Raw genomic sequence first — 230,686 nt, forward strand, 5'->3', positions numbered from 1 at the left:
ATCCCAATATTTCTTATAATGAGCTTCTTTTTCTGTTGGTTGCAAAGTTTCTATTTGAGATTTAGAACTATATTGTGAACCTTCTGAAGTAACAGATATTGATCCGGAGAAGTTTCCGTTTTCATCAATAGCATAAAAACCTTTATCTTTTTGTGTATTGCCCGGATCAGCATAAATTGTAGTTCGAACAATTACACCTCCTTCTGGTTTAACTACCAAAACATCTCTATCATCCGTAAAAGTACCTTGATACCCAAATGGATCATCCTGACTTGTACATTCAAGAAATGTATAATGATTTCCATTTGGAATTGCCAATATCATGTGATTTCCCTGCATCGAAACAAAATCAGATTGAATATCTGATTTGTAGCGATCTCCATATAAAATAGTATTATACGAAGGAACATCGACTGTCTGCAAAAGTGCTTTTGTGTAATTTGACAATGCTTTACAATCTCCATATCCTAATCGATCGACATCAGAAGCAAGCATGGGTTTCCAGCCTCCAATACCAATCGCAATATTTACATATCTTGATTTTTTCTGAACATAGTCATAAATAATTTTCGCTTTCTTTATTGGATCTTTTTCATCACCAACCAATGCTTTTATTTTAGCTACTGTTTCTTCGGGCAAAACTGTTGTTCCTGCAAGAATTTTTTCGCTGTACCATTTACCAAATGCTTCCCATGTTGTAGCAGTTCCGTCTACACCTTCTAAGTGAAAATGCTCCAATCCCATCATAACTTTAGGAAAAAGATCTTCTGTCGAAGGACTGTAATCCTCTGCTTTTCTAGCTAAAATATTTACTGAAACATAACTAAGTTTTGTATCGCTATCTACAGTTTTTTTTATGTTAAAATCAGAAAATTGAAATTCTTTCTTTTTAAATCCCAAATTATTTGGATAAGAAACATTTAAAATGGATTTCTCTATACTTACATTATAACCGCTTAAAAAATACCATTTTGGAATAAAAGCAGTGTTTGAAGTTTCGACTTCGCTGGAATATGCAATCGTAAATGGATACGAAATTGGAGTATAATCTAAATAAATTACTCTACTGTCTGAAAAAAGAGTGCTTCCGCTTACTGCGCTTCGATCTTTAAAATCTTTTCTTCTAATCTTTTTAATTTCATTACCAAGTTCGTCATAAACAACTGCTTCGATGCTTTTTATGCTGGTTGTTTTATCATAGTGTTGATAAGCATTGATATCGCCAAGGCCTTTCTCATTTAAAACCGTTACGACTGTCTGTGTTTTCAAAGTCATACTGCGCTGAGAAGCAATGATAATATCCATTTGATCCAAACGAACTATGGCATTGGCATTTTCTTTAAGACTATCGGAAATTTTTGAAACGGGATATTCACCTTTTTGGGCAGAAGAAATAAGCGTAATAAAGAAGAAAAGTAACGCAAAAACGGGAGCTTTCATTTAGTAAGTAATTTCGCCAAATATATATTATTTTTAGAAACCCTTAACACTCGTCTAATTTTTTTTTAATCTTTCTTTAATTATTTTTTAATCCCTATTTTTACTATCCATTAAAATCGTTACAGGCCCATCATTTAAGAGATTAACCTTCATATCAGCACCAAAGATTCCGGTTTGTACTTTTTTATTAAAATCTTTTTCTAATGATTTTACAAAGTTCTCGTACATAGGAATTGCAAATTCAGGTTTTGCTGCTTTTATGTAAGAAGGACGATTACCTTTTTTTGTAGAAGCATGAAGTGTAAACTGGCTTACAACTATAATATCGCCATCGATATCTTGAACTGAGCAGTTCATGACATCATTTTCATCACCAAAAATTCTCATTTTTATAATTTTTCCAACAAGCCAATCAATATCTTCCTGAGTGTCGGCTTCTTCAATTCCAACTAATACCAACAATCCTTTTTGAATGTCTGCTATTTTATTATTTTCAACTGTTACTGATGCTTCTGAAACTCTTTGAACAACAATTCTCATATTACCTAAATTTCAATTATAAAAAAAAAGATGCACTACTGTGCATCTCTACAATAATACTATTTTTTATTGGTGTTTAAAAAAATTGATACTGTTTATTTTGATAGTAAAATGATCTCTATAAAGTGTAAAACACTGTATTTAAGATGTAAACGACTATTTCCTCAGTTCGTCACTTGCTTTTCGATCTTCATCATAAGAATCCGTACGATAATTTTCATCATCACCTTCCAGAATCTTCAAGTAACTATTATAGCGTGACCAGGCAATCTCATCTCTTTCTAAAGCTGCCTTAATAGCACAATGAGGTTCTTCTTTATGCAGGCAATTATTGAATTTACATTGATCTTTTAACTTGAAAAATTCAGGAAAATAACCACTGATTTCTTCTTTCTCCATATCCACGATTCCAAAACCTTTAATTCCCGGAGTATCGATAATTTTTGCATTAAAAGACAAATCATACATTTCGGCAAAAGTCGTTGTATGTTGCCCTTGTTTACTGGCTTCAGAAATGTTTTTGGTTTTAAGATGTAAAGTAGGTTCCATGGCATTTACCAAAGTTGATTTCCCTACACCTGAATGTCCTGAAAACATACTTACTTTACCAATCATCATTTCTTTTAATTCTTCAACTCCTTTCATTTCAGTCGAAGAAACGCGAAGACATTTATAACCTATTTGCTGATAAACATATTGCATATACAATTGGTCTTCAAGAGTAGGTTCATCAAAAGTATCTATTTTATTAAAAACCAAAATCGTTTCAATATTATAAGCTTCGGCAGTTACTAAAAAACGATCAATAAAGTTGAATGTAGTTGGTGGATTATTAATTGTGATCAATAAAAAAACGCGATCAATATTCGATGCAATAATATGCATTTGATGCGATAAGTTAACCGATTTACGAACGATGTAATTCTTTCTTTCGTGAATATTAAAAATGGTTCCCGTTACAGCATCTGAAGTTTCTTCGAGTTCATAATCCACAATATCACCTACAGCAATAGGATTAGTACTTTTAATACCTTTCATCCTAAACTTCCCTTTCATACGGCATTCTATAAAATCACCTTTTTCAGATTTTACCGTGTACCAACTTCCTGTAGATTTATATACGAGTCCAGTCATTCTTTAATTTTAGATTTCTGCTTCAGAGTTTAGATTCGGCTCTGAAATCTTTGCAAAGATAAATGAATAATTTTAAACATAGCCCAAGGATTCAACCTTGGAAAATAGATTGAGACAAAACATTACGCTATCCAAGGTTGAAATCTTAGGCTACATAATTTAAAAACAAAAATCCCCACCATTTCTTTCAAAATGATGGGGATTTTAAAAAAACAATCTATTTTTAAAATTATGAAATAAGAAAACTTTAGAACAGAATTTATTAAAAACTCAAATTAACTTATATCACATTTATACTTTAAAGAAAATTATGCGTTGAAAATTTTCTCCTGGTGACCAATACTTTCCTGGTGAATTGCTTTGAACATTCTCAAAACAAACTCTTCAGTAAGACCTTTTTTCTCTCCTTCAAGAATCATTTTCCCTAAGATTTCGTTCCAACGGTTGTTTTGAAGAATCGCTACGTTTGCATCTTTTTTCACTTGTCCAATTTCGTCAGCAACTTTCATACGTTTTCCTAACAATTCTAATAAGTTAGCATCAAGAACATCGATGTTAGCTCTTAGTTTAGTCATTTTTTGGCTGTACTCATCTGTAGTATCATCCGTTTTTCTGATAGTCAAATCTTTAATGATTTGTTTCAAAGCGTCTGGAGTAACTTGTTGAGCAGCATCAGACCAAGCATTGTCCGGATCGTAGTGCGTTTCGATAATCATACCATCGTAGTTCAAATCTAAAGCTTCTTGAGTTACTTCAAAAATCATTTTACGATCTCCTGTAATGTGAGATGGATCGATGATTAATGGTAAATCAGGGAATTTATTTTGCAATTCGATAGCAATTTGCCATTCTGGAATGTTTCTGTATTTTGTTTTTTCGTAAGTAGAGAAACCTCTGTGAATAACTCCTAATTTCTCGATTCCAGCCATATGTAAACGCTCAACACCACCTAACCATAAAGCTAAATCCGGGTTTACAGGGTTTTTAACCAAAACGATTTTATCAGTTCCTTTCAATGTATCAGCAATTTCCTGAACAGCAAAAGGGTTTGCAGTTGTACGAGCACCAACCCATAAAACGTCAATATCATGTTCTAAAGCCAGCTTACAGTGAGCTGCAGTCGCAACTTCAGTTCCCATTAATAAACCAGTTTCTTTCTTAGCTTTTTGCAACCATTTTAAACCAATTTCTCCAACACCTTCAAATCCTCCCGGACGCGTTCTTGGTTTCCAGATTCCCGCTCTGAATACACTAACTTTTGAATCTTTTAATTCGTGAGCAATTTTCAATACTTGATCTTCAGTTTCTGCACTACATGGTCCAGCTATCACAAGTGGGTGATTTAAATTGAAATCTTCTAACCACTTTCTCATTTCTTTCTTATTTTCCATCTTAATTTTTAGTTTTTATTTTTTAATTGTTAATCCGTTTAATATCTCTTTAATTTTATTTGTGCTTTCCATTTCTTCAAAAATGGCATTATAATTTTCATCTTTCAACAAATCTCTAAACCGACTCAGATTTGAAATATATTCTTCTAATGTCTCAATAACGTGTTCTTTGTTTTGCTTAAAAATCGGTGTCCACATTGCCGGAGAACTTTTTGCTAAACGTACGGTGCTTTCAAATCCACTTCCCGCCATATCAAAAATATCCTGTTCGTCTTTTTCTTTATTCATTACCGTTTTCCCGAGCATAAAGGAACTAATGTGCGACAAATGTGAAACGTAAGCAATATGTTTATCGTGCGAAGTTGGATCCATATATCGAATCCTCATTCCAATTTCGCTGAAAAGCTGCAATGCTTTTTCCTGCAATTTAAAAGTGGTTTTTTCCACCTCGCAAATAATGTTTGTTTTTCCTTTAAACAAACCTTTTATCGCCGCCGAAGGTCCTGAAAACTCCGTTCCTGCAATTGGATGCGTTGCAATAAAATTTCTTCTTTTTGGGTGACTGGCAACTGCATCACAAATTGGTTTTTTAGTCGATCCAACTTCAAAAACAATTGTTTTATCACCAACCAAATCCAATACTTTAGGCAAAACCGTCAGCGCAACATCCACAGGAACCGAAACAATTACAAAATCAGCTTCCGCCAAATCTTCAAAACTTCCTGCCTGATCAATAACTCCTAAATCAATTGCTTCTTGCAAATGTTTTTCGTTATTATCTATTCCAAAAATAGTTGCGTTTGGATGTTGATCTTTGATGTCCAGCACCATCGAACCTCCTATTAACCCTATTCCTATTACGTATACTTTCATTTTACTTCCATCGTTTATTTCCTACTTCCCCTTCTATGTGCTTATCTATTACTTTTTTCGCAACATTATTTGCATTTCTCTCCAGCGTTCTTCTTCCTAATGTTCTATGAATAATTTCTTTTATTTCTGTTGCTTCTGCTTCTTTTTTCCATTCTTTTATAATTCTAACTGATCTTCCAAAATATCCATTTTCATCTAAAAATTTTTCAGAAACATAGTCATTGATTTCACATATGAAAATTTCATTTTTAGAATTTCTTACAACAACTATATCACCAATATCCATCCCACTAATCCAGCACCAAATAAAGTAATCACATTGTTTTGGTTCGTAGGTTATATATCTATCTTTAATTAATTCGTTTTTAATTTCATAAACAATATTTCGTATTTGACGTCCTGAAATTAATGCTTTCGGAAAAATTTGTTTTTTAAATTCTATAACACTTTGAAGTTTATTAATTTCTTTTTCTGCACAAACTCCATGTTGACTATAAATAAATGGATTATCTGTAGAAATATCCTTAATGTGTGTCATTTTATCTGTTCTCAAAAACCAAATATTTCCCATAATATTATATTAAAATCTATCAATAGCTTCTTGTACTTTTTCCTCCTTCACACACAGCGAGAATCTAATATATCCTTCACCATTGCTTCCGAAGATTGTTCCCGGTGTGATAAAAATATGTTTCTCGTATAATATTTCGTCAATGAACTTTTCTGCTGATTCGATTCCTTCTGGAAGTTTCGCCCAAACAAAAAGCCCAACTCCTTCTTTATAAACTTTGCAGCCTAATTTTTCTGCTAGTTTTTCTGTTAATTCTCTACGGCGTCTGTAGATCTTGTTTTGATCTTCGAACCAAGATTTATCGCAATTCAACGCTGCAACTGCACCTTTCTGAATTCCGTAGAACATTCCGCTGTCCATGTTGCTTTTTACTTTTAGAACCGCATCGATAATTTCAGGATTTCCCAAAACCATTCCAACTCTCCAACCTGCCATGTTGAATGTTTTACTAAGTGAATTCAATTCTAAAGCCACTTCTTTTGCGCCTTCAACTTGCAATAAACTCATTGGATTATCATTCAAAACAAAACTATACGGATTATCGTTGATCAATAATATGTTATGTTTTTTAGCAAAAGCAACCAATTTTTCAAATAACGCTAAACTTCCTCTCGCTCCAGTTGGCATGTGTGGATATCCAAGCCACATAATTTTTACTTTCTCCATCTCTAATTTTTCCAAAGCTTCAAAATCCGGTTCCCAGGCATTTGCTTCTTTTAGATCGTAATAAACCGGAACCGCTCCAACCAAATTAGTTACCGAAGTATAAGTTGGATAACCCGGATTCGGAATCAAAACGTGATCGCCTTCATTTAAAAATGCTAACGAAATGTGCATAATTCCTTCTTTCGAACCCATCAAAGGCAAAATCTCGTTATTCGGATTTAATTCAACACCAAACTGATTCTGATAAAAATCTGCCATCCCTTTTCTCAATTCCGGTAATCCCTGATAGCTCTGATAACCATGCCCGTTTTCATCTTGAATTGCTGCGGCAACCGCTTCAATTACTGCTTTCGACGGACTCAAATCAGGGCTTCCAATTCCCATATTGATGATAGACTTTCCTTCAGATTGCAATTGACGAACTTCTCTCAATTTTGATGAGAAGTAGTATTCTTCAACTGTATCTAATCTTTTTGCTGTTGTAATCATTTCTATTTTTTATTAAAAAATGCTTTAGGCTTTAGGCTGTAAGCATTATGCTTTTCTCTTTAGACTTTCGACTTTGGACTTTGGACTTTATGACTGAGCCAAAGGCTTTGTGTTTTTATATTCTCCCAATACTTTAAAATATTCTGCCATTATATTTAATAATGATTTGGCTTTTGCAAAATCTTCGTATTTCTCAAATGTTACATCTACGAAAAATGAATATTTCCAAGGTGTTTCAATTTTTGGAAGCGACTGAATTTTTGTCAAATTCAGTTTGCAATCACTCATTACATTCAAAACTGCTGCTAAACTTCCTCTTTTGTGATCCAATTCAAATTTGATTGAGGCTCTGTTGATTTCATTTTCCGGCAAAAATGAATTTTGCTTTTTGATAATCACAAAACGAGTCATGTTGTTTTTGATCGTTTGAATTTCCGGTGCGATAATATCAAGATCATACATTTCCGAAGCTACTTTACTTGCAATTGCTGCGATTCCGGTTAGTTGTTTTTCCTGAATTCTTCTTGCAGTTTCAGCTGTATCTTTGTCTTCAACCAACTTAATGTTCGGATATTGTTTTAAGAAATCCATACATTGTAAAATTGCCATTGGATGTGAATGAACTTCTTTTATATCTTCGATTTTCTGACCTTTTAAAGCCATTAAATTTTGGCTAATATTTAAATAATGCTCTCCAATTATGTGTAAATTATTTTTGTCAATCAAAGCATAATTCGGAATAATTGGCCCTGCAATCGAATTTTCAATCGCCATAACTGCCTGGTCAGTTTTTCCGGAAAGCAGGCTGTCAATTAATTCTTCAAAAGATAAACATTCATCAATTTCCACATTTTCAGAGAAATACTCCTTCACAACCTGATGATGAAATGAACCTTTTATACCTTGTATTGCAATTTTAGTTGTCATATATTCAAAAAAAAATCCTGATTTGCATCAGGATTGTATATTAGTTTTATTTGTCTTTTAAATTTTCTCAAATAACCATAGCACAATCCTCACTTCTACTAAAGAAGAAATAAAAAGAGTTGCTAAAATAAAAACGGTTATTAGACATTTTGTTTGTGTTTTTCAATAAATTCTCTGCGAATGTATAAATTATTTTTACTGCACCAAAAAAAATAATGCATTTTATGAAACAAAAAAGGATTTCTTAACAAATTTAGCAGGTTTTGTATGATAATATAAAAAAACAGCCTTAAAATGCGATATAGACAATTGGTTTTTAGTGAGCTACTAAGGTTCTGAGTTGCTAAGACGCTGAGATTTCATCTTCTTTTTCTACTTATGGAATCAATTTAAACCTGATTTCTTTAGAATCTTGTCATTTCGACGGAGGAGAAATCACACTAGAAACTCGACAAAGATTGGCAATTATAGCCACGGAATACTTGTGTGATTTCTCCTCCGTCGAAATGACATAAAATGAGAATAATCGATCTAATCCTTATAAATTAGAAACTCATCAACAAACTGCTTCTCTTCATCTGTATATAAAAAGTAATTTCCAATTGTTTTTTGCTCATCTTGTGAAAGAAGTTCTAATCTTATTTCAATACATGGCGTTACAATAAAATCATGATCCATTAAGACCGAAATAGATTTTGGAGAAACCAGACATTCTTCACGGTATTCTTCATCAATATTATCATAATATTCAATTGCTAATCGATAATATTCTTCTTTATTTTTTAGAATTATATTCAAATTCATAAGTATCTCAATTTTTTACTTTTATCCAATAAGAATCTGATCTTTCATTATCATCGAATAAAAAAGCTATTTTCTTATCATCGATTATAATAAACTTTGCTGGAGGTCTATTTTTATCATCATAAAGTTCTAAAGTATCGCCAATCATTTTCCAAACGCCATATTCATCGTTAGATCTCCTTAAAATATTTTTCCGAGCCATTTTCCTCGAATTATATTGTTGCTCTAAGAGTCTATAACTATTATCTTCTTTTAAATACAAAACACTTACTACATAAGCATATCCAATAGTAGGATAAGAATCAGCCGTAATTCGATAGATAACATCTCGCTTCTGAGCATAAACAGTATTAACTATCAAGAATAAACCTAACATAATTTTCTTCATTTGAAACTATCTTTTTATGGCATCAAAATCCTTCTTTGTCATAATCTTTTTAGCAAGCATAAGATTTAACCAATCTTCAATTGGTTTCTTAGATACTTTATCTAATTTGCTAATATCAATTTTTGAAAAATCAGAATAATCTACATCATATTTCTCATACAATGCTTGGAGATAATCATAATATCCTCTTTCATTATTGTGTTTTAAAGCCATGATTTTGGCGTAAACCATCACAGTATCTGTTCGCACCTCTTTGCCACATTCTTTAAAATTATAAAAAAGCTCTAAGTAAGCATCTTCATTCCCATTCTTTTTGACTCTATTAACCAATGTATCATAATTGGTCGTTATAGCATTCATCGTAACAACTTCATCCTGATCAACATTACTAGAATCTTTTTCTTGCTTTGCAATCTTAACTTCTTTTATGTCTTTTGTTTCTTTCTTTTTGCATGAAACAAAAAAGAGCACTAACAATATAAAGATGATTCTACTTTTCATAAATTTCTGATTTTATTTTTTAGCCCCGATTGAAGTGGAAATCCTTTATATTTTTCCTTTAAAAATATAAAGATTGAAACGGAAAGCGGGAAACAGCTCCAAAAAACAAAAGCAGTTATCATTACAATAACTGCTTTCTATAAATTAAAGATATAAATCTTTCTTCTTTATTCTATTCTCTTTCTTCTAAATAAAAAAGAATTAAGAACCACACATTTCACAATCTTCAGGATCTCCGGCTTGTGCTTTAAGCAACATTGCTTTGTAATCTTCAACGCTGATAGATTCTGTTTCCGGAACTAAAGTTGGAGCAGTTTCTTCTTTTTTATCGTTGTTTAATGTGAATTTAATCGCATCAACTGCAGATTTTGTTCTTAGGTAATACATTCCTGTTTTCAAACCTGATTGCCAAGCATAGAAGTGCATTGACGTAAGTTTAGAATAGTTTGCATCTTGCATGAACAAGTTCAATGATTGTGATTGGTCAATGAAATAACCTCTTTGACGTGACATATCAATAATATCTTTCATCGACATTTCCCAAACTGTTTTGTAAAGATCTTTCAAGTCTTGCGGGATAATATCAATGTTTTGAACAGATCCATTATGACGCATGATTTCTTGTTTCAATGTTTCGTCCCATAAACCAAGTTTTACTAAGTCTTCTAGTAAATGTTTGTTTACTACAATGAATTCTCCAGACAATACACGACGTGTGTAAATGTTTGATGTATATGGTTCGAAAGCTTCGTTGTTACCAAGGATTTGAGAAGTCGAAGCTGTTGGCATTGGCGCAACTAATAATGAGTTACGAACTCCATGTTCCATTACTTCTTTTCTTAATGAAGCCCAGTCCCAACGACCAGATAATTCTTCATCTTTCATTCCCCACATATTATATTGGAATTCTCCTTGTGACATTGGAGATCCTGCAAATGTAGAATATGGACCTTCTTCTTTTGCCATTTCCATAGAAGCGGTTACGGCTGCGAAGTATAATGTTTCGAAAATTTCCTGATTTAATGCTTTTGCTTCATCACTTGTAAACGGCATACGCAACATGATAAAAGCATCTGCTAAACCTTGCACTCCTAATCCTACCGGACGGTGACGCATGTTTGAGTTTTCAGCTTCTTTTACCGGATAGTAGTTTCTGTCGATTACTTTGTTCAGGTTACGAGTTACACGTTTTGTAACATTGTAAAGCGCTTCGTGATCAAATTTTCCGTTATCAATAAACATTGGTAACGAAATTGAAGCTAGGTTACAAACTGCGATTTCATCTTTAGAAGTAAACTCCATAATCTCTGTACACAAGTTTGACGAACGAATTGTTCCTAAGTTCTTGTGATTCGATTTACGGTTTGCTGCATCTTTGTACAACATATAAGGAGTTCCTGTTTCGATTTGTGATTCAAGGATTTTCTCCCATAATTCACGTGCACGAATTGTTTTTCTACCTTTTCCTCTAAATTCATAGTCCAAATACATTGTTTCGAATTCTTCTCCGTAAACATCGTATAATCCTGGACATTCGTTAGGACACATTAAAGTCCATGATGCATCTTCCTGAACACGTTTCATGAATAAATCAGATGTCCACATTGCGAAGAATAAATCACGCGCACGCATTTCTTCTTTTCCTGTGTTTTTCTTTAAATCCAAAAAGTCGAAGATATCCGCATGCCAAGTTTCGATATAAATTGCAAAACTTCCTTTACGTTTTCCACCTCCTTGATCTACGTAACGAGCCGTATCGTTGAAAACTCTCAACATTGGAACGATTCCGTTTGAAGTTCCGTTTGTACCACGAATGTAAGATCCTGTTGCACGAACGTTATGAATAGAAAGACCAATTCCTCCCGCTGATTGCGAAATTTTAGCCGTTTGTTTTAATGTATCATAAATACCATCAATACTATCATCCTGCATTGCCAAAAGGAAACAAGAAGACATTTGTGGTTTTGGAGTTCCTGCATTAAACAACGTTGGCGTTGCATGCGTAAAGAACTTTTTAGACATTAAATCGTAAGTTTCAATTACTGATTTTAAATCGTCAAGGTGAATACCAACAGAAACACGCATCAACATATGTTGTGGTCTTTCTACGATTTTACCGTTTATTTTCAACAAATACGAACGCTCTAAAGTTTTGAAACCAAAGTAATCGTAATTGAAATCTCTTGTATAAATGATATGTGAATCAAGGAAAGCAGAGTTTTCCTGAATTACTTTAAATACTTCATCCGAAAGTAATGGAGCTTCTTGTCCATTTCTTGGATTTACGTAATTGTACATATCTTTCATCGTCTCTGAAAACGACTTCTTAGTATTTGAATGTAGATTAGATATTGCCACACGTGCTGCTAACTGTGCATAATCAGGATGCGCAATAGTCATAGAAGCCGCCGTTTCTGCCGCAAGATTATCTAGTTCAGAAGTTGAAACCCCATCATACAATCCTTCGATAACTCTCATCGCTACCTTAACAGGATCTACAAGCTCATTCAAGCCGTAACACAATTTTTTGATTCTTTCTGTAATCTTATCAAACATTACGGGCTCTTTGTGGCCATCTCTTTTTACTACATACATAAGCTTACCTATTTTAGTTATTGAAAAAATGAAAGACACTGGAATAACGAATTCCATATCTTAAACATTGCGTGTTTTAAAATTATTTTTTGAGAATTGTAGGATTCTCAATAGTTGTCTGATTCAAATTCGAAAAATGAATTTAAATACATTAAAAATTGTTATTGAATCGACGATTTGGGATGAAGATTCAATCTTAAAAAATCTACTGTTATTCTTTTTTAGCGTTTCTTAGATCGCGCTAAAAATATTCTTTTGTTGTCTAAAAATCTGCATCAAATGAAATTTTCTGAGCATCACTATCTGTGTTCATAACACCAGATTTTTGATACTCTGCAACACGTTTTTCAAAGAAATTAGTTTTTCCCTGAAGAGAGATCATGTCCATGAAGTCAAACGGATTCGCTGATCCATAAACACGTTCGCAACCTAATTCTACTAATAATCTATCTGCAACAAATTCCAGATATTGTGTCATTAAAGTAGCATTCATACCAATTAAACTTACCGGAAGAGATTCTGTAACAAACTCTCTTTCGATATCTAAAGCGTCAACAATAATCTCTTTAATTCTGTCTTTTGGTACTTTATTAATCAAGTGATGATTGTGTAGGTGAACTGCAAAGTCACAGTGTACACCTTCGTCACGTGAAATCAACTCGTTAGAAAAAGTTAAACCTGGCATTAAACCACGTTTTTTTAACCAATAAATAGAACAGAAAGCTCCTGAAAAGAAAATTCCTTCAACTGCTGCAAAAGCAATTAGTCTTTCAGCAAACGAATCAGATTCGATCCATTTTAAAGCCCAGTCTGCTTTTTTCTTAATTGCAGGAAAAACTTCCAAAGCATTAAACAATTCTGCTTTCTCTGCTTCATCTTTCACGTAAGTGTCAATTAATAGAGAATAAGTTTCACTATGAATGTTTTCCATCATGATTTGGAAACCATAGAAAAATTTCGCCTCAGCATATTGAACTTCATTTACAAAGTTCTCAGCAAGGTTTTCATTTACAATTCCGTCAGAAGCTGCAAAGAATGCTAATATATGTTTAATGAAATATCTTTCGTCGTCACTTAACTTATTATTCCAGTCTGTCAAATCCTGGTGCAAGTCGATTTCTTCAGCAGTCCAAAAACTAGCTTCCATCTTTTTGTACCATTCCCAAATATCATGATGTTTAATTGGAAAAATAACGAAACGATTTTTATTTTCTTGTAATATTGGCTCGACTTGTGACATGGTAATTTTTGTTTAATTTTTGTATTGAATTTCTACCAATTCAATAGACTACAAAGATTGTCAATTATCGCTAAAAATGAAAGCCAAACTTATTCACAATTCGACGTAGTTTTTAACAAAGGTTAAAAAATGAGATATTTTTCAGACAATAATTAATTTACTGTAAATGAATGTTTTAAAAGCAACCAAACAACCTTGAAGCCCGTAAAATATAGACTTTTTATAATAAAAAGCAAGAAATTCTGAATTGTTTTTAAAAGTTTTTTTTTGAGTTAAAACTTTATTTTTTGAGTTAAAATATGCCGCTTAAAAGTGGTAACTAACGCGCGTAGATTTTTATGATTTTTTAAGTTCTTCAGCAACTTTTTCAAGCTCCAAATACCAGTCCTGACCAAAGCGGCGAATTAACGCTTCTTTGACAAATTTATAAACCGGAACTTCTAATTCTTTACCTAAAGAACAGGCATCATCACAAATATCCCATTTATCATAATTGACCGCTGCAAACTCCGTGAAGTCTTTTACACGGATTGGGTATAAATGACACGAAACTGGTTTTTTCCAATCTACGATTCCTTGGTTATAAGCTTGCTCGATTCCGCAAAGTGCAGTTTTACCATCAAAAATAACGTAAGCACAATCCTTATTATCAATTAGTGGCGTTTCAAGATCTCCATCAGTTCCTTTTACCCAGGCTCCTTGCGCTTCGATAGCTGCAATTCCTTCTTTACGTAAAAACGGTTTTACTTTAGGATAAATTTCTTCCAGAATTTTAGTTTCTTCTTCGCTCAAAGGCGCGCCGGCATCTCCATCAACACAGCAAGCTCCTTTACAAGCTGACAAGTTGCACACAAATTCTTTTTCAAGAATATCTTCTGAAATAATAGTTTTACCTAATTGAAACATGATAATAAAGTACTGAAATTTATAAAGTGCAAAGATAGGCAAAGAAAGCAGATGAAATGAGATTAAATTTTACTGCAAAGTATCTTGTGGGTTTTACCGCAAAGAGCGCAAAGTTTTAATTTTACTTTACGCATAAAAAATACAAAGTTCGCAAAGCTAAATCATCACAAGCTTTGCGAACTTTTTAAGTCTTCTATATTTATGTAGCCTCCAAAATGATCTTTGCGAATCTTTGCGAAAAAACTTTGCGCACTTTGCGGTAAAACGCCATAGCAAAACCACCCCAAACCATTGCAAATATGCAAGAGAAGCTAATAATTGTTATAAAAATCATTTTTTTAACCGTAAAACCGTGTTTTTATAACAATAATGCATCGTATTAAAAAAACACCTACCTTTATTATCTACCTTTGCACAAATTTTTAAACCCTAAAAATCAAAGTAATATGCTGGATATCGACTTTAAAGAAATCGTTACTGTAGGAATGGTGCTTTTTGCCGTAATTGACATAGTGGGATCTATTCCTATTATTGTGAATTTAAGAGCAAAAGTTGGACATATCGAATCTGAAAAAGCTTCGATCGTAGCCGCACTTATTATGATTGTTTTTCTTTTTGTTGGAGAAGGATTACTTAATCTTATTGGTATAGATGTGCATTCGTTTGCCGTTGCAGGTTCTTTTGTATTATTCTTTTTAGCTTTGGAAATGATTTTAGGAATCCGAATCTATCGTGACGAAGAACCGGGATCTGCGTCTATTGTTCCTTTGGCGTTTCCTTTGATTGCCGGCGCAGGAACGATGACTACTTTATTATCTCTTCGATCTCAATTTCACACCATTAATATCATTATTGCGATTGTACTGAACATTATATTAGTATATATTGTTTTAAAATCTTCTAAGAAAATCGAGAATTTATTAGGAGAAAACGGACTTGGCGTGGTTCGCAAGACATTTGGAGTAATACTTTTAGCAATTGCTGTTAAATTATTTGCTGCTAATGTTAAAGGTTTGTTTGTCTAACAATTATTTTTATAAATTTACCCCATAAAATTTCTAAAATACAACTTAAGGACATTTTTTAACATCTGAGAGTTTTACTTTATTATTTTAGGCAAACAAACAACCATTATGAAAATTTTTACTTCAATCTTAGTGCTTCTGGCATTAGCTTTAATTGTTTTTAATATTACGTTGCTAGACTTCAAAAATCCTTTTCAGGGAGACAGTGTTGTAGCTTTTATTGGAATCGCCGCTTCATTTTGCGCAGTTTTGATTCTTTTGATTTTTAGAATTTCAAAAAGAATTGAAGAAAAAATGAATGATAACAGATAATATGTTTGACGTTTTACTTATTGGCGGTGGTGTTTCGAGTATGTCTTGTGCTCTGGTTTTAGGATCTGCCAAAAACAAAGCTTTTGCTACCGATAAAAAAATCGGTGTTTTTACACATCAAAAAAGTTCTTCTTTACAAGAAGCAATCTTTTACAATGCTTATGGCATTACTCCAGGCAAATTAGGCTCAGAATTGCTAACTGAAAGTACGGAGCATTTAGCCGAAAGCTATCCGCACATTATACAAATACCAAACGAAAAAGTGGTTAAAGTTGAGGGTTCTTATCCTGAATTTACTGTAACTACCAATAAAGACACTTACAAAACAAAAAATATCGTTGTTGGAATTGGTTCTGCCAATACTTTTGACATTGAAGGTTTAATGCAATATATTGAACCGCATAAAAAAGCACTTCCAGAAAAACAACGTATTCAGCTTAAAAACGACGATCACAAAGTAGATGATGGCATTTATGTTATTGGAACTTTGGCTGGTTGGAGAAGCCAATTAGCGATCGCTGCCGGAAGTGGTGCTGCTGTAGCTACAGATATTCTAACTTTATGGAATAACGGCGTTCAAACTCACGCTCACGACAGCATTAGATAAAGTTTTACTATAAAATTATTAAACCATATAATTTATATAAGTTCATTTAATATGCACGATGCATTAATTTGACTTATATAACTTATATGGTTTATTTTTTTTTCTATCGTAAAGTAAGAGTTTTATTCCGCTTTAATAAACTCTACAAATCCGCTTAATTATGCGCAATGCTTTAAATGGACTTATATAACTTATATGATTTAAACCCTTATTTTACTGAAACAATTTCTTTTACTTTGATATGTTTCTCGGTGTCTGTTTTCCAGATTTCGCCTTTTACCGAAACCTCATCACCTTCTTTAAATCTTTTGAATTTCTCAGGTCCGCCAAGATTTACAATACTAATTGTTGCAAAATAAACTTCGTTTTTATCCGTATTGATTTTGGCAGTGTAACCATCTTTTCCGTTTTCAATAGAGATTACTTTTCCTGAAATCGCGTTTTTATCTTTCATACAAGCACAAGAAATTACAAAAGCCATTAACACCAATAAAAGACTTATTCTTTTTAGATTTTTCATATTTATAGTTTAACCGCAAAGCTCGCAAGGTTTTCCGCAAGACTCTACAAGTTTGTTTTAAATTATTATTAATTATTTTAGTGTAATTGAATACAGCTTCCTGCAATTACTTTTGGGCTTTCGCCGAATTGTTTCCAAACCCTGATATAACGAAACGTACCATTTACAGCATTATTGTCGTAAGTTCCTTTTAGCGAAATCATGACACTAACAACAGCCGAATCACCAATTATATTAATAATTTGATCGGATGCTTCTAATGCATCAATCTTCATTTTTCCGGAACGATACGAATTCAAATCAAACTCTTTGGTAATTGTTTGACCGTCCGGCAAATTGAATAGTAAATCATCGTGGAGTATTTTCTCTAAAGCAGCAACATCAGCATTTTTAATTGCGGTCAAAAGTTCAATCTCAGCATTCACAATGTCTTCTGTTCTCATATGAAAATGATTTAAAGTTACTTTTTCGGATTCAAAACTGCTTTGATCATCGCATCTTCTTTCAAAATCACATCATAATAATACAATTCACCATACAATTGTCTGGCAAATTCTGCAGTAATATAACGGTTTACCAAAGCTTTGGTTTTATCTAATTTCAGATCTAAACCAGTTAATAAAACATAGGTTTTGAACTTTTTGAAATACACATCAGAAGTTTTCATCTTATTCAAAAACTCATTAAAATGAAGACCTGAAAAAGCGCTTCTATTTTTGTCTAATTCTTCAAAAACAAAATGACCAACAATTCCTGTTTGAAGTAAATAAGCGACATTCTCGTTCCCATGTTCAGCTTCAATTGGCACAAAAATATCCGGAACAATTCCGCCGCCTCCATAAACGATTTTGCCTTTTGGAGTTTTAAATTTCAAGGAATCTGCCACTTTTATACTGTCTTTTGCATAAAGTTCTCCCGATTTAATTCGAGATTCTGATTCTTTAAAATATTCTTCGTTTCCTTTTTTATAAGGTTTCTGAATCGATCTTCCGGTTGGTGTGTAATATCTTGCTACAGTTAGTCTAACCGCAGATCCATCATTGAAATCCATTTCGCGTTGTACCAATCCTTTTCCAAAAGAACGACGTCCAACAATAACTCCGCGATCATTATCCTGAAGTGCTCCAGCTAAAATTTCACTTGCAGAAGCGCTATTTTCATTGATTAAAACATATATTTTTCCAGTTTCAAAACTTCCCGCTTTTGTAGCATATGTTTTTTCGGTAGTACCATTTTTGTTTTTGGTAAAAACGATTAACTGTTTATCTTTCAAAAACTCATCGGCAATCGCAATAGCTTCTTCCATATAACCACCGCCATTGTCACGAAGATCAATTACCAATGATTCGATTCCGTTTTGTTTCAATCTGTTTAGGCCAGCTTTAAACTCGTCGAAAGTAGTTTCAGCAAAACGATTGATTTTTATATAACCCGTATTATTTCCCAGCATCAAAGAAGCGTCAACACTCTTGATTGGAATAATATCTCTTTTTACTTTAAATTTAAGTTTCTTTTGTTCTGATTTTCTAAAAACAGTCAGTTCGATTTCACTTCCTTGTTTTCCTTTTAATTTCGAAAACAAACTATCCGAAGGCAAACTTCTACCGAACAATTTGGTTTTTCCGGCAAATAAAATTCGATCTCCGGATTTTATTCCAGCTTTCGCCGAAGGTCCGTTTTCGATAGGTTTTATAATCGCAACAGAATCTTTATACATATAAAAATTTATTCCGATACCCACAAAATCACCTTTCATACTTTCGGCAACTTCTGCTTGTTCCGTTGGTGGAATATATACAGAATGTGGATCTAATTTTGATAAAATATTATCTACGGTTAAGTTCACAATAGAATCTGTATTGATGCTATCAACATATTCGTTATTGATAAAATCAATCAGTTTATTCAGCTTGGTTTTAGAGTAATTCTTAGCCAATAGCTGATCATCAACGGGCGCATTCATTCTGCTTCCGAGTACGGTTCCAAGAGCAAAAGTAGCTCCGATAACGATTGGCAAATATTTTAGATTAAATTTCATTTACTCTTCTAAAACAGGAATATGTTCAACCTCAACACCTGCTTTTAATAAAAACTGAATCCCGGAATCATCGCGATATCCGTTGTGGTAAACCACTCTTTTTATTCCGGATTGATGAATCAATTTACTACATTCTTTACATGGCGACAATGTGATGTACAATGTTGCTCCTTCGCAAGACTGAGTTGATCGGGCAACTTTTAAAATCGCATTTGCTTCGGCATGCAAAACATCCCAACGTGTTAATCCGTCTTCATCTTCACAGCAATTTTCAAATCCGGATGGCGTGCCATTATATCCGTCAGAAATAATCATTCTGTCTTTTACGATAATAGCTCCAACTTTTTTTCGCTTACAATAAGAGAGCAAACTCCACTCATTTGCAATGCGCAAATACGCTTTATCGTATTTATTTAATTTTTTTATCTCCATTTATTTTATCTGTTCCAAATTGGGCTTTCGATGATCATTGGAACTACAACACCAATGATAAAAGCCGACATTACAAGCGCCCAGTCGCGTTTTGAAAAACGAAATACAGTTTGTACTATATATGATATCACCAAAACTACAAAAACAACTACTAATTGTGCCGCTTCGATACCTAGCGCAAATTCTCCTAAAGGTAGTAATTTTGAATTTGCTGATCCTCCTAAAATTGTCTTAAAATAATTAGAGAATCCAAGTCCGTGAATAATCCCAAAAAACAAGGTCACAAAAAACAATAAATTTATACCATCGTTCTTAGATGCTTTCCCTGCTGTAAAGAGATTAAAAACAGCCGTTATTAAAATCGTAATCGGAATTAAAAACTCCACAATATTGACTTTTATAGCAATGATTCCGTAAACCGAAAGCAATAAAGCTAATGTATGGCCTATTGTAAAAACAGAAACTAAAAGCAAAATGCGTTTCCAGTCTTTAAACAAATAAGGTGTTGTTAATGCGATTAAAAAAAGAACGTGATCGTAAGCATGAATATCAAGAACGTGCTTCAATCCTATTTGAAAATAAATCCAAAAATCTGACATAGGGGCAATAATATTAATTGATTAGGGGTTGTAAACTTACGATTTATTTTGAAAAACCAACAAAGTCAACTCTTAAAACCGCAGAGAAAAATAAGTTAAATTTTATGAGAAATTTAAAATGTTAAATTAAAATAAGATTTATCTTTGTTCGATAAAAACCTAATTAATTATGCCATTTTCAGAATTATTTGATAACGAATTCAAACAAAGAAACAGAGGTCATTTCTCTGCAATTGTGCGTGTCGCATTTGCTGACGGAAAAATTAATGACGAAGAGCAAGCTTTTTTAGACAAATTAGCTTCAAGATTAGAAATTTCAGAAGACGAATATAAGGAAATCCTTAAAGATCCGTGGCAACATGCGATAAACCCGCCTTACTTATATGCACAACGTTTAGAGCGTTTGTATGATTTGGCAAGAATGGTTCACGTAGATCATCATTTGGGAGACCAACAAGAAATAATGCTAAGACGTATGGGATTGGCTTTAGGATTTACTCCTGGAAATATTGATTATATCGTAAGAAAAGCATTGTCGTTAGTTGACAAAAAAGTAGATTTAGATACTTTCCTTTTCGAAATGGAAAACATGAATAGATAATAAAAAAAGCTCCAATTTTAATTGGAGCTTTTTTTTATTGTTTTACTTCTGTCAATTTAAATTGACCTTCCAATCCTCCTTTAAAAGTGACTTGTTTATTTTTAACAACATCAAAAGCTGCAACAGGTTGAGTAAACACAAAACTAAAGTTAGAATTACCTAAATCTGTAATTTTCAAAGTATAACCTAATATAGGATATCTCGTAGTTGCTGTTACTAATTCACAACTTACCAAAAGCTTATCTGCTGTTCCCGGTCCAAAATCATAAATTCCATTCAAATCTTTTTGAGATGCTGGAAAAGAGATATCAATATAAAAAGTCTCTCCCTTTTCGTTTGAAATTACAAAATTGACACTTTTCTGTGTGTCAAAACTTGCCGTTTTATAGAAATAAACTCCTTTGGTTGGCACAAAACTTTTTCCATCAATGATAATCGATGAAGTCACACTTGCTTTATCATCTGCATCTGATGAACAAGAAGTTGTAATATTCAATACTAACAAAAGTATTACAGCAATTTTTCTCATAAATATATTTTTGTTAAATATATAAAAATCTTACACAAATAAATTATTAAAAAAAGCTATAAACAATAACTACTTCATTGAAAACTGAGATTAAAAATAAACCCGACAGTTTTAAAAACCTGTCGGGTTTGAACTGAGACTGAAAAACGAGACTGCGACTGAAAACTAAAGCGCTTCCGCCATAAATTCCTCTGCCTTTTCGACCATATTATAACTTCCGCAGAAAAACGGAACTCTTTGATGTAATTCTGTTGGTTGGATTTCCATAATTCTACCAAATCCGTCTGTTGCTTTTCCTCCAGCTTGTTCTGCAATAAATGCCATCGGATTACATTCGTATAATAAACGTAATTTCCCTTTTGGCGCTTTTGAACTTGTTGGATATAAATAAATTCCTCCTTTGATCATATTTCGATGAAAATCTGCTACCAAACTTCCAATATATCTTGAAGTATAAGGTCTGTCTTCTTCTTCTCGCTGACAATATTTAATGTAGTTTTTTACGCCTTGCGGAAAGTGAACATAATTTCCTTCATTCACTGAATATATATTTCCGTTTTGAGGGAATTTCATATTTGGATGTGAAAGGTAAAATGTTCCAATTGCCGGATTTAAAGTAAATCCGTTTACGCCATGTCCGGTTGTATAAACCAACATTGTCGAAGTTCCATAAATTACATAACCTGCTGCAACTTGATTGATTCCCGGTTGTAAAAAATCCTCGCTTGTTACCGGAGTTCCAATTGGAGTAATCCTTCTAAAAACAGAAAAAATAGTTCCCACAGAAACATTTACATCAATGTTTGAAGATCCGTCAAGCGGATCCATTAAGATCACGTACTTATTATTATGACTGTTGTCGCTCCCCTGAACAGTTATAAAATCGTCGTTTTCTTCTGAAGCAATTCCACAGACAATCTCACGGTTTATTAACGTCTGGATAAATACTTCGTTTGCATACACATCTAATTTTTGCTGGTCTTCGCCCTGAATATTTTGTTCGCCTGCAGCGCCAATGATATCCACTAAACCAGCTTTGTTTACTTTATAGTTTACGACTTTTGCCGCCAAACGTATAGAGTTAATGATTCGGGAAAGCTCCCCCGACGAATACTGAAATGCTTTTTGGTTCTCAATAATAAACTCTCCTAGTGTTTTATTGCGTTCTTCCATTACTATATCGTTGTAGTTTTATTTTTAAGTCACAAATATCGTTTTTTTTGTGAGAATGATTTAAAAATTATTTCGTTAGTTTGCTACTATTGTATATTTGCTAATTAAAGTCAAAAAGTACACGTAAAAAACATACTTTTTTAGCTTATAACTAATTAATAATAAGAATATATGAAATTGCTCTAAAAGATTCATTTCTGGAAATAAACACCTTAAATCGAAAAAAGCAAGACATATACGACCAAAAAATAAATTGCACATAATATGAATATTAGAAAAGGAAATCCTGAAGACATGAAATCAGTTTTGGGATTAATACAGGAGTTGGCAATATTCGAAAAAGAACCTGATGCCGTTGTAATAACTGAGGAAGATTTAGTTCGTGACGGTTTTGGAGAAAAACCATTATTTCATGTTTTTGTAGCAGAAATTGAAAATGACGAACAACAAAAAGAAATTGTTGGAATGGCAGTATATTATTACCGATATTCTACCTGGAAAGGAAAAACAATACACCTTGAAGATTTAGTTGTCAAGGAAAAAATGCGCGGCACCGGATTAGGATCTGCACTTTATTCTGAGATTATGAAACAAGGAAAAAGAGATAACGTACGAAGAATTGACTGGAATGTTCTGGATTGGAATACTCCAGCGGTTAAATTCTATGAGAATTCAGGCGCAAAGATTCTCGAAGAATGGAGAGTTGTTCAAATGGATGAAGCAGGAATTAATTCGTTTTTAGAAAATAAAAAAATTACCCGATTTCTTTTCAAACCCCGAATCTGAAATCTAAAATCTAAAATTAAAAATGAGAGTATTTAAATTTGGTGGAGCATCAGTTAAAGATGCCGATGGAATTAAAAACGTATATGACGTTTTACAAAAAGTAGGTTACGAAGATGTGATTTTGGTGGTTTCGGCTATGGGAAAAACCACAAATGCTCTTGAAGTTGTTATCAAGAATTATTTTGATAAATCAGAAGAGTTAAATGCATCTGTACAGGATATAAAAAAATATCACAATCAAATCTTGTTAGATTTGTTCGAAGATGAGAAACATGCCGTTTTTGCTGCTGTAACTGCTCAATTTTCAGAGTTAGAATACTTTTTGGCACATAATAAATCTCCTAATTACAATTTTGTTTACGATCAGATTGTAAGTTTTGGAGAATTGATTTCGACTACAATATTAAGTCACTTCATGAATTTTATGGGAATCCAAACGCAATGGCTGGACGTTCGTAATTTCATTAAAACAAATGCAAATTACAGAGATGCCGAAGTTGATTGGGAAACAACTCAACAATTAATCAGTAAAAATGTTCCGAGAAAAATATTAAATATTACTCAGGGATTTTTGGGTGCTGATGAAAACAACTTTACAACAACTCTTGGTCGTGAAGGTTCTGATTATACAGCCGGAATTTTTGCTTATTGCTTAAATGCCGAAAGTGTAACAATCTGGAAAGATGTTCCGGGAGTTATGAATGCCGATCCTCGTTATTTTGAAAATGCAAGTTTGTTAAATCAAATTTCGTATCGTGAAGCAATCGAATTAGCATTTTATGGCGCAACGGTAATTCACCCGAAAACATTACAACCATTACAGAAAAAAGAAATTCCGTTATACGTAAAATCTTTTATCAACCCATTATTAAAAGGAACTTGTGTTTCTAAAGGTGTTGATTTGGAGCCACAATATCCTTGTTTTATTGTGAAAAGAAATCAGCTTTTGATTTCGCTATCATCAATTGATTTCTCTTTTATAATGGAAGAAAATATCAGTGAGATTTTTGCTTTATTCCACGAATTCAAAATTAAAGTAAACCTGATTCAGAACTCTGCTATTAGTTTTTCTGTTTGTGTGGAAGATAAATTTGAAAACTTCAGTGATTTGAACGCGATCCTTTCGAAAAAATTCAAAGTAGATTACAGTGAGAATGTAACTTTATATACTATTCGTCACTTTACAGAACAAGCTGCACAAACGGTAGAAGACAACAAAGAAGTTTTACTAAAACAAGTAAGTAGAGAAACGATGCAAATTGTGACTAAAGAACTTAACTAAATCTTCTTTATAAGTTAATTGTATTAATTCAATATATTTCCTAAAAAGGCTTTACGTGATTGTAAAGCCTTTTTTAGTTTTTACCATTTTCTAAATCGTTAAACTACTTCCTCTTAATTCCTTTATCCGAACAGGAAGAATCAATAATTGAGCGTTCTAATTCAATGGTAAAACTAAAATATCCCTCACATTATTTCCCAATTATAAATACTACTTTTGGCTTTTTAGAGTTAAAGTCTTTATGCTGAAAAAATTACTGTTTTTGACGTTGCTTATTTGGTTTTCTGGTCTTCAGGCTCAGGAAACGGAATCATCGTACAAAACTAAAAAAGTAATTGCAACCCGCGACACTATTTATCTGGAAGAATTTAGTATTAATTCGAGTTATTTTCAGATTCTGAATACTAAAAATGAAGTTTTAGATTCGACTTTTTACAAGATAAATTTCCAAAAAGGAACCTTACTTTTCAATGAAAAACTGGCTTCAGATACTTTAATTGTCAATTACTTAAAATACCCTGATTTTATTACCAAAGAATATAGTCTTTACAAATCAAACCAAATTGTTACAAACGATATTGGTTCTGAGAAATTATACAAAATCGACAATAAAAGCACTAAAAAAGTAACTCCGTTTGACGGTCTTAATACTTCCGGAAGTATCACTCGTGGCGTTACCGTTGGAAACAATCAAAATACGGTTTTGAACTCTTATCTGGATTTGCAAATTACCGGAAAAATATCTGATAAGGTTAGTTTACGAGCTTCACTTCAGGACAATAATATTCCGCTGCAAGATGGCGGTTATTCGCAGAAACTGGATCAGTTTGACAATATTTTCATGGAACTTTTTAGCGACGACTGGAACATTCGCGCGGGAGATGTTTTCCTTGAAAACAGAAAAACTCAATTTCTAAGTTTCAATAAAAAAGTTCAGGGAATTTCTGCAAGTTTTGATTTTGATACGGATAAAAGTAAAACCAACATCTTTGCTTCTATTGCATTTGCAAAAGGTCAATATGCCAAAAGCACTTTTACAGGTCAGGAAGGAAATCAGGGACCTTATAAATTAAAAGGTCAAAATGGCGAATTATATGTTCTGGTAATTTCAGGTTCTGAACGTGTTTACGTAAATGGTGTTTTGCTAAAACGTGGTGAAAACAACGATTATGTGATTGATTATAATGCTGGTGAAATTACTTTTACTTCACTTTTTACGATTACATCTGAAATGCGAATCAATATCGAATATCAATATTCAGATCGAAATTACAACCGAATCGTGACGTATGCCGGAGCAACTCATGAAAATAAAAACTGGAGTTTTGGCGGTTATTTGTATTCTGAAAATGACATGAAAAATCAGCCTTTGCAACAAAATCTTTCTACAGAACAGGTTCAGATTTTAAGTCAGGCGGGCGACGATCCAAATTTAATGAAAGCGCCTTCTGCTTATGAAGATACTTATGCCGATAATAAAATTTTATATAAAAAAATCCTCGTAAATTCTGTTGAAGCTTATGAATATTCTAAAGATGCAACTAGCGTTTTATACAATGTAAAATTTAGTCTTGTTGGCAATAATGCCGGAAATTATATCATTCAGAATAATAATTCTGTCGAACGTATTTATGAATATGTGGCGCCTGTTAATGGCATTTTACAAGGAAATTATGAACCTGTTGTACAATTGGTTGCGCCTATAAAATTGCAAGTAGCCACTTTTTTAGGAAAATACAATCCTGACGAAAAAACCTCGGTTGACTTTGAAGTTGCGATAAGTAATAATGATAAAAACTTATTTTCGAACATTGATGACAGCGATAATAGCGGAGTTGCTTTGAAAACAAATATCAAAAAACGCCTTTTTACCAGAAACTGGACTTTGGATGCTTTTGCAAATTATCAATTTGTTCAGGAAGATTTTAGATCTGTCGAGCGTTTATACAATATCGAATTTAGCCGCGATTGGAATTTAAATGCTACTCTTTTGGGCAATCAAAGTTTATTGGCTACAGGTTTGAACTTTAATTTATTTGCAAAACAACAAACCTCAAACATTGGTTTATTTACTTATCAGTTTGAGAAATTAGATTATTCCGAAAGTTATTCCGGAGCGAGACATACAACAACGGCTCTTTTCAAACTGAAACAATGGACGATTGAAAATCAGGGAAGTTTTCTAAATTCAGATGCAACAACTTCGACTTCAAAATTTATTCGAAATCAAACCAGAACTAAGTACCATTTTGGTAAAAACTGGGTTGGTGCAAGTCTACAAATCGAAGACAATCAGCAACGGGATAAAGTCACAAATCAATTTTCGGCTTTAAGCCAAAGATTCTCAGAATATGGTGCATTTATTGGCCGCGGAGATAGTACTAAAGTTTTTGTCGAAATAGGCTATTTACAACGCCGAAATGATAGTTTGCAAAATGGTTTATTACAACATGTGAACAATTCACAAACCTATTTTTTAAAGTCTAAATTGATTCAGAATAAAAAAACAGATTTAGCGGTTTATGCCAGTTATAGAAATTTAGATTTTACAGATTCAGCCCGAAAAAATGAGCCTTCTCTAAACTCAAGAATACTTTACAACGATCGGTTTTTTAATCAATTGATGCAAATTGGTAGTACTTACGAAACCAGTTCCGGAACTATTGCGCAACAAGAATTTACGTATATAGAAGTTCCAACTGGTCAGGGAGTTTATACCTGGAATGATTATAATGCCGATGGAGTTCAGCAATTGGAGGAATTTGAAATTGCTGCCTTTGCAGATCAGGCACGATATATTCGAATCTTTTTACCCAATCAGATTTACATCAAAACGAATCAGAATAAATTTTCGCAATCTATTGCTTTGAATCCATTGCAATGGCAAAATGAAACGGGTTACAAAAAGGTACTTTCCTATTTCTATAATCAGACTTCTTTTATTATGGATCGAAAAGTAAAAAGTCAGGGCGAACGTTTAGAATTGAATCCGTTTAACTCCTCTGAAGAGAATATTTTGGGATTAAATTCGAGTTTTAGAAACAGCTTGTATTACAATCGTGGGAAACAGAAAAACTCTGTAACGTATACTTATCTTATTAATAAAGGGAAAAATCTGCTTTCTATAGGTTCGCAAAATGTCAAAAACAGTTCGCATCAATTGCAATACACACATTTATATCAAAAAAGCTGGTTGTTTAATTTCTTTACCAAAACGATTAAAACCAATTTGGTTTCTGAAGATTTTGTCGAAAAGAATTACGATTTAAAAGGCTATCAAGTAGCGCCAAAAGTGAGTTATTTATTTTCGAAAAACACGAGTTTAGATTTCTTCTATGAATTTCAAAATAAAGAAAACAAAATAGGGAATTTTGAAACACTTGTTCAAAACAGACTCGGAACTTCTTTTTCTTTTGCCGGCGAAAAGAAGATAACGCTGAATGGCGAGTTTTCTTTTTATCAAAATAAATTCACCGGAAATGAATTTTCATCTGTAGGATTTCAGATGTTGGAAGGACTTCAGGAAGGGCAAAATTTAGTATGGAAGCTTCTATTACAGAAGAACATAACACAATTTCTGGATGTTAACTTGAACTATCAGGGACGAAAAAGTGAGACGGGATCGACGGTTCATACAGGAAACATTCAGTTGCGTGCATATTTTTAACAGTTAACGAAAAACATTACAATAAATTGATTAATTTTAATTGAAATTTAAATTTTAAACCTTATGAAAAAATTATTATTACTCTGTTTTCTAGTTGTTTTCTCTTCTAATTTCTATGCTCAGGAAACGGCTAAAACTACTAAGAGCAAAACGGAAGCTTCAGCTAAAAAAGCGAAGTCTGATGCTGCTAAAGCAAAAGCTGATGCAAAAAAAGAAGCCACAAAATCTAAAAAAGCAGCAGACGATGCTACTGCAGCATCGACAAAAGCAAAAAAAGAAACGGCTAAATCTAAAAAAGCTGCAAGCGACGCCGCTGCCGATGCTTCGGCGACAGCGAAAAAAGAAACTGCTAAAGCTAAAAAAGCAAGTGCTGATGCTACTGACGCTTCTGCGAAAGCAAAAAAAGCAACTTCAAAAGCTGAAAGCGCAAAATCTGATGCAACTAAAACAGCTGCAAAAGCAGACGCAGCAAGCAAAAAGGCAACAAAAGATGCAACTTCTGCTAAAACAAGCGCTTCTAAAACATTAAAAGAAACGAATGAAAAAGCTCCAAAAGTAGCTGATAAAGTTACTGGAGAATACAATGGAAAAAAAGTTTACACGGGACCAAAAGGTGGTAGATACTACATTAACTCTAATGGAAACAAAACTTATATTCAAGACAAATAATAATTTCATACCAATATATGAGAAGGAACTATAGTATATAGTTCCTTTTTTTATGCACAAAACCTTCCTGACGACAAATTAGTCGTTAACATACAAATAACCTTACGTCAGAAATTGGACTATTTTTAAACTTTTTTGTCCGAAAACGCCTTTTAAACCTGAATATAGAGTTTAATAATTTAGTAATACGCCTGAAATATCATAGAAAACATATTTCTTTATCTTCGTTTTTAAAAAGCGTTAAACTATGAGCATTGACTATTCTGCGAACAAAACAATTTTAGTTGCTCCACTAAACTGGGGATTAGGCCATGCCGCAAGATGCATCCCAATTATAAAAGCGCTTCAAGAAAACAATTATATTCCAATAATCGCTTCTGATGGAGTTGCACTGGCGCTGTTACGCAAAGAATTTCCTTATGTACAGACGCTGGAATTGCCTTCTTATCATATTGAATATGCAAAGAATGGTAAAAATTTTAAGTGGAAACTGATTAAGAATTTACCTAAAATGATTGTCGCTATTCTTGATGAGAAAAAAATGGTAAACGGCTGGATAAAAAAACATGGAATTGATGGTATTATTTCGGACAATAGATTAGGGGTTTTTAGCAAAAAAGTGCCTTCTGTATTTATGACGCATCAGTTGAATGTTATGACAGGAAATACAACTTGGTTTACGAGTAAATGTCATCAACATGTTATAAAAAAATATGCTGAATGCTGGGTTCCGGATACTAATGAGAAAGTGAATTTGACGGGCGATCTTGGTCATCTTAAAACAAATGATCTTAACTTAAAGTATATTGGTCCGTTGAGCAGAATGCGCAAAAAAGATATTCCGAAAACTTATGATTTGATGATCATTTTGTCAGGACCGGAACCGCAACGAACTTTTCTGGATGAAAAGCTACAGAAAGAAATTGTTAACTATAAAGGTAAAGTTGTATTTGTACAAGGTATTGTGGAGAAAACACAAAACAAATGGCAAAACGGAAATGTTACTTATTACAATTTCATGAATTCTAAGCAATTGGAACAAACATTCAACGAAAGTGAGTTTGTTTTATGTCGTTCAGGTTATACAACAGTAATGGATTTGGCAAAATTGGGTATGAAGGCTTTTTTTATTCCTACTCCGGGACAATATGAACAAGAATATTTGGCGATAAAACTTCAGGAAGAGAATTTGGTACCTTATGCAATGCAAGACGACTTTACCATTGAAGATCTTTCAAAAGTAAAGTCGTTTAAAGGTTTAACTCAATTCAATGAAGATATTGACTGGGATAATTTATTTTCTATATTCGAGGACAAAAATTAGAAATTAAACTGAACCTGAAGTCTCAATAAATTTCCTTGTTGTCTGTTGATTGGCAATGCACTGTCTTCGAAAGTACGGTCAGCAATTACATATTCGGCTGTAAGTTCGAAGGCTTTGATTGGTTGCCATTCTATACCAACTTCATAATCTCTAACAACATAACTACGGGCATCTTTCTCATATTTTTTCCCTCCGTCATAATATTGAAACTTTGCAAAAGGATATATATGTTGTTTTTTAAAATCTAATTTGTAATTCAACAATACATAACCTCCATCTAAATCTGTTTCATCAACGGTATTTGTAAGTGTATTATAACGTGGTCCTCTTCCAATATTATATTCTGTTTGGATTCCAAATGGTCTTGGATACAAAACAAATGTTGCTCCAACTCTTTGGTCTTTTACATATTGTGGGTCATTTACTTTTACTCCTGGTGAAATTTCTCCGGTAAAAGCCCATTTTCCTGTATAAGCCTGAATTCCCGGTTCAATAATCTGACTTCCTATTACGAATGGATATGTTACTCTGGCAACGACATTCAGATCTCTGTTTCCGTCCAGTTTATTGGCAATTTGCCCGTTGTAAACACCAAAAGCAAAAACACCATAATCCCCCGAACCTTTGAAACCATCTTTCACCAACATTTCAAAACGTTTTCTAATTTCGGCTGGTGCCCAATAAAAGAAAATTCCTAAATCACGTTCATTTAAGATGGCGCTATTCATTGCATCATTCCTGTCTAAAGCCAAACGTTGTGAACTGGATTGCATGTTTTCGAAACCATATGGAATTTTACTTTGCCCAACACGAACGCGATATTCTTTCTTTTTATCAAATGAAAGATCAAAATACAAGTCTCGAATCTGAACGAAATTTTGGATTCCTGTAGCTGGTGAACTCGCAAAATCAGGTTGAAAATAGAAAAACACATTTGGATGTACCTGTCCTGAAAATACTAAACGAGCACGTCTGATAAAAAGTCCGTTGTTTGCTTTTGCATCCGGAGCGGTAGAAGTTGTCCCCCAGGATCTGTCACATTGCTCGCAAGACACTTTATCATTTGTAGAAAACAAACCATTGTATCTTATTTGTGCATAACCTCTTAACGAAATCCTGTCATACCAATGTTCTTCTACTCCACCACCAGACTTAGTCTCTGGAAGTTTTGCTTTATTAATAGAATCTAAAATACGCATTACTTCGTTTTTTACATCCTGTTTATTCAAATCCTGTGCACTTACAGCGCAAGATATTAGCAATAAAACAACAACTAATTTTCTTTTTATCATCTTTTCTCTAATTCCCTTAATTTCAAGGTGCAAAGATGTGTCACCTATGTTAAGAAATCATTAACAAGATGTTACTATAATAAAAATTTATTGTTACGGATTCTCAGCCAATGTTTAACTAATGTTAAAACACCCTATTTTGCTGTACTCCGCAGAAAGTAGCTTACAATTATTTAACTTCAGCTTTTATTGTTTTATTTGCTTTTTCAAGCGTAAAAGAGAATTCCGAACCTATTCCGAACTCACTTTCTACATAAACCTTCTCTTTATGAGCTTCGATAATATGTTTTACGATCGCTAATCCCAAACCGGAACCACCTTCAGAACGGGTTCCGCTTTTGTCAACTCTGTAAAAACGTTCAAAAAGTCTTGGAATGTTTTGTTTCTCAACTCCTTCTCCGTTATCACTAATTCTGATTAAGACTTTTTTCTTGGTTAGATTAACAACGCCAACTTCTGTCAGACCGCCGTCTTTTCCATATTTAATAGAGTTTACAATAAGGTTCTCCAGAACTTGTTGAATTCTGTCCTGATCTCCTCGAACAATTACGGATTGAACGTTCTTGCTTTCAAAAGCTAATTTGATTTTCTTTTTATCAGCTTTCATTTCTAATAAGTCGAAAACATTCTGAATAAGATCAACAATATTAAAATCAGTAAAATTCAAATCTAAATCTCCTGATTCTAACTTGGTTATCATATCCAAATCTTCTACTATATAAATAAGACGCTCTACTCCTTTTTCGGCACGTTTTAAATATTTCTTTCTGATATTCTTGTCATCCATTGCGCCATCAAGCAATGTCGAAACATAACCCTGAACGGTAAACAAAGGTGTTTTAAGTTCGTGCGAAACGTTTCCTAAAAACTCTCTTCGGTATTGTTCCCGAATTTCAAGCATTTCGATTTCAAGTTTTTTATCTGTCGCAAACTTCTTTACTTCACGCGAAAGCGTTTCCATATCTGTAGTTATAGGCTGATTGATAAGTGTTGTAGATTCTAATAAAGAAACCTCATCATATATTTTTTTTACTCTTCTGTAAATAAAGCGTTCTACACGATATTGCAAAACTAAAAACGCGAATATATAAATTGATATAATAAAAATTATTCCAAATGCAACCTGATGTTTCAGTTGATTTTTATAGAATAATGACATTAACATCAGTACAAATCCTGTTGCAAAAAGACTTATATATAATGCCGATTTGATAGCAAATTTGTATGTTTTTTTAAAATTAATTTTCATTGAAATTATTGAATCATTAAGAGATTATTTTTCTTCACCATATAAGTCATATAAGTTCATTGAAATAAAGCTTAACTGTGTGAATTACAAAAGAACTTAAAAAGTAAAATCTTTGTCAAAGTTTAGAACTTTGACAAAGATAAACTTTGATTACGAAAATATGCGCACTACAAATTAAATGAACTTATATCACTTATATGGTTCACAATTTTACGGAATGATTATACTTCAAATTTATAACCAACTCCTTTGATGGTTTTAAAAAGATCTTCTCCTATTTTTTCACGTAGTTTTCGAATATGAACATCTATTGTTCTTCCTCCAACTACAACTTCATTACCCCAAACTTTATCCAGAATTTCGTCTCTCTTGAAAACTTTCCCTGGTTTTGAAGCTAATAGATAAAATAATTCAAATTCTTTTCTTGGTAAAGCAATTTCTACATTGCCTTTTATGATCTTATATTCTTCTCGATTAATCTCGATTCCGCCAACGTTTAAGGTGTCGCTGACTACTTCTTGTTCTTTTAACCTTCTTAACAAAGCCTTTACTTTGCTGACCAATAATTTTGGTTTTATTGGTTTAGTGATATAGTCATCTGCACCTGCATCAAAACCAGCAACTTGTGAGTAATCTTCGCTTCTCGCTGTTAGGAATGTTATGATAACATTATTTAATTCAGGAATTTTTCTAATGTGTTCGCAAGCTTCCATTCCGTCCATTTCAGCCATCATTACGTCCATAATAATCAAGTCCGGTAATTCTTTCTGAGCCTTTGCTATAGCTTCTTTTCCGTTTGAAGCTGTTACAATCTGGTAGCCTTCCTGAGCAAGGTTATAGCCAACGATTTCTAAGATATCTGGTTCATCGTCAACTAATAAAATCTTGGTTTGTGTTTTTTTCATAAATAGCAAAAATTGAGATTCTTACATCAAATTTTCTTTATTATACATTCGATGATTTTCATTTGAGATGGTAAATATACTAATAAAACAACGGTCAAAAATTGCAGTTAACCGTAATTTAATTTGGTAACAATTTGATAATCTACAAGACACGAAAACATAACGAGTACCTAACATGAACTTTACACAGCGTTTCTTTCTTTGCACAAAAATAAATTAAACACAACACTGAAATGAAATTCAATTTAAAATTTCTATTTATCACATTATTCATCTGTACGATTTCGATCGCACAAAACAAAGGTACGATTTCTGGTGTATTAACCGACAAGGAAATGAACAACCAAGCGTTACCTTTTGCAAATGTTTTAATTAAAGGTACAAACATTAGCGCAAACACTGACATCGACGGAAAATATTCGTTGACTGTAAATCCAGGAAATTATACTGTTATTTTTAGTTTCGTTGGATATGAATCTGTAGAAAAACCCGTGACTATTAAAGCAAATGAAACTGTTACTGTTAATCAGGTGCTTTCATCGGGAGGTTATACTCTTAAAGATGTTGTTGTAAAATCGACAGCAAATAAAGAAAAAGAAACTGCATTATTACTAGACCAAAAAAATGCTGTTGTTATCAAACAAAGTATTGGTGCACAGGAAATGTCTAGAAAAGGTGTAAGTGATGTTGAGGAAGGTTTAACAAAAATTACCGGAATCAGTAAAGTAGGTTCAAGAGGTTTATTTGTTCGTGGTCTTGAAGATCGTTATAACAATTTATTGATCAACGACCTTGCTGCTCCTTCAAACAATCCATTTTCAAAAATCGTTCCTTTAGATTTATTCCCAACAAATATCGTAGGAGTGATTGATGTTTACAAAACTTTCAACCCAAATATCTACGGAGATTTCGCCGGAGGAACTTTTAATATTCAAACTTCAAAACCTAGCAAAAGTGTTACTAAAATCAGCCTTGGTTTTGGATATACAACTGGAAACAGCTTTAAAGATTTTTTACTTTCAAGCGATGCTGATAGTGCTGCAGGATTTTTTGGATTCAATGGAAAAGACAGAGAGATACCAAGTTTCTTAGGTCCAACTGCTACAAAAAACACTTATACAAACGATCAGGCGATAAGCTCAGTAAGTGGTGATAAAGGATTCAATGTAAGCAAAAGCAAAAGCCCTTTAAACTCAAGTGTAAATTTATTACACTCAGAAAAATTTGATTTAAGCAACCAACGTTCTTTCGCTTATTTATTATCTATTAATTACGACAATAATTATACTATAAGAGACGGTATAGACAGAACTTTGGATTTGCAAAGTACAGGATCAAAATATACTAATAATTTTGTAACGACTGATTACCGTTTTAAAACAACTACATCAGCATTAGTAGGATTAAACTACAACGCAAACAGATTTAAATTAGCATTTAATACATTATATATTAAAACTACTTTGAACTCGATAAAAGATCAATTTGGTCAATCAAACGGTACTGCTATTCAAAACACATTTATCCGTACTAACCAATTAGACAAAAGCGATTATTTGAACCTTCAGTTATTAGGTGAATACAATTTGACAGAAGACAAAAATCAAACTTTAAAAGCTGGTGTTTCTTATGCTGATACTAAATTTGAGCAACCTGACAGAAAGTTTTTCACAGGTATAACACAACCTAATGGAGACATTCTTACTTCATACGGAGCAAATAACTTTTTACGTCAATATTTTACTGTAGACGGAAACTCATTTGTATCTGCAATGGCTGAGTACAACCTTAAATTTGGAAAAGACGGAAAACAAAACAAATTAACAGTTGGTTATAATGGTAATACTTCAGGAATGGAATCTTCTTACCGATTTGTTTCCAGCCGTGGTGGTTCTTCATTTATCACTGGTATTAATAACATCAATGATAAAGTGATAACTGACCTTAAAAACAATCCGGATCCTCTTGATGCAAACAGTATAACTTTTCAAGAAAGCTCTAATTCAACTTGGAAAGTAAAACTTAACGAAACTGCAAATGCAGGATATACTAATTTACTTTTGAAATTTGGTGAAAAGTATGAAGTAAATGCAGGAGTAAGAGTTGAAAGCACTACTAAGGAAACTAAGTATAGAAAATTAGATAGTTTTGATGTTCCTTTTCAAACACTTAGCTACAACAACTTTTATGTTTTACCTTCTTTGAACGTAAAATACTTGATGAATGAAAAATCTAACCTACGTTTTGCTGCAAGTAAAACTTACACAAAACCAGTTATAATGGAATCTTTTCCGATAACATATCAAAATGCTGACGGAACTTCAGTACAAGGAAATTCAATATTAAAAAACAGTGATAACTATAATGTTGATTTAAAATATGAATTATTCCCTTCTTCAAAAGAAATGTTTGCTGTAGGTGCATTTGCAAAATATCTTGACAACCCGATTGAAAGAACTTTTGTTTCTAACGCTACTACAGGAACCGTTACAACATTCTTAAATTCTGACAATGCAACTTTATATGGAATTGAAGCTGAGTTTCTTTTTGGATTAAACAGAATTAGCGAAAGTCTTTCAGCATTCTCATTTGGTTTAAATACAACTTTGATGTCTACAAAAGTAAACATAGCTCCAAGATATAACTCAATAGATGAAGATGGTGTAATTACAAATAACCCATCAATTGAAACACACAAAGGTTCAAGAGATTTACAAGGTGCATCAAACTGGTTAGTAAATTCAGACTTAAAATATGAATTCAATTTAGGAAAAGACTGGACAAACACTATGTCTCTTGTTTACGGTGTATTTGGAAAAAGAATTTATGCAGTAGGAACAAACGGTCAGGATCATACTTATGAATTACCGGTATCACAATTAGATCTTGTTTGGTCTAGCAAAATTTCAGAGCATTTTGATGTAAAATTCACTGCAGACAACTTATTGAATCCTGCAAGAAAATTAGAATTTGGAAACGATGGAACTATAAAAGTTGCCGAAGAATCTCTATTAGCTCAAAGCTATAAAAAAGGAGTTGGTTTCTCTTTCAAAGTAGGTTATACTTTTTAATTAGATCACTCATAGACACAACTAAAGCTCCAGAAATCTGGGGCTTTTTTTATTTAAGAACATATTCAGAAATCTCTTAACATTCTCTTCACATTTTAGTTGTTTTTTGATAACTGTAATGTAATATTCAGATAACGTCTTAGAGGGATTTCCGTTCTACTTTTGACAAAAATAAAAACGAATAATACAACACAAAAACTATGAAAACTAAATTTTTTGCTTTAGCACTTGCTACAGGTTTATTTTTAAATTCTTGCTCTAGCAGTGACGATACAACAACTCCTGCACCTACACCTGCAACTGGCGAAATTACAGGTGAAATTACTGCAAACCAAACTTATGCTTTTGGTAACTATACTTTGAAAGGGATTGTAAAAATCAAATCAGGAGTAACAGTAACTTTTGAAGCTGGATCAACAATTACAATCGATAAAAAAACCGGAGACAACGCATTAGTTGTTTTAAAAGGTGCAAAATTAATCACTAAAGGTACTGCTGACAAACCAGTTGTATTTACAGAAAAATCAAAACTTCCAGGTTCTTGGGGAGGTATCATCATGTACGGTGAAGCTCCTGCAAAAGTTGTTGGTGGTGGAGCTACTGGTACATCTGAAGATGGTAACAAAATCTCTTACGGTGGAACTAACCCAACTGACAACAGTGGTTCATTAGTATACACAAGAGTAGAATATGCTGGATCTAAATTAGCTGATGGTGAAAAAGAAAACAATGGTTTTACTTTCTATTCAGTAGGTTCTGGAACAACATTAGATCACTTAGTATCTTACAAAGGTGCTGATGACGGATATGAGTTCTTCGGTGGAACTGTAAGTTTAACAAATGCTATTTCTTACGGAAATACAGATGATTCATTTGACTGGCAAGATGGATGGCAAGGTCAAGCAAATACAAACTGGTATGCTTACCAAACTGGAAAAGGTAACTACGGAATGGAAATCGAAGCGTCTTTAAATGACAATGCTTTCTTTCCAAAAGTTTCTAACATTACTTTAAGAAGAGAAGCTGGTAACATTCCAGAAAGCAGTGATAACCAAGTTGATGCTTTCCAATTCAAAAGAGAAGGAAACGGAGAATACAACAATATCATCATCGATGGTTACGGTAACTTTTCAACTTTCAAAGGAAGTGCAGTTAGCATCTTAGATGGTGTAACTAACGATCACCAAGTAAAAGGTGGTAAAATCAAACTTATTAATGTTAAAATTAGCAACACAACAAACATCAACCCAATTGGAGCTACTGACGCTATTGTTGTTGTTTTCCCAACAGGAAATTTCGTTACAAGCGCTACAGCTACTGGAGCTGCTTTAACTCCTGGTGCTTGGGCAACTGTTGACGGTGTAAACTTATTGACAAAACTATAAGAATCACTTATATATAAATTGTTAAAAACATCCTAAATTCTTAGGATGTTTTTTTTTGGCGTAATTTTTGTAATTTTTTTTGTATATTTACAGTAATCAAAAAAATGCGATGGCAAAAAACTACTTTTATATTACATTCTTATTGGCTTTTTTCTTTACTCTAAGTGTTTCGGCACAAGACAGTAAACAATTACCAAAACCTCAAGAGTCTACAACCATTGAGGGTCTAAGCTTGTACCCTAACCCAGTGACAAACGGAAAAGTTTATATTTCGTCTAAAAATGATTTAGAGAAAGAAATCATCATTTTTGACATTCTGGGTAAAAAAGTACTTCAACTTCATTTAAGCTCAAAAGAATTAAACGTTGCTGATCTGGTTCCCGGCGTTTATATCATCAAAATAAGCGAAGAAAACGCCTCAGCAACACGAAAGCTAATTATTCGATAAAACATACACAAAAAAGCTCCCTTTCGGGAGCTTTTTTAGTTTACGGTCGCAGTCAAAGTCTTCAATTTCACCACACACCAAAAACTGTGACTGAAAACTGCGACTGAAAACTAAAAACAATATCTTTGCACAAAAAAAGTTTTGATCACAGCCAACGATATTTTTACCATTTCGAGTCATAAACAATTTGAAAAAATAGCACTAAAAGTGTTTCGTTTTCAGCACGAGAACAATCAGGTATATCGTGATTTTTGCGATTTTTTAAAAGTCAATCCTCAACAGGTAAAATCACTGGAACAGATTCCGTTTTTACCAATTCAATTTTTCAAAAGTCATAATGTCGTTTCCAATAACGATCCTGCTCAGGTTACTTTTACCAGCAGCGGAACTACTGGAATGATTACCAGCCGACATTTAGTGACCGATGTCTCCCTATATGAGGAAAGTTACCGCAATGGTTTTTCTCAGTTTTACGGAAACATCGAGGATTATGTCGTTTTAGCCCTTTTACCATCATATCTCGAACGCGATGGATCTTCGCTTATTTATATGGTCGAAGATCTTATAAAACTATCCAATCAAGCCGAAAGCGGGTTTTATTTACACAATCACGACGACTTAATTAAAAAACTGACTGCTCTGGACGAATCAGGACAAAATGTGATTTTAATTGGAGTTACTTACGCTTTATTAGATTTGATCGAAAAACATCAATTCAACCTTAAGAATACCATTATTATGGAAACTGGCGGAATGAAAGGAAAGCGTAAAGAAATGATTCGCGAAGAACTGCACGAACAACTTTGCAAAGGTTTTGGTGTTTCTGCAATTCACTCTGAATACGGAATGACCGAACTTTTGGCACAAGCCTATTCCTTAGGCGAAGGAATATTCGAATGCCCTTCTTGGATGAACATTTTGGTTCGCGATCCTGAAGACGCACTCACTTACGTGCAAGATGGAAAAACAGGAGGAATCAACGTTATTGATTTGGCCAATATCAATTCATGCTCTTTTATCGCAACGCATGATTTAGGCAAAAAATATCCCAACAACTCTTTTGAGGTATTGGGACGTTTTGATAACTCTGATATTCGTGGTTGTAACCTAATGGTTCTTTAAAAGTTTAATCGTTGATTTGCTTAATTGGTTAACCGTAATTTCGATTCAACAATTAACCGACAACAGTTGAACAATAAATTAATTTTCTTCTACAGCACCTATATCATCTATTCCGTCTATTTTATTTAATTCTCTTTCTTTCTCTAGCTTATTCTCCAGAAACTTGTAAGTTCCATAGCAAGCTAAACCTCCTAAAAGCACAAAAAATATACTCCATCCGGCATTTTCAAAATTCTGATTAGCAACAGAATCAAAACCATTTGTTAGACCCAATACAATACCAACTAGAAATCCAGCTAAAATTGTACCGCCGTAATAAGAGATTATTCCAAAAAAGAAATATGTCCACTTACTTTTATCGTATTCAAGCGCCAAATTTGTGAATGATTTCCAGATCCAATAAATAAATAAAATTCCAATCATAAGTTTTTTAGTTTTTAGGTAATAAACCTACTAAAATAAATTGATTATTTGATTCTCAGGAATATAATTTCTTCGCAAAAAAAAATCCCAACAACTCTTTCGAGATATTGGGATGTTTTTATAAAAGGTTAATCGTTAATTTGTTGAATAGTTTAATCGTAATTTCGATTAACCGATCAAACAATTAAACCGCTCTTATTACAAAATAATTTTTCTTTCCGCTTTGCAATAACACAAACTGATTATTAATTAAATCATTTGCCGTTAATACAAAATCTTCTTTGATTTTTTCTCTGTTTACAGAAATTGAATTTGCAGTTAAAGCACGTCTTGCCTCACCGTTTGATTTAAAAAAACCCGTTTTTTCATTTAAAACAGTAACAATATCAATTCCGTTTTCTAAATCTGCTTTTGCAACTTCAGCTTGCGGAACACCGTCAAATACTTCTAAAAAAGTCGCTTCATCCAATTGTTTTAAATCTTCTGAAGTTGAGTTTCCGAATAAAATATTTGAAGCCTGAATAGCTTTTTCCAACTCTTCTTTACTGTGAACAAAAATGGTAATTTCTTCAGCCAATTTCTTCTGTAAAACTCTTAAATGCGGAGCAGCTTTGTGTTCTTCGATTAAACCATCAATTGTCTCTTTATCTAAGAAAGTGAAAATTTTGATATATTTCTCAGCATCAACATCAGTTGAATTTACCCAAAATTGGTAAAATTTGTAAACTGAAGTTTTATCAGCATCCAACCAAACATTTCCTCCTTCAGATTTCCCAAATTTAGATCCGTCCGCTTTTGTAATCAAAGGTGTTGTTAAAGCAAACGCTTTAGCATTTTCTCCACCCATTCTGCGAACTAATTCTGTACCTGTGGTAATATTTCCCCATTGGTCAGAACCTCCCATTTGCAAAAGGCAATTATTGTTTTTATATAAATGATAAAAATCGTATCCTTGAATTAATTGGTATGTAAATTCAGTAAAAGACATTCCTTCACCTTCTCCACTTAATCTCTTTTTTACAGAGTCTTTCGCCATCATATAATTCACTGTGATACGTTTTCCAACTTCACGAGCAAAATCAATAAACGAAAACTCCTTCATCCAGTCATAGTTATTCACCATAACCGGAGCATTTGCTTCGTTTGAATTAAAGTCTAAGAAACGCGACAGAACACTTTTAATTCCGGCAACATTTTTAGCCAAAGTTTCTTCGTTCAACAAATTTCTCTCATTAGATTTTCCAGATGGATCACCAATCATTCCGGTAGCACCACCAACCAAAGCAATCGCTTTATGGCCAGTTCTATTCAAGTGAACCAATAAAATAATCTGAACCATACTACCAATATGTAGAGAATCTGCCGTTGGATCAAAACCAATATACGCCGTAGTCACTTCTTTAAGCAATTGTTCTTCCGTTCCGGGCATGCTATCATGGTACAACCCGCGCCACTTTAATTCTTCAACTAGATTCTTCATTTTTAAAATAATTTGTGCAAATGTAATCAATGTGAATATCAAAATCAAAAAGCAATGCCAATATCAAAGACAAAAAACAATTTCAATGGCAAAAAGCAATTTCAATATCAATATCAAAAAAAAAACTTTGCGCCTTTGCCACTCTGAACCTTTGAACCTTCAAAAAAAACCTTTGCAACTTTGAGCCTTTGTATCTTTGCACCTTTAAAGCAAAAAGTTATCTTTACAAAATGGTATTAGTAACTGGAGGTACAGGTTTAGTAGGCGCACATTTATTACTTCATTTAATTGAAAATGGAGAAAACGTTCGGGCTATTTACCGAAATCCTAACAATATCCAAAAGACGAAATCAGTTTTTGAATTGTATAAAAAAGCTGATTTGTTCGAAAAAATTCATTGGCTTGAAGCCGATATTCTTGACGTTCCTTCCCTGGAAATTGCTTTTATTGATATCGAATATGTTTATCATTCCGCCGCTTTAATTTCTTTCGATCCAAAAAATGAAGATTCGCTTCGAAAGACCAATATTGAAGGAACAGCCAATATGGTGAATTTTTCTTTGGCTAAAGGAATAAAGAAATTTTGCTTCGTAAGTTCTATCGCCGCTCTAGGAGATTTAGCGCCACATGAAACTTATATTACCGAAGAGACAGATTGGAATCCAGAGAAACCTCACAGCGATTATGCTATTTCTAAATATGGTGCCGAAATGGAAGTTTGGCGCGCCGTTCAGGAAGGATTAGATATTATAATTATAAATCCGGGCGTAATTTTAGGACCTATTCCAAAAACAAAAAATGACATCCACGGAAGTGCCGAATTATACTCAAAAGTAGCCAACGGACTTTCTTTTTATACTTTAGGAAGTACTGGTTTTATAGCAGTAAACGATGTTGTAAAAATAGCCCGAGACTTGATGAAAAGCGACATTAAAAACGAACGTTTTACATTGATTGCTGATAATATTGTTTTCCGAGATATTCTAAATACAATTGCTCACACTCTAAAAGTCAAGAAACCTAGTATTCATGCGAAACCAGTTTTAATGAATTTCCTTTGGATTGCAGACGGAATATTTTCAACTTTATTTTTCCAAAAAAGAAGCATCACCAAAGCAACCGCAAAAGCCTCTTATTCAAAGAATTTATATTCTAATGAAAAAATAAAAACCGCTCTTGGAGGAACGGTTTTTTCAGATGTACATCGATACGTACAAGAAGTTTCGAAGTTGTAAATTATTTCTTTTTATTCAAATTTATCATTCTTCTGATAGAATCAACATTTACTTTATTTGCAGGCTTTTCATCAGAAGATTTAGGAGTTTGTTTTATGCCTTTTTTTGCCTCTTCTTTCTTTATTTTAGCCTCTTTCTTTTCATCAATTTTAACCAGAGAATCTGTTGCTCTTTGATTCTTTGCTAATCGTTTGCTAATTTCATCAAACATATCTTTATAGCGTTCATAATCGGCAGCATAATACATATTGTTTTGAGCAAACTGCAAACTATCCACTTTATATTTTTGGAAAATAAATTTAGTCGGATTTGTTTCATTTGAATCTACCGACATCGGATTTTGATATTTAATAGCTTCCAAAAGAGACAAATCATACATAATATCAATCATCTTTCCTCTCTCAATAAGTTTTGCAGGTTGTTTTACCAACTCTTTTTTACAACTTACAGAAAGGAACAAAACCAATACTATTAGAATACAATTTTTCATTTCAGCTTTTTATCTATCAAACAATAATCTTTTTCCCGGACGAATATCTTTTACTTTAAAATTATTGTAAACCAATTCACCATTTACAAAAGTATGTGTAATTCTTGATTTAAAAGTAAAATTTTCAAAAGGAGACCAACCGCATTTTGCAAGAATATTTTCTTGTTTCACACTCCAGGGCAAACTTGGATTTACAATCACTAAATCAGCAAAATATCCTTCTTTGATAAAACCTCTTTTTTCAATTTTAAAGATTTTAGCAGGATTGTGGCACATTTTCTCCACTATTTTTTCTACCGTAATTTTCCCCTGATGATGCGCTTCAAACATCGCCACAACAGCATGTTGCACAAGCGGACCTCCAGAAGGAGCATTCAAGTACGACTGCATTTTTTCTTCCTTAGTATGTGGCGCATGATCTGTAGCAATTACATCAATACGACCGTCATTTAAGGCTTTCCAAAGCTCAGCTCTGTCGTCGGCCGTTTTTACAGCAGGATTCCATTTAATGAAATTTCCTTTTGTTTTATAATCTTCATCAGTAAACCAAAGATGGTGAACACAAACCTCAGCAGTAATTTTTTTATCTTCTAATGGAATTTTATTCGTGAACAATTCCATTTCTTTCGCAGTCGAAAGATGAAAAATATGCAAACGAGCTCCAGTTTTTTTGGCTAAAGCCACCGCTTTTGAAGACGAAATATAACAAGCTTCGGCACTACGAATTAAATGGTGCGCCGTTACCGGAACATCATCACCATATTGCTCTTTATAGATTGCAAGATTATTTTGAATCGTAGTTTCATCTTCACAATGAACCGCGATTAACATTGGCGTACTTGAAAATATCCTTTCTAAAGTTGCTTCATTATCCACCAACATATTTCCGGTCGAAGAACCTAAAAAGATTTTAATTCCGGCAACATTCTTAGGATTTGTTTTTAGAACTTCTTCAAGATTATCATTTGTTGCGCCCATCATAAACGAAAAATTCGCAAATGATTTTACCGCTGCAATTTGATATTTATCTTCAAGGATTTCCTGAGTAACCGCATTCGGAACCGTATTTGGCTGTTCTATAAAAGAAGTAATTCCTCCCGCAACAGCAGCACGCGATTCTGATTCGATATCACCTTTGTGCGTTAATCCTGGTTCTCTAAAATGTACCTGATCATCAATTGCGCCCGGCATTAAATAATTTCCTTCGGCATCAATAACAATACAATCGGATGTTTTTAAGCTAATGCTATCTGAAATTTCAACGATTAAGTCGTTTTCGATCAAAACATCACCTTCAAAAATAGATCCTTCGTTTACAATTTTGGCATTCTTTATTAAAATCCTGTTCATTACCGTGGTATTATAATGTATTGACTAATTTTTTTAATCTAAGTGAAATCACACCGAGAATTGCTTCCTTAATAATGGCATTGCTCATTTTTGAAACTCCTTTGGTTCTATCTGTAAAGATAATTGGAACCTCTTTAATTTCAAAACCTCCGCAATAAGTCCTGTACTTCATTTCGATTTGGAAGGCATATCCAACAAATTTAATTTTGTTTAGATTTATTTTTTCTAATACTTCTCTTTTATAACAAACAAAACCGGCTGTGGCATCATGAATTTTCATTCCGGTTATAAATTTTACATAAACTGATGCAAAATAAGACATTAAAACTCGGCTTAAAGGCCAGTTTACAACGTTTACACCTGTAACATAACGAGATCCAATAGCTAAATCTGCGCCTCCAAAATGACAGGCGTCAAACAATTTTTCAAGATCATTGGGGTTGTGTGAAAAATCAGCATCCATCTCGAAAATAAATTCATATTTACGTTCCAACGCCCATTTAAAACCATGAACATAAGCGGTTCCTAAACCAGATTTTTTGGCTCTTTGCTCTAAAAATAATCTTTCAGGAAATTCTTCCTGTAATGCAATCACCTTATTAGCAGTGTGATCAGGCGAATTATCATCAATTATCAAAAGATGAAAAGACTTATGTTGCGATAGTACAGCTCTAACTATACTTTCAATATTTTCAATTTCGTTATAAGTGGGAATTATGACAATACAATCATTCATTTTTCTTGGGTAATTTCACCGCAAAAGTAAACTTTTTATGGCATTTGATTCATAATAAATATATAATAAAAGTATTGATACAAAAAATTACTAATTTTGTGATCGTTATGATTGAACACCTTCACCCCCGAATACTAGAGAACAAAGACTGGGCAACACTTTTATTTGTGTTGACTTTTGCCATTGTTGCTATGACTAAATCAGCTTATGAAACTAGATTTAGCGAATTCAGTAAGCTTATTTTTTCTGATAAATACGCAAAAATTTATCGTGATAATAATCATTTGAAAAGCAGTTTTACGGTTGGTTTGTTTTTTGTACAAATAATATCGTACGCATTTTTCATTCAGCTTACGATGCATATTTTTTCGCAAAATCCTAAAACCGGAGCTTATGGCATCTTAAAAACGGATTGGATTTTATTTATTCAGATTGCCACATTTTTACTTTATTTCATTCTGGCGAAGTATTTAATCGAAAAAATTGTCGCTGCTTCCTTCAACATCGACGAATTTATGGAGCTTTTTAACTTACAAAAAGTTACATATCGAACATATATTGGCATTTTAATCCTTCCTATTAATGCTGTTTTGTTCTATTATGACAATATTCCAAAAACTATACCCCTCGTTATCATAGGTATTTCGCTGTGTATTAGTCTCTACTCGTATTTTATTTCAATAAAAACGTATCAAAACGTAATAATCGGTAAGTTATTTTATTTTATTTTATATCTTTGCGCTCTTGAAATAGCCCCTTATTATTTTCTTTATTATTGGATTACAAAAGGGAGTGCTTAGAAAATGTTTATAATATGAAAGTGAAAACAATTTTGGTGTCACAGCCTGAACCTAAAGTGGAGAATTCTCCTTACTTTGAGCTCCAACAAAAACACAAAATAAAAATTGATTTCAGACCATTTATTCATGTGGAAGGGGTTAATGCAAAAGAGATTAGATTGCAAAAAATCGATCTTAATCATTACACTGCGATAATTTTGACAAGCCGTAATGCGGTGGATCATTTTTTTAGAGTGGCGGATGAAATGCGTTATAAAGTCCCTGAAGGATTGAAGTATTTCTGCCAATCAGAAGCAGTTGCATTTTACTTGCAAAAGTATGTAGTGTACAGAAAGCGTAAAATTTATGTGGGAGCAAAAGACTTTGCTGATTTATCTCCATTGATAAAAAAGTACAAAGACGAAAAATTCTTACTTCCGGCATCTGACCAATTAAACGCAGATGCACCTATTACCTTAAATAATCTAAAGGTAGATTGGACACAAGCCGTATTTTACAAAACTGTAATGAGCGACTTATCTGATTTAGCAGATGTTTATTATGATGTTTTAGCATTTTTTAGCCCAACTGGAATAAAATCATTGTTTAAAAACTTCCCTGATTTTAAACAAAACGAAACTAGAATTGCTGTTTTTGGAAGCACAACTCAAAAAGAAGCTTTGGATTATGGTTTAAGAATCGATATTCTTGCTCCAACTCCTGAAACACCTTCTATGACAATGGCTCTTGAAAAATACATCGCCGAAGCAAACAAAGGAAAATAAAACCTTAAGAAATAAACAATATTTAAATTCCAAATTCCAAATTAATCACTTGGGATTTGGAATTTTTCTTTTTACAGCATTTTGAAAATTTGCGACTGACGATCTTTGTCAAAGTTTAAAACTTTGACAAAGATTTAAAACAACAGATTTACATTCAATTAAAAGTTTTATCATTAAATTTGATTTCTAACTAAAACCAAATCACTAAAATTAGTTTCAAATTACAACTCTTATGAAAATCAACTCCCTTTTAATTGAAATCGACGGTATCGACAAAGAAATTCTTCGCTATTTAATGGACGATGCCCGAAAACCAATTTTGCAAATCGCCAACAAAATAGGAATTTCAGGAGCCGCAATTCATCAGCGTTTAAAAAAACTGGAACAATCCGGAGTAATTTCAGGATCAAAATTTACTGTAAACCCAAAAGTTCTTGGCTATAACACAATGGCGTTTATTGGTGTTTACCTGGATAAAGCTTCCCGAAACTCTGAAGCCGTAAAAGATTTAAAGAAAATCCCAGAAGTTCTGGAATGTCATTATACTACAGGAAACTGGTCTGTTTTGATTAAAATCATTTGTCGCGATAACGAACATCTTATGCAGCTTTTAAATACTAAAATTCAAGCCATAGAAGGTGTTTCCAGAACTGAAACCTTTATTTCGTTAGATCAACAGATTGACAGACAAATTCAGCTTTAGGAATTAGATAATGTGACAATTTGATAATTAGATAATTTGCTTGAAAATTTATGACCAACATTAAATCTGAAGTTAAAACGATATTATTTTTTACATTTTATATTGCAATAACTATTTTCGTCGGAAGCGTTGAAACTGGCAGCCCACACGGTCCTGGTTTTAGCAGTATTTTATTTTTACTACTAATTCCAATAAGCATAATCTACAGCGTAATACTTCTTTACAAATTTTTCAAAACTGAAAACAAAGAATATCTAAATTCTATTTACATCATATCAGGAATATGGATTTTGATATTCATCACGTTAACATTCTATAATTAAAACAAAAACCCGACAAGTTTTAAAAACCTGTCGGGTTTGCTATTAATTATCTAATTGGCTAATTTTCTAATTGGCTAATTAAAAGAATTAATCTCTCCTATTATTACTTCCTGCGTAAATCGAAATATAGTACAACAACGTTGCAATTGATCCGATAGCCGCAACAAGATAAGTTCTTGCAGCCCATTTAAGAGCGTCTTTTGCTCCCGCTTGTTCTTCTTGTGTTAACATGTGTTTATTTTCTAACCAAGCCAAAGCACGATTACTTGCATCGTATTCTACAGGCAAAGTAATAATCGAAAACAAAGTCGTCACAGCAAAAAGCACGATTCCTATTAACAACAATTGAGGAAACACCTGAATCATTAAAATTCCCGCTAATAGAATCCATTGCATAAAATTTGATGCAACGCTTACAATTGGAACCAATTTCGAACGCATCGTCAGCCATTCATAACCTACAGAATGCTGCACTGCGTGACCACATTCATGAGCCGCAACAGCTGCTGCAGCCGCATTGCGATGATTATAAACTGCTTCGCTTAAATTTACTGTTTTATCACTTGGATTATAATGATCTGTCAATTGTCCCGGAGTCGAAATCACACGAACATCAGTAATACCGTTATCCGCTAACATTTTCTCGGCAATTTCAGCACCGCTCATTCCGTTTCTTAATTGCAGTTTAGAATACAATTCGAATTTGCTTTTTAGTTGTGAACTTACCAGCCAACTAAACAACATTATAGCTCCGGCAATAATTAAATATCCCATTCCCATATCTTTATATTTTTTTGATTGCACATTTAAAGTTACAAAACAAACAACAATTTCTGAACCAATTTAAAAAAATGTCATTTTGTCACTCAAAGTCAGTCTAATTCAAAAGATTATTCTTCAACAGAAACGCTATTAATTCGGCTACATTTTTAGTCTTATACTTTTGCAAAATATTACGTCGATGTGTTTGTACCGTTAGGAAACTTAGAAACAATTCATCGGCAATTTCCTGAGTCGATTTACCTTTTGACAATAATAGAGTAATATCTTTTTCCCTTCGGCTTAAGCTCGGAATTCGCTCTAAATCTTCGGAGAATGGCTGACTAATAATAGTTTTTACTTCATCACTAAAAACAATTTCTCCCTCGATCGCTGTATCAATACATCTTTTAAACTCTTCAAATGAAGCACTTTTAAGAATATATCCATTTCCTCCATTTTGAATGAATTGCATAACCAAACTTCTTTCTGATTGGCTGCTCATCCCGATAACAATCATTTTAGGATACTTTTTTTTAATTATTTTACAAAGATCAACTCCATTTATAACAGGCAGAAAAATATCCATTAAAATCAAATCAACTTCGTTAACCTCAATATAATCTATAAGCTTCACCCCTGTTGCTAGTTTTTCTACAACCTCAACAGAATTAAAATCAGACAATAATCCTGAAATTCCTGAAACCACAATTGGATGATCGTCTACGATTACGGTTTTATAAATCTTACCCATTTAAAATCTCGTTTTTTACTTTTAATTCAATGTAAACAGAAGTTCCTTTATTTTCGACGCTTTCTATTTCTAATTTACCATTCAAAAACCCTACACGATTTTTTATGTTTTTTAACCCCATTCCGCTTTTACTTTCCGAAACATTAAATCCAATTCCATTATCTTCAACCGTAATAAAAAAAGTTTCTTTGTTCTGAGAACAAGAGACCAAAATTTGAGATGCATTTGCATATTTTAGAGCATTATTCAACAATTCCTGAATAATTCTGTAGATTACAATTTCGTAGTTTTTAGGCAAATGAGATTCTTTAATTAAATACTGAAACTCAATACTGGTTTTTACATTTGAATTTGCCATACACAAATCACGCAACGCATATTCCAAGCTCAATTTAAGCAAACTTTCCGGCATTAAATTCTGTGAAATATTTCTCAGTTCTCTAATAGAATCATCTAACAAAACACCAACTTCGGCAGTACTTAAGGCATTTTCTTTTCCCGCCAGTTTCAAATGAATTTTTAAACCTGAGAGCATACTTCCGAGTCCATCATGTAAATCTCTTGCAATTCGTCTTCTTTCTACCTCTTCTCCTTCGACTAAGGCATTTGAAACCGATAATTTTTGCTGATTTTCCAATGCTGTTAATTCTTGTTGGTGATTGATTTCTTTTTGAAAACTCAGCTTCTTTTGGTTCTTATTCAAAATCCACAAAAACAAAACGATCAGAAACAAAAGAATCGACAAAACAGCAAAAAGAACTGAATTCAGACGATTATTATTTACCAACAATGCGGCTTTTTCGTTTTGCGATTGAAGCAAGGTTATTTTTTTCTCGTTTTCGGCTTTTTTATATTTTGCTTCTAATTCTACGATTTCACTTTTAAATTTAGTATCATTTAAACTATCATTAATAACACTATATTTATTCGAATAAAAATAGGCTTTGTCATAGTCTTTGAGCGCATTATAAACTTTTGACAACTCATTATAGTAGTTCTTTTTATCTACAACAAAAGGTGTATTCTTTAAGAGATATTCCAGATTGTCTTTTGCTTTTCCGTAATTTTTTAATTTAAAATACACTTCATATTCCGGAAATTTCAATCGGTTTAAGGCAATCAGATTTTGATGTTTTTCCGCAGATTTAATCCCTTTTTCAAAACTCTTTAAAGCTTCTGAAAACTTATTTTGTTTGGCATAATATATCCCTTCCGAATAAAAATAAGAATCATTTAAATTGGATTCAGGGAATTTTTCCAGTTTAGAATATGCTTTATCCAGCACTTTTTTTGCATCATAAAAATGCTTTAACTCTACAAGGTTTTCGGCATTAATAATATAGGTTTCCATTTTAGATTCTACAAGCGTAGGTGATCTTTTAGTAGCTTTTTCGATATAATCTTGAGCTTCATTCAAATATTCGCTTGCCTTTTGACGCTCATTATTATTCATCAAAATAATTGCAACTGCTTTATACAAACCACTTACAAGTTCATAATCCTGACTTTTTTTAGCAATCGGAATGGCTTCATTAACCAATAATTTCATGTAGCCCTTTTCATTATTTTTTCGCTGCTGCATAATACCATAATTCTGCAGCACAATTGCACGCAATCTGTAAGCTTCGGTATTATTGTACTTCTTTAATTTGGCATTAGCTTCTAACAATGATTTTTCGAAACCATCGACATCGCCTTTTTCTAAAAAGCTATATGAATTATAATAAATCGATGCGTCTTTTAAAAAAGGAAATTTAGTCTTTAACCTATTAGCCTCTTTTAGATATTCTTTTGATTTATTAGCGTCCTGAATCATCAAATACAATTTAGACAATCTAAAACTATAAAGACTTTTTATACTATCAGAATGTGTATTTTTTGTAATTCGCGCAATGCTGTCTATATAAACTCTATCATCGTCTAATGAAAGAATAACCTGTGAATGCGAAAGGGTTGAAAAAAGGAAAAAAAGTAGAAACTGGTAAATTTTCTTCATGAATTGCGTTTTTTCAAATTTATTAAAATTAAAAATGTTTCAAAAAAATTCAACGCTTTTTACCTGATATCAGGTAATACAAAATACACTTTATCAGGTATTGCCCTCTCTTTTGTTTGCCTCTAATTTTGTTTGAAATGAATAATTAATTAATAAAAAAAATATTATGAAATCAGTTTTTAAAACTCTTGCTATTGTATTAACTCTTGCTTTTTCAGCAGTATCGTGCAGCAGCGACGACGACAACAATAACAAACCAATTCAATCAAGAGATGTTAAATATGAAATAACAGGAAATTTTTCAGGAGAACTTAGCGCAATTTATTTTGATAAAGGTGGAAATCCATTAAATGAAGATGTTACCAGTTTGCCTTGGACTAAGCAAATTACTGCTGATGCAGGTGTTCCGGGAATAACATTCAGCGCAAGCGGTCATGGTGGCGTTAAGGACCAAACATTAACTGCTAAAATTTATGTTGGCGGAGAAGTAGTAAAAGAATCTACTGCAAAAGCAAACAATGACGGAATCATTGTCGTAACTCTTGCGCCTTATCTTTTTCCATAATAATTTTATAAAACAGAAGGTTAAAAAAAAGCTTTGTAATCATACAAAGCTTTTTTTTATGATTCTAATTGATTATTCACTTCTTCAAATTTTGAAATCAAATCATTCAACTTTGATTGTTGTTTTTTAATTTGTTTTGGACGAATATAAAACCAATTAAAAGTCATCCAAAGCAAAGTTATTCCATAAGCAAAAACAGCCCAGAAAATCGTCATTCTAACGGTATATTCATACATATACAAACCAATTCCAACTCCAAGCAAAAGAAAATACAAATTCAACATTGTAGATTGCATAAATTGTTGCTTCTTTTTAATCAAGATCAGTTTTTGCAAATATTCCTGATTGGTTTGAGCGGTAACAATATTTTTATAAACTGAGGCTAATCGGTTATAAAAAACCAAGTAAATAACCATTGCCAAGATCGTCAACACGATTCCGATTTTTGTCGAAATAAATTCCGGTTGATAAGTATACCAAACAAAAATAATGAAGGCACAAGTTGCAAAAAGCAAAATATTGGTGATCCATAAAGTACGCAAACCAGCTTTTTTAAATTGCTTTAATCTTGCCAGTAAATCTTCAATATTGGGCTGACTTACGGTTTGTTTTTTCCATAAATCCTTAAAGTCTATATTATTATTGTGGTCCATTTTCTTTAAATTTTTGAGTCAATTTTTCTTTTATTCTGTGAATCTTCACTCGGGTATTAGCTTCCGAAAGTCCGACAATTTTAGCGATTTCAGCTTGCTTGATATCTTCAAGTTCAAGCGAAATAATAATACGTTCCGTTTCCGGTAATTCGGCAATACATTTATACAAAAACTGAATTTGCGGTTCTATTGATTGCTGCTTTTCTTCGGTCAGATTAATTGGCAAATCTGATTTAAGAAAGCGCTTTTCTTTTTCAATCTGTCGCAAACAATTGTTAGACGCGATTCTAAAAATCCAGGTTCCAATACTCGATTCATTTCTAAAAGTGTCCAGCTTTTGCCAAACAATAACAAAGGTTTCCTGAGCCAAATCCTGTGCGATATCATAATCGTTCACAAAACCCATACAAAGTCTGAATATTCTATCCCAATACGTTTTATAGATCTCTTCAAATACCATCTTTAAGATTTTACAAAATTGCTTAATTGCTCTAAATACCATTCTGTATCGTCATACATAATAAAGTGTAATCCTTTATTTGCATATTGAAATTTTGCGGTTTTTAGATTTTTATATTGCTCTTCAATTGCAGGTTTTAAATTTATAAAATAAGATTCTAATAAAATTAATGACGGACATTTTATAGCCGCGATTTTATCTCTTAGATCTGTATTCGAAAAATCACAATACATTTCGGCAAATGTTTTTCTGTCTGATTTTACACTCCAATCAACAAGCATTTCAAGTTTTGATGTATCTGCCAAAAGTCTTGGCGCCATCTTTTTCTGCATATCATAAAACTGAGTATCACTCATTGCCGTCATTTGAGTTACCATTGGCGAACAATCATTATTTTCTTTTGCTTTAAAAGAAGGATCCATCAATGCGCTTAAACATGGCAATGCATCTACGACAATAATTTTACTAACCAAATCAGGATAATCTGCTGCAATTGCCAATGCTAATCCGCCGCCCATACTATGACCAATTATGATTGGTTTTTCAATTTTATTGTCTTTTATATAATTGGCAATTTCGTTTTCCCAATTTTTGAATGTTGCATTTCCTTGTGGTTTTACTCCGGCAAAACCAGCCATTGTAAGTGTATAACAGGTAAAATCTTTTTCGAAGTTAACTTTTGTTTCTTTCCAAACATCTCCTGAAGAAGCAAATCCGGGAATGAATACAATAGCTTTTTTTCCTTTTCCGGTTTTAGTAACCTCAAACGGATATTGTTTTGTTTGTGCAAATACATTTAAACATAATGCTGAAAATAATAAGGCGATAACCAAGATGATATACTTTTTCATTTTTAATAGTTTTAAGTTATTAAATGATTTAATTCGCCTTTTGGATACGAGCGCTTTTAAAATGTTACAACTAAAATGAAAATTTCAATAAAAAAGTTTAAAATCTCAGTGTTTATGGATGTTTTTTAACCGCAAAGTGCGCGAAGATTTACGCAAAGTACGCAAGGTTTTCCTCAATATTGTCATTGCGAGGAACGAAGCAACCACACTACAATAAGACACAAAGCTTGATCCAACAAATGAGATTGCTTCGTTCCTCGCAAAGACACAAAATGAGGTAATTATAAAAAAAATTCCAAACCCCAATCGTAAAATTGGAATTTGGAATTTATAAAATATTGGAATTTTAAAATTATTAACCTACAAGGTTAATGATTTTACCAGGAACAATAATCACTTTATTTGGTGTTTTACCATCTAATTGTTTTTGTGTTCTTTCGTCTTTCATGATGATTTCTTCGATTTGTTCTTTGGTTAAATCCAAAGGCAATTCGATTGTGAAACGCATTTTTCCGTTGAAAGAAACTGGATATTCTTTATTGGTTTCAACCAAATGTTTCGCTTCAAAAACTGGGAAAGGAACTTCAGAAATTGAAGTTGTATTTCCTAATTGCGACCATAATTCTTCAGCAATATGTGGTGCGTAAGGCGAAACCAAAATTGCTAAAGGCTCTAAGATTGCTCTTGAATGACAATTTTGAGTTGACAATTCGTTCACACAAATCATAAATTGAGAAACTGATGTATTGAAAGAGAAACTCTCAATATCTTCGGCTACTTTTTTGATCGTTTTGTGTAATGATTTTAAGTTGTCTTTTGTTGGTTCGTCGTTATTTACGATTAAACCGTTATTTTCATCAAAATACAATCTCCATAGTTTTTTCAAGAAACCAAATACTCCAGAAATTCCAGCAGTATTCCAAGGTTTAGCTTGCTCTAACGGTCCTAAAAACATTTCGTACAAACGCAATGTATCAGCTCCGTATTCGTTACAAATATCATCCGGAGTTACCACATTATAGTATGATTTCGACATTTTTTCGACTTCACGACCTACAATGTATTTTCCGTTTTCATCTAAAATAAATTCAGCAGTATTAAAATCTTCTCTCCAAGCTTTGAATTTTTCGATATTTAATTCATCCGAAGAATTTACAAAATGAACATCAACGCGAATTGGCTGTACATTTTGACCTTCAATTTTATTTTTAGACACAAAAGTATTCGTTCCTTCCAATCTGTAAACATAAGCAGTCGTTCCCAAAATCATTCCCTGATTAATCAGTTTTTTGAATGGCTCTTCGGTTGGAGCAAAACCTTTGTCTTTTAAGAATTTATTCCAGAAACGAGAATACAATAAGTGTCCGGTTGCGTGTTCGCTTCCTCCAATATACAAATCAACGCTTTCCCAATAAGCTAAAGCTTCTTTGCTTGCAAATTCGTTTTCGTTATGCGCATCCATATAACGCATCCAATACCATGAACTTCCCGCCCAACCTGGCATCGTGTTCAATTCCAATGGAAAAATCGTTGCATGATCTACTAAATCTGTATTGACAACTTTATTGTTTTTTGTATCCCAAGCCCAAACAGCTGCATTTCCTAACGGAGGCAAACCATCTTCGGTTGGTAAATATTTCTCTACTTCAGGCAAGATAATTGGCAAATGTTGCGAATCGATCATCTTTGGCAAACCATTTACATAATAAACCGGAAAAGGTTCTCCCCAATAACGCTGACGAGAAAAAACTGCATCACGCAAACGGTAATTTGTTTTTCCGCTTCCTTGTCCAATTTTCTCTAAAGCCGTAATTGCAGCCTGAGTTGCTTCTTTATAATTTAATCCGTTTAAGAAATCAGAATTTGCAATTTCGACATTGTCTTTAGAACCGTAAGCCGCTTCAGAAATATCAACATTTGCGAAGATATTCTTGATTTCCTGCATTCCTTTTTCGGCTTTAAAGAAATTAGCAAAAGCATAATCTCTTTCGTCTCCACAAGGAACCGCCATTACAGCACCAGTTCCGTAACCTGCCAAAACGTAATCTCCAATCCAAACCGGAATCGCTTCTTTTGTAAAAGGATGCTCTGCATAAGCTCCGGTAAATACTCCCGAAATAGTTTTTACATCGGCCATACGCTCACGCTCTGAACGTTTTGCTGTTTTTTCGATATAAGCTTCAACTGCTTCTTTTTGTTCTGGAGTTGTAATTTTAGCAACCAAATCATGCTCTGGTGCCAAAGTCATAAAAGTTACGCCATAGATTGTATCAGGACGAGTTGTGAAAACTTCGATTACTTCTTCATGATCTTTCACATTAAATTTCACCAAAGCACCAACAGATTTTCCAATCCAGTTTCTTTGTGATTCTTTTATAGATTCGCTCCAGTCGATATCATTTAAACCTTGCAACAAACGCTCTGCATAAGCAGAAATTCGCATGCTCCATTGTGTCATTTTTTTACGAATAACAGGATATCCACCGCGCTCAGAAACTCCGTTTACGATTTCGTCATTTGCCAAAACAGTTCCTAAACCAGGACACCAGTTTACTTCTGTTTCTGCCAAATAAGTCATTCTGTATTGCAAAAGAATTTTCTCTTTTTGATCTTCAGAATAAGAATTCCATTCATCTGCAGTAAAAATTGCAACATTATCGTCGCAAACTGCTTCAACTAATTCGTTTCCTTCTCCTTCAAAAACTTTTACAAGCTCTGAAATTTCAAAAGCCTGTCCTTGTTTTTTGCAATACCAGGAATTAAATAATTGGATAAAAATCCATTGTGTATGTTTGTAATAATCAGGATTTGAAGTTCGCACTTCGCGGCTCCAATCAAATGAAAAACCAATTTTATCTAATTGTTTTCTATATCCGGCAATTTGTTTTCCTTCTTTATCAACTCCACCGTCAATATTTACGCGTGTTGTATCTTCAGGACGTTGCCCCGTTTGTATTGCATATTGTTCAGCAGGCAATCCAAAACTGTCGTATCCCATTGGGTGCAAAACATTGAATCCCTGATGTCTTTTGAAACGAGAATATACATCTGAAGCAATATAACCCAGCGGATGCCCAACGTGAAGTCCTGCACCTGACGGATAAGGAAACATGTCTAAAACATAATGCTTCGGTTTTTCAGAATTATTACTTGCAGCAAAAGTTTGGTTTTCAGCCCAATATTTTTGCCATTTCTCTTCGATTTCGTTTGGATTGTATTTCATTTTTTTTGAGTTGCTAAGCTACTGAGTAACTAAGTTTCTAAGTTTTAAGTTCGCAAATTTACATTTATTACAGATTGTACCAAAGCTATTTCGTTGACAAACAAATAAAATAACAAAATACTTATTTTTAATTACGTAAAAATACTTATGTTTGCATTAAAATACTTAGCAGATATTTTTTACCTTATTTTATCAAAAATAAATCAGCGAAAGAATAGCTTTACAAAAAACAACCAACTATCTTAGCAATAACTATTTAGAATCTAACATGGAGAATAACAAAAAATACTCTATTGAAGTCCGTCTCTGGATTGAAGAAACTGAAGGTCCATTTTTAGGAATTGGAAAAATCTGGTTGCTCGAAAATATTCGGAAAACGGGATCCATTACAAACGCTGCAAAAGAAATGAAAATGGCTTACAGACAAGCCTGGCAATTAGTTGAAGAAATGAATCAGCGCGCCGAAAGTCCTTTGGTAGAAAAATTACTTGGCGGAAAAGGCGGCGGTGGCGCAAAACTCACTGAAGCCGGAGAAAAAGCAATAACTATTTTCTATGAAGTCGAAAAGCGTATTAAAGATTTTGCTTTAAAAGAAACTCAGAATTTGAAATTTTAAAAGATTAAGTTTTGACAATATTCATTTAATTCTGAATCTATTAAAGCATGATTTTAGTCATATTTTATATTTAAAAATTGCATTTGTTTTGTGAAATAGAAATTGGACAAAGTTTTTTTATTTCTGAAAGAAAAAATCAAATAGCAGTATTCCTGAAAAAACACATTGATTTTCTTTATAAAATAAATTAACCAAAAAACCAACCTTTTTAACCATCAGTATTCATTTTAAAACATACTGAAAATTTTATTCTAAATATGAAATTACAACTTTACATATTACTGCTTTTTATAAGTTTCAAAAGCTTTTCTCAAGCAAAAGATTCTATAAAAGATCCCGATAACATCAAAAAAGAAGAATTAAATGAAGTCGTAATTACAGCTTCCCGCAGATCCGAAAAAATAATGCGTTCTCCTATAAGTATCGAGCAATTAAAATCGGCGGAAGCCAAAAAAATGGGATCGCCAAGTATTTATGAAGCGCTTGAAAACGTAAAAGGCGTTCAGATAATAACCCCAAGCTTGGGTTTTAAGGTTATTAATACAAGAGGTTTTGCCAATTCGACTAATGTAAGATTTGCGCAATTGGTTGACGGAATTGATAATCAGGCGCCACATTTGGGCGCTCCAATTGCCAATGCACTTGGCGCAAATGATCTCGATATTGACAAAATAGAAATTATTCCGGGAACTGCGGCGGCTTTGTACGGAATGAATGCCATTAATGGTTTGGCAAATATTCAGACCAAAAATCCTTTTGAATATCAAGGCATAAGTATTCAGCAATTGACTGGCGTAAATCACGTTGGAAATATTGATCGGTTTTCACCGAAATTATATTCGCAATTTAATTTGCGTATTGCGAAAGTGTTCAATGAAAAATTGGCTTTCAAAATAAATGCTTCGGCAACCGGAGGAACAGATTGGATTGCAGATGACAGAACCGATTTGGCCCCAAATGCAAATGCTTCAACCAATTTATATGGTGCAGATAATCCGGCTTATGACGAAGTAAATGGTTATGGAAATGAATCGGCAAACAGAAAAACCCTGAACTTAAACGGTAAAAATTATGTTGTTGCCAGAACTGGTTATCGTGAAACTGATATTTCTGATTATGATATTAAAAACTACAAGGCTGATGTTGGTTTTTACTTTCGACCAAAACAAGGAAACGAATTAGCCGTGACTTATAAAACAGCCTTAATCAATACGATTTATCAACGTTCGAATCGTTTTAGATTAGACAATTATACTTTAAATCAATTTGCGGTTGATTATCACACGCCAATTTTTCAGATAAAAGCCTATGCAACAACCGAAAATACCGGAGATTCATATAACATGCGTTCATTGGCAGAAAATATGGATCGAGCTTATAAATCTGATGACAAATGGTTTGCAGATTATTCAACGGCTTATAAAAATGCAATTACAAACGGAGCTTCTGTAGCTGATGCGCACAAAATTGCCAGGTCAACTTCTGATCAAGGAAGATTTCAACCTGGAACTCCGACTTATGAAGAAAAGAAAAACGAATTGGTCAATATAAATAATTGGGATATTGGTGCCGCTTTACGCGTAAAATCGACTTTAGTTCATGGCGAAGGATTAATTAATTGGGACAAAGCTTTCTCTTCTTTTTTCGAAAAAATAGAAACAAAATTATTGAGTGGTTTTGATTACAGAAACTACATTATTGTTCCTGACGGAAACTATTTTATCAATCCTGTAAATACTTCTAAAAACTTAACGTATCAAAAAACAGGCGCTTTTACACAGTTAACTAAAGATTTCTTTCAAGAAAAATTACGTTTAGGAGCCACAATAAGAATGGACAAATCCGATTATTTTGATGTGAAATTTACTCCGCAATTTACAGCGGTTTATTCTCCAAAAGAAACGATTAGTTTTAGAGCTTCTTACCAAAACGGATATCGTTTTCCGAGTATTTTCGAAGGTTTTTCGAATGTAAATAGCGGCGGCGTAAAACGTGTTGGCGGATTACGAATCATGTCCGATGGTATTTTTGAAAACTCTTATACCAAAGCTTCAATCGACAAATTTCAATCGCAGGTAAACAGCGATGTAAATACTCTTGGAATAACTCAGGCGCAAGCCATTGAAAAGAACAAAAATACGATTCAAAAAAATCCGTACACTTATCTGCAACCGGAATTTGTAAAATCTTTCGAATTTGGATTTAAAACCATTACATTAAATAAAAATCTTTTTATCGATGCCGATTTTTATTACAACTCTTATAAAAATTTCATTGCTCAAGTCGAAGCCAGTATTCCAAATACAACAGATCCTGATAAGATTCCGACAGCTTTATATTCAAAAAACACGCAAAACAGATATCGTTTATGGACTAATTCTAAAAGTAAAATTTACAATTACGGAGGAAGTTTAGGTTTGAAATATCGAATCGACGAAACTTTTACGGCGCTAACAAATTTAACCTATACCAAACTTGACAGAACGGACGATAAAGATGGTCTGGAAGATGGTTTTAATACTCCGGAATTTAATGTAAACGGAACTTTAATGGCGCAAAATATCTGGCGAAATCTTGGCGTAAGCGCAACAGCACGATATCAGACAAATTTTGATTATGTGTCTTTTTTGGTCTCAGGAACCGTTCCGGCTTATTGGTCAATGGATGCGCAGGTAAATTATAATTTTAGAAAAACGTGTTTGACAACTAAATTAGGAGGAACCAATATTCTTAACAAACCTTATACTTCAATACTTGGCGGACCTTCAATTGGCGGATTATATTATTTATCATTAGTTTGGGAATCTAAGAAAATCTAAAAAAAACAAACCTTCTTCATATGAAAACAAAAAACTTTTTCTTCATTCTCTTCATTGCATTTACTTGTGTAATGTGTAATTCTTCAAAAAAAGAAGATAAAATTATTATCGAAAAAACTACTTCTACAGAAAAAGAACATCATCACGCACTTACTGCCGCTGATAGTCTAAAACTTGTAAATCATGAAATCGAAGTAAAAGGCGATGTCGAATTTCCACTACAATTAACAGTTGATTCTTTGCAAAAAATGAAAGTTGCCACAATTTCAAATTTCAAAATAATTGGAAAAGATGGTACTGTCAAAAAAGACGATAAAATCTGCAAAGGTGTTCTTTTGAAAGACATTTTAGAGAAAGCCAAAATCAAACAAAACGGTCATAAAGATCGAAATTTCTACATCGTCGCAAGAGCTTCAGATGATTATAAAGCTACTTTTTCATGGGCCGAAATTTTCAATAATCCCACCGGAGAAAACACGTATGTTCTTTTTGAAGAAAACGGAAAACCAGTCAAAAGTGGCGAAATGATTCTGATTTGTAAAAACGATATTAAAACCGGTCCACGTCACGTTTATTGGCTTAGAAGTATTAAGGTTTATAGAGTTGAGTAACACTTTGAGAATTTAACCGCAAAGCACGCAAAGGTTTTTACTTATAAACTGCGCTTAGAAAACGCAAAGTTCGCAAAGCTCTATCAATACAAAGCTTTGCGAACTTTGCGTTTGTATAAAAAACCTTTGCGTGCTTTGCGGTTAAATCAAATTCCAAAATTCAACACAAAACTTTTTGCATTTTGCAGTAAAATCACATTTCAATTTGCAAAAGTTCAAAGCCACAAAGGGTTTTAATGTTGATTCTTTTGATCTTTAATTGTACATTTATGGGATAAAAGTTCGTTATTAACTTTAAATAAAGAAATACTTTATTATTTTTACCACATAATTTAAGCAAACTATGAGTTCTAACTTTGATAAATTTCAAAAGCGCAGGTTAATTTCCTCTTATTTTTCGGTTGTATTAAGTGTTTTCTTGGTTTTATTCCTTTTAGGAGTACTAGGATTATTCATTATCAATTCTAAAAAATTGGCAAATGATTTTAAAGAAAAAATCGCAATGACGGTTTTCTTTAAAAATGAAGCCAATGATAGTGTGATAAAAGCATTCAACACTGAATTGAAAAGGGCGCCTTTCGCAAGATCTTATGCTTATGTTTCTAAAGAAAAAGCAGCAAAAGAACATACAGATATCATTGGAGAAGATTTCTTAACCTTTTTGGGAGAAAATCCGTTATTGAATTCATACGATATTCACTTAAAAGCTGATTATGTTGAAAGAGACAGTATTTCGAAAATCGAAAGCACTTTGAGACAAAACACTATGATCGAAGATATTGTTTATGACAAACAATTGGTAAATCTGGTAAACGACAACATCAAAAAAGTAAGTATGTGGATTTTGATTATCAGCGGTTTCCTTGCGATAATTGCGGTTTTATTAATCAATAGTTCATTACGCTTATCAATTCACTCCAACCGTTTTATCATTAAAACCATGCAAATGGTTGGCGCAACAAAATCGTTTATCCGTAAACCTTTTGTAATGCGCAGTGTAAAATTAGGAATGTTAGGTGCCGGCTTAGCTATTATCGCTTTAATTGCACTTTTACTTTATGTTGAATCAAACTTCCCGGGATTAGGAATCTTAGAAGATAAAGCATTAATTGGATTGGTATTATTAGCCGTATTTGGTTTAGGTGTTTTGATTACCTGGGTAAGTACACACTTTGCAACACAACGTTTCTTGAATTTAAGAACTGACGATCTATATTAATTGTTGATTTTAGATTTTAGATTAGAATATAAACTCATATAAAACAGAGGATAAGATTGCTTCGTTCCTCGCAATGACAAAATGAAAAACAATACTAATAATACAGAAAAACCGCAAAAACAAGAATTCCTTTTTGACGGTATCAACTACAAAATTCTTTTAATTGGAATTGGAGTTATCGCCTTAGGTTTTATCCTAATGTCTGGTGGAGGAAGCGATAATCCGAATGTTTTTAATGAAGATGTTTTTAGTTTTAGACGTATTCGTTTAGCTCCAACAACTGTTTTGATTGGTTTTGGAATCACTATTTATTCTATTTTCAAAAAATCTAAGTAGACTTTCTTTAGACTGCTTAGACAACTTAGATCTTTAGATTATTAGAATTAATCTCTTTAAAAAAGTCTGACATCTAAGAAGTCTAATTAATCTAACAATCTAAATTCAATGAATACATTACAAGCTATCATTCTTGCCATTATTGAAGGAATTACAGAATTTTTACCTATTTCTTCAACTGGTCATATGATTATTGCCTCTTCTTTTTTTGGAATTGCACACGACGATTTTACCAAACTTTTTACAATTGTAATTCAACTTGGTGCTATACTTTCGGTAGTTGTTTTATATTTTAAACGTTTTTTTCAAACGCTTGATTTTTACTTTAAACTTTTGGTAGCATTTATTCCGGCAGTAGTTTTAGGATTGTTGCTAAGCGATTTTATTGATGGTTTATTAGAAAATCCCGTTACTGTTGCAATATCTCTTTTAATAGGAGGATTAATTTTATTGAAAGTTGACGAATGGTTCAATAAACCAAATACAGCAGAAACTTCGCAAGAAATCACGTATTTACAAGCTTTTAAAATTGGATTATTTCAATGTTTAGCAATGATTCCGGGAGTTTCAAGAAGTGGTGCAAGTATTGTTGGAGGTATGTCTCAGAAATTATCAAGAACAACAGCTGCAGAATTTTCATTTTTTCTTGCCGTTCCAACAATGTTGGGTGCAACAGTAAAAAAATGTTACGATTATTATAAAGCCGGATTTGAATTATCTCACGATCAAATTAACTTATTAGTTATTGGAAACGTTGTAGCATTTATTGTAGCTCTTTTGGCTATTAAATCATTCATAGGTTTCTTAACTAAAAATGGTTTTAAAGTTTTTGGCTATTATAGAATAATCGCAGGAATCATTTTATTATTGATTCACTTTTTCATTCATCCTCTTACGATTATATAATGACAACTGAAGAATATTTAGACGGACAAGTTTTATTGATTGACAAACCTTTAAAATGGAGTTCGTTTCAAGCTGTCAATAAATTAAAATACCTTTTGATCAATAAAGTTGGACTTCCAAAAAAGTTCAAAATTGGTCACGCCGGAACTTTAGATCCTTTGGCAACCGGATTATTATTGATTTGTACAGGAAAATTCACCAAAAGAATTTCGGAGCTTCAAGGTCAAGCCAAAGAATATACGGGAACTTTTTATATTGGAGCCACTACTCCATCTTATGATTTGGAAACTGAAATCGATGAGACTTTTCCAACTTCTCATATTGATGAAGCTTTAATTCACGAAACGGTAAAACAATTTCTAGGCGAAATTGATCAAAAACCACCTATTTTTTCTGCGATTAAAAAAGATGGCGTTCGTTTATACGAACATGCCCGCGCAGGAGAAACGGTAGAAATTGCAAGCAGAAAAACAACCATTCACGAATTTGAAATTACCCGAATTGCATTACCCGAAATTGATTTCAGAGTAGTTTGCAGTAAAGGAACTTATATTCGTTCTCTGGCTTTTGATTTTGGAAAAGCGATGAATTCAGGTTCGCACTTAACGGTTTTACGCCGAACTAAAATTGGCGATTATGACGTAAAAAATGCGATTGATATTACTTTATTTGAAGAAAGTCTTAATCTGAAATAAAAAACAGATAGCACATTACAAAATAAGACAATAGTATAATGTGCTCACTTCTTAACTAAAGTAGAGTTATTCCACACTTGACCCTTTGGAATTAATAGTGAGGTATATTTTTTCCGCCAAACAATAAACCTGAAATAAAATCGTAAAACTTGTCGAATAACTTTTTCATGATAGTGTATTTTTAATTGTTAGATATTAAATAAACACCAATAAAAAGAGCAAGTCAGATAGTAGATAGTAGAAGTGGGATTATATCAGCAAGTTACAAAATATTTATCCCACAGAAAAACATTTTAATACATTTTTTACTGTCAAAACACTTATTTTCAGTCAATTGCCCGAAAAATATAGCGTTTCAACGATTTTTTTTCTAAAAATTATAATCGGTTATATTTGATATTCTCCATTATTTCAACCAATTCTTTCTGAACAGAAACTCCTTTATCTGCCAGATACCATAATTGCAAATCGGTTTTGATTTTTTCATCAATAACTCCAAATTCTTTTTTATAGTTTGTCATTAATTCAGTAGCTCCTTTTGGTCTTGGTCCCCAATCCGCACGAACAATTCCGGCTTCTTTACAAATTACGATAAGTTTTGGTATTGCTCTTCCGCCATTCGTTAGATAATGATTCATCAAATCGTCATTCTGGTCGCGAAGTACAATTCTAAGATCAATCTTTTTATTGGATTCATGCGCCATTTTCTCAAGAATAGGCAGTATTTGAGCAGCGTCTCCGCACCAACCTTCAGATATTACAAGCCAAATATAATGATTGTCTAAGTTTTGTAGTTTTGAAATTACCTCTTCAGAAATCTTGATTGTTTTTTCTAACCGATTCATTCTGACTTCATTCAGGCTTGTATAATGCGTTAAACTTTCAGATTGTTCGTTTCCTGTTGATTTTCCTTCAGACAATAAATCGGTAACTAATTTTCTATATTCTGCATAAGAATAACTGTGGAATAATGCTTTGGCTACAATACTTTTCATACCTGTTTCGTTTTGATTATGATAAATTTACAAATTAAAAGTAAACGCAAGAATGACATTTATCAGATTCAACTGAAATAAATTATAAAAGCTTTATTTCCTTAAAAATAAAAGAGCAATTAATTTTTTGTAAACATTATTTTTAAAAATCAGAATATGTCTATATTTGCACAAATTAACGCAACACAAACATGAAATATAAAAGAATTCTTCTAAAACTTAGCGGCGAAGCCTTAATGGGTGATTTACAATACGGAATTGACCCTAAAAGATTAGCCGAATATGCTGAAGAAATTAAGCAAATTCACAGTAAAGGAGTAGAAATTGCTATTGTTATTGGAGGAGGAAATATTTTTAGAGGCGTTGCCGGTGCAAGTGCTGGTATGGATAGAGTACAAGGCGATTATATGGGAATGCTTGCAACCGTAATTAACGGAATGGCTTTACAAGGCGCACTTGAAGACAGAGGAATGAAAACGCGTTTACAAACTGCTTTGAAAATGGAATCTATTGCTGAACCATATATTAAAAGAAGAGCAGATCGTCACCTTGAAAAAGGAAGAATCGTAATTTTTGGAGCCGGAACCGGAAATCCATATTTCACAACTGATACTGCAGCTGTTTTAAGAGGAATCGAAATCAATGCTGATGTAATCCTAAAAGGAACTCGTGTTGATGGTGTTTACGATTGTGATCCTGAAAAAAATGCTTCGGCAGTAAAATTTGATTTCATTTCGTTTGACGATGTTCTTAAAAAAGGACTTAATGTAATGGATACAACTGCTTTCACCCTAAGCCAGGAAAACAAATTGCCAATCGTTGTTTTTGACATGAACAAAATTGGTAACCTTTTGAAAATCTGTGAAGGCGAAAACATAGGAACAGTAGTTAATGTATAAACTGTTTAGATTGTAAGATTTCTCTAAATTTTGACAATCATTTTACATTCAAAAAAAACAAAAAAACATATTAGTTAGTAAATTAGAGGAATCATTTTTTAAAAACGAATCGTCTATCCCGAAGTTTCGGGACTTAAAAATCTAAAAAAAATGACTGAAGAAATAGAATTTATATTAGATAGTACAGAAGAATCAATGAATGGTTCTATTGCGCATTTAGAGAAAGAATTCCTTAATATTCGTGCAGGAAAAGCTTCTCCGGCAATGTTAGGAAGTGTTTTTGTAGATTACTACGGTTCTGCAACACCACTTTCGCAAGTGTCAAAAATTAGCGTTCCTGATGCAAGAACAATTACTTTACAGCCTTTTGAAAAAAATATGCTGCAGGTTATTGAAAAAGCAATTATGATTGCAAACATTGGTTTTAACCCAATGAATAATGGTGATGTAATTATCATCAGTGTTCCGCCTTTGACAGAAGAACGTCGTAGAGATCTTGCTAAACAAGCAAAATCTGAGGCCGAAGACGCAAAAATTGGTGTTCGTAACGTACGTAAAGATGCGAATACTGATATTAAAAAATTAGAAAAAGAAGGAACTTCAGAAGATATCTGTAAATCTGCAGAAGAAGAAGTTCAGAACTTAACAAATACTTATATCAAAAAAATTGACGAATTATTAGCAGCAAAAGAAGCTGAAATAATGAAAGTATAATTTTTGTAACAACAAATTAAAAATCCGTTTGGTTAAAATACTACCAGACGGATTTTTTTATTCTTATTTTTGCATACCAAAAATGCATTGTTTTCGTTTTTGAATCTATAATCTCCTTTATGAAACTATTTTGTTTTTTGACTTTGTTCTTTACGCTTAGCATTCAGGCGCAATTTCAAATAAACGGAATTGTAACGGATTCAAACAATAAGCCTCTTCCTTTTGCTACAATTACAACTTCAGACAACATCAACACAATTACAGATGTTGATGGAAAATTTGATTTTAAAATAGCCGAAAAGACAACCACTTTTGCCGTTTCATACATTGGTTTTCAAACAAAAATCATTGCAATTATTGCAAACAAAAAATTTTATGCCATCTCGCTTTCTCAAAAAACAGATGATTTAAAAGAAGTTGTTGTTTCTAATGAAAATCCTGCTTTGACGATTATAAAAAAGGTTATCGCCAATAAAAACAAAAACAATCCGCAAAAAAGGCTCAATAGTTTTGAATACAAAACCTACAACAAACTTATTGTAACTGCCAATCCGGATTCTATCGATGGCAGGATTGATTCGTCTGCAGCTTATAAAGATTTCAATAAAAAAGAAATCAATATCGATTCCTCCGATTATAAGTTTAAAGAAATTATAAGCAAACAGCATTTATTTCAAACCGAAAAAGTTTCTCAATATCAATTTGGAGATCATAAACTTAAAGAAACTGTTCTGGGAACCAAAATTGCCGGTTTTAAACAGCCTATTTATGAAATCATAGCATTCAATTTACAATCAATATCTATTTATGATTCTAAATATGAATTGTTTGAAACCAAGTATGAAAACCCGATTTCTAACAGTGCAACTTCAAATTACAATTATAAATTACTGGATACTGTAAACATAAAAGGTCGTGAGACTTATATGATTTACTTTAAAAACAAACAAAAAAGAAAATCATCAGGTTTAGAAGGCGTTTTGTATATCGATCAGGAAAATTTTGCTGTCGCCAAAGCTGTAATGCGAATAAAAGGCGTTCTGGACATTAGCGGAATTCATGAATTTGAATATGTCCCAGAAGAAAAAATCTGGTTTCAGAGCAACACAACTTTCAAAATTGTAAAAGGAAAGAATGACGATGATATTAAAATTTTAGGCGGAACCATTCAGTTTGACGGTGATGTTGAAGATAATTTTGAACCGAGAAAAAAATCAGCTTCTGATTTTACCTATTTACTTTCTGAAAGTAATAATTTCGACATTCATTACAACACAACCAATCCTATAAAAAATCCGGCGCTTTATATCGAAATAAAGGACGATGCAAGCAAAAAACCGGAAGAATTCTGGAATACTTACAGAAAAGAAAGTTTGGACTTAAAAAGCCAAAAAACATACTTATTATTAGACAGTCTTTCTGTTAAGAAGAGAATTGAAAAACGTTTAGGCCTTGGACGAAAAATCATCAATGGTTATTTCCCAATTGGACCTGTTGATTTGGATCTGAAAAAAATAATTAGTTACAATAATTACGAAGGTTTTCGTCTTGGTTTAGGCGGAATCACAAATGATCGTTTTTCTAAGAGTTTTAGAATCGAAGGATATTCTGCTTACGGAACTAAAGATGGCGAAGTTAAATACAGTATTGGCTCTGGAGTTTTACTTGACAAAAGTACCAACACTTGGCTAAACGGATCTTACACAGATGATGTTCGGGAGATTGCGAGTACCGTCTTTGCAGTTGACAAACGTGTCTTTAAAATTTACGATCCGCGACCAATCAACATTAGTACTTTTTACCAATATAGTAGCTGGAAAGCAAATGTTCAGACGAAAATTATTCCGAAAACCGAAGCTATTTTAGAATTATCCCGAACTTTTGTTCAGCCCGAATTTGATTATCTTTTTAATCTAAACGGAAAATTATATTCCAACTATATCATGACTACGGCAATGTTGTCAATAGTTTGGGCACCTTTTAGCGATTTCATGCAAACGCCAACAGGAAGAAATGAATCAGAAAAAAGATTTCCAAGATTTACCTTTCAGTACACGCAATCACTTCCAAATGTTCTGGAAAATGATTTTAACTTTGGCAAAATAGATTTCAAAACCGAGTACGAAAAAAAATATCTAAACGGTCAAAAAACCAGTTTGCTACTTCAGGGAGGTTACGCAATGGGAGATGTTCCAATTACACATTTATACAACACAATGCCTAATAACCTTACCAAAGAAACCGTTATTCAGCGTATTACTTTTGCGGGTAGAAACAGTTTTGAAACCATGTATTTTAATGAGTTTTTCTCGAGCCAATATATATTTTTCCAAATAAAACATGGCTTTGACCGAATTACAATATTCAAAAAAGTACGCCCATCTTTAGTTTTAGTAACCAGAATGGCGTGGGGAAATATGGAAAATCCGCAACAACATGTTGGACCAACCTACAAAACCTTAGACAAAGGTTTCTTTGAATCCGGAATTGAATTAAACAAGATTTTCAAAGGTTTTGGTCTCGGCGGATTTTATCGTTATGGTCCAAATCAGCTCTTAAAATTTGAAGATAATATTGCTGTCAAAATATCTTATGTTCTTGATTTAGGATTGTAATATAAATATAACCTTTGTCAAAGTTTAAAACCAAGAGTGTAAGGAACTATAAAAGCTTATTTTTCAAAGTTTGTCCGCGTATTTTTGTCATTCCGAGGAACGAGGAATCTCCGCAAGAAACTCCTCAGGCAAAATCGCCAATCTTTGTCGAGCTACTTGCGGAGATTCCTCGTTCCTCGGAATGACAAGATTAAGAAACCTTTGTCAAAGTTTAAAACTTTGACAAAGGTGAATAGTAAAGAATTTCTAAATTACCATTAGCTTTTTGTAACCTCTTTTTTATCATTAAGCTGAACTTCAGTTTCCATATTACCTCTTATCAAGATTACAGAACTTGATTTTCCGTTACTAAAATTGATTTTTAACAAGTTTGGATAATCTACAATTTTAAATAATCCATTTTTAAGATACACCAACTCATTATCATTTTTCCCTTTAAAATGTTCCAATAACATCGATTCAACATAAAGGCGATTATTCTTTTCTACGATTTTGGTTTCTACTCCTTGTCCATAAAGAAAATCATCGTAAGTCCCAATTAGTTTTTCTTTTAGATTTGAAGGCATTTCCTGAATTTCCTCATTAGATGTTTTATTATTCCAGTCCATTAACGTCAAAAGCTTTCTTTGAGTGCTCGCCATTACAGGAAAACGATTCGGTTTTTCACCATTGGTTAGAAATGCAAAGCCGTTTCCATCTGTCATAGTCGCAAAAACACTTCCTCCAACTCCTGTATTTGAACCATTACACATAAACCATTCGTAATTATTATAACCGAAAGACTTTTGCCATCCGTAACTCCATCCGCCAACCGCATCTTTTAAAGCAGTTACTTCTGTTACTTTTTTGGCAACATTATGAGAAATCACCTTGTTGTTTTTATTACGAAGAGCATTTTGCATTTCAATAGCAAGTTTAGCTAAATCAGTTGGCGTAGACCACATTCCAGATGCTCCAACTTGTGGCGTGATTGGCAAACCTGTTCTAATTACCTTTTCATTTTCATCGTGAACAAGCGCTACATTTGTTGGAAAACCTTTTTCATCAGGCTGTATCATTGTCGTGTTTTTTAAACCAAGTGGTGAAAAAATATACTGTTTTGCTAATTCCTGGATAGGTTTCTTAAAAGTATCTTCTAATGCCATTTGAACAATTACATAACCTCCACCACTATATGACCAACCCGTTCCTGGCGTAAACAAGAATTCAATTTCTTTATCATATCGCGGAATTTGACCTAAAAGACTTTGTTTTATTGTTGGGATTGTATCACCTTGGTAATAATCTGCAAATCCGCCTTGAGTTGTACCAGCCGTATGATTAAGAAATTGTCTCCAGGTTGGACTATTGTTTTCGGTAAATTTACTCTTTGGCAAATGCCAGCGTTTTAAATAACCATCGATTGGAGTGTCTAAATTAAGCAATCCTTTCTCTTCAAGTATAAAACAAAGAAGCGCAGTTATTGGTTTTGAAATCGAAGCTGTAGAAAAAGCAGTATTCTTGTCTATTTTCTCTTTTGAATCTATCGATTTTACACCAAATTGGTTTGAATAGACTATTTCGTAGTTTTCGAAAACAACAAGACTAAATCCTGCAAGTTTGTATTTTTCTAGTTGCTTATCAATGTTTAAACTGTCCGTTAGAAAGCTATAATCTCTTTCTTTTGATACTGCTTTTTTGTTTGTCTGAGCACTTGCAACGGTTACTATAAGAAGTAATAAATAAATAGTGGTTTTCATCGTATCGTAATTTTTAGGTTAGTAAATTATTTCGATACAAAGATGTGGGAGAAAGGAAACCTACGCGACCGAATAAAATTAATCGAACGCATTTGTCTATAAAAATAAGTACGAGTAATAAAAACTACGAGTACGAATAATTACAAAGTATTGGCTTTAAGCACTTTTACGATAAACTGTTGGTGTATCACCTGTATGTTTTTTAAAAGCAGTATTAAAAGAAGATTTCGAATTAAAACCTACTTCATATAAAATTTCTAAAACGGTCATCTTACTTTTTGTGGAATCTTTTAAAATTTCCATAGCTTCTTCAATACGATACGTATTCACAAAATCATAAAAATGCTGTTGTAACTTATGATTAATTAAAAGCGATAAATCTCGAACAGGAATTTGGATAGTTGCAGAAACATCCTGAATTGTTAAAGAAGGATCTAGAAACGGCTTTTCTTCAGCCATATATTGTTGCAATTTCAACAACTCTTCAGAATATTCTTTTTCACTTACAGTTGATTCCTCCTTATTTTTTTCTTCTAAAACAATATCCGAAACCAGTTTTAATTTTGAATCAATACTTCTAAACAAACCAGGATTATTTAATGCTTTAAATAAATACCAGCAAACAATAAATAGCTGAAATACCAAGAGACCAATTTTTATCCATTCAGAGATATAAGGATAATCAGAGAACTTGAAAACATTTTTTAAAAGCGCCACTGAATACAAAACAGTTAGTACAACTGTAAACTGAAACAACCAATTATAAGAACTAATACTTGTACCTGCACAATTTTCGAGATATAGTTTCCTGGCTTTTCTTAAAACCATAAAAACAGCAACGATATAAGCAATTAGCTGAACATGTATAAGAATATGATTGAACTGAATCTCAACCATATTTTGATAATTCTGAATAAAATTAATTTTAGAAGCTTCATTTACGGCATAAAAACGAGGTATCATAATTGCATTTGCAGTTAAAAATGGAAGCAGATGCAATAAGTGTTTTGGTTTAAGCTTAAAATCTGAATAACAAACAGATAATACATATAGATAAAAAACAGGAATCTGCAAGAAAGCAAATAAACCTCTTAACATTCCAAAATTAGAAGGTTTATCAATTATTAAGTCGAATAAAGTTTGACTGGTATCTATTGCGCATAATATTAAAAAAGTCGCAAAAAGATAATTACTTATTTTATGCTTTGTCTTAACTGCAAACAAAAAAAATGCAAGAAATAATGATATAAACAAGGAAACTACCGTTACAATAACTAATAAATCAATCTTAACATTCATTATCTTCTTTTTGGTATTATTTAGGGTTTACAAATAACTATGACGTTCTTAAATGCAAAACAAAGTTGCGATAGTCTATTCAAAAATAACAAAATATTCGTTGGTTATACAATTGTATAGTTAAGGATTTAATTTGTTTTTGAGAAAAACAACAAGGCATAAAAAAAGTCTATAAATTAAAATTTATAGACTTACAAATATTTGTGGAGAATATCGGATTCGAACCGATCACCTCTTGCCTGCCAGGCAAGCGCTCTAGCCAAATGAGCTAATCCCCCTTTTTTATGACTTTAGAATTTGCATTCGAACCGTTATCTTCCCGATTGCATCGGGACGCTCTAGCCAAATGAGCTAATCCCCCTTTTTATGTTACATTGGAAAAAATTAAATGAGCTAATCCCCCCAAAGCGTTAGCAAATAAAGTCAATTAATTATCAAAAAACAAATTTCAAATCGCTTCAGGTAAAAATAGTTGCCAAAACCGTAACTTTACGATCAAATCTATTTTTATGAGGTCAGAAAATCAAAACGGTTCTTTACAAACCACTTTAAATAATGCAATTGCAACAATTCAATTTGGTCATCCGGCCAGTAATTCTTTCCCTCGTGAACTATTAAATCGCTTAACGGCTGAGATTAATTTATTAAGTAAAAAGGAATCGGTTTCGGTTATTGTTTTGCAAAGCGAAGGTTCTAAAGTATTTTGTTCAGGTGCTTCTTTTGATGAACTTCTTGCGGTAGAAAATAAAGAACAAGGAAAAGAATTTTTCTCTGGTTTTGCTCATTTGCTAAATGCAATGCGTTCTTGCTCTAAAATTATTATTGGTCGCGTTCAAGGCAAAGCTGTTGGTGGCGGAGTTGGTATTATTTCGGCTTGTGATTATGTTTTGGCTACGCCCGAAAGCGCTATAAAATTATCTGAATTAGCCATTGGAATTGGTCCATTTGTAATTGAACCGGCAGTTACCCGAAAAATTGGCAAAACAGCAATGACCGAAATGACGCTTGCTGCACACGAATGGAAATCTGCAAATTGGGCACTTGAAAACGGACTTTACGCGTCGCTTCATAATGCAGAAGAATTGGATATCGAAGTTTCAAAATTCGCTCAAAAACTAAGTTCATACAATCCGGAAGCTTTATTCGAAATGAAAAAAATTATCTGGGAAGGAACAGAACATTGGCAATCGTTACTTCTGGAACGTGCTGCAATTACAGGGAAATTAGTTTTATCCGATTTCAGCAGAAATGCTTTGACACAATTTAAGAAGTAAAGTTTTCAGTCTCAGTTTACAGTTTGCTGTAACTTTGTCAAAGTTTTAAACTTTGACAAAGTTCAGATACTATTAAATAAATCAAATTTTACCAAACATGTATATCATTTCATTATTCCAAAAAGTCGATGTTGCAGAGAAACTTAAGACCGCTCCGGACAGCAGTTATCAAATTGGTGTATTGATTGGATCATTTCTTCCTTTTGTGGTTTTAGTAGGAATTGCTTACTGGATGTATAACCGTGCTAAAAAAAGAGACAAAAACGGTTATTAATTCGTAAATTTGCAACCTAAAATTCAAATCGATGAGTAATATCAGAATTACAAAACAATTTAGTTTCGAAACCGGTCACGCCTTATATGGTTACGACGGAAAATGCAAAAACGTTCACGGCCACAGTTATAAATTGTCGGTTACCGTGATTGGTTCGCCAATTATGGATCGATCAAATGTAAAATTCGGAATGGTAATTGATTTTTCGGATCTAAAGAAAATTGTAAAAGAAGAAATCGTTGATCAGTTTGATCATGCAACGGTTTTTAACGAAACAACTCCGCATATCGAATTGGCAAATGAATTAAAAAATCGTGGACATCACGTTATTTTAGTTGATTATCAGCCTACAAGTGAAAATATGGTTGTAGATTTTGCTGACAGAATCATTGCGCGTTTGCCAAAAGATATTTCTCTTTTTTCACTTAAACTTCAGGAAACAGAATCTTCATTTGCAGAATGGTACGCATCTGATAATTTGTAAATAGAAAAAAGTAAATTGTAAAAGGTAAAACGTTTCACATCTCACAAACCACATCTCACAATACATGAAAAAAGTATATTTCGCTTCTGATCAGCATTTTGGAGCTCCAACTCCTGAATTGAGTTTGCCACGCGAACAAAAATTTGTAGCTTGGTTAGATGTTGTAAAACAAGATGCAGAAGCTATTTTTTTATTAGGCGATTTATTTGATTTTTGGTTCGAATACAAAACGGTTGTTCCTAAAGGATTTGTTCGTGTTTTAGGGAAGTTAGCAGAAATTCGCGACAGCGGAATTCCGATTTACTTTTTTGTGGGAAATCATGATTTATGGATGAACGATTATTTTCAAACCGAATTGAACATTCCTGTTTATCACGACAATAAAGAATTTACTTTTAACGGAAAAACATTCCTGATTGGTCACGGCGACGGAAAAGGTCCCGGAGATAAAGGTTACAAACGAATGAAAAAGGTATTTACAAATCCATTTTCAAAATGGCTTTTCCGTTGGTTACATCCGGATGTTGGCGTGAGTTTAGCCCAATATTTATCTGTCAAAAATAAATTGATTTCAGGCGACGAAGATGTAAAATTCTTAGGTGAAGAAAACGAATGGCTGGTTTTGTACGCAAAACGCAAACTCGAAACCAAACATTATAATTATTTCATTTTTGGACACCGCCATTTACCAATGATTATCCCTATTGGAGAAGAATCTAAATATGTAAATCTAGGCGACTGGATTGGTTATTTTACCTATGGAGTTTTTGACGGCGAAACTTTTGAACTTCAAAAATTCGAACAATAATTACTTTTTATTCGTTGGATAAATCCCAATTTTGTGCGTTCTCAAGATATAATTCGACATTTGTTTAGTATTCGAAAGCTGGAATTTAATTGCACCGGATGATTGTTTAGGCATATGACATTCAACACAATTACTAGCTAATAAACTTCCTGACATCGTTTTTAAAGTCGTTTCATTATGCTTGAAATCCTGATGACAACTCATACATATTTTAGAATAAGAAGCCAGATTCTTAGAAGCATTTTCATGCGGATTGTGACATGTAATGCAATCCATTTTTTCACTTTTTATAAAACATTTGCTTTGCGACATCAAGCGAAATTGATTTCCGTGTACATCAAATTTTGCAGTATCGGTAATACTTCGAGTCTCTCTGTAAAAGTCAGATAAAACACTTCCGGGTTTAAAATCAAAACGGGATTTTATTTTCATTCCGTCATTTCCGGCGTGACAAAGTGCACACGCATCGAGTTTTTGTTGCCTATTTAATGTTTTATAGCTTGTTATACTATTTGCAACTTTTACGTTTGGATTTTTAATATGAAATTCAGCATGCGCTTTCGCTGGTCCGTGGCAACGCTCGCAATCAATTCCATAAACGATGGTTTTTCGATCAATAATATCTTCAACATCCATCGACGTGAAGTTTTTTTCTGTCGATTTCTGTCCAACATTTCGGCTGCTAATATTTGAAGCGTGACAAGAATAACAATCCTTCATCACCATTCGATCAAAATAAGGTTTATCAGCAGGAAATCCTGGACTTGTTGCCCAATTATTTATAGAATTATAATAAGAAACAGGTAATTCATAAGTATTATTCTCACGCCAGTAAACAGAAGTCTGTGCATGTTTAGCGCCAAAAACGATCTCAAAACGATGCGCCTCAACTTCTTTTCCGTTTTTATACAAAACCTGATAAAGACTGTCATTGCGTTGTTCCATTACCAATTTGGTATTCTTATCATAGATAAAAACGTGATTCTTTGCATCAAAATCACCGAGAACATTTCCTAAAATTGCAGGAGCAGTTGCTTTAAAATGAGAACTTTGCAAAGCCATGTCATATTGAGTTTTATGACAATCAATGCAACTTTCAGAACCTGCGTAATCAGTACCGCGAGGATCAATATATTCATCAGATTTGTTTGTGCAATTTGACAGAAAAACTGCTAAAACAAGTATAGCAAAAAGAATGCGTGTTTTTTTCATTGCTGTAAATATACTTTTTTTTGTATAAAATCAAAATATATTTCAATAATGAAAAATTGTTGTTAAAATATTTAGAATGTTTCTTAATTCATCCCAACTCCATAAACATATTCATCTAAATCAATTCGGAATAAAGAACCTTCAACCAAATCTTTTATCGATTTTAATTCTGTCATCGAAACGGCCAAATCTATAGAAGAACAAGGTGTTTTCAATAAAAATTTATGGCATGAATATTTTAATTCGCAAGCTTCGCAACAAGCATTTTCAATCATACTATCTTCAATTAAATCACAAAAATGATTCAATTCCTGAACTGTAAAATAAAACCCAGTTTCTTTAAACACTAACTGAACTTTGTCTAATATGGTTTCATTTTGCTTTTTCCAATAAAAAGCTATGCCGAAGTTATTATGATATATTTGCTCTATTTCTCTCATCGTAAATCGTTTTATTCCAACAAATATAAATATTATTTATATTAATTCTAAATAAAAAAATCATAAAAAAGATAAAAAATTAGGCAATCTGAATGCTTTAAGCTCATTTACATATAACTGAATTAAGATTCTCTTATAGCATTTCTAATTTGCACAGAGTTTTACTTATACCAATGCTTAATTTTAGATAAAAACTCTTGTTGTTGATCAACGAACAAATAGTGAGAACAATTATCCAAAAAGGCAAAATGATTTTTACCAACCAAATCTTTAATTGAAGTAATTTGTGCTGATGAAAAAATTCCATCGTCTTTGCCATAAATTGCATAGATAGAAATGCCTTCCGCTTTTATCTTTTTTAAAGACGACCTTGTGTCGATATTATTTTGCTTTTCGTTTTGGTAAAAAAGTAAAGGAGCATTTTTGTTTCGAATATTAGTTTTAAAAAATTCGCTTGCTTCATAATCCGCATATAATTTTTTTGATTCTTTGGTTGGATTTGGCATTTTAAAATAATCATTATCACTTGCCAGATCAAAACAATGTTTTCTATATCCTGCCGAATTTTTGTCGAGTTTTTCTACGTAAAATATTTTATTAAGGTTTTTAGAATCTCCAATTTTCAAATATTTATTCTTCAAAGAATTTAAAATATGATCATACGTTTCTTGTTGCGAAAATAAAGCTCCTGCCAAAATAAGCTTACTCACATTCTGAGGATATTTTTCGGTATAAAGCGTCGCAACCAATCCGCCAAAACTATGTGCAAGAAGAGTCGCTTTCTTTAAATCATACTTTTTATAAATCGCATTTAAATCCTGAAAAGCTTCTTCATAAGTAAATTTTGCATCAGGATCTGCAGATCTTCCCTCGCCTCTTCGATCGTAAACAATTACATAAAACCCAAGATTAGCCAGTTTTTGAGCCGTTGTACCTTCAAATAAAGTAGAATTCCCACTTGGACCTCCGTGAATAAAAATGATGCATTTATCTTTTTTATTTCCGTACGTTTTGATGTAGAGATTTTGTCCGTTTGCGAAAAACGATATTGTAAAAACAAAAGCAAGAAGAAATGATTTCATCTATTTGAAAAGTTAGTGTTTTAAAACGGCATAAATAGTAGTGTCTTTTGCAACGTAACGATCTTTTTCTTGATCGTAATCTTTAAATATGAGATGCATTTGCAAAATATTATCCTGAATTTTAACTCCTTCTTTTTTAAAATAAAAATCTTCTTCAGATTGAAATTCGCCAATCTTTCTTTCGAACAAAAAATACTTCTTTTCAATGACTTCATATTTACAACACGAACCTAAAAACCCTTGGAATTTTGTATTGATTTGGATTTGATCATTTTCAAATTTGGTATCATTTGAAACAAAGAAAAAAAGAAAAACAGATCCTAAAAGAGCACCAAAAATTCCATCGATTAACCAACTTATAAAAATCAAAAAAGGCGAAAAGATGTAAATTGAAAAATATAAGGCTCTTTTTTTAAAAGGCTTCACATAATAAAAAAACAAAATACAGGCTGAAACATAAAATAGAATTTTAAGGATTAACCGTAAACTGGAAATTAAGCCAATTTCGAAAATAGCATTAATTATAAAATTGATTAAAAGTATAATAAATGTTACGAGATGAATCCTTAAAAATATCTTTTTGAATTTGTTCATTTATTCCATATTCTGATGATCATCCATATCTTTCTTAAGATCTAATTTTCTAAATGTTGGCGATTTTAATGCCGTTACAATAACAGTCAAAAGCGTAATACTTCCTCCAAAAACAACAGAAGTTACAGTTCCCATTAATTTAGCTGTTGCACCACTTTCAAAAGCACCTAATTCATTAGAAGATCCCACAAAAATTGAATTTACAGCACCAACTCTTCCACGCATATGATCTGGAGTTTTAAGCTGTAAAATCGTTTGACGAATTACTACAGAAATTCCGTCAGCAAGTCCGCTCAAGAATAAAGCAAAAACCGACAACCAAAATGACGTAGAAAGACCAAATAATATGATCGATAATCCGAAAACAAATATGGCTATTAAAAGTTTCTTTCCTGCATTTTTATATAAAGGCACATATGCAGAAACTAGCATGGTAATAAAAGCTCCTACTGCTGGAGCGGCTCTTAAAATACCAAAACCTTCAGCACCGACTTTTAAAATATCCTGAGCAAAAACAGGTAATAATGCTACAGCGCCTCCAAAAAGTACTGCAATCATATCAAGCGATAAAGCGCCTAAAACAATTTGGTTTTTAAATACGAAATTCAATCCTTCTGCAAGGCTATCTTTTATCGATTCTCCAATCTTTGGATTTGTGATTGGTTTTTTACTAATCTGAGATAAAGCAATTAAGGAAAGAATTGAGAATCCAAAAACCAGACACATTGACCAATGAACACCAATCCAGTTAATTGAGAATCCAGCCAGCGCTGGTCCCATAACGGCTCCAATTTGCCAAACCGAACTACTCCATGTAGCCGCATTTGGATATGCTTTTTTAGGAATAATCAGCGATAGAAGAGAGAAAATAGTTGGCCCAAGAAAAGCTCTAACTAATCCGCCTAAAAAAACTAATGTATAAATTGAATATAAAACTATAGTTGGAGATAAATCGCCGACAACTTTTGGCCAAGTCAATAAAAATAAGCCAAAGCTAATTACAGAAAATCCCAGAATACATTTTACTAATAATCCCTTCTTTTCTTTTTGATCCACAATGTGTCCGGCAAATAAAGCCATTCCAACGGCGGGAATAACTTCCATTAAACCAATAATTCCTAACGAAAGCGGGTTTTTAGTCAAACTGTAAACTTCCCATTCGATCACGATAAATTGCATCGCCCAGGCAAAAACCATAGCAAAACGCAATAATAAAAAAACATTAAATTCTCTGTAGCGTAATGCCTGATAAGGATCTCGCTTTTCTGTTTTATTCGTCATTTGTTCTAATATCTTTTAGCATAAGTTGAGTCGAAACGGTTCCGTTCCACTCGTTTTCAGCCAATGAATACGCCAGCTGAAAAGTATTTTGATTTTTTGCAATGTCTATTTTTTTTCCCAATCCAAAACCTATTGCAGCAATTCCATCTGAATTATATTGCTTCACAAAAAGTCTCAAATGTTCTTCTTCTGCGCCTAAAGTTTTAGCATAACCTGTATCTTTTACCTCTTTAGTCATAAAAACAGGCGTCATATTCAGCGGTCCAAAAGGTTCGAATTGTTTTAAAATCCGAATTAGTTTTGGAGTAATATCTGTAAAGTTAATTTCGGCATCAACTTCTATTTCCGGAGTACGCATTTCAGGCAAAATGGTTTCCTGAACTTGCTTTTCGAAAGCATCTTTAAAAGTTTTGTAATTTTCCGCTTTCAACGTCATTCCTGCTGCATACATATGTCCTCCAAATTGTTCCAAATGTTCAGAACAAGCATCAAGAGCATTGTAAACATCAAATCCTTTTACAGATCTGGCAGAAGCGGCATATTTATCTCCACTTTTAGTAAAAACTAAAGTCGGACGATAATAGGTTTCGATTAATCTTGAAGCTACAATTCCGATAACGCCTTTGTGCCAGTCTTCCTGAAAAACAACTGTCGAAAATCGATCTTGCTCGTTATTGGTCAGGATTTGTTGAAAAGCTTCTTTTGTAATTTGTTTGTCCAAATCTTTTCGATCTGAATTGTATTGTTCTATTTCTGAAGCAAATTGTTGCGCTTGTTCAAAATTGAATTCCGTTAATAATTCAACAGCATGATTACCGTGTTTGATTCTTCCGGCAGCATTTATTCGGGGAGAAATAATAAAAACAACATCGGTAATATCAAGAGTTTTCTTTTTTACCTGATGTACCAAAGCTTTTATTCCCGGTCTTGGATCTGAATTAATAACTTGCAATCCGTAATAAGCCAAAACTCTATTTTCGCCCGTTATTGGCACAATATCTGCCGCAATTGCTGTTGCAACTAAATCCAGATACGGAATTAAATCTTCTATCGTTTCACCTCTATTTGTTCCTAAAGCCTGAATTAATTTAAAACCAACGCCACAACCACATAATTCATCATAAGGATACGAGCAATCTTCTCTTTTTGGGTCTAAAATCGCAACCGCATCCGGAAGAAATTCTCCTGGTCTGTGGTGATCACAAATAATAAAGTCGATGTTTTTTTCTTTCGCATAAGCGATATGATCAATGGATTTAATACCACAATCGAGCGCGATGATTAAAGAAAATCCGTTATCATCGGCAAAGTCAATTCCTTTAAACGAAATTCCGTAACCTTCCAGATAACGATCCGGAATATAAGTGGCAATATTAGGATAATGAGATTTTAGATACGCTGAAACCAAAGAAACTGCCGTTGTTCCGTCGACATCATAATCGCCAAAAACCAAAATATTTTCCTGATTTTCGATCGCTAATTCAATTCGGGAAACGGCTTTATCCATGTCTTTCATCAGGAAAGGATCATGAAGATGTTCTAATGAAGGGCGAAAGAAATTCTTGGCATCTTCAAAAGTTTCAATGCCACGCTGAATCAAAAGTGTTGCTACAAAATCTTCTACATTCAAGGCTTGCGCCAAATGTTTGATTTTATCTTGAGAAGGTCTTGTTTTTAATGTCCAACGCATTTTTTTATTGTAGATTTTTGATCTTAGATTTTAGACTGAAAAAATCTGAAATCGTTTAATCTATAGTAGAAATATTATGTTTTGCCTTTGTCAAAGTTTAAAACCTTGACAAATGTTTTTAGGATAAAGCAGACTCTAGGGAATCTAAAATCTAAAATTATTTTGTTTCCAAAGCGTTTCCTTCAAACTTAACTCCGTCCCAACCCAAGTTGATGAAATTTCTAATGTTTTGGTGATTTGTTCCGTTTGGATCTCCTAAAACTTCTTCAAAATAGAAAGCTCCAAAACAAGCTAAAGTTTCTTCTTTATTCAAGTTTTGCAATTTCGCGAAAGAAAATAATTTACAAGAACCTGAGTTTTCTCCGGCTGCATTATGTTGTGTTCCGTTTTGAAAAGCTGTTGGCGTGAAGTTGTAATTTTCTTCGATTACAGCAATAGTTTCAGGGAATGTTATTTCGGTTGGAGTTTGTTTTACTTTTTCTAAAAAGGCTTGTATGCTCATGATATGCTTTATTTATTTTCAGATGGATTTAAATGTCTTTTATTTTCTATTTCTAACAATTGCTTTTCAGAATATTTAAAATCATAACTACTATTATTTTTTTGGTGAATCCTAACCACAATGTCATTATAATTATATTCATTTTGTATTAAAAAACTCCTATACAAAATTGCAATTTTCGCAGAATGACTTTTTAAAAATCTCATGTCTTTTTCTAATAAATCGCCATTGAAAATATTTATTTCGTAGCTTTTCTTATTTAGATCAATATCACTTTTAACAGGTCCGGTATTTATTTTTTCTGGTCGATAAAGATGTCCTATTTTCTGAATTTCAGTATCATCATCTTTAGAATGATCAATTTCTTTATTCTTGCAAGAAATTGTAATAATCAATAGAAAGAGAAATATTATTTTTTTCATAAATAATTTAATCTTCTTCGTCTTCTTCTGGTTCATCTTTCGAAAACTTACTTTTCTTAGGTTCTTTTGTTATTGTTTTTCCGGCAACGACTACTACAATTTCACCTCTTGGCGCTATTTTTTCAAAATGAGTTAAAACTTCTCTTGCAGTTCCTCGTACGTTTTCTTCGTGTAGTTTTGACAATTCTCTTGAAACACTAACTTGTCTGTCTTCTCCAAAATACTGAATAAACTCAGCTAAAGTCTTAACGAGTTTATGTGGAGAAACGTATAAAATCATTGTTCGGGTTTCTTCGGCTAAAGCCAAAAATCGAGTTTGACGTCCTTTTTTATCAGGCAGGAAACCTTCAAAAATAAATTTGTCGTTTGGTAATCCGCTGTTTACTAAAGCGGGAACAAAAGCTGTTGCGCCAGGTAAACATTCGACTTCGATTTTATTTTCGACACAAGCGCGCGTTAATAAAAAACCGGGATCTGAAATCGCCGGAGTTCCTGCATCCGAAATCAAAGCAATAGTTTCACCAGCTTTCAAACGCGCAATTAAGTTTTCGGTTGTTTTGTGTTCGTTGTGCATATGATGACTGTGCATGTGCGTGCCAATTTCAAAATGCTTCAACAATTTTCCACTCGTTCTGGTATCTTCCGCCAAGATCAAATCGACTTCTTTCAAAATCCGAATGGCACGAAATGTCATGTCTTCAAGATTGCCAATTGGCGTTGGAACGATATATAATTTAGACATATTTTTTATATTATTTCACGAATTAACACAGATTGTAACTGTCTTTAAAAATTTCACAAAGAAATAATTCGTGTTAATTCGTGAAATCTGTGTTTTATTTTTTTTATGAGAATTTTTTCTCTACAATTCCTAAGAAACGTTCTGCGTAATCGTCTTTTCCAACCCAATTATTATAATCCGGTTTCACCATATTTTCTATGAAATCTAATGCTTCAGTATAAGAATCAAAAGTCAGTAATTGGTTTAAAACGCGACTGTAATCTTCAGAACTGTTTCCGAAAAGGTTCTTGGTAAAAGCAATTCGGTCATTTAAATCAATATGAAAACCTTTTGCCAGTTTTTCATTCAAAGTAACCACTTTTGGTTCCGCCGGAGTTTCTAAAACTACGGTTTCTACAATTTTCTTCTCTTTAAATTCGCTAATTGATGGAGTTGGAGAAACGGCTTCAAAACTGTCTACTTTTACAAATTCAGCATCAGCATAATTGATTCCGAAATCTTCAAATAAAATAGAAACAGGTTCTGGTTTTGTTGTAACTTCTACCTTTTCCTCTACTTTGTCTTCTATTTTATCCTCTATTTTCGCTTCCTCTCTATCTAATTCAAAAGCTGGAATAAAATTCGGAATTGGTTTTAGATCGCTAATTGTTGTAAAAGAAATTTCTTCAAATGAAGCTTTTTCTTCTTTTACTGGTTCAGTTTCTTTAATTGCTTCAAGTTCCTCTATTTTTTCAATAACAGGTTCTTCAATAACTTCCTCTTCAATTTCTTCAATTGGCTCCGGAGCTGTTTCTACTGGAGTTTCAGCAATTATTTCTTCAACAATTACAGCTTCAGCAATTTTTTCTTCTGCAATTTCTTCTGCCACAATTGGAGTTTCGATTACAGCTTCTGCCGGAGCGATATCTTCTTTTTCGAAGATTGCTTCAACTTCTGCGCTAATTTCACTGTGCGTGATTGTTGGTTTTACAGTATCAAAGTTTTCGTCTACAAACTTCAACACCGCTAATTTTTCATATAATTTCTGTGTTTCAAGATACAATTGATTGATATCGGATTTATTTTTAAGCTTTAAAATTCGATGTGCAATGCTGATTAAATCGGCTTCCAATTTTTTTTTCATAACTGTTGAAATTATAGTGAATAGGGTATTTTAGTATATTTTGTATTCGAATGTTTTTATTCTGGGATGAAATTCGCAGAACTATTTTTTATTTCTGTTAATAAGCGTTTGCGAATCTCCGATTTGATAAAAATTTTCTACTTTTGAAAAAACGTAAAACATCAAAATTTTGCGTCAATTTATTACCAGTACAAAGTAATAAAAACTATTCATTTTTAAAGGTAGAAAAATACAAAATGTTTCTCGAAAATACAGTAAATCACAAAGAACAATTTGGTTGGATTGAAGTTATTTGTGGATCAATGTTTTCGGGTAAAACCGAGGAGTTAATCCGCAGATTAAAACGCGCCCAATTTGCCAAACAAAGAGTCGAAATCTTTAAACCTGCCATTGATACTCGCTATCATGACGAAATGGTGGTATCGCATGATGCCAACGAAATTCGTTCAACTCCGGTTCCCGCCGCGGCAAATATTTCTATTTTAGCGCAAGGTTGCGACGTTATTGGTATTGACGAAGCTCAGTTTTTTGATGACGAAATTGTTACGGTTTGTAATGATCTTGCTAATCAGGGAATTCGTGTGATAGTTGCAGGGCTTGATATGGATTTTAAAGGAAATCCCTTCGGACCAATGCCAGCGCTTATGGCAACAGCCGAATATGTAACTAAAGTTCACGCCGTTTGCACCAGAACGGGAAATCTTGCCAATTACAGCTTCCGTAAAACCGATAATGACAAATTAGTAATGCTTGGTGAAACCGAAGAATATGAGCCATTAAGTCGTGCTGCATATTATAACGCCATGAAAAAGATTCAGGATAAATAAAAGTTGCTTTTTTTTCTTCACAACAAAAACAAACTACAAATGCAGAAACCTACAACAAAAAAGAATTTAATTATTTTAGTAATAAGTGCAATTGTAGCATTATCATTGGTTTTTGTCTTTTATTATTCTTTTAAAGAACCTGTTACTGACAAAGAAATGGTCGAATTAGTAGCGAAGTACAACAAAAATTGCCCTTTAGTTATTCAGGAAGGAATACGTCTGGACAATGTTACTTTGCCAAAAGATAAAGTCGTTCAATACAATTTGACTTTACTTAATGTTGAAAAAGAAACTGCAGAAATTGAAACGATAAAGAAAAATATCGAAGAAAGTCTTCTTAGCACCGTTAAAGCAAATCCCGGACTTCAAACATTTCGTGATAATGATTTTACCTTGATTTATAATTATGATGATAAAAAGGAAAACTACTTGTTTGAGATCACGATAACGCCCGAACAATATAAATAATTTAGAAGCCCAATTATAAAATAAAACCCGACAGATTTCAAAAATCTGTCGGGTTTGTTGTTTTAAAAAAGATCGTTCATTCCGTAGGAATGTTTCATCGGTAGACATTTAAAATTGGTGCGTGAATATACGTTCCGTAGGAATGTTTGATCGGTAGTTTGAATAATCGAATGGATATTTTGTGGTTAATTCCATGAAAAAAAAGTGTCCCTACAGGACACAAATCGGAAATCATAACATACTTTTTCTACCGATCAAATATTCCTACGGAATAATGAATGATGCAATAATGCTATTGTTGCTACCTTAAAAAAACTACTTCTAAACTGGACTAAAGTCCAGCTCTACAATATAAATCGTTCCTTCGGAACTTTAAAGAGCCTTCGGCTCGAACTATTTTGCAGAGCTGGATTTTAATCTGGTTTACATACGATTGAATTGAAAAAAACAATTCGAAACGTATCGAATTGATCTCATTTAATACAAAAAAACCCGACACGTTAAAACCTGTCGGGTTTGTTCTTTTAAATGAACTTATATTTCTTATATGGTTTAAAAAATAATTTTAAATGGTTAAATTTTAAATCTTCTTCCTCATTCTTGCTACCGGAATATCAAGTTGTTCACGGTATTTTGCAATAGTTCTTCTCGCAATTGGATATCCTTTTTCTTTTAAGATTTCTGCCAATTGATCGTCTGGTAAAGGTTTCTTTTTATCTTCTTCTTCGATTGTATTCTGAAGAATTTTTTTGATTTCTAAAGTCGAAACATCTTCACCCTGATCATTTTTCATGGCTTCAGAGAAAAACTCTTTTATTAGTTTTGTTCCGTATGGCGTTTCAACGTATTTACTGTTTGCAACACGCGAAATCGTCGAAATATCCAAACCAACCATATCTGCAATGTCTTTTAAGATCATTGGTTTTAGTTTGGTTTCGTCGCCGTCTAAAAAGTATTCTTCCTGATAATGCATAATCGCATTCATGGTTACAAAAAGCGTCTCCTGACGTTGTCTTATCGCGTCGATAAACCATTTTGCCGAATCCAATTTCTGTTTGATAAACTGAACCGCATCTTTTTGTGCCGACGATTTATCACGTGAATCTTTATACGTCTGCATCATTTCCTGATAATCTTTAGAAACGTGCAAAGACGGAGCATTTCTTCCGTTTAAGGTCAATTCTAATTCTCCATCAACAATTCTTATAGCAAAATCAGGAACTACATTTTCTGTTACTTTGTTATTTCCTGTATAAGATCCGCCCGGTTTAGGGTTTAGTCTTTCTATTTCGTGAATCGCTTTTTTAAGCTGTTCATTCGAAACCCCGTATTTCTGAAGCAGTTTATCGTAATGTTTTTTGGTAAAAGCATCAAACTGATTTTCGATAATATCTATTGCTAAATCAACGTATTCCGTTGGCGTTTTGTGCTTTAATTGCAATAATAAACATTCCTGCAAATCACGCGCTCCAACTCCCGAAGGTTCTAGTTCATGAATTACCTGAAGCATTTTTTCGACCATTTTCTCATCCGTATAAATACCTTGAGTAAAAGCCATATCATCTACAATATCCGGAACGCTTCTGCGGATATAACCCATATCATCAATACTTCCAACAAGGAATTCCGCGATTTCGCGTTCTTCATCGTTCAAAATAAAAGTATTCAACTGATTGATTAAATCCTGATGAAAACTTATCGGAGAAGCAAAAGGAGTTTCTCTTTCTTCGTCTTCACTATAATTATTCACCTGAGTTTTATAATCCGGAGTATCGTCGTCGCTTAAATATTCGTCGATATTAATGTCGTCTGCTTCGATTCTGTCAGATTCTGCATCATCATAATCGTCATAGTCTTCATTTGCGAATTCATCAGCTTCGTATTCTTCTTCTTTTCCAGCTTCTAATGCCGGATTTTCGTTCATTTCTTCTAATAAACGTTGCTCAAAAGCTTGCGTAGGCAATTGAATTAACTTCATCAGCTGAATTTGCTGTGGAGATAATTTTTGGGATAATTTTAAATTTAAAAATTGCTTTAGCATAAAAAAAGGTGCTAAGATGCTAAGTCCCTAAGGCTCTGAGCATCTTATATTGACGAATTAATTCGATTTAAATTATTTATATTTTAAAAACTTAGAACCTTAGTACCTCAGTTCCTTAGAATCTCAGATTAAAACTCAGCACTTCCAGGAGTTCTCGGGAAAGGAATTACGTCTCTAATATTTGTCATTCCAGTTACAAACAATACCAAACGCTCAAATCCTAAACCGAAACCTGCGTGAGTTGCTGATCCAAATCTTCTGGTATCTAAATACCATGATAATTCTTCTTCGTCTATTTCTAAGGCTTTCATTTTTTCGATCAAAACATCGTAACGCTCTTCTCTTTCAGAACCACCAACGATTTCTCCAATTCCAGGGAAAAGGATATCCATTGCACGAACAGTTTCTTTTCCAGGTTCTGTATTATCGTTCAAACGCATGTAAAACGCTTTGATATTTGCTGGGTAATCATATAAAATTACCGGACATTTAAAGTGTTTCTCTACTAAATAACGCTCGTGTTCTGATTGTAAATCAGCTCCCCATTCGTTAATCAAATAGCTGAATTTTTTCTTTTTATTTGGAGTCGAATCTCTCAAAATATCAATTGCTTCAGTATAAGAAACACGTTTGAAATTGTTTTCCAATACGAAGTTTAATTTCTCTAACAAAGCCATTTCGCTTCTGTCAGCTTGTGGTTTTGATTTTTCTTCTTCAAGAAGTCTTCCTTCTAAAAACGCCAAATCATCTTTACAGTTGTCTAAAGCATATTTAATTACATACTGAATAAAATCTTCAGCCAAATCCATGTTGTCATCAAGATCGTTGAAAGCAACTTCTGGCTCGATCATCCAAAATTCTGCAAGGTGACGAGAAGTATTAGAATTTTCAGCTCTAAAAGTTGGTCCAAAAGTATAAATCTGTCCCAAAGCCATTGCAAAAGTTTCACCTTCTAATTGTCCCGAAACTGTTAAGTTCGTATGTTTTCCGAAGAAATCTTTTTTGAAATCAATTTCTCCTTCTTCCGTTTTTGGCAAGTTATCCAAAGGAAGTGAAGTTACCTGAAACATTTCTCCGGCACCTTCAGCATCAGCTCCAGTGATAATTGGAGTGTTTACATACACAAAACCTTTTTCCTGAAAATATTTGTGAACCGCAAATGACAATACAGAACGTACACGCATAATTGCTCCAAAAGCATTTGTACGAACACGTAAATGTGCATTCTCACGTAAAAATTCCAAAGAGTGTTTTTTAGGTTGCATTGGGAATTTCTCCGCATCAGAATCTCCTAAGATTTCAAGTTTATTCACTTGAATTTCATATTTCTGCCCTGCACCTTTACTTTCAACCAAAGTTCCAATTACAGAAACTGCAGCTCCGGTCGTGATTCTTTTTAAAGTTTCTTCCGGTGTATTTTCAAAATCAACAACACATTGTATATTATTAATGGTAGAACCGTCATTAAGAGCGATGAACTGATTATTTCTAAAAGTTCTCACCCACCCTTTTGCATTAACCTCCTGAAGCGTCGTCGTACTGTTTAATAAGTCTTTAACTTTTGTGTGTTTCATTTTATATATAATATTGAAATTAAATTATTTGTTGTGTAATAACTGCAAATATAAACGATAATAATTAAAATTAGAAGCTGTTTCCTGCTATCCGCTATATCTTTTTCTTACTAAAGAAGTAAGAAAAAGGACACCGCTCCTATCAGGGCTAGGGCAATCGTTTTCATGAGAAGCAATTATTTCTTATTTTTTGTCCTTGCGAGGAACGAAGCAACCACACTAACAAAATAATTAGTTGATTTAGCAAATGAGATTGCTTCATTCCTCGCAAGGACTAAACTTTGTGTAAAAGAATATTGTCTATCAACCTTTGTCAAAGTTCAAAACTTTGACAAAGATTCAAACTATCAATTCGTACTAATTAGTGTAATTCGTGTTTACCCTTCCAAACTCTCCAAATCCTCTTTCTTAGCCTTTTTCTTTTCAAAAGTCAAAACTAAGGCTGGTAAAACCAATAGATTCGCAAACATCGCAAACGCCAAAGTACAAGAAATTAATCCTCCAAGCGCAATTGTTCCGCTAAAGCTTGAAAGCGTGAAAGTAGCAAATCCTAAAATTAAAACTACCGAAGTATAAAAAGTACTAATTCCAGTTTCTCTCAAAGCGCTGAAAACAGATCTTTTGACTTTCCCGTTGCTTTGAATCAAATCGTGTTTGTACTTCGCCATAAACTGAATCGCATTATCAACCGAGATTCCAAACGCAATACTGAATACTAAAATTGTCGAAGGTTTCAACGGAATTCCAAAATAACCCATCAATCCAGACGTAATACAAAGCGGTAAAATATTCGTAATTACAGATGCCATTACCATTTTGAACGATCTGAATAAATAAAGCATCAAAATCGCAATTACCAAAATGGCAAAAATCAACGATTCTATTAAGTTGTCTACCAAATATGATGTTCCTTTCTGGAAAACCAATGCTTTTCCTGTAATGGTAACTTCGTAACGATCTTTTGGGAAAATTTCAGCAATTTTTGAATGCAGTTTTTTCTCCACTTTCGCCATTTCATCCGTACCAATATCTCTCATAAAAGTGGTGATTCGGGCATATTGTCCAGTCGAATCAACGTAACTTTTCATTAAATTATCTTTGCTGTTTTTTGTTGCATTTTTAGCATACGACAAAATAAAAGCTTGTTCCTGCGAAGTTGGCAATTGGTAATATTCCGGATTTCCGTTATAAAAAGCCTGTTTCGAATATTTAACCAAATTCACAATAGAAACCGGTTTTGACAATTCCGGAAGACTTGCAATTGTATTTTGCAATTCATCCATTTTGCGCATCGTTGACAATTTCATAACACCTTTTTTATGTTTGGTGTCAATCATAATTTCGAGAGGCATTACACCGTTAAACTCTTTTTCGTAGAATAAAATATCTTTAAAGAAAGAAGCACTTTTTGGCATTTCGCCAATTAAACTTCCCGAAACTTTCATTTGAGAAACTCCAATTACACTAAAAACCAATAACAAACCGTAAATTGTATAGATTACTTTTCTCTTGTTTTTTACCACATTTTCTACAAAATCCAATAAAGTCGAAATATAGGTTTTAGTCAAATGGTACAAATGTTTTTCTCCCGGAACATCCATAAAACTGTACACAATTGGCACAATTAAAAGCGTCAATAAATAAACCGAAATCACATTGATCGAAGTCACTAAACCAAACTCAAAAAGCAGGTCGTTTCCTGTAATCATGAATGTTGCAAAACCTATCGCAGTTGTTAAATTCGTCATTAAAGTCGAAACTCCAATTTTAGAAATAATACGTTGCAAAGCCTTTGCCTGATTGTTGTGCAATTTAATTTCCTGCTGGTATTTATTGATAAGGAAAATACAATTCGTAATCCCAATTACGATAATCAATGGCGGAATAATAGCCGTTAAAATCGTGATTTTATAATGAAATAATCCAAGCGTCCCAAAAGACCAGATTACACCAACAATTAAAATGCAAATCGAAATAAATGTCGCTCTGAAAGAACGGAAAAAGAAAAAGAAAATCAATGAAACCGTAAATAAAGCCGCGCCAATAAAGAGCCCGATTTCACCTTTCATATTATCAGCATTGATTGTTCTGATATATGGCATTCCCGAAACTTTCAAATCGATTCCGGTAGTTTTTTCGAATTTATCAATTTTTGGAACCAGATTTTCAAGGATAAAAGTCTTTCTTTCGGCTGTATTTACAAGCGCCTTGTTGATATAAACTGCTGAACGAATACTTCCGCTTTCTTTATTAAAAAGCAAACCTTCATAAAAAGGTAAATTATGAAATAAATCGTATTGTACCTTTTTTAAATACTCAGGATCTGTCGCTTTACTTTGATTGATAAACGGAGCGAGAACAAATTTTTCGTTAACAGTATCTTTTTCTAATTTTTTCAAATCATTCAAAGACACAACCAAATCTACTTCTTTAGAATTCTTTAAACCTGTCATTAATTCATTCCAGGCAGCATAATTTTTAGGCGTAAAAAATTTCGGATCCTGAAACCCAATTACTACTAAATTTCCTTCTTCACCAAATTTACTTAGGAACTTTTGATAATCTTTATTTGCAGTATGATTTTTAGGAAGCAAATTTGCTTCAGTATAAGTCATAGCAAGGTTTTTCCATTGATAACCAAGGAAAATTGTCAAGGCCGAAACCCCAACGAGTATCGCAATTCTATTTTTAAGTATGATTCTGGCCAGTTTTTCCCAAAATCCAACTTGTACAGCGTTTTTCATAAATTCTTTAAAATGGATGCAAATGTAGTGAAAAGTGCTCGAAATCATAAATATTCGGTTCGTTTTTACTGTTTGTTAACATAATTGATATTGTGATTTTTAGGAAAAATTAGATGATTTGTACAATCCTACGTTAGCTTTTCTCATATTTGTACTTAATTTAAAAAAGGAACGGAAAATGAATTGGATTTTATTAATAATTGCTGGACTTTTTGAAGTTGGATTCGCTTCTTGTTTGGGCAAAGCCAAAGAAACAACAGGAATTCTATCAACTTACTGGATGATTGGGTTTTTCGTTTGTCTTTCGATAAGTATGCTTTTATTATACAAAGCCACACAAGTTTTACCAATTGGAACCGCTTATGCCGTTTGGACAGGAATTGGCGCCGTTGGAACTGTTTTGGTTGGAATTTTCATTTTTAAAGAACCGGCAACTTTTTGGAGAATATTTTTTCTTTCGACTTTAATCGCTTCAATTATTGGGTTGAAGTTTGTTTCTAGTCATTAGAGAATGTTGGCCCACGGATTTTACGGATAAAACGGATTTACACCGATTAATTTGATATTAATTCGTGAATTCGTGGCGAAAAAAAATAGCACGCAGATTTTACGGATAAAACAGATTTACACTGATTGATTTATTTTTTATGCGATTGAAAACGTAACCCGATCTTAAAAAGAAAATCTGTGACAACCTGTTTAATCCGTAAAATCCGTGGGCAAAAAAACTTTTAACTTTACATAACAATGCAAGACAACACAATAACTTTTATATTTCTGGCAATTCTTTTATTGCTAATCGCCATTATCTGCTTTTTGTTTTATCAATTGATGCAATTCAAAAAAGCAAAAGATGATGCCGAAAAGAGTTTTTATGCGCTCGAAATGAAAGTTAACGATTTGCAGTTAGAAACTTTAGAATCAAAACTGAATCCGCATTTGTTTAAGAATATTCTAAATTCGATTCAATCGCATGCTTATCAAACGTATTTTGCATTGGATAAATTAGCGAATGTTCTGGACTATATTTTATACGAAAGCAAAAAGAAATTTGTCACAGCAAAAGAAGAAATTGATTTTGCATTGAATCTTATCGAAATCAATAAAATCAAGATAAGTCCGCTTTTTGAGTTAAAGATCAAAACCAACATTAATAAGGACGATAAATTGTACGAACAACCTTTATTGGCGCCTTTAATTTCTATTGATTTAATCGAAAACGCCTTTAAACACGCCGATTTGCAAAGTGCAGATGCTTTTATTTCGGTAGTTTTTGAGTTTAGAGACAATAGTTTTTTTATGACGGTTTCGAATAAAATTTCGGATAAAAAAGTATTAAAAAAAGAACGAAGCGGTTTTGGTCACGCTACTTTAGAACACCGATTGCGCATTATATATAAGAATAATTTCAAACTCGATAAATTTGTCGAAAACGACATTTATATTGCTCATCTAAAAATAGATTTACTTGAATACAAAACTGAAATGCTTGCTTCTGGACGATGAGTTACCGGGATTAATGTACCTGAAAATGCTTTGCGAACAAATTCCGGAAGTCGAAATCGTAAAGACATTCAATAATCCAGAAAAACTCCTTGCAGAAATTCCGAATCTCGATTTTGATTTACTGATTTCAGATATCGAAATGCCGGGAATGGACGGTTTGCATCTGGCAGAAATGCTCAACAACAAGTTGGTTATTTTTTGCACCGCTTATAAAGAATATGCCGCCGATGCTTTTAATATCGACGCGGTAGATTACATCACAAAACCGGTAAAACTGGAACGTTTGCAAAAAGCAATCTCAAAAGCTTTTGAACGTTTTGACAAACCTGATTCGTCCAAAAAATTCATTCAGTTAAATACCGACAAAGGAAAAACCTTATTGTATTTTAATCAGATTCAGTATATCAAAACCGCAATTAGTGATAGTCGTGACAAAACAGTTCTCCTGACTGACGGAAGTTTTCTAAACCTGAAGAACGTCAAATTCGATACGCTTTTAAACGAATTACCTGACGCAGATTTTTGCCGAATAAATAAAAAAGAAATTGTCGCCGTAAAAGCAATTAAATTCTTCAATCATAACGAAATTGTATTGTATCATTTAGAAAAAAATGACAAAAACAGCACTTTAATTTTAAGCGAAACCTATCGTTCTGACTTTTTGAAAAAGGTAAAACTTTAATTTACATATGTTATCCTGAGCGAAGTCGAAGGCTTGTATAGCAATAAAGGGCTTCGACTTCGCTCAGCCTGACAATCGTGTTTTTAGAGAAATCAGACAACTTATTACAAAGTTTTTCGGACTTGTTACATACATTGAAAATTAGGTTTAAAATTCCTTTTTCACTTAATTCTCAGTTCTGATATTTGCAGCATTAAAATCTAAAAAACGAGTTATGAATAACATTAAAAACTCCTTATTTTACATTACAGTTATTGGCGGTTTTACAGCTCTCATATATTGGGTAATTTCAAAAGGTGCCGCTCTAGAAGTAGGACGCGGAATCGTACATAAACAAATAGCAAGTAATCACTGGAATGATTTTCTTCATTCTATGGTCGAAAACCTGCAACATCCTTTAGCAATTTTATTGGCTCAGATCGTTACTATTATTTTAGTCGCACGTTTATTCGGGTGGTTTTTTAGAAAAATAGGACAACCGTCTGTAATTGGCGAAATGATTGCCGGTATTGTTCTTGGACCATCATTGGTTGGAATGTATTTTCCGGAATTCTCACACGCTTTATTTCCAAAAGAATCTTTAGGAAACCTACAATTTTTAAGTCAGATTGGTTTGATTCTTTTCATGTTCGTGATTGGAATGGAATTAGATTTGAAAGTCTTAAAAAACAAAGCACACGATGCTGTAGTAATTAGTCACGCAAGTATTGTAATTCCGTTTGCGCTGGGATTAACTCTGGCTTATTTTATCTACCATACATTTGCTCCTGTTGGCGTTGAGTTTGCTTCTTTTGGATTATTTATGGGAATCGCCATGAGTATTACTGCGTTTCCGGTTCTTGCCAGAATTGTACAGGAACGCGGCATGCAAAAAACAAAATTAGGAACCATTGCCATAACTTGTGCTGCTGCCGATGATATTACAGCTTGGTGTATTCTTGCCGTTGTAATTGCTATCGTAAAAGCGGGTTCATTTACAAGTGCTTTATATGTAATAGGTTTGGCTATTTTGTATGTAATTATAATGCTAAAAATAGTTCGCCCTTTCTTAAAACGTGTTGGAGATTTGAATTCAACTCGCGAAAGTTTGAACAAACCGGTTGTAGCGATCTTTTTCATCACACTTTTATTTTCTGCTTATGCTTCTGAATTAATCGGAATTCACGCTTTATTTGGAGCTTTCTTAGCCGGAGCAATTATGCCGGAAAATAACAAATTCAGAAATATTTTTATCGAAAAAGTTGAAGACGTTGCAATCATCGTTTTATTGCCTTTATTCTTTGTATTTACAGGTTTACGTACACAAATAGGTTTATTGAATGATCCTTATTTATGGAAAGTAACCGGAGTAATTATTGCCGTTGCCGTAGTTGGAAAATTCTTTGGAAGTGCTTTTGCTGCAAAATTTGTCGGACAAAGCTGGAAAGACAGTTTAGCCATTGGAGCTTTAATGAATACAAGAGGTTTAATGGAATTAGTAGTTCTAAATATTGGTTATGATTTAGGAGTTTTATCTACAGAAATTTTTACCATGATGGTTATTATGGCTTTGGTAACCACTTTTATGACTGGTCCCGCGCTTGATTTTATCGGATTTATTTTTAAAGATAAAATGACCGCAGTTCCTCATGAAATTGGAAACAAAAGCAAATACAAAATTCTGCTTTCTTTTGCAACGCCAGAAAAAGGAAAAAAACTACTTCAGATCGCAAATAGTTTAGTCAAAAAACAAGGAGATAATTCGATTGTAACCGCAATGCATCTTTCTCTAAGTACCGAAATACATTCGTTTGACGTCAAAGATCACGAGCGAAAAATGCTTGTTCCGGTTATTGAAGAATCAGAACGATTGAATCAAAATATGTTAAGTGTTTTTAAAGTAACCAATGATATTGACACTGATATTATTGACACTGCAAATCAAGGCGAATACGATTTATTGTTAGTTGGTTTAGGTCAGTCTATTTTTGACGGAACTTTACTGGGGAAAATCCTTGGTTTCACAACCCGAATCGTAAATCCGGATCGTTTAATTGATAAGTTTACCGGAAAAGAAGGTTTGTTCGAAAACTCTCCTTTTGACGAAAGAACGCGTCATATAATTGCAAAAAGCAAAATGCCTGTCGGAATTTTTATTGATAAAGATCTGGAAGAAGTAAATCAGGTTTTCATGCCGATTTTCAGCAAAGAAGATGCTTTTTTAATAGAATATGCCAAAAAGTTAATCAATAATAATGGCTCGCAAATTACGGTTCTGGACGCAAGCGGCGAAGTAAAAAGCACTCGCGATATTCAGGAAACAATTCGCTCGATCGAACAAATTGCGCCAAATCATATTATGATTATGCACGACAGAACACTTAAAAAGGAATTCCTAGAAAGCCAAAACTTAATGATTATAAGTCTTGAAAGCTGGAAAAAACTAATAGAATCTCAAAGTACATGGCTAAACAACACGCCATCAGTTTTGATCTTGAAGCCTTAAACGGAAAATAAATTCCGATATTTTAAATCCCAAATTCTAAATCTGTTTTGATTGGAATTTGAGATTTTTTCATTTCTATTGTCATTCCGAGGAACGAGGAATCTCCACAAGTAGCTCGACAAAGATTGGCGCTTTTGTTTGTGTTAGTTTCTTGCGGAGATTCCTCGTTCCTCGGAATGACAATACTTTGAAAACAAACTATAAAACCTCAGCACCTTAGCAACTCCGTATCTTAGAACCTTTAAATAAAAAACCTACTTCAACAAATACCCCAATCGAATCGATCCGAAAAAATAACCTGCGCTTGTATTTGTAATTTCGTTAGGTTCTACTTCTCTGCCTCGGTAGATAAAGGAATAAGATAAATTCCAATTGTTATGGCGGTATTTTAAGCCAAATTCGGCATTGAAACGCCAATGCGTTATATCAAATGTTAGCGGACTTGTATTGCTGAACATACTTCCCTGAATCGTTGCGTCGTAAAATTGGTAATTGACGCTTGGAATCGCATAAAAATAAAATTCCCGAATATTATATTGCGGTTCTGAACTTACAGAAGCATCGTACATATTTGAATCGTAAATTGGTAATAATCTCTTAAAACCTATTCGGGCTAGAAATCCTGTGGAAACTCCTGTGAAAATAGTCCCTAAATTACCTTCTGACTGAAAATGAAGATCTACAAAATCATTATGTTTATTTGGAAATAATTTCTTTGAATATAAAGCGTGCGCCTGAGCACCAAAAGCATTATACAATTGATTTTCCCAACCATAAACTGTTTTGTAACCTATAAGATGATGGAAACTTTCTTGTGTTTGTCTTCCAAAAGCATTTGGTCCCATAAAACCCAACTGAAAATCAGTTTTTAAAACCGACTCACTTTTATAAAAAAAGCTTCGTCCGGCTTCGGCAAAAAGATAAGCGGTAAACGGGCGATCATTTTCTCCAACGGATTCTGCATTAATAAATCTTGGATTATAGATATATTGCCCAATGCGAAACTCGGTGATTTTTTTATTGATTTTTTCATTGTTATTCTTCGACAGAAAACGGTAGAAAAGCTCTAAACCATTGGTATAATACATATCATTTTTTGATGAAGTGTATAAATCATTATCAGTAATAAGACCAATTTCTTTTGTTTTTGCCTGTCCAAAAATTAAAGTCGATGACAATATCAGAAATGCAAAAAGAACTTTTTTATTTCGCATTATAATTTATTTTTCCAACAGCACGCATTTCACGAACGATTCTTTCTTTGCGTCTGTTGATATAACTTGAAGATCCTGTTGCTTTAAACTTTCTTGGATTTGGTAAGATTGCTGCAATTCCGGCAGCTTGCATTGGCGTTAAGCTCGAAGCGTCTCTACGATACCAATGTTCTGTTGCTGCATATGCGCCATAAACTCCATCGCCCATTTCGATACTATTCAGGTAAACTTCCATGATGCGTTCTTTGCCCCAGATAATTTCGATCAAAACGGTAAAATAAGCTTCTAATCCTTTTCGTAAATAACTTTTCCCTTGCCATAAAAAAACATTCTTGGCAGTTTGTTGCGAGATTGTACTTCCACCACGAATTCGGCGCCCGCGTTCGTTGCTTTTATATGCTTTTTGTAATGCTTTAAAATCGAATCCGTTGTGAGTTAAGAAAGTTCCGTCTTCACTTGCAATCACTGCTTTCTGAAGATTCATTGAGATTTTTTCAATTGGTTCCCAGTCGTGATCAAAATAAACTTCCTTTCCATCCATTTTATTTTCGATAGCACGAATGATCATTAAAGGCGTAAACGGCACCGGAACATATTTAAAAAATACGACGGACGCGATCGAAACTCCAAAAAACCATAAACAAGCTTTTATAAAAAACCATTTTACTTTTTCGCCAAAAGAACGATTGGTTTTCTTCGATGCCGGTTTTGATTTACTCGCTGTTGTTGCTTTTTTTGGTGTTATTTTTTTGATTACTGCCATTATATTAAATCTGCTAATTCTGTTCCTACTAAACTGCCAATTGCTACTCCCATTCCGCCTAAACGCACTCCACAAAACACGTTTTCAGACAGTTGTGTAACAACTGGACTTTTGCTATTTCCAACTCCCATTATTCCACTCCAACGGTGTGCAATCTGAAAGTCCTGATATTGTAAAATTACATTTTTAAGTAAATCCTCCAATTTATTTTGCACAATTTTCGTCTGTCCAAATTCGGTTGTGTTTTCAGTTTCAAAATCCAGATTTCGTCCGCCTCCAAGTAAGATTCTGTCGTTTATATTTCTAAAATAATAATAACCTCTGTCTAAATGAAATGTTCCTTTTATATCTAAACCCGGAATTGGTTCTGTAATTAAAACTTGTGCTCTTGCAGGTTGAACAGCGCCTTTTGTCAAAGTATTGGCAAAACCATTTGTAGCAAAAAGCATTTTTTTTGATTTAAAGCTAAAATCATTCAAAACAATTTCGACCTGATTGCCTAAATCTGAATATGCCGTAACTGTTTGTTGATTGAGAATTAAGATATTATCCGAAACTGCTTGTCGCAACAATTCCTGCATCATATTTCCGGTATCAATCTGGGCTTCAAACGGATTAAAAACTAAGTAATCCTGAATATCTCCAAACCCGAATCTATCTGTTTCTTTGGTAAAAACATCGGCTTTGAAAAGTGGTTTTAGAATTTCGTTTATAAAAGGAATTTTCGAAATGCATTCGCTAAAACCAAGTTCGTCTTCTTTCAAAAACAATTCATATCCGCCGTGAGGTTTAAAATCAATTGCAGAATCTCCTAATCTTTTTCGGAGTAATTGCAAACCTTTCCAACGTTTCTCGATAAGATTGATAACATCTTCTTCTGAATGTGTTTTTAAATCATCCATAATTTCAGAAAGGCTTCCAAAACAGGCAAAACCAGCATTTTTGGTGCTTGCGCCTTGCGGTAACATTCCTTTTTCTAACACTAAAATTTTTGCAGTTAGGAATCTTTCGCGTAAGCGTAATGCAGCATGTAGTCCTACAATGCCGCTGCCAACGATTGTAAAGTCAACATTCGTAAACCAGTTTTTAAGTTCCCAATAACTTAATTCCATTTGTCAATTTTTTATAAAAATACTGATTTTTTGTTTCACCATATAAGTTATATAAGTTCATTTAAATTTTTCTTTTGTCACTCTAAGCAATCCCGAAACTTTTGAATCGCTCAAAGTGGCAATTTATATAAAAGAGGATAACTTTTAACAATAATTGGGATTTGGAATTTAAAGATTGGTATTTAAAAGTTGTATTTTTAGCCCCACGAATATTAGAATTTTATTATGAAAAAAGTATTATTTACAACCTTAATAATGATGAGTTTAAACGCCATTGGACAGACTGTAATGTCTCCTGAATTGTTATGGAAATTAGGAAGAGTAAGTGCTCTTGGTCTTTCAAAAGATGCGAAAAATGTAGTTTTTAAAGTTTCTACTCCTTCGGTAGAAGAAAACAAATCGCATTCTAAATTTTATATTGTACCTGTAAATGGCGGAAATGCAACTGAAATTAAGGATACAAAAGAAATTTTGGCTGACAAAAATGTTTCGCCTGACGGAAAATTTTTAATGTATAATGAAGAGGTGAAAATCGACAAAGTTTTAGGTAAAGATTTTTATCCAAAATTAGACAAATCAGAAGTTCAGATTTATGACGGTTTAGATTACCGCCACTGGGATACTTGGAACGAAGGTAAATTTAACCACGTTTTTTATAAAGAAAACAAAGATGGCGCAACTGGAATTGACATTTTAAAAGGTGAAAATTTCGATTCTCCGCAGAAACCTTTTGGTGGCGACGAAGATTATATCTGGTCTCCTGACGGTAAAAGTATCTTGTATGTTTGCAAGAAAAAAGCAGGAACACAATACGCAATTTCTACAAACACTGATATTTATGAGTACAACTTAGAGACTCAAAAAACGGTAAACAGAACCGAAGGTAATTTGGGTTACGATACTGCTCCGCAATTTTCTCCAACAGGAAACCTGACTTGGTTGCAAATGAAACGTGACGGTTATGAAGCGGATAAAAATGATATTATTGTTGAGTTTAAAGGTATCAAAACAAACTTAACGGCAAATTGGGACGGAACTGTAGATAATTTTATCTGGAGTAAAGACGGCAAAAATGTATTTTTTGTAGCTCCGGTTGATGGTACAAAACAACTTTTCACAGTAAACTTTCCAGGATTAACAAGAATTGCAATTCAGGTTCGTCAATTGACAAACGGAGATTTTGATGTTAATGATTTAGTTGGTTTTGCTGGCGACGATATTATTGTTACCAGAAATGACATGAATCACGCTCCGGAGATTTTTTCTTTTAATTTGAAGAAAAACACTTGGAAACAATTGTCTAATGTAAATACTGAAACATACAAAACTGTAGCGGTTAGCAAAACCGAGAAACGTTATGTTACCACTACTGACGGTAAAAAAATGTTGGTTTGGGTGATTTTACCTCCAAATTTTGATGCTTCTAAAAAATATCCAACTTTATTATTTTGCCAGGGCGGACCACAATCTGCGTTGACACAATCGTATTCTTTCCGTTGGAATTTTCAATTAATGGCTGCTAAAGGTTATGTTGTTGTTGCACCAAACCGTCGCGGAATGCCTGGACATGGTGTTGAATGGAACGAGCAAATTAGTAAAGATTGGGGCGGGCAAGTTATGGACGATTACCTTTCTGCAATTGACGATGTGTCTAAAGAAAACTATGTTGATAAATCTCGTTTAGGTTGCGTTGGTGCAAGTTACGGAGGATATTCAGTATTTTATTTGGCTGGAATTCATAAAAACCGTTTCAAAACTTTTATCGCTCACGATGGTGTTTTCAACACGGTAAGTATGTTGGGAACTACTGAAGAGGTTTTCTTTAACAACTGGGATTTTGGTGGTGCTTATTGGGAAAAAGACAATGCTGTCGCTCAAAAAGCGTACACTACTTTTAATCCTGCAACTTTGGTTCAAAACTGGAACAAACCTATTTTAATTGTTCAGGGTGGAAAAGATTTCCGTGTGCCAATTGGACAAGGACAAGAGGCTTTTCAGGCTGCTCAATTAAGAGGAATCAAGAGTCGTTTGGTTTATTTCCCTGATGAAAATCACTGGGTTTTAAAACCACAAAATGCTCAGGTTTGGCAAGGTGAATTTTTTAAATGGTTAGAAGAAACACTTTAACAACATAAATTACAATAAAAAAAGCCGCAGATTTTATATAATCTGCGGCTTTTTTGTTTTTCTGACCTTTGAATTATGTAAGACATTAGCATTAATTTATCTTTTTAAAACAGTTTTTTTTAAATAAATTGCAGTTCATTACTTTATACAAGAATTTCCAAATCCTACTAATACATTTATGGAGAGCAAAAAAAGTTACACAGCGTTAAAAGTCCTCTTCAGTTATGTTGCATTACTGGCTTTGGTTGTTACTGTTGGATGGTTTTTATATTCGGAAAATGTAGTTTATAATAAATTAGAAGATAAAATTGCATTCGAAAAAACCAAAATTCTTAGAGTTAGTAAATTATTCTCTAATGTCTATAAAACGGAGAGTTTGGCGAGAAAAACAATTCAGACAAACTCTGAAGAAGACTTCAAAAGTTATCTCGTTGAAACAGATTCTTTAAAATCCCGAATCGATACTTTAAAACAAATTGTTACGACTCAATATCAAAAGACATTATTAGATAGTGTTACTTATTATTTGTCTGAAAAAACTAAAAACATTCAGCAATTAAAAACAATAAAAAACAAAGCTGACGACGAAGTTTCTGTAAATACTGCAATTGATGAAATCACAAAAATGGAGTTTAAACTTCGAAAATTAGAACTTCAGGATTTTACTAAAAACCCAAACCAATTAGGAAGTTATCAAAAAAATGTGCTTCAGAAATATGTTGATTATCTCAATCAGAATATTCCTGACGATAGTACAAATACATTAAGCAAACAAGCTTCGGATTCTATTCTTGCGAACTCGAAAAAGCTTTTGAGTTCTGTAAAAATGAGAGCCGAAAAGAAAAAGGAATCTCTGAATTTTCAGGAAAATAAATTATTAAAGAATGAAATTGCAATCTCTGAACAACTTCGAAAAGTACTTCGAATTATCGAAAGAGAAATCATTATTAACTCGATAAAAAATAATTCCTTAAAAGAAAAATCTCTTAAAAAAGTCAACGAAATTGTAACGGCTTCAGCTATTATTGGTTTAGTATTGACTTTGTTTTTCTCTATTTTGATTGTGAGCGATTACTCTAAATCGCAATTGTATAAAAAACAGCTTGAGATCGCCAATTTCAAAACTAAAAACTTGCTTAAAAGTCGCGAACAATTGATTTCGACAGTGAGTCATGATTTAAAAACGCCATTAAGTACAATTGTAGGTTATTCGGAACTTTTGGGTAATTCTGATGTTAATACGAAACAATCTTATTTCATTAAAAACATCAAAAATTCTTCCGAATATATTACGCAATTGGTTCAGGATTTACTTGATTTTTCTCAGATTGAAGCCGGAAAAATTTCGATAGAAAAAGTTCCATTTCTCTTGCCTGAAATTATTGACGAAGTTGCAAAAAGTATTCAGACAGTTTACAAACAAAAGAATATCGATCTTATTATTAATGTCGACGAAAAACTGAATTCAAGAATTGTTGGTGATCCGTTTCGATTGAAACAAATTTTGAGCAATATCATTGGTAATGCCTATAAATTTACGGAAGAAGGTTTTATCAAAATCAGCGCTTATATTAGTGATGAAAACTTTTTTACGATTACAATTGAAGACACGGGAATTGGAATTGAAAAATCGAATCAGAAATTAGTTTTTGAAGAATTTGCTCAGGCAAATGAAGGTATCGAAAAAAAATACGGAGGAACAGGTTTAGGCTTATCCATCTGTCAGAAGATAATCTCTATTTTAGGTGGAAATTTGCAACTTGAAAGTACTTTTGGAAAAGGAAGTACTTTTGAAATCCAACTTCCATTATTATTTGATACCAGCCAAAATTCAATTCCTGACGTTAAAAAAACAATCGCGAGAGATATTAAAAAACAAACTTTTATTGTTCTTGATGACGATATCAATCTTCTGAATTTAACGAGCGGTGTTTTAAGACAAGAAGGTCATAATGTATTGTCGTTTAATAGTGCGATTAAAGCGCTTGAAGCAATTAAAAACACTTCTTTTGACTTTGTGATTACAGATATCCAAATGCCGGAAATGGATGGTTTTGCTTTTCTTGAGAAATTAAAAAATTCCGGAAATGCTACTTATAAAAATCAACCTGTAATTGCATTAACGGGAAGAACTGATTTGGATTTTTCGGTTTATTCTAACGCCGGATTTACAACCGTAATTAAAAAGCCATATTCTCCTAAAGTATTATTGGAAACGATTGGGCATATTCTTGAAAATGACGAATTACCTAATACTGAAATTATAGGAAATGACGAAAATACTTCGTCGCAATTGTATTCGTTAAAAACGCTGAATGAATTTCTAGGCAATGATAATGAAGCTTTAAAAGAAGTTATAAAATCGTTTATAGAAAGCAGCGTCGAAAATCTAACTTTTCTGGAGAATGCAATTAATGAAGAAAACAGAGACGAAATCAAGTCGATTGCGCACAGAATTGCTCCTATGTTCAAACAAATTGAAGCACGAGAAATTGGTGATATTCTGAAAAAACTGGAGAAAAACGATTTTGAAATTTCCGAAATGAAAAGTATTTTTAATGATTTACAAGAAAAAACCAATTCACTTTTTGAAGTCTTAAAACAAGAAGTTCTTTAATCGATATTATATTGCTTCAATTTATTGTAAAGTGTCTTTCTGGTAATTTTTAATAATTTTGCGGCTTCAGATTTATTATTCTTTGCTTTTGACAAGGCATGAATAATTGCTTCTTTTTCGTTTTCGGATAATGAAAAATTACCATTGCCATTTTGTTGCTTTTGTATCTGAAAAAATTCTACCGGCAAAACATCGCTTTCAATATAATCTCCCTGAGATAAAAGTGTTGCACGTTTAACGCAATTTTGCAATTCACGTAGATTTCCAGGCCAATTGTAATTTTGGAAAATAGTAACGACTTCCGGTGAGAATCCAATTATATCTTTATTCAATTGCTGATTGGCTTTTTCCAGAAAATAATCTGCAAAAACCATCAAATCTTCGTCGCGATCTTTTAATGATGGAGAAAGAATAGAGAATTCATTGATTCTATGATATAAATCTTCTCTAAAATCGCCGTTTTTTACTGCTTCGCGCAAATCTTCGTTTGTTGCAGTAATAATCCTTATATCGACGTTAATTTCTTTATTGCTTCCAACTGGTTTTATTTTTCGTTCCTGAAGCGCTCTCAACAACTGAATTTGATTTTCGTATGAAAGGTTTCCTATTTCGTCCAAAAATATAGTTCCGCCATTTGCTGCTTCAAAATAACCAATCTTATCACTTATTGCGCCTGTAAAAGATCCTTTTAAATGTCCGAAAAATTCACTTGCTGCCAATTCTTTCGGAATCGCTCCGCAATCAACTGCAATAAAATTATTGTTTTTTCTGGTGCTTTGCTGATGAATACTTTTGGCAATGATTTCTTTTCCTGTTCCACTTTCGCCGATAATCAAAACTGACATATCCGTAGGACTTACCAAATGGATATGATCCAATAATTTCTTAGAAGCTACAGAAATTCCTTTTACAAATTCATTTTCTGTTGCAACCGGCTTTTTATTTGATTTCTTTTCTTTTACGGGAGTTTCTTCAACTTCAGAATTTTGCAATGCATTGGTAATAACCAGCAAAACCTCATCTGGGTTAAAGGGTTTCGAAATATAATCTGCAGCACCGTTTTTAATCGCTTTTACGGCTGTATTAACATCTGAATAACCTGTCATAAGAATAACAGGAATATGAGGGTGAGAAATTTTAAATTCGGACATCAGTCCAATACCGTCAGAATCTGGCAAACGAAGATCTGTCAAAATCAAATCAAAGGATTCGTTCTTGATTGCTATTTTGGCTTCTGCAGCTGAGAAAGCTATAGTTACTTCGAATGCTTTTTTTACTAGAAATTTCTCTAATAATTTACAAAACGAAATATCATCTTCTATCAGTAATATCTTTGGCATTTGTTTTTAGGGACTTTTTTGCTAAAATAATACTAATAAAATTGTCTTTTCACAAAATTATGCAAAAAAAAAGAGATTGCTCGAAGCAATCTCTTTTTCACCAAAAACATAAATCTAATTTCACCTAATTATATCTTCAACCAGTTGCCATTGACATCTGAGTACACAGTAGCCTTTTGGTCACCAACCGATATTTCTAATTTGTATTCTTTCTTTTCGTTAACAAACGCTTTGTCCAGTTTTGCACCGGGATAAGCAGTTTGTAAAGCGGTTTTTACAGCAGCGGGTACAGCATCTGCACTAACTTCAGTATATTCGGCTTGAATAGAAATAGTCATTTTTGCTTGTTCAGGAGTTGTCGGTGTACTTGCGTAAATTGACAAACTTCCAAGAACGATCGCTGCTGATAAGATTAACTTTTTCATAGTGCTCTTTTTAATTATTTTTTAATGATGTTTCCTGAAGCATCTGTAAATACAGTGTACTTTTTGTCTCCGCTTGAAATTTCAAGTTTGTACTGATTCTTGTCGTTTTTGTACGCTTTTTCAAGTTTCGTGTTCGGGAAAGATTTTTCGATAGTCGATTTTACGGCTGCCGGAACAGCGTCAGCAGCTACTTCAGTGTATTCGTCCTGAATAGTTACTGATTGTGTCATCGAAGTTTTTACCGCAGGCGTGGTTGCCTGAACTGATAATCCTCCTAAAATGATTGCCGCAGATAAGATTAGCTTTTTCATAATAAATAGTTTTTATAGTTAGTTTAAATTATTTCTTAAGAATGTTACCTGAAGCGTCTGTATAAACAGTAGATTTTTCGCCTCGAACAGTGATTTCAATTTTATACTCTTTTTTTGAATTTACATATGCTTTATCCAGTTTTACACCCGGATATGCATTGTCAAGAGCTGTTTTTATTGCTGCCGGAACAGCGTCTACTTCTTTATAATCATCCTGAACATTTACTGATTGCAACACTGAATTGGTTACGATAGTATTTCCTGCTTGCATTGACAAACTTCCTAAAACGATAGCTGCCGATAAGATTAACTTTTTCATAGTAATAGTTTTTAAGGGTTAGCCCTGATTATTTTTTGATCCAAGATCCATCTGCTTTAGCATAAAGAGAACCTACTTTGTCTCCTACTGTAACACTTAATTTATATTCTGAACTTGCATTTTTGAATGCTTTTGAAAGAATTGCGTCTGGATATGCTTTTTTAAGAGCATCAGTTACTGCAACTGGAACTTCTTCTAATTTAATTTCAGTGTACTCGTCTTGAACTGAAATTGTTTTTACGATTGTATTTGAAATTGGAGAAGTTGATGCAAATGATGTTAAACCTCCCAAAACGATTGCGGCTGATAAAAATAAATTTTTCATGATAGTTGTACTTTAGTATTGTTAATTTTAGTCTGATATTGCTAATTTGAATCTTCACGAGAATCGATTTAGATTAATTACTTGATTATTTTTTAATCCAAGATCCATCTGCATTAGCAAAAAGATTTCCTACTTTGTCACCAACTGTAACGTCTAATTTATATTCTGATTTTTCGTTTTTATATGCTTTTGTAATAACTGCTGTTGGATATGCTTTTTTCAAAGCTTCTGAAATTGGAGCCGGTAATTCTTCCAATTTAATTTCTGTATATTCGTCTGAAACTACAATAGTTTTTACAATAGTATTTGTTATTGGAGCTGTTGAAGCGAATGAAGTTAAACCTCCTAAAACAATTGCGGCTGATAAAAATAGATTTTTCATAATAGTATATTTTAATTATTTAATAGTTTGTTTACGCTTTAGGTAATGAAATTATTATGCCGTTACTTAAATATGATGCGCAAAACCTATTAAACACCTATAAATAAAGGCTTTAATTAAAAATTACTATTGTTTAAAATTACAAAAAAGTGTGTAATGTGTTCAAAAAGCGTGTAAAAAATATACACTAAAAGTGTATACATCATACATTTAACAACAAAACCCGATAAGTTTTAAAGCATATCTGATTAGTTTAGAAAATAATCATCCCGTAGGAATGTCTGCTTGGTAGTAGATTAAATTTAGTCAGCAGTATACGTTCCGTAGGAACGTTTGATTAATCGAAAGAGATTCTGTTTTGGTTAATTTCAATGAAACAAGTGTCCTTACAGGACACAACGCAAAAATTGTATTATTTTTTTCTACCGATCAAATATTCCTACGGAATATTAAATAGTATAACATACAATTTGATTAGATTAAATAAACCCAAAACCATATATAATAAAAAAGGCTGTCAAAAATTGACAGCCTTTTTATAATTATTCTATTGGATTCATTTTAAAAGTATCCATAAATGCAGTTGTATAATCTCCTGCAATATATCTTGGATCATCCATTAATTGTCTATGGAAAGGTATTGTAGTTTTCACACCTTCGATAACGAATTCATCAAGAGCTCTACGCATTTTACTAATAGCTTCTTCACGAGATTGTGCTGTAGTAATTAACTTAGCGATCATTGAATCGTAATTTGGCGGAATACTATAACCTGAATAAACGTGAGTATCTAAACGAACTCCGTGTCCACCTGGCATATGAAGTGTAGTAATTTTTCCTGGTGAAGGACGAAAATCGTTATAAGGATCTTCAGCATTAATACGACATTCAATTGCGTGTAATTGTGGTAAATAGTTTTTTCCTGAAATTGGAATTCCGGCAGCAACCATAATTTGCTCACGAATCAAATCATAATCAATAACTTGTTCTGTAATTGGGTGCTCAACCTGAATACGCGTATTCATTTCCATGAAATAGAAGTTTCTGTGTTTGTCCACTAAAAACTCTACTGTTCCAGCTCCTTCATACTTAATGAATTCTGCCGCTTTTACAGCAGCTTCTCCCATTGCAGCACGCAATTCGTCTGTCATGAATGGTGAAGGTGTTTCTTCAGTCAATTTTTGGTGACGACGTTGTACTGAACAGTCTCTTTCAGAAAGGTGACATGCTTTTCCGTATGAATCTCCAACAACCTGAATTTCGATATGACGTGGCTCTTCGATAAGTTTCTCCATGTACATTCCGTCATTTCCAAATGCAGCGGCAGCTTCCTGACGTGCACTTTCCCATGCTTTCAATAATTCATCTTCTTTCCACACCGCACGCATTCCTTTTCCACCACCACCAGCGGTAGCTTTAAGCATAACCGGGTAACCAAATTCTTTAGCTAATTTTTGTGTTTGTTCGAAAGATTCTAATAATCCGTCAGAACCTGGTACACATGGAACTCCCGCAGCTTTCATTGTAGCTTTAGCAGAAGCTTTATCTCCCATTTTATCAATCATTTCAGGAGCGGCACCAATAAATTTGATTCCATGCTCTTGACAAATTTTTGAGAATTTAGCATTCTCAGAAAGAAATCCATATCCTGGATGTATTGCGTCTGCGTTAGTAATTTCTGCAGCAGCAATAATATTTGACATTTTCAAATACGATAAGTTACTTGGAGGGGGACCAATACAAACCGCTTCATCAGCAAACTTAACATGTAAACTCTCTGCATCGGCTGTAGAGTAAACTGCTACAGTTTTGATTCCCATTTCCTTACATGTACGAATTACACGAAGTGCAATTTCTCCTCTATTCGCAATTAATATTTTTTTAAACATCTTATTTTAATTAGATAATTAGACAATTTGATAATTAGATAATTTTAGATGATTAACAAAATTTCGATTGTGAATCCTTCTAAAATCTAAAATCTAAAATCTAAATTTATTTATGATGGATCAACTAAGAATAAAGGTTGGTCAAATTCTACAGGAGACATATCGTCAACAAGAATTTTTACAATTTTACCTGAAACTTCTGATTCGATTTCGTTGAATAATTTCATTGCTTCAATTACACAAAGAACATCACCTTTTGCAATAGTACTTCCTACTTCAGTAAAAACTGGTTTGTCCGGAGATGGTTTTCTATAAAAAGTTCCAATAATTGGAGATTTTATAGTAATGAATTTAGAATCTTCAGCTGGAGCTGCCGCTTCACTATTTACATTTACAACAACCGGAGCAGTTTGTTGTGGAGCAACTGCTTGAGGCAACGCAGCCTGAGCTGGCAATTGTTGTACATAAGTCGTTTCAGTTACATTTCCTTCTAAAGTAGTTCTGATAGTGATTTTTACATCATCCATTTCTAACTTTACTTCTGCAACTCCCGAATTTGCTACAAATTTAATTAGGTTTTGAATTTCTTTTAAATCCATAATGATTTGATTTTAGTTTTAATTTATTTCTTATCGTAAGCCCATTTTAGGTAAATAGATCCCCAAGTGAATCCACCACCAAAAGCAGCAAAAATAATATTATCTCCTTTTTTAAGTAGGTGTTCAAAGTCATTTAACACTAAAGGCAAGGTTGCTGAAGTTGTATTGCCATATTTTTCAATATTTACTAATACTTTTGAATCTTCAAGCTCCATTCTGCTAGCAGTAGCATCTATAATACGTCTATTAGCCTGATGTGGTACTAACCAGTTAACATCTTCATTAGTCAAATTGTTTCTTTTCAGAATCAATTCACTTGCATCAGCCATATTGGTAACAGCAAATTTAAAAACGGTTTTTCCGTCCTGAACAATATTGTGTAGTTTATTTTTTACGGTCTCTTCAGTAGTTGGTATTAGAGAACCTCCGGCAGATATTTTAAGAAAATCGCGTCCTACACCATCGCTTCGTAGGTATTCATCTTGTAAGCCTAAGCCTTCATAATTTGGTTCGAATAAAACAGCTCCTGCTCCATCTCCAAAAATAATACAAGTTGCTCTGTCTGTATAATCTACAATTGATGACATTTTATCAGCACCAATTAATAATACTTTTTTGTATCGTCCTGACTGTACATAAGCTGCAGCAGTAGACATACCATATAAGAAACTTGAGCACGCCGCCTGTAAATCATATGCAAATGCATTAGTGGCGCCAATTTGTGTTGCAACAAAAACTCCTGTAGAAGCCACGGGCATATCTGCAGTAGCTGTTGCCATTATAATCATATCAATCTCTAACGGATCAATATTAGCTTTTGCTATTAAATCCTGTGCTGCTTTTATACCAAGAAACGATGTTCCTTTGTCAGCATCTTTAAGAATTCTTCTTTCTTTAATTCCGGTACGAGTAGTAATCCATTCGTCATTGGTATCGACCATTGTTTCTAAAACTTTGTTCGAAAGTACAAAGTCTGGAACGTATCCTCCAACAGCGGTAATTGCGGCTGTGATTGTATTCATTATATTCTATTATTTCGTTTCAAATACATCGTATCTGAAAAATTTTTAAAAGACTTGAAAATTACAAAAAAAAAACGAAATGAATTTGTATGCATTTTCTTAAAAAAAGAAAATTATAACCAACAAAAAAAACTCTCACTATGTGAGAGTTCTAGTATCATTTACGAAAACGTATTAAGCAACCGCTACAGATTTATCGATAACAACTTGCCCTCTGTAATACATTTTACCTTCATGCCAGTAAGCTCTGTGGTATAAATGTGCTTCTCCAGTAATAGGACATGTAGCGATTTGAGCTACAGTAGCTTTATAATGTGTTCTTCTCTTATCTCTTCTTGTTTTCGAGATTTTTCTCTTAGGATGTGCCATTTTACTATATTATTTATCCGTTAATAGTTTCTTTAATTTGTCCCAACGCGGGTCAATATCTTCTTCTTGTTTACTCTCTTCTTTTTCTTCTTTGACTTTTAATTCATTCAGTTTTGATAAAGCTTCACTTTGTAAAGTTCCGTCTTTTACTCCTGGATGAACTCGTTTTAGCGGTACCGAAAGTGCAATCATTTCATAAATGTATTGTATTACATCTATTTCATGCTCTCCGTGCGGCAGGATCAACAACTCTTCGTTATCATTATTGAATTCATCTCCAAAACGAACAATTAATTTCATTTTCCCTTTTATAGGAAGATCAAAATCTTCGCCTGTTAGATCACAAGGTACATTTACAGTTCCTTTGTGTTTGAATTCCAACTCTAACATGTTGCTTTTCTTATCTAAAACTAAACCTACTTTGATATCCGAACTTTGAAATTCGTCGTAATCAAAGTTCTCAAAGAACGTGTTACTTATTTGATACTCAAAATGGTGTTTTCCTAGTTTTAATCCTATGAAAGGAATTAAAAATTCTTTTGTTTTGCTCATTTCAACATCAATTTGACCAATTGGTATCTAAAACTCAGATACCTGAATTGGGGTGCAAAGATATAAAATTATTATAAAACTAATAATCTTATTCACCTTTTTTTGTTTATAACTGTTTTTCTTTTATTTTAAGAGGTTTTTTACTAATCTCCTCATACTGATTACGCGAGTTAAAAATATCAATCGCAAGATAAACTGCCTCTTTAAATGAATTAAAATCTGCCATGTCTTTTCCAGCAATATCGTACGCTGTACCGTGATCCGGCGAAGTTCTTACTTTATTTAAACCTGCTGTATAATTGACTCCTTTTCCAAAAGACAAAGTCTTAAAAGGAATTAATCCCTGATCGTGATAAGTTGCCACAATAGCATCATATTTCTCATATTGACCGCTTCCAAAAAAACCATCCGCAGGAAAAGGTCCAAAAACCATTGTTCCGGCATCAAATAATTTCTTTAAAGTAGGCTTCAAAATCAAATCGTCTTCTTTTCCTATAACACCACCATCACCAGCATGCGGATTTAATCCTAAAACAGCAATTTTTGGTTTTACAATACTAAAATCCTGAATTAAAGATTTTCTAACGGTTTCGATTTTTCTTGTAATCAATTCTTCTGTCAAATGCGATGAAACTTCGCTTAACGGAACATGATCTGTCAATAAACCCACTCTTAGATTGTCCTGCACCATCATCATTAATGCATTTCCTTCTAATTCCTGATCCAGATAATCTGTATGTCCCGGAAATTTAAATCCTTCTGACTGAATATTATATTTATTGATTGGAGCTGTTACCAAAACATCAATTGTACCTTCTTTCAAAGCTTTGGTTGCAGCCACAAATGACTTTATTGCATATTCTCCAATTTTCTCATCATTTTTACCCAGATTAATATCTACTCCTTCTTTCCAAAGATTAAATACATTTACTTTTCCCGGCAAAACCTGATCTAATTTATCAACGCCGTGAAATTGAACTGTCGAAGTAAAGCTTTTCTTAACGAAAGAAAGTATTTTGGCGTTTGCAAAAATAACTGGCGTACACATTTCTAACATACGTGAATCCTCGAATGTTTTAAGTATAACCTCGCTTCCAATACCGTTTAAATCTCCAATTGAAATTCCAACAATTATATTTTCTGCTTTTTTATTCATGAGCTCAGCTTATTTATTACTAATTTTGATGTGCAAATTTAGTAAAATAAAACAACAATGTTTACAGGAATTATAGAAACCCTAGGAAGGATTCACGAAATACAAAAAGATCAAAGCAATCTTCACATAACTGTTGATTCTTCTATCACAAATGAATTAAAAATTGACCAGAGCGTTTCGCACAACGGAATATGTCTGACGGTTGTAGCAATAAAAGATTCGTTTTATACCGTAACCGCTATTGACGAAACTATTTTGAAAACAAATATTGGAGACTGGAAAACCGGAGATATTGTTAATCTGGAAAGAGGAATGAAGCTTGGAGATCGTCTTGACGGACATATCGTTCAGGGTCACGTAGACCAAACCGGAACCTGTATCAAAATCGAAGAAGCAAACGGAAGCTGGAATTACACCTTTGAATACGACAAAAACCTAAGCAATATCACTATAGAAAAAGGTTCTATAACTGTTAATGGAGTTAGCCTTACGGTGGTAAATTCTAAAACAAATGAATTTAGCGTTTCAATTATTCCTTATACATATGAGCATACTAATTTTAAGGATTTTAAAATTGGAACTAAAATAAACTTAGAATTTGATGTAGTAGGAAAATACATTTCGAGACTTTATTCGATAAACAAATAATTCCCTACAATATTTTTTACATAAAAAAGGCTTCAATTTACATTGAAGCCTTTTTTATTTTATTTCTATATATAAACACCGTTCCCAGAGTTAACCCGGCAATCATCAAAAAAACAAGATTCTGATCAATTGGGGCTCCACCTACAGGCGGTGCAGCATTAGGCTGAACTGTTCCAGATCCGTTACCACTTGGTGGTGGCATATTACTTGGGTCAGCATAAGTAGAATCGACCAATAGCAAAACAGTAGCTAATAAAATAGTTCTTATTACTTTCATAATTATAACATGCTCTCAAACAAGCACAGTGTATTAAGTTAGACTTGGGGTCTTTTGTTGAAATTTCGCACAAAACCATGGTTTACAGCGATATTACTTGACAAATGTATAAGTTTTTTGCACAAATACAATGTTTTAAACAAAAAAAAGCCCCATAAAATTATGAGGCTTTTTGTGGTCCCACCTGGGCTCGAACCAGGGACCACCTGATTATGAGTCAGGTGCTCTAACCAGCTGAGCTATAGGACCGGTTTGAGGATGCAATATTACTACTATTTTTCATTCACTCCAAATATTTTGAGACATGATTTGTATTTAATTTCAAATAATAACTGGTCTCAGCAAAAAATTAATTGATTTTCAATGTCTTATTTAAAAATAAAATTTTCAATTTTCTTTACTGAATTTCCTGACAAAGCTCAACTAAGACTCCATTTGTGTTTTTTGGATGCAAAAAAACAACCAATTTATTATCTGCACCTTTCTTAGGGACTTCATTAATCAATACAAAACCTTCGTTTTTCAATCGTTCAATTTCTGCATATATATCTGTTACATCAAAAGCAATGTGGTGAATTCCTTCTCCTTTTTTTTCTAAAAACTTAGCAATTGGACTTTCCGGATTTGTTGCCATCAAAAGTTCAATTTTATTTGTGCCCGTTTGAAAAAAAGAAGTCAAAACACCTTCACTTTCCACTTTCTCTTCTTTATAGGATGGAACTCCCAAAAGCTTTTCGAACAATACATTTGCATCGTCCATATTTTTTACTGCAATTCCTATATGTTCTATTTTATTTACCATCTCTTTAATTTATATTAAGACACCTTTTTTGCTTATTGATTGATATAAGTATTAAAATAACCACATTCTGCAATTACATCTTGATAATACTTAGTGTCTGAGTATTCTTTTTTCAATGCTTTGAAACCATTCCATGCCGTAAAATTAATTTTATCATCTTCGACACTCCACCAATTCGTCACATTACTATACTTATTATTATAAAATTCGTTTCGTTCGCATTTCGATAATAAATAAACACATTTTGCTTTCTGTTCTTTTGTAGTTGCCGCTTCAAATGCTTTTTGATAATACATTTTTGGAAGATCACAGTTGGTAATCATCTTTTTCATAGAATCTCTGAAAGAATACGGGCTGGAACCATAACCTACAATACTTATTTCGTAAAAAGTTCTGCCGTTTCCAAAATGAGTAATATTATAGAATGCATTTCCTAACAATAAACTATTCGTAAAAACGTCTTCTTTTTGAGCCAATTTATCCTGCATCGCTTTTATAGTAGTTAAAAACTCAAGCTGAGAATATTTCTTTTTCTGATAAGCAGCATGTTCACAATCGTGACAATCCTTAATATTTCCGTTGAACGGATTTCCTAAGAATTGATAATTCTGAACAGAATCTGTTTGCTGAATAAAAGCAATCGCTTCAGGAATCTTATTCTTAAAAGTTGCCTGAACTGCCTGAAAATTATTAATGTCTTTCAATTTTAAACTATAAATTCCGGAAGCAATTTTCTCGATTTCAGTTTTATTTGGCTTAGCCAAAAAAGTTTTCATGTCCAACAAGTTCTTTTCGTTGTCATAGAATGAATTTCCTCCGCTCCAATAATAAGGATTAGAATGAGAATCTCCGCCAAATAATTCAACCATAACAGGATTTCCTTTGGCTTTGTAAAGTGCCGCTAAATAATTCTTGCTCCATGAAACTGCATTTTGATAACGAAACTCCTCCCCTTTGTACGTTTTTGGAATTTCGTAATACAGCCAATTTAAATCTGCCAGAATTGTTTTCTCGTTTTTATCTGTGAGTTTATCAATTTTACTCATATTGTTTACAAAACGAAGCAACCTCAACTGATATGCAGCTAACTCTGTTTTAGGTAAAGTTTTTTCGGCTTTGTCAAAATTAGTGTCTGCATTTGTAAAATCCCCTTTTAATGTTTGTAGATATCCCAATGAAATATCCCATAAATAAGGTTTGTCTGCATTTCCTGCAGCAGCAATTTTTGCAACTAAATCAAATGCTTTTTTATCAAATTTAGCTTGATTTTCAGCTCTGTTCTCAGCAACAGTCTGACTAACAGAAGGCGAACTATAATCATCCGGCTTTGTTTTTACGGCAAACGAATTATTAATATTCTGTTCTTGTTTATTAATCAATCTTGTCAGCAAATAATTTAAATGTTCGCTTTTAGGATCTAATTCGTAGATTTTTTCAATTGCTTGTCTTTCATCTTTATAATATCCATGAACTGCCCAAAGTGCCGCTTTTTCTTTATTGTTTTTTGCCATAGCCAAAGACTTAGTCCAATCGGCTTCATTTTTTGGATGAAAACTATAAGCCGTAACAACTCTCATTTCCGGACATTTATCAAAAACCAAAGCATACAAATAATTCGAAGTTGCATACTTTTTTTGCTGGTAATTAATTCCCGCTACATATGCTAATGCACGATAATACAAAGTATTCTTGGCAACTGAATTCTCTGTTTTATTAAAAAACAAAATCGCTTTCTGTTTGTTATTGCTATAAAAATAAGCCTTCATAGTCAAGAACCAATATCTGTTTTTCAGGAATGAATCTGATGTTGTATTGTAAACATTTTCGATCGACTGAATCATCTTCAAATCCTTAAAAGTTTTTGCAACAACCGGATCATAACTCCAATAATCGTCTCCTATTGAAACCGTTTCTATCTTTTGAGCCAAATACAAAAACTCTACAAAACTTTTTACTTTAGGATCTTTCAAACTTATTTTCTTTCCCCATTTTAAAGAAGTCTGATTCTCTTTTTTGGTTTTATAAAAGCCATGAAGTTGCGTAATTTCGGTTTTGTTTGCAAAAGTTTTGTCTTTATTCGCATAATAATCCTTGATTTCATCTCCAATCAAAAAATAATTTACCGTTGCAGCATCTACTTTGCCTTTTAAGTAATTTTGCCAATCTGATTTTATGTCTTCATTAAATCTGGAATTGTGTTGTGTATCAAATCCAATTCCGTAAAAAATAGCGCCTGACAAGAAAAGCGGCGAATATGATTTATCTGCAAATGTTTCTGGAGTAAAATTCGAATTATAACCAAAATAATCCCAATCGTCACCATCGGCGCAAGCATAAATTATTCCGCAAACAGACAGTAAAGCAACGCTAGAAACAAGAAATAACTTGCTCAAAAATATTCTTTTCATAGTTTTTTAAATTGAATTCGTCTAAATCGTAAAATATAATTTCTTTTGGTTTTTGAGCCAGATTCTCGTCCAATTCACCTGCCATTTCAAACAGATCTTCTGGCGAAATTGCTTCTATTTTCAGTAAATCATTCTCTTCATAAAATATACCATTTTTATAATTCGATTGTTTTACTTTAAAGAAAACAGCATTTATCTGCTCAAAATTTTGATCTTTTTTAAGTTCACTCTCGTTTATTTTAGAACGCAAACCAATTACTTTTTGATTCCTGATATGAACTCCCCAGGAATATATTGGCAAAGCCAAATCGAGATGCAACGGATATTTCTTTAGACTTTTAAGATAACGATCTGCGATTTTTTTATTGTAGATCGAGTTCAAAGAATCCGGAGCGATTGTCCCCATATTATAATACATTAAAACTCCGGAATCAACGTTGGGGATTTTTGTCTTCTTGAAATATTTCACTTGATGCAAGCGAATTGTAGCCGAAAGTTTCTTGTGCGAAAGTTTCTTAAATCGTTCAATAAACTTGAGATAATTCTCTTTGCTATTTAGGCTCCAATCGCAATCAATTTGAATTTCATTGCATTGAATTTTATTTGCAGAATTTATCTTTTCAACTAATGAAAAAGTTTTTTGCGCTAAATCATCAATATCTAAATCAGGCGACAACATGACTTTGTTTTGTATAAAAACGACTGGAACAATATTAAAATTATTCACGTTTTGCTGAAAACGAATTGGACTGAGCGGAATTGGCTGTTGATTTTCGGGATTTAAACTAATATCAAAATACCGTATATATAGTTTCCTGACATTATTATCCTTTAGAATTTCGGTTTCTTTTTCGGATAGTTTAAAGATGGTTTTCCAATAATAAAAGGCAATTATTGGTTTCTCGTTTTTACCGCAAGCTATCAGTAAAAAAACTAATAAGGACCAGAAAAACCTTTTTATCAAAACTAAGAGAAATTAAATTTAAGCTCAAAAGTAAGAAATTATATCATTCTGACGATTTCAAATTCAAAAAAACAGCACAACCGCACTGCTAAATATCCTAATAAATGGATAAAAAGTTTCAATTAAAGCAAATATAATCGTTATTTTGTGCAATCAAATTCAAATTAATTATGTTGAAAAACAACTTTAAATATATTCCTTTTTTACTGCTATTTTTAATGATGAGTTGTGCCAAAAGAGGCAGCATTACCGGTGGATTAAAAGATACTTTGCCACCTGTTTTGACAAGAAGCACACCAAAAAATTACAGTACAGACTTTAAGGGAGATCAATTCGTATTGGAGTTTGATGAATTTGTAAAACTTAAAAACCTCAACAAACAGCTGATCATTTCACCACCAATGAAACAGGAGCCGCTGATTTTTCCAACATCTGTAAGCAAAATTATCACGGTAAAAATCAAAGATACTTTACAGCCAAATACGACTTACAGTTTTAATTTTGGTCAAAGTCTTGCAGACAATAACGAAGGAAATGCCTTAAATCAATTTAAGTATGTTTTCTCTACGGGTCCTTATATTGATTCGCTTTCGCTTAGCGGAAAAATTAAAGATTCATATAATAAAAATGTTGACAATTTTGTATCCGTAATGCTTTATGAAGCAAATGACAAATACAAGGATTCTGTTATTTACAAGGATCTTCCAAGATATATTACAAATACTCTGGATAGTATGCGTGTTTTTAAATTAGAAAATTTAAAAGCCGGAAAATATTTATTGGTTGCCATGAAAGACAAAGGCGGTAACAATAAATTTAATCCAAAAGATGACAAAATAGGATTCATAAAACATTTTATTACGATCCCAAATGATACTGTTTTTGAATTGGAATTATTCAAGGAAACGCTTCCGCTAAAAATGCTTAAACCTATTCAGGCTTCCGGAAACAGGCTTCTTCTTCCGTATGAAGGAAAACAAAATATAAAACTTCTGAAACCTAAAATTGTATTACGAAACAATACTGAAGTTCTGGAATCTATCGTAACGCAATTTCCTAAAAAAGACTCTTTGCAGGTTTGGTATAAACCAATCAAAGTTGATTCGCTAAATCTACAAGTTACTGCAGGGAATTACGACAAGAAATTTTCTTTTAAGATTAAGGATCAGAAAAAGGACACTTTGAATATTATTGCATTACAAAACGGAACAATACATTTTAGAGATCGATTTACGTTAGAAAGCGCCACTCCGTTAGTGAAATTTGATAAGTCAAAAATCAAATTGATTAACAAGGATTCTACAGCTGTTGATTTTACTACTGAATATGACGAATTCGAACAAAAACTTTATGTAGATTTCAAGAAATTGCCTTTGGAAAAGTATCATTTTCAATTTTTACCAGGCGCTTTAACGGACTTCTATGACAAAACAAATGATACTTTATCGTATAAATTAACGACAAAAGAACTTGAAGATTACGGAAATATAGTTTTGAATTTAAAGAATATAAAACGATTTCCTATAATTGTTGAATTGACCAATAAAAAAGGAGATGTGGTTCTTGCGAGCCAATATTCTGAAAAAGAAACAAGATTTGTATTTGATCTTGTTGAACCTAACTCATTTACTGTAAGAGTTATTTACGACGATAATAAAAATAAAATATACGATGCCGGAAACTTTTTAAAGAAAGAGTACGCTGAGGAAGTCAACTATTATCAGGAAGAATTTGATGTCAGGGCAAATTGGGATCGGGAAGAAACTGTTGATTTAAGTATTCAGTACAATCCTGAAGTCGAGAAAAAACAAGACGCCAAAAAGAAAAAAGAGGAAGAGAAAAAGCGAAAAGCTTTCTAATTAAAAAAAACTTAACTTTTATCGTAGTACAAAATAAAAAACCTCGAAATTTTTATATTTCGAGGTTTTTTTATGAGAAGCTATTACTGACAAACTTTAGTAAAATTCCCTGCTCCACAAACAGAAGTTGCAACGCTATTTGCATTCGAGAAAACCGTGGTACCAGTTTGTCCCGCTGAAGCTCCGGCACTACAAGTCCATTTGCAATATACAAGAACAGGACCACCACCACCAGTATCATCACCAGGATTTTCTAGAGGAACAGTTCCTCCAAAGGTATTTTTCAATTCATTTACTGTAAGCGAACTAATAGTGTTCGATAGAAGCATTTCTTTAATCTTTTTCATGGGTTTGTTTAAATGTTAATTAATAGGTTTAAATGTTTTTCATAATATTTTTCTAATCCGCCACGTGCACTTGGTTTCTTTTAAGAAAAAAATGACAAAATAACTTCAATAAAAATAGTGATTTTATTAATTAACTATTGTGATATAACAAAAATTTAAGAAAAAACATACATCAAAGAAGTATCCTACTACTAGTAGAATTTGATGTCCATTTCAATTAGTATTGAAAAAAAACCATTGACTTAAGAATACAATCCTGAAGTCGAGAAAAAACAAGATGCTAAAAAGAAAAAAGACGAAGAGAAAAAGCAAAAAACTTTCTAGATCTTAATCTCAAAAAAATCTTTATCGCTCAAAAAATCGAGTTTTTTTCGAGTTTCCAACATTACATTTTTATCCAATTCGACCACAAAAACACCTGCTGTTTCTTGTGGCTGAAGAATGTAGTTTCCTAAAAAGTCTACAACTTGCGAATGTCCAATATGTTCGTAATTGTTAGCATCCAAACCTATTCTGTTTACTCCAACTACATAACTTAAGTTTTCGATTGCGCGGGCTTTTAGCAAAGAATCCCAAGCATTTGTTCTGACTTTTGGCCAATTGGCAACGTATAAAAGCAAATCGTAATTTTCGACATTTCGAGCAAAAACAGGAAATCTCAAGTCGTAACAAATCTGCAGACAAATCTTCCAGTCTAAATAATCAACGATTACTTTTTGAGTTCCGGAAGTGTAAAATTGATTTTCGCCTGCGAGCGAAAACAAATGTCGCTTGTCATAATACTGCATTTCGCCTGACGGAAAAACAAATAACATTCGGTTGTAATAATTGCCGTTTTCTGTAATTATCAAACTTCCCGTCAAGGCACAGTTTTTCTGCTTTGCGATAGATTGCATCCATAGAACTGTTTCTCCTTGCATGGTTTCGGCAACTTCTGAAGCGTTCATGGTAAATCCTGTCGAAAACATCTCAGGAAGAACAATCAAATTTGTACTTGAATCGATTTGATTTACAATCGATTCGAAGTTTTTTTTGTTCTGAGAAGCATCTTCCCAATATAGATCTGATTGAATAAGTGCAATTTTCATATTTCAAAAATACGAATTTTAAGATTAAAATAGATTTTTCCAAAAAAACGAATTTCTGCAAAAATTTCTCAAAAAACGGCTAGAAAGCGCATTTTTTTTGGATTACAAAAATACTTCAGGAAAAAATATTGCAAAAAAAATGCATTTTGTGCAAAAAAAATGCAAGCATTTAAAATAAATATTTATATTTGATCGCCAATAAAAACCAAAAAAAACATGAAAACCAAAGTATTATGAAAACAAAGCTAATTTCATTAGTGTTTATTGGGGGAGTGATTTTCTCAGCAAACGCAAAAGAGGTTGCAATTACCAAGCACCTTTTTGAACAAAAAAGCAGTCAGATTGAAGTTACTGGTCAGATTATAGGTCAGGACGATGGAATGCCAATTGCCGGAGCTACTATTTATGCAGAAAGTAATAGTAAAATAGCAACAATTTCTGATGAGAACGGAAGATTCAAATTAAATGTTCCTGAAAACGAAAGTCATGTTGTGATATCCTACATGGGTTATCAAACTACAAATTTCCCCTTAATCCAAACTACAAATTTAACTATAAGACTAAAACCAGCTGAAAATGTTCTGGATCAGGTTTTAGTAACTGCATTGGGAGTTAAAAAAACCAGCAAAGCAATCTCGTACGCTGTAACAGAACTTAAAGGAACTGAATTTACAAAGGCAAAAGAAACGAATATTGCTAATGCTTTGGTTGGAAAAATTGCAGGTGTAAACGTGAGCAGTACTGCAACAGGACCAAACGGATCAACGAGAGTTGTAATTCGTGGTAATGGTTCCTTAAATGGAAACAACCAACCGATGTATGTTGTAAATGATTTACCAATTGACAATACTCAGCTTAACCTACCGGGTATTGGAAATGGCCCTGGATCTACAAGAATCAACGTCGATCGAGGCGACGGAACTTCTGTGATAAATCCTGATGATATTAAAACAATTACAGTATTAAAAGGAGGTACAGCGGCGGCTCTTTATGGCGCAAATGCTGCAAATGGTGTTATTTTAATTCAAACTAAAAGAGGTGCGGCTCAAAAAGGAATTGGAGTAGAATACAATACTTCATTTACTTTTGAAGCGCCATCGATCATACCAGATTGGCAGTATGAATACGGTTCTGGAGCAAACGGAAAAAAACCAACGACTCAAGCCGAAGCAGTTGCCGCAGGACGCTGGTCTTGGGGAGCAAAAATGGATGGAACAAATGTTATTCAGTTTGACGGTGTTGCAAGACCTTACGTAGCACAAAAAAATAACATCAAGAATTTTTACGAAACAGGAACAACATTCATAAACTCTATCGCTTTGTCTGGAGGAACTGAAAAGGCTACAGGACGTCTTTCGTTCTCTAATACAGACAATCAAGGAGTTGTACCAAATTCTGATTTTAATCGCAAAAGCCTTAACATCGCCAGTAATGTTAACATGACAGATTGGTTAAAATTTGATGTTGTAGCACAATATAATGTAGAGAAATCAAACAATAGAGTTACAGTTTCTGATGCTGAAGCTAACCCAAACTGGGGAACTTACATGATTGCCAATACCGTTGATATCCGAAATCTTGCCCCAGGTTATGATGCAAATGGTGTTGAAGAAGCATGGAATCCAGTTGCAGTGGCAACAAATCCTTATTTTGTTGTAAATAAAATTAAAAATAGCGATACCAAAAACCGTTTTCTTGGAATGATAAACGTAAAATTGAACTTTACGCCTGACTTATTCCTTCAAGGTAGAATTGGACAAGATTTTACGAATTATGATTTCTTTGGATACATCCCAAAAACAACTTTAAATAACCCAATCGGATATGCACAAGGTTCAAGAGTTAAATTATCGAATCTGAACTCAGAAGCAATTCTTAATTATACTAAGAAAAACATCTACAAAGATTTCTCTTTAAACGCTTTACTTGGTGTAAACACGCGAACTACTTTGAGAGACGAAACAAGAGTTGAAGGCTCTGGTTTTGTATTGGATGATTTCTACGCTTTAACCAATTTATCTACTTTGACTTATAGTTATCCTTACGGAAAAACAAAAACAAACTCTGTTTATGGAGCTGTAGATTTAGATTATAAAAATGTAGTGTTTTTAAACTTTACAGGACGTCAGGATTGGTTTTCGACGCTTTCAAAAGATAACAATACGGTATTTTATCCGTCTGTTGGAACAAGTATTATCGTTTCAGACATCTTGAAAATGCCAGAATTTGTTTCATTTGCTAAACTAAGAACATCTTGGGCTCAGGTTGGTGGCGCAACACCAGATCCTTACGCATTAAATCAATCTTACTCGATGGTTCAAGGCGGACATAATGGTCAACAATTACAAACACCAACAGGTTCGAGAGTTCCAAATGCTACTTTAAGTCCTCTAACTTCTACAACATTTGAGATTGGAACTGACTTAGGATTCTTTAATAATCGTTTAAATCTTGATTTTGCATATTATAACCGTGCAACAACAAATGATATTGTCGAAACTACAATTTCAAATGCTTCAGGAGCTAGTACTGCTTTATTAAATCTTGGAAAGATGAGAAATAAAGGAGTTGAGTTTTTACTAAGCGGAAAAATCATTAATTCAGAAAATTTCTCTTGGGATGCAAGTTTCAACGGGTCTTACAACAAAAACACTGTCGAAGCACTTACAGATCAATTGAACTCAATTACGATGGCAACTTCTGTAAACGGATATGTTACAATCACCAGTGATGTTGGCCGTCCTTACAGTATCATAAAAGGCTACAAACCTCTTAAAGATGCAAGCGGAAATACGGTTTATAATGTAAGCGGTGGATCTGCAACTATTGCAAGAGGTCCGCTGGAAGAATTAGGTCAGGGAGTTCATCCTTGGGCAGCAGGTATCAGCAATGATTTCAAATACAAAAACATATCATTCAGCTTCCTGATTGACGGTAAATTTGGCGGAAGCTTATATTCTGGAACTGATTTGTACGGAACTCGTATGGGTTTAACAAAACTAACATTGGATGGTCGTGAATCTGGCTTGCCTATTAAAGGTGTTGACACAAACGGAAATCCTGTTGATATGGTTATTGCTCCGGAAAACCTTAGAACCTATTATGATGGTTTAAGAAATATTTCATCAACTTTTGTTTACGATGCAAGTTTTATAAAACTAAGACAAGTAATTATTGGATATCAATTACCACTTGAAAAATTAAAAGGATTATCAAAACTTCAGGGAGCTTCGATTTCATTTGTAGCAAGAAACTTATTCATTCTTTATAAGAAAACTCCAAACGTAGATCCGGAATCTGTATTTAGTGCTGGAAATGCTCAAGGTGTAGAACAATTTGGAGTGCCAAAAACCAGAAGTTTCGGTTTAAGTTTAAATGTCAAATTTTAAACTCGCTTAATTAATTTTTAAATTACAAAGACATGAAAAAGATAACCATATTATACATAACAGGTATACTTTTAGGAAGTATGACTGCCTGTACAAAAGATTTCGAAGAAATCAACACAAATCCTAATGTTGTTGAAAAACCAAATCCTAATTTTCTTTTCAGCCGAGCACAATTGGATGGTTTAAACAACAATTACTTTTTTACTAATATCCTTGAATGTGGAGGAATGCTGCAACATTATGCTACGTATAAAGAAGCTTCTGGTGTGGGAGATAAATATTTGAGTAATGAAGTTTATTATTCTGCTTATTTCAATCAGATATATCCAACAGCATTAAACGAAACTCAAATCGTAATTGATGCCGTAAAAGACAATGCAAACGATAGTAATAAACTAAATATTGCCAGAATCTGGAAAGCATATTTGTATCATAGAATTACAGATTTATACGGAGACATTCCTTATTCTGAAGCTGCAAAAGCAAATAGTACACAAGTATTTCTTCCAAAATATGATACTCAGGAATTCATATACAAAGATTTATTGAAAGAACTTGACGAAGCTGCAACAGCATTAGATCCAGCGAAACCAAGTTTTGGTAAAGCCGATTTTATCTATGACGGAGATGTTGCAAAATGGAAAAAATTCTCTTATTCTTTAATGCTTCGTTTAGGATTAAGATTAAGTAAAGTTGATGCCGCTCTATCAAAAACATGGGTTACAAAAGCAATTGCCGGAGGAGTTATCCTTAACGGAACTGACAATGCAATCATGAAATATACAGATGGTCCAAATGATTTTAACAGAAACCCTGTTGGTTTTGACGCCAGAAGACAAGATTTCACAAATGGATCATACGGTCAAAAAAATGTTGAAGGCGGAAAATTAGCTAAGACATTCATCGATTTATTAAAAAATACTGCCGATCCAAGAATTAGTGTTTATGCAGGAGTTTGGGAAGGTACAACACAAAATACAAGTGCAGCGGTTCAAAAAGGTTTTCCTAACGGAACTAAAAATGCTCCAACACCAATTGAACAAGCAACTTATTCTGAGCCTAATCAAAGTACTATTTTTAAATACGATGCGCCACTTGTTCTTTTAAGCAATGCCGAAACTAATTTATATCTAGCCGAAGCCGCCGTAAGAGGATGGTATTCTGGCGAAACAGATAAAGATCTATATGAAAAAGGTGTAAAAGCTTCTTTCTTAAACATGGGGATTTACGGATCGACTTATGCAATTTCGGACGCAACACCATATTTAACTGCAAATCCATATAATGCAGCAGGATCTTTTGAAGCTAAAATGAATCAGATTCACACTCAGGTTTATGTTGCTTTATTTGTAGACGAACAAGAAATTTATGCCAACTGGAGAAGAACCGGTTATCCAGTTTTGGTTCCGGTAAATTTTCCTGGAAACGTTACAAACGGCACAATCCCAAGACGTTTGAAATATTCAACAAGTGAATATTCAGTGAATTCAACTAACTTAGCTGAAGCAGTTAAACGCCAGGGCGAAGATAGTTTTACAACAAAAATCTGGTGGGATAAATAAAATATGAAACAAGAGTTAAAATGTGCCTTTAGGCACTTAATGTTGGTAGTTATAAAGTTTCAAATTCGTTCGCGTGCCGTAGGTACGCAACAAAACGATAACTATTGCGTACCTACGGCACGCTAGATATTGTGACTTATGTTTTTACCAATATTAAGTGTCTAACGACACAAATTAAAACTCTTAATACAAAAGATAAATGAGCATTTTAATTCTTACGGCATGCATTGCGTTTTTAATCATTCAGATAGCTTGGCTTAAAATCAATCCGTTTATTGCCTTTATCATAACAGCTTTATTAGCAGGTTTATTTTTAGGCCTGCCAATAGAAACTTTATCTCAAACCGTACAAAAAGGTTTGGGCGAAATGTTAGGATCTATCACTTTGATTATTGTTTTCGGAACCTGTATTGGTAAACTCACCGTTTCATCAGGCGCCGCCAATGTCATTGCCAAAACAGTTATGGGATGGACGGGTAAAAAATATGTTCGTCTTGGCTTAATGATTACCGGATTTATTGTTGGGATACCTCTATTTTATAGTGTTGGATTTGTTTTGTTAGTTCCATTAATCTTTTCAGTAGCCCATCAATTTAAGCTTTCAAAAGTATATCTCGGTATTCCAATGCTGGCGTCGCTTTCAGTAGCACACGGTTTTTTGCCTCCACATCCGTCTCCAATGGCTTTAAGCAGTATTTTAAAAGCTGATATTGGACTCGTTTTAGTCTACGGAATCATCATTGCGATTCCAACAATTTTTATTGCAGGTTTATTGTTTTCGAATTTATTAAAAAACATCAAAACCGAATCGGATCATGAAATTCTGAATGTCGAAGAAATCATAAACGAAGGAAAACAACCTAGTTTTTCATTGAGTTTATTCTCCGCTTTATTTCCGGTTTTTGGATTAACAATTACTTCGATATTACCAATGATTTCGAAAAATGAAACTCTGGTGAATATCTGCAAAACAGTTGGAGAACCAAGTATGATTATGCTGATTTCTCTATTAATCTGTACGTATACATTAGGAATCAGAATGAACAGAAGCATCACATCAGTAATGGACGATTATGCCGTTGCCATAAAAGATGTTGCTTTAATTGTTTTAATTGTTGGAGGAGCCGGTGGTTTAAAAGAAGTTATGATTGTAAGCGGTGTAAACGAAACTATTGTAGCATCATTAACACAAACAAACATTCATCCATATTTATTGGCCTGGATGATGGCGGCAATCATACGCGTTTGTGTAGGTTCTGCTACAGCAGCCGGATTAATGACTGCGAGCGTTTTATTACCTTTGTTACAAACTACCGGCCTCGATCCCAATCTGTTAGTTCTGTCTGTTGGAGCCGGAAGCTTAATGTGCTCACACGTAAACGATCCAAGTTTTTGGATGTTCAAAGAATATTTTAATATCAGCCTGAAAGATACATTCAAATCATGGACCGTCATGGAATCTCTAGTATCTGTTTTAGGAATCATTTTCGTTTTTATTTTAAACTCTATAATACATTAATATCATGAATTTATTACCACAAGAAAAATTTGAAACATTAGGCTTATCATTACCTCCGGCGCCGCAGCCACTTGGTATTTATAAACCTTATTTAGTTGATGGTAAATATTTATACCTTTCAGGTCATGGACCTGTTAATGACGACAAATCCCTAATCATTGGCCGAATTGGCGATGACATGGATATCGAAGAAGGAAAATTAGCAGCAAGACAAGTCGGATTAACAATGCTTTCTACAATTGTAACCAATTTTGGAAGCCTGAATAAAGTAAAACGTGTTATAAAAGTTTTAGGAATGGTCAATTGTAATGGCGAATTCTTGAGACATCCGTACGTAATAAACGGTTGTAGCGAATTGTTTGCTGAAGTTTGGGGACAAGAAAACGGAATTGGAGTAAGAAGCGCCGTAGGAATGGGTTCTTTACCGGACAATATTCCTGTTGAAGTTGAAGCCGTTTTCGAATTATTTTAGATTAAAGAATTTAGCCCACGGGTTTTACGGATTAAACAGGTTCGCACAGATTTTTTTTAACACATAGAAACATAGATTTTTTACTTGTAAACTAGAAGGAAGTAAAAAAAAGCCAGCTTTCACACATAGCTATGTGCATTAATGCAAGTGAAATGCCTTTTTTCAACACTTTCAAAAACTATGTTTCTATGTGTTTAAAGAATTAACCGCTACGTTTATAAATCTTTTTAATCATAATAATCCGTGGCAAAAAAACAAAAATATGAATACAACACCACAAACTAGAATTGCAACTTTTGGAGAATTATTACTTCGGATGAATGTTGCTGATGGAAACCGATTTACGCAGGCCAATGAAATAAAAATTCATGTTGGCGGTGCCGAAGCAAATGTTTGTGTTTTACTTTCTCAACTCGGGATTCAAACCGATTATATTACCCGATTACCCGAAAATGATTTGGCTCAACTCGCCTTAAACGAACTTCAGAAATACAAAGTAAATACCTCAAAATGTGTTTATGGCGGAGAACGTTTGGGATTGTATTTTGTCGAAGCCGGAAATCAAATCAGGCAATCACAAGTTATTTATGACCGAAGCAATTCTTCATTTGGAACCATTCAAAAAGATCAAATCAATTGGGATTTGGCTTTAGCCGATGTTACACACTTTCATTGGTCAGGAATAAGTCCGGGAGTTTCAAACGAAGCAGGTTTAGCTTGTAAAGAAGCAATTCTTGTGGCACATAAAAAAGGTTTACCCATTTCGTCTGATTTTAATTACCGATCCAAATTGTGGCAATACGGAAAACAACCTTCTGAAATTATGCCTGATTTGCTTCAATACAGTACAATTACGGTTGCAGATTTAGATGCGATTGAAATTTATTTCGGAATCAAAACCGATAAAAATGAATCAGATGAAAATCGTTTTCAGAAAACATTCGAATTATTAAAAGTAAAAATGCCATTTCTAAAAACATTAGCGATGAGTTTTAGAAAATCAGATGGACCGGCGCATTTATACAAAGGTTTACTAATTCATAATGATAATTTTTATCAAACCCAAGAACACAAAATACACGTTGTAACAGATCAAATTGGTTCCGGAGATGCTTTCAACGCAGGATTATTATACGGATTATCGAATAAATTTTCAGGACAGGAATGTATCGAATGGGCAACAGCTTGTGGCGTAATCAAACAAAGTATTCACGGAGATTTTGCCATCACAAATGAAAACGAAATAAGTCATTTCATCAAAAATGGCTCAAGTAATAGAATTAATAGATAAAATAAGAAAATGTACAGCATATTAAAAACGCAAGGTGTACTTCCGTTAGTAACCCAAATCAACATTGAAACAGCCCAAATAGTATTGCAATCAGCGGCTGATGCTGGCATTAAAATTATCGAGTTTGCTGCTCGTGCAGATGATGCTAAAGAAGTTTTTAGCCAAATGATAGCCTTTAAAAAAGCAAATAATTTAGATGTAAAAATCGCCGTTGGATCTATTTTAAGTGTAGATGATGCCGAAACATTTCATCTTCTTGGAGCAGATTGTATTGTTTGCCCGCATACAGATCTGGAAATTGGAAATTATTGCTTCAAAAATAATATCTATTGGATTCCCGGAGCCGCGACTTTAAACGAAATACTTCAGGCAAATAAATTAGGAGCCGAAATTGTAAAGCTTTTTCCAGCTGATAAAATTGGTGGTCCGGGATATGTAAAAGCAATTAGAGCGCCATTCCCAAATTTAAAAATAATGCCAACCGGAGGCGTAACGCTCGAAGAAAGCAATTTAAAATCATGGTTCAAATCCGGAGTAGTTTGCGTGGGAATTGGTTCTAATTTATTTTCGAAAGAAATGCTTTTGAATTTAAATTATGAGCAATCTCTAAAGGCATTCCAAAATTTAATTGAAGTTGTAGAAAAAACCAGAAACTAAAGTTATGCAAAACAATTGGTGGAAAATTAATTCCGAACTCCGCATTGATACGCCATTTTTAGCCGTTTACGAAGATCGTATTCAGGCAAATATTGAGCGTTTGATTGAAGCAGTAAAAGGCGAAACTCAAAAATTAAGACCACACATCAAGACGCATAAAATAGGTGAAATTCTGGATTTGTTTAAAACCTACAACATCAATAAAATAAAATGCGCAACAATTGCCGAAGCTGAATTGGCTGCGATACATGAAATTCCAGACGTACTTCTCGCCTATCAACCTGTTGGTGCTAAAAAAGACAGATGGATTTCATTGATTCAGAAATATCCAAATGTTGCTTTTTCGACTATTGTTGACAATTTAAATTCGGCGAAAGCCTTAAATGAAAGTGCGGCAAAAAACAATTTAAAACTTACAGTTTATCTGGATTTAAATACCGGAATGAACAGAACAGGAATTTCGGTTTCTAAAAACTGGAAAGCTTTAATTGATGAAATTGTTTTGTTGAAAAACATTCATTTTGCAGGAATTCATATTTATGACGGTCATTTAAAAGGAGATTTAGAACATCGATTTGATACCGCTTCCAATTTATTTTTTAGCATAAACGAAGAAATTCAGGCGATTAATAAAAAACTGGGATACGAATTAAAAATTGTCGCGGGCGGATCAAATACATTTCCGTTTTACGCAACTCAAAAAAACGTAGAATGTAGTCCCGGAACTTTTGTTTTTTGGGATTCGAATTACCAAATTCATTTACCGGAACAACATTTTGAACCTGCTTTGGTTATCGTTGGAACCATAATTTCAAAACCAACAAGCTCTACTTTTTGTATTGACATTGGATACAAAGCCGTAGCTTCTGAAAACCCAATTGATAAAAGATTAATCATTTTAAATGATGAAAACCTAATCCCAACAGCACATTCAGAAGAACATTTAATTATAGAAAACAGAGGAAAAAACGAGTATGCTATTGGCGATACCATTTATGCACAACCTTATCATGTTTGCCCAACTTGTGCTCTTTACGATTCAGTTCAGGTCGTGAATTCGGCACATGAAATTTGCGATCAATGGCTGGTTGTTGCCCGCAGCAGAAAAATTAATATCTAGCAGCAGAAAAAGTAGAATAAAGAAAAAAGAATAGAAAATAGAGCGAAGAAGAAAGAGAATAGACCTCATAATAACACTTGTCTGGAAAACCTCTGAGCCTTTGGACCTTTGTGCCTTAAAAAAAATAATATGTTTATAATAGACGCCCATTTAGACCTGAGCATGAATGCGATGGAATGGAATCGAGATTTAAGAAATGACGTACCAACTTTGCGTCATCTCGAAAAAGGAATGACGGACAAACCAGATCGCGAACGCGCAACGGTTTCGTTCCCTGATTTACGACGTGGCAATATTGGTATTGTTGTCGCCACTCAAATTGCAAGATTCGTAAAACCGGACAGTATTATTCCGGGTTGGAATTCTCCTGAACAAGCCTGGGCACAAACTCAAGGGCAGCTTGCGTGGTACAAAGCCATGGAAGAAGCCGGAGAAATCACAGCAATTACCGATAAAAAATCATTACTAAAACAAATTGATTTATGGAATGACGGAACACCAAACGATAAAAAACCCATTGGTTATATTTTGAGTTTGGAAGGCGCAGATTCTATTATTGATGTTTCGTATTTAGAAAAAGCATACAATTACGGATTGCGTGCCATTGGTCCTGCACATTACGGACCCGGACGTTACGCAAACGGAACCGACGCAACCGGAAAAATGAACCAAAACGGTCTTGATTTATTAAAAGAAATGGAACGTTTGAATATTATTCTCGATGCAACCCATTTATGCGATGATGCTTTTTGGCAAGCTTTAGACCATTATCACGGGCCAGTTTGGGCAAGTCATAACAATTGCAGAAGTCTAGTTAATCACAATCGTCAATATAGCGATGAAATGATTCAAGCTTTAATTTCTCGTGGCGCCGTAATTGGCGGTGCTTTAGATGCGTGGATGTTAGTTCCGGATTGGGAAAGAGGAGTTTCAACACCAAAAGGTACTAATTGCAATCTCGAAACGGTTTTCAAACACATGGATCACATTTGTCAATTGGCCGGAAATGCCAATCACATTGGCGTAGGTTCTGATTTGGATGGCGCTTTTGGTACAGAACAAGGTCCGTATGATTTAGACACCATTGCCGATTTACAAAAATTGGTTCTGATCTTTAAAAACAACGGCTATTCTGATGAAGATTTAGATAAAATCTTTCACCAAAACTGGATCAATTTCTTAATGAAAAATTGGGATTAAATAAAGACTAAACTTGGAACTGCCTTCTTATACGACTGTAATTTTTCGTCGGTTGGATCAACTTCTGTAACCACATAATCAACCTCGGATAAGTTGGCAATTTTCATTTTTAAAACTGTGTCTAGTTTTTCAGAAATAGTTAAAATCGCTGTTTTTTCAGAAGCCTGAATCATAGCTTTTTTTACCTGAACAGTTTCCCAATCAGAGTCTGAGAAACCACCTTCGATATCCAAAGCATTTGTTCCTAATATTAATAAATCGACTTTAATATTAGCCAATTGATTGTAGACATCGCCACTCACACACATTTGGCTGTAAGATGAAATGCTTCCGCCAATCATGATAATTTTAACATTAGGTTTATCCAGAAGTTCAACTGCTGACAAAACCGTAACCGTAAAAATAGTTAGATTCATATCGTCAGGAATCAATCGGATGAATTCACGAATTGTAGTTCCTCCGCCAATTAATAAAACCATTCCGTCGCGAAGTAAACCTAAAGTTTTTTGCGCAATAATTTGTTTAGATTCGCCTGCATAAGTCTGATTATTAGTCGAAGAATGGTGATATGCTTTTGTCATCGCACCACCTTTTACCTTAATCAATAAAGATTCTGATTCAAGTTCGTTAATATCACGTCTCACCGTATCTTCTGAAACAAATAATTTAGCCGAAAGCGTTTCAAAACTTACACGAGTATGCAAGTTAATCTCTTTTAAAATAAGACTTTTACGTTCTTCCTTGGTATAATTAACTACTTCATTATCATTATTCATGCGAATTCTTTTTAAGTAAAGCAAATGTAAACAATAAATGCAATATTATTGCGAAACAAATTATAACACAATGTAATAAAAAAGTTAATTCACCTATTTTAAAGACATCTATGCCTAAATAAGTTTTGCAAAAAAAATGCAAATCCATTACAAACCTTAAATTTGTTTAACAAACCAAGAAAGCAACCATGCAAAAAAGTATATTTCTCTTATTGATCTTTTGGTATTCTTTTGGAAGCGCTCAAACTTCCTTCACTAATAATTCGATTATTCCTGCTCCAAATTCATATAAAGCAACCGGAGACAGTATTCGTTTAAACGGACAAATTAAAGTTATTTTCGAAAAGAATAAATTTAGTGCGAAAGAACAAAAAACAGCAAACATTTTTGAAGCTGCTATTAACAAAAATGTATCTTCAAAAAAGGGTTCGGTCGAAGTTTTATTCATTACTAAAAATCCATCTGCTTCCTTAAAAAAAGAAGCGTATAAAATCAATATTACCTCAAAAAAAATAACCGTTACCGGAAGTGAAGAAGGATTATTTTATGGAGTTCAGAGTTTATTGCAAATGCTTCCGAACAAAATTACGAATCAAGAGGTAAAATTACCTTGCGTTACTATCGAAGATGAGCCTAGATACAACTACCGCGGGCTTCACCTCGATGTTTGCCGTCATTTTTTCTCTGTTGATGTTATAAAAGATTTTATTGCACAAATGTCCAGTTATAAATTAAATAATTTCCATTGGCATTTAACGGACGATCAAGGATGGAGAATTGAGATAAAAAAGTATCCAAAACTAACTGAAGTAGGTTCGAAAAGAGCACAGACTTTAGTGGGAAATAAATTCGAAAGATTCCCGTATTTTTTTGACGGAAATCCATACGGAGGATTTTACACTCAGGAAGAAATTAAAGACGTTGTTAAATTTGCCGAAGAACATTATGTGAATATTATTCCGGAAATTGAAATGCCCGGTCATGCAACTGCAGCAGTTACTGCTTATCCAAATTTATCTTGTTTTCCAGATCGTCAATATAAAGTTATAGAATCATGGGGCGTTTTTGAAGATATTTTCTGTGCCGGAAAAGAGGAGACTTTTACTTTTTTAGAAGATGTTCTGACGGAAGTTATGGCTTTGTTCCCGAGTACTTATATTCATATTGGTGGAGACGAATGTCCAAAAGCAAGATGGAAAGAATGTCCGAATTGCCAAAAGCGAATCAAAGAATTAGGTTTGAAAAACGAACATGAATTACAAAGTTATCTCACAACCCGAATCGAGAAATTCCTGAATGCAAACGGAAGACAAATTTTAGGCTGGGACGAAATGCTCGAAGGTGGGCTTGCGCCAAATGCGGCTGTAATGTCATGGCGAGGCGAAGCTGGAGGAATCAGCGCCGCAAGACAAAAACACAATGTAATCATGAATCCGGAGCAAGTTTTGTATCTGGATTATAATCAAGGATATTCACCGCAAGAACCTTTAACAATTGGGAGATTAACAACAGTTGAAAAAATCTACAATTACAACCCAACTCCCGTTGATAGTTTGACCGTCGACCAACAAAAATATATTATAGGTGTACAATCTAATCTTTGGTCTGAATATTTAACAAGTCCTGCGAAATTAAATTACATGATTTATCCTCGTGTATTTGCTTTAGCAGAAATTGCCTGGACAGAACCTCAAAATAAAAATTACAATCAGTTTATTTTGAATCAAATTCCGCATCATTTAGAAAAACTAGAAGCACAAAAAAGATTGTATAAAGTTCCGAGTCCTTTTGGTTCTAATGAAACAGCATTGATCACATCAAAATATATTTTGGATTTAAAACCAACGATCAAAAGCGGACAAATCTTCTACACAATTGATGGATACAATCCAGATGAAACAGCTGAACTTTACACAAAACCGGTAACGATAAATATCCCAAAAGGAGAATTCAGAATTATAAAAACGGTTCAGATTAGTCCAAGCGGAAGAAGAAGTTCGATCAATAAAATATTGGTTAGAAATCCGGAATTAAAATCGGCTTTAGCTATAAAACCAACTAAGAAAGGTTTAAAATTCGATTATTATACCGGAACATTATTCCAGCAAGTTCAGGATTTAGATTTAGCAAAACCTGTTAATTCAGGCATTTTTGAAGGCGCCATCAGCAGCGAAAAATGGAAAACGAAAACAGAGCGTTATATCGGCTTAAAATTCGACGGATACATCTTTATTCCAGAAACGGCAAATTATACAATTTCGACGCTTTCAGATGACGGCTCGAAGCTTTTTATCGATAATGAATTAGTTGTAAATAACGATGGAATTCATTGGCTCAACGAAGCCTATGGCGCTGTAAAACTCGAAAAAGGTTTCCATAAAATCAACATTGGTTATTTTGACCAGATTGGCGGAACTACTTTAACGTGTTTCATTCAGCAAGAAGGAAAAGAAAAACAAGAAATAAGCGCTTCGCAATTGTATTACGAATAAAGCATAAAAAAAGGATCAGCTACAACTGATCCTTTTTTTTATTTAAAACTAAAAGTAATTTAGATTATCCTTTCAAACTTGCAGATAAATACTCACGGTTCATACGTGCGATATTTTCAAGTGAAATCCCTTTTGGACATTCGATTTCACAAGCTCCTGTATTTGTACAGTTACCAAAACCTTCTAAATCCATTTGGTGTACCATGTTTAAAACACGATCAACAGCTTCAACCTTACCTTGAGGTAATAATGCATATTGAGATACTTTTGCTCCAACGAATAACATTGCTGATCCGTTTTTACAAGTTGCAACACAAGCTCCACAACCAATACAAGCTGCAGCATCAAATGATTTATCTGCATCATGTTTGTTAATCGGAATTGTATTTGCATCAATTGTATTTCCTGAAGTATTTACAGAGATAAATCCTCCTGCATGTTGAATTCTGTCAAAAGAACTTCTGTCAACAACTAAATCTTTAATTACAGGGAAAGCTTTTGCTCTAAATGGCTCGATAAAAATCGTGTCACCATCTTTAAACATACGCATGTGCAACTGGCAAGTAGTAACTCCTCTGTCTGGTCCGTGTGCTTCTCCGTTGATGAATAATGAACACATTCCGCAAATTCCTTCACGACAATCGTGATCAAATGCTACTGGCTCTTCTCCTTTGTTGATTAATTGTTCGTTAAGAACATCAAGCATTTCAAGGAAAGACATATCTGGTTCGATTCCGTCGATTGGGTAATCAACAATTCCCCCTTTATCTTGGGCGTTTTTCTGACGCCATATTTTTAATGTAAGTTTCATACTGTTTTAGTTTGAAGGTCATAAAGCCGAAAGTCGAAAGCCATTAGACTTTAAGACTTTAGTCTTTTGACTAATTGCTATTTGTAGCTTCTTTGTACTAATTTAATGTTTTCGTAAACCAGAGGTTCTTTGTGTAATACTGCATCACTTGGTTTTCCTTTGTATTCCCAAGCTGCAACATATGCAAAGTTTTCGTCATCACGAAGTGCTTCTCCTTCTTCTGTTTGGTACTCTTCACGGAAGTGACCTCCACAAGACTCATTACGGTGTAATGCATCTTTCGCGAACAATTCTCCTAACTCTAAGAAATCGGCAACACGTGTCGCTTTCTCTAATTCCTGATTAAATTCGTTAGCGCTTCCAGGAACTTTTACATCTTTATAAAACTCCTCACGTAAAGCAGCAATTTCTACGATAGCTTCAGACAAACCTTTAGCATTACGAGCCATACCTACTTTATCCCACATGATTTTTCCTAATTTCTTATGGAAATAATCTACAGAATGAGTTCCTTTATTATTGATAAATCTATCGATTTGATCTTTTACTTCTTTTTCTGCTGCTACGAATTCTGGTAAATCTGTAGAAATTTCTCCCATTTTAATATCCGGAGCTAAATAATCTCCAATAGTATAAGGTAATACGAAATATCCATCAGCTAAACCTTGCATCAAAGCAGAAGCTCCAAGTCTGTTTGCTCCGTGATCAGAGAAGTTAGATTCTCCAATTGAGAAACATCCAGGGATTGTAGTCATTAAGTTATAATCAACCCAAGTTCCACCCATTGTGTAGTGAACCGCTGGGTAAATCATCATTGGTGTTGTATAAGGATCTTCGTCAACGATTTTGTAATACATTTGGAATAAGTTTCCGTATTTACTTTTCACGATTTCAGCTCCTAATTTAGTTACCAAAGCCGCATCGTTAGCATCTAAACCTTTAACGAAAGCTTCTTCAGTTCCGTAACGTTTGATTGCTGCTGCGAAATCTAAGTAAACTGCTTCTCCAGTTTTGTTAACACCAAAACCAGCATCACATCTTTCTTTTGCAGCACGAGACGCAACGTCACGAGGTACTAAGTTACCAAAAGCAGGATATCTTCTTTCTAAGAAATAATCTCTTTCTGCTTCAGATAAATCTGTTGCTTTTTTCTTTCCTTCACGAATTGCTTTTGCATCTTCTTGTTTTGCAGGAACCCAAATACGACCGTCATTACGTAACGATTCAGACATCAAAGTCAGTTTTGACTGGTGATCTCCTGAAACGGGAATACAAGTTGGGTGAATTTGTGTGTAGCAAGGATTTGCGAAAAACGCTCCTTTTTTATGTATTTTCCAAGCTGCTGTTGCGTTACTTCCCATAGCATTTGTTGACAAGAAAAATACGTTTCCGTATCCTCCAGAACCAACTACTACCGCGTGAGCAGAATGTCTTTCTATTTCTCCAGTAATTAAGTTACGAGCGATAATACCTCTCGCTTTTCCGTTCACGATAACAATGTCAAGCATTTCGTGACGGTTGTACATTTTTACTTTTCCACGACCAATCTGACGGTTCATTGCAGAATAAGCTCCTAACAATAATTGTTGTCCAGTTTGTCCTTGTGCGTAAAAAGTACGAGAAACCAAAGTTCCTCCAAAAGAACGGTTATCTAATAATCCACCATATTCACGAGCCAATGGAACTCCTTGAGCCACACATTGGTCAATAATATTAGCAGAAACTTCAGCCAAACGGTGAACGTTTGCCTCACGTGCACGGTAATCTCCTCCTTTTACAGTATCATAAAATAATCTGTAAACTGAGTCACCGTCACCTTTATAATTTTTTGCTGCATTGATACCACCTTGTGCTGCAATAGAGTGCGCACGACGAGGTGAATCCTGAAAACAAAATGCTTTTACGTTATATCCCTGCTCAGCCAAAGTAGCCGCAGCTGAACCTCCAGCCAAACCTGTACCAACAATGATAATATCTAAATTACGTTTGTTAGCCGGATTTACTAAATTAATATGATCTTTATAATCTGTCCATTTGTCCGATATTGGGCCATGTGGAATTTTTGAATCTAATGCCATTATAATTTATATTAATTATTGAAATGATGAAATAATGCGATTATGATGAAAAGTGCTGGTACTACAACCGCAAAAGCATAACCGATTTTGTTTAAAAAACGAGAATATTTATTGTTCATTCCCACAGATTGCAGAGAAGAACCGAATCCGTGCCAAAGGTGAAAACCTAACAACACAAAAGCCACACAATATAATCCTGTACGGATTGGATCGTGAAATTTATGCACTAACTCTCCATAATACCTAGTTGCATCTGGCGCAGTACCTACTATATATTTATAGGTAACTTCAGGAAACCAAAAATCATAGAAATGCAATCCTAAGAAAGCTAAAATAACCAATCCAGAAATAATCATATTTCTTGAACTCCAAGAAGCATTAGCCGCTCCATTGTATTTTGCATAAGCAATTGGTCTTGCAGCGCTATTTTGTGCAGTCAAAACAAATCCCATAACGAAATGGAAAATTACTCCGATTGCCAAAACTGGTTGCATTACATACTGAATTAGCGGATTGTATCCCATAAAGTGAGAAGCTTCGTTAAAAACATTTTCACTAATAATAGAAATGAAATTTAAGGAAACATGCAGCGCTAAAAACGTGATTAAGAATATTCCCGAAAGAGCCATAGCCACTTTCTTTAAGATGGAAGCATTCAATAGTGCAGATTGTGCCATAAGTGTTTAAGTAGTTTGTTTTAAAAAATTACACAAAAATAAAGCAATTAGACATGAACTACAACCATTTCGTTGTTATTTATAATGATTTTAAAGAGCTTTATTCAATTTTATTGCAAATTATTTAAAAACAATAAAATAGAAATCTTTCGCATGTCATTTTAACGAAATCCTGTTTTTTATATAATTACCAAATTGCTACTTTTCTCCCCGTTTTGACTTATTTTCCTCAAAAATAAAGTCATCCTGAATTTTATTGAACCAAAACAAGTGAATTTTAACAGCATAATTTTACCTTTATCGGCTTCAAAAAAAATCAGAATGAAAACAGGAATCGACGCTATATCTTTTGATGTTGCCAACATACATTTACCCATAAAAACTTTGGCTGTTGCCAGAAATATTGAACCCGAAAAATTAGAGAAAGGTCTTGGATTAATAAAAATGACTTTGCCTGACGTTCATCAGGATGCAGTTGTTTTTGGAGCTAATGCTTTAACCAAACTTATTCTTGAAAACGAAATAAACCTAAACGAAATCAGCCGGATTTATGTTGGTACCGAAAGCGGAATCGACAGTTCTAAACCTATTAGTTCTTTCTTAATTAGTTTAATGGAGCAAAAATTTGGCGAAGATGTTTTGGCCGAATGTGATGTTGTTGATTTTACTTTTGCTTGTATTGGTGGAGTTGACGCTTTGCAAAACTGTATTGATTTTGTAAAATTGAATCCAACGAAAAAAGCAATTGTCGTTACAACGGATTTTGCAAAATATGATTTAAACTCAACTGGAGAATATACTCAAGGTGCGGGAGCTCTTGCAATGCTTGTGACTTCGAATCCTAGAATTATTGCTTTTGATGAAAATTGGGCAACATCTACAAAAGGTGTTTTTGATTTTTTCAAACCCTACAGAACTATCTCTAAAGAAGCGATTACTCAAAACGAAAACAACGATCCTTGGTTTGATAATTTAGAAGCCGAAATCGAGATCCACAAAGATCAACCAGTTTTTGACGGACAATATTCGAATCAATGTTATATGGATCGTACGCGAAATGCATACTTTTCGTTTAAGAAATTAAAAAATACGACCGAAACTTTATACAATACCTGGAATAGCATTATCATGCATCTTCCCTATTCTTTTCAAGGGCGCAGAATGTTGTCTGAGATTTATGCTTTAGATCACGCTGATAAAATCATTTCAGAAAATATCGAACCAGCAGATTACCAAAACAAAATCAAAGAAGTTGGAAAATCTGATGAATACAAAAAGTTTGTAACTGAGAAATTACAACCCGCAGAATTGGCTTCTTCTTTAATAGGAAACCTTTATACAGGATCTATTTTCATGGGATTATTATCGACTTTGGCTCATTATTACGATACAAAGCAAGAAGTTGCCGGAACTAAATTTGGATTCTTGGCTTACGGAAGCGGATCGAAATCAAAAGTATTTGAAGGAACAATTCAACCGGAATGGCAATCGGCTTTAGCCAAAACCAAACTTTTTGAAAACTTAGAAGAAAGCACAGAAATTGGTTTTGAAACTTACGAAAGCCTTCACAAAAAAGAACAAAAACAAAGTATAAGAACTCCTAAAAACGAATGGATTTTAGATAGAATCGAAAAAGAAATTCCTAATTTAATTGGAGCGAGATATTATAAATGGATAGACTAAAAGTTAAATTTCATTTTTTTAAATTCCAATATAAACAAAACCGAAGCAAATTGCCTCGGTTTTTTATTTTTATAACATACAGTTTGTCATTGCGAGGAACGAAGCAACCACACTAATAAGAGTAACCAATGTTATGTAGCACATGAGATTGCTTCGTTCCTCGCAAAGACTGGCGACATTCTGTACGGAGCTTCTCACGAAGATTTCTCCTCCGTCGAAATGACAAGATTGCGTTAACAAAATCTTTGTCAAAGTTTTAAACTTTGACAAAGATCATTCGATCAAAACCATAGCCAATGGTTTCAACCATTGGAACGCAATGGATTGTCTCAATATAAATCATCATAAAACGTTTCCTAAGGTTGAAACCTCGGGCTATAATTAAAATACAATGTTTACAAAAACAATAAGTCGCAAAATTTTATATTCCTTTTAAACACAAAGCTTTGCGAACTTTGTGATTTTTAAGACATCACAAAAATAAAATCCTTGCGCACTTTGCGGTTAAATTCTCAATCCTTTTTATGTTGTTCCGTATAGTTTTGATTTCCTTTAAGAGCTTCATCATGCACATTCATTCCGTTTGACATTCCGAGCATGAAAGCGGTTATTATTACTATGAATTTTCTTTTTATCCAATGAAGTGGTCGCTTAGATTGCTCTAAACGTTTTTGATTATTTTGTTTATACATTTTGAAAATGATAAATGATTAGACATTATTTTATCATCGTATGCGTTAAAGCGCATAAAAGCTTAAAAAAATTAAGCTATGTATAAACTAGTTTTGAAATTACCGGAATGAATCGTTTCATTTACAAAAACAGATTGTTTTATAAATGAACTTAATTTCTGAAAAAGAAGTAGTTGTAAATTTTGAATTACCCGAATTTGAAAACTAAAAATATCTTTATTAGAAAGATAATTTAGAACAATCGAAAATATCGTTTTTGTTCGGGAAGTTGATTGTGTAAACTTGTATAATCGAGAACTCGAAAAATCTAATTCTCGTCTTAAAATCACAAACGAAGATTGGTAATAATCTGCCGATTTTGACTGAGAAACTAAAGTACCGTCACTCGCAATCACGACAAAAGCCAGAAAGAGCGAGATTAGATATTTTAGATATTTATTCAATTCTATTTATTTGGATTCTTAATCTTAAGAACATTACAAATTTATGTCTTTAAAATTTATTGTTATAATTCCTTTTTCATTTGTTGTGCCAACGATTTAATTTGCGGATCACTCATTAAATGAGAATTGGTTTCTGCAAACCATCTATTAAAGTTTTTAATGTCATTTTTCAGGTAATACGCTTGTAAAACATTATAAGCATTTTCGGCATTATAAGTTTTATCGGCACATTCTTTAAACACTTTACGACAAACATTTTCAGCATCTTCTAAATTGCCATTTTTTGTTTCTGCATAAATCAATTCCTTATTGGTATAAGCGTCAAGCGGATCACTTTTTAAAGCAATCTTCAAAATATCAACGGCTTTTTGATATTGCTTCAAACAATTATACGAAAAAGCCAATTCAGTTCGAAGTCCTTTATATTCCGGGTTTATTTTTTGAGCTTTCTCAAGATATTCCAGCGCTTTTTCGCATTCGTTCCAACCATTATACATGAAACCCCATTGATAAAGTCGTTCTACAGAACCTTCTCCTGTTTTATACCCCTTAAGCCAATCCGGAATTTTGTCAATATTCAACTCTGCAAGTTTTGAATCAGGAATAAACGCTATCAGGTTATTATTAGGTTCTAATCTGTATTTCACCTGTCCAACAACCTCTCTTCTTTTTGGAATAAATTTACCCGTTCCATTAATTTTAAAACTTCCCTCATAATCAAACGTCAATCCAGCCTGAGCATCGATGTATATAAATCCATATGGATAAGCATCTGTACTATCTTTTGGAAACGCAACCCACTTATCTTCGCTCTGCACAAATTTCTTATCAAACTGAAGACTATTTTGTGCCGAAAGACGCAATGAAACCAGTAAAACAAGTAAGGTAAAAATCTTATTCATATTTAAAATTATCGATTGAGGTTTAAAGAAACGGACTATTTCGAATTCAAATATATAGATTTCAACTGATTTCTCTACTATCATTCTTACAAAGAAGTATTCCCAATCCCAAAGCAAAAACCAGACAACTCAGTAACATATAAACTACATTCTTCAATACAAAAAAAGAAAAACCAATTGCCAATGAACCAACAATAACCATTAATGAACTTATCATATTTGTTTTGAAAAAGTTCAAAGCATGAATTGCCAAACCTATAAAAAGCAAAGAAGGTCCGACTATAATAAATGGATACAAAATCGCTGGCGTATTGCTAATATGTTTACTTAATTCTTCTTTGGCAAATTCATTATTACCAAAACTTGACATTATTAAATCGATTGTGCAAAGTCCAATATGCGCAATAACTCCAAAAGTTGTAATAACCGAAGCTACTGAATTTAATCTGTTTTTGGGAAATGCATCATTAAACGATAATAAAAAACAGGCGCCAATTAAGTTGAACCAATGTCCAAAATCTATTGGATTTTGATCGTTTGGCAAAACGTGCGAAAAGAATAAATAACTGATAACGAAAAATAATAATCCGATAAAGCAAAGATGTTTTGTTTTCATAATTTAGTTTAAAATTGATGAAACAAAACTAAAATCAAAAACTTACGTAAAGCCCAATTTTATTGACTTAGGTACAAAACATATTGTTTTAGGTACGAAAATTATAACGCCAATAAAGTTTCTTTGTAGTTTTTAGAAACAGGAAGTTCGATTTGAGTTAAAACAACAGTATTTTGATTTCTCCAGGATTTAAAATGTGTTGGATTTATTAAATGCGATCGATGAATTTGCATTAAAAAATCAAAATCTTCCTGAACTTTTCTAAGCGAAGTCCGAAGCAGTTTTGAGGTAAGTTTGTCGTTTTCGATATAAAAAATCTCAACGTAATTCTGAGCATTCGAAATACAAACCAAATCGGCTTTGTTAATTTTTAAAATATCTAGTTTATTCTCTCCTCTTATAGTTAGAATATCATCTTTCGAAGGAATTAATTTAATCAAATATCTTCTGGCGAGAATAATTACCGGAGTTAGAATCAAAGCAACTCGGCTAAATATGATCAAAAAGAATGCTGTAAAATTATATCCGCCTTTGAGAATTGGACTTTTGTAATAGAAGTAAATTCCAATTAAATAAATCAAGTAAAAAAACAGCAAACTAGCTATTTCCAGCTTTAAATTCCATTTTGAGGTTTTAAGATAAACTCGTTTTTGAACAAAAGCCAAAACTGAATAGCACAAAAATGCCAAAACACTAAAACCTAAACTTATCAAAAACCATGATTTAAAATCTATAGTTCCGTCGTCAAAAGGTCTTATGATAAAAGCAAAAACAAAAATCCATAATGCGATAAGTAAACCTACTATCAGATTGTGTTTTATGGATATGTTTAGTTGTTTCATTTTTTTAGAATCTCTTTTTTTTACTGGCTGCCAAGATTTGTCTTTCTACTTTAATCTAATGTTACTTCTCTATTTTGAAGTATAATTGCTCGAACCACCATTTAATTTCTTCATTTCAAAAAAACATTCATCACAAATAAGTTCTATTTTAGCAAATGCTTCAGATATATCATTCCATTCTCCTTGTTCTACAAGTACTTTATCGCAAGCATTACACCACGCATTTAATTCACCATCATGATATTCTTTCGTTGAATCTGAATCAAACGATTCCCAAAAACCTCCAAATTCAGAAGTTATTAAATGTTGACATACATAAGCTTCATTTCGAAGTCCATGATTACAGCATTCTACTTTTTTATGGTTCTCTGACATTCGTTTTAATGTTTTTAACTTTTTTTGATATACAATATTACACTTTAATCCAATTTGTAAGAAGTAAGATTCGCCAGTTTTTCACTTATTTTTAAGATCAGCAAAAACACAAAAAAGAAAGAAATTACAACGTACTTATCTTAAAAACCGAAGAATATTACATAATATTATAAAAACAAATTAGAAGCGCAAGTGTTTTTGTAAGTTTTTATTTAAAATTAATTTGTATTTTTATCAAAGTCGTATCCGAAAAACTTATAGAGTAGGAAATCCAAAAAACAAATTACCTATGAAAAAATTACAAGAATTATCAAAATCACAAAAATTATCTAAAGAAGAATTGAAATCAATTAATGCCGGTAATGGTACTCCATGCATACCATGGCCATTATGTAACGGTCAGGAAGCTACTTTTGAAACCATAAACTCATGTGGTTGGTATTTATACAGAACAGCATCAAATAGTATTTGTATGGAATACGGAGCTGTATAATCAACAGCTTTTATATCAAAGTGGCATCCGAAAAACTTACAGAGTAGGAAAATCCAAAAGACAAATTACCTATGAAAAATTTAGAAAAATTATCAGAATTGCAAAAATTATCAAAAGAAGAATTGAAATCAATTAATGCCGGAGCTGTAAATTGCGTACCATATCCCTTATGTGGTGGTGACGAAGTTTCATATTATGGAAGAAACATCTGTGGTTGGTATTTATACAAAACAGCATCAGGTAGTATCTGTATGGAATATCTGCCATGATAATAACATAACGATTAAATTATTAAAACTGCTATCTTATCGATAGCAGTTTTTTTTTATGTTCAATCTTTAATCCCTGAAAAACTTACTTATAAATCGTAAACTTATTATGCGTTAAACCAAAACCAAGATTTTCGTAAATCAATACGTTTTCTACTCGTCTTTTATTTGTGGTAACTTCGATACTTTTCAGGTTATTTTGATCAGCATAAATCATGATTTTTTCTATCAATTGTTTACCAACGCCTTGACCGCGATATTTTTGATGAATAAAAAACTCCTGGATTTCGCCAACTAATCCGCAATGATGTAAAAGATTTTGGGTGTGAAAACTAATAAAACCTAAACCTTCGTTTTCATTTTCGGCAATTAGGTAAACATTCTTTGGATTCGAAAAGTTTTCATCGAATATTTCCTTGAATACTTCAAAATCCAAAACTTCATTTTCGAGTTCGCAGATTGCTTTGTACACAAAATCCAAGTCTTGTTTTTCTACTTTTCTTATTTCAATTTTTGATTCCATTTATAATTTTCGACTACTTACAATTAGCTAATATCAGTCAATTTCAAAATTCTACCCTCTAAAATCTCAAAAACAGATTTTCCTTTCAAGTTTAATTCATCACCTTTTTTCATTCCGTTAGGGAAATCCATTGCCAAAACCGCATAATAATCAATTTCTACCTCAGTTTTGGATTCAAAATGATTGAATGCAGTAATTGTTTGTGATCTGATCGAAAAATACGCTTTTGCTTTTTCTGCCTGTTCTCTAAATTCATCTATTCCGATCAAAGTCATATTTACTTCACCATTCTGAATGTTTTCAAAAACAATATCATCAATAAAAGCAGCTGTCATTTTATCAATATCAAATTGATTGTAACCTTTAACATAATTCTTAATTACTCTTTCTCTACTCTCCATAATATAATTTTGTTTTAAGTTTAAAGCTTGACTAAAGATATTCGTTCAACCCAAGACGCTCAAATTTAACTTTGTATTTCCCAATAAAATTATTCCATTTCTCCTTATTTTCTTCATTATCATAAACAGAAGCCGAATAATCAGCAACTTCTTTACTAAAATGATTTCCAAAAACTGAATCTAAATTTTCTATTCCAGAATCGATTACTTGTTTTAAAATAGTGAATTTGTCAATTCCGTTTTCTTTACAAACTTTATCCAGCCATAATCCTTTGCCTATTTTCACATATTCTTCGAGCAAATTTTCGGTAATAAATTCAGACGAAACATCATTTATATTCGGTTCGTGTTTTCCGTTTTTGAATGTCGTTAAAATCAATTCTTCAGAATAAAACTCCTTTGGAATAAGCGAAATTAAGGTTCCGCTTTTCGCTGCTTTTAAGCAAAGTTCTTTTGTTATAAAGTCGTCCGGAATTTTCTGAATCGCAAATCCATCTTTATCGACTAATCTCTCGCAAAGTTCCTTCGTAATAAATTCCTGATTGACAAATGGCAAAGCATGAAATGTGATATTCAAAGCCAATTCGCACAATTCTTTGGTTTTAAATTGATGCGGAACTAACTTCAAATCTCTATAATTTGATTCAACTCTATATTTCCAATATGCAAAAGTTTTGGCAGCGGGATTACTTTTTTTCAAAACCAATTCGCCTTTCTCTAACTCACGTTTTAATTCTTCGAAAGTTTCAATTAATGGATTATTCAGATGTTTGCGCAATTCTACCGAAATAATATCTTCATCAGAATCATCATCATATTCGCAATCATTTTTTGACTCAAAATCATTTGCTCTGTCATTATAATAAAACAAATCATTTTTTCGCTCAGCAAAAGTTGTATTATGATCTTCGACTATAAAAACGGGAGAATCGATAACGCCGGAACATTTAAAATTTCCGTGATTGTACGAAGTCATAACCACTTCTTTGGCTTTTACATCTCCGTTTATTTCGACATAAGAACCTCCTAACAATAAACTTTTACAAGTTACATTTCCGCTAATAAAAACATAAGGTCCGTAATCTCCTTCGGCATTTATTATAGTTCCATTTGTGAAGATATTTCCATTTACCAAAATTCCTTCGATTCTTAAATCTTCAATAATTTTAATGGGTAAATTAAAGATATTGATAAACCATTTTTTTACTTTATCCTCATAAACATCTAGTAAAAAATCACCATCAAAATAGACATCTTCGTTTGCGACAAAAAAGAAATCGTCGTCATTCCATTCTTCAAAATAATCAAATCCTTCACGATCCAATAGAAACGGATATTGCGATTTGACTTCTTTTATTGTTATTAATTTAAAAACTGAATTATGCATTTTAATTTTTTATTGAAGTGAGTTACTTCATTTTTTTATTTCTTTTCATTAATACATTCGAGAAAGATTTACACTTCCATTACCAATCTTTTTTAATTCTTCAAGATCTGAAAACCATTCAATTACAATAAATTTTGAACAATCATTTTTCATATCTTCTGCCCAATCAATTAAAATTGCGGCGCCTTCCTCTTTAATCTGTTCTTTAACAAACTGAAACGTTTTTTGTGCTCCAACCGGACTTTCTCCTCTCAAATCAAAAACAATATTTTTAGTTTTTAAGAAAACCGCGCTCAATGAAAGTCTCTTTTTTTGACTGGTATCGAGATCTTTCAGTTTGTCTTTTCCTGCAAAAGTATCAACTTCAAAGATCCTTGGAATCACAATATTTTTTGGATCTGCATTTCTTTTTAAATATTCAAATACTGTAGTTGGATTAAACATTCTTTTAAACTTTGATTCTTTAAAAGGTTCTACAAAAGTCAAAGGCTTAAATATTTTTACGTTTTCATGATTCGCTCTTCCAGTAAAAATAGATGTCAATTGTATTTTCAGTTCATCATAATGCGCTCCACCTTGCAAATAAATAACAACCAATTCACCTTGTCTTAATTCAAATGGAGGTATAAAATATTGATCCGTTTTTATTCCTTTACTTTCGATTATAAGTTCTTTCATTTTTATTCTTTATTAATTGACTTATTTTCGCAAAAAAAATATTAAATACTAAAAATCAATAACATACATTTTATTGCCATTATTTTTTTTATAACAACGCCAAATTGTTATTTCAAAAACGGTATCCTTTCGGCTCTTATATACTTTGTACAATCTTTTTTTAGATGATTTCCCCACTCTATTAATAAAGCCGATCCATCGTTTTTAATTTCTTCTTTAACGATTTCTGCTGCATGTTCCATTCCTTGAAAATCTTGTGCTGCGAGATCAAAAATTATATCATTTGTTTTTGATAATACAGCATACAAGGAGAGCAATTTTCTTGGATTTCCTGCCAATGTATTGATTTTAGTGTTTTTATTAATCCAAACCGTTTCATAAATCTTTTTCGCAAACTTATTGTTGGGATTTACATTTCTTAATAAATATTCACCGACTGTCGTTGGAAAATATCTGCTTCTGAATTTTGATTCTCGAAAATGCTTTGCATAAGTAAGAGGTTTATGGACAATAACATTTTCATGTTTTACTTTTCCTGTAAAAATAGCAATCATTTTATCTTCGATATCTATAGAATCAATGTGATTATCTAAATGAATTAATACTAATTCGCCTTTTCTTAATTCAAATGGCGGTATAAAATATCGGTCGGTTTTTATTCCTTTGCTTTCGATTATTAGCTCGTTCATTTTTATTTTATTCTTCGATAATTACTCTTTGACTTTCTCTGCAAAGTATTGCAATTGCGATAAAAACAAAACTTAGATAAATCGCAATTGGAAATCCAAGACCTAAGTGATAACTAACAATACTATCATAAAAAGGCAATATTTTTAAGGTTATCGCCGTCAGAATTGGCAATGAAAATAACACCCAAAATGCCACAAAATTATCCGGAAAAGAAAACAATCGTCTGAGAATAAAAAATAATAAAAAAGTAGTAGATGCTAATGGAACTATAAAACCTATCCAATCCAATTTGGTAATTGCCGAAATAATAAGTCCAATTGTCATGGAAAGTATGAAAACTATTAAAATTCCAAAACTCAGAAAAAAGAATGTTGCCAAATACTCTCCTAATTTCACTTTTGCAAAGAATTGTACCAATATAAAAGTCAAAATTACTATTGTACCAAAACTAGTCATCAATCCGCGATCATTTCCTCTGTCAATCTTCGATGTAATAAACATCCAACTCCAAAAAAGTGAAAGCGAAACCAACAAAAAAATTGCACTTTGCTTAATTGTTAAATACTTAACTTCTGTATTTAGTTTCATATTTTATAACTTTAAAATTTCTATTAACGGTTTTAAACTTTTTCTATTAATAACTCCATGATTGGCATAAAGCGATCTTTAATCGAAGTTTCTATTTGACCAATTGTTACAAATCCAAATTTAGAATAAAACACTTCTGCATTTGGTTCCGAATCAAGAATCACTTTTTGAACGTCGTCATTTTTTATTCGAATAAGAAAATCATCCATTAATACTTTCCCGAATCCTTTGCCGATAAATTCCGGTAAAACAAACAAATTATCAAGTTTTATAATGTTTTCACTTTCGTGGAAGAATGAATAATAACCAATAATTTTATCGTTATCAACTAAATTAAAAACCGAATTCTTCTCGATATATTCTTTGGAAACGGTCAGGAATTGCGACCAATTTTCGATTTGCTCGTTTGAATATCCCCAATATGCTTTTGATTTTTTGGTTATTTCGGTTAAGATTTCGTGATCGTTTGGGTTTGCTTTTTGTATGGTCATTTTTCTTTTCAAATTGAGTTTGGTAGTTTTTCTCTAAGAATTCGGATTGGAAATTATCTTTCAGCATAAATAAATCCAAACTGCCCAATTTTCATTTCTTTTTTAAATTTCTGTCCGAGAATATAATTATTTGTCGGCACATCCATTTCAATTGTATCATTTTCAATTTCTCTTTTAATAAAAACACAATATTTATTTCCCCATTTTTTAGGAATCGGATAATCTACTTTGACTATTTCTCCCGACAATAAATAGTTGTTTTGTGCTCCAAATTCTTTATTAATAATAATTACAGATCCTTGAAAAGAAAGACAATTTACCAATGAAATCATCGGAAACATCACAACAAAAACTACTAAATTTTTCCATACCGGAACAGCAATTAGTTGCTTATATCCAAAAGTTGAAAAATAAGCGTATGCCAAAGAAAATACGATTAACGGAATCAAAAGATATCTTTTTACAAACCCGAAACTTTGATCTCCAGAAATATAAGGAAGGTAATAAACTCCGTAAACACCAATAATAAGAAGTAATAGAAACGGAATTGTAATATATAAATCTCTTTTAGTAACCTTCATATTCATAAATAAAGCATTTGTAAATTGCGATTCTATATTTTAAAAAACAATCCCGACTCAAAACAAACAATTATAAGAAAAATCATATTTTTAAAATATCGGAAACAATTTACAAAATGTATCTCACAAACCAAGACTTGTTTTCTACCAAAACCAAAATGGTAACAGAATTTTAAATATCTTTGAACTATGAGCACAGAAATAAAACCAAAACATATTGGGCGAAACATAAGCCGAATTAGAGAGCTTAGAGATATGAAACAGGAAGCACTTGCGATTTCGATTGGCGTAAGTCAACAAACCATCTTGAGTATTGAAGGAAGCGAAAGCGTTGACGACGAAAAACTTAAAGCAATTGCCGAAGCTTTGGGAGTTACGCCTGAAATAATAAAAAACTTTTCTGAAGATGCTGTTTTTAATATTATTGGAAATACGTATAACGACAATGCTTCTTCTGCAATTAATTTAGGTTGCACTTTTAATCCATTTGATAAACTTCTTGAAGCTTTTGACAAAAATGAAAAGCTTTATGAAAGATTGGTTGAAGCTGAAAAAGAAAAAGTGGCTCTTTTAGAGAAGTTGCTTGATAAGAAGTAATTTTTTAGATAGATATATTTATAGAAAAAACCGAAGTTTTATGGCTTCGGTTTTTTTTATGGTTTTAATTATTGTTGTAAGTTATGAATTGGAAATTTGCGTTATCTAGAACTAAAATTTTATTTATTTAATTTTTTTAAACTCTTTTCTATACAGCTCTTCTTCTTTCTCTGACATATTAATAAACATTCTTAATATATGGACATCATCTAAAGATGTATATTTATTCCCTAAATCTTTACACATTGCTAATAACAAGTCCGAAAACAATTTTAATGTCTTGTATAAACTTTTAGATCCTGTTTCAGTATCATTTGTATCAGTATTTCTAAACCTACCATATTTTTCAATGACTTCATCTGACGCATAGAGAATATTATCAAAAGCTGTATCCATTGCATCTGCAATCTGCTTATTATTTAATATAGTATTTCCATTTTTGACTTTTATATTTTTTAAAACATCCCTATATGGTCTAATTAATTCATTATAATACTTTCTTTTTTGTTCGTAAAGCCTTTGTTTACTTTCTTTTAAATCTTCAATAATTTTTGAAATTATAAAACCTATTGAACCCGAAACTAAAGTTAGTATTGTTGGATCTACTTTTTTAAAATATTCTACATTGTAAATTACTACAACAACAATTGAAGAAATTAGCAAAAATAATAGTATCGTCTTTTTGTTGATTTTAAGCATAATTATTTTTTATGTTCTTTTTCTAATTTCTCTACTTTCTTTTTTAAAACTTCAAATTCCTCTTGTGTAGGACTGTTGAACTTTATCGAAATAGCTAAAATCGCAACTGTTAAAGAAAGAATTGGAATTATAATACTAGCAATATCCTTTAAATTGTCAATAATAGCCTTTCGATACAACTTAATATATTTTCCTGTTACAAATGCTTTCATTCCTAAATGAGAAATAATAAAAGTATCCACTTCTACTTTTTCTAATTCATTATTGTCGACAAGATTTCGTAAAAGCAAAGCGACTTCTAGCTTCGGAAGTTTTAGCAGATCTTTTAATTCGTCATGACTAAAAGAACCAAATATAACTTCATCACCATGATCTGGGTAATCGCCATTGGAATAAAAAATATTAAGTAGTTTATGAAGATTTTTATTATGAGCCATTTTATTCAATTCAAATAAACAGCAATATACAAAATACTTCTAAGCCAAAGTATTTCTTACAGTAAAACAATATTTTACCTTAAAACCGAGATTCGCGTCAGGGATTGAGGCGGTATTCTCTTTATTCAATTACATAAATTAATTTGGGCGCACCAGCATCATGTTCTGCAACCGCTAAATAAAATGGTCTTTTCAAGTTTAGTTTTTCAAATAAATTTTCTTGATTTGCTCTTTCAAATAATTTATTTATTTCTATTAATGCTGTAGCTTCAAAGAGTTCATAAATATTATTGACATCAAGAAAGTCGTCAAAGTTATCTTCTTCTCCCTGAATATTCTCTGTTAAATGATATAATGTAGGCGAAACAAAAGCTGGCAAGCAGGAAATATTATCTAAATATTCCATTCGATCATCCATTATTTCAAACTCTGGTAATTCTGAATCAGAATCATCAAAATCAATAGCAAAAGCTTCTAATTCTCCGCCATATAAACCGCCATGTTCAAAATAAATCATATTGAAACTTTTTTGAACATCATTATTATATTTTTCAGCAAGCCAATATGTATTAACATTCGATTTTAAATCTTCAAACATCAAATTGATATTGTCTTTTCTTTCCTGATTTTTCCATAAATCATAAAAAGCCTGATAGGTTTCATTTTCTGATTCTTCTAAATCTTCGGTGACATTTTTCTTAGCTTCTTTTTCAATTTCTTTTAAACTCTCTGCAATTGAATCATTAGTTTTACTCATATCAATTTTGTTTTAAAAATTATGATTAGTCTAGCAATATACAAAATACCAGAAGCGATGAAATGTTTTTCCTGCTGAGAAAATTCAATTTATTTTGAAACTGAGATTCTAAGTTGCTAAGATTTTATTGTCATTTCGACGGAGGAGAAATCCCACGAGGGATTCGACAAAGATTGGCGACTTTGATTGCTGAGTTTCTAGTGTGATTTCTCCTCCGTCGAAATGACAAATCTTTGTGGTTATTATTCTTTGTCGAGTTTCTTGCGAAGATTTCTCCTCCGTCGAAATGATAAGATTGTGTAGCAAAAAACATTAAACAAATAAGAAAACTTTAATAAAGCAACTGTACGCCACTTATTCAAAAATCACTAATTTTGAAATTCGAAGTTCAAAACTCACATTATTATGAAATATCATCAAATAAACAGCGCTCTTTTTGTAAAAAATCGCAGAAAATTCACGGCAGAAATGAAACCTAATTCGGTTGCCGTTTTCAATTCAAATGACATTTACCCAGTTAGCGCAGATAGTACTTTGCCGTTTGCACAACACAGAGATATTTTTTATCTAAGCGGTGTTGATCAGGAAGAAAGTATTTTGCTTTTGTTTCCGGATGCTCCTTATGAAAACCAAAAAGAAATTCTTTTCCTAAAAGAAACTAACGATCATATCGCGGTTTGGGAAGGTGAAAAACTTAGTAAAGAACGTGCTTTTCAGGTTTCGGGAATTAGAACGGTTTATTGGTTACAGGATTTTCATAAAGTTTTGAACGAAATGATGACGTATGCAGATACGATGTACATTAATACAAACGAACATTATCGCGCAACTGTTGAAACTGAAACTCGCGAAGCTCGTTTTGTAAAATGGTGGAAAGAACGTTATCCAGCGCATAATGTGGCAAAAAGTAACCCGATTTTGCAACGCATTCGTTCTGTAAAAGAAAGCGAAGAAATCGATTTGATTCAGCAAGCTTGCGATATTACGGAGAAAGGTTTCCGTAGATTATTGTCGTTCGTGAAACCAAATGTTACTGAATATGAAATCGAAGCTGAATTGATTCACGAATTCATTCGTAACCGTTCTAAAGGTTTTGCTTATACACCAATTATTGCTTCGGGAAATAATGCCAATGTTTTGCATTATATCGAAAACAATCAGCAATGTAAAGCCGGAGATTTAATTTTATTAGATGTTGCAGCAGAATATGCAAATTATTCAAGCGATATGACGAGAACAATTCCGGTTTCGGGAAGATTTTCTGAGCGTCAAAAAGCAGTTTACAATGCAGTTTTGAGAGTTAAAAATGAAGCTACAAAAATGTTGGCTCCAGGAACTCTTTGGAAACAATATCATATTGAAGTTGGTAAAATCATGACTTCGGAATTACTTGGTTTAGGATTAATCGATAAAGCCGATGTTCAGAACGAAAATCCGGAATGGCCAGCTTACAAAAAATATTTCATGCACGGAACTTCTCACCACATGGGACTTGACACGCACGATTATGGATTGCTTCACGAACCTATGAAAGCCAATATGGTTTTTACGGTTGAACCTGGAATTTATATTCCGGAGGAGAAATTCGGAATTCGTTTAGAAGATAATGTTGTGGTTCAGGAAAAAGGAGAACCTTTTAACTTGATGCGCAATATTCCGATTGAAGTTGATGAAATCGAAAGCTTAATGAACTCATAATTTCATAATGAAAAAGATTTTTCTATTGGTTTTCCTGATGGTTTTAGGAAACTCTTTTGCTCAAACAGAAGGTTATTCGACAAACAATGATTCGAGTAAAACATATTATAAGGTATTCGGAAAAGGCGAACCGCTTTTGATTATTAACGGTGGTCCGGGAATGAACAGTAATGGTTTTGAAAGTATGGCTAAAACATTGGCAGAAACGCAGGAAACTATTATTTATGATCAACGCGGAACCGGAAATTCAAAGTTGGCTGAATTGAATTCCAAAACTATTTCTATGAAAATAATGGCGGATGATATTGAGTCTTTAAGAAAACATCTGAAAATTAAAAAATGGAATATTCTAGGTCATTCTTTTGGCGGAATGTTGGCTTCATATTATGCTACAATATATCCAAACAGCATTAATAAATTGGTTCTGTCATCGTCCGGCGGAGTTGATTTGACTTTGCTAAAAACAGAAAATCTTATCGAAAGAAATCTAACTAAAGTCGAAAAAGATTCAATGAATTATTGGAATGATAAAATTGCAAAAGGCGACACTTCTCATAAAGCCGCACTTGGCCGAGGAAGAGCAATGGCGCCGGCTTATGTTTACGACCAAAAATATGTTCCTATTATTGCCGAAAGATTAACTCAGGGAAATCCTAAAATAAACGGATTGCTTTGGGATGATATGCAAAAGATCAAATTTGATTGTAAAGCAAAGCTGAAAACATTCAAAAATCCGGTTCTGATTATTCAGGGAAAACAAGATGTAATCAGCAATCAAATTGGAGAATTGGCGAATAAAGCTTTTCCAAATTCAAAACTAATCTTGCTTGAAAACTGCAGGCATTATGGATGGCTTGATGCAAAAGAAAAGTATTTTACGGATGTTAATTCCTTTTTAAAATCATAATAAAAAACAACTAAAAGCTGCCTCAAAAGGGCAGTTTTTTTTATTGTTGGACGTGGGGAATATTATAAAATTTATTTTATCGGTAAAAGCCCTGGCGGGGTGAAATATTTATAGAATTAGAATAAGACAAATAAAAAGCTCCGGAGGAGCGACATATATTAAAACTGTAGAAAAAATATGTCGCTCCTCCGGAGCTGTATCTTGTAAACATTTATCCATTGCTATAAACATTTTGCTTCTCTGAAGCTCACAAAAAAAAAGCTATCCTTTTGAGACAGCTTCTTTTTAAATTTTATAAATCGATATTTATCCGATTTTTGAAATCTGAACATCCAATTGGAATTTGCCGTCAGCTTCGTTTCCGTTGATCAATTCAAAAAGCTCTAAAGCTCTTCTTGCGTTTTTCTCCTCTTCTCTTTGCTCAGCCACATACCACATCATAAAATCTTCTGTAGCATAATCATTCTCAGCTCTACATTTTGCGATTACTTTATTGATTGCCTGAGTAACTGCAATTTCGTTTTGCAAAGCAATTTCAAATACTTCTCTAAAAGAAGCAAATTCTTGCTGCACTTCCGGAACAGATGGCGTAACTGCAATCCCTCCCATGTCTGTAATATATTTGAAAACTTTTAGAAAATGCTCTCTTTCTTCTTCAGCTTGCTTGTACATATAAGATGCTGTATTTGCATAACCGTTTCTATCTAACCATGCAGCCATAGCTAAATATTTATTAGAAGCGTCACTTTCTAATTTTGCCTGTAAGTTCAATATATTTTCGATTCCTTCAACTAATGAAGTACTTGTTCTTAGTAAATCTTTCATAACCTTTAATTTTTATACGTGTAAAATTACAAAAATTAAAGACGACAACTGTAAACGCCTGAAAATTTGGATTTAATCTAAGTAAGAATCTAAATAAGCTCTACATTAACAATATTGCAAAGCATAGAATGCAACGTAAGGGTAAATTTTGTTCCGTTTAATAGATCTCTTAACTGCACTATTTCGCAGATAGTAAGGTTTCTGGAAAAATTTCTTTTGGTAGTTTCAATCAACTGTGCATCTGACTGATCAGATAAGTCATAAAGCATGTTAAGAATGTCAACGCTATTAACCTTTCTTTGAAAAATCAAAAAATCATGAATTTTATAACTTGACACCGTATCAACAAAATTGATAATTATACTATTGGTCAAATCACATTGATAACTGTATCCTTTTTCGGTTTCAAATAATACTTTGGTGGTCAAATCACTAATTAATGCCATTCTGATAAAATATAATAATGGTGCAAAAATATAGAATTTAAAGCAATATCAAACATAATTAAGACTAATTTAAAATAACAAAATCATATAATGTTCTTAAAAACAGTTCAAGTACACTAAAAGCTGTAACATTCTACAGCATTATTAGTCTAATTTTAAAACAAAAAACTTAAAAATTATGCAGGCACACGAAATAGATTATCAAATTTTTGGAGAAGAAATGCAGTATGTTGAAATAGAACTAGACCCACAGGAAATTGTAATTGCCGAAGCTGGCAGTTTTATGATGATGGAAAACAATATCCAAATGGAAACCATATTTGGAGACGGTTCTCAGCAACAGGAATCTGGTTTGTTTGGCAAACTTTTAAATGCAGGTAAAAGAGTTCTTACCGGCGAAAGCATGTTTATGACAGCATTTTTAAACCAAGGCAGCAGCAAAAGTAAAGTTTCATTTGCATCGCCATATCCTGGAAAAATCCTTCCGATTGATTTAACAGAATTTCAAGGTAAATTTATCTGTCAAAAAAACTCCTTCTTATGTGCTGCCAAAGGCGTTTCTGTCGGGATAGAATTTTCGCAGAAATTAGGACGCGGTTTATTTGGCGGAGAAGGTTTTATCATGCAGAAACTCGAAGGAGACGGAATGGCATTTGTACATTCTGGCGGAACAATGGCAAAAAAAGTATTGGGTCATGGCGAAGTCCTTAAAGTAGATACGGGATGTATTATTGGTTTTACCAAAGATGTAGATTATGATATTGAATTTATTGGCGGAATCAAGAATTCTATTTTTGGCGGCGAAGGATTATTTTATGCCTCTTTAAAAGGTCCGGGAACGGTTTACATACAGTCGTTGCCATTCTCCAGACTGGCTGACCGCATTATTGCATCGGCACCAAGATCTGGCGGAAACAGCCGCGACGAAGGTAGTCTTCTTGGCGGATTAGGAAATCTTTTGGATGGCGATAACCGATTTTAATTTTTACAGAATGGCTTTCAAAAAACGGAAGCCATTTTTTATTCTTTCACAATTATTTACATGTTATAAATAAATTTATAGCTGTTTTAAAGATTTCCCAATTAAATTAAGACATCACAATATTTTACTTCAGCTTTCTTAACTTTGTGCTTCTCAACAAAAAATACCATTTTGAAAAACATTCTATACAAAAACACCAAAATATCTTATACTGATTCAGGTTCCGGAACTGCAATTGTATTGCTTCATGGCTTTCTGGAGAATAAAAAAATGTGGCAGGAATATGTTATTTTATTCTCAGAAAAACATCGTATAATTACAATTGATTTATTAGGTCATGGCGAATCTGATTGTTTGGGATATGTTCATGCAATGGAAGATAATGCAAATGCTGTTCAGGAAGTTTTAAAACATCTAAAAATTGAAAAAGCCACTATTCTTGGACATTCTATGGGAGGATATGTTGGTTTGGCTTTCGCCGAATTATTCCCAAATAACATTCAGAAACTAGTTTTATTAAATTCTACTTCCAGAGAAGATACTCACGAAAAGAAACTAAACAGAACTCGCGCTATTAAAGCAGTTAAACAAAATGCTATAAACTTTGTAAGCCTTGCAATTGGGAATTTGTTTAGTGAAAACAACAGAACAAGATTAGCTGATGAAATCGAAAAGGTAAAAATTCAGGCGCTAAAAACTCCGCTACAAGGAATTGTTGCTTCGCTTGAAGGAATGAAAATCAGAAAAGACAGAGAAGCTCTTTTACAAAAAAATCTATTTCCGGTTTTGTTGATCTTAGGAAAAAAAGATCCCGTTTTAAACTACGACGAAAGCATTTCTCAAATAGAAGATACAACCGCCGAACTTGTTTCGTTTGAAGATGGACATATGAGTCACATTGAAAACAAGGAAGAATTGAAAGTTATATTATTAGACTTTTTTCAATAGATCAAATAAGACAAAAAGGCCATTTCAAAATACTATTGAAACGGCCTTTTCTCATTTTGGGGGCAAAATTAAAGCTTTGAAATAATGTCTTTTTTAAATTTAGCCAAAGTTGCTCTCGTTAAACCAAGATTCGCTTTTGTTGAATCAACCGCTAAATAAATAAAATATTTACCATCTTCAGAAACATCGATAATATGTATTTGATCTGTTAGAGTAATTAAGATATCATTGATTTTTTGATCTAATCCCAACGCTTTAATAGCGCTTAATTTTGCTTTTACAACTTCCAGATTATAAGCAGATGCTAGTTCCGGATCAAAATTTGGATTTAAAGAAAGTGAACAATAAGACATTCCTGTTTCAACTTCAGTTACTGAAACTGCAATGAATCCGTTAATGTTTTCTTTTAAGTCATTTTGAAAATTCTGTAAAAAATCTGACATGTTTAAATTATGGTTTAAATTAATTATTGAAAAACAGTATCCATCTTGCGCAGCAAAAGGCCCATTTTACTTATATCTTTAGAAAGCAAGGCTATACAATTATCCTCTTCGTCTTTATTAGCAACCACAATACCTTCTCGATTCTTAATCATAACTTGTTTAAGATCTCCATTATTAACATCTTCAGACATTTCTAAACACATTTTCAAGATCATCCCAATCATTGCAGCAACATTTCCGTCATACTCCAAATTAACCGATTCAAGCAAAACTCCATCTATATTAAAACTCAATCCAGACTCGGCTCCGGTCTCTTCTACAAGTGTATTTAGATCCACCATATTGTTATTTTATTTTTTAAGGAATGACCAAAGATATTTTTAAATAATATAATTGTACGATAAACACTTGTTAAAAAAAAGGCACACGTAACCATTTGAACCACTTTTGTTTATAGCATAATGTTTCTTTATTTTTAAAACAAAAAACATAAAAAATCCTGATAAAAAAAGAAGATTTATCTAAAAACGCAATAATCTGCTTCAGATAATTGAATTATTATTGGCGCATTTATCTTAACCTTTGTTTAGCGTAAGTTTTTCATAGATTTGCAAAAAATATAATCTAATGAAAACTGTTGACGAATTGCGCTTTGACCTAAATGTAAAACTGATGAAGTTTAGAAGATTTCGTTTTGAAAACGGAAGTATAAACACTACGAATACGCAGGAAAACCAAAAGAAAGGTTTTTTCAAAAAAATATTTAGCTAAGAACTATTTATAAAAAAGAAGAAGTTGTCAAATAACCTTTATCGACAAGTTCGCTTTTTTCCTTTAAAACATGCGTCTTACCTTCTTTAATCAAAATTAACCGATTCGCAATTTTGATTGTGCTTTGGTAATTATGATCGGTTATAATAATTCCTTTTCTAAGTGAATTTTCTTTGATCATTTCATTTACAACTTCAATCATTACAGGAGACAATCCGTTATATGGTTCGTCAAGCAAAATGAATTTTGCAGGATTAAAAAGTACTATTTTAATTTCAAGATATCGGAGTTCTCCACCTGATAAATGCCGAATTTTCTTTTCTAAAAGAGATTGAATAAATTGATCTTCGTAAAAACTATCTCTATTTTGTTTATCGATTGACAACAAAATTGCCTTCTTTACAGACAAATGATTCGGTATATATTGCTCCTGATGCAAATAACTAATTTCATTAGACAAATTACCCGAATTATTTTTTGAAACACCATCAATTCTTATACACTTTCCCGGAGCTGAAATAAGGCCAAAAATAATCTTCAGCAAAGTAGATTTTCCCGAACCATTTCGACCAAATAAACCAATAATATCTGAAGTTTCGCATTTTAGATAAACATCAGAAAGCACTACTCTTTCATTAAATCTTTTTTGGATTCCGTCAACTTCAAGAATATGTTTTTTCAAAATAATTTCTTTATTAAAAATATAAGAAGCGCCAGGAAAACCGCAGTACAGAAAGTAAAAAAGTAAGTTATTAGTAAAAGAGAAATCTTTGCAATACCATTGTTTGTATAAAACAAATAATCCGTTTTTCGATACAATTCCTTAAAACCAATGCTCATCAAAAAACCAAAACTCAAAAAATAAATATAGAAATAATCAAAACCACCGAGCAAAACAGCCACAGCGCAAACAACCAAATTAATTATTAAAGTGGTCTTAAAGAATTCAAATATGTTATGGAGCTTTCTGATAATTATTCGGTTTTTTCTTCAAAAGGAATATTCATATCAAAAATCTCCTTCAACAATAATACGATTTCTTCGATATAATTGTTTAAGATTTCTTTTCCAACAAAGGAGTTTAATTCTTTGTCTTCTTTAAATCCGAATGGTAAAAATCCAGATTTCAAATTTTTAAAAGAAATAATCCCAACTTCAACAGGAACTTCTCCAGCTTCTTGTTCAAACATGAAAGCATATGCCAAAACCTGAATAATTTTATCGTTTTTAAGCTCTTGAGTTAATCCATTCCATGATTTCAGTATAACATTCGTCTTTTCTACTTTTCCTGTCTTATAATCGATGATTCTTATTTTTCCGTTGCGTAACTCGATTCTGTCAACATTTCCTTTTATAAGAACTGGAAAAGGTAATTTTGGATGATTTAATTCTCGTTCGAAAGTTTTCTCTAAAGCTATGATTTTAATTGCATCACCATTCTTGATTTCTTCTAATTCCATTCTCAGGAAATTTGAAACATTTCGTTTTGCAACTTCAAAAGCCAAAAGATTACGTCCTTTCTTGATTTCACCCTCTTTGTACACCAATTTAAATTGCCTTAAAACTTCATCATCTAATAATTTAAAGCAATTCGAAATATCACTTTCTGAGATAAATTTCCCAACAAAAGGATCATACAACGATTTTAAAGTTTCGTGAATAATCGTTCCCAAAGTGTTTAACGCAATATTTTCTTCGACTTCTTCAACTTCACGGATTCGAAGTATTTTCTGGAAATAAAAATCAATGGGATTTCGAATATAACTCGTCAATGCAGAAGGTGAAAAACCGGCAGTAGCAATTTCTTTTAAACGCTCCATTACCGCTTCTGACTTCGGAATTATCATTGGCTGATATGCCATTGTTGGCAAAATCGGATTATAAATATCAAACGTAAGATTATGATTTCTTTGCTTTTCTACTTCTAATTGTGTGATAAAACGACTACGTTCTCCAGCGTCCAATCCATCATTTTCAGTATTATAAATAAGATAAATATTTTTTGCTCTTTGAAGCAAATGATAAAAGTGATAGGTATAAATGGCGTCTTTTTCTTTAAAAGTTGGCAAACCTAATTCGCGTTTTACATCATATGGAATAAATGAATTCTGAGATTTTCCGGCTGGAAATTTCCCTTCATTCATCGAAGTCACAATAACGGTATCAAAGTCCAGAACACGACTTTCCAGAACTCCCATAATCTGCAAACCATGCAAAGGCTCTCCTTCAAATGAAACTTCGGCTACATCTATAATTTGTTTATAAATGGCATGAAGTGTATCAATATTATCAATATAATGATGCTGCGAATAATAATTAATAAGCTTATTAATCACTTTAAAAACAGAGAAGACAAATGCTTTTGCAATTTTCTCTTCTTCATTATCATTGCTGAAATTCTCTTTTATCAAAAGTAAAAGTGCAGAGATATTTTCTAAAACCGCCATTGATCCATTTTCCCATTTCTGGAACAATACACCAAACAAAACCGAAGGACTTGAATTGAGTTCTACAATCCGATTATGAGTAATAAAAGTGTAGTTATTCTCTTTGATAATCTTTACCAGATTATTTGCTTTCGCGTAAGGTTCTATCAAAGGATGCGTCAAAATATCCAATACATCTTTATAATAAAAAACATAACTATCGCCTTTTCTGGAAAGTGCGTTTGTATGCATTTTAAACAGTTTTGCAATTAATATTTGCGATGGATTATTCTTCCCGGAATATCCCATTGTAATATTCAATGCTCCAACCGAAGCTGGCAATCCGTACAAAACCGGCAATAAAAGATTTTCTTCACCAAGTACAATCGCAACTTTATCAAGAGAAGTCGATGGATCATTATTGATTATATTTTCAATAATGCTTCCCGCCAACTTTGCCTGACCAATAGTTTTTGGAGTTCCAATAACCTGAATATTTTTAGATTGCGAAAAATCATCCACAATCCATTCAAAAGGATTTGATTTATAATGTTTCCAGCTTTCTTTAAAACGACGAACAAAAAGTCCTGCATCGTGATATGGATCATTTAGAAAAGTCTGATCAACGTCCCAATAAATTTTCGCCTGATCAAGTGCTAAAAGGTGTTGTACAATTCTTTCTTCGGCAGCATTTAAAGCATTAAATCCCGCAAAAATAAAAGTCTTGTCTGAAACGGTATCCGAAAAATGGTTCAAATTATTTACAGCTTCTCTGTAAATCAAACCTTGATATCCAATCGCTTTATTCAGCAAGTGATTGTATAATGAATCGTAATACAAAGGCAAAAGTTTCCAGAAATCAATATAATTCTCCAGAAGTTGTGTTTTGTTTTCGACCTCGATACCCCACTTTTTAATATCTTCTATGTCTTTTAAGTAAGACAAAACATGAGAAGGCTCTAAAAGATAACGATCAATCTCATTAAAATCCTGCAAAAGAGTCTTAGCCCAATTTGCAAATAACTCAAATGATTGTTGATGTTGTTTTTCTGTAATAGAAAGATAAACTTCGTAAAACTCAAATAAAAGTTCAATTGAGTCTATTGATCTAATAGATGCGACATCTTGCACAAAATCTTCAATACTAACAATTTCAGGAGCAAGAATTGTTCTTTTAGTTTCTTTTTTCAATGCTTCTATTAAAAAAACTTTAGCTCTTTTATTTGGCAAAATAATAGTTGTATCAGCAAGTTTTGCAGAATAATCCTGAATTACAACGGCAGCAATTTTTTCGAGAAAAGAAGTATTTATCATTTGATAAAAATAAAAAAAGCCATTCAATTAAGAATGGCTTTTAGTATTTATTTAGAAAGTAAATTAGATTTTACCTTGGTATTTAGAACCAATGTGTCTAATTTCTGTTCTTCTGTTTTGTGCTTTACCTGCAGCAGTTTTGTTACTTGCTACTGGTTGAGAAGATCCAAATCCTTTAGACTCTAAGTTTTCTGGATTAACACCTCTTTCAATTAAAGCGTTTTTAACAGCAGCAGCTCTTTCTTCAGAAAGTTTTTGATTGATTTTTGCAGAACCTGTGCTATCTGTGTGTCCTTCAATAGAGAATTTCGCGTTTGGATAGTTTTTAAGGATTTCTTTAATTGCATCTAATCTAGCTGGAGTTTCTTTGTCTCCTGTTTTAAAAGTAGCTTTTCCTGAGTTAAAGTATACAGCTCTTGCTTGAACTTTAAGATCTTCTAAAGCTTCAGAAGTTACTTCTGGACATCCTCTGTTTGAAGCAGGACCGTAAACTGTAGGACAATCATCATCTTTATCAGCAACACCGTCTTTGTCAGCGTCTAAGAAAGGACAACCACCATTTTCTTTAGGACCAGCAACTGTAGGACATTTGTCATCTTTGTCAGCGATACCATCACCGTCAGTATCAGGACAACCTTTTAAAGCAGCTAAACCAGCAACATCTGGACAAGCGTCATCTTTATCAGCAATTCCGTCTCCGTCAGTATCAGGACATCCGTTTAATGCAGCTAAACCAAATACATCTGGACAAGCGTCAGAAGCATCAACGATTCCGTCTCCGTCAGTATCAGGACATCCGTTGAATTGTTTTAAACCAGCAACATCTGGACAAGCATCATCTTTATCGTAGATTCCGTCTCCGTCAGTATCTTTACCTCCGAATTTGAAAACTAGACCAGCAGTGTGTTGGAAGTGAGATGGAGCGTCTGGAACACCAGCAGCATCTTGTCTGTCACCACTAACAGCCCATTTGTATTTTGTAGCAAGTTCAAGACCAATAGCATCTGTAAACCAGAAAGTAACACCAGCACCTGGGTTAACTGTTCCGTAGCTACTATCACCAAAGAAAGTATAACCTCCACCAACAGATAACGAAGGATCAACTACTTTAGAATGGATTAATTCCTGAAAGCTATACTTTACAGCAGCATCAATACCATAATACATCAAGTCACCAGGATTAGTTACAACATTACCTCTGTTGTCATGAGCTGGATTGCTTAGATCAAAAGTAACATATTTATCAATTTTGTTTACAGACCCTTGTAAACCAACAGAGAAACCATGTCCAACATATCTACTTACTCCAATGTAAGATAAAGAAGGAAGAATGTTCCAGTTGTCTTTTACAGCAAATGGCTGAGAAAAGTGTTGATCGAAGAAACCATGTCCTGCACCAGAACTTGTTCTTGTATCAACTGCATTAACTCCAAATGAGATAGCCCATGGATTGTTACTGTCTTGTGCGTGAGAACTTAAACCCATCACCATCATCACAGCAACTAAAAGTTTGTTAAGATGTTTCATACTTAATTTTTTTAATTACAATTTAGTTAATTACAAGCAAAAGTAACACCAAATTTTTTAAATACAAAATGAAATGTTAAAAAAAACCTACAAAAATTTCACCAAAGTGGGAATTATATAACTTTTAACATTTGTCCCACTGATACAAAGGCGTTTATAGCCTTGTCCAAATGTTCTTTTGTATGCGCCGCTGACAGCTGAACTCTGATTCTTGCCTTTTCTTTTGGCACAACCGGAAAAAAGAATCCTATTACATATATTCCTTGCTTCAAAAGTTCGTTTGCCATCGTTTGCGACAATTTCGCATCATATAACATAACAGGTACAATTGCCGAGTCTCCGTCAATAATATCAAATCCGGCTTTTTTCATTCCTTCGTTAAAGTAGTTTGTATTCCACTCTAATTTATCTCTTAATGTTGTATCTTTTTCTAAAAGCTCAAAAACTTTAATAGAAGCACCAACAATTGCAGGCGCAAGTGAGTTCGAAAACAAATATGGTCTTGAACGCTGACGCAACAATTCGATAATTTCTTTCTTTGCTGTAGTATAACCTCCCATAGCGCCACCAAGAGCTTTACCAAGAGTTCCTGTAATAATATCTACACGTCCCATTACACCTTTTGCTTCAAGCGTACCTTTACCAGTAGCACCTATAAATCCGGCTGCGTGACATTCGTCAACCATAACCATTGCATCATATTTATCAGCTAAGTCACAAATTTTATCTAATGGCGCCACAAGACCGTCCATAGAGAAAACTCCATCAGTAACAATTAATTTAAAACGTGATCCAGCTTCATTAGCTTTAATAAGCTGCTGTTCCAAGTCTTCCATGTTGCTGTTTTCATATCTGTAACGAGCCGCTTTACACAAACGAACACCATCTATAATAGAAGCGTGATTTAAACTATCTGAAATAATAGCATCATTCTCTCCTAATAAAGGCTCGAAAACTCCACCATTTGCATCAAATGCAGCTGCATAAAGAATCGTATCTTCTGTACCATAAAAATCAGAGATCTTTTTCTCCAAAGTTTTATGAATATCCTGCGTTCCGCAAATAAAACGAACCGACGACATTCCGAAACCGTGTGTATCCATAGCGTCTTTAGCTGCCTGAATAACTTCTGGATGAGAAGAAAGTCCTAAATAGTTATTAGCACAAAAGTTCAAAACCTTTTCTCCTGTAGAAATCGTAATTTCAGCATCTTGCGCAGATGTTATAATACGTTCTTTTTTGAAAATTCCATTTTCTTCAATAGTTTGCAACTCACTTTGCAAATGCTCTTTAATTTTACCGTACATTTTACTATATTTAAAACGTTAAATATTAACACTTTAAGGCATCAAAAACCCCGTTAATCCTTTAACATCTGATTAATTTTTTCACAAATTTACTACATCGATTTCTGTTCCTATATATACCAGCGCTTTTTTTAACACTTTGTACCCTAAATCTTCAATAGCATCCTGATATTCCTGAAGTTGCTGTGCATATTTAGAATTAACTGCTCCGGTTTTATAATCCAAAAGATAAGCTTCATTATTCTTTGTCAATACAATTCTGTCCGGTTTTAAAATTTTCCCTTCCTTTTGAACTATTGTCTGTTCGTTTAAAATCAAATAATTTCCATCAAAACAAAAACTCAATTCAGAGTGATTTACAATTTCCTGAAGTGTTTTTGAAACCATTTCTACCTGATCAACTTTAATCAAACCATTTTCAAGGGCTTTTGTAATTGCCAAATCCACATCAGATTTATCTTTGACAAAAGCCAAAATCTCATGCACAACATTTCCGTAAGAAATAGCTTCTTGCTGATGCGTTCCCCACATTAAAGCTTCTCGCTGCGCAATTTTTATATTCTTCGGATTTAAAACTTCTGAAACTACAGGAATCGGTTTTACTAAATCTACAGATTTACTTGAAGCCGAAAGCCTTGTCTTATTTCCGAAATCATATTCTAACTTCTCAGGATCGTAAACTCCTTCGCTAATTAAATATTTAATAAAGAAAGAAGCCATGTTATATGGAAAATCACCATCTTTTCGTTCTTTTATCGATTGAGAAATCACATACAACTGTTCTTCTGCCCGAGTCAACGCAACATACAAAACATTAACATTATCAAGCAATTCCTCTTGCTTCTTCAAATTAAAAACCGCTGATGCACTTTCTCCAAAACCTTCAACCGCACTACTATTATCAATTAAGGCTTTTGGAATATCCAAACCTGAATCTTCTGTATCCAGCCACAATTTATCTTTTGGCTTTCGATTATAATCTTCTTCTGCGAAAGGCATAATAACCACAGGAAACTCCAAACCTTTTGACTTATGAATGGTCATAATTCGAACAGCATTATTCCCTTCTGGGGAAGGAATACTAAATCGCTCTCCGTTTTTATCCCAAAAATATAAAAAATCAGCTATTCCTGCCTGATTTCTAATATCTCTTTCCAGAACAATATCCAGAAAAAACTGGATATATGCATTTCCTTCCGAAGGAAGTACAAACTTTGAAATAATAATCTCAACTGCTTCGTACAATGATTTTTTACGAACGTCTTCGAAAGAAAGCGAAACATCAAAAGTCAAAAGCCATTTTTCGAAATCAGTTTCAAACTTTTTTGCCATTCCCATCGCTATAAAATCGTGGATTGGCATATTTGTTTCTTTATGCGTTGCCAAAAAATGCAAAAAGTTAGCTTTCGATTCTAAATCGGCGCTATTATTTAAATATTTCAATAAGTAAACAATCAACCGAACTTCGGTCGCATTTTGAATCATCAAGGTTTCCGAAGACAAAAGCGGAATATTCTGTTCTGTCAAATAATTAGCAATTGCAATTCCCTGATCTCTTTTACGAGTTAAAATTACGATGTCTTTATATTCAAAACCTTCACGAATTACTTTTTGAATTGTATTTAAAGTTGCCAAAACATACAAATCTGATTTTTCAACTACTTCTTCGTCGTCTCCTTCATTTTTTTCAATTATTGGCAGAAAAGAAATATTTACAAAACCACCTTTTTTCGAGTTTGAATTCTGAAAACTATGATTTTCATACAAATCCTTATAATCTTCGTTCGAAAATTCAGCTGCAATTAACTTAAAAAAGGCATTATTAAAATCAATTACTTCGCTATAACTTCTATAATTTGTATCGAGATGTTTAACTACTTTTTCATGATTAAAAAAAGAAGTTTCTTCTTTCCCTAATTCGATAAACTGCTCAGCCTTTCCTCCTCTCCATCGATAAATAGATTGTTTTGGATCTCCAACGATCATCAAAGTACCTTTGTTTCCAAAATCATCTTCCCCCGAAAGCGAGTTATGTATAAGCGGAATCAAATTCTGCCATTGCATTTCTGAAGTATCCTGAAATTCATCAATAAAAAAATGACGATATTTCTCCCCTAAACGTTCATAAATAAAAGGCGCTGGTTGATTCTGAATTTCACGATGGATAATCGCATTAAATTCAGAAATTGACAAAACGTTTTGTTCTGATTGAATTTTCGCTAACTCATTACTTACAGTATTCAGAAGAGAAAGCGGTGTTATATTTTTTAGAAAGGCTTTATAGAAATCTCTCTTTTCGAAGTTTTTATAAATTTTCTCCAGAATCTGAAGTAGTTCCGGAATTATATTTTCGATTAAAGCTCTGTCTTTAGCAGTTTTATTAATCGCAATATCATCGAATTCATGAAAGGTTTTATTTCGGGGATTAAATTTCCCATCACGAATACTTTCTAAATGATTCGGAAAAGTTCCTCGGGAAAATGATTTTAAATCAATTCCGTTTTTATCAATTAAAGAAAGTGCTTCTGTTGCAAAAGTTTCATTTTCAGATTCCAGATCTTTACACAGAACTAGCATTTTCTTTTTTATTTCGACAAATTCTTCGATCGATTTATCCTGAAAATGCAAAATCTCATTTCGATTATTTTCATTTAAAACCAATCTTCCGGTTTCCAAAATTTCACGCGAAACATCCCAACTTTTATCGTCATCGGTTTTTTCCATTGTGAAATCAATCAGCAACTTTGTCAAAGTTTCATCTTGTCCGGCCTGAGCGATAATTGCATCAACGGCTTCGATTAGTAAATTTTCAGTATCCAATGTAACTTCAAAAGTCATTGGCAAATTTAGATCGTGCGCAAAAGCACGTATCACTTTATGCGTGAATTTGTCGATTGTAGAAATATCAAAAGCAGCATAATTATGAATAAGATGCTTAATAATACTTTGCGATTTTGTTTTGATTTTAATTACCGAAAGTCCTGTATCGCGAGACAAGTCTTCCATTAAATCGACTGCTTTCGCAGAAGGCTGTTCTTTGGCAAACTCAGACAAGCTTCCAACAATACGGTTTTTCATTTCATGAACCGCTTTGTTGGTAAAAGTTATGGCGAGAATATTTCGATAAGCATCATTTTTGGGAGACGAAAGAATAATTTTGAGATATTCCTTAACCAATGTATAGGTCTTTCCCGATCCTGCAGATGCATCATATATAGAGAAAGACGGACTTTGCATAAGTTTGGTTTTTCGTACGGTAAAAATAACACAATAAATATTAAAACCCAATTATGTAAAATTCCAAATTCCAATATCTGTAAGCAATGAACGCTTCAAATATTGGAATTTGGAATTTATATTTTAGATTTTTAAAACCTAATTATGCTGTTTTAGGAAATGCTCTTTTATTAAAAACCAATAAGATTCCAACTCCTGTTGAAATCGCCATATCGGCTACATTGAAAATTGCATTGAAAAAAGCAAAATGTTTACCTCCAAAAATCGGTAACCAAGTTGGCAAATTCCCTTCCCAAATAGGAAAATAAAACATATCTACTACTAATCCATGAAACCATGATCCGTATGGAGTTGGCGAGAAAAGAGTTGCTAAACTATGTGTACTGTCATCGAAAATCACTCCGTAAAACACAGAATCAATAATATTTCCTGCTGCACCGGCAAAGATTAATGCAATAGCAACTATCAAATAAGTAGAATGACGCTTTTTTATAGCATCAGCTAACCAATATCCAATTCCGAAAACGGCGAAGATCCTAAAAACTGTCAAAATCAATTTACCGTATTCTCCGGGAATCTTTGTTCCCCAAGCCATTCCTTCATTTTCAATAAAATGAATTCTGAACCAATCAGCAATAACAACTTCTTCACCTAAAACAAAGTTTGTTTTTACATAGATTTTTGAAAGCTGATCAACAATTAAAACTAAGAATATAAGGAAATACGCTTTTCGTAATGTCATTTTAAATTTTTTTGATGCGCAAAAGTAACAATTTAATCAAAAAAAACGCCCCTTATGGAGCGTTAATTCTTTTGTAATAAAACCAAACCTGTATTGTTCAGTTTTAATTCTATACTATATTCTATTTTTTAACAACTGCTTTAGCTGGTGCTTTTGGACTATCTGCAAAGAAATCCGATATCGACTTAAGCAATCCCTTGCCTTCTTTTCCGGCAGTTGCTTTTTTGGCCTCAGCCTTTTTTACATCAGCTTTGAACTTGATTCGTAATTTTTCAAATTCTTTCATTCTACTCTCAACATCAAAGTTCACCTCTTTAAATTTCAATACTTTAGCCATAGTACAAGTTGTTTATAGTGAATAAATAAAATCATTCATAATTGGGTATTACAATAATACATAAATTAATTTAAATTTGTTAATAAAAATTAACATTTGTTTAGCTAAAAAAGCTATATTTATCACACCAAACATACAAAAACGAATTATTTTTAATCACTCTCCTAAATCCTACAAAATATGAATGAAATCACAACCACCTTGAACGATTTTTTAGTGAACACAAAATCCAGCGCTGCATTAATTCTAAATGGAAAAGGAAAACTAATCACTTCTCTTCACTTGGATTACGGAGACAGCATTGCAGCAATGAGCGCAGCAATCTTATCGATGAGCGAGAAATTCTTAATCGACTTAGATAAGGGAGCACTAAAACAACTCTTCCTGAAAACCTCTGAAGGAGTTGTAATTGGAAATAAAATAAGCGGCACAAATTTTATAATTGCTTTTTCCAGAGACGGAAGCAATCTGGGCTTATTAATGCGTTCAACAGATGAAGTAGCAGCCGAACTAAGCAAAAATTCCCTATTAAAATAACATAAATCTATTAACCCAACAAACCCACTAAACTATGAGTAACGACTTCTTAAACGTGTTTTTAAATGAAATGAAAACTAACGTAAACGGCTTTATTGCAGTAGCTGTAACCGAAATTGAATCAGGACTAAGCTTTGGAAATCTAACAATAGACCCAGGTTTTGATCCTGAACTTGCTGCAGCTTACAACCTTGAAGTTGTAAAAGCAAAATTAAGCGCCGTAAAAGCCTTAAACCTAAATCAGGAAATCGAAGATATTTTGATTACATTATCAAATCAAATTCATATTATCGATATTTCTCCTAACAAAAAATTCATGATTTATCTTGCGGCAGATTCTACAAAAGCAAATTTAGGAATGACGAGAGCTATTTTAAGAAAACACAAATTAGACTTAGAGAAAAACCTAGCGTAATAAACTTCGTTTTTTATTAATTAGAACTGTTCAGATTATGAACAGTTCTAATTAAAATATACCCTTCCACCCGCAATCTTCCTGCGTTTCGATCTTCTTACAAAAACACATACTCTTTATTTTGGCTTATTTGTAATAATTATAAATAATTTCTTTCAAAATAAAAAAACCCAATCTTTAAACAGTTTCGTAAAACATTAAACAAAAAAAACGCCCCTAAAAGGAGCGCTTATTTGTATTTAGAAGTAGATTATCGTTGTAAGTTTTTAGCTTCGATACTCATTGTAGCATGAGGAACGATTTTAAGCCTTTCTTTACCAATTAATTTACCTGTTACTTTGCAAATACCATACGTTTTGTTTTCAACACGGAATAGAGCGTTTTTTAAGTCGCGTATAAACTTTTCTTGTCTAATTGCTAACTGAGAGTTTGCTTCTTTAGACATTGTTTCGCTTCCTTCTTCAAATGCTTTAAAAGTTGGAGAAGTATCATCTGTTCCGTTATTCAAATCGTTCATGTAAGCACTTTTTATTAAATCCAGATCGGCTTGTGCTTTTTGTATTTTAACTTGAATTATTTCTTTGAACTCTGCTAAGTCAGCATCAGAGTATCTTGTAATTTCATCTATCATGGTATTATATTATTTTGAAATTAATATCAATGTTTTAATATCATCAAACTCAATTTCTGTGCCGTTTTCTAAAGCGTCCACAAAAACCAAATCATCTGTTAATGTCTCAGACTTAATATAGTCTTCATTTTTTAGAACCGCATCTTCTAAGATACCATTCCTTTTTATTTGAACCTTAATTTTATCGGTAACCTCAAATCCGGAATCTTTACGGATATTTTGAATCCTGTTTACCAGTTCTCTGGCGATTCCTTCGCTTTTTAGTTCTTCCGAGATTGTAATATCAAGCGCAACCGTAATTCCGTTTGAATTTACAACCAACCAACCTTCAATATCCTGCGATGTTATTTCGACGTCTTCTAGTGATAAAGTTACATTATTTCCAGCAATAACAATATCTAGCGTGCCTTGCTTGTCTAATTGATTAATCTGATCTGCCGAAAAAGATTGTATTTCTTTGGAAATCAGACCCATATCTTTACCAAAACGTGGTCCCAGCGCTTTAAAATTAGGTTTAATTTGCTTTACTAATATACCAGAATCATCGTCTAAAAGTATAATTTCTTTAACGTTTACTTCGGCTTTTACAAGATCAGAAATAGCTAAAATTTCAGCTCTCTGATTCTCGTCAAGTACTGGAATCATTACCTTTTGCAAAGGTTGACGTACTTTAATCATTTCCTTTTTACGAAGCGATAAAACCAAAGAGGAGATGGTTTGCGCTTTCTGCATTTTGCTCTCTAACGTTTTATTAACAAAGTTTTCGACAAATTTTGGAAACTCAGCCAAGTGAACACTGCTATATTGCTCAGATTCTGTCGAACTTGTCAAATCCCGGTACAATTTATCCATGAAAAAAGGAGCGATCGGAGCGCTTAATTTACTGATCGTTAACAGACAAGTATAAAGCGTTTGATAAGCTGCAATTTTATCGTGAGCATATTCACCTTTCCAGAAACGACGACGACATAAACGAACGTACCAGTTACTTAAGTTTTCCTGAACGAAATCAGAAATAGCTCTCGCCGCTTTTGTTGGTTCGTAATCTTCGTAACATTCGTCAACAAATTTTATTAAAGAATGTAATTCAGATATAATCCATTGATCGATTTCCGGTCTTTCGTTTAACGGAATTTCCGCTTCAGCGTATTTAAACCCATCAATGTTCGCATATAACGAAAAGAATGAATAGGTATTATATAAAGTTCCGAAGAATTTACGACGAACCTCAGCAATTCCTTCAAGGTCAAACTTTAAGTTATCCCAAGGATTTGCGTTCATAATCATATACCAACGTGTGGCATCCGGACCAAATTCTGCAATGGTTTTAAAAGGATCAATAGTGTTCCCTTTACTTTTAGACATTTTTATTCCGTCTTTATCTAAAACCAAACCATTCGAAACTACATTTTTATAAGCTACTTTATCAAAAACCAAAGTTCCGATTGCGTGTAAGGTATAAAACCATCCACGAGTCTGATCGACACCTTCAGCGATAAAGTTCGCCGGAAAATCTTTATTCTCGTCAATTTTATCTTTGTTTTCAAAAGGATAATGCCATTGTGCATAAGGCATTGCTCCAGAATCGAACCAAACATCAATTAAATCACTTTCGCGTTTCATTGGTTGTCCAGAAGCCGAAACTAAAGTAATTTGATCCACTACATTTTTATGCAAGTCGATTAAATCATAATTTGATTCAGCCATATTTCCGATTTCAAAACCTTTAAACGGATTTTCTTTTTGAAAACCTGCTTCGATAGATTTTTCAATCGCATTGTACAATTCTTCTACAGAACCAATAAGAACTTCTTCTTTTTTGTCTTCAGTTCTCCAAATTGGCAACGGAATACCCCAATATCTAGAACGAGATAAGTTCCAGTCGTTGGCATTTTTAAGCCAATTCCCAAAACGTCCTTCACCAGTAGACTTAGGCTTCCAATTGATAGTTTCGTTCAGGTCGAACATTCTATCTTTTACATCGGTTACTTTTATGAACCAAGAGTCTAGTGGATAATATAATAACGGCTCATCAGTTCTCCAACTGTGTGGATAACTATGTACGTATTTTTCAACCTTAAAGGCTTTATTTTCTTCTTTTAATCGAATAGCAATTTCAACATCGACAGAACGCTCTGGCGCTTGTCCTGCATCATAATATTCGTTTTTCACGTATTTACCAGCTAATTCACCTAAATGTGAAGTGAATTTTCCTTGTAAATCTACTAATGGAACTGGTGTTCCGCTTTCGTCAAGAACCAACATTGGCGGTACTTCCGGCTTAGCTTCTTTTGCTACTTTAGCATCATCAGCACCAAAAGTTGGAGCAGTATGTACAACTCCCGTTCCGTCTTCTGTCGTAACGAAATCTCCGGCAATTACTCTAAATGCGTTCTCAGCATTTTGATAAGGTAATACGTACGGTAATAATTGCTCGTAACGAATCTCTACTAAATCAGCTCCTTTTGCTTCTGCTAAAATTTTGTACGGAAGTTTTTTATCTCCTTCTTTTACATTATCAAAATCAGCATCATCTTCACTTAGGAAAAATCCTTTTCCGAATTGTTTTCCAACTAAATTCTTAGCCAAAACAACATTGATTGGCTCAAAAGTATATTGATTGAATGTTTTTACTAAAACATAATCGATTTTTGGTCCAACTGTCAAAGCTGTATTCGATGGTAATGTCCAAGGAGTTGTCGTCCATGCCAAAATGTGAATATCACCAAAACCTTGTAAAAAGCTTGGCAAAGTTTCCGGCAAAGTTTTGAATTGTGCTACAATCGTAGTATCTGTAACATCTCTATAAGCTCCAGGCTGATTCACTTCGTGAGAAGACAATCCTGTTCCTGCTTTTGGAGAATAAGGCTGAATTGTATATCCTTTGTACAACAAACCTTTATCATAGATTTGCTTCAAAAGCCACCAAACAGACTCCATATATTTTGGTTTGTAAGTAACATATGGATCTTCCATATCTACCCAATATCCCATTTTTTCGGTCAAATCATTCCATACGTCAGTATAACGCATTACGGTTTTTTTACACGCTTCGTTATATTCTTCAATAGAAATTGTTTTACCAATATCTTCTTTTGTAATTCCAAGTTCTTTCTCCGTACCTAATTCTACAGGTAAACCGTGAGTATCCCAACCGGCTTTTCTTTTTACCTGAAAACCTTTTTGAGTTTTATATCTGCAAAAAATATCTTTAATCGCACGTGCCATCACGTGGTGAATTCCCGGTAAACCATTTGCTGAAGGCGGACCTTCAAAAAATACGAAAGGCTCTGCTCCTTCGCGAGTAGTTACACTCTTTTCAAATATATTTTCTTTCTTCCAAAAATCAAGTACTTCTGACGCTACTGTTGGCAAGTCAAGTCCTTTGTATTCAGTAAATTTTGTGCTCATTTTATCCTTTTCTTAAACGAGGTGCGAAAGTAAGGAATTTTGGATTATTGACCATCAATTTCTTGAAATTTCACAAACTTTTGTTGAGATTATAGATACAAAAACAAAAGAATTGATTAGTTTCCGGTACTTATCTCATTTTTTTGAGTAAATAATCCTAAAACTAACCAATTCTCTTTATTCTTTTTTTCTGAATTTAAAAGGCTATTTAAACCCTCCGAAATAAACTTCTTTCATAAAAATTCTATTTCCAAAAACAGCATTTACCTCAACTTTTTCACGGCTTTCCTGATAGAAAGTATCTCCGTAAAAATCTTCAATTTCATAATTGATTTTATGCGGAATCTTTCCTGAATTTAAAGCTGCTATAGGACGATAATCTTTAAACAACTTTCGCTCGAAAAAACTTTTGTTTCCGTCATCAAATTCTGTTCTTTCCGTTACAACAATCGAAAAATTCTCTTTGTCTACAAAAAGATGATAATCCGTTTTAGGAATCGTTCTATTACTTGCATTCAAAGTTTTTTCGAAATAATTAAAATGATAACACAATTTTCCGTCAACCATTTCGTCTTGCTGAAGCTCTAATTTGTTCCATAAGTCAAGTCTTAAAGCGCTTAAAAAATTAACCGGATCCAGATTTGTCGAAAGATTACCGTAAGTATACATTGGTAATTTTGCCCATTTTGCCTCAACTCCACTTTCGCGATCGCTATGACTCCATGCTTCTGGTCCGTTTACAATTTCATAATAAGTTTCAGGCATTTTCTTTTTCAACAGATAATTTGTCGTTGTCGCCCATCTTTCCTCTGTTTGAGGAATATTACTTTCTTCAAGAGTTAGTTTCGATAACAAATGTGTTTTCTCAACTTTTTTCAAAACATCGCTTCCGCCTAAATTAGCAATGATTTTCGCCAACAAATCCGGATTAGATTGATACGCGATAGAATCAAGCATATTCTCACGCTGAATTTTGCTTTTTTCTAAAGCTGCTGCTCTATTTTCTTTTTCAATATTCCAATCTGCTTCCTGGCGATCGATTTTTTCAAAAAATGCTAATCTCAATTCTTCTTTTTCTTCCTCAATTTTTAAGCCCAGCTTTTTAAGATCTGCAAAACGAGTTGTGTGATTTCTTATTTTTTTATCTACAAAATTGGCTTTATTAACTCTTTCGATAATTGTGGATCCTCTTGAATCTAGCTTATCATTTTCGATCAATAAATTAGCAAACTGCAAAGCTTTTTCTTTGTTTTCAAGTAAAAAATAAGTTTCAGCCAAATTGTTGGTAACAATAAAACGAATGTCTTCATTTGCCGGAGAAAGCGGATATTTTACCAATAAACTTTCTAAATACAGCAAATGTGGCGCAAGCAATTTTTCGTCAAGACCTTTTTCAAGAGTTACTTTCTCCATTTGAGCCATGATTTCCGTCTCAAAAGCAAGAATTTGTTTGTATTCCGAATGTCCTTTTGAAGTCACAAATTCGAACCTTTCTTTAGATATATCAGTTGTATATCCGAATTTATAATCTAAAAACTCCTGAATTCTTCCTGCTGCCTGATAAATAACATTATCAAATCCAAGTCCTACACTGCTATAATCTGATTCTTTGACTGCGGCTCTTATTTTTTTATCATTTTCTGAAGCTGCAATTTTCATAGATCCCAGACTACTTCCCACACTTATAGAATAGGATTCTGAACCTCCAAAATCTTTAGTCAATAGAATTTTATCTCCATATTTAACATCAAGTTTTACATTCGTCAAATAATTTGAACGTGCGCTATAAACCCATTTGTTTTCTTTCTTATCAAATGTACTATCAATATTCATTTGCGTATATCTGGGCATCGCAAAGGTCAAATACAATTTAAGCTTCCCATTTACAGGATCTTTTATAAAACCATTAATATTAAAGTAGTTCTTCTTTAAATTAGTTTCTTCTTCTTGCAAGCCTTTATCCATTTGATAAAAAGCCGTTTGTGTTAATACATTATCAAGAGCTTGAAATTCTGAATATCGAATTACGGGAATTTTAAATTTCTTCGTTTTTGAGCTTATTTTTTCTTGCGCCTGAATTGAACCAATTACAAGCAAAGCAATTAAGAGTAACGTTTTTTTCATAGGCAAAAAAAAAGCCATCAGAAACAACTTCTGATGGCTTTAGAGTTTTAATTTTCTTATTTTTTATTGAAGATTTGAATAGATTTATCAGACACATAAAAAATATTTTGTGTCGCAGGATCTACTTCATAAACTGGTTTGTTGTTTGTGAAAATAATTTTATCAACCTCAACTCCATCTACTTTACTCACTTTTACAAGAATTTTTTCTCCTGTTTCTGCTTTAGCAAAAATATAAGAGTAGTCTCTGTTTTGTTTCATAGCATTAAAACGAGAATTAAATTTAGCCGCTACAATTCCCAGAGCTGCTGATCCTGCTGCATAATTTTTTGCCTGATCCATATTCTTCTTATCTTCTGGCACTAAAACAGTAGTTCTCATATTTCCGCTAGAGTCGCGGTATGTCATTGTCACCTCAGAACCTTTAAATTCGCTTACACCTGCTCCAACTCCTAAACCGATACTTCCAACAATGGCAGCACTTTTAAGAAGACGTCTTGTTCCTTCTCCAGGTTGTGAGTATGTAAGGTGATATTTAATTGTACCATCCATATTAACTCCCATAACCTCAAGTGGTCCAGAAAGCACAACTCCCCAAGGGAATAATTCAATACTGTTTAATTCTTTTTCTTTTTTGATATTTACTTTAGCAAATGGTTCTGGTTTGTCGCTAATACTTGGATCAAATTTGTATAATTTCTCGTCATTATATACTAAGTAAGAATTTGTAGCTTCATCATAAGTAGGCAAAACCGGACGATCTTTGTCAAACGAGATATTACGTTTCCAAAGTTTAACTCCTGTTTTGTAATCTACCATGTTTCCGTAAGTTCCTGTAAGGTACATTACTTTTTCACCAACTTTTCCTAAGTAATAAATTGGATCTTCTTTATCATCAGAAATTTCGATGAATTTTTTCCAAAGTTTTTCTCCGTCTTTGTTGATCAACATCATTTCGTTTTCAGCAACATATAAGAAATCCTGATCGATAGGAATTACTCTTTTCAATCCATCTCCACGTGCATCTTTTTTCCAGATTTTTTCTCCTGTTTTTAAGTCAAAAAAGTTAAATCCGCTGTAATGAGCAACTAATATTTTTGTTCCCCAATCTTCAAGATAAACAACTCTTTTTGTTTTGATAGATTCTTTCCAGATACTTTTTCCTGTTTCTGTATTCAAAACATTCAAATATTGTTTTGTCGAAAAAGTTCCAGTGTTGTTTACAACAACAATGTTTTTATCATTTTGAGTTAAAAAGAATTTAGAATAATCTTCTTCCCCTTTCCAGTTCAACTTTCCTGTCGCTCTGTCAAAAGAATATAATTTTCCGTATAATAAATAGTAAATTACTGATCCGTGAACTGTAGCAATATTTGTATTTACTGACTCTTTGAAAGAGAAACTAAATAATGATTTTGCTTTGTCTACAGTAGTATTCCATTTTAATTCGCCAGTTGTCATATCCAACAATGCGATTGCCATATCTCCATCTTTTTTCAAAGTAAGCAAATACTCATTTGTTTCAGGAATAAAATCTGATTGTGTTACCCAAAAAGATTCTTTTGATGAATTATAAACTACTTTACCAGTATCAGTATTAATGATCATGTACTTACTATTGATGTAAGCTTCAACATAAGGACTTCCGACAACGTTTGTTAAAGAACTTTTATCCGCAAAAAGTTTTGTAAGATCTGTGTCAGCTATGATATCCGCTGCTGATTTACCTCCAAAATCCTCTTTGGTCAAAGTCCAAACCACTTTTTTAGTTTCAGGATCCAAACCTTTTATAGTTGCCCCTTCTTTAAAAACAACAATTCCTGTAATTCCGTTCTGTACCAAATCCTGTACAGCACTGTCTGTGTTCACGATTTCATCATATTTCCTTTGTGAAAATGCTGAAACGCAAACTAATAAAAGCAAAAAAATCGAGAATGTAATTTTCTTCATAGTAGTCTTTTTCTTAAAAAATTAATATTTTTGGGTATGGTTTTGTTGTTGAATTAACTTATTAAAGGAGAAAAACATTAACATTTAATAAAATTCAACGCACAAATATATAAAAATAGGAATCGGTTTTAAGAAAATATTTCTCGCAAAACTTCCAGTGATTTTGGTCTTTTAAAACCGTCTAAATGGAAGCTGTAATAATCGATTAGAATTTTCAATAAAATTTGTCTTTCGGCCACATTAAAGACTTTTTGGTCGTTGTCGAATTTTAAATCAATTAGTTTTTTAAACACATTGGTTTCGTGTTCTGTAAGTGCGTTAAAACCATGAAAAGGTATAAAAACACCATCGATCATTTCGAAATGAGGAAGATCAATTTCTGAAACATCAGGATAGAAACCTAAATATTTGGTGGCTTCTAAAAGTAGAATTAAATGAAAATTAGAAATTTCGTCATGATGGTCAAGCCAAGTTAAAGCGGTTTCTAAAAAAATAAATAACGATTCGTTCTTTTCTTCTTCCTGAATTGAATAATGCAACATTTCGGACAGAAACATTACCATTGTACTTTTTATCAAATCAGTATGAATACTCTGAAACGGAACTGCAGATTTAATTTCTTTGAAGTTTTCTAATGTACCTTTGTTTTTATGAACGGCTTCGATCTCAAGAATAGACAAAGGCTGGAAATAAGCAATTTTCTGGCTCGCTTTCCGACTCGAAAAAGCATCGCGCACAAAATAAGATTTCAAGCCGTTTGAAAGCGTAAAACATTTTACGATCAAACTTTTCTCCTGAAATTTTAATGCCGAAATTACTATTGCTTTGGTTTTGACTAACAATTTTTGTTTTGTTTATTTTGTTTCAGGTTTCAGGTTTCAAGTTTTCATCGAGACTGAAAACTGAGACCGGCAACTATCGAATAATCATGATTTCTTATACTTTAAACAATTATCTAATTATCTCAATTGCCACATTATCTAATTATCATGACTTTTTTAACCTTAGTTTCACTTCCGTCTTGTGCAGAAATAAAAACCATATAAACTCCTGAAGCTACTTTATATCTTCCAAAAGCGGTTGTGTCCCATTCTATTGTTCCGCCTGTCGAAGTGATTTCATAAACGAGATTGCCTTCGATATCTGTGATTTTAACATTGGCTTTATCAATTAATCCTGCCACTTTTACTGTTCCCGAATAAGTTGGGCGAACTGGATTTGGATAAATATATACATTGTTCAAATCTTCATTTGCCTGTGTTGCAATCCCTTTAAAAGCAATCATTCCTTTATTTGTTGCAATAAAAACTTCGCCACTTACACTATTTATTTTAATATCATTTATAGCATTACTTGGCAATGGTGAATTATTTATAGTAAAATGATATTTTGTTTCCTGACCATTTGGCGAAACCATAAAAACTCCGGAATCGGCTGTTCCAATCCATTTATTATTTGATCCATCTACCGCAATAGAAGTGATAAATTGCTGATATAATAATTCCTGAGCCAGATTATCTTCCATTATAATAATAGGATTCGCTTTTAATTGACTTTCAGATTGAAAACTTCCAACATTAGACAAAACCCTCAATCCATTTGTAGTTCCTATCCAAAGCTGATTTTTAGTATCAACCGCTACAGATCTAACATCTGCTGAAGGCAAATTTCCTGAATCAGCTCCCAAAGTCATTTTTTTGAATGCATTTGTACTTTCATTAAAAGCAATCACACCATCTCTATTGGTAGAAATCCATTTGGTGCTATTTTTATCAATAGCGATATTTGAATAACTAACGTCTTCCGGTTTAGCCAAAATTGTACTTGTATCATAACTTTGCCATTGTCCATTTGCTTTAAAAACCTTTAAACCGTTTTTAATTCGGCTATTGGTTATCCAAAGATTTCCGGATTTATCAAAAGCATTTCCGTTGATTCGAACATCTTTATAATCTGGTCCGGCATAAGTAAGACTTTCAAGACCGCTGTTTTTTTCATTATATAAAAAATTAGGCACATCATCTTCAATCTTTACTAATCCTGAAAAAAAAGAACTTGCATAAACTTGTTTTTCATTCTTGGGATTAATCAAAATACGTGTTATTGATTTTGCATCATAAACTTCTGAATAAGGAATATTTAACCAACCAGAAGAATTATATCTACTAATACCGTAAGTATCTAATGGATATGGATCATAAGAAATATTATAATCTCCATAAACAGCCCATAATACATTTGGAGAAACATCGAAAGAAAAGATATTATTTCGAACTGGTCCCGTAGGCGTATTATCTACAAAAGCAGAAACTCCTGCAAGCGTCGAAGAGAATAAACCTTTTTCTTTTGTTCCGATGAAAATCATATCGCCAACAGCAGTAGCACAAGTAAAATTTAGACTATTATCCAAAACTTGTGCATTTGAAATTTGACGATTCAAAACCATTTGATTGTTATAAACGTAAACCGAATTTGGTATCGTAATAAACAAATTGTGATTTTTTGCTCTCATATCTACAGAAGGCTGTGAAAGCTGCAGAAATCCAACAAATGTATTGGAGTTGAAACGATGAATATATCCCGCTGAATTTATTGCGATAAGTTCTGTATCAAAAGCTTCTACACTTGACCAATCGCCAGGATTCACAAGAAGCCATTGGTTGAAATCAATTAAATTTGCGTTTGTACTATCTGCTTTTTTAATTCCGGTTGAAGTTGCTGCGTAAATAAATCCATTAAAAAAAGTGGTTTGTTTTACACTGGTTTCTGCGCCATTGTCTCCAATAAAATAAGTATCTCCAAATTGCGAAGTTGTCAAATTGAATTGTACTATTCCAAAATCGCATGAAACATAAAGCAAACCATTATGTTCCATAAAATTATTAATTCTTTTTATGCTTGGCGATAATTGTTTGTTAATGATATCGACAACTTTCAGCATGCTTCCGTCGGTTTCGTTGATTACAATCATTAAACCGTTTTCATAACCAACAATAGTTTTTTTGAATGCATCGCTATGATAAACCGCCGAAATAGTCTGACCCGAAAGTCCATCGATTGTCGTAGTTGTTTTGACAACATTTGTAGCCGAGTTTTTAGAGAACAAAGCATTCTCTGAAGCAGCAAAAACTGTAGTTGAAGATTCTGAAATATCTTTTATTTCGTTAAACGAAAAATAACCTTCCCAAGACAATTTACTCTGAGCGAAATTAAATTGAAACAGTAATAAAAATAAAATATACAGAAACTTATTCTTCATTATTTGACATATTCAGATAGACAAATATACTACAAACGAAAGTATTTGATTTTTGTTCTACTTTAAATAAAGTTCTTTTTTGAACCTTTAATAGATTAAGAAGAATTATTCTTTTCTTAATAATGAACAAACTGCATCTATGGATTTAACACAAAATTAAAAAAGCCTTCATTTTTCTTTGCGAAAAATGAAGGCTTAAAAAAAATCTTCAATTAAAATTATACTACACCTTGTGCAAGCATAGCATCGGCAACTTTAACAAATCCGGCAATGTTAGCTCCTTTTACGTAGTTTACATAACCATCTTCTCCAGCACCATATTTTTTACATTGGTTGTGAATTCCAACCATGATATCTTTTAATCTTAAATCAACTTCTTCACTCGTCCAGTTTAGACGAATAGAGTTTTGTGTCATTTCTAATCCAGATGCAGCAACTCCTCCAGCATTTGCAGCTTTTCCAGGAGCAAATAATACTTTATTATCAAGGAATAATTTAATAGCATCTAAAGTAGAAGGCATATTTGCAGCTTCAGTCACACATAAAACTCCATTATCAATAAGTTTCTTAGCGTCATCACCGTTTAACTCATTTTGAGTTGCACATGGAATTGCGATATCAACTTTTACTTCCCATGGACTTTTTCCTTTATGGAAAACAGCATTTGGATATTTATGAGTATAAACTTCAGCTCTGTTATCTCCAGTTGCTCTCATTTCGACCATGTGCTCGATTTTCTCTCCAGAAATACCTTCTTCATCAAGAATATAACCATCAGGACCAGAAATAGTAACTACTTTTCCTCCTAATTCGTTTATTTTTAAAGCAACTCCCCAAGCCACATTTCCAAAACCAGAAATTGCCACTCTTTTACCTTTAATTTCATGTCCGATAGTACGTAACATTTGATCTGTAAAATAAACAACTCCATATCCTGTAGCCTCAGGACGTATTAAAGAACCACCGTAAGCAAGACCTTTACCAGTTAAAACACCAGTAAATTCGTTTCTGATTCTTTTGTATTGACCAAATAAATAACCAATTTCTCTTGCACCAACTCCAATATCTCCTGCAGGAACGTCTAAGTCAGGACCAATATGACGACATAATTCAGTCATAAATGATTGACAGAAACGCATTATTTCTCCATCAGATTTTCCTTCCGGATCAAAATCAGAACCTCCTTTTCCACCACCCATTGGAAGTGTAGTAAGACTATTCTTAAAAACTTGTTCGAAAGCTAAAAATTTTAAAACTGATAAATTTACAGAATGATGAAATCTGATTCCACCTTTGTACGGCCCAATTGCAGAATTCATCTGAATTCTAAAACCTCTGTTTACAATTATCTCTCCTTTATCGTCCACCCATGGAACTCTGAATATTATAGAACGTTCTGGTTCAGCAATTCTAAGAAGTAAATTTTTACCATCGTATTTTTTTCTTTCTGCAATAAATGGAATTACCGTTTCTGCAAACTCTCTAACGGCTTGAAGAAACTCAGGCTCGTTTGGATTCTTTGACTCTACAAGAGCCATAAACTCATTTATTTTTTGTTCCATTTTGAAATAAATTATTTTATTTTTTTGCTCAATTATGTATTACGAAAACGTTTAGAGAAAACGTTTTCGTAATAACACACAAAGATACAGTAAATTGTTATTTTTTTGCATCTGGGCAGTAGATTTGTTTATTTTTCAAACAATGATTAAAATAACATTTACACTTCTAAGTTTACATCAAATTAACATAGTTAAAGTTAGTAAATTAAGTATTTTATTACTTATTTTCTAATAGCCAAATTTATTGTTTTGAATCGAACTTGTTTTTTATATATTTGCCCTGATTAGAAAGCCCAAAACTATGCTCAAACCTGTAATTATCACATTATTTGCCATCTTTGGCATCTCAACAATTGCGACTGGTCAGTCCAGTTTAGCACAAGAAGTAGGAATAATATTCGGACCTGTAGTTTTTCAATCCGATTACGGCCAAAGAAATAATTTTGATACAAATATCGGAAATACCGGATTTGGTGTAGGAATTGTCCACTTTATAAATTTCTCAGCCAATAACAACAGAGAAAGTTTTTTCACAGAACACTTTAAAGTTAGATCCGAATTATCTTTTAACAAAACCAACTTAGAACATTTTGGTTATTGGGTAGAAAGAGAAAAATTCAAAAACCTCGTACAACATCTTAGAGCAATGCACGGAAGCTCTACTTTAGTTAACCTTGGAGCTCAATTGGAGTATTCTCCGTTTATGAAAATTCATGATTTTGAGAACACAATTGGTGGCTTTAGCCCTTATGTAAGTGTAGGTTTCCAGGTAAGTTACTATAATACCAAAGTTGATTCCAGATTAGGTACTTTAGGACTTCCAGAAAATACTTTTCCAAAATACTTAACTCCGTCAGATGGCCGTCCATATGGTTTCTCTAGTGAGTCAGGTGTAGTCGCCTCTATAACAGCAGGTGTTGGAGTTCATTACAAACTAACAACAATGAGCGATCTGATGTTCGAAGCCCGTTATCAGGGATTTAGTTCTGATTGGGTTGATGGTTTAAATCCTAACAAAGATCTTTATAAAGAAAATAAATCAAACGATTCACAAGTTTGGTTTAATGTAGGATACATTTATTATTTAGAATTCTAAAGAAATCCACAACATAAAAAAAATCCCAAATTCCAAAATCATTAGATTGGAATTTGGGATTTTTACATTTTATAGATTGTTTTCTTATGCTAAAGCTTGCTCTAAATCTGCTATTAAATCTTCAGCATCTTCAATACCAACGCTCAATCGAACAAGATCGTCTGTAATACCAACTTCTGCTCTTTTATCAGCCGGAATAGAAGCGTGCGTCATTAAAGCAGGATGATTTGCTAATGATTCAACTCCTCCAAGAGATTCTGCCAAAGTAAAAACTTTTAGTTTCTCTAAAAACGTAATCGAATCTTCTTTTTTACCTGATTTAAAAGTAAAAGAAACCATTCCGCCAAAAGCTTTCATTTGCTTTTTAGCAATTTCATGAAACGGATGACTTTTTAATCCTGGATAATAAACAGTATCGATTTTAGGATGATTACTTAAATATTCAACTACTTTTTCTCCGTTTTCACAATGTCTTTGTACTCTTAACGAAAGTGTTTTAATTCCTCTCAAAACCAAGAAACTATCCATTGGCCCAAGTGTTCCTCCAGTTGCAAATTGTTGAAAATGTAATTGTTCTCCTAAAGTTTCATCTTTTACAATTAAAGCTCCCGCAATAACATCAGAATGTCCTCCAAGATATTTTGTAGCAGAGTGCATAACAATATCAGCTCCAAGATCAAGAGGTTTTTGCAAATATGGCGTTGCAAAAGTATTATCTACAGCAAACAAGATATTATTAGCTTTCGTGATTTTTGCCACTTCCTGAATGTCTGCCAATTTCATTAACGGATTTGTAGGTGTTTCTACCCAAACCAATTTTGTGTTTTCGTTGATTAATGATTTCAATTTTTCAATATCAGTCATATCAACAAAATGGAACTTAATTCCTGAATCTTTATAAATTCGAGAGAACATTCTATAAGTTCCTCCATATAAATCATCCATAGCAATGATTTCATCTCCGGCTTTAAATGATCTTAAAACACAATCTGTCGCTGCCAAACCAGATGAAAATGCCAATCCGCGCGTACCATTTTCGATACTAGCCAAAGCGTTTTCTAAAGCTGTACGAGTTGGATTTGAAGCTCGGCTATATTCATAATCAGCCAACGGTTTCCCCGGACTAGTCTGAACAAATGTTGAAGTTTGATACACCGGAGGCATAACTGCTCCTGTACTTGGATCATGATGTTGACCACCATGTATTACTTTAGTATTGAATTTCATATAGTTACAAATTTTAAATGCTTAATTGTGGTACAAATTTACCGTTTAATTTATTTTAATCCTGAAACAACTTCTTACCTTTGTATATAATTAACACTTTTTGATATGAGACATTACACTTTTTTAGTCTTTTTGCTTGTAATTCTGACAAGTTGTAGCAAAGAGCTTTCCTTTGAAAATGAAACATTTGAAAAAGAATCGACTATTCCTTGCAAAAATGATTGCCCAAAAATTACCATAGATGTTCCTATCGCAAAAAATATTCCGATAGTAGCAGACAGCATCAATAAAAAAGTTTTTGCTGTAATAAAAGAGATCGTTTATTTTGGCGAAGATCATGCAAAAGTGAATGATTATAAAACATTAACAGCTTCTTTTATTACTTCTTTTGAAGAAATGCACAAGAAATTTCCAAGCGAAACTTTTGGCTGGGAAGGAAAAATAAAAGGAGATATTGTGTTTAAATCCGATCAGATCTTAAATATCAAAATCGATCATTATACTTTTACCGGCGGCGCACATGGTTATCAAGGACTAAGATCTTTGCTTTTTAACACTAAAACCGGAAAAACCATTTTTAGCGATCAGTTATTTAAAGATGAAAAAGGATTTAAGGCTTTCGCCGAAAAGGAATTCAGAGCAAAATATCATATTCCAACAAAAGCCAACATCAATGCGAGCGGATTAATGTTTGAAAATGACAAGTTTCAATTACCTCAGAATATTTTTTATACAGACGAAGGTTTACTTTTATATTACAACTCTTATGAAGCCGCTTCATATGCAGATGGCCCAAAAGAACTTTTATTTCCATATGATGAAGTCAATCAGTATTTGAAATATCAATGATTTTGTTTGAGAAAAAATTTGGCTAAAGCCTATTTACAATACTGAATCATGATCTCCAGCTAAAGCTGGAGCCTATTCAAAAAACCTTTGTCGCTTTGCACCTCTGAACCTTTGTCCCTCTATTTTAAACCTTCTTGAAAATCGTACTTCATCTTTCGAAGAATCCTCAACGCTTCTTTAAAAGATAAATAAATATTCCCAAAAGGTTTCAGAAGCAACTTCGCATCAATTAATTTCTGTTTTGCATCATCAAAACCATTCAAATAACAAATCATAAAAGTCGACGGAAGATTCTCCAGATCTTTTAATTCGCGATCTGATAAAACAATGCCTTTTTGAAGTTTTTGAAGCAAAGCCATATTTGCATTATAAATATGATACAACATTTTTCGGTTGAATTCCGGAGGTTGAAAAAGCATTTCGCGATCAATTTTATAATATCCGTTATCGAAAAAATGAATCGTTTGTTTCTCTAAAGGATAATAACTTGTTTTATCATTTAAACCCAACGGAACATATTCGGTTATCGTAAAACTATCGTCATCAAAAACAATCGTAACAACATCCTGAGCCGAATAAAAAAGTTTAATTTGCTCGTTGATTAATTCAATATCTACGCGGGATAAAAAGGTTTTATCTCTGGATTTTTTAGGAACTCCAGCCCAACAAATTACAAACAATTCTTTAAAAACATGATATTTAGGCGACATGTCTTTGTGTCTGAAATTCATAAAATCTATAACTCCGTCTAACGTATATTGAATACTGTTTCGGGAACTATTTTCGATTCCAATTACGGTTTCTGTATTCTGATAATTCTTTTCGACTTCTCCTTCAATCGGAACCGAGTTGCTTCCTCGCCGAATAAAAACACTATTCGCAACGATCGTATGAATTCCTTTTTTAAAATAAGAGATTTTACTTTTAGGTTTAATCGTTACTAATCCAATCACTTTATCTTTTGGAAGATTCGGGAATGGTACATTTTCATATTGAATTTTAGGAGGATTTTCCAGAAAAGCATTAACAAGATTCTGAATTCGGCTATCGTCAAAAAAGTCATCGCCTACAATTTCATTGTCGTGATCCTCAACACCTACAACTATATAAGAATTATTGGTTGGATTTGAATTTGATAATGCGCAAATGTGTTTCAGGAACTTTCCTTTTCCTTCACGGGAATGCAAATTCAGCTGCCTTTTTTTATCATAAAAACTGCTCTCGTCATTATGAGCGAGGAGATTTTTTATTAAAAGGCGCTTATTGATCATGAAGATATTTTTTATTTTTTATTTCTATTATTTATTTTTCTGATTGCTCAATATTCATTTTCATATTTCAATTTATTAATCAATCGTATTTTGAACCTTTTCTTTCTGAAGCTTTTAAGTAATTCATGAATTTAGAAATCTGATCAATTATACTTTGAGCTTTAATATTTAATTCTAAAAATGTACTTTCATTAATATGTTTTCTGTCAAAACATCTTTGCAACTGAGCCTTTGTTTCGTAACATGAACCTCTCGAGTAACTCAAAAAAGTTATAAATTCTTTGTTACCACCTCGACCAAAACCTTCTGCAATATTATCCATTACTGAACCTGAAGAGCCATTAATCTGTTCTCTCAACTTATAATCCTGACCTAAAGCTGTTGTTAAAATTAAATCCCAAACTTGATTACTTTGTTCTCTTGCCAATTTATAAATTACCATTTCTTCAAAAGAATTATAATTCGCCATATTTTTAATAATAAATAATAGAAATAAATAATACTTTTAATTCTTCTTAACGATTGTTGCCGAAGCCTGAGCTGTTGGTAAAACAATTAAATCAGAAATATTTACGTGATATTTTCTTGAAACTACAAAATGAATAATATCTGCAATATCTTCAGCCTGTAATGCATCCCAACCTTTATACACAGATGAAGCTCGTTCAGAATCACCTTTAAAGCGTACTTCGCTAAACTCCGTTTCTACCATTCCGGGATGAATTGCTCCAACTCTAATTCCGTACGGATTCAAATCCATTCGCATTCCATTACTGATTGCATCAACAGCATGTTTTGAAGCACAATATACATTTCCATTTGGATAAACTTCTTTTGCAGCAATTGAACCAATATTGATAATATGCCCAGACTTTCTTTCAACCATCTGCGGAATTATCGCTTTAGAAACATACAAAAGTCCTTTAACATTGATATCGATCATCGCATCCCAATCGTCAACATTTCCGGTTTGAATTGGATCTAAACCATGTGCATTTCCGGCATTATTAATTAAAACATCAATTGTCGAAAACTCTTCAGGCAAATTATTAATACTATCAAAAGTCGCATTTTTATCACGAACATCAAAAGACAAAGAATGCACTTCTGTAAAAGCCGAAAGTTCTTTTTCCAATTCTGCCAAACGATCAATACGTCTTCCGCAAAGGACAACTTTATAGTTATTTTTAGCCATGATTTGTGCGGTTGCTTTTCCAATTCCGCTTGTAGCTCCAGTAATTAAAACTGTTTTTTTCATTCTTGTTTTTTATTTTTTTTAGCCACAGATTAAAAGGATTATATAGATTTTCCAATCTCTGTGAATCATTTTAATCTGTGGCAAATATTTTTAATTGTACCAAATTTTAAGAATCGGTATTAATCCGTTTAATCTGTAAAATCTGTGGCTAATATTTTTTAATTGCATTTAGCTGAATACTAAAAATTAAGCTACATCGTCGCCCATACTTTCTGTCCAGATTGCAAACCAGTCTTCTTTGTCCATTTCTAATTCAACAGCTTTCATTAAAGATTGAATTCTGGCAACATTTACTGTTCCTGCAATTGGAATAACTCCTGCAGGATGTTTTAAAATCCAGGCTAATAAAAGCGTATCAGATCCAAAACCATATTTTTGAACCAACTCAGCAAACAATTTTTTTAGACGACGTGTTTTTTTCGTGTCTTCTCTAAAAACTGTTCCAAGCGGATTCCATGACAACGGACGAATTCCGTGTGTTTGCATATAATCTAAACTTCCATCTGTCATTGCTTCAAAATGTGTAGCCGAAAATTGTACCTGATTATAGCTAACTTCTGTTTTCTGACGAATTAATTCGGTTTGAGAACTTGTGAAATTTGAAAGTCCAAAATCAATAATTTTTCCTTCCGATTTTAATTTTTCAACCGCTTCAGCAATTTCATCCGCTTGCATTAATGGACTTGGTCTGTGCAATAAAAAGACATCAACATAATCTGTTTTCAACTTCTTTAAAGATTCCTCAACAGACCAAATGATGTAATCTTTAGAATAATCGTAGTATTTGATTTTGTTCTCCGGACGTTTTTCAGCAACCATCTGAATACCGCATTTGGTAATTAATTGTAATTTTTCGCGGGCAATCTTGCTGGCTTGAAATGCTTTTCCAAAATCAGCTTCAGTAGTATAAGCACCGTAAATGTCGGCGTGATCAAAAGTTGTAATTTTGTTTTCGATACTAATCTGTATCATATTTTCCATTTCTTTAAGTGTAAGGTTTTTATCCCAAACTCCCCAATTCATAGTGCCCGAAATTATAGGCGATAATGTTGTTTTACTCATGGTTTTTCTGCGTTATTTTTGGTAATAAATATGCTTTTCTGAAGCATAATCATCAAAGTTCTTAAAAATATAAAAATAGATTCCCAATTCGTCCTTAAAATTAGGTCTTTGGTCGAAGTTTTAACCATTCTTTAACATCTTACTTCTCAAAAAATATTCAATTTGCACTCTCAAAAGTAAGGCATAAAAATCAACGTTTTAAAAAGGTTTTAAAAATATTTATATGGAAGAAAATACAACGACTTTAGACATTAGAGCGATAAATGAGAAAATTGAAAGAGAAAGTGCTTTTATAGACCTTCTTACAATGGAGATGAACAAAGTTATTGTGGGCCAGAAACATATGGTCGAGCGTTTGTTAATTGGACTTCTTGGTCAAGGTCACATTTTGCTTGAAGGTGTTCCGGGATTAGCAAAAACTTTAGCGATAAATACTTTGTCACAAGCCGTTCAGGGTTCGTTCAGCCGTATTCAGTTTACTCCTGACTTATTGCCTGCCGATGTTGTTGGAACGATGATTTATAACATCAAAGCAAACGAGTTTTCAATTAAAAAAGGACCAATCTTCGCTAATTTCGTCCTTGCCGATGAGATTAACCGTGCTCCGGCAAAGGTTCAGTCAGCACTTTTGGAAGCGATGCAGGAAAAACAAGTAACTATTGGCGATACCACTTTCAAACTTGATCGTCCGTTTTTAGTACTTGCAACTCAAAACCCTGTTGAGCAAGAAGGAACATACCAACTTCCGGAAGCGCAAGTTGACCGTTTCATGCTTAAAACTGTAATTGATTACCCAAAAATTGACGAAGAGCGTTTTGTAATTCGTCAAAACTTAAAAGGATCTTACGAAAAAGTAAATCCTGTTGTTTCTGTAGAACAAATTTTACGTGCACAAGAAGCTGTTCGTGAAGTCTACATGGACGAAAAAATCGAAAAATATATTCTAGATATCATCTTTGCTACTCGTTATCCAGAGAAGTACAAACTTGCAGACTTAAAACCTCTTATTAGTTTTGGAGCATCACCTCGTGGAAGTATCAATCTTGCTAATGCAGCAAAATGTTATGCTTTCATCAAACGTCGTGGATATGTAATTCCAGAAGATGTTCGCGCAGTTGTACACGATGTTCTACGTCACAGAGTTGGGATAACATATGAGGCTGAAGCCGAAAATATTACTTCTGTAGACATTATCAACAAAATCGTAAACGAGATTGAAGTACCTTAAAAATTTGTTTAATGTTTCAAGTTTCAGGTTGTTGTAAAGCAAACTTGAAACTTGAAACTTTTAAACTTTAAACAAATAAAATGGATACAAAAGAGCTTTTAAAAAAAGTACGGAAAATAGAAATCAAAACCAAAAGATTGAGTAATCACATCTTTTCGGGAGAATACCACTCTTCATTTAAAGGGCGCGGGATGACTTTTAGTGAAGTACGTCAATACCAATATGGCGACGACATTCGTAACATCGATTGGAATGTAACTGCACGCTATAACGAAGCCCACGTAAAAGTTTTTGAAGAAGAACGCGAATTGACCATGGTTTTAATGGTAGATATTTCGGGTTCAGAGGGTTTTGGTTCAAAAAGTCAATTTAAAAAAGACATCGTCACCGAAATTGCGGCAACGATGGCTTTTTCGGCTACACAAAATAATGACAAAATTGGTTTAATATTATTTTCTGACAATGTAGAATTGTATATTCCGCCAAAAAAAGGTCGTTCACACGTTTTGCGTATAATTCGTGAATTAATCGAATTCGAACCAAAAAGCCATAAAACAGATGTTGGAGCAGCTTTAAAATTTTTATCAGGAACTCAGAAAAAGAAAGCAATTGTCTTTGTGATTTCTGATTTCATGTCTGAAAATTACGAGCAGACTTTAAAAATTGCTTCTAAAAAACATGATATTACAGGCGTTCGCGTTTATGATATCCGTGAAGAAAAAATTCCGAATTTAGGAATGGTTCCAATGCTTGACGCCGAAACAGGAAAAATTCAATTGGTTAATACAGGTTCGAAAACAGTGCGAATGAATTACGAAAAACACTATCAGGAAAGAGTAAATTATTTCAAAGATATTTTCAGTAAATCCGGCGCAGGTGTCGTAAACACAAGAGTTGACGAAAATTACGTGACAAAACTATTAGGTTATTTCAAATCAAGGTAATGATTTAAGAATTTAGATTAACGATTTTTGATTTATGATGGAGGTGATAATTAAAACTAGAAAATGAATAAACAAGAATTGGAAAATAGATTAATTGATTTTGCTGCAAGCATAATTCTATTAACTTTTAAATTTGAAAAAAATTACGCTGGAAATCATTTATTAGGTCAAATAACAAGATGAAGTACATCGCCCGCCTTGAATTATGGTGAAGCACAAAGCGCAGAAAGCAAAAAAGATTTTATTCATAAAATGGGAATTTGCTTAAAGGAGTTAAGAGAAACTTTTGTTTGCTTAAAAATAATTGAGAAAGCAAATTTATCGACAGATTTACAAAATTTGTCAAAAGCCAAAACAGAAGTCAATGAATTAATATCAATATTTGTTTCAAGCATTAAAACATCAAAAAATAATTCATAAAAACAAAAGATTATAATTTTAGTTTCAGCATAAAATCTGAAATCAAAAATCGTTAATCTTCAATCGTTAATCATAATGAAATTAAAGTTTTACATATTTTTATTTTTACTTTCCTCTGCTATTTTTGCCCAGCAAAAACAAGTGGAGACGAGCATTGATACTACAAAAAATAAAATTGGAGCCGAATTTAAGTTAACGCTTAAAACGGTTGTCAGCTCAAAATCTAAAGTTGTTTTTCCTAAATTAAAAACTATTGGTCAGCTTGAAGTAATTCAATCTTATCCAATTGATACAGTTAAGAAAAATGATACTTATGAATTGATCAAAAAATATGGTTTAACGCAATTTGATTCTGGAAAATATACGATTCCAAGTATTAAGATTTTAATTGATAAAAAACCTTATCAAACTGATTCTATTCGCGTTGAAGTAGCAAATGTAAAAGTTGATACTTTACAACAAAAAATGTACGACATCAAAGACATCACTGCGGCAGACAGCGGAATAGGAAATTGGTGGATTTATGTTTTGATTTTTATCGCTATTCTGGCAATTGGCGCATTTGTATATTGGTACGTTAAAAAACACCAATTGAAAAAAATTGAAGAAGAAGTTTATAAAACTCCTATCGAAAAAGCGACAAGTTTATTAAATAGTCTGGAGTCAAAAGAACTGGTTCAAAAAGGCGAAATCAAAGAATATTATAGTGAATTAACGGATATTGCCCGTAATTATATCGAAGAAGCCATTCATATTCCTGCAATGGAAAGTACAACTTCTGAATTGATTCAGGCGATCAGAACAGCTTCTACCAAAAAGAAAATGACGCTGACTCCGGAAACTGTAGAGAATCTTGAGCGTGTTTTACGTCAGGCGGATTTAGTAAAATTTGCAAAATCTAAACCTTTAGAATTTGAAATTACCGAAGATCGAAATAAAATTCAAAGAGTAATTCTTACGCTTGATAATGCAATCCCAACTGAAGTTCCGGCTGAAGAAGAAGATCAATTATTAAATGAAGCTCAGAAACAAAAACAGATCAAACAACAATTACTAAAAAAACGCAACAAACGTATTGCAATTGCTGTAGGAACTGTTGTTTTCTTACTATTTGCTACAACAACATTCTTTATTATTACCAAAGGTTTTACTTATGTAAAAGATAATCTTATTGGACATCCGTCTAAAGAATTATTAGAAGGTGTTTGGGTAAAAAGCGCTTACGGAAATCCTGCTGTTTTAATTGAAACTCCAAAAGTTTTAAAAAGAATGGATACTCAAAAAGTGCTACCAAAAGAAACTATGGCGCTGATTAAAGAGATGCAGCTTTTTGCTTATGGAAGTATTATTGATAACTTTTACGTAGCAGTTTCAACCAGTAAATTCAAAAATCCGGTAGAACTTGATTTAGCAAAAGCTCTGGAAGGATCTTTAAAAATAATGGAAGCTCAGGGCGCACAAAATATTATTGTAAAACAAGAAGATTTCCAGACAAATCAAGGTATTCAGGGATTAAAAGGATACGGAACAATGACAATCTTAAATCCGGTTGACAAATCGAGTTCAAAAGCATATTATGAAATTTTACTTTTCAAACAAGATCAGGGATTACAACAAATCGTGATTTTACATCAGGAAGGTGATACTTATGCAAATGATATTACAGAGCGTATTTTAAATTCTGTTGAACTTCAAAAAGCGAGCAACTAATGGATAAGATAACTTTTTTAAACCCAGAATTTTTTTGGTTGTTTCTACTGATTCCAATTGCGATCGCTTGGTTCTTTTGGAAACGAAATCAACAATCGGCTACTTTAAAAATGAGTTCGACACAAGGTTTCAAAAATAGTGAATCACTATTAACGAAATTAAAACCTTGTTTATATGTTTTTAGAATTATTGCTTTATGTTCTTTAATTATTGCTTTGGCAAGACCAAGAACGGTTGATATTAGCAGTCAGACTAAAACCACAAAAGGAATTGATATTGTTCTTGCAATCGACGTTTCCGGAAGTATGCTTGCAAAAGATTTAAAGCCAAACCGTATGGAAGCTTTAAAAAGAGTTGCTGCAGATTTTGTTGGAGAAAGACCTAATGACAGAGTTGGATTAGTTTTATACGCTTCAGAAGCTTATACAAAAACTCCTGTTACAAGTGATAAAGCCATTATTCTTGAAGCTATTAAAAGCATTAAATACGATACAGTTTTACAAGACGGAACCGGAATTGGAATGGGATTAGCAACGGCTGTAAACCGTTTAAAAGATAGTAAAGCCAAAAGCCGTGTAATTATTTTAATGACAGACGGGGTAAATAATGCCGGATTTATTGAACCGGAAACTGCTTCTGACATCGCAAAACAATACGGAATAAAAGTTTATACGATTGGAATTGGTACAAACGGAATGGCGGAATCTCCATACGCTTATGCGCCAAACGGAGGATTTTTATATAAAATGCAAAAAGTAGAAATCGACGAACAATTAATGAAAAATATTGCTCGTAAAACAGATGGAACTTACTTTAGAGCAACAAGCAACGACAGATTAGCCGAAATATACAACGCGATTAATAAATTAGAAACTACTGAAATTCAAGAATTAAAATTCTATGATTATGACGAAAAATATAGAGGTTTTGTTTTATTGGCAGCCTTTTTATTATTGTTAGAAGTAGGTTTAAGAAATACAGTTTACAGAAGCTTCATTTAATTTTGGATTTAAAAAAATCTAAAATTAATCCCGAAGTTTCGGGACAGAAATCTAAAATTTAAAATGGAATTAGACGAAAAAAAATATTTATATCTTTTATTATTGCTCCCAATTGTGGTGTGTGTTTTCCTTTTCAATATGTATTGGAAAAGAAAAAAACAACGCGAATTTGGAGATCTTGAAATGGTAAAAAGACTGAGTCCGGAGCGATCTGTTTTTAAACCTGTATTAAAATTATCAGTTCTTCTTTTGGCACTTGCCTGTTTGATTATTGGATTGGTAAATCCGAAGATTGGAACAAAAATGGAAACTGTAAAACGCGAAGGAATTGACATTGTTTTTGCCGTTGACGTTTCTAAAAGTATGCTTGCCGAAGATGTTGCGCCAAGTCGTTTAGAAAAAAGTAAACAACTGGTTTCGCAAATCATCAATAATTTAGGAAATGACAGAATTGGAATTGTAGCTTATGCGGGAAGTGCTTTTCCTGTTTTGCCAATTACATCTGATTATAGTGTTGCCAAAATGTTTCTGCAAAGCATGACTCCGGATATGGTTTCATCACAAGGAACTTCACTTGATGAAGCGATCAGATTATCCTCTACTTATTTTGACGAAAAAAGTAAAACGAGTAAACTTTTAATCTTGATTTCTGATGGAGAAGATCATTCTGAAGGAGCTTCGGCTGCAGCAGAAGAAGCCAACAAAATGGGAATGAAAATCATTACGATTGGTGTTGGAACTGAAAAAGGAGGAACAATTCCGTTAAGAGAAAATGGAGTAATCAGAAGCTATCAACAAGATCAAAACGGACAAACTGTTATTACAAAACTAAATCAGGAAGGTCTAAAAACCATTGCAAAAGCAACAAAAGGCGGTTATGTATATGGTGGAAACACGAAGGAAGTTTTAGATTATATCAAAAACGCTTTAAACAATATTCAGAAAACAGAATTTGAAGCTACTCAAATGGCCGATTTTCAATCGCAATTTCAATGGTTTATTGGCTTTGCTTTCTTATTATTGTTTGTTGACATTTTCCTTTTAGAAAGAAAAACAAATTGGATAAAAGAGTTGAATTTATTTAACGAAAAGAAATAATTGTTCGGATTAAAAATTCGGAACAAAAAAAATAAAAAAATTAGAATGAAAAATTTACTTCTTTATATTTTACTAACGTTTTCTTTGGCAGTTTCGGCTCAGGAAAAAGATAAAACATTGCCTGATGCCAATGATGAATATAAGCAGAATAAATTTGTTGACGCTGAAGCAAACTATAGAATTTCAGAATCAAAATTTCCAAAACGTGCCGCTGCTCCATATAATTTAGGAAATACTATCTATAAACAAAATCAGGTTTCGGAAGCTAAGTTTGCTTACGCGAAAGCAATAAAAAATGCTAAAACAAGACCTGAAAAACATAAAGCATTTCACAATTTAGGAAATGTCTTCATGAAAGAGAAAGATTATACGCAAGCGGTTGAAGCTTACAAACAAGCATTACGTAACGATCCAACAGATGATGAAACTCGTTACAACTATGCTTTGGCAAAACAAAAGCTAAAAGAAAATCCTCCTAAAAACGATAAGAACAAAGACAAAAATAAAGATAAGGACAAGGATAAAAACAAAGATAAGGACAAAGACAAGGATAAAAATAAAGATAAAGACAAGGATAAGGACAAAAAAGACGACAAGGGCGACCAAGACAAGGATAAAAAAGATGGTAAAAACGATCCTAAGAAAGATGACAAGTCTGACAATAAAGGAGAGCCTAAACCACAGCCCGGAGGAATTTCTAAAGAACGAGTTCAGAACTTATTAGATGCTGTAAACAACGAGGAAAAGAAAATCCAGGATAAAGTAAACGCTCAAAAAGTAAAAGGTTCCCCTAAAAAAACAGAAAAAGACTGGTAAAAACATCGTTTAATCGTTTATTTGTTTAACCGTTAATTTGACTACGATTAAACAATAAAAAAAACGATTAAAGAGTTAAACTAAAACAACGATTAAACAATTTAATGAAAAGATATTTAATTCTATTCCTATTCACTTTTCAAGGGCTTTTGGCTCAAGTTCAATTTGAAGCCAGAGTAAGCAAAAACACGCTCGGACTGAACGAAAGATTCCGTATTGACTTTATGATGAATGTTGACGGAGACAACTTTGATCAGCCTTCATTTGAGGGTTTTAGAATCGTTGGTGGTCCAAGTCAGCAAGTAAGTCAGTCTTGGGTAAACGGTAGAAGTTCTTTTCAAAAAATATATTCGTATATTCTACAGCCTGAGAAAAAAGGAACTTTTTACATCAAACAAGCGGCAATTGAATACAATGGTCAGATTTACAAAACAGCACCTATAAAAATTGTTGTTACAAATGCCGTTGCACAAGAAAGAGATCCTAATGATAGCGGCAGACCTCAGGGAACTTCTACCGGAGATGAAATGCTTAATCTTGTTGCTGAAATCTCTAAAACAAATCCTTATTTGAATGAACCTATTACAGTGGTTTACAAACTGTATTTCAACTATATCAATGTTACCGGTTTTAAAGAATTGGCTAAGCCAAAATATAACGACTTCTGGAATCAGAATATCGACATCAAACAATTGTCCGTTGAGCAAGGAACATATCAGGGACAAAGATGTTATTTTGTAATCTTAAAGAAAACCATTTTATATCCTCAAAAATCAGGCAGACTTACTATTGAACCACTTTCGTTGGATATTGGCGTGCAATTGCCTTCAAATCGTCGTGATATGTTTGGCCAGATGATTGTAACTGAAGGAAATAAAGTTGTTTCTGCAGGCGCAAAAACTATCAATGTAAGACCTCTTCCTGAAGCTACTAAACCGGAAGGATTTGGCGGAGCGGTTGGTAAATTTGATTTTACAGTAACGCCTTCTAAAACAACATTAAAAAGCGGAGAAAGTCTCGATCTGATTGTTAGCGCTTCAGGAAACGGAAACATGAAATTGTTTACTTTACCAAAACCTGTTGTGCCTAATGCATTAGAAATGTACGATCCTGTTCATGACGAAAAAGTGACAACTTCACTATCAGGAATGTCAGGAAAAATCACTGATAAATACACCATTGTTCCGCAATACAAAGGGAAATATGCGATCAAGCCAATGCAGTTTTCTTATTTTGATTTGAATACCGGTTCTTATAAAACGATAACTTCACCAGAAATTATGGTTGATGTTCTGGACGGACCAATGCAGGCTGAAGCAAATGCAACAGCAGCTAAAAATGTGATTTCGAAAACAGATCAATTCAAATATATCAAGCCTAAAACAACATTAACTGCAATTGCCCGAAATGATTTTTATGGTTCTGATTTGTATTACGCTTTATTGTTTTTACCGTTTGTAATTATACCAATTATTGTTCTTGCTAAGAAAAGAAAAGAAGCAATTGATGGTGACGTTACCGGAAACCGTATTAGAATGAACAACAAACTGGCGAAGAGATATTTGTCAGAAGCTAAGAAACAACTCAACAACAAAGAGCCATTTTATATCGCTTTGGAAAAAGCAATGCATAATTTCCTGAAAGCAAAATTACATATTGAAACCTCGGAAATGAGCAAAGACAATATTCGCGAATTATTGCTTTCCCGAAATTCAAATCCTGAAACGGTTCAAAATTTCATTAATTTGACAGAAAACTGCGAGTTTGCGCGTTATGCTCCGGCATCGAGCGCTTCGATTCAGCAGGATTATGACAAAGCTGTTTTGATTATCTCAGAACTGGAAAAACAAATCGTTTAACCAAAATATTTTACCGCAAAGTGCGCTAAGAAATTAGGTTATAGATTGGGCTGATTTAAGGTCGCAAAGTTGTGCCACTAAATATGAAAAATCAAACCTAACAAGTTTTTAAAACCTGTTAAGTTTAAAGAAAATAAAAATGAAACATATCGTATATCTTTTTTTATTAATCACTCAGGTTTTCTTTGCTCAAAGCAGCTTTGAAAAAGGAAATGCATTGTACCAAAAAGGACAATATCAGCAAGCTGTAGATGTTTATGAAAGTGTTATTAAAGAAGACAAACAACAATCTGCTGAGTTGTATTTTAACCTGGCAAACAGTTATTATAAATTAAATAAAGTAGCACCTTCGATTTATAATTATGAGAAAGCTTTGGTTCTAAAACCTCATGATCCGGAAACTTTAAACAATTTAAAATTTGCCAAAAAACTAACAATCGACGAGATCAAAGAAGTTCCGAAAGTAGGTTTCGCAAAACTGATTCAGAACTTTACCGGTATTTTCGATTATAATATCTGGGCAAAAATCGCTGTTGGATTTGGATTTTTATTTCTACTGGCATTTATTGGATATTACTTTTCAGAACTTACACTTACAAAAAGAATTTATTTCATTGGAATGTTTATTCTTTTGGTTGCTTTGCTATTAAGCATTTTTGCCGGAATGTCTGAGAAAAATCATTTTGACAACGATCGTCCTGCAATTGTTTTTTCAGAGTTAAGCGAAGTTAGAAGCGAACCTCAAAAAGCAGGCGCAGCTATTTTCTTGTTGCACGAAGGATCAAAAGTTTACGTAATGGAAACTCTTGGAAAATGGAAAAAAATCGAATTAACTGACCGAACTGAAGGTTGGATCGACGGCACAACAATTAAAGAAGTAAAATAAAAAGTTATAAAATTTCAGAAATAAAAAATCCCAAATTCCAATTATAATATTGGAATTTGGGATTTTTCTGTTTTTAGTTTTTGTCTAATTTACGGCATCAACCAATCTAATGAACTCGGCTTTGTAACCATCTTCGTCATTTGATAAACCTGATTTAGCTAATCTTTTTATATCCGAAGTAGAAGTGTTTGCTATAAATTTTGAATCTCTCAATTTTAATCCAAACCAGGCAACTGCGGTTGTAAATTTAAAGTCTGAAGAACTTTCGTCTAAAGCAACTTTCTTCGTACCGATTGTACTTACCATTTCGATACTTTTATCACCATCAGGTTTTTTATATCTAAATTTAATCGTTGCCAATTCATTACCATTCCCGGAATCATTCTGACTTACTTTTGTGTATTTTAAATCTGAAGGAACATAATCGCTTTCAACGCCTGTTGGAATAATTTCATATAAAGCCGTAACGGTGTGACCGCTTCCTAATTCTCCGGCATCGATTTTATCATTTTTAAAATCCTCTGCATTTAATTTTCTGTTTTCATATCCAATTAATCGGTAAGCCTGAACGTGCTTTGGATTAAATTCGATTTGAATCTTTACATCTTTAGCAATGGCAAACATCGAACCTTTGAATTCTTTTCCCAGAAAACGATTGGCTTCCTGAATATTATCAATATAAGCATAATTCCCGTTTCCTTTATCGGCAAGGATTTCCATTTTGCTGTCCTTGAAATTTCCCATTCCATATCCTAAAACAGTTAAGAAAACACCTGATTTTCTTTTCTCTTCGATTAGTTTTTCCATTTCCACATCAGAAGATGCTCCAACATTAAAATCACCATCTGTAGCAATAACAACACGGTTATTTCCTTCTTTTATAAAGTTTTCCTGAGCAAGTTTATAAGCAAGTTCAATTCCTTCTCCTCCAGCTGTACTTCCGCCAGCACTTAAATTATCAAAAGCCTCTAAAATCTCCTCTTTTTCATCGCCTGAAGTCGGTTCTAAAACAACACCCGCAGAACCGGCATAAACTACAATCGAAACTTTATCCTGCGGACGAAGTTCTTTCACCAAAATCTTCATCGATTCTTTTAATAATGGAAGTTTATTAGATTCATCCATCGAACCCGAAACATCAATTAGAAACACAAGGTTTGAAGCGGGCAAATTAGTCATTGGAATATTTTTTCCCTGTAAACCAATTTTCAATAGTTGACAATTTTTATTCCACGGACTATCGCTTAATTCCGTGTTAATCGAAAACGGATGTTGTCCTTCTGGCTGTGGATAATTGTACTTGAAGAAATTCATCATTTCCTCGACACGAACTGCATCTTTTGGAACCTTTTGTCCTTCGTTAATAAATCGGCGAATATTGGTATACGATGCATTATCAACATCGATAGAAAAAGTAGAAAGTGGTGATTTTTGTGGAGACTCAAAAGGATTTTCTTCAAGTCCGGCATAGCTTTCAGTATTAGGATCTGAAATGTTTTCTTCTGGAAGTTCATCGGTCGAAACAACTGTCATATCCATTGTCTCTACGGCTTCGGCATCTTGTTTTTTACAACTAACTAAAATAAGTAAAAGGAATGCCATCAAATAAAAAGCTTTATTTTTCATTTAAAATAAATTTTAGAAATTAGTGAATGATTTACTCTCAAATAACGACCAGCATTCCGGATGTACTAGTGAAGATTATCTGCGATTTTCGCCAATCCAAATTTGGTGCCAAGAATTTTCTTAAATTTTGGCTAATGAAAAAATAAAGTTTTCTAAAGTAAAAAAATGCGCATTTTTAAAGGCTTTATCAAATGATAAAAGTTTATTTGAAATGCATATATTTTTCTAAACCATATAAGTGATATAAGTAAATTTAAGTTTATTTGCCGCTTATTATGATTTTTATTTATAACATAAATTATCTACGCCGGCATATCGTAGAGGCGCACAGCAGTGCGTCTACGTCCAGCATATTGACCAACTTTGCGTAAGACGCACTGCTGTGCGCCTCTACAGAATATGGTTAAAATCTAAAAAGTATATATTTTTTGAGGTGTAATACAATAATCCAATTTTACATCAGATTCAAAAACATCTTCGATTTGATCTTCGGATTCAAAAAAGGAAAGACCAATTTTGATGGTTTCAGGTTTACATTCGGATAGAAATTTATCATAAAAACCTTTTCCGTAACCAACTCTGTTTCCTAAAATATCAAAAGCCAAAAGCGGAACAAAAACCACATCGATAGTTTCTGATGGAACTGGCAAACCATTTACAGGTTCGGGAATATTGTATTCGTTTTTCTTTATTTTAGTACTATCAGTCAATAAAAAATGAGACATTCCGCGGGTTTCAAAATCACTTTTAGAAACCACAATTTCTTTGTCTTTTCCGGATAATAAATGTAAAATGTATTCGGTATTTACTTCTTTTTGTTCTTCGATAGGTAGAAAAACATGGTAATACGTTTTATCCCAAATAGGCAACCCAATTAAATTATTGGCTATAGCCAAACTCTTTTCTTCGATATCATTTTCAGAAAGTTGTTTTCGAAGAGTTTTATAGTGTAGTCGTAATTCTTTTTTATTCGTCGGCATTATCGAGGCTATTTTTAGACATATGATAAATCGCATCACCTTCGTACACAATTGGCGAATGATTAGCGTTGATCACAAATCCGTCGTGAGGTGCTTTTACTTTTTGTTCAAATTTACCAAACGGATCTGTTATAATTGCCAAAATAGTTCCTTTGGTCACAAAACGTCCAATTCTATTGTAATCATGCAATAAACCGGAACATTTTGCACGCAGCCAAACAGAATTTTTAATATATATCGAAGGATCTTCTGCTTCTTCAACGATATGTTTTGGATCAAGCATTTTTAGATAATTCAATAAACGCTTCACTCCCATCACACCTTCATTTGCAACTAAATCATTAATGTCCAATGATTTTCCACCTTCAAAAAGAAGCATTTTCACATTTGCTTTTTCGCAGGTATTTCTAAAAGAACCACCAATATTTTTAGAATAAAGTGTAAACGGCGCATTAAAAACATCTGCCAGAAGTTTCAATTCGGGATTATTTTCTGTGATTCTTATTTGTGGCGCATTAAATCGGCTGGCTCCTCCGGCATGAAAATCGACAGCATAATCTATAATTGGCAAAACCTGCGCAACAATATGATAGGCAAATCTACTCGCCAAAGAACCTTTTTTGCTTCCCGGAAAAACACGATTTAAATCTCTTCCGTCAGGAAACTCGCGTGATTTATTGACGAAACCGTACATATTGATAATCGGAATACAAATAATAGTTCCTCTTGCCGGACGATTAATTTTTTTGCTGATGATCTGTCTGACGATTTCGACTCCGTTAATTTCGTCGCCATGAATTCCGGCGGAGAATAAAACTACCGGACCTTCAATTTTTGAGCGGCGTACAATAACCGGAATATTAAGTTTTGTAGTGGTGTGCAAACGAGCAATTTCGACGTTTATCGTTTTGCTTTCTCCGGGCAAAATGGCTTCGTCAAAAATAACCAGGGGCGTATTATTTTTCATATGGAATTATAAAATCTAAATATAGAAATTATTCTTTGGATTTCGTAAATTTGAAACTAAATCAATGTTAAGCTTTTTACAGAAATCGGAATGGTTTTTGAAAACGCTTTTCAGTTATCTTCAGAAACAAAACAGAATGCAAAAACCGTCCTTAGATCTTCAAATCCAAACCTTGCCGGACAATCCCGGTGTGTATCAATATTATGATAAAGACGGGAAGATCTTATATGTTGGAAAAGCGAAAAATCTTAAAAAAAGAGTTTCTTCTTATTTCAATAAAATTCACGATACTGCCAAAACGAATGTTCTGGTAAAAAAAATTGTGACCATAAAACACATCGTCGTTCCTACCGAAACCGATGCACTTTTATTAGAAAACAATTTAATCAAAACTTTACAGCCACGCTATAATGTATTGTTGCGCGATGACAAAAGTTATCCTTGGATTTGCATCAAAAAAGAACCTTTTTCGAGAATATTTTCTACCCGAAGAATGGTCAAAGATGGTTCTGAATATTTTGGACCTTATACAAGTTTCAAAACTGTACATACAATTTTAGAGTTAATCAAAGAATTGTATCCGCTTAGAACTTGCAATTATGATTTAAGTAAATCAAATATAGATTCAGGCAAGTTCAAAGTTTGTCTGGAATATCATATTGGCAATTGCAAAGGTCCATGCGAAGGCTTTGAGTCTCTGGAAGATTATCAAAAACAAGTCGATGCGATTCGCGAGATTCTGAAAGGAAATTTCAAGGAAAGCATGAAAGACTTCAAGCGTTTAATGACAAAATATGCGCAGAATTTACAATTTGAAGAAGCTCAAAAAATCAAAGAAAAAATCGAAGTTCTTGAAAATTATCAGTCAAGATCTACGATTGTAAATCCGAAGATTACCAATATTGATGTTTTCTCGATTGTCTCTGATGAAAGTGCGGCTTATGTAAACTTCCTGCAAATATCACACGGATCAATTATTCGTTCGCATACTTTAGAAATGAAGAAAAAACTGGACGAGACTGACGAAGAGCTTTTAGAATTGGCAATTATAGAACTTCGCGAGCGTTTTCAGTTATTATCAAAAGAAATAATTGTTCCGTTTGAAATTGATTTGGGCGAAAACATCAAAACAACCGTTCCTCAACTCGGAGATAAAAAACAGATATTAGATTTATCGATTCGAAATGCTAAGTTTTACCGAATCGAACAACTCAAACAATTGCAAATTGTAGATCCTGATCGACACACGAATCGAATCATGGCGCAAATGCAAAAAGATTTGCGTTTACATGTTGAACCGCGACATATCGAATGTTTTGATAACTCGAATATTCAGGGAACAAATCCGGTTGCGGCTTGTGTGGTTTTTAAAGACGGAAAAGCAAGCAAAAAAGATTATCGTCATTTTAATGTAAAAACCGTTGAAGGTCCGGACGATTTTGCTTCGATGACCGAAATCGTGTATCGCCGTTACAAAAGATTATTAGACGAAAATCAACCTCTTCCGCAATTGATTATTATCGACGGTGGAAAAGGGCAATTATCTGCTGCTTTAAAAAGTATCGATGAATTAGGTTTACGCGGAAAAATTGCGATTATTGGAATTGCAAAACGACTCGAAGAACTTTTTTATCCCGGAGATTCTATCCCGTTATATTTGGATAAAAAATCGGAAACATTAAAGGTAATTCAGCAATTGCGAAATGAAGCGCACCGTTTTGGAATCACCTTTCATCGCGACAAACGTAGCAAAGCTGCCTTGAACTCGTCTGTAGAAAGTATACCGGGAATTGGAGAAAAAACCATGCTAACGTTAATACAACATTTCAAAAGTGTTAAAAGATTGAAACTAGCATCAGAAAAAGAAATTTCGGATGTAATTGGAGTATCAAAAGCCAAAAAAATTGTCGACTTTTACAAAACCAACTAGCTATTATGCGCCTAATCCAGCTGTTCATTACAAATACTCGGTCAAAACGATTTTTTTCTACTCCAATAAAAGGAGCTTCTAAAGTCGCTCTTTTTTTGCAGGAAAAAATATCGTTTTGTCACTCGCCATTTTCCATTTCCATCTGGGGCGTGACGGCGGTTTTTTCAGCGCTTTTATTATTCAGCACACAAAATACTTTTTCACAAGATAAAAAACAAGACAGTATTAAAAGACCAAAAATCGGATTGGTTTTAAGTGGCGGAGGCGCAAAAGGATTTGCACATATTGGTGTTCTGAAAGTTCTGGAAGAAGCCGGAATCAAAATCGATTATATTGGCGGAACCAGTATGGGATCTGTAATTGGCGGACTTTATGCTTCTGGTTATAATGCTTCGCAAATTGATTCTATTTTCAAAAAAACCAATTTCGACGAATTAATAAACGATTATATTCCGCGTTCGTCTAAAAACTTTTACGGTAAAAAAAATGATGAATTGTACGCAATCGTTTTGCCGTTTAGTAATTTTAAAGTTGGAATTCCCGAAGCACTTTCTAAAGGAATGTACAATTATAATTTATTGAGTAGTTTAACTCGAAATGTGCGTCATGTTCGCGATTTTAATAAACTCCCAACTCCGTTTTTATGTATTGGAACCAATATTGAAACCGGCGAAGAAGTTTTACTGAATAAAGGAAATCTTGTTCAGGCAATGATGGCGAGTGCGGCATTTCCGTCGTTATTTACTCCGGTCGAAATTGATGGAAACTTATTAGTCGATGGAGGCGTTGTCAACAATTATCCTATAAAAGAAGTACGCAATCTTGGCGCTGATATAATTATTGGCGTTGATGTTCAGGACGATTTAATGAATCGTAAAAATCTTAAAAACGCTACCCGAATTCTGGTTCAAATTACCAATCTACAATCGATTGATAAAATGAAAAGCAAAATAAAAGACACTGATATTTACATCAAGCCGGATATTCGGGATTATGGAGTAATCTCTTTTGACAAAGGCGAAGAAATCATCCGAAAAGGTGAAGAAGCTGCTTTTGCCGTTTATGAAAAAATTAAATCATTGGTCAATGAAGATAATTTCTACAAAAAACCAAAGCTAAAAATTAGCTCTGACACACTTGAAATTAATAAAATAAACAGTGATAAATTAGACAATTATACCAAAGAATACATCAATGGTAAATTGCGTTTCAAACCCGGAAGCACCATAACTTATGACGATTTAAAAGCGGGAATCAATAATATAAATGCAACTCAAAACTTTAGTACAATTTCATATTGCCTTCAACCGGATGGTAATAATGACGATCTTGATCTTGTATTGAAAGAAAATCCAACGCAAACTTTTTTAAAACTTGGATTGCATTATGATGGTCTTTACAAAAGTGGAATTCTACTGAATCTTACGCATAAAAAAACATTCTTAAAAAATGATATTACTTCGCTTGACATTATTTTAGGAGATAATTTTAGATATGATTTGAACTATTATGTCGAAAATGGTTTCAATATCAGCTTTGGATTCCGATCTCGATTGAATCAGTTTAACCGAAATGTTACGACGAGTATTAGCAATTTAACCGGAGCAAATCCAAATCTTAATCTAATAAATGTTGACTTTCTTGATTTGACGAATCAGGCATATTTTCAAACCATTTTTGTACAAAAATTTTTAATGGGCGGAGGAGTTGAATACAAATATTTAAAGATAAACTCTCCTACTCTTTCCAATGCAGAAAACATTATTGATAAGAGTAATTATTTTAGCGTCTTTGGATATTTAAAATATGATTCTTTCGATAAAAAAACCTTTCCGCACTCGGGATTATATTTCTCTACGGATTTACAAACCTATTTAGCATCATCAGATTATACCAAAAATTTCAAACCTTTCTCTATTGCCAAAGCCGAAATTGCCCTTGCAAAAACATTATTCAGAAGAGCTACAATTAAAATTGGTGCAGATGCCGGATTTAATATTGGTAGTGACAGCGTACCTTTCTTCGATTTTATATTGGGTGGTTACGGTTACAACAAAATCAATAATTTCAATTATTTCTATGGATATGATTTCTTAAGTATTGCAGGAAACAGTTTCATAAAAACTGATATTACTTTAGATTATGAAATTTTCAAAAAGAATCACGTTAACCTTTCTGCCAATTTTGCCAACTTAGGCGATGATATTTTTACCACGGTAGATTGGGTTTCAATGCCCAAATATTCTGGTTATACTGTAGGTTACGGATTAGAAACTATTATTGGCCCAATCGAAGTTAAGCAATCGTGGTCGCCGGAACTTTCAAAAAGTTTTACGTGGTTTAGTATCGGGTTTTCATTTTAATACTCTTTTAACTAATAGTGCAATAAAAACCTACTATTTTTATACTCTGTAAAATTTATATCAAAAAAAATTGAAATATGTTAGGTTTATAAATGATATAATTTATAATTTTACTCAATAAAAATTACGACATTTGTTATAATGAAAACAAAATGGACAGGTTTATTAGAATATCTTCAATTCCTCATCAAGAGAAATCCTGAGTGAAGCTATCGAATTGAGATGATTAGGCAATTTTAAGAATTGAACTAATTATCTGTTCACACAATTCAAATTTTTCGAATTATCTAATTTACAAATTATCTAATAGAAAAGCCATGCCATTATATCATAAACTTGGAGATTTCCCTCAAAAAAGACACACCCAATTCGAAAAACCAAACGGAGGTTTCTACTACGAACAATTATTTGGAACCGAAGGTTTTCACGGACATTCGTCACTTTCTTATCATGTTCACAGACCAACGCAGGTTAAGGAAATTTTAAACTCCTATTCGGTTGAACCAAAAATTGCAATCGGAAAAAATATAAAATCATTACTTTTTAAAGGTTTTGAATTAAAACCTGAAAATGATTTTCTGGACAGCCGCAAACCAATGTTAGTCAACAAAGATTGCATTATAGGATTGGCAGCTCCAAAAGAATCTCTTAGAAATTATTTCTACAAAAATGCCGATGCCGATGAAATGCTTTTCATCCATAAAGGAAAAGGAAAATTAAGAACCATGCTCGGGAATATTCCATTTGAATATGGTGATTACTTAATTATTCCAAGAGGCATTATTTACCAAATAGAATTTGAAACCGAGGAAAATCGTCTTTTTTATGTCGAGTCTTATTCTCCTTTTTATACTCCAAAACGTTATAAAAACCAATCAGGTCAACATTTAGAACATTCGCCATTTTGCGAACGTGATTTTATTTTGCCAAACGAATTGGAAACCCATGACGAAAAAGGTGATTTTTTAATCAAAATCAAAAAAGAAGGAATGATTCACGAAGTCGTTTATGCTACACATCCTTTTGACGTTGTGGGTTGGGACGGTTACAATTTTCCATATGGATTTTCGATTCATAATTTCGAACCAATAACGGGACGTGTTCACCAACCGCCTCCGGTACATCAAACTTTCGAAACGGCAACTTTTGTCGTTTGTTCATTCTGCCCTAGACTTTACGATTATCACCCGAAAGCAATTCCGGCGCCATACAATCACAGCAATATAGATTCTGACGAAGTATTATATTATGTTGATGGCGATTTTATGAGTCGTAATAATATAGAGCAAGGTCACATCACTTTACACCCAAAAGGAATTCCGCATGGTCCAGCACCAGGCGCAATGGAACGTAGTATTGGTCATAAAGAAACTCATGAATTAGCCGTTATGGTTGATACTTTCCGCCCATTAATGGTTACGGAAGAAGCAATGGGACTTGACGATGGTCAGTATTATAAATCTTGGACTGAGTAATTTCACTTTCGATCTAACAGCAAAGTTCGCAAGGATTTTACGCAAAGATCGCCATGAATAACTTTGCGAACCTTGCGATTTGCCTTTGCGTACTTTGCGGTTAAAAAAAAATCAAATCTTAAAACAACATTTCGACAAATCAAATAAACGATTTACCGATTAAACAAATAAACATCATGTCAAAAGAAGTAAAATCAGTAGAATACGGATTAGAAAAAATCTTTGAAGGAGCACAAGATTTCCTTCCATTATTAGGAACAGATTATGTAGAATTCTATGTAGGAAACGCAAAACAATCTGCACATTATTACAAAACAGCTTTCGGATATCAGTCATTAGCTTACGCCGGATTAGAAACCGGAGTTAAAGACAAAGCATCTTATGTTTTGAAACAAGATAAAATCAGAATCGTTTTAACTACACCATTAACACAAGATTCTCCAATTCATGCGCATCTTCAAAAACACGGTGACGGAGTAAAAGTTGCTGCACTTTGGGTTGAAGACGCCAGAAGCGCTTACGAAGAAACGATGAAACGTGGAGCTCGTTCGTTCATGGAACCAACTGTAGAATCAGATGAATTTGGAGAAGTAGTTCGTTCCGGAATTTACACTTACGGAGAAACTGTTCATATTTTTGTAGAAAGAAAAAACTACAACGGTGTTTTCTTACCAGGTTACAAAGAATGGAAATCTGACTATAATCCAGCACCAACAGGATTAAAATATATTGATCACATGGTTGGAAATGTGGGTTGGAATGAAATGAATACTTGGGTAAAATTCTACGAAGAAGTTATGGGATTTGTAAATTTCCTATCATTCGATGACAAACAAATCAACACTGAATATTCGGCTTTGATGAGTAAAGTAATGTCAAACGGAAACGGAAGAATTAAATTTCCAATCAACGAACCAGCCGAAGGAAAGAAAAAATCACAAATCGAAGAATATTTAGATTTCTACGGTGGACCTGGAATTCAGCACATTGCTATTGCAACAGATGATATTATCAAAACAGTTTCTGACTTAAAATCTCGTGGAGTTGAGTTTTTATCTGCTCCGCCTCATACTTATTATCAGGCAATCCCAGAAAGATTAGGCGTTCACATGGATATGATGAAAGAAGATTTGAACGAAATTGAGAAACTTGCCATCATGGTCGATGCAGACGAAGATGGATATTTATTACAGATATTTACTAAGCCAGTTCAGGACAGACCAACGCTATTTTTCGAAATTATTCAAAGAATGGGAGCAAAAGGATTCGGTGCAGGGAACTTTAAAGCCCTTTTTGAGTCGATTGAGAGAGAACAAGAATTGAGAGGAACATTGTAAAAACGCAAAATTTTTACATTATACAGAGGAATTCTCTGAAAAAGCATGCTTTTTATGCAAATGTTATGTTAAACTTACCTTTTACTATATCTTTATTGAACTTTCTGTATATCTTTGCACTCGCAAATCAAGAAGGGGTGGTTTCCTTCTGAATTGATATAAATTTCATAATTTATAGTTTTTTGGTTAGTTAATAGCATAAAAACTCAGTCATTCCTTGACTGAGTTTTTTTGTTTTGGTACATTTGGAATAGAATTTGCATTTATTTACCTTTATAATGAAATGTAAAAATTGTACTATGAAAAAGCTCATCCTCATCATATTAATTCTAACGACACTTTCCTTCGACACCTACAAAGAAGATGCTTTTGGCACGGGAGAATATTTTAAATTCAGAATTCATTACGGAATCATAAATGCCGGATATGCAACTCTCGAAATAAAAGACGCTACCATAAACAATAAAAAAGTCCATCATGCTGTAGGTAAAGGATATACAACCGGAATGTCAAAATTATTTTTTAAAGTAGAAGATCTTTACGAAAGTTATTTTGACAAAGAAAACGGAGCTCCTTATCGCTACGTAAGAAAAATCGACGAAGGCGGTTATACTAAAAACCAAGAAGGTTTTTTTAATCAGGCCGAAAACAGAGTTTTGGTAAAAGACTACAAACGAAATACCGAAAAAACCATTGTCATTACTGATAATGTGCAAGATATCGTTTCTTCATTTTACTATTTGAGAAACCATCCAAATATTGACAAATTAAAATCTGGCGAAGCGATTACAATCGACATGTTTTTTGACGACGAAATCACAAAATTTAAGTTAAAATATGTAGGCCGTCAAGATATTACGACTAAATTTGGCACCGTTTCTACAATGGTCTTCAAACCACTTGTACAAACCGGAAGAGTCTTTAAAGAAAAAGAAAGTTTAACGCTCTGGATAACAGACGACGACAACAAAGTTCCAATTAGAATCAAAGCAGATCTTGCCGTAGGATCACTAAAAGCAGATCTTGACGAATATAAAGGATTAAAAAATCCATTTAAAGTAAAAAAATAATGAATATCACTGATAATTCAGAATCAATTTTAAAAGAAATTGACCTTAAATTCCAAGCTATAAATCAAAAAACTGATGTTCAATTAGAAGGATTACTTTGGTCTAAACCAATTACTTATTGGGATTACATTCAAACCGACGCTCTTTTAAGTTTACAAACACAACGCACAACTCTTCCTGACGAAATGGTGTTTATCATGTATCATCAGGTAAATGAATTAATTTTTAAAATGATTTTGTGGGAAATCGATCAGATTGCCGATGCACAAAATATTCAGGTTGATTTTTTCAGCGAAAGATTATCAAGAATCACTCGTTATTTTGATATGCTTACCAATTCTTTCAGCATCATGGAAAACGGAATGGAAGTAGATCAATATATGAAATTCAGAAACACGCTTACTCCGGCAAGTGGTTTTCAGAGCGCACAATATAGATTGATCGAATTTGCTTCGACAGATGTTATCAATTTAACAGATCGCAGATACAAAGCAAACTTTGACGAAAATACTGATCTGGAAACTACCTTCGAACATTTGTATTGGCAAGCTGCCGGAAAAGATTATCAAACGGGAGAAAAATCATATTTACTTCAGGAATTTGAGAACAAATACAAAGTTCAGTTTTTGAGACAAATGTCTACTTTTAAAACTAAAAATATCTGGCAAAAATTCACTCAATTGCCAGAAGAAGATCAACAAAATACTTCATTAATTGAGGCAATGCGTCATTATGACAAAACTGTAAACATTACTTGGGTAATGCAACACCTTAATACTGCAAGAAAATACATATTAGAAAGCGGAAAAGGAAACGGCGAAGCCACTGGTGGCAGCGATTGGCAAAAATATATGCATCCAAAATACCAAAGACGCATCTTTTTTCCTAAATTGTGGACCGAAGAAGAATTGTCCAATTGGGGAAATGAAACAACCACTTAATTTCCTAAAAAATTTAAAAGTTTGAAAAAAGCATTCGTACTTATAATACTATTATTCTCTGTATTTTCTTGTAATAAAACCGAGGAGAAAGTAGAAACTAAGATTAGTAAACCAAAGACTAAAAAGGTAGAATTTGGATTTAATTACGCTGACTTTAATATTGTAAATGACACTATAAAAAAAGGAGATTCTTTTGGTTCTATCATCCAAAGTCAAAATATTGGAGACAAAAAAGTCTATGATATTGTAGAACAAGTAAAAGATTCATTTGATGTAAGAACAATTCGATACAACAAACCTTATACAATTCTTCGCTCTAAAAATAAAACAAACAAATTACAGGTTTTCATTTACCAACCTGATGCTTTAACTTATTATGTAGTCGATTTAAGAGACAGCATTGCTAAAGCATATAAAAAAGTAAAACCGGTAACACTAAAACGTAAAATTATTGGCGGCGTTTTAAAAAGTTCATTATCCGAAACTTTAGGAAACGAAAATGTGGAAACTGCACTTGCCAGCCGAATTACCAAAGTCTTTTCATGGTCTATCGATTTCTTCAAACTTAAAAAAGGAGATCGTTATGGATTAATTTTCACTGAACGTTTTATAAACGGAAAAACTTATGACGGCGTTGAAGATCTTGAAGCTGCATTTTTTGAATATAAAGGTAAAATCGTTTATGCTTTTCCATTTGAAAGAGATACTACTTCAGGAAAAGTAGAATATTATGATGACCAAGGAAGAACGCTGAAAAATTTCTTTCTAAAAACACCAATTAAGTTCAGCCGAATTACATCTCGCTTTACAGCAAACAGATTTCACCCAGTTCAACATACCTGGAAAGCACACAAAGGAACTGATTATGCTGCGCCAACGGGAACTCCAATTTCAACAACTGCTTCCGGAGTTGTAGAAGCAACGGGATATACCGCAGGAAACGGAAACTTTGTAAAAGTAAAACACAACGGAACGTATTCTACACAATATTTACACATGTCCAGAATTTTGGTTCGCCGCGGTCAACGTGTAACTCAAGGTCAAACTATTGGATTAGTTGGAAGCACAGGACTTGCGACAGGCCCTCACGTTTGTTACCGTTTCTGGAAAAACGGCGTTCAGGTTGATGCGCTTAGACTTAACTTACCAACAGGAGAATCTTTGACCGGATCTGACAAAACTCGTTTCTTAAAACAAATGGAACCTTTGAAAAGAGAATTGGATAGTATTGGGAATTTATAAAATCATTTTATCCAAAAAATCAATACTAAATCTATGATTGAAAATTTTATTGCTTTCCGAAGTTTCCCAACATTAAATCAGGCTAGAGAGCTTGAATTATTATTAAATAAAAACAATATTAAAACTGCTTTAGGTGATAATATTCCTCCTCTAGATGTCTCTTTTTCCGGGAGTACTTTACAAAATCAATATGAAATAAAAATTGATCCATCAGATTTTGAAAAAGCTGAAGTTATTCTTGAAAAAGACACCGAAAATCTTCTTGACACAATAGACAAAGATTATTATTTACTGGATTTTACAAACGAGGAATTATATGAAATTCTTCTTAATTCAGACGAATGGAATGTTTTTGATTATAAACTAGCGCAAAAACTTTTAACGGATAGAGGAAAAACTATCGATACAGAAATGTTAACTTCCTTAAAAAAAGAGCGCTTAAAAATCTTAGCCAAACCAGAAGAAAACCAAAAAGCCTGGATTATTGCCGGATATTTATTTGCACTTTTAGGCGGCGGAATTGGAATTGTCATTGGATATTCTCTGTGGAGATCAAAAAAGACGCTTCCAAATGGAGAGAGAATTTATTCTTATAATGCTGAAGACAGAAAAAATGGACAAAGAATATTCTTGATCAGTATAATTATTTTTCCGATTGCGCTTATATTAAAAATTTTATCTAATACCGGAGCATTCAACTCCTAAAATTTCAAACTTTTCAGAGCCAAAAAAAGTAATACAATTAAACAATCTGTAAAACATGAAAAATGCACGTCTTAAAACAATTTATAACGAAACATTTTCAGGCTTAAGACTATTTTACAGAGACACCAATCTTCCGGGAAATTTAATTTTAAATTATAAAGTCGGTCAAATTATTCAGGAAAGAGGTTTTACTGATATGTCTTCTATTGGTGGCGGCTTATCTGGAAATGTTAGATATTTAATTGCAAGTGCGCATCCCAAAGATTTATCAAAATTCAATCCGGATTCAGCAAAGATTGGTCATTTTCTTTTAGGTTCAATTGCTTATTTTAAAGTACTGGACATTCAGAAAATTGAAAACAAAACGCAAATTTTTCTGTTGAACATTCCTGATAATTCAATTTCGCTTTTCAAGAATTCATCTTCGAACCTCGAGGAAGAAATTATAGAAAAAGCAAGAAAAAAGTTTAGAGATAAGTTCAATTCAGACTTAATTCCATCATTGCAAACCGCAGAATGGAGACAAAGAACTGAAACTCCACTTGGAATGAGTATTAATGGAGAACTATTTTTTGATGATTCGAAAATCAAAATTGAAGAACCAAAAAGAATCGAAATTGACGCACACAATAAAACTATCGAGGTTAACAAAAAGCCTTGGTGGAAAATTTGGTGATTCTTTTTTATTCAAAAACAACATCTTCTTAAATCGCAATCGATGAAATCCTCTTTATTAATAATTTTATCTGCAACACTATTCGGTTGTTCTCATCCACACGCTTTTGTTTTAAATGACACGGAGAAAAACAGATATTATGTTTCAGAAATGGTCAATAAAGTTTTTGAAGAAAATCAAATTAACGAATCTCCTTTAATTGTCATAAATGGAATTCCTTTTGAATACGACAAAAAACAAGATACCATATTATTACCGCTCAAAAAATCAGACATCAAAAGTTTAAACTTTTTAAATCAAAATAGTAGTCGGATTATATATAATGAAAAAGAAAATGGTGGCGCAATTATAATAACCACCAAAAATTCAGATTAACGATCTATAAAATAAGTTCTAACTTTCTTCAAATCTGAATATCTTTATTTTTCAACATTAGATTCTCCCCACGAATCCATTAAAACCAGAATTTCTTTAAGAGAACGACCAAGTTCGGTTAACTCGTATTCAACTTTTGGAGGAACCTGATGATGCACGATTCGATTCACCAAATTATCTTTTTCTAATTCTTTCAGTTTCGCAATAAGCATTCGTTCAGAAATTCCAACAAGTCTGTTTTTCAATTCGCTATATCTAAGTTTCTGCTCATTTAATAGAAATGTTAGAATATTGATTTTCCATCTTCCGCCAATTACAGATAAAGTAAATGCGATTCCACAGTTTTCTTTCCAATAAATCTCATTTATATTATTTGTTGAATTTTCCTTTCTAACATCCATACTTACTTTTTTGTTTGTACCATACAATTATGTATGTATCTATATTATTGCAAGTTATAAAATATATTTGTGATACTAAAAATTAGAAAAATGGAAACAATTAAAATCGCAATTCACTGGTTAAGCTATGCATATTATCTGTACGTATTTGGATACGCTTCTCTCTTCAAAGTATTTCAAAAAAAATCTATGATGCAAAGCATGCTTTCTTTGGGATTTAACAAAACATGGACAATTGCAATTGGAATCTTAGAATTATTTGGTGTTATACTAATCGTAATTGGAATCTTTCAACCACAGTATAAAAATGCCGGTATCTTATTCTTATTCCCATTTGCAATTGGAGCATTCACAACACATATGGCGCATCAGGAATACAATCATTATTACAATTCTTTAATAGTTTGTGTTTTGACAATTCTGTTATTAGCAACAGACAAAACCTTTAGAATCATATTATAAATGGACTAATAATTATTTGCAGAACTTTTTTCTAAATTCAGAAGGATTCATTCCTTTATGCTTTTTGAAAACTTTATTCAGATGACTTTCATCAGAAAAATTAAGTTCATCAGCAATTTCATTTATACGCATATCGCTATTCAAAAGTCTGGCTTCAATTAACCTTAATTTGTAATTGGCGATATATTCCTGAAGCGTTTCGCCAGTTTGTTTCTTAAAATATTTCCCAAGATAATGAAGCGAAATATTAAAATGTTCACTTATTCTATCTGCCTTCAATTCCTTTGGATTAAAAATATGCTCTTGAATATAATGCAGTATTTCGAGCACCATTTCGCCAGTGGTTTCCTTAATATTCTTTGGCAATTTTAAAGCTATATTTCTTGCTACAACGGTAATAATAGCATTTACAATTTGCTCCGTTATTTTCTGGTGATAAATTTGCTGATTGGTTTCTTCATTTATAATACTTTCAATCAGTGAAGCAATTAAGGGTTTGTCTATTTTATTCTTTAATATACATCCCGGACGATGACTGGCATTTTGCAAAATATACTCCATTCTCAAAACGGTTTCTGCCTGACCGTTTTGAGAATTTGTTTTGATATAATACTCATTAAACCGAAGAAAAAAGAATTTAGTTGGCGTTAAAATCTCAAACGAATGCACGTCTTGTGGCGTTACCAGAAACAGATTCCCTTTTCGATATTGAAATTTATTATTGTTGATGATTTGGATTCCAGTTCCATCGACAACATATATTAATTCAAAGAAATTGTTTTTCCGAGTTGTTTTCGGAAACTGCTCCAATTCTTTAAAATCCACTTCAAAAGGAAGATATAGGTTTTTGTCTGTCATTAAGCTAAAATACAATTTTAGTACCAATAAGTACAATTTTAAGCGAAAGCTAACTCTTTAATTTTGTATCAAATAACAAACTAAAATCTATAAAATGAGAATACTTTTAATTGGAGCCACCGGAACAATTGGTAAAATAATACATCCTGAACTGGCTAAAAAACATGAAATTATTTCTGCCGGAAGAAACAGCGGTGATTTTAGAATTGATTTATCAGACACAAATTCAATCGAAAAATTATTCAGAGAAGTTAAAAATATTGACGCGTGTATTTGCGTTGCGGGCGATTGTTATACAGGAGATTTGCTTTCGCTTGACGAAGAAAAATTAAATATTGGCATTAAAAACAAACTATTAGGTCAGGTAAATTTAGTTTTAACTGGACAAAAATATTTAAACAATAATGGATCATTTACACTTACATCGGGTAAAATGGCTGATAAACCTGTAAAGAACAATATTAGCAAAGCAATTGTAAATGGCGGAATTAACAGTTTTGTGCTTTCGGCTTCACTTGAATTAGAAAGAGGAATTAGAATAAATGCGATAAGTCCGGGAAAAGTTTCAGACATTCCGATTGAAGATTTAATTAACGCTTATTCTAAAAGTGTTGAAGAATCAATAAATGGAGAAATTATTAAAGTAAACTATTAAAATTTTTAAAGATGAAAAACGCAACAACTATTCTGATTTTGCTTTTGATATTTAACTCGGTAATTTCACAAACAAAACCATTAACAAAAACGGAATTATTAGGTTCATGGACTTTGGTTTCTGTTGAAAACATAAATTCAGATGGAACAAAAAATCTTCCATATGATGCAAATCCAAAAGGCATTTTGTTTTTTGACGAAAAAGGAAATTACGCCATTGAAATATATAAAAATGAAAGACCTAAGATAATTTCAGGAGATAAAAACAAATGTACTCCCGAAGAAAATGCCGCAATTGTTCAGGGAAGCAATTCGCATTTTGGAGAATTTGAAATTGACGAAGCAAATAAGGTTATTACTTTTAAAATAAAAACAGCTTCGTTTCCAAACTGGGAAGGAACAATTCAAAAGAGATCTTACACCTTCATGAATAACCAACTCAAATATGTAGTAACCAACACAACGCAGGGAGGAAAATCTGTTACTGCAGAAGTTGTCTGGAAAAAACTCTAAAGCAAATTCATAAAACGTTTTCGTAACTAATTGTTATATAATTGTGAACCTTAAAGCTATTAAAAGTTATTTCAGTATTTTTGTGTTTTTATAACCAAATTTTCAATTAAACTAAAAAATGGCTTTAAACACAACAAACCCAACCGGGACTGAAGCGTGGAAAAATCTACAAAACCACTATAACGCAATTCACGAAACTACGATACAAGAATTGTTTCAACAAGATAATGCTCGTGTTGAAAAATTCAACTTGCAATGGAATGACTTTTTAGTAGACTATTCTAAAAATAATATTACTCCTGAAACGATCTCTCTTTTACTAGAATTGGCAAATTCAATTGGACTAAAAGATGCGATTGCTCAATATTTTGACGGAGCAATTATCAACCAAACTGAAAACAGAGCGGTTTTGCATACTGCTTTGCGTGCTCCGGAATCGGCAGTTATTAAAGTTGATGGCGAAAATGTAATTCCTGAAGTTTACGAAGTAAAAAATAAAATCAAACAATTCAGCAACGAAGTTATCTCTGGCGAAAGAAAAGGTTTCACTGGAAAAGCTTTTACTGATGTTGTAAATATAGGAATTGGAGGTTCTGATCTTGGACCTGTTATGGCGGTTGAAGCTTTACAATTCTACAAAAATCAATTGAATTTACATTTTGTTTCTAACGTTGATGGTGATCACGTTAACGAAATAATCAAAAAACTAAATCCTGAAACAACTCTTTTCCTGATTGTTTCTAAAACTTTCACGACTCAGGAAACATTATCAAATTCTGAAACTATCAAAGAATGGTTTTTGAAATCAGCATCACAAGAAGATATTGCAAAACATTTTGTGGCAGTTTCAACAAATATTCAAAAAGTAACAGAATTTGGAATTAATCCTGACAATGTTTTCCCAATGTGGGATTGGGTTGGAGGAAGATTCTCTTTATGGAGTGCAGTTGGATTAAGCATTAGTTTAGCAATTGGATTTGACAATTACAATGAAATGCTAAAAGGCGCGAATGAAATGGACGAACATTTCAAATCGGCTGAATTTGACAAAAATATTCCTGTAACGCTGGCTTTGCTAAGTGTTTGGTACAACAATTTCTTTGGTGCCGAAAGTGAAGCTTTAATTCCATACACGCAATATTTACAAAAACTTGCTCCGTATTTGCAACAAGCAACAATGGAAAGTAATGGAAAAAGTGTTGGTCGTGACGGAAAACCTGTAAACTACCAAACCGGAACTATTATTTGGGGAGAGCCTGGAACGAATTCGCAACATGCTTTTTTCCAATTAATCCACCAAGGAACAAAATTAATTCCGACTGATTTTATTGGATTCGTAAAACCTCTTTACGGAAATGAAGATCATCATGATAAATTAATGTCGAACTTTTTTGCTCAGACTGAAGCTTTATTAAACGGAAAAACTCCGGCACAAGTTCAGGCAGAATTTGACAAACAAGGGCTTTCTGCAGAAAAAGCAGCTTACTTATTACCTTTTAAAGTTTTTACAGGAAACAAACCAACTAATACAATTTTAATTCAAAAACTGACTCCAAAAAGCTTAGGATCTTTGATTGCATTATATGAACACAAAATTTTTGTTCAGGGTGTTATCTGGAACATTTTTAGCTTTGATCAATGGGGAGTAGAATTAGGAAAGCAACTGGCAAACTCTATTTTGGATGAAATTAACACAAAGACTGTTAAGAACCACGACAGCTCAACTTCATTTTTGCTAAATCATTTCCTGAAGAACAAATAAAACTTCATAAAGAAAGATTTCTCAACTATTTGAAACGCCTTAATTTAACGTAAATTAAGGCGTTTTTTCGTATAAAGCAGCTATTTTTAACACTTAAAACGTTTGTTATTGAGGGTTTTAACTTACAACACAGTTACTATCATTACGATTTTAACAAAAAACACTAGCTTAAATTCAAGAAAACATTATTTTATTTAACGAAAAAATGAAAAATCATTTTAATGCGCAACACATTAGATAAAACTAGTTTTTCTTAACATTTTGATAACATTATCTGATTTAATTGTTATAATTTTGCCAAAAACAATAAACTAAATAACAAATGAAGACAATGAAAAATTGGTTACTTACTGGACTTTTGTTCATGATAGTTTCAACCGCATTTTCTCAAGGAAAAATTACCGGTACTATTACCGACGGCGTGGCTTCACTGCCGGGAGCAAACGTTGCGATCAAAGGATCCTCGGCTGCTACTTCTACAGATTTTGATGGTAAATTTACTATCGATGCTACAACTAGCACAGGAGAAATCGTTATTTCTTACTTAGGTTACGAAAATCAAACTATCAAATTTGCTGTATCTAACGGTGCAACTACAAATTTAGGAAAGATAGTTTTAGTGTCTAATTCTAACGAATTAAGCGAAATTGTTGTAAAAAGTGGTGTTGTAGATATTGCAAAAGACAGAAAAACTCCTGTTGCAGTTTCTACTATTAAAGCTGCTGAAATTCAAGAAAAATTAGGTTCTCAGGAATTCCCAGAGATCTTAAAAAGCACTCCATCTGTTTATGCTTCAAAAGCTGGTGGTGGATACGGAGATTCAAGAATTTCGATTCGTGGATTTGACCAAAAAAATATTGCCGTTATGGTTAACGGAGTTCCAATTAACGACATGGAAAACAGTGCTGTATTTTGGAGTAACTGGGCTGGTATCTCTGATGTAACTTCTGCAATGCAGGTACAAAGAGGTTTAGGAGCTTCAAAACTTGCTATTTCATCTGTTGGAGGAACAATCAATATTGTTACAAGATCATCTGACATGAAAGAAGGCGGATCTGTTGGATCTAGCTTTGGTAACGATAACTACCTTAAAGCTCAAGCTTCTTACAGTACAGGTTTAATGAAAAACGGTCTTTCTGCTTCTGTTTTATTCAGTAGAACTGCAGGTGACGGTTACGTTGACGGAACAAAATTTGAAGGATATAACTATTTTATGGCGTTTGGTTACAAAATCAACGACAAACATAGTTTAGAATTTACATTTACAGGAGCACCTCAATGGCACAACCAAAGAACGACTTCTCCTCTTTTAAGTGATTACTTAAAATTTGGAAGTAATGGTACTGATCCAAATATTAAATATAACTCTGACTGGGGTTACAGAAATGGCGAAGAAGCTACTTTAAAAACAAATTACTACCATAAGCCAGTAATGTCATTAAACTGGGATTATGCTATTAATGAAACTACAAAATTATCTACAGTACTTTACGGATCTTGGGGTCGTGGAGGAGGAACTACATCAACAGGTGGTATAAAAGGTCAAAACCCTTATACTGTACCAACTGCTACTGCTCCTAACAACCTAAGAGATTCTAATGGATTAATTAACTTTGACTTAATTCAGGCTTACAACTCTGGACAAGTAACTTCAATAGGACAAAGACAATCTGTAAACAGAACAGTAAATGGAAATGTAGTTGCTGAATACCAAAATACTTCAAGTTCAGCTGGTAATACTGCTGGTCTTTCTCAAATTGCTTCAGTTAACTCACACAACTGGTATGGTGGTGTTATTAACTTAGACAAAAAACTTACTGACAACTTAACTTGGGATATAGGTGTTGAAGGAAGAATGTACAAAGGTATTCACTTTCAAAACTTAATTGATTTGTATGGTGCTACAAACTATAAAAACACTCTTGACGTAAACAACAACCCTGGATATTTCAGTACTACTTACGAGGCAAGACCAAGTGGAAATCCTTTCGTAGGTACTGATTACCAAGATAGAATTAATTACTGGAATGATAGTGAAGTAAATTACTATGGTGCTTTTACACAATTTGAATATACTGTTGGTAAATTAACAGCTTTCCTTCAAGGTGCAGTTTCTCAACAAGGATACAAAAGAATTGACCACTTTAAATACCCTGCTAATAGCGCATTATCTGAAACTGAATTCAAAAACATCGCTGGTGGAGACGTTAAAGCTGGAGCAAACTACAACATTAACGATCAACATAATGTATTTGTAAACGCTGGTTACTACTCAAAACAACCATTTTTCAATGCTGTTTATCCTAATAATGCTTCTGTTATAAACGATAACCTTACAAACGAAAAAGTAAAAGCTGTTGAACTTGGATACGGTTTCCGTTCAGGAATCTTCAATGCAAACTTAAATGCATATTACACACAATGGAATGACAGATTTACACCTGGAACAGATACTGATCAAGCTAATAACCCAGGAGGATACTACACTTTCCAAGGAGTAAACGAAACACATACAGGAGTAGAATTAGATGTAACAGCAAAAGTGCTTACTAAATTGAAACTTAATGGTATGATCTCTATTGGTGACTACAAATATGATGGAAATGCAACTAGTAACCGTTTTGATGCTGCTAACAACCCATTTCCAGGCGGAACTGCTCAAACATTATACTTAGATGGAGTTAAAGTTGGAAACAACGCTCAAACTACAATGGCAATTGGAGCTGCTTACGAAATCTTAGATGGTCTTAATGTTGACGCTAACCTTAACTACTCAGAAAAATTATTCGGAAATATCGACGTATCTAAATTTGCTGCTGCTAATAATAAAGGTGCATTAGAATTGCCAGGTTTCGCGACTACTGACGCTGGCGTATCTTACAAGTGGAGATTAGCTCCAAAATTAGGAGCATTAAACTTTAGACTTAACGTAAACAACGTTTTTGATAAAGTATTCATCAATGAGTCATTTACAAACATTTTTGCAAGTGATAACATTCCTACTACAGGAACGCAGGTACCAGGTTCAAATGGGACTTACGCTTCTAAAGGACAACTTTACAAAGGTCTTGCGACTGACAACAAAGTTTACTTTGGTTTCGGAAGAACTTGGAACTTCTCACTACGTTACGATTTCTAAGAATTTAGAATCTTAATAAATAATAAAAACGGCATTGACTTTTAGTTTAATGCCGTTTTTTTATACCCTTTTTTGCTATATTTGTTTTAACAAAAAATAAAATTTATGTACCATTTTCTACAAAAATTCCATTCGGGCTGGGCTTATTTAGCTTTATTACTTTTATTAATTGCAGTTGTAAATTCAATCATCGGATTAACTTCAAAAAAAGAGTTTACAGCTAAAGATCGCAAAATTGCCCTTTTTGCTTTAATAGGCACACATACCCAATTATTGATTGGTATAATCCTTTATTTTGTTTCTCCTTTAGGAAAAGCAGCTTTTGGACAAATGTCTAATGCAGAACTTAGACTTACATCATTAGAACACCCTCTTATTAATATTATTGCTATCATTTTGATAACTATCGGATGGTCAAAACATAAAAAATTAATCAATAGCGAAGCTAAATTTAAAACTTTTGCTATTTTTTACGGATTAGGATTATTGCTTATATTAAGTAGAATCCCGTGGAACCTATGGTTCTAAAAAAAACCAATTAAAGCCCTGAAATTCGAGGGCTTTTTTTATCTCGGCATATTATTTGTACAAACTCCCCAAGTCTGAAAAAAAATAAAAAATGAGAAATAAAAAACATATTATACTCACAACACTTACTATCACCTTTTTAAGCTGTTTTACTTATGTCATAAGTCAGACAAAACCAGTAACAGAATCTAAACCACCTCAACAGGATACGGTAAAAACTGTAAGACCAAACTTAATTGCAATACCTACAGATTCTGTTTTTACGGACAAAGGTTTAAAACTAAAACCATACAAGAAAAACGCACACGCCTCCTACTACGCTGATCGTTTTAATGGTAAAAAAACAGCAAACGGAAGCAGATTCAGTAACAGCGCATATACCGCTGCACACAAAAAACTTCCATTTGGAACGAGAATAAAAGTAACAAACGAAGCTAACGGAAAATTTGTAATCGTAAAGGTTACCGATCGTGGTCCGTTTGTTAAAACAAGAGAACTTGATTTATCTAAAAGAGCCTTTATGGAAATCACCAAAAGCAAAGGAAGCGGTGCCATGAAAGTGACAATAGAAACAATAGTAGAATAAAAAAATCCCGTCTTGAAGTTTCAAGACGGGATTTTTTTTGTGCATTACTTAATTTACCGAAGACTTCGCTTCACACTTTAAACAACTTACCATTCCACAGAAAACTTACTTTTTCAAATCTGGAACACATCGAAATAGTAGGAAATTATTTTACTTTTTTCTTCAATCTTTTTAAATTTTATTTTACTTTAGTATTATTATATGCATATAAATAAATGAAAGAAGCTCTTGACAAATTTTTAGAAAGTTGGCACAATAATAACGATGTTGTTGGAATACTTTTAACCGGAAGTCATGCAATTGAGATGAACCATAAAACTTCGGATATTGATATTCGAATATTCGTTACTGAAGGCTTTAAAACAACTAAAGGGTTAATGGAAATCGATGGATTCAAATTTTCATATTTGGTAAGAAGTCATAACATTATAGAAAGTAGATTTAAAAAAGAATTCTCCATGAATAGTAGATTTGAAGCAACTACAATCTCCATGGGTAAAATTATCTTTGAAAAAGACGGTATTCTTTCTGAATTACAAAAACTTGCTCACCACTATCAGGGAAGCGACTTTATCAAAAGAGATATTGATGATGAATCTCTAAAATCAAACATATATCTTTTATATAACTATAAGAATTACTTAGATACTCTAGAAGAAGATTCTCCTTATTTCATCTATACCTATATGTCATTTATGAAAATAAGCTTGAATTTCTATTCCCATTTTTTAAATTTTGAAATAGTTTCAGATCTAAAAACTGAAAAACTATTTACTAACGAGTTATTTAGAGACAAATGTAATTGGAGTAAATTTCCCGATGAAGAATTTGCAATACTTTGGCAAAACTGTATTTCAACAGGAAAAACCAATAAACATAATATTACTAAAATGTTTAATTTTCTACAAGATAAAGTCATAAAATTTAACATAAAAAACCACACATTTTCTTGGCAAGAATAGTATTATCGAATATATTTGTAATACTATACACTAAAAATTATTAAAATTATGAAAACTAATCTTAAGTTAACAAAAGTTACAATTTCGAAACTTGACAACCTTAATCTTAAACCATTAGAAAATGGTGAATTACAAAACGTAAAAGCTGGAGGAGATTCATCTATCACTACAGTTACGGTTGAAACTATCGGAGGAGGATGGAATGACACATCATCTATAACTAGCTGTACTTTCACTATTAACACAGATTGTTATACTAAGCTATCATAATTCTTTGTAATCAATAATAAAATAAAAATCCAAAACTGAAAAGTTTTGGATTTTTTATTCAATAATCTTTAATTTATGGACTTAATAGAGTCAAAAATTCATTTAATTAATGATCAAATTACGTCTAACTTTCAAAAAATAAACGAAATTGGGGTTCTGGCAGGTTTATGTGGTTTGGCTCTGTTTAATTTTCATTACTCCAGAACTTTTAATAAAGAAAGCAGCATTGGCAATACTATCTTAGAAAAATGTATCCTAAAAATCAATGACGGATATACAAAACCAACTTACTGTAACGGAATAATTGGTTTTGCCTGGGTAATAAACCATCTAATAAAAGAAAAATTGATAGATGATAATAATAGTGAAGTTCTTTATGAGATCGACGATTATAATCATGAATGGATAGATTTTTCAGTAAAAGACAACAATTTTGATTTTTTCCACGGTACAATAGGATATCTCAATTATTCCATTGATCGCTATACTGCTTTGACCAACTCTAAAGACTTAGAAAAAATTGAAAAATCAATTACGCTTGTATTAGGATATTTATCAGAATTACTTCCGGAAATAGAGATATATCCTAATGGTTCAAAAAAGTCTGATATAAAAATGAGTTTCCAAAATAATGTAATTTTTGGCTTAGCGCATGGGATTTCAAGTATTATATTCATTCTTAATAAAATCTCTACAATCCCAAAATTTAATTTAAAATCGCAATTATTATCAGATCAATATCTTGCATATTTATTAAAATATAAAGATGACACAAATTCCTGTATATCACTTTTTCCAAATTTTTTGAGTCAAAAAGGAGTTGTAAAATACCAAAGTGCGCTTACATGGTGCTCAGGAGATCTTGGCATAGGTATTAATTTACTAAACACATCTGTCCGTTATAATCATAAGGAAAATTATAAAACAGTCGGGATCGAAATTTTAGAACATGGCTTACATCGAACTACTTTAGATAAATCTCTGCTAAAAACAGATTGTCTCTGTCATGGTTACTTTGGAGCCTATAAAATTTTCTCAGACGCATATAAAACCACAAAAAAAGAAGATTTCCTTAAAGCCAGCAATTACTGGCTAGATCTGGGGCTAAAAAACATTACAATAAATAATGATTCTGATTTGACTATTTTAAATGGTTTATCAGGTATCGGCCTAACCTTATTAGACATTTACAGTTCAAAAAAACTTAATTGGGAAGAATGTTTATTCTTATGATTAATTCATTTAAAAGAAACACGTAAAAATCAACTATTGCAAATCCACTTATACTATTTAACCAATAAAAAATAATGAGTCATTTCCCTTATAAATTATTTTCCAACTATATTTTAAGAACACCTTTATATCCAATATCTGACTTATCTTCTTTTTTAGATGAAATAAACGAAGATGATTCTATTTTTAAGAAAAAATTCAGCGATAGTTTGATCCAAGAAGCCATTTTTATATCTTCTCCCAGTTTATATGAAATTTTAAAAAAATGGCTGGATGGCGAAATAACCGACAGCAAAAAAATTGAAAAATTAAAAACCTCACTTCTCAAATATCTAACTCGTATGTCTTCGAGATGTACACCTTTTGGCCTTTGCGCAGGATATTCACTCGGCGAATTTTCAGATGAAAGTAACGTTTTGATTAGCAATATTAGCAAGCATAAAAAATATACAAAACTTGACATGTTTTATTTAGTTTCTTTAACTTCTAACTTAATTAAAAATGAGAAGATCAGAAACAATGTCCGTTTTTACACAAACTCAACCTTATATTCATACCAGAATGAATTAAGATATATTGAATACAGATATTACGGTTTAAAAAGAAGTCATGAAATTGTTTCGGCCGAAAAATCAGAAATAATTGATTTTGTACTTAATTTTTCAAAACAAGGATGTTTAATCACAGAAATTGCACATCAGATTGTAAAAAAATATTTAGATGTTGAATATCAAGAAGCTTTAGATTTTATAAATCAATTAATAGACAACCAATTATTGCTAAGCGAGCTAGAACCAATACTAATAGGATTGGATTATTTTATCCATTTACGAACAATAATAGCCAACATCGAAGATATAGATGAAATAAAAAGTGTAATTGAAGAGGTTGCTTATAAAATCGAAAAATTAGATGTAAATATTGAAAGCAACATTTCTGATTATAATGAAATAGCCACACTTTTACTTAAACTCAATACCAGATTTGAACCAAAATATCTATTTCAAACTGATTTAAAGATTGCAGTCGAAAAAAATACACTAGATAAAAAAATTATAAAAGATATTAGAGAAGGAATTATGATATTAAATCATTTATCTCCTAATACAACGAACTATTATTTACAAAATTTTAAAAAAAAATTTATTGAAAAATTTGGAGAATCTGAAATCCCGCTATCAATAGCCTTAGATTCAGATTTAGGAATTTCATATAAAGAAA

215 protein-coding genes, 2 tRNA genes and 1 pseudogene (2 of these 218 cut by a window edge) are annotated in these 230,686 nt (G+C 33.0%); 94 read left to right on the top strand and 124 right to left on the bottom strand.

Annotated features, from left to right (window positions below; translation table 11 throughout):
* The 14 genes from CLU81_RS10060 to CLU81_RS10125 form a co-directional block, all read right to left on the bottom strand.
* A protein-coding gene (locus CLU81_RS10060; protein ID WP_099709671.1) for a DUF3857 domain-containing protein crosses the window boundary here: on the bottom strand, window positions 1-1,440 show its 5' portion. The gene continues 468 nt to the left of window position 1, outside the view; 1,440 of the gene's 1,908 nt are visible here — the first part of the coding sequence; it begins with the start codon at window positions 1,438-1,440; its stop codon lies beyond the left edge, outside the window.
* Between the two features lie 87 nt (window positions 1,441-1,527).
* A complete protein-coding gene (gene dtd, locus CLU81_RS10065) occupies window positions 1,528-1,980 on the bottom strand; it encodes a D-aminoacyl-tRNA deacylase (RefSeq protein ID WP_099709672.1) in 453 nt (150 codons plus the stop codon).
* A 156-nt stretch (window positions 1,981-2,136) separates the two neighbouring features.
* Entirely contained in the window at window positions 2,137-3,114 is a 978-nt protein-coding gene (rsgA, locus tag CLU81_RS10070; protein ID WP_099709673.1) for a ribosome small subunit-dependent GTPase A, read from the bottom strand.
* A 308-nt stretch (window positions 3,115-3,422) separates the two neighbouring features.
* A complete protein-coding gene (locus CLU81_RS10075; protein ID WP_099709674.1) occupies window positions 3,423-4,505 on the bottom strand; it encodes a bifunctional 3-deoxy-7-phosphoheptulonate synthase/chorismate mutase type II in 1,083 nt (360 codons plus the stop codon).
* Between the two features lie 15 nt (window positions 4,506-4,520).
* The gene (locus CLU81_RS10080) at window positions 4,521-5,378 is read right to left on the bottom strand and encodes a prephenate dehydrogenase (RefSeq protein WP_099709675.1); all 858 of its coding nucleotides are present in this window, start codon (window positions 5,376-5,378) and stop codon (window positions 4,521-4,523) included.
* A 1-nt stretch (window position 5,379) separates the two neighbouring features.
* On the bottom strand, window positions 5,380-5,949 hold the full coding sequence (locus CLU81_RS10085; RefSeq protein WP_099709676.1) for a hypothetical protein: 570 nt from the start codon (window positions 5,947-5,949) through the stop codon (window positions 5,380-5,382).
* Window positions 5,950-5,958: 9 nt separating this feature from the next.
* Window positions 5,959-7,104, bottom strand: coding sequence for a pyridoxal phosphate-dependent aminotransferase (locus CLU81_RS10090; protein ID WP_099709677.1), 1,146 nt, complete (start codon window positions 7,102-7,104; stop codon window positions 5,959-5,961).
* An 87-nt stretch (window positions 7,105-7,191) separates the two neighbouring features.
* Window positions 7,192-8,031 carry a prephenate dehydratase gene (locus CLU81_RS10095; RefSeq protein ID WP_099709678.1) on the bottom strand — a complete coding sequence of 280 codons (840 nt, stop codon included), beginning with the start codon at window positions 8,029-8,031 and terminating at the stop codon, window positions 7,192-7,194.
* Window positions 8,032-8,562: 531 nt separating this feature from the next.
* Window positions 8,563-8,835, bottom strand: coding sequence for a hypothetical protein (locus CLU81_RS10100; RefSeq protein ID WP_099709679.1), 273 nt, complete (start codon window positions 8,833-8,835; stop codon window positions 8,563-8,565).
* A 7-nt stretch (window positions 8,836-8,842) separates the two neighbouring features.
* Entirely contained in the window at window positions 8,843-9,223 is a 381-nt protein-coding gene (locus CLU81_RS10105; protein ID WP_099709680.1) for a hypothetical protein, read from the bottom strand.
* A gap of 6 nt (window positions 9,224-9,229) precedes the next feature.
* Window positions 9,230-9,724 carry a hypothetical protein gene (locus CLU81_RS10110; protein WP_099709681.1) on the bottom strand — a complete coding sequence of 165 codons (495 nt, stop codon included), beginning with the start codon at window positions 9,722-9,724 and terminating at the stop codon, window positions 9,230-9,232.
* Window positions 9,725-9,925: 201 nt separating this feature from the next.
* Complete coding sequence (locus CLU81_RS10115; protein WP_099709682.1) at window positions 9,926-12,319, bottom strand: ribonucleoside-diphosphate reductase subunit alpha; 2,394 nt, start codon at window positions 12,317-12,319, stop codon at window positions 9,926-9,928.
* A 262-nt stretch (window positions 12,320-12,581) separates the two neighbouring features.
* Entirely contained in the window at window positions 12,582-13,559 is a 978-nt protein-coding gene (locus CLU81_RS10120) for a ribonucleotide-diphosphate reductase subunit beta (RefSeq protein WP_083692655.1), read from the bottom strand.
* A 336-nt stretch (window positions 13,560-13,895) separates the two neighbouring features.
* Window positions 13,896-14,465, bottom strand: coding sequence for a DUF3109 family protein (locus CLU81_RS10125; RefSeq protein ID WP_099709683.1), 570 nt, complete (start codon window positions 14,463-14,465; stop codon window positions 13,896-13,898).
* Window positions 14,466-14,911: 446 nt separating this feature from the next.
* On the opposite strand from CLU81_RS10125, the gene CLU81_RS10130 reads away from it, so the two are divergent.
* The 3 genes from CLU81_RS10130 (at window position 14,912) to CLU81_RS10140 (ending at window position 16,409) form a co-directional block, all read left to right on the top strand.
* Window positions 14,912-15,490 carry a MarC family protein gene (locus tag CLU81_RS10130; RefSeq protein WP_099709684.1) on the top strand — a complete coding sequence of 193 codons (579 nt, stop codon included), beginning with the start codon at window positions 14,912-14,914 and terminating at the stop codon, window positions 15,488-15,490.
* A 108-nt stretch (window positions 15,491-15,598) separates the two neighbouring features.
* Window positions 15,599-15,802, top strand: coding sequence for a hypothetical protein (locus CLU81_RS10135; protein WP_099709685.1), 204 nt, complete (start codon window positions 15,599-15,601; stop codon window positions 15,800-15,802).
* A gap of 1 nt (window position 15,803) precedes the next feature.
* Window positions 15,804-16,409 (top strand): FAD-dependent oxidoreductase, encoded by a 606-nt coding sequence (locus CLU81_RS10140; protein ID WP_099712720.1) that lies wholly within the window; start codon window positions 15,804-15,806, stop codon window positions 16,407-16,409.
* A gap of 208 nt (window positions 16,410-16,617) precedes the next feature.
* On the opposite strand, the gene CLU81_RS10145 is transcribed toward CLU81_RS10140, so the two are convergent.
* The 5 genes from CLU81_RS10145 to CLU81_RS10165 form a co-directional block, all read right to left on the bottom strand.
* Window positions 16,618-16,929 carry a hypothetical protein gene (locus tag CLU81_RS10145; RefSeq protein WP_099709686.1) on the bottom strand — a complete coding sequence of 104 codons (312 nt, stop codon included), beginning with the start codon at window positions 16,927-16,929 and terminating at the stop codon, window positions 16,618-16,620.
* A gap of 77 nt (window positions 16,930-17,006) precedes the next feature.
* On the bottom strand, window positions 17,007-17,372 hold the full coding sequence (locus CLU81_RS10150) for a nuclear transport factor 2 family protein (protein WP_099709687.1): 366 nt from the start codon (window positions 17,370-17,372) through the stop codon (window positions 17,007-17,009).
* A 17-nt stretch (window positions 17,373-17,389) separates the two neighbouring features.
* Window positions 17,390-18,967, bottom strand: coding sequence for a S41 family peptidase (locus CLU81_RS10155; RefSeq protein ID WP_099709688.1), 1,578 nt, complete (start codon window positions 18,965-18,967; stop codon window positions 17,390-17,392).
* Window positions 18,968-19,399: a dCMP deaminase family protein gene (locus CLU81_RS10160; protein ID WP_099709689.1), complete on the bottom strand. Its 432-nt coding sequence runs from the start codon at window positions 19,397-19,399 to the stop codon at window positions 18,968-18,970.
* A 5-nt stretch (window positions 19,400-19,404) separates the two neighbouring features.
* Entirely contained in the window at window positions 19,405-19,998 is a 594-nt protein-coding gene (locus CLU81_RS10165; RefSeq protein ID WP_099709690.1) for a HupE/UreJ family protein, read from the bottom strand.
* 169 nt (window positions 19,999-20,167) lie between these two features.
* Between CLU81_RS10165 and CLU81_RS10170 the strand changes: the two genes are divergently transcribed.
* Window positions 20,168-20,599 carry a TerB family tellurite resistance protein gene (locus CLU81_RS10170; RefSeq protein ID WP_099709691.1) on the top strand — a complete coding sequence of 144 codons (432 nt, stop codon included), beginning with the start codon at window positions 20,168-20,170 and terminating at the stop codon, window positions 20,597-20,599.
* A gap of 34 nt (window positions 20,600-20,633) precedes the next feature.
* Here the strand turns inward: CLU81_RS10170 and CLU81_RS10175 are convergent, their stop codons facing one another.
* Window positions 20,634-21,128, bottom strand: coding sequence for a hypothetical protein (locus CLU81_RS10175; RefSeq protein ID WP_099709692.1), 495 nt, complete (start codon window positions 21,126-21,128; stop codon window positions 20,634-20,636).
* 165 nt (window positions 21,129-21,293) lie between these two features.
* A complete protein-coding gene (fbp, locus tag CLU81_RS10180; protein WP_099709693.1) occupies window positions 21,294-22,301 on the bottom strand; it encodes a class 1 fructose-bisphosphatase in 1,008 nt (335 codons plus the stop codon).
* Window positions 22,302-22,565: 264 nt separating this feature from the next.
* Here fbp and CLU81_RS10185 point away from each other — a divergent pair, with 264 nt between their 5' ends.
* From CLU81_RS10185 to CLU81_RS10205, 5 genes are all read left to right on the top strand, one after another.
* On the top strand, window positions 22,566-23,087 hold the full coding sequence (locus CLU81_RS10185) for a GNAT family N-acetyltransferase (RefSeq protein ID WP_099709694.1): 522 nt from the start codon (window positions 22,566-22,568) through the stop codon (window positions 23,085-23,087).
* Between the two features lie 22 nt (window positions 23,088-23,109).
* Window positions 23,110-24,369 carry an aspartate kinase gene (locus CLU81_RS10190; RefSeq protein ID WP_099709695.1) on the top strand — a complete coding sequence of 420 codons (1,260 nt, stop codon included), beginning with the start codon at window positions 23,110-23,112 and terminating at the stop codon, window positions 24,367-24,369.
* Window positions 24,370-24,610: 241 nt separating this feature from the next.
* Complete coding sequence (locus tag CLU81_RS10195; protein ID WP_099709696.1) at window positions 24,611-28,036, top strand: hypothetical protein; 3,426 nt, start codon at window positions 24,611-24,613, stop codon at window positions 28,034-28,036.
* Between the two features lie 63 nt (window positions 28,037-28,099).
* Window positions 28,100-28,705: a hypothetical protein gene (locus CLU81_RS10200; protein ID WP_099709697.1), complete on the top strand. Its 606-nt coding sequence runs from the start codon at window positions 28,100-28,102 to the stop codon at window positions 28,703-28,705.
* A gap of 247 nt (window positions 28,706-28,952) precedes the next feature.
* Entirely contained in the window at window positions 28,953-30,029 is a 1,077-nt protein-coding gene (locus CLU81_RS10205; RefSeq protein ID WP_099709698.1) for a glycosyltransferase, read from the top strand.
* Here the strand turns inward: CLU81_RS10205 and CLU81_RS10210 are convergent.
* The 3 genes from CLU81_RS10210 to CLU81_RS10220 form a co-directional block, all read right to left on the bottom strand.
* Window positions 30,026-31,321 carry a porin gene (locus CLU81_RS10210; protein ID WP_099709699.1) on the bottom strand — a complete coding sequence of 432 codons (1,296 nt, stop codon included), beginning with the start codon at window positions 31,319-31,321 and terminating at the stop codon, window positions 30,026-30,028. The genes CLU81_RS10205 and CLU81_RS10210 overlap by 4 nt on opposite strands.
* A 169-nt stretch (window positions 31,322-31,490) precedes the next feature.
* Window positions 31,491-32,570, bottom strand: coding sequence for a cell wall metabolism sensor histidine kinase WalK (locus CLU81_RS10215; RefSeq protein ID WP_099709700.1), 1,080 nt, complete (start codon window positions 32,568-32,570; stop codon window positions 31,491-31,493).
* A gap of 221 nt (window positions 32,571-32,791) precedes the next feature.
* Entirely contained in the window at window positions 32,792-33,475 is a 684-nt protein-coding gene (locus tag CLU81_RS10220; RefSeq protein ID WP_041518469.1) for a response regulator transcription factor, read from the bottom strand.
* Window positions 33,476-33,708: 233 nt separating this feature from the next.
* Between CLU81_RS10220 and CLU81_RS10225 the strand changes: the two genes are divergently transcribed.
* From CLU81_RS10225 to CLU81_RS10240, 4 genes are all read left to right on the top strand, one after another.
* Window positions 33,709-36,546: a TonB-dependent receptor gene (locus CLU81_RS10225; RefSeq protein ID WP_099709701.1), complete on the top strand. Its 2,838-nt coding sequence runs from the start codon at window positions 33,709-33,711 to the stop codon at window positions 36,544-36,546.
* A 200-nt stretch (window positions 36,547-36,746) separates the two neighbouring features.
* Entirely contained in the window at window positions 36,747-37,931 is a 1,185-nt protein-coding gene (locus CLU81_RS10230; protein ID WP_099709702.1) for a hypothetical protein, read from the top strand.
* Between the two features lie 109 nt (window positions 37,932-38,040).
* Window positions 38,041-38,379, top strand: coding sequence for a T9SS type A sorting domain-containing protein (locus tag CLU81_RS10235; RefSeq protein WP_099709703.1), 339 nt, complete (start codon window positions 38,041-38,043; stop codon window positions 38,377-38,379).
* A gap of 141 nt (window positions 38,380-38,520) precedes the next feature.
* The gene (locus tag CLU81_RS10240; RefSeq protein ID WP_099709704.1) at window positions 38,521-39,501 is read left to right on the top strand and encodes an acyl transferase; all 981 of its coding nucleotides are present in this window, start codon (window positions 38,521-38,523) and stop codon (window positions 39,499-39,501) included.
* Window positions 39,502-39,579: 78 nt separating this feature from the next.
* Here CLU81_RS10240 and CLU81_RS10245 read toward each other — a convergent pair whose 3' ends face one another.
* Together CLU81_RS10245 and tyrS are read right to left on the bottom strand one after the other, a co-directional pair.
* Window positions 39,580-39,924 carry a hypothetical protein gene (locus tag CLU81_RS10245; RefSeq protein ID WP_099709705.1) on the bottom strand — a complete coding sequence of 115 codons (345 nt, stop codon included), beginning with the start codon at window positions 39,922-39,924 and terminating at the stop codon, window positions 39,580-39,582.
* A 184-nt stretch (window positions 39,925-40,108) separates the two neighbouring features.
* Window positions 40,109-41,404, bottom strand: a complete 1,296-nt coding sequence (tyrS, locus tag CLU81_RS10250; protein WP_099709706.1) for a tyrosine--tRNA ligase — start codon at window positions 41,402-41,404, stop codon at window positions 40,109-40,111.
* A 230-nt stretch (window positions 41,405-41,634) separates the two neighbouring features.
* Here tyrS and CLU81_RS10255 point away from each other — a divergent pair, with 230 nt between their 5' ends.
* Window positions 41,635-42,639, top strand: coding sequence for an NAD-dependent epimerase/dehydratase family protein (locus CLU81_RS10255; RefSeq protein WP_099709707.1), 1,005 nt, complete (start codon window positions 41,635-41,637; stop codon window positions 42,637-42,639).
* A 1-nt stretch (window position 42,640) separates the two neighbouring features.
* Here the strand turns inward: CLU81_RS10255 and CLU81_RS10260 are convergent, their stop codons facing one another.
* Genes CLU81_RS10260 through CLU81_RS10270 form a run of 3 tightly spaced genes read right to left on the bottom strand, consistent with a single transcriptional unit; the run spans window position 42,641 to window position 45,215 of the window.
* Window positions 42,641-43,129 (bottom strand): DUF4296 domain-containing protein, encoded by a 489-nt coding sequence (locus CLU81_RS10260; RefSeq protein WP_099709708.1) that lies wholly within the window; start codon window positions 43,127-43,129, stop codon window positions 42,641-42,643.
* 9 nt (window positions 43,130-43,138) lie between these two features.
* Window positions 43,139-44,479: a dihydroorotase gene (locus CLU81_RS10265; RefSeq protein WP_099709709.1), complete on the bottom strand. Its 1,341-nt coding sequence runs from the start codon at window positions 44,477-44,479 to the stop codon at window positions 43,139-43,141.
* A gap of 10 nt (window positions 44,480-44,489) precedes the next feature.
* Window positions 44,490-45,215 (bottom strand): polyprenol monophosphomannose synthase, encoded by a 726-nt coding sequence (locus tag CLU81_RS10270; RefSeq protein ID WP_099709710.1) that lies wholly within the window; start codon window positions 45,213-45,215, stop codon window positions 44,490-44,492.
* 107 nt (window positions 45,216-45,322) lie between these two features.
* On the opposite strand from CLU81_RS10270, the gene CLU81_RS10275 reads away from it, so the two are divergent.
* The 3 genes from CLU81_RS10275 (at window position 45,323) to CLU81_RS10285 (ending at window position 47,482) form a co-directional block, all read left to right on the top strand.
* Window positions 45,323-46,015, top strand: coding sequence for a DUF4271 domain-containing protein (locus CLU81_RS10275; protein ID WP_099709711.1), 693 nt, complete (start codon window positions 45,323-45,325; stop codon window positions 46,013-46,015).
* 14 nt (window positions 46,016-46,029) lie between these two features.
* Window positions 46,030-46,779, top strand: coding sequence for a uroporphyrinogen-III synthase (locus tag CLU81_RS10280; RefSeq protein WP_099709712.1), 750 nt, complete (start codon window positions 46,030-46,032; stop codon window positions 46,777-46,779).
* Between the two features lie 232 nt (window positions 46,780-47,011).
* Window positions 47,012-47,482: an Lrp/AsnC family transcriptional regulator gene (locus CLU81_RS10285; RefSeq protein ID WP_007811264.1), complete on the top strand. Its 471-nt coding sequence runs from the start codon at window positions 47,012-47,014 to the stop codon at window positions 47,480-47,482.
* A gap of 410 nt (window positions 47,483-47,892) precedes the next feature.
* Here the strand turns inward: CLU81_RS10285 and CLU81_RS10290 are convergent, their stop codons facing one another.
* The 3 genes from CLU81_RS10290 to CLU81_RS10300 all read right to left on the bottom strand — a co-directional run bounded on the left by CLU81_RS10290 (window position 47,893) and on the right by CLU81_RS10300 (window position 51,314).
* Entirely contained in the window at window positions 47,893-48,585 is a 693-nt protein-coding gene (locus CLU81_RS10290; RefSeq protein WP_099709713.1) for a zinc metallopeptidase, read from the bottom strand.
* A 97-nt stretch (window positions 48,586-48,682) separates the two neighbouring features.
* Window positions 48,683-49,318, bottom strand: a complete 636-nt coding sequence (locus tag CLU81_RS10295) for a response regulator transcription factor (RefSeq protein ID WP_099709714.1) — start codon at window positions 49,316-49,318, stop codon at window positions 48,683-48,685.
* Window positions 49,311-51,314, bottom strand: a complete 2,004-nt coding sequence (locus CLU81_RS10300) for a sensor histidine kinase (RefSeq protein WP_099709715.1) — start codon at window positions 51,312-51,314, stop codon at window positions 49,311-49,313. The genes CLU81_RS10295 and CLU81_RS10300 overlap by 8 nt, the downstream gene beginning before the upstream one ends.
* A gap of 166 nt (window positions 51,315-51,480) precedes the next feature.
* Between CLU81_RS10300 and CLU81_RS10305 the strand changes: the two genes are divergently transcribed.
* Complete coding sequence (locus CLU81_RS10305; protein ID WP_099709716.1) at window positions 51,481-51,879, top strand: MmpS family transport accessory protein; 399 nt, start codon at window positions 51,481-51,483, stop codon at window positions 51,877-51,879.
* Between the two features lie 56 nt (window positions 51,880-51,935).
* On the opposite strand, the gene CLU81_RS10310 is transcribed toward CLU81_RS10305, so the two are convergent.
* The 4 genes from CLU81_RS10310 to leuS form a co-directional block, all read right to left on the bottom strand.
* Complete coding sequence (locus tag CLU81_RS10310) at window positions 51,936-52,532, bottom strand: hypothetical protein (RefSeq protein WP_099709717.1); 597 nt, start codon at window positions 52,530-52,532, stop codon at window positions 51,936-51,938.
* On the bottom strand, window positions 52,519-52,992 hold the full coding sequence (locus tag CLU81_RS10315; RefSeq protein WP_099709718.1) for an RNA polymerase sigma factor: 474 nt from the start codon (window positions 52,990-52,992) through the stop codon (window positions 52,519-52,521). The genes CLU81_RS10310 and CLU81_RS10315 overlap by 14 nt, the downstream gene beginning before the upstream one ends.
* Window positions 52,993-52,994: 2 nt before the next feature.
* Window positions 52,995-53,843 carry an alpha/beta fold hydrolase gene (locus tag CLU81_RS10320; protein ID WP_099709719.1) on the bottom strand — a complete coding sequence of 283 codons (849 nt, stop codon included), beginning with the start codon at window positions 53,841-53,843 and terminating at the stop codon, window positions 52,995-52,997.
* A 355-nt stretch (window positions 53,844-54,198) separates the two neighbouring features.
* Window positions 54,199-57,066: a leucine--tRNA ligase gene (gene leuS / locus CLU81_RS10325; RefSeq protein WP_099709720.1), complete on the bottom strand. Its 2,868-nt coding sequence runs from the start codon at window positions 57,064-57,066 to the stop codon at window positions 54,199-54,201.
* 268 nt (window positions 57,067-57,334) lie between these two features.
* On the opposite strand from leuS, the gene CLU81_RS10330 reads away from it, so the two are divergent.
* From CLU81_RS10330 to truB, 7 genes are all read left to right on the top strand, one after another.
* Window positions 57,335-57,682, top strand: a complete 348-nt coding sequence (locus CLU81_RS10330) for a winged helix-turn-helix domain-containing protein (protein WP_099709721.1) — start codon at window positions 57,335-57,337, stop codon at window positions 57,680-57,682.
* Window positions 57,683-57,939: 257 nt separating this feature from the next.
* Window positions 57,940-60,501: a TonB-dependent receptor gene (locus CLU81_RS10335; RefSeq protein WP_099709722.1), complete on the top strand. Its 2,562-nt coding sequence runs from the start codon at window positions 57,940-57,942 to the stop codon at window positions 60,499-60,501.
* A 20-nt stretch (window positions 60,502-60,521) separates the two neighbouring features.
* Entirely contained in the window at window positions 60,522-61,112 is a 591-nt protein-coding gene (locus CLU81_RS10340) for a molybdopterin-dependent oxidoreductase (protein WP_233209689.1), read from the top strand.
* A 343-nt stretch (window positions 61,113-61,455) separates the two neighbouring features.
* Window positions 61,456-62,331, top strand: a complete 876-nt coding sequence (locus CLU81_RS10345; protein ID WP_099709724.1) for an ABC transporter permease — start codon at window positions 61,456-61,458, stop codon at window positions 62,329-62,331.
* Window positions 62,332-62,412: 81 nt separating this feature from the next.
* Window positions 62,413-62,667, top strand: coding sequence for a DUF3098 domain-containing protein (locus CLU81_RS10350; protein ID WP_099709725.1), 255 nt, complete (start codon window positions 62,413-62,415; stop codon window positions 62,665-62,667).
* Window positions 62,668-62,775: 108 nt separating this feature from the next.
* Window positions 62,776-63,573: an undecaprenyl-diphosphate phosphatase gene (locus CLU81_RS10355; protein WP_099709726.1), complete on the top strand. Its 798-nt coding sequence runs from the start codon at window positions 62,776-62,778 to the stop codon at window positions 63,571-63,573.
* Window positions 63,573-64,268: a tRNA pseudouridine(55) synthase TruB gene (truB, locus tag CLU81_RS10360; RefSeq protein ID WP_099709727.1), complete on the top strand. Its 696-nt coding sequence runs from the start codon at window positions 63,573-63,575 to the stop codon at window positions 64,266-64,268. Before CLU81_RS10355 ends, truB begins: the two co-directional genes overlap by 1 nt.
* 377 nt (window positions 64,269-64,645) lie before the next feature.
* Here truB and CLU81_RS10365 read toward each other — a convergent pair whose 3' ends face one another.
* Window positions 64,646-65,263, bottom strand: a complete 618-nt coding sequence (locus tag CLU81_RS10365) for a thioredoxin family protein (RefSeq protein WP_099709728.1) — start codon at window positions 65,261-65,263, stop codon at window positions 64,646-64,648.
* Between the two features lie 191 nt (window positions 65,264-65,454).
* Here CLU81_RS10365 and pyrH point away from each other — a divergent pair, with 191 nt between their 5' ends.
* The 3 genes from pyrH to CLU81_RS10380 all read left to right on the top strand — a co-directional run bounded on the left by pyrH (window position 65,455) and on the right by CLU81_RS10380 (window position 69,491).
* Window positions 65,455-66,162 (top strand): UMP kinase, encoded by a 708-nt coding sequence (pyrH, locus tag CLU81_RS10370; protein ID WP_099709729.1) that lies wholly within the window; start codon window positions 65,455-65,457, stop codon window positions 66,160-66,162.
* 150 nt (window positions 66,163-66,312) lie between these two features.
* On the top strand, window positions 66,313-66,876 hold the full coding sequence (gene frr / locus CLU81_RS10375; protein ID WP_099709730.1) for a ribosome recycling factor: 564 nt from the start codon (window positions 66,313-66,315) through the stop codon (window positions 66,874-66,876).
* A gap of 119 nt (window positions 66,877-66,995) precedes the next feature.
* Window positions 66,996-69,491: a DUF5686 family protein gene (locus CLU81_RS10380; protein WP_099709731.1), complete on the top strand. Its 2,496-nt coding sequence runs from the start codon at window positions 66,996-66,998 to the stop codon at window positions 69,489-69,491.
* 257 nt (window positions 69,492-69,748) lie between these two features.
* Here the strand turns inward: CLU81_RS10380 and CLU81_RS10385 are convergent, their stop codons facing one another.
* The 3 genes from CLU81_RS10385 to CLU81_RS10395 form a co-directional block, all read right to left on the bottom strand.
* Window positions 69,749-71,230: a serine hydrolase gene (locus CLU81_RS10385; RefSeq protein WP_099709732.1), complete on the bottom strand. Its 1,482-nt coding sequence runs from the start codon at window positions 71,228-71,230 to the stop codon at window positions 69,749-69,751.
* 156 nt (window positions 71,231-71,386) lie between these two features.
* On the bottom strand, window positions 71,387-72,529 hold the full coding sequence (locus tag CLU81_RS10390) for an AraC family transcriptional regulator (protein WP_099709733.1): 1,143 nt from the start codon (window positions 72,527-72,529) through the stop codon (window positions 71,387-71,389).
* A 204-nt stretch (window positions 72,530-72,733) separates the two neighbouring features.
* Window positions 72,734-72,807: transfer RNA gene (locus tag CLU81_RS10395), tRNA-Ala, on the bottom strand.
* A gap of 231 nt (window positions 72,808-73,038) precedes the next feature.
* On the opposite strand from CLU81_RS10395, the gene CLU81_RS10400 reads away from it, so the two are divergent.
* The 4 genes from CLU81_RS10400 to CLU81_RS10410 all read left to right on the top strand — a co-directional run bounded on the left by CLU81_RS10400 (window position 73,039) and on the right by CLU81_RS10410 (window position 75,369).
* Window positions 73,039-73,803, top strand: coding sequence for an enoyl-CoA hydratase/isomerase family protein (locus CLU81_RS10400; RefSeq protein ID WP_099709734.1), 765 nt, complete (start codon window positions 73,039-73,041; stop codon window positions 73,801-73,803).
* Between the two features lie 97 nt (window positions 73,804-73,900).
* Complete coding sequence (locus CLU81_RS26960; RefSeq protein ID WP_165877235.1) at window positions 73,901-74,077, top strand: hypothetical protein; 177 nt, start codon at window positions 73,901-73,903, stop codon at window positions 74,075-74,077.
* Window positions 74,078-74,108: 31 nt separating this feature from the next.
* A complete protein-coding gene (locus CLU81_RS10405; protein WP_099709735.1) occupies window positions 74,109-74,561 on the top strand; it encodes a 6-carboxytetrahydropterin synthase in 453 nt (150 codons plus the stop codon).
* Window positions 74,562-74,625: 64 nt separating this feature from the next.
* A complete protein-coding gene (locus CLU81_RS10410; protein ID WP_099709736.1) occupies window positions 74,626-75,369 on the top strand; it encodes a UDP-2,3-diacylglucosamine diphosphatase in 744 nt (247 codons plus the stop codon).
* Here the strand turns inward: CLU81_RS10410 and CLU81_RS10415 are convergent, their stop codons facing one another.
* The 10 genes from CLU81_RS10415 to CLU81_RS10460 all read right to left on the bottom strand — a co-directional run bounded on the left by CLU81_RS10415 (window position 75,370) and on the right by CLU81_RS10460 (window position 84,457).
* On the bottom strand, window positions 75,370-76,581 hold the full coding sequence (locus CLU81_RS10415; RefSeq protein ID WP_099709737.1) for a cytochrome c3 family protein: 1,212 nt from the start codon (window positions 76,579-76,581) through the stop codon (window positions 75,370-75,372).
* 83 nt (window positions 76,582-76,664) lie between these two features.
* Complete coding sequence (locus CLU81_RS10420) at window positions 76,665-77,021, bottom strand: hypothetical protein (RefSeq protein WP_099709738.1); 357 nt, start codon at window positions 77,019-77,021, stop codon at window positions 76,665-76,667.
* A gap of 161 nt (window positions 77,022-77,182) precedes the next feature.
* Window positions 77,183-78,103, bottom strand: coding sequence for an alpha/beta hydrolase (locus CLU81_RS10425; protein WP_099709739.1), 921 nt, complete (start codon window positions 78,101-78,103; stop codon window positions 77,183-77,185).
* 12 nt (window positions 78,104-78,115) lie between these two features.
* A complete protein-coding gene (locus CLU81_RS26635; RefSeq protein ID WP_144444493.1) occupies window positions 78,116-78,472 on the bottom strand; it encodes a hypothetical protein in 357 nt (118 codons plus the stop codon).
* Window positions 78,473-78,697: 225 nt separating this feature from the next.
* Complete coding sequence (locus CLU81_RS10435; protein ID WP_099709741.1) at window positions 78,698-79,978, bottom strand: MFS transporter; 1,281 nt, start codon at window positions 79,976-79,978, stop codon at window positions 78,698-78,700.
* A complete protein-coding gene (recJ, locus tag CLU81_RS10440) occupies window positions 79,968-81,668 on the bottom strand; it encodes a single-stranded-DNA-specific exonuclease RecJ (RefSeq protein ID WP_099709742.1) in 1,701 nt (566 codons plus the stop codon). Before recJ ends, CLU81_RS10435 begins: the two co-directional genes overlap by 11 nt.
* A gap of 157 nt (window positions 81,669-81,825) precedes the next feature.
* A complete protein-coding gene (locus CLU81_RS10445; protein ID WP_099709743.1) occupies window positions 81,826-82,170 on the bottom strand; it encodes a HopJ type III effector protein in 345 nt (114 codons plus the stop codon).
* An 8-nt stretch (window positions 82,171-82,178) separates the two neighbouring features.
* Entirely contained in the window at window positions 82,179-82,592 is a 414-nt protein-coding gene (locus CLU81_RS10450; RefSeq protein ID WP_144444494.1) for a hypothetical protein, read from the bottom strand.
* Between the two features lie 7 nt (window positions 82,593-82,599).
* A complete protein-coding gene (gene rsmI / locus CLU81_RS10455) occupies window positions 82,600-83,334 on the bottom strand; it encodes a 16S rRNA (cytidine(1402)-2'-O)-methyltransferase (RefSeq protein WP_099709745.1) in 735 nt (244 codons plus the stop codon).
* Between the two features lie 103 nt (window positions 83,335-83,437).
* A complete protein-coding gene (locus CLU81_RS10460) occupies window positions 83,438-84,457 on the bottom strand; it encodes a hypothetical protein (protein ID WP_099709746.1) in 1,020 nt (339 codons plus the stop codon).
* Window positions 84,458-84,693: 236 nt separating this feature from the next.
* Between CLU81_RS10460 and CLU81_RS10465 the strand changes: the two genes are divergently transcribed.
* Both CLU81_RS10465 and CLU81_RS10470 read left to right on the top strand, forming a co-directional pair.
* Window positions 84,694-85,284: a thymidine kinase gene (locus tag CLU81_RS10465; protein WP_099712721.1), complete on the top strand. Its 591-nt coding sequence runs from the start codon at window positions 84,694-84,696 to the stop codon at window positions 85,282-85,284.
* 39 nt (window positions 85,285-85,323) lie between these two features.
* Window positions 85,324-85,752 carry a hypothetical protein gene (locus tag CLU81_RS10470; protein WP_099709747.1) on the top strand — a complete coding sequence of 143 codons (429 nt, stop codon included), beginning with the start codon at window positions 85,324-85,326 and terminating at the stop codon, window positions 85,750-85,752.
* Between the two features lie 580 nt (window positions 85,753-86,332).
* Here the strand turns inward: CLU81_RS10470 and rpoN are convergent.
* The 3 genes from rpoN to CLU81_RS10485 all read right to left on the bottom strand — a co-directional run bounded on the left by rpoN (window position 86,333) and on the right by CLU81_RS10485 (window position 92,111).
* Window positions 86,333-87,793 (bottom strand): RNA polymerase factor sigma-54, encoded by a 1,461-nt coding sequence (gene rpoN, locus CLU81_RS10475; protein ID WP_089353249.1) that lies wholly within the window; start codon window positions 87,791-87,793, stop codon window positions 86,333-86,335.
* A 128-nt stretch (window positions 87,794-87,921) separates the two neighbouring features.
* Entirely contained in the window at window positions 87,922-89,367 is a 1,446-nt protein-coding gene (gene asnS / locus CLU81_RS10480; protein ID WP_099709748.1) for an asparagine--tRNA ligase, read from the bottom strand.
* A gap of 377 nt (window positions 89,368-89,744) precedes the next feature.
* Window positions 89,745-92,111, bottom strand: a complete 2,367-nt coding sequence (locus CLU81_RS10485; RefSeq protein ID WP_099709749.1) for an RND family transporter — start codon at window positions 92,109-92,111, stop codon at window positions 89,745-89,747.
* Between the two features lie 178 nt (window positions 92,112-92,289).
* Between CLU81_RS10485 and CLU81_RS10490 the strand changes: the two genes are divergently transcribed.
* From CLU81_RS10490 to CLU81_RS10505, 4 genes are all read left to right on the top strand, one after another.
* Complete coding sequence (locus CLU81_RS10490; protein WP_099709750.1) at window positions 92,290-92,619, top strand: multidrug efflux SMR transporter; 330 nt, start codon at window positions 92,290-92,292, stop codon at window positions 92,617-92,619.
* A 239-nt stretch (window positions 92,620-92,858) separates the two neighbouring features.
* Window positions 92,859-93,617: a sensor histidine kinase gene (locus CLU81_RS10495; protein ID WP_099709751.1), complete on the top strand. Its 759-nt coding sequence runs from the start codon at window positions 92,859-92,861 to the stop codon at window positions 93,615-93,617.
* Window positions 93,580-94,299, top strand: a complete 720-nt coding sequence (locus CLU81_RS10500) for a LytTR family DNA-binding domain-containing protein (protein ID WP_099709752.1) — start codon at window positions 93,580-93,582, stop codon at window positions 94,297-94,299. The genes CLU81_RS10495 and CLU81_RS10500 overlap by 38 nt, the downstream gene beginning before the upstream one ends.
* A 214-nt stretch (window positions 94,300-94,513) precedes the next feature.
* On the top strand, window positions 94,514-96,784 hold the full coding sequence (locus tag CLU81_RS10505) for a cation:proton antiporter (RefSeq protein ID WP_099709753.1): 2,271 nt from the start codon (window positions 94,514-94,516) through the stop codon (window positions 96,782-96,784).
* 254 nt (window positions 96,785-97,038) lie between these two features.
* Here the strand turns inward: CLU81_RS10505 and CLU81_RS10510 are convergent, their stop codons facing one another.
* From CLU81_RS10510 to CLU81_RS10520, 3 genes are read right to left on the bottom strand one after another with little or no spacing between them, the layout of a single operon-like run.
* Window positions 97,039-97,998 (bottom strand): lipid A deacylase LpxR family protein, encoded by a 960-nt coding sequence (locus CLU81_RS10510; RefSeq protein ID WP_099709754.1) that lies wholly within the window; start codon window positions 97,996-97,998, stop codon window positions 97,039-97,041.
* Entirely contained in the window at window positions 97,988-98,761 is a 774-nt protein-coding gene (mtgA, locus tag CLU81_RS10515; protein WP_099709755.1) for a monofunctional biosynthetic peptidoglycan transglycosylase, read from the bottom strand. The genes CLU81_RS10510 and mtgA overlap by 11 nt, the downstream gene beginning before the upstream one ends.
* Window positions 98,761-99,873: an FAD-binding oxidoreductase gene (locus CLU81_RS10520; protein ID WP_099709756.1), complete on the bottom strand. Its 1,113-nt coding sequence runs from the start codon at window positions 99,871-99,873 to the stop codon at window positions 98,761-98,763. Before CLU81_RS10520 ends, mtgA begins: the two co-directional genes overlap by 1 nt.
* A 225-nt stretch (window positions 99,874-100,098) precedes the next feature.
* On the opposite strand from CLU81_RS10520, the gene CLU81_RS10525 reads away from it, so the two are divergent.
* Together CLU81_RS10525 and CLU81_RS10530 are read left to right on the top strand one after the other, a co-directional pair.
* Complete coding sequence (locus CLU81_RS10525) at window positions 100,099-102,000, top strand: S9 family peptidase (RefSeq protein WP_099709757.1); 1,902 nt, start codon at window positions 100,099-100,101, stop codon at window positions 101,998-102,000.
* Between the two features lie 178 nt (window positions 102,001-102,178).
* Window positions 102,179-104,617 carry an ATP-binding protein gene (locus CLU81_RS10530; RefSeq protein WP_099709758.1) on the top strand — a complete coding sequence of 813 codons (2,439 nt, stop codon included), beginning with the start codon at window positions 102,179-102,181 and terminating at the stop codon, window positions 104,615-104,617.
* Here the strand turns inward: CLU81_RS10530 and CLU81_RS10535 are convergent.
* The 12 genes from CLU81_RS10535 to pdxA all read right to left on the bottom strand — a co-directional run bounded on the left by CLU81_RS10535 (window position 104,614) and on the right by pdxA (window position 113,306).
* Window positions 104,614-105,957, bottom strand: coding sequence for a sigma-54 dependent transcriptional regulator (locus tag CLU81_RS10535; protein ID WP_099709759.1), 1,344 nt, complete (start codon window positions 105,955-105,957; stop codon window positions 104,614-104,616). The two genes, CLU81_RS10530 and CLU81_RS10535, sit on opposite strands and share 4 nt — an antisense overlap.
* Before the next feature lie 128 nt (window positions 105,958-106,085).
* Complete coding sequence (locus tag CLU81_RS10540; RefSeq protein ID WP_099709760.1) at window positions 106,086-106,382, bottom strand: hypothetical protein; 297 nt, start codon at window positions 106,380-106,382, stop codon at window positions 106,086-106,088.
* Window positions 106,383-106,396: 14 nt separating this feature from the next.
* Window positions 106,397-106,693: a PepSY-like domain-containing protein gene (locus tag CLU81_RS10545; protein ID WP_099709761.1), complete on the bottom strand. Its 297-nt coding sequence runs from the start codon at window positions 106,691-106,693 to the stop codon at window positions 106,397-106,399.
* A 28-nt stretch (window positions 106,694-106,721) separates the two neighbouring features.
* Complete coding sequence (locus CLU81_RS10550) at window positions 106,722-107,012, bottom strand: hypothetical protein (protein WP_099709762.1); 291 nt, start codon at window positions 107,010-107,012, stop codon at window positions 106,722-106,724.
* Window positions 107,013-107,040: 28 nt separating this feature from the next.
* Window positions 107,041-107,337 (bottom strand): hypothetical protein, encoded by a 297-nt coding sequence (locus tag CLU81_RS10555; RefSeq protein WP_099709763.1) that lies wholly within the window; start codon window positions 107,335-107,337, stop codon window positions 107,041-107,043.
* A gap of 85 nt (window positions 107,338-107,422) precedes the next feature.
* Window positions 107,423-107,719 carry a hypothetical protein gene (locus tag CLU81_RS10560; protein WP_099709764.1) on the bottom strand — a complete coding sequence of 99 codons (297 nt, stop codon included), beginning with the start codon at window positions 107,717-107,719 and terminating at the stop codon, window positions 107,423-107,425.
* A 542-nt stretch (window positions 107,720-108,261) separates the two neighbouring features.
* On the bottom strand, window positions 108,262-109,608 hold the full coding sequence (gene accC, locus CLU81_RS10565) for an acetyl-CoA carboxylase biotin carboxylase subunit (protein ID WP_026983588.1): 1,347 nt from the start codon (window positions 109,606-109,608) through the stop codon (window positions 108,262-108,264).
* Window positions 109,609-109,718: 110 nt separating this feature from the next.
* Window positions 109,719-110,207 carry an acetyl-CoA carboxylase biotin carboxyl carrier protein gene (gene accB / locus CLU81_RS10570; protein ID WP_099709765.1) on the bottom strand — a complete coding sequence of 163 codons (489 nt, stop codon included), beginning with the start codon at window positions 110,205-110,207 and terminating at the stop codon, window positions 109,719-109,721.
* A 23-nt stretch (window positions 110,208-110,230) separates the two neighbouring features.
* The gene (locus tag CLU81_RS10575; RefSeq protein WP_099709766.1) at window positions 110,231-111,229 is read right to left on the bottom strand and encodes a beta-ketoacyl-ACP synthase III; all 999 of its coding nucleotides are present in this window, start codon (window positions 111,227-111,229) and stop codon (window positions 110,231-110,233) included.
* A gap of 174 nt (window positions 111,230-111,403) precedes the next feature.
* Window positions 111,404-111,598, bottom strand: a complete 195-nt coding sequence (gene rpmF / locus CLU81_RS10580) for a 50S ribosomal protein L32 (RefSeq protein WP_007137315.1) — start codon at window positions 111,596-111,598, stop codon at window positions 111,404-111,406.
* A gap of 9 nt (window positions 111,599-111,607) precedes the next feature.
* Window positions 111,608-112,150, bottom strand: coding sequence for a DUF177 domain-containing protein (locus CLU81_RS10585; RefSeq protein WP_099709767.1), 543 nt, complete (start codon window positions 112,148-112,150; stop codon window positions 111,608-111,610).
* Window positions 112,151-112,256: 106 nt separating this feature from the next.
* The gene (gene pdxA / locus CLU81_RS10590) at window positions 112,257-113,306 is read right to left on the bottom strand and encodes a 4-hydroxythreonine-4-phosphate dehydrogenase PdxA (RefSeq protein ID WP_099709768.1); all 1,050 of its coding nucleotides are present in this window, start codon (window positions 113,304-113,306) and stop codon (window positions 112,257-112,259) included.
* A gap of 57 nt (window positions 113,307-113,363) precedes the next feature.
* Here pdxA and CLU81_RS10595 point away from each other — a divergent pair, with 57 nt between their 5' ends.
* Entirely contained in the window at window positions 113,364-113,954 is a 591-nt protein-coding gene (locus tag CLU81_RS10595; RefSeq protein WP_099709769.1) for a riboflavin synthase, read from the top strand.
* Between the two features lie 37 nt (window positions 113,955-113,991).
* Here CLU81_RS10595 and CLU81_RS10600 read toward each other — a convergent pair whose 3' ends face one another.
* The 5 genes from CLU81_RS10600 to CLU81_RS10620 all read right to left on the bottom strand — a co-directional run bounded on the left by CLU81_RS10600 (window position 113,992) and on the right by CLU81_RS10620 (window position 118,405).
* Window positions 113,992-114,231, bottom strand: coding sequence for a hypothetical protein (locus CLU81_RS10600; protein ID WP_099709770.1), 240 nt, complete (start codon window positions 114,229-114,231; stop codon window positions 113,992-113,994).
* Window positions 114,232-114,406: 175 nt separating this feature from the next.
* A tRNA-Ile gene (locus tag CLU81_RS10605) sits at window positions 114,407-114,480 on the bottom strand.
* 148 nt (window positions 114,481-114,628) lie between these two features.
* The gene (gene mce, locus CLU81_RS10610) at window positions 114,629-115,033 is read right to left on the bottom strand and encodes a methylmalonyl-CoA epimerase (RefSeq protein ID WP_099709771.1); all 405 of its coding nucleotides are present in this window, start codon (window positions 115,031-115,033) and stop codon (window positions 114,629-114,631) included.
* A 32-nt stretch (window positions 115,034-115,065) separates the two neighbouring features.
* Complete coding sequence (locus CLU81_RS10615) at window positions 115,066-117,441, bottom strand: hypothetical protein (protein ID WP_099709772.1); 2,376 nt, start codon at window positions 117,439-117,441, stop codon at window positions 115,066-115,068.
* Complete coding sequence (locus CLU81_RS10620) at window positions 117,401-118,405, bottom strand: hypothetical protein (RefSeq protein WP_099709773.1); 1,005 nt, start codon at window positions 118,403-118,405, stop codon at window positions 117,401-117,403. The genes CLU81_RS10615 and CLU81_RS10620 overlap by 41 nt, the downstream gene beginning before the upstream one ends.
* A gap of 170 nt (window positions 118,406-118,575) precedes the next feature.
* Between CLU81_RS10620 and CLU81_RS10625 the strand changes: the two genes are divergently transcribed.
* Complete coding sequence (locus CLU81_RS10625; protein ID WP_099709774.1) at window positions 118,576-120,264, top strand: Ig-like domain-containing protein; 1,689 nt, start codon at window positions 118,576-118,578, stop codon at window positions 120,262-120,264.
* An 83-nt stretch (window positions 120,265-120,347) separates the two neighbouring features.
* On the opposite strand, the gene CLU81_RS10630 is transcribed toward CLU81_RS10625, so the two are convergent.
* Window positions 120,348-120,611 (bottom strand): hypothetical protein, encoded by a 264-nt coding sequence (locus CLU81_RS10630; RefSeq protein ID WP_099709775.1) that lies wholly within the window; start codon window positions 120,609-120,611, stop codon window positions 120,348-120,350.
* 320 nt (window positions 120,612-120,931) lie between these two features.
* Window positions 120,932-121,699, bottom strand: coding sequence for a nitrilase family protein (locus CLU81_RS10635; protein ID WP_099709776.1), 768 nt, complete (start codon window positions 121,697-121,699; stop codon window positions 120,932-120,934).
* 233 nt (window positions 121,700-121,932) lie between these two features.
* Between CLU81_RS10635 and CLU81_RS10640 the strand changes: the two genes are divergently transcribed.
* The 8 genes from CLU81_RS10640 to CLU81_RS10675 all read left to right on the top strand — a co-directional run bounded on the left by CLU81_RS10640 (window position 121,933) and on the right by CLU81_RS10675 (window position 132,909).
* Window positions 121,933-125,088, top strand: coding sequence for a SusC/RagA family TonB-linked outer membrane protein (locus tag CLU81_RS10640; RefSeq protein ID WP_099712722.1), 3,156 nt, complete (start codon window positions 121,933-121,935; stop codon window positions 125,086-125,088).
* A gap of 32 nt (window positions 125,089-125,120) precedes the next feature.
* Window positions 125,121-126,650, top strand: a complete 1,530-nt coding sequence (locus CLU81_RS10645) for a SusD/RagB family nutrient-binding outer membrane lipoprotein (protein ID WP_099709777.1) — start codon at window positions 125,121-125,123, stop codon at window positions 126,648-126,650.
* Between the two features lie 199 nt (window positions 126,651-126,849).
* Window positions 126,850-128,169 carry a GntP family permease gene (locus tag CLU81_RS10650; protein WP_099709778.1) on the top strand — a complete coding sequence of 440 codons (1,320 nt, stop codon included), beginning with the start codon at window positions 126,850-126,852 and terminating at the stop codon, window positions 128,167-128,169.
* A 4-nt stretch (window positions 128,170-128,173) separates the two neighbouring features.
* Window positions 128,174-128,641: a RidA family protein gene (locus CLU81_RS10655; RefSeq protein WP_055093883.1), complete on the top strand. Its 468-nt coding sequence runs from the start codon at window positions 128,174-128,176 to the stop codon at window positions 128,639-128,641.
* Window positions 128,642-128,903: 262 nt separating this feature from the next.
* Complete coding sequence (locus CLU81_RS10660) at window positions 128,904-129,932, top strand: sugar kinase (protein WP_099712723.1); 1,029 nt, start codon at window positions 128,904-128,906, stop codon at window positions 129,930-129,932.
* A 9-nt stretch (window positions 129,933-129,941) separates the two neighbouring features.
* Window positions 129,942-130,589 (top strand): bifunctional 4-hydroxy-2-oxoglutarate aldolase/2-dehydro-3-deoxy-phosphogluconate aldolase, encoded by a 648-nt coding sequence (locus CLU81_RS10665; RefSeq protein ID WP_056248560.1) that lies wholly within the window; start codon window positions 129,942-129,944, stop codon window positions 130,587-130,589.
* A 4-nt stretch (window positions 130,590-130,593) separates the two neighbouring features.
* A complete protein-coding gene (locus CLU81_RS10670) occupies window positions 130,594-131,709 on the top strand; it encodes a D-TA family PLP-dependent enzyme (RefSeq protein ID WP_099709779.1) in 1,116 nt (371 codons plus the stop codon).
* 129 nt (window positions 131,710-131,838) lie between these two features.
* Window positions 131,839-132,909 carry a dipeptidase gene (locus tag CLU81_RS10675; protein ID WP_099709780.1) on the top strand — a complete coding sequence of 357 codons (1,071 nt, stop codon included), beginning with the start codon at window positions 131,839-131,841 and terminating at the stop codon, window positions 132,907-132,909.
* On the opposite strand, the gene CLU81_RS10680 is transcribed toward CLU81_RS10675, so the two are convergent.
* The gene (locus CLU81_RS10680) at window positions 132,906-133,685 is read right to left on the bottom strand and encodes a DeoR/GlpR family DNA-binding transcription regulator (protein ID WP_099709781.1); all 780 of its coding nucleotides are present in this window, start codon (window positions 133,683-133,685) and stop codon (window positions 132,906-132,908) included. The two genes, CLU81_RS10675 and CLU81_RS10680, sit on opposite strands and share 4 nt — an antisense overlap.
* A gap of 188 nt (window positions 133,686-133,873) precedes the next feature.
* On the opposite strand from CLU81_RS10680, the gene CLU81_RS10685 reads away from it, so the two are divergent.
* Window positions 133,874-136,177 (top strand): family 20 glycosylhydrolase, encoded by a 2,304-nt coding sequence (locus tag CLU81_RS10685; RefSeq protein WP_099709782.1) that lies wholly within the window; start codon window positions 133,874-133,876, stop codon window positions 136,175-136,177.
* Between the two features lie 64 nt (window positions 136,178-136,241).
* On the opposite strand, the gene CLU81_RS10690 is transcribed toward CLU81_RS10685, so the two are convergent.
* The 3 genes from CLU81_RS10690 to CLU81_RS10700 all read right to left on the bottom strand — a co-directional run bounded on the left by CLU81_RS10690 (window position 136,242) and on the right by CLU81_RS10700 (window position 139,743).
* A complete protein-coding gene (locus CLU81_RS10690; RefSeq protein WP_083692564.1) occupies window positions 136,242-136,988 on the bottom strand; it encodes a succinate dehydrogenase/fumarate reductase iron-sulfur subunit in 747 nt (248 codons plus the stop codon).
* 77 nt (window positions 136,989-137,065) lie between these two features.
* Window positions 137,066-139,066 (bottom strand): fumarate reductase/succinate dehydrogenase flavoprotein subunit, encoded by a 2,001-nt coding sequence (locus CLU81_RS10695; RefSeq protein WP_099709783.1) that lies wholly within the window; start codon window positions 139,064-139,066, stop codon window positions 137,066-137,068.
* Between the two features lie 11 nt (window positions 139,067-139,077).
* Window positions 139,078-139,743 (bottom strand): succinate dehydrogenase cytochrome b subunit, encoded by a 666-nt coding sequence (locus tag CLU81_RS10700; RefSeq protein WP_099709784.1) that lies wholly within the window; start codon window positions 139,741-139,743, stop codon window positions 139,078-139,080.
* Window positions 139,744-140,064: 321 nt separating this feature from the next.
* Here CLU81_RS10700 and CLU81_RS10705 point away from each other — a divergent pair, with 321 nt between their 5' ends.
* The gene (locus tag CLU81_RS10705; protein ID WP_099709785.1) at window positions 140,065-141,426 is read left to right on the top strand and encodes a hydroxymethylglutaryl-CoA synthase family protein; all 1,362 of its coding nucleotides are present in this window, start codon (window positions 140,065-140,067) and stop codon (window positions 141,424-141,426) included.
* A 512-nt stretch (window positions 141,427-141,938) separates the two neighbouring features.
* Here CLU81_RS10705 and CLU81_RS10710 read toward each other — a convergent pair.
* From CLU81_RS10710 to CLU81_RS10730, 6 genes are all read right to left on the bottom strand, one after another.
* Window positions 141,939-142,118, bottom strand: coding sequence for a hypothetical protein (locus CLU81_RS10710; RefSeq protein ID WP_099709786.1), 180 nt, complete (start codon window positions 142,116-142,118; stop codon window positions 141,939-141,941).
* A 71-nt stretch (window positions 142,119-142,189) separates the two neighbouring features.
* Entirely contained in the window at window positions 142,190-142,561 is a 372-nt protein-coding gene (locus CLU81_RS26640) for a hypothetical protein (protein ID WP_144444495.1), read from the bottom strand.
* A gap of 62 nt (window positions 142,562-142,623) precedes the next feature.
* Window positions 142,624-143,463, bottom strand: coding sequence for a lipopolysaccharide assembly protein LapB (locus CLU81_RS10715; RefSeq protein WP_144444496.1), 840 nt, complete (start codon window positions 143,461-143,463; stop codon window positions 142,624-142,626).
* 61 nt (window positions 143,464-143,524) lie between these two features.
* Window positions 143,525-144,079, bottom strand: a complete 555-nt coding sequence (locus tag CLU81_RS10720; protein WP_099709788.1) for a hypothetical protein — start codon at window positions 144,077-144,079, stop codon at window positions 143,525-143,527.
* Between the two features lie 101 nt (window positions 144,080-144,180).
* Window positions 144,181-144,921, bottom strand: coding sequence for a LytTR family DNA-binding domain-containing protein (locus CLU81_RS10725; protein WP_099709789.1), 741 nt, complete (start codon window positions 144,919-144,921; stop codon window positions 144,181-144,183).
* Between the two features lie 69 nt (window positions 144,922-144,990).
* Window positions 144,991-145,296, bottom strand: coding sequence for a hypothetical protein (locus CLU81_RS10730; protein WP_099709790.1), 306 nt, complete (start codon window positions 145,294-145,296; stop codon window positions 144,991-144,993).
* Between the two features lie 289 nt (window positions 145,297-145,585).
* On the opposite strand from CLU81_RS10730, the gene CLU81_RS10735 reads away from it, so the two are divergent.
* The gene (locus CLU81_RS10735) at window positions 145,586-145,789 is read left to right on the top strand and encodes a hypothetical protein (RefSeq protein WP_132011744.1); all 204 of its coding nucleotides are present in this window, start codon (window positions 145,586-145,588) and stop codon (window positions 145,787-145,789) included.
* A 71-nt stretch (window positions 145,790-145,860) separates the two neighbouring features.
* Window positions 145,861-146,058: a hypothetical protein gene (locus CLU81_RS10740; protein WP_099709792.1), complete on the top strand. Its 198-nt coding sequence runs from the start codon at window positions 145,861-145,863 to the stop codon at window positions 146,056-146,058.
* 85 nt (window positions 146,059-146,143) lie between these two features.
* Here CLU81_RS10740 and CLU81_RS10745 read toward each other — a convergent pair whose 3' ends face one another.
* From CLU81_RS10745 to CLU81_RS10780, 8 genes are all read right to left on the bottom strand, one after another.
* Window positions 146,144-146,581, bottom strand: a complete 438-nt coding sequence (locus CLU81_RS10745; protein WP_099709793.1) for a GNAT family N-acetyltransferase — start codon at window positions 146,579-146,581, stop codon at window positions 146,144-146,146.
* A gap of 23 nt (window positions 146,582-146,604) precedes the next feature.
* Window positions 146,605-146,982 (bottom strand): nuclear transport factor 2 family protein, encoded by a 378-nt coding sequence (locus tag CLU81_RS10750; RefSeq protein WP_099709794.1) that lies wholly within the window; start codon window positions 146,980-146,982, stop codon window positions 146,605-146,607.
* A 31-nt stretch (window positions 146,983-147,013) separates the two neighbouring features.
* The gene (locus tag CLU81_RS10755; RefSeq protein ID WP_099709795.1) at window positions 147,014-148,369 is read right to left on the bottom strand and encodes a polymer-forming cytoskeletal protein; all 1,356 of its coding nucleotides are present in this window, start codon (window positions 148,367-148,369) and stop codon (window positions 147,014-147,016) included.
* Between the two features lie 48 nt (window positions 148,370-148,417).
* Window positions 148,418-149,047 carry a hypothetical protein gene (locus CLU81_RS10760; RefSeq protein WP_099709796.1) on the bottom strand — a complete coding sequence of 210 codons (630 nt, stop codon included), beginning with the start codon at window positions 149,045-149,047 and terminating at the stop codon, window positions 148,418-148,420.
* Window positions 149,048-149,154: 107 nt separating this feature from the next.
* Window positions 149,155-149,736 carry a hypothetical protein gene (locus CLU81_RS10765; protein ID WP_099709797.1) on the bottom strand — a complete coding sequence of 194 codons (582 nt, stop codon included), beginning with the start codon at window positions 149,734-149,736 and terminating at the stop codon, window positions 149,155-149,157.
* Window positions 149,737-149,743: 7 nt separating this feature from the next.
* Window positions 149,744-150,325, bottom strand: a complete 582-nt coding sequence (locus CLU81_RS10770) for a hypothetical protein (RefSeq protein ID WP_099709798.1) — start codon at window positions 150,323-150,325, stop codon at window positions 149,744-149,746.
* A gap of 32 nt (window positions 150,326-150,357) precedes the next feature.
* A complete protein-coding gene (locus tag CLU81_RS10775; RefSeq protein WP_099709799.1) occupies window positions 150,358-150,816 on the bottom strand; it encodes a GNAT family N-acetyltransferase in 459 nt (152 codons plus the stop codon).
* Between the two features lie 53 nt (window positions 150,817-150,869).
* Complete coding sequence (locus CLU81_RS10780) at window positions 150,870-151,403, bottom strand: hypothetical protein (RefSeq protein WP_144444497.1); 534 nt, start codon at window positions 151,401-151,403, stop codon at window positions 150,870-150,872.
* Between the two features lie 183 nt (window positions 151,404-151,586).
* Between CLU81_RS10780 and CLU81_RS10785 the strand changes: the two genes are divergently transcribed.
* Window positions 151,587-151,994, top strand: a complete 408-nt coding sequence (locus CLU81_RS10785) for a helix-turn-helix domain-containing protein (RefSeq protein WP_099709801.1) — start codon at window positions 151,587-151,589, stop codon at window positions 151,992-151,994.
* Between the two features lie 123 nt (window positions 151,995-152,117).
* Here the strand turns inward: CLU81_RS10785 and CLU81_RS10790 are convergent, their stop codons facing one another.
* The 3 genes from CLU81_RS10790 to CLU81_RS10800 form a co-directional block, all read right to left on the bottom strand.
* Window positions 152,118-152,693 (bottom strand): hypothetical protein, encoded by a 576-nt coding sequence (locus tag CLU81_RS10790; RefSeq protein WP_099709802.1) that lies wholly within the window; start codon window positions 152,691-152,693, stop codon window positions 152,118-152,120.
* A 2-nt stretch (window positions 152,694-152,695) separates the two neighbouring features.
* Complete coding sequence (locus CLU81_RS10795; protein WP_099709803.1) at window positions 152,696-153,130, bottom strand: hypothetical protein; 435 nt, start codon at window positions 153,128-153,130, stop codon at window positions 152,696-152,698.
* A 121-nt stretch (window positions 153,131-153,251) separates the two neighbouring features.
* Entirely contained in the window at window positions 153,252-153,887 is a 636-nt protein-coding gene (locus tag CLU81_RS10800; protein ID WP_099709804.1) for a hypothetical protein, read from the bottom strand.
* Window positions 153,888-154,292: 405 nt separating this feature from the next.
* On the opposite strand from CLU81_RS10800, the gene CLU81_RS10805 reads away from it, so the two are divergent.
* Both CLU81_RS10805 and CLU81_RS10810 read left to right on the top strand, forming a co-directional pair.
* Entirely contained in the window at window positions 154,293-155,585 is a 1,293-nt protein-coding gene (locus CLU81_RS10805; RefSeq protein WP_099709805.1) for an aminopeptidase P family protein, read from the top strand.
* A gap of 7 nt (window positions 155,586-155,592) precedes the next feature.
* Window positions 155,593-156,492 carry an alpha/beta hydrolase gene (locus CLU81_RS10810; protein WP_099709806.1) on the top strand — a complete coding sequence of 300 codons (900 nt, stop codon included), beginning with the start codon at window positions 155,593-155,595 and terminating at the stop codon, window positions 156,490-156,492.
* Between the two features lie 306 nt (window positions 156,493-156,798).
* On the opposite strand, the gene CLU81_RS10815 is transcribed toward CLU81_RS10810, so the two are convergent.
* Both CLU81_RS10815 and CLU81_RS10820 read right to left on the bottom strand, forming a co-directional pair.
* A complete protein-coding gene (locus CLU81_RS10815) occupies window positions 156,799-157,317 on the bottom strand; it encodes a ferritin (protein ID WP_099709807.1) in 519 nt (172 codons plus the stop codon).
* An 89-nt stretch (window positions 157,318-157,406) separates the two neighbouring features.
* The gene (locus CLU81_RS10820) at window positions 157,407-157,763 is read right to left on the bottom strand and encodes a hypothetical protein (protein WP_099709808.1); all 357 of its coding nucleotides are present in this window, start codon (window positions 157,761-157,763) and stop codon (window positions 157,407-157,409) included.
* Window positions 157,764-157,941: 178 nt separating this feature from the next.
* Here CLU81_RS10820 and CLU81_RS10825 point away from each other — a divergent pair, with 178 nt between their 5' ends.
* Together CLU81_RS10825 and CLU81_RS10830 are read left to right on the top strand one after the other, a co-directional pair.
* The gene (locus tag CLU81_RS10825) at window positions 157,942-158,745 is read left to right on the top strand and encodes a TIGR00266 family protein (protein WP_099709809.1); all 804 of its coding nucleotides are present in this window, start codon (window positions 157,942-157,944) and stop codon (window positions 158,743-158,745) included.
* Window positions 158,746-158,916: 171 nt separating this feature from the next.
* On the top strand, window positions 158,917-159,693 hold the full coding sequence (locus CLU81_RS10830; protein WP_099709810.1) for an alpha/beta fold hydrolase: 777 nt from the start codon (window positions 158,917-158,919) through the stop codon (window positions 159,691-159,693).
* Window positions 159,694-159,761: 68 nt separating this feature from the next.
* On the opposite strand, the gene CLU81_RS10835 is transcribed toward CLU81_RS10830, so the two are convergent.
* Together CLU81_RS10835 and CLU81_RS10840 are read right to left on the bottom strand one after the other, a co-directional pair.
* Window positions 159,762-160,136 carry a hypothetical protein gene (locus tag CLU81_RS10835; protein ID WP_099709811.1) on the bottom strand — a complete coding sequence of 125 codons (375 nt, stop codon included), beginning with the start codon at window positions 160,134-160,136 and terminating at the stop codon, window positions 159,762-159,764.
* A gap of 23 nt (window positions 160,137-160,159) precedes the next feature.
* The gene (locus tag CLU81_RS10840; RefSeq protein WP_099709812.1) at window positions 160,160-160,477 is read right to left on the bottom strand and encodes a hypothetical protein; all 318 of its coding nucleotides are present in this window, start codon (window positions 160,475-160,477) and stop codon (window positions 160,160-160,162) included.
* A 286-nt stretch (window positions 160,478-160,763) separates the two neighbouring features.
* Here CLU81_RS10840 and CLU81_RS26780 point away from each other — a divergent pair, with 286 nt between their 5' ends.
* Window positions 160,764-160,907, top strand: coding sequence for a hypothetical protein (locus tag CLU81_RS26780; RefSeq protein ID WP_158235325.1), 144 nt, complete (start codon window positions 160,764-160,766; stop codon window positions 160,905-160,907).
* 7 nt (window positions 160,908-160,914) lie between these two features.
* Here the strand turns inward: CLU81_RS26780 and CLU81_RS10845 are convergent, their stop codons facing one another.
* The 7 genes from CLU81_RS10845 to CLU81_RS10880 all read right to left on the bottom strand — a co-directional run bounded on the left by CLU81_RS10845 (window position 160,915) and on the right by CLU81_RS10880 (window position 171,797).
* Complete coding sequence (locus CLU81_RS10845; RefSeq protein ID WP_099709813.1) at window positions 160,915-161,589, bottom strand: ATP-binding cassette domain-containing protein; 675 nt, start codon at window positions 161,587-161,589, stop codon at window positions 160,915-160,917.
* Window positions 161,590-161,881: 292 nt separating this feature from the next.
* Window positions 161,882-164,647: a PD-(D/E)XK nuclease family protein gene (locus CLU81_RS10855; protein WP_099709815.1), complete on the bottom strand. Its 2,766-nt coding sequence runs from the start codon at window positions 164,645-164,647 to the stop codon at window positions 161,882-161,884.
* A 63-nt stretch (window positions 164,648-164,710) separates the two neighbouring features.
* Window positions 164,711-166,174: an OmpA family protein gene (locus tag CLU81_RS10860; RefSeq protein ID WP_099709816.1), complete on the bottom strand. Its 1,464-nt coding sequence runs from the start codon at window positions 166,172-166,174 to the stop codon at window positions 164,711-164,713.
* A gap of 113 nt (window positions 166,175-166,287) precedes the next feature.
* The gene (gene kbl / locus CLU81_RS10865; RefSeq protein WP_099709817.1) at window positions 166,288-167,481 is read right to left on the bottom strand and encodes a glycine C-acetyltransferase; all 1,194 of its coding nucleotides are present in this window, start codon (window positions 167,479-167,481) and stop codon (window positions 166,288-166,290) included.
* A gap of 81 nt (window positions 167,482-167,562) precedes the next feature.
* Window positions 167,563-170,718 carry an exodeoxyribonuclease V subunit beta gene (locus CLU81_RS10870; protein ID WP_099709818.1) on the bottom strand — a complete coding sequence of 1,052 codons (3,156 nt, stop codon included), beginning with the start codon at window positions 170,716-170,718 and terminating at the stop codon, window positions 167,563-167,565.
* A 142-nt stretch (window positions 170,719-170,860) separates the two neighbouring features.
* The gene (locus CLU81_RS10875; protein WP_099709819.1) at window positions 170,861-171,460 is read right to left on the bottom strand and encodes a lipoprotein signal peptidase; all 600 of its coding nucleotides are present in this window, start codon (window positions 171,458-171,460) and stop codon (window positions 170,861-170,863) included.
* Window positions 171,461-171,581: 121 nt separating this feature from the next.
* Window positions 171,582-171,797 carry a hypothetical protein gene (locus tag CLU81_RS10880; protein ID WP_099709820.1) on the bottom strand — a complete coding sequence of 72 codons (216 nt, stop codon included), beginning with the start codon at window positions 171,795-171,797 and terminating at the stop codon, window positions 171,582-171,584.
* Between the two features lie 180 nt (window positions 171,798-171,977).
* Between CLU81_RS10880 and CLU81_RS10885 the strand changes: the two genes are divergently transcribed.
* Both CLU81_RS10885 and CLU81_RS10890 read left to right on the top strand, forming a co-directional pair.
* Window positions 171,978-172,334 carry a roadblock/LC7 domain-containing protein gene (locus CLU81_RS10885; protein ID WP_099709821.1) on the top strand — a complete coding sequence of 119 codons (357 nt, stop codon included), beginning with the start codon at window positions 171,978-171,980 and terminating at the stop codon, window positions 172,332-172,334.
* A 34-nt stretch (window positions 172,335-172,368) separates the two neighbouring features.
* Entirely contained in the window at window positions 172,369-172,749 is a 381-nt protein-coding gene (locus CLU81_RS10890) for a hypothetical protein (RefSeq protein ID WP_099709822.1), read from the top strand.
* Window positions 172,750-172,999: 250 nt separating this feature from the next.
* Here CLU81_RS10890 and CLU81_RS10895 read toward each other — a convergent pair whose 3' ends face one another.
* The 7 genes from CLU81_RS10895 to gdhA form a co-directional block, all read right to left on the bottom strand.
* On the bottom strand, window positions 173,000-173,380 hold the full coding sequence (locus tag CLU81_RS10895; RefSeq protein WP_089352199.1) for a TraR/DksA C4-type zinc finger protein: 381 nt from the start codon (window positions 173,378-173,380) through the stop codon (window positions 173,000-173,002).
* A 9-nt stretch (window positions 173,381-173,389) separates the two neighbouring features.
* Window positions 173,390-176,791 carry an isoleucine--tRNA ligase gene (ileS, locus tag CLU81_RS10900; RefSeq protein ID WP_099709823.1) on the bottom strand — a complete coding sequence of 1,134 codons (3,402 nt, stop codon included), beginning with the start codon at window positions 176,789-176,791 and terminating at the stop codon, window positions 173,390-173,392.
* 204 nt (window positions 176,792-176,995) lie between these two features.
* Window positions 176,996-178,915 carry a hypothetical protein gene (locus tag CLU81_RS10905; RefSeq protein ID WP_099709824.1) on the bottom strand — a complete coding sequence of 640 codons (1,920 nt, stop codon included), beginning with the start codon at window positions 178,913-178,915 and terminating at the stop codon, window positions 176,996-176,998.
* Window positions 178,916-178,971: 56 nt separating this feature from the next.
* Window positions 178,972-180,864: a PQQ-binding-like beta-propeller repeat protein gene (locus CLU81_RS10910; protein ID WP_099709825.1), complete on the bottom strand. Its 1,893-nt coding sequence runs from the start codon at window positions 180,862-180,864 to the stop codon at window positions 178,972-178,974.
* A gap of 128 nt (window positions 180,865-180,992) precedes the next feature.
* Window positions 180,993-181,706 (bottom strand): DNA repair protein RecO, encoded by a 714-nt coding sequence (recO, locus tag CLU81_RS10915; RefSeq protein WP_099709826.1) that lies wholly within the window; start codon window positions 181,704-181,706, stop codon window positions 180,993-180,995.
* A 134-nt stretch (window positions 181,707-181,840) separates the two neighbouring features.
* Window positions 181,841-184,123, bottom strand: coding sequence for a T9SS type A sorting domain-containing protein (locus CLU81_RS10920; RefSeq protein WP_099709827.1), 2,283 nt, complete (start codon window positions 184,121-184,123; stop codon window positions 181,841-181,843).
* A gap of 218 nt (window positions 184,124-184,341) precedes the next feature.
* Window positions 184,342-185,685, bottom strand: a complete 1,344-nt coding sequence (gdhA, locus tag CLU81_RS10925) for an NADP-specific glutamate dehydrogenase (RefSeq protein ID WP_099709828.1) — start codon at window positions 185,683-185,685, stop codon at window positions 184,342-184,344.
* A 301-nt stretch (window positions 185,686-185,986) separates the two neighbouring features.
* Between gdhA and CLU81_RS10930 the strand changes: the two genes are divergently transcribed.
* Window positions 185,987-186,781: a glutamate dehydrogenase gene (locus CLU81_RS10930; RefSeq protein WP_099709829.1), complete on the top strand. Its 795-nt coding sequence runs from the start codon at window positions 185,987-185,989 to the stop codon at window positions 186,779-186,781.
* 84 nt (window positions 186,782-186,865) lie between these two features.
* Here the strand turns inward: CLU81_RS10930 and CLU81_RS10935 are convergent, their stop codons facing one another.
* Window positions 186,866-188,008, bottom strand: coding sequence for a cystathionine gamma-synthase (locus CLU81_RS10935; protein ID WP_099709830.1), 1,143 nt, complete (start codon window positions 188,006-188,008; stop codon window positions 186,866-186,868).
* A 105-nt stretch (window positions 188,009-188,113) separates the two neighbouring features.
* Here CLU81_RS10935 and CLU81_RS10940 point away from each other — a divergent pair, with 105 nt between their 5' ends.
* Window positions 188,114-188,857 (top strand): DUF3298 and DUF4163 domain-containing protein, encoded by a 744-nt coding sequence (locus CLU81_RS10940; protein WP_099709831.1) that lies wholly within the window; start codon window positions 188,114-188,116, stop codon window positions 188,855-188,857.
* A 119-nt stretch (window positions 188,858-188,976) separates the two neighbouring features.
* On the opposite strand, the gene CLU81_RS10945 is transcribed toward CLU81_RS10940, so the two are convergent.
* From CLU81_RS10945 to CLU81_RS10960, 4 genes are all read right to left on the bottom strand, one after another.
* A complete protein-coding gene (locus CLU81_RS10945; protein ID WP_099709832.1) occupies window positions 188,977-190,128 on the bottom strand; it encodes an ATP-binding protein in 1,152 nt (383 codons plus the stop codon).
* Between the two features lie 79 nt (window positions 190,129-190,207).
* The gene (locus CLU81_RS10950; RefSeq protein WP_099709833.1) at window positions 190,208-190,597 is read right to left on the bottom strand and encodes a four helix bundle protein; all 390 of its coding nucleotides are present in this window, start codon (window positions 190,595-190,597) and stop codon (window positions 190,208-190,210) included.
* A 36-nt stretch (window positions 190,598-190,633) separates the two neighbouring features.
* A complete protein-coding gene (locus CLU81_RS10955; protein ID WP_099709834.1) occupies window positions 190,634-191,386 on the bottom strand; it encodes an SDR family NAD(P)-dependent oxidoreductase in 753 nt (250 codons plus the stop codon).
* Between the two features lie 186 nt (window positions 191,387-191,572).
* A complete protein-coding gene (locus tag CLU81_RS10960) occupies window positions 191,573-192,448 on the bottom strand; it encodes an aldo/keto reductase family oxidoreductase (protein ID WP_099709835.1) in 876 nt (291 codons plus the stop codon).
* A gap of 223 nt (window positions 192,449-192,671) precedes the next feature.
* Between CLU81_RS10960 and CLU81_RS10965 the strand changes: the two genes are divergently transcribed.
* From CLU81_RS10965 to CLU81_RS11005, 9 genes and pseudogenes are all read left to right on the top strand, one after another.
* A complete protein-coding gene (locus CLU81_RS10965) occupies window positions 192,672-193,676 on the top strand; it encodes a MoxR family ATPase (RefSeq protein ID WP_007807095.1) in 1,005 nt (334 codons plus the stop codon).
* Window positions 193,677-193,756: 80 nt separating this feature from the next.
* A complete protein-coding gene (locus tag CLU81_RS10970; RefSeq protein ID WP_099709836.1) occupies window positions 193,757-194,620 on the top strand; it encodes a DUF58 domain-containing protein in 864 nt (287 codons plus the stop codon).
* Window positions 194,621-194,815: 195 nt separating this feature from the next.
* Window positions 194,816-195,040, top strand: a pseudogene (locus tag CLU81_RS27105) (four helix bundle protein); the annotation flags it as partial.
* A gap of 75 nt (window positions 195,041-195,115) precedes the next feature.
* Window positions 195,116-196,750: a hypothetical protein gene (locus CLU81_RS10980; protein WP_099709837.1), complete on the top strand. Its 1,635-nt coding sequence runs from the start codon at window positions 195,116-195,118 to the stop codon at window positions 196,748-196,750.
* Entirely contained in the window at window positions 196,750-197,751 is a 1,002-nt protein-coding gene (locus tag CLU81_RS10985; RefSeq protein WP_099709838.1) for a VWA domain-containing protein, read from the top strand. Before CLU81_RS10980 ends, CLU81_RS10985 begins: the two co-directional genes overlap by 1 nt.
* Before the next feature lie 63 nt (window positions 197,752-197,814).
* Complete coding sequence (locus CLU81_RS10990) at window positions 197,815-198,849, top strand: VWA domain-containing protein (RefSeq protein ID WP_099709839.1); 1,035 nt, start codon at window positions 197,815-197,817, stop codon at window positions 198,847-198,849.
* A 45-nt stretch (window positions 198,850-198,894) separates the two neighbouring features.
* Complete coding sequence (locus CLU81_RS10995) at window positions 198,895-199,665, top strand: tetratricopeptide repeat protein (protein ID WP_099712724.1); 771 nt, start codon at window positions 198,895-198,897, stop codon at window positions 199,663-199,665.
* Between the two features lie 104 nt (window positions 199,666-199,769).
* Window positions 199,770-201,524 (top strand): BatD family protein, encoded by a 1,755-nt coding sequence (locus CLU81_RS11000; RefSeq protein ID WP_099709840.1) that lies wholly within the window; start codon window positions 199,770-199,772, stop codon window positions 201,522-201,524.
* Window positions 201,525-201,663: 139 nt separating this feature from the next.
* Window positions 201,664-202,410: a tetratricopeptide repeat protein gene (locus CLU81_RS11005; protein ID WP_099709841.1), complete on the top strand. Its 747-nt coding sequence runs from the start codon at window positions 201,664-201,666 to the stop codon at window positions 202,408-202,410.
* A gap of 84 nt (window positions 202,411-202,494) precedes the next feature.
* Here CLU81_RS11005 and CLU81_RS11010 read toward each other — a convergent pair whose 3' ends face one another.
* The 3 genes from CLU81_RS11010 to CLU81_RS11020 form a co-directional block, all read right to left on the bottom strand.
* A complete protein-coding gene (locus CLU81_RS11010) occupies window positions 202,495-204,036 on the bottom strand; it encodes a VWA domain-containing protein (protein WP_099709842.1) in 1,542 nt (513 codons plus the stop codon).
* A gap of 410 nt (window positions 204,037-204,446) precedes the next feature.
* On the bottom strand, window positions 204,447-205,016 hold the full coding sequence (locus tag CLU81_RS11015; RefSeq protein ID WP_099709843.1) for a 5-formyltetrahydrofolate cyclo-ligase: 570 nt from the start codon (window positions 205,014-205,016) through the stop codon (window positions 204,447-204,449).
* On the bottom strand, window positions 205,003-205,983 hold the full coding sequence (locus tag CLU81_RS11020) for a succinylglutamate desuccinylase/aspartoacylase family protein (RefSeq protein WP_099709844.1): 981 nt from the start codon (window positions 205,981-205,983) through the stop codon (window positions 205,003-205,005). The genes CLU81_RS11015 and CLU81_RS11020 overlap by 14 nt, the downstream gene beginning before the upstream one ends.
* 136 nt (window positions 205,984-206,119) lie before the next feature.
* On the opposite strand from CLU81_RS11020, the gene uvrC reads away from it, so the two are divergent.
* From uvrC to CLU81_RS11070, 10 genes are all read left to right on the top strand, one after another.
* The gene (gene uvrC, locus CLU81_RS11025; protein ID WP_099712725.1) at window positions 206,120-207,913 is read left to right on the top strand and encodes an excinuclease ABC subunit UvrC; all 1,794 of its coding nucleotides are present in this window, start codon (window positions 206,120-206,122) and stop codon (window positions 207,911-207,913) included.
* Window positions 207,914-207,918: 5 nt separating this feature from the next.
* A complete protein-coding gene (locus CLU81_RS11030) occupies window positions 207,919-210,276 on the top strand; it encodes a patatin-like phospholipase family protein (protein WP_099709845.1) in 2,358 nt (785 codons plus the stop codon).
* A 317-nt stretch (window positions 210,277-210,593) separates the two neighbouring features.
* Window positions 210,594-211,751, top strand: a complete 1,158-nt coding sequence (locus CLU81_RS11035) for a homogentisate 1,2-dioxygenase (RefSeq protein WP_099709846.1) — start codon at window positions 210,594-210,596, stop codon at window positions 211,749-211,751.
* 176 nt (window positions 211,752-211,927) lie between these two features.
* Entirely contained in the window at window positions 211,928-213,088 is a 1,161-nt protein-coding gene (gene hppD, locus CLU81_RS11040; protein WP_099709847.1) for a 4-hydroxyphenylpyruvate dioxygenase, read from the top strand.
* A gap of 299 nt (window positions 213,089-213,387) precedes the next feature.
* Window positions 213,388-214,158: a DUF3108 domain-containing protein gene (locus CLU81_RS11045; protein WP_099712726.1), complete on the top strand. Its 771-nt coding sequence runs from the start codon at window positions 213,388-213,390 to the stop codon at window positions 214,156-214,158.
* Entirely contained in the window at window positions 214,158-215,099 is a 942-nt protein-coding gene (locus tag CLU81_RS11050) for a tryptophan 2,3-dioxygenase family protein (protein WP_099709848.1), read from the top strand. The genes CLU81_RS11045 and CLU81_RS11050 overlap by 1 nt, the downstream gene beginning before the upstream one ends.
* 21 nt (window positions 215,100-215,120) lie before the next feature.
* A complete protein-coding gene (locus tag CLU81_RS11055) occupies window positions 215,121-216,341 on the top strand; it encodes a peptidoglycan DD-metalloendopeptidase family protein (RefSeq protein ID WP_099709849.1) in 1,221 nt (406 codons plus the stop codon).
* Window positions 216,342-216,374: 33 nt separating this feature from the next.
* A complete protein-coding gene (locus tag CLU81_RS11060; RefSeq protein ID WP_099709850.1) occupies window positions 216,375-217,046 on the top strand; it encodes a hypothetical protein in 672 nt (223 codons plus the stop codon).
* 55 nt (window positions 217,047-217,101) lie between these two features.
* On the top strand, window positions 217,102-217,722 hold the full coding sequence (locus CLU81_RS11065; RefSeq protein ID WP_099709851.1) for a hypothetical protein: 621 nt from the start codon (window positions 217,102-217,104) through the stop codon (window positions 217,720-217,722).
* 42 nt (window positions 217,723-217,764) lie between these two features.
* Entirely contained in the window at window positions 217,765-218,097 is a 333-nt protein-coding gene (locus CLU81_RS11070) for a hypothetical protein (RefSeq protein ID WP_099709852.1), read from the top strand.
* 44 nt (window positions 218,098-218,141) lie between these two features.
* On the opposite strand, the gene CLU81_RS11075 is transcribed toward CLU81_RS11070, so the two are convergent.
* The gene (locus tag CLU81_RS11075; protein WP_099712727.1) at window positions 218,142-218,498 is read right to left on the bottom strand and encodes a helix-turn-helix domain-containing protein; all 357 of its coding nucleotides are present in this window, start codon (window positions 218,496-218,498) and stop codon (window positions 218,142-218,144) included.
* A gap of 90 nt (window positions 218,499-218,588) precedes the next feature.
* Between CLU81_RS11075 and CLU81_RS11080 the strand changes: the two genes are divergently transcribed.
* Window positions 218,589-218,960 carry a DoxX family protein gene (locus CLU81_RS11080; RefSeq protein WP_099709853.1) on the top strand — a complete coding sequence of 124 codons (372 nt, stop codon included), beginning with the start codon at window positions 218,589-218,591 and terminating at the stop codon, window positions 218,958-218,960.
* A 12-nt stretch (window positions 218,961-218,972) separates the two neighbouring features.
* Here the strand turns inward: CLU81_RS11080 and CLU81_RS11085 are convergent, their stop codons facing one another.
* Window positions 218,973-219,818 (bottom strand): AraC family transcriptional regulator, encoded by an 846-nt coding sequence (locus CLU81_RS11085; protein WP_099709854.1) that lies wholly within the window; start codon window positions 219,816-219,818, stop codon window positions 218,973-218,975.
* Window positions 219,819-219,912: 94 nt separating this feature from the next.
* On the opposite strand from CLU81_RS11085, the gene CLU81_RS11090 reads away from it, so the two are divergent.
* From CLU81_RS11090 to CLU81_RS11135, 10 genes are all read left to right on the top strand, one after another.
* Window positions 219,913-220,473, top strand: coding sequence for a short chain dehydrogenase (locus CLU81_RS11090; protein ID WP_099709855.1), 561 nt, complete (start codon window positions 219,913-219,915; stop codon window positions 220,471-220,473).
* 11 nt (window positions 220,474-220,484) lie between these two features.
* Entirely contained in the window at window positions 220,485-220,985 is a 501-nt protein-coding gene (locus CLU81_RS11095; RefSeq protein WP_099709856.1) for a lipocalin-like domain-containing protein, read from the top strand.
* Between the two features lie 118 nt (window positions 220,986-221,103).
* Entirely contained in the window at window positions 221,104-222,747 is a 1,644-nt protein-coding gene (pgi, locus tag CLU81_RS11100) for a glucose-6-phosphate isomerase (protein WP_099709857.1), read from the top strand.
* A 331-nt stretch (window positions 222,748-223,078) separates the two neighbouring features.
* Window positions 223,079-225,886: a TonB-dependent receptor gene (locus CLU81_RS11105; protein WP_369804791.1), complete on the top strand. Its 2,808-nt coding sequence runs from the start codon at window positions 223,079-223,081 to the stop codon at window positions 225,884-225,886.
* A gap of 105 nt (window positions 225,887-225,991) precedes the next feature.
* Window positions 225,992-226,414: a hypothetical protein gene (locus CLU81_RS11110; protein WP_099709859.1), complete on the top strand. Its 423-nt coding sequence runs from the start codon at window positions 225,992-225,994 to the stop codon at window positions 226,412-226,414.
* Window positions 226,415-226,505: 91 nt separating this feature from the next.
* Window positions 226,506-227,000: a septal ring lytic transglycosylase RlpA family protein gene (locus CLU81_RS11115; protein ID WP_099709860.1), complete on the top strand. Its 495-nt coding sequence runs from the start codon at window positions 226,506-226,508 to the stop codon at window positions 226,998-227,000.
* A 215-nt stretch (window positions 227,001-227,215) separates the two neighbouring features.
* A complete protein-coding gene (locus CLU81_RS11120; RefSeq protein WP_099709861.1) occupies window positions 227,216-227,962 on the top strand; it encodes a nucleotidyltransferase domain-containing protein in 747 nt (248 codons plus the stop codon).
* Window positions 227,963-228,010: 48 nt separating this feature from the next.
* Window positions 228,011-228,232, top strand: a complete 222-nt coding sequence (locus tag CLU81_RS11125) for a hypothetical protein (RefSeq protein WP_099709862.1) — start codon at window positions 228,011-228,013, stop codon at window positions 228,230-228,232.
* 75 nt (window positions 228,233-228,307) lie between these two features.
* Window positions 228,308-229,465, top strand: a complete 1,158-nt coding sequence (locus tag CLU81_RS11130; RefSeq protein ID WP_099709863.1) for a lanthionine synthetase LanC family protein — start codon at window positions 228,308-228,310, stop codon at window positions 229,463-229,465.
* 74 nt (window positions 229,466-229,539) lie between these two features.
* Window positions 229,540-230,686: the 5' portion of a lantibiotic dehydratase family protein gene (locus CLU81_RS11135; protein ID WP_099709864.1), read on the top strand. The gene runs 1,085 nt beyond the window's last position; only the first 1,147 of its 2,232 coding nucleotides appear in the window; its start codon is at window positions 229,540-229,542; the stop codon falls past the right edge of the window.

It is taken from the genome of Flavobacterium sp. 9, from assembly GCF_002754195.1.
Lineage (GTDB): Bacteria > Bacteroidota > Bacteroidia > Flavobacteriales > Flavobacteriaceae > Flavobacterium.

What these genes read in the sequence shown, in the direction of transcription:
- CLU81_RS10200 (WP_099709697.1), top strand. Translation starts at nt 28,100, where the DNA reads ATGAAAAAATTATTATTACTCTGTTTTCTAGTTGTTTTCTCTTCTAAT.
- CLU81_RS11095 (WP_099709856.1), top strand. Translation starts at nt 220,485, where the DNA reads ATGAAAAACGCAACAACTATTCTGATTTTGCTTTTGATATTTAACTCG.
- CLU81_RS10175 (WP_099709692.1), bottom strand. Translation starts at nt 21,128, where the DNA reads ATGAGAAAAATTGCTGTAATACTTTTGTTAGTATTGAATATTACAACT.
- CLU81_RS10965 (WP_007807095.1), top strand. Translation starts at nt 192,672, where the DNA reads ATGGAAGAAAATACAACGACTTTAGACATTAGAGCGATAAATGAGAAA.
- CLU81_RS10345 (WP_099709724.1), top strand. Translation starts at nt 61,456, where the DNA reads ATGAGTTCTAACTTTGATAAATTTCAAAAGCGCAGGTTAATTTCCTCT.
- CLU81_RS10670 (WP_099709779.1), top strand. Translation starts at nt 130,594, where the DNA reads ATGCAAAACAATTGGTGGAAAATTAATTCCGAACTCCGCATTGATACG.
- pyrH (WP_099709729.1), top strand. Translation starts at nt 65,455, where the DNA reads ATGAAATATAAAAGAATTCTTCTAAAACTTAGCGGCGAAGCCTTAATG.
- frr (WP_099709730.1), top strand. Translation starts at nt 66,313, where the DNA reads ATGACTGAAGAAATAGAATTTATATTAGATAGTACAGAAGAATCAATG.
- CLU81_RS11045 (WP_099712726.1), top strand. Translation starts at nt 213,388, where the DNA reads ATGAAAAAGCTCATCCTCATCATATTAATTCTAACGACACTTTCCTTC.
- CLU81_RS10320 (WP_099709719.1), bottom strand. Translation starts at nt 53,843, where the DNA reads ATGAAAAAGTATATCATCTTGGTTATCGCCTTATTATTTTCAGCATTA.
- pdxA (WP_099709768.1), bottom strand. Translation starts at nt 113,306, where the DNA reads ATGAATAAAAAAGCAGAAAATATAATTGTTGGAATTTCAATTGGAGAT.
- CLU81_RS10890 (WP_099709822.1), top strand. Translation starts at nt 172,369, where the DNA reads ATGAGTAACGACTTCTTAAACGTGTTTTTAAATGAAATGAAAACTAAC.
- CLU81_RS10765 (WP_099709797.1), bottom strand. Translation starts at nt 149,736, where the DNA reads ATGAACGAGCTAATAATCGAAAGCAAAGGAATAAAAACCGACCGATAT.
- CLU81_RS10410 (WP_099709736.1), top strand. Translation starts at nt 74,626, where the DNA reads ATGAAAAAAGTATATTTCGCTTCTGATCAGCATTTTGGAGCTCCAACT.
- fbp (WP_099709693.1), bottom strand. Translation starts at nt 22,301, where the DNA reads ATGGAAGAACGCAATAAAACACTAGGAGAGTTTATTATTGAGAACCAA.
- CLU81_RS11115 (WP_099709860.1), top strand. Translation starts at nt 226,506, where the DNA reads ATGAGAAATAAAAAACATATTATACTCACAACACTTACTATCACCTTT.
- CLU81_RS10560 (WP_099709764.1), bottom strand. Translation starts at nt 107,719, where the DNA reads ATGAAAAATCTATTTTTATCAGCCGCAATTGTTTTAGGAGGTTTAACT.
- CLU81_RS10275 (WP_099709711.1), top strand. Translation starts at nt 45,323, where the DNA reads ATGATTGAACACCTTCACCCCCGAATACTAGAGAACAAAGACTGGGCA.
- rpmF (WP_007137315.1), bottom strand. Translation starts at nt 111,598, where the DNA reads ATGGCACATCCTAAGAGAAAAATCTCGAAAACAAGAAGAGATAAGAGA.
- CLU81_RS10305 (WP_099709716.1), top strand. Translation starts at nt 51,481, where the DNA reads ATGAAATCAGTTTTTAAAACTCTTGCTATTGTATTAACTCTTGCTTTT.
- CLU81_RS10615 (WP_099709772.1), bottom strand. Translation starts at nt 117,441, where the DNA reads ATGAAAAGAATATTTTTGAGCAAGTTATTTCTTGTTTCTAGCGTTGCT.
- CLU81_RS10750 (WP_099709794.1), bottom strand. Translation starts at nt 146,982, where the DNA reads ATGGAGAGTAGAGAAAGAGTAATTAAGAATTATGTTAAAGGTTACAAT.
- CLU81_RS10585 (WP_099709767.1), bottom strand. Translation starts at nt 112,150, where the DNA reads ATGAGCAAAACAAAAGAATTTTTAATTCCTTTCATAGGATTAAAACTA.
- CLU81_RS10555 (WP_099709763.1), bottom strand. Translation starts at nt 107,337, where the DNA reads ATGAAAAATTTATTTTTATCAGCCGCAATCGTTTTGGGAGGTTTAACA.
- CLU81_RS10880 (WP_099709820.1), bottom strand. Translation starts at nt 171,797, where the DNA reads ATGGCTAAAGTATTGAAATTTAAAGAGGTGAACTTTGATGTTGAGAGT.
- CLU81_RS10300 (WP_099709715.1), bottom strand. Translation starts at nt 51,314, where the DNA reads ATGAAGAAAATTTACCAGTTTCTACTTTTTTTCCTTTTTTCAACCCTT.
- CLU81_RS10505 (WP_099709753.1), top strand. Translation starts at nt 94,514, where the DNA reads ATGAATAACATTAAAAACTCCTTATTTTACATTACAGTTATTGGCGGT.
- CLU81_RS10435 (WP_099709741.1), bottom strand. Translation starts at nt 79,978, where the DNA reads ATGACGAATAAAACAGAAAAGCGAGATCCTTATCAGGCATTACGCTAC.
- CLU81_RS10485 (WP_099709749.1), bottom strand. Translation starts at nt 92,111, where the DNA reads ATGAAAAACGCTGTACAAGTTGGATTTTGGGAAAAACTGGCCAGAATC.
- CLU81_RS10350 (WP_099709725.1), top strand. Translation starts at nt 62,413, where the DNA reads ATGAAAAACAATACTAATAATACAGAAAAACCGCAAAAACAAGAATTC.
- CLU81_RS10400 (WP_099709734.1), top strand. Translation starts at nt 73,039, where the DNA reads ATGAGGTCAGAAAATCAAAACGGTTCTTTACAAACCACTTTAAATAAT.
- CLU81_RS10445 (WP_099709743.1), bottom strand. Translation starts at nt 82,170, where the DNA reads ATGAGCATACAAGCCTTTTTAGAAAAAGTAAAACAAACTCCAACCGAA.
- CLU81_RS10860 (WP_099709816.1), bottom strand. Translation starts at nt 166,174, where the DNA reads ATGAAACATCTTAACAAACTTTTAGTTGCTGTGATGATGGTGATGGGT.
- CLU81_RS10420 (WP_099709738.1), bottom strand. Translation starts at nt 77,021, where the DNA reads ATGAGAGAAATAGAGCAAATATATCATAATAACTTCGGCATAGCTTTT.
- CLU81_RS10720 (WP_099709788.1), bottom strand. Translation starts at nt 144,079, where the DNA reads ATGAAAACAAAACATCTTTGCTTTATCGGATTATTATTTTTCGTTATC.
- CLU81_RS10905 (WP_099709824.1), bottom strand. Translation starts at nt 178,915, where the DNA reads ATGAAAAAAACGTTACTCTTAATTGCTTTGCTTGTAATTGGTTCAATT.
- CLU81_RS10540 (WP_099709760.1), bottom strand. Translation starts at nt 106,382, where the DNA reads ATGAAAAAGTTAATCTTATCAGCAGCGATCGTTCTTGGAAGTTTGTCA.
- CLU81_RS10490 (WP_099709750.1), top strand. Translation starts at nt 92,290, where the DNA reads ATGAATTGGATTTTATTAATAATTGCTGGACTTTTTGAAGTTGGATTC.
- CLU81_RS10285 (WP_007811264.1), top strand. Translation starts at nt 47,012, where the DNA reads ATGAAAATCAACTCCCTTTTAATTGAAATCGACGGTATCGACAAAGAA.
- CLU81_RS10245 (WP_099709705.1), bottom strand. Translation starts at nt 39,924, where the DNA reads ATGATTGGAATTTTATTTATTTATTGGATCTGGAAATCATTCACAAAT.
- accB (WP_099709765.1), bottom strand. Translation starts at nt 110,207, where the DNA reads ATGGATTTAAAAGAAATTCAAAACCTAATTAAATTTGTAGCAAATTCG.
- CLU81_RS11075 (WP_099712727.1), bottom strand. Translation starts at nt 218,498, where the DNA reads ATGGATGTTAGAAAGGAAAATTCAACAAATAATATAAATGAGATTTAT.
- CLU81_RS10995 (WP_099712724.1), top strand. Translation starts at nt 198,895, where the DNA reads ATGAAAAATTTACTTCTTTATATTTTACTAACGTTTTCTTTGGCAGTT.
- CLU81_RS10130 (WP_099709684.1), top strand. Translation starts at nt 14,912, where the DNA reads ATGCTGGATATCGACTTTAAAGAAATCGTTACTGTAGGAATGGTGCTT.
- accC (WP_026983588.1), bottom strand. Translation starts at nt 109,608, where the DNA reads ATGTTTAAAAAAATATTAATTGCGAATAGAGGAGAAATTGCACTTCGT.
- CLU81_RS11085 (WP_099709854.1), bottom strand. Translation starts at nt 219,818, where the DNA reads ATGACAGACAAAAACCTATATCTTCCTTTTGAAGTGGATTTTAAAGAA.
- CLU81_RS10665 (WP_056248560.1), top strand. Translation starts at nt 129,942, where the DNA reads ATGTACAGCATATTAAAAACGCAAGGTGTACTTCCGTTAGTAACCCAA.
- CLU81_RS10235 (WP_099709703.1), top strand. Translation starts at nt 38,041, where the DNA reads ATGGCAAAAAACTACTTTTATATTACATTCTTATTGGCTTTTTTCTTT.
- CLU81_RS10840 (WP_099709812.1), bottom strand. Translation starts at nt 160,477, where the DNA reads ATGGTGGATCTAAATACACTTGTAGAAGAGACCGGAGCCGAGTCTGGA.
- CLU81_RS10190 (WP_099709695.1), top strand. Translation starts at nt 23,110, where the DNA reads ATGAGAGTATTTAAATTTGGTGGAGCATCAGTTAAAGATGCCGATGGA.
- CLU81_RS10265 (WP_099709709.1), bottom strand. Translation starts at nt 44,479, where the DNA reads ATGAACAGGATTTTAATAAAGAATGCCAAAATTGTAAACGAAGGATCT.
- CLU81_RS10780 (WP_144444497.1), bottom strand. Translation starts at nt 151,403, where the DNA reads ATGAATATGAAGGTTACTAAAAGAGATTTATATATTACAATTCCGTTT.
- mtgA (WP_099709755.1), bottom strand. Translation starts at nt 98,761, where the DNA reads ATGGCAGTAATCAAAAAAATAACACCAAAAAAAGCAACAACAGCGAGT.
- CLU81_RS10755 (WP_099709795.1), bottom strand. Translation starts at nt 148,369, where the DNA reads ATGCATAATTCAGTTTTTAAATTAATAACAATAAAAGAAGTCAAATCG.
- CLU81_RS11120 (WP_099709861.1), top strand. Translation starts at nt 227,216, where the DNA reads ATGAAAGAAGCTCTTGACAAATTTTTAGAAAGTTGGCACAATAATAAC.
- CLU81_RS10085 (WP_099709676.1), bottom strand. Translation starts at nt 5,949, where the DNA reads ATGGGAAATATTTGGTTTTTGAGAACAGATAAAATGACACACATTAAG.
- CLU81_RS11090 (WP_099709855.1), top strand. Translation starts at nt 219,913, where the DNA reads ATGAGAATACTTTTAATTGGAGCCACCGGAACAATTGGTAAAATAATA.
- CLU81_RS10675 (WP_099709780.1), top strand. Translation starts at nt 131,839, where the DNA reads ATGTTTATAATAGACGCCCATTTAGACCTGAGCATGAATGCGATGGAA.
- CLU81_RS10215 (WP_099709700.1), bottom strand. Translation starts at nt 32,570, where the DNA reads ATGAAAATTAATTTTAAAAAAACATACAAATTTGCTATCAAATCGGCA.
- CLU81_RS10105 (WP_099709680.1), bottom strand. Translation starts at nt 9,223, where the DNA reads ATGAAGAAAATTATGTTAGGTTTATTCTTGATAGTTAATACTGTTTAT.
- tyrS (WP_099709706.1), bottom strand. Translation starts at nt 41,404, where the DNA reads ATGAAGAATCTAGTTGAAGAATTAAAGTGGCGCGGGTTGTACCATGAT.
- CLU81_RS10405 (WP_099709735.1), top strand. Translation starts at nt 74,109, where the DNA reads ATGAGTAATATCAGAATTACAAAACAATTTAGTTTCGAAACCGGTCAC.
- CLU81_RS10745 (WP_099709793.1), bottom strand. Translation starts at nt 146,581, where the DNA reads ATGGAATCAAAAATTGAAATAAGAAAAGTAGAAAAACAAGACTTGGAT.
- CLU81_RS10795 (WP_099709803.1), bottom strand. Translation starts at nt 153,130, where the DNA reads ATGGCTCATAATAAAAATCTTCATAAACTACTTAATATTTTTTATTCC.
- CLU81_RS11110 (WP_099709859.1), top strand. Translation starts at nt 225,992, where the DNA reads ATGTACCATTTTCTACAAAAATTCCATTCGGGCTGGGCTTATTTAGCT.
- CLU81_RS10135 (WP_099709685.1), top strand. Translation starts at nt 15,599, where the DNA reads ATGAAAATTTTTACTTCAATCTTAGTGCTTCTGGCATTAGCTTTAATT.
- CLU81_RS10185 (WP_099709694.1), top strand. Translation starts at nt 22,566, where the DNA reads ATGAATATTAGAAAAGGAAATCCTGAAGACATGAAATCAGTTTTGGGA.
- CLU81_RS10960 (WP_099709835.1), bottom strand. Translation starts at nt 192,448, where the DNA reads ATGAGTAAAACAACATTATCGCCTATAATTTCGGGCACTATGAATTGG.
- CLU81_RS10145 (WP_099709686.1), bottom strand. Translation starts at nt 16,929, where the DNA reads ATGAAAAATCTAAAAAGAATAAGTCTTTTATTGGTGTTAATGGCTTTT.
- CLU81_RS10425 (WP_099709739.1), bottom strand. Translation starts at nt 78,103, where the DNA reads ATGAAATCATTTCTTCTTGCTTTTGTTTTTACAATATCGTTTTTCGCA.
- CLU81_RS10980 (WP_099709837.1), top strand. Translation starts at nt 195,116, where the DNA reads ATGAAATTAAAGTTTTACATATTTTTATTTTTACTTTCCTCTGCTATT.
- recJ (WP_099709742.1), bottom strand. Translation starts at nt 81,668, where the DNA reads ATGCGTTGGACATTAAAAACAAGACCTTCTCAAGATAAAATCAAACAT.
- kbl (WP_099709817.1), bottom strand. Translation starts at nt 167,481, where the DNA reads ATGTACGGTAAAATTAAAGAGCATTTGCAAAGTGAGTTGCAAACTATT.
- CLU81_RS10550 (WP_099709762.1), bottom strand. Translation starts at nt 107,012, where the DNA reads ATGAAAAAGTTAATCTTATCGGCAGCTATCGTTTTAGGAAGTTTGTCA.
- CLU81_RS10075 (WP_099709674.1), bottom strand. Translation starts at nt 4,505, where the DNA reads ATGGAAAATAAGAAAGAAATGAGAAAGTGGTTAGAAGATTTCAATTTA.
- CLU81_RS10730 (WP_099709790.1), bottom strand. Translation starts at nt 145,296, where the DNA reads ATGTCAGAGAACCATAAAAAAGTAGAATGCTGTAATCATGGACTTCGA.
- CLU81_RS10520 (WP_099709756.1), bottom strand. Translation starts at nt 99,873, where the DNA reads ATGGAATTAAGTTATTGGGAACTTAAAAACTGGTTTACGAATGTTGAC.
- CLU81_RS10870 (WP_099709818.1), bottom strand. Translation starts at nt 170,718, where the DNA reads ATGCAAAGTCCGTCTTTCTCTATATATGATGCATCTGCAGGATCGGGA.
- CLU81_RS10875 (WP_099709819.1), bottom strand. Translation starts at nt 171,460, where the DNA reads ATGACATTACGAAAAGCGTATTTCCTTATATTCTTAGTTTTAATTGTT.
- CLU81_RS11005 (WP_099709841.1), top strand. Translation starts at nt 201,664, where the DNA reads ATGAAACATATCGTATATCTTTTTTTATTAATCACTCAGGTTTTCTTT.
- CLU81_RS11020 (WP_099709844.1), bottom strand. Translation starts at nt 205,983, where the DNA reads ATGAAAAATAATACGCCCCTGGTTATTTTTGACGAAGCCATTTTGCCC.
- CLU81_RS10290 (WP_099709713.1), bottom strand. Translation starts at nt 48,585, where the DNA reads ATGGGAATGGGATATTTAATTATTGCCGGAGCTATAATGTTGTTTAGT.
- CLU81_RS10680 (WP_099709781.1), bottom strand. Translation starts at nt 133,685, where the DNA reads ATGAATAATGATAATGAAGTAGTTAATTATACCAAGGAAGAACGTAAA.
- CLU81_RS11130 (WP_099709863.1), top strand. Translation starts at nt 228,308, where the DNA reads ATGGACTTAATAGAGTCAAAAATTCATTTAATTAATGATCAAATTACG.
- CLU81_RS10985 (WP_099709838.1), top strand. Translation starts at nt 196,750, where the DNA reads ATGGATAAGATAACTTTTTTAAACCCAGAATTTTTTTGGTTGTTTCTA.
- CLU81_RS10635 (WP_099709776.1), bottom strand. Translation starts at nt 121,699, where the DNA reads ATGAAAATTGCACTTATTCAATCAGATCTATATTGGGAAGATGCTTCT.
- CLU81_RS10080 (WP_099709675.1), bottom strand. Translation starts at nt 5,378, where the DNA reads ATGAAAGTATACGTAATAGGAATAGGGTTAATAGGAGGTTCGATGGTG.
- CLU81_RS10710 (WP_099709786.1), bottom strand. Translation starts at nt 142,118, where the DNA reads ATGTATAAACAAAATAATCAAAAACGTTTAGAGCAATCTAAGCGACCA.
- CLU81_RS10735 (WP_132011744.1), top strand. Translation starts at nt 145,586, where the DNA reads ATGAAAAAATTACAAGAATTATCAAAATCACAAAAATTATCTAAAGAA.
- CLU81_RS10205 (WP_099709698.1), top strand. Translation starts at nt 28,953, where the DNA reads ATGAGCATTGACTATTCTGCGAACAAAACAATTTTAGTTGCTCCACTA.
- CLU81_RS10100 (WP_099709679.1), bottom strand. Translation starts at nt 8,835, where the DNA reads ATGAATTTGAATATAATTCTAAAAAATAAAGAAGAATATTATCGATTA.
- CLU81_RS11050 (WP_099709848.1), top strand. Translation starts at nt 214,158, where the DNA reads ATGAATATCACTGATAATTCAGAATCAATTTTAAAAGAAATTGACCTT.
- CLU81_RS10120 (WP_083692655.1), bottom strand. Translation starts at nt 13,559, where the DNA reads ATGTCACAAGTCGAGCCAATATTACAAGAAAATAAAAATCGTTTCGTT.
- CLU81_RS10990 (WP_099709839.1), top strand. Translation starts at nt 197,815, where the DNA reads ATGGAATTAGACGAAAAAAAATATTTATATCTTTTATTATTGCTCCCA.
- rpoN (WP_089353249.1), bottom strand. Translation starts at nt 87,793, where the DNA reads ATGCTAAAGCAATTTTTAAATTTAAAATTATCCCAAAAATTATCTCCA.
- CLU81_RS10655 (WP_055093883.1), top strand. Translation starts at nt 128,174, where the DNA reads ATGAATTTATTACCACAAGAAAAATTTGAAACATTAGGCTTATCATTA.
- CLU81_RS11125 (WP_099709862.1), top strand. Translation starts at nt 228,011, where the DNA reads ATGAAAACTAATCTTAAGTTAACAAAAGTTACAATTTCGAAACTTGAC.
- CLU81_RS11010 (WP_099709842.1), bottom strand. Translation starts at nt 204,036, where the DNA reads ATGAAAAATAAAGCTTTTTATTTGATGGCATTCCTTTTACTTATTTTA.
- leuS (WP_099709720.1), bottom strand. Translation starts at nt 57,066, where the DNA reads ATGAAATACAATCCAAACGAAATCGAAGAGAAATGGCAAAAATATTGG.
- CLU81_RS10940 (WP_099709831.1), top strand. Translation starts at nt 188,114, where the DNA reads ATGAGACATTACACTTTTTTAGTCTTTTTGCTTGTAATTCTGACAAGT.
- CLU81_RS11105 (WP_369804791.1), top strand. Translation starts at nt 223,079, where the DNA reads ATGAAAAATTGGTTACTTACTGGACTTTTGTTCATGATAGTTTCAACC.
- CLU81_RS11000 (WP_099709840.1), top strand. Translation starts at nt 199,770, where the DNA reads ATGAAAAGATATTTAATTCTATTCCTATTCACTTTTCAAGGGCTTTTG.
- CLU81_RS10545 (WP_099709761.1), bottom strand. Translation starts at nt 106,693, where the DNA reads ATGAAAAAGCTAATCTTATCTGCGGCAATCATTTTAGGAGGATTATCA.
- CLU81_RS10800 (WP_099709804.1), bottom strand. Translation starts at nt 153,887, where the DNA reads ATGAGTAAAACTAATGATTCAATTGCAGAGAGTTTAAAAGAAATTGAA.
- CLU81_RS10460 (WP_099709746.1), bottom strand. Translation starts at nt 84,457, where the DNA reads ATGAAAAAAAAATTGGAAGCCGATTTAATCAGCATTGCACATCGAATT.
- CLU81_RS10260 (WP_099709708.1), bottom strand. Translation starts at nt 43,129, where the DNA reads ATGAAAAATTGTATTCTAATAGTATTGGTTTTGTTCCTTTCTGTAAGT.
- CLU81_RS26780 (WP_158235325.1), top strand. Translation starts at nt 160,764, where the DNA reads ATGAAAACTGTTGACGAATTGCGCTTTGACCTAAATGTAAAACTGATG.
- CLU81_RS10595 (WP_099709769.1), top strand. Translation starts at nt 113,364, where the DNA reads ATGTTTACAGGAATTATAGAAACCCTAGGAAGGATTCACGAAATACAA.
- CLU81_RS11030 (WP_099709845.1), top strand. Translation starts at nt 207,919, where the DNA reads ATGCGCCTAATCCAGCTGTTCATTACAAATACTCGGTCAAAACGATTT.
- CLU81_RS10165 (WP_099709690.1), bottom strand. Translation starts at nt 19,998, where the DNA reads ATGTCAGATTTTTGGATTTATTTTCAAATAGGATTGAAGCACGTTCTT.
- CLU81_RS10815 (WP_099709807.1), bottom strand. Translation starts at nt 157,317, where the DNA reads ATGAAAGATTTACTAAGAACAAGTACTTCATTAGTTGAAGGAATCGAA.
- CLU81_RS10125 (WP_099709683.1), bottom strand. Translation starts at nt 14,465, where the DNA reads ATGTTTCAATTAGGTAAAACTATTATTTCAGAAGATATTCTTGAAAAA.
- CLU81_RS26960 (WP_165877235.1), top strand. Translation starts at nt 73,901, where the DNA reads ATGTATATCATTTCATTATTCCAAAAAGTCGATGTTGCAGAGAAACTT.
- CLU81_RS10210 (WP_099709699.1), bottom strand. Translation starts at nt 31,321, where the DNA reads ATGATAAAAAGAAAATTAGTTGTTGTTTTATTGCTAATATCTTGCGCT.
- CLU81_RS10155 (WP_099709688.1), bottom strand. Translation starts at nt 18,967, where the DNA reads ATGAAATTTAATCTAAAATATTTGCCAATCGTTATCGGAGCTACTTTT.
- CLU81_RS10510 (WP_099709754.1), bottom strand. Translation starts at nt 97,998, where the DNA reads ATGCGAAATAAAAAAGTTCTTTTTGCATTTCTGATATTGTCATCGACT.
- CLU81_RS10760 (WP_099709796.1), bottom strand. Translation starts at nt 149,047, where the DNA reads ATGAAAGAACTTATAATCGAAAGTAAAGGAATAAAAACGGATCAATAT.
- CLU81_RS10315 (WP_099709718.1), bottom strand. Translation starts at nt 52,992, where the DNA reads ATGGTATTTGAAGAGATCTATAAAACGTATTGGGATAGAATATTCAGA.
- CLU81_RS10705 (WP_099709785.1), top strand. Translation starts at nt 140,065, where the DNA reads ATGAAAACAGGAATCGACGCTATATCTTTTGATGTTGCCAACATACAT.
- CLU81_RS10170 (WP_099709691.1), top strand. Translation starts at nt 20,168, where the DNA reads ATGCCATTTTCAGAATTATTTGATAACGAATTCAAACAAAGAAACAGA.
- CLU81_RS10955 (WP_099709834.1), bottom strand. Translation starts at nt 191,386, where the DNA reads ATGAAAAAAACAGTTTTAATTACTGGAGCTACAAGCGGAATTGGAAAA.
- CLU81_RS10715 (WP_144444496.1), bottom strand. Translation starts at nt 143,463, where the DNA reads ATGAATAAGATTTTTACCTTACTTGTTTTACTGGTTTCATTGCGTCTT.
- rsmI (WP_099709745.1), bottom strand. Translation starts at nt 83,334, where the DNA reads ATGTCTAAATTATATATCGTTCCAACGCCAATTGGCAATCTTGAAGAC.
- CLU81_RS10355 (WP_099709726.1), top strand. Translation starts at nt 62,776, where the DNA reads ATGAATACATTACAAGCTATCATTCTTGCCATTATTGAAGGAATTACA.
- CLU81_RS10470 (WP_099709747.1), top strand. Translation starts at nt 85,324, where the DNA reads ATGCAGAAACCTACAACAAAAAAGAATTTAATTATTTTAGTAATAAGT.
- CLU81_RS10160 (WP_099709689.1), bottom strand. Translation starts at nt 19,399, where the DNA reads ATGGAGATAAAAAAATTAAATAAATACGATAAAGCGTATTTGCGCATT.
- CLU81_RS10495 (WP_099709751.1), top strand. Translation starts at nt 92,859, where the DNA reads ATGCAAGACAACACAATAACTTTTATATTTCTGGCAATTCTTTTATTG.
- CLU81_RS10935 (WP_099709830.1), bottom strand. Translation starts at nt 188,008, where the DNA reads ATGAAATTCAATACTAAAGTAATACATGGTGGTCAACATCATGATCCA.
- CLU81_RS10270 (WP_099709710.1), bottom strand. Translation starts at nt 45,215, where the DNA reads ATGAATGATTGTATTGTCATAATTCCCACTTATAACGAAATTGAAAAT.
- CLU81_RS10885 (WP_099709821.1), top strand. Translation starts at nt 171,978, where the DNA reads ATGAATGAAATCACAACCACCTTGAACGATTTTTTAGTGAACACAAAA.
- CLU81_RS10785 (WP_099709801.1), top strand. Translation starts at nt 151,587, where the DNA reads ATGAGCACAGAAATAAAACCAAAACATATTGGGCGAAACATAAGCCGA.
- CLU81_RS10110 (WP_099709681.1), bottom strand. Translation starts at nt 9,724, where the DNA reads ATGAAAAGTAGAATCATCTTTATATTGTTAGTGCTCTTTTTTGTTTCA.
- CLU81_RS10530 (WP_099709758.1), top strand. Translation starts at nt 102,179, where the DNA reads ATGGAGAGCAAAAAAAGTTACACAGCGTTAAAAGTCCTCTTCAGTTAT.
- CLU81_RS10820 (WP_099709808.1), bottom strand. Translation starts at nt 157,763, where the DNA reads ATGGCATTAATTAGTGATTTGACCACCAAAGTATTATTTGAAACCGAA.
- CLU81_RS10280 (WP_099709712.1), top strand. Translation starts at nt 46,030, where the DNA reads ATGAAAGTGAAAACAATTTTGGTGTCACAGCCTGAACCTAAAGTGGAG.
- CLU81_RS10970 (WP_099709836.1), top strand. Translation starts at nt 193,757, where the DNA reads ATGGATACAAAAGAGCTTTTAAAAAAAGTACGGAAAATAGAAATCAAA.
- CLU81_RS11065 (WP_099709851.1), top strand. Translation starts at nt 217,102, where the DNA reads ATGAAAAATGCACGTCTTAAAACAATTTATAACGAAACATTTTCAGGC.
- CLU81_RS10600 (WP_099709770.1), bottom strand. Translation starts at nt 114,231, where the DNA reads ATGAAAGTAATAAGAACTATTTTATTAGCTACTGTTTTGCTATTGGTC.
- CLU81_RS10340 (WP_233209689.1), top strand. Translation starts at nt 60,522, where the DNA reads ATGAAAACAAAAAACTTTTTCTTCATTCTCTTCATTGCATTTACTTGT.
- uvrC (WP_099712725.1), top strand. Translation starts at nt 206,120, where the DNA reads ATGCAAAAACCGTCCTTAGATCTTCAAATCCAAACCTTGCCGGACAAT.
- CLU81_RS10660 (WP_099712723.1), top strand. Translation starts at nt 128,904, where the DNA reads ATGAATACAACACCACAAACTAGAATTGCAACTTTTGGAGAATTATTA.
- CLU81_RS10690 (WP_083692564.1), bottom strand. Translation starts at nt 136,988, where the DNA reads ATGAAACTTACATTAAAAATATGGCGTCAGAAAAACGCCCAAGATAAA.
- CLU81_RS10095 (WP_099709678.1), bottom strand. Translation starts at nt 8,031, where the DNA reads ATGACAACTAAAATTGCAATACAAGGTATAAAAGGTTCATTTCATCAT.
- CLU81_RS10725 (WP_099709789.1), bottom strand. Translation starts at nt 144,921, where the DNA reads ATGAAACAACTAAACATATCCATAAAACACAATCTGATAGTAGGTTTA.
- CLU81_RS10630 (WP_099709775.1), bottom strand. Translation starts at nt 120,611, where the DNA reads ATGAAAAAGATTAAAGAAATGCTTCTATCGAACACTATTAGTTCGCTT.
- CLU81_RS10090 (WP_099709677.1), bottom strand. Translation starts at nt 7,104, where the DNA reads ATGATTACAACAGCAAAAAGATTAGATACAGTTGAAGAATACTACTTC.
- CLU81_RS10450 (WP_144444494.1), bottom strand. Translation starts at nt 82,592, where the DNA reads ATGAAAAAAATAATATTTCTCTTTCTATTGATTATTACAATTTCTTGC.
- CLU81_RS10230 (WP_099709702.1), top strand. Translation starts at nt 36,747, where the DNA reads ATGAAAACTAAATTTTTTGCTTTAGCACTTGCTACAGGTTTATTTTTA.
- CLU81_RS10385 (WP_099709732.1), bottom strand. Translation starts at nt 71,230, where the DNA reads ATGAAAACCACTATTTATTTATTACTTCTTATAGTAACCGTTGCAAGT.
- CLU81_RS10855 (WP_099709815.1), bottom strand. Translation starts at nt 164,647, where the DNA reads ATGATAAATACTTCTTTTCTCGAAAAAATTGCTGCCGTTGTAATTCAG.
- mce (WP_099709771.1), bottom strand. Translation starts at nt 115,033, where the DNA reads ATGGTAAATAAAATAGAACATATAGGAATTGCAGTAAAAAATATGGAC.
- rsgA (WP_099709673.1), bottom strand. Translation starts at nt 3,114, where the DNA reads ATGACTGGACTCGTATATAAATCTACAGGAAGTTGGTACACGGTAAAA.
- pgi (WP_099709857.1), top strand. Translation starts at nt 221,104, where the DNA reads ATGGCTTTAAACACAACAAACCCAACCGGGACTGAAGCGTGGAAAAAT.
- CLU81_RS11015 (WP_099709843.1), bottom strand. Translation starts at nt 205,016, where the DNA reads ATGCCGACGAATAAAAAAGAATTACGACTACACTATAAAACTCTTCGA.
- CLU81_RS10810 (WP_099709806.1), top strand. Translation starts at nt 155,593, where the DNA reads ATGAAAAAGATTTTTCTATTGGTTTTCCTGATGGTTTTAGGAAACTCT.
- CLU81_RS10195 (WP_099709696.1), top strand. Translation starts at nt 24,611, where the DNA reads ATGCTGAAAAAATTACTGTTTTTGACGTTGCTTATTTGGTTTTCTGGT.
- CLU81_RS10465 (WP_099712721.1), top strand. Translation starts at nt 84,694, where the DNA reads ATGTTTCTCGAAAATACAGTAAATCACAAAGAACAATTTGGTTGGATT.
- CLU81_RS10150 (WP_099709687.1), bottom strand. Translation starts at nt 17,372, where the DNA reads ATGAGAACAGAAGACATTGTGAATGCTGAGATTGAACTTTTGACCGCA.
- CLU81_RS10950 (WP_099709833.1), bottom strand. Translation starts at nt 190,597, where the DNA reads ATGGCGAATTATAATTCTTTTGAAGAAATGGTAATTTATAAATTGGCA.
- CLU81_RS10330 (WP_099709721.1), top strand. Translation starts at nt 57,335, where the DNA reads ATGGAGAATAACAAAAAATACTCTATTGAAGTCCGTCTCTGGATTGAA.
- hppD (WP_099709847.1), top strand. Translation starts at nt 211,928, where the DNA reads ATGTCAAAAGAAGTAAAATCAGTAGAATACGGATTAGAAAAAATCTTT.
- CLU81_RS10695 (WP_099709783.1), bottom strand. Translation starts at nt 139,066, where the DNA reads ATGGCATTAGATTCAAAAATTCCACATGGCCCAATATCGGACAAATGG.
- CLU81_RS11070 (WP_099709852.1), top strand. Translation starts at nt 217,765, where the DNA reads ATGAAATCCTCTTTATTAATAATTTTATCTGCAACACTATTCGGTTGT.
- CLU81_RS10535 (WP_099709759.1), bottom strand. Translation starts at nt 105,957, where the DNA reads ATGCCAAAGATATTACTGATAGAAGATGATATTTCGTTTTGTAAATTA.
- CLU81_RS10835 (WP_099709811.1), bottom strand. Translation starts at nt 160,136, where the DNA reads ATGTCAGATTTTTTACAGAATTTTCAAAATGACTTAAAAGAAAACATT.
- CLU81_RS10335 (WP_099709722.1), top strand. Translation starts at nt 57,940, where the DNA reads ATGAAATTACAACTTTACATATTACTGCTTTTTATAAGTTTCAAAAGC.
- truB (WP_099709727.1), top strand. Translation starts at nt 63,573, where the DNA reads ATGACAACTGAAGAATATTTAGACGGACAAGTTTTATTGATTGACAAA.
- CLU81_RS10295 (WP_099709714.1), bottom strand. Translation starts at nt 49,318, where the DNA reads ATGGGTAAGATTTATAAAACCGTAATCGTAGACGATCATCCAATTGTG.
- CLU81_RS10365 (WP_099709728.1), bottom strand. Translation starts at nt 65,263, where the DNA reads ATGAAAAGTATTGTAGCCAAAGCATTATTCCACAGTTATTCTTATGCA.
- CLU81_RS10140 (WP_099712720.1), top strand. Translation starts at nt 15,804, where the DNA reads ATGTTTGACGTTTTACTTATTGGCGGTGGTGTTTCGAGTATGTCTTGT.
- CLU81_RS10380 (WP_099709731.1), top strand. Translation starts at nt 66,996, where the DNA reads ATGAAACTATTTTGTTTTTTGACTTTGTTCTTTACGCTTAGCATTCAG.
- CLU81_RS10645 (WP_099709777.1), top strand. Translation starts at nt 125,121, where the DNA reads ATGAAAAAGATAACCATATTATACATAACAGGTATACTTTTAGGAAGT.
- CLU81_RS11035 (WP_099709846.1), top strand. Translation starts at nt 210,594, where the DNA reads ATGCCATTATATCATAAACTTGGAGATTTCCCTCAAAAAAGACACACC.
- CLU81_RS10390 (WP_099709733.1), bottom strand. Translation starts at nt 72,529, where the DNA reads ATGAATGTTAAGATTGATTTATTAGTTATTGTAACGGTAGTTTCCTTG.
- CLU81_RS10685 (WP_099709782.1), top strand. Translation starts at nt 133,874, where the DNA reads ATGCAAAAAAGTATATTTCTCTTATTGATCTTTTGGTATTCTTTTGGA.
- asnS (WP_099709748.1), bottom strand. Translation starts at nt 89,367, where the DNA reads ATGAAACACACAAAAGTTAAAGACTTATTAAACAGTACGACGACGCTT.
- CLU81_RS10910 (WP_099709825.1), bottom strand. Translation starts at nt 180,864, where the DNA reads ATGAAGAAAATTACATTCTCGATTTTTTTGCTTTTATTAGTTTGCGTT.
- CLU81_RS10930 (WP_099709829.1), top strand. Translation starts at nt 185,987, where the DNA reads ATGCTCAAACCTGTAATTATCACATTATTTGCCATCTTTGGCATCTCA.
- CLU81_RS11060 (WP_099709850.1), top strand. Translation starts at nt 216,375, where the DNA reads ATGATTGAAAATTTTATTGCTTTCCGAAGTTTCCCAACATTAAATCAG.
- dtd (WP_099709672.1), bottom strand. Translation starts at nt 1,980, where the DNA reads ATGAGAATTGTTGTTCAAAGAGTTTCAGAAGCATCAGTAACAGTTGAA.
- CLU81_RS10115 (WP_099709682.1), bottom strand. Translation starts at nt 12,319, where the DNA reads ATGTATGTAGTAAAAAGAGATGGCCACAAAGAGCCCGTAATGTTTGAT.
- CLU81_RS10920 (WP_099709827.1), bottom strand. Translation starts at nt 184,123, where the DNA reads ATGAAGAATAAGTTTCTGTATATTTTATTTTTATTACTGTTTCAATTT.
- CLU81_RS10640 (WP_099712722.1), top strand. Translation starts at nt 121,933, where the DNA reads ATGAAAACAAAGCTAATTTCATTAGTGTTTATTGGGGGAGTGATTTTC.
- ileS (WP_099709823.1), bottom strand. Translation starts at nt 176,791, where the DNA reads ATGAGCACAAAATTTACTGAATACAAAGGACTTGACTTGCCAACAGTA.
- CLU81_RS10415 (WP_099709737.1), bottom strand. Translation starts at nt 76,581, where the DNA reads ATGAAAAAAACACGCATTCTTTTTGCTATACTTGTTTTAGCAGTTTTT.
- CLU81_RS11080 (WP_099709853.1), top strand. Translation starts at nt 218,589, where the DNA reads ATGGAAACAATTAAAATCGCAATTCACTGGTTAAGCTATGCATATTAT.
- CLU81_RS10650 (WP_099709778.1), top strand. Translation starts at nt 126,850, where the DNA reads ATGAGCATTTTAATTCTTACGGCATGCATTGCGTTTTTAATCATTCAG.
- CLU81_RS10225 (WP_099709701.1), top strand. Translation starts at nt 33,709, where the DNA reads ATGAAATTCAATTTAAAATTTCTATTTATCACATTATTCATCTGTACG.
- CLU81_RS10220 (WP_041518469.1), bottom strand. Translation starts at nt 33,475, where the DNA reads ATGAAAAAAACACAAACCAAGATTTTATTAGTTGACGATGAACCAGAT.
- CLU81_RS10700 (WP_099709784.1), bottom strand. Translation starts at nt 139,743, where the DNA reads ATGGCACAATCTGCACTATTGAATGCTTCCATCTTAAAGAAAGTGGCT.
- CLU81_RS10625 (WP_099709774.1), top strand. Translation starts at nt 118,576, where the DNA reads ATGTTGAAAAACAACTTTAAATATATTCCTTTTTTACTGCTATTTTTA.
- CLU81_RS10525 (WP_099709757.1), top strand. Translation starts at nt 100,099, where the DNA reads ATGAAAAAAGTATTATTTACAACCTTAATAATGATGAGTTTAAACGCC.
- CLU81_RS10895 (WP_089352199.1), bottom strand. Translation starts at nt 173,380, where the DNA reads ATGATAGATGAAATTACAAGATACTCTGATGCTGACTTAGCAGAGTTC.
- CLU81_RS10575 (WP_099709766.1), bottom strand. Translation starts at nt 111,229, where the DNA reads ATGAATACAATCACAGCCGCAATTACCGCTGTTGGAGGATACGTTCCA.
- CLU81_RS10825 (WP_099709809.1), top strand. Translation starts at nt 157,942, where the DNA reads ATGCAGGCACACGAAATAGATTATCAAATTTTTGGAGAAGAAATGCAG.
- CLU81_RS10310 (WP_099709717.1), bottom strand. Translation starts at nt 52,532, where the DNA reads ATGGACCACAATAATAATATAGACTTTAAGGATTTATGGAAAAAACAA.
- CLU81_RS10255 (WP_099709707.1), top strand. Translation starts at nt 41,635, where the DNA reads ATGGTATTAGTAACTGGAGGTACAGGTTTAGTAGGCGCACATTTATTA.
- CLU81_RS10805 (WP_099709805.1), top strand. Translation starts at nt 154,293, where the DNA reads ATGAAATATCATCAAATAAACAGCGCTCTTTTTGTAAAAAATCGCAGA.
- CLU81_RS10770 (WP_099709798.1), bottom strand. Translation starts at nt 150,325, where the DNA reads ATGAAACTAAATACAGAAGTTAAGTATTTAACAATTAAGCAAAGTGCA.
- CLU81_RS10790 (WP_099709802.1), bottom strand. Translation starts at nt 152,693, where the DNA reads ATGCTTAAAATCAACAAAAAGACGATACTATTATTTTTGCTAATTTCT.
- gdhA (WP_099709828.1), bottom strand. Translation starts at nt 185,685, where the DNA reads ATGGAACAAAAAATAAATGAGTTTATGGCTCTTGTAGAGTCAAAGAAT.
- CLU81_RS10775 (WP_099709799.1), bottom strand. Translation starts at nt 150,816, where the DNA reads ATGACCATACAAAAAGCAAACCCAAACGATCACGAAATCTTAACCGAA.
- CLU81_RS10945 (WP_099709832.1), bottom strand. Translation starts at nt 190,128, where the DNA reads ATGATCAATAAGCGCCTTTTAATAAAAAATCTCCTCGCTCATAATGAC.
- CLU81_RS10740 (WP_099709792.1), top strand. Translation starts at nt 145,861, where the DNA reads ATGAAAAATTTAGAAAAATTATCAGAATTGCAAAAATTATCAAAAGAA.